This window comes from Rhodoferax sp. RT4P68 (genome assembly GCF_056521305.1).
On record NZ_JBWMBB010000002.1, the window covers coordinates 396,182 to 625,486 of the forward strand.

At 68.4% G+C, this 229,305-nt stretch carries 196 protein-coding genes, 1 tRNA gene and 1 pseudogene (2 of these 198 only partly in view); 107 read left to right on the forward strand and 91 right to left on the reverse strand.

What is annotated here, in order from left to right; all coding sequences use genetic code 11:
- On the reverse strand, positions 1-1,094 hold the 5' portion of the coding sequence (locus AC099J_RS05310; RefSeq protein WP_479614173.1) for an oligosaccharide flippase family protein. It extends 352 nt beyond the left edge of the window; only the first 1,094 of its 1,446 coding nucleotides appear in the window; it begins with the start codon at positions 1,092-1,094; its stop codon lies beyond the left edge, outside the window.
- A 409-nt stretch (positions 1,095-1,503) separates the two neighbouring features.
- Between AC099J_RS05310 and AC099J_RS05315 the strand changes: the two genes are divergently transcribed.
- The 5 genes from AC099J_RS05315 (at position 1,504) to AC099J_RS05335 (ending at position 7,432) form a co-directional block, all read left to right on the forward strand.
- A complete protein-coding gene (locus tag AC099J_RS05315) occupies positions 1,504-2,841 on the forward strand; it encodes a putative O-glycosylation ligase, exosortase A system-associated (RefSeq protein WP_479614174.1) in 1,338 nt (445 codons plus the stop codon).
- A 2-nt stretch (positions 2,842-2,843) separates the two neighbouring features.
- Entirely contained in the window at positions 2,844-3,806 is a 963-nt protein-coding gene (locus AC099J_RS05320; protein ID WP_479614175.1) for a polysaccharide deacetylase family protein, read from the forward strand.
- A gap of 3 nt (positions 3,807-3,809) precedes the next feature.
- A complete protein-coding gene (locus AC099J_RS05325) occupies positions 3,810-4,808 on the forward strand; it encodes a polysaccharide deacetylase family protein (RefSeq protein ID WP_479614176.1) in 999 nt (332 codons plus the stop codon).
- 46 nt (positions 4,809-4,854) lie between these two features.
- Entirely contained in the window at positions 4,855-5,913 is a 1,059-nt protein-coding gene (locus AC099J_RS05330) for a GNAT family N-acetyltransferase (protein ID WP_479614177.1), read from the forward strand.
- Between the two features lie 82 nt (positions 5,914-5,995).
- Positions 5,996-7,432, forward strand: a complete 1,437-nt coding sequence (locus AC099J_RS05335; protein WP_479614178.1) for a Coenzyme F420 hydrogenase/dehydrogenase, beta subunit C-terminal domain — start codon at positions 5,996-5,998, stop codon at positions 7,430-7,432.
- Positions 7,433-7,467: 35 nt separating this feature from the next.
- Here AC099J_RS05335 and AC099J_RS05340 read toward each other — a convergent pair whose 3' ends face one another.
- From AC099J_RS05340 to AC099J_RS05370, 7 genes are all read right to left on the reverse strand, one after another.
- Entirely contained in the window at positions 7,468-9,087 is a 1,620-nt protein-coding gene (locus tag AC099J_RS05340; protein WP_479614179.1) for an ArnT family glycosyltransferase, read from the reverse strand.
- A 73-nt stretch (positions 9,088-9,160) separates the two neighbouring features.
- Complete coding sequence (locus AC099J_RS05345; RefSeq protein ID WP_479614180.1) at positions 9,161-10,147, reverse strand: glycosyltransferase family 2 protein; 987 nt, start codon at positions 10,145-10,147, stop codon at positions 9,161-9,163.
- The gene (locus AC099J_RS05350) at positions 10,140-11,339 is read right to left on the reverse strand and encodes a polysaccharide pyruvyl transferase family protein (RefSeq protein WP_479614181.1); all 1,200 of its coding nucleotides are present in this window, start codon (positions 11,337-11,339) and stop codon (positions 10,140-10,142) included. The genes AC099J_RS05345 and AC099J_RS05350 overlap by 8 nt, the downstream gene beginning before the upstream one ends.
- A gap of 23 nt (positions 11,340-11,362) precedes the next feature.
- Complete coding sequence (locus AC099J_RS05355) at positions 11,363-12,799, reverse strand: oligosaccharide flippase family protein (RefSeq protein ID WP_479614182.1); 1,437 nt, start codon at positions 12,797-12,799, stop codon at positions 11,363-11,365.
- Between the two features lie 79 nt (positions 12,800-12,878).
- Positions 12,879-14,453 carry a hypothetical protein gene (locus AC099J_RS05360; RefSeq protein ID WP_479614183.1) on the reverse strand — a complete coding sequence of 525 codons (1,575 nt, stop codon included), beginning with the start codon at positions 14,451-14,453 and terminating at the stop codon, positions 12,879-12,881.
- On the reverse strand, positions 14,450-14,884 hold the full coding sequence (locus tag AC099J_RS05365; protein WP_479614184.1) for a GtrA family protein: 435 nt from the start codon (positions 14,882-14,884) through the stop codon (positions 14,450-14,452). The genes AC099J_RS05360 and AC099J_RS05365 overlap by 4 nt, the downstream gene beginning before the upstream one ends.
- A 29-nt stretch (positions 14,885-14,913) precedes the next feature.
- The gene (locus AC099J_RS05370) at positions 14,914-15,795 is read right to left on the reverse strand and encodes a glycosyltransferase family 2 protein (RefSeq protein ID WP_479614185.1); all 882 of its coding nucleotides are present in this window, start codon (positions 15,793-15,795) and stop codon (positions 14,914-14,916) included.
- A gap of 158 nt (positions 15,796-15,953) precedes the next feature.
- On the opposite strand from AC099J_RS05370, the gene AC099J_RS05375 reads away from it, so the two are divergent.
- Positions 15,954-17,108 (forward strand): GNAT family N-acetyltransferase, encoded by a 1,155-nt coding sequence (locus tag AC099J_RS05375; protein ID WP_479614186.1) that lies wholly within the window; start codon positions 15,954-15,956, stop codon positions 17,106-17,108.
- Positions 17,109-17,121: 13 nt separating this feature from the next.
- On the opposite strand, the gene AC099J_RS05380 is transcribed toward AC099J_RS05375, so the two are convergent.
- Positions 17,122-18,903 (reverse strand): hydrolase 1, exosortase A system-associated, encoded by a 1,782-nt coding sequence (locus tag AC099J_RS05380; protein ID WP_479614187.1) that lies wholly within the window; start codon positions 18,901-18,903, stop codon positions 17,122-17,124.
- Positions 18,900-19,169, reverse strand: coding sequence for an acyl carrier protein (locus tag AC099J_RS05385; RefSeq protein ID WP_479614188.1), 270 nt, complete (start codon positions 19,167-19,169; stop codon positions 18,900-18,902). The genes AC099J_RS05380 and AC099J_RS05385 overlap by 4 nt, the downstream gene beginning before the upstream one ends.
- Positions 19,170-19,291: 122 nt before the next feature.
- Between AC099J_RS05385 and AC099J_RS05390 the strand changes: the two genes are divergently transcribed.
- From AC099J_RS05390 to AC099J_RS05410, 5 genes are read left to right on the forward strand one after another with little or no spacing between them, the layout of a single operon-like run.
- Entirely contained in the window at positions 19,292-20,743 is a 1,452-nt protein-coding gene (locus AC099J_RS05390; RefSeq protein WP_479614189.1) for a UbiA family prenyltransferase, read from the forward strand.
- 14 nt (positions 20,744-20,757) lie between these two features.
- On the forward strand, positions 20,758-21,123 hold the full coding sequence (locus tag AC099J_RS05395; RefSeq protein WP_479614190.1) for a DMT family transporter: 366 nt from the start codon (positions 20,758-20,760) through the stop codon (positions 21,121-21,123).
- 57 nt (positions 21,124-21,180) lie between these two features.
- Positions 21,181-22,758 carry an acyl-CoA ligase (AMP-forming), exosortase A system-associated gene (locus tag AC099J_RS05400; protein ID WP_479614191.1) on the forward strand — a complete coding sequence of 526 codons (1,578 nt, stop codon included), beginning with the start codon at positions 21,181-21,183 and terminating at the stop codon, positions 22,756-22,758.
- Positions 22,751-24,004, forward strand: coding sequence for a pyridoxal-dependent decarboxylase, exosortase A system-associated (locus AC099J_RS05405; protein WP_479614192.1), 1,254 nt, complete (start codon positions 22,751-22,753; stop codon positions 24,002-24,004). The genes AC099J_RS05400 and AC099J_RS05405 overlap by 8 nt, the downstream gene beginning before the upstream one ends.
- An 18-nt stretch (positions 24,005-24,022) precedes the next feature.
- On the forward strand, positions 24,023-24,718 hold the full coding sequence (locus tag AC099J_RS05410; protein WP_479614193.1) for a class I SAM-dependent methyltransferase: 696 nt from the start codon (positions 24,023-24,025) through the stop codon (positions 24,716-24,718).
- Here the strand turns inward: AC099J_RS05410 and AC099J_RS05415 are convergent.
- Positions 24,715-25,101: a GtrA family protein gene (locus AC099J_RS05415; RefSeq protein WP_479614194.1), complete on the reverse strand. Its 387-nt coding sequence runs from the start codon at positions 25,099-25,101 to the stop codon at positions 24,715-24,717. The two genes, AC099J_RS05410 and AC099J_RS05415, sit on opposite strands and share 4 nt — an antisense overlap.
- A gap of 110 nt (positions 25,102-25,211) precedes the next feature.
- On the opposite strand from AC099J_RS05415, the gene AC099J_RS05420 reads away from it, so the two are divergent.
- Genes AC099J_RS05420 through AC099J_RS05430 form a run of 3 tightly spaced genes read left to right on the forward strand, consistent with a single transcriptional unit; the run spans position 25,212 to position 28,790 of the window.
- Positions 25,212-26,228, forward strand: a complete 1,017-nt coding sequence (locus AC099J_RS05420; protein ID WP_479614195.1) for a glycosyltransferase family 2 protein — start codon at positions 25,212-25,214, stop codon at positions 26,226-26,228.
- The gene (locus AC099J_RS05425; RefSeq protein WP_479614196.1) at positions 26,228-27,553 is read left to right on the forward strand and encodes a TIGR03088 family PEP-CTERM/XrtA system glycosyltransferase; all 1,326 of its coding nucleotides are present in this window, start codon (positions 26,228-26,230) and stop codon (positions 27,551-27,553) included. The genes AC099J_RS05420 and AC099J_RS05425 overlap by 1 nt, the downstream gene beginning before the upstream one ends.
- Positions 27,554-27,593: 40 nt before the next feature.
- The gene (locus tag AC099J_RS05430) at positions 27,594-28,790 is read left to right on the forward strand and encodes a glycosyltransferase family 4 protein (protein WP_479614197.1); all 1,197 of its coding nucleotides are present in this window, start codon (positions 27,594-27,596) and stop codon (positions 28,788-28,790) included.
- A gap of 41 nt (positions 28,791-28,831) precedes the next feature.
- Here AC099J_RS05430 and AC099J_RS05435 read toward each other — a convergent pair whose 3' ends face one another.
- Complete coding sequence (locus tag AC099J_RS05435) at positions 28,832-30,154, reverse strand: UDP-glucose dehydrogenase family protein (RefSeq protein ID WP_479614198.1); 1,323 nt, start codon at positions 30,152-30,154, stop codon at positions 28,832-28,834.
- A 252-nt stretch (positions 30,155-30,406) separates the two neighbouring features.
- Between AC099J_RS05435 and AC099J_RS05440 the strand changes: the two genes are divergently transcribed.
- Together AC099J_RS05440 and AC099J_RS05445 are read left to right on the forward strand one after the other, a co-directional pair.
- Entirely contained in the window at positions 30,407-32,386 is a 1,980-nt protein-coding gene (locus tag AC099J_RS05440; RefSeq protein WP_479614199.1) for a hypothetical protein, read from the forward strand.
- Positions 32,387-32,482: 96 nt separating this feature from the next.
- Positions 32,483-34,549, forward strand: coding sequence for a GumC family protein (locus AC099J_RS05445; protein ID WP_479614200.1), 2,067 nt, complete (start codon positions 32,483-32,485; stop codon positions 34,547-34,549).
- A gap of 121 nt (positions 34,550-34,670) precedes the next feature.
- On the opposite strand, the gene AC099J_RS05450 is transcribed toward AC099J_RS05445, so the two are convergent.
- The 10 genes from AC099J_RS05450 to AC099J_RS05495 form a co-directional block, all read right to left on the reverse strand.
- On the reverse strand, positions 34,671-38,447 hold the full coding sequence (locus AC099J_RS05450; RefSeq protein ID WP_479614201.1) for a molybdopterin cofactor-binding domain-containing protein: 3,777 nt from the start codon (positions 38,445-38,447) through the stop codon (positions 34,671-34,673).
- Complete coding sequence (locus AC099J_RS05455; protein WP_479614202.1) at positions 38,447-38,938, reverse strand: (2Fe-2S)-binding protein; 492 nt, start codon at positions 38,936-38,938, stop codon at positions 38,447-38,449. The genes AC099J_RS05450 and AC099J_RS05455 overlap by 1 nt, the downstream gene beginning before the upstream one ends.
- A 71-nt stretch (positions 38,939-39,009) precedes the next feature.
- The gene (pncA, locus tag AC099J_RS05460; protein ID WP_479614419.1) at positions 39,010-39,723 is read right to left on the reverse strand and encodes a bifunctional nicotinamidase/pyrazinamidase; all 714 of its coding nucleotides are present in this window, start codon (positions 39,721-39,723) and stop codon (positions 39,010-39,012) included.
- A gap of 44 nt (positions 39,724-39,767) precedes the next feature.
- On the reverse strand, positions 39,768-40,493 hold the full coding sequence (locus tag AC099J_RS05465) for an ABC transporter ATP-binding protein (protein ID WP_479614203.1): 726 nt from the start codon (positions 40,491-40,493) through the stop codon (positions 39,768-39,770).
- On the reverse strand, positions 40,490-41,263 hold the full coding sequence (locus AC099J_RS05470; protein ID WP_479614204.1) for an ABC transporter ATP-binding protein: 774 nt from the start codon (positions 41,261-41,263) through the stop codon (positions 40,490-40,492). Before AC099J_RS05470 ends, AC099J_RS05465 begins: the two co-directional genes overlap by 4 nt.
- A gap of 73 nt (positions 41,264-41,336) precedes the next feature.
- Positions 41,337-43,232, reverse strand: coding sequence for an ABC transporter permease (locus AC099J_RS05475; protein WP_479614205.1), 1,896 nt, complete (start codon positions 43,230-43,232; stop codon positions 41,337-41,339).
- Positions 43,233-43,358: 126 nt separating this feature from the next.
- Positions 43,359-44,567 (reverse strand): ABC transporter substrate-binding protein, encoded by a 1,209-nt coding sequence (locus AC099J_RS05480; RefSeq protein ID WP_479614206.1) that lies wholly within the window; start codon positions 44,565-44,567, stop codon positions 43,359-43,361.
- Between the two features lie 54 nt (positions 44,568-44,621).
- Complete coding sequence (locus tag AC099J_RS05485) at positions 44,622-45,206, reverse strand: amino acid synthesis family protein (RefSeq protein ID WP_479614207.1); 585 nt, start codon at positions 45,204-45,206, stop codon at positions 44,622-44,624.
- A gap of 81 nt (positions 45,207-45,287) precedes the next feature.
- Positions 45,288-46,160: a UPF0280 family protein gene (locus tag AC099J_RS05490; RefSeq protein WP_479614208.1), complete on the reverse strand. Its 873-nt coding sequence runs from the start codon at positions 46,158-46,160 to the stop codon at positions 45,288-45,290.
- Positions 46,161-46,185: 25 nt separating this feature from the next.
- The gene (locus AC099J_RS05495) at positions 46,186-47,763 is read right to left on the reverse strand and encodes a 6-hydroxynicotinate reductase (RefSeq protein WP_479614420.1); all 1,578 of its coding nucleotides are present in this window, start codon (positions 47,761-47,763) and stop codon (positions 46,186-46,188) included.
- Positions 47,764-48,008: 245 nt separating this feature from the next.
- Between AC099J_RS05495 and AC099J_RS05500 the strand changes: the two genes are divergently transcribed.
- The 4 genes from AC099J_RS05500 to AC099J_RS05515 all read left to right on the forward strand — a co-directional run bounded on the left by AC099J_RS05500 (position 48,009) and on the right by AC099J_RS05515 (position 50,843).
- Positions 48,009-48,785, forward strand: coding sequence for a ferredoxin--NADP reductase (locus tag AC099J_RS05500; RefSeq protein ID WP_479614209.1), 777 nt, complete (start codon positions 48,009-48,011; stop codon positions 48,783-48,785).
- A gap of 23 nt (positions 48,786-48,808) precedes the next feature.
- Complete coding sequence (locus AC099J_RS05505; protein WP_479614210.1) at positions 48,809-49,582, forward strand: TetR/AcrR family transcriptional regulator; 774 nt, start codon at positions 48,809-48,811, stop codon at positions 49,580-49,582.
- Entirely contained in the window at positions 49,522-50,721 is a 1,200-nt protein-coding gene (locus AC099J_RS05510) for an amidohydrolase family protein (protein ID WP_479614211.1), read from the forward strand. The genes AC099J_RS05505 and AC099J_RS05510 overlap by 61 nt, the downstream gene beginning before the upstream one ends.
- Positions 50,722-50,766: 45 nt before the next feature.
- Positions 50,767-50,843, forward strand: a tRNA-Arg gene (locus AC099J_RS05515).
- Positions 50,844-50,927: 84 nt separating this feature from the next.
- Here the strand turns inward: AC099J_RS05515 and AC099J_RS05520 are convergent.
- A complete protein-coding gene (locus AC099J_RS05520) occupies positions 50,928-53,291 on the reverse strand; it encodes a putative bifunctional diguanylate cyclase/phosphodiesterase (protein WP_479614212.1) in 2,364 nt (787 codons plus the stop codon).
- Positions 53,292-53,883: 592 nt separating this feature from the next.
- Between AC099J_RS05520 and AC099J_RS05525 the strand changes: the two genes are divergently transcribed.
- Genes AC099J_RS05525 through greB form a run of 3 tightly spaced genes read left to right on the forward strand, consistent with a single transcriptional unit; the run spans position 53,884 to position 55,018 of the window.
- Positions 53,884-54,084 carry a hypothetical protein gene (locus tag AC099J_RS05525; RefSeq protein ID WP_479614213.1) on the forward strand — a complete coding sequence of 67 codons (201 nt, stop codon included), beginning with the start codon at positions 53,884-53,886 and terminating at the stop codon, positions 54,082-54,084.
- A 1-nt stretch (position 54,085) separates the two neighbouring features.
- Entirely contained in the window at positions 54,086-54,409 is a 324-nt protein-coding gene (locus AC099J_RS05530) for a hypothetical protein (RefSeq protein ID WP_479614214.1), read from the forward strand.
- Between the two features lie 48 nt (positions 54,410-54,457).
- Positions 54,458-55,018 carry a transcription elongation factor GreB gene (greB, locus tag AC099J_RS05535; RefSeq protein ID WP_479614215.1) on the forward strand — a complete coding sequence of 187 codons (561 nt, stop codon included), beginning with the start codon at positions 54,458-54,460 and terminating at the stop codon, positions 55,016-55,018.
- Here the strand turns inward: greB and AC099J_RS05540 are convergent.
- From AC099J_RS05540 to AC099J_RS05560, 5 genes are all read right to left on the reverse strand, one after another.
- Positions 54,994-57,291: a RelA/SpoT family protein gene (locus AC099J_RS05540; protein ID WP_479614216.1), complete on the reverse strand. Its 2,298-nt coding sequence runs from the start codon at positions 57,289-57,291 to the stop codon at positions 54,994-54,996. The two genes, greB and AC099J_RS05540, sit on opposite strands and share 25 nt — an antisense overlap.
- Before the next feature lie 90 nt (positions 57,292-57,381).
- Positions 57,382-57,585 (reverse strand): DNA-directed RNA polymerase subunit omega, encoded by a 204-nt coding sequence (gene rpoZ, locus AC099J_RS05545; protein ID WP_479614217.1) that lies wholly within the window; start codon positions 57,583-57,585, stop codon positions 57,382-57,384.
- Between the two features lie 14 nt (positions 57,586-57,599).
- Positions 57,600-58,220 carry a guanylate kinase gene (gene gmk / locus AC099J_RS05550; protein WP_479614218.1) on the reverse strand — a complete coding sequence of 207 codons (621 nt, stop codon included), beginning with the start codon at positions 58,218-58,220 and terminating at the stop codon, positions 57,600-57,602.
- A 4-nt stretch (positions 58,221-58,224) separates the two neighbouring features.
- The gene (locus tag AC099J_RS05555) at positions 58,225-61,677 is read right to left on the reverse strand and encodes a bifunctional diguanylate cyclase/phosphodiesterase (protein WP_479614219.1); all 3,453 of its coding nucleotides are present in this window, start codon (positions 61,675-61,677) and stop codon (positions 58,225-58,227) included.
- Positions 61,678-61,793: 116 nt separating this feature from the next.
- Positions 61,794-62,081, reverse strand: a complete 288-nt coding sequence (locus AC099J_RS05560) for a 2Fe-2S iron-sulfur cluster-binding protein (protein ID WP_479614220.1) — start codon at positions 62,079-62,081, stop codon at positions 61,794-61,796.
- A 68-nt stretch (positions 62,082-62,149) separates the two neighbouring features.
- On the opposite strand from AC099J_RS05560, the gene AC099J_RS05565 reads away from it, so the two are divergent.
- The 3 genes from AC099J_RS05565 (at position 62,150) to AC099J_RS05575 (ending at position 65,649) form a co-directional block, all read left to right on the forward strand.
- Complete coding sequence (locus tag AC099J_RS05565) at positions 62,150-62,668, forward strand: N-acetyltransferase family protein (protein ID WP_479614221.1); 519 nt, start codon at positions 62,150-62,152, stop codon at positions 62,666-62,668.
- 100 nt (positions 62,669-62,768) lie between these two features.
- Positions 62,769-64,166, forward strand: a complete 1,398-nt coding sequence (locus AC099J_RS05570) for a DUF2868 domain-containing protein (protein WP_479614222.1) — start codon at positions 62,769-62,771, stop codon at positions 64,164-64,166.
- 61 nt (positions 64,167-64,227) lie between these two features.
- A complete protein-coding gene (locus tag AC099J_RS05575; RefSeq protein ID WP_479614223.1) occupies positions 64,228-65,649 on the forward strand; it encodes a GTPase/DUF3482 domain-containing protein in 1,422 nt (473 codons plus the stop codon).
- A 182-nt stretch (positions 65,650-65,831) separates the two neighbouring features.
- On the opposite strand, the gene AC099J_RS05580 is transcribed toward AC099J_RS05575, so the two are convergent.
- The 8 genes from AC099J_RS05580 to AC099J_RS05615 all read right to left on the reverse strand — a co-directional run bounded on the left by AC099J_RS05580 (position 65,832) and on the right by AC099J_RS05615 (position 78,508).
- The gene (locus AC099J_RS05580) at positions 65,832-67,556 is read right to left on the reverse strand and encodes a tannase/feruloyl esterase family alpha/beta hydrolase (RefSeq protein WP_479614224.1); all 1,725 of its coding nucleotides are present in this window, start codon (positions 67,554-67,556) and stop codon (positions 65,832-65,834) included.
- Between the two features lie 229 nt (positions 67,557-67,785).
- Complete coding sequence (locus AC099J_RS05585) at positions 67,786-69,009, reverse strand: response regulator (protein ID WP_479614225.1); 1,224 nt, start codon at positions 69,007-69,009, stop codon at positions 67,786-67,788.
- Between the two features lie 18 nt (positions 69,010-69,027).
- Positions 69,028-71,628 carry a PAS domain-containing hybrid sensor histidine kinase/response regulator gene (locus AC099J_RS05590; RefSeq protein ID WP_479614226.1) on the reverse strand — a complete coding sequence of 867 codons (2,601 nt, stop codon included), beginning with the start codon at positions 71,626-71,628 and terminating at the stop codon, positions 69,028-69,030.
- Positions 71,629-71,798: 170 nt separating this feature from the next.
- Positions 71,799-73,601 carry a hypothetical protein gene (locus AC099J_RS05595; protein ID WP_479614227.1) on the reverse strand — a complete coding sequence of 601 codons (1,803 nt, stop codon included), beginning with the start codon at positions 73,599-73,601 and terminating at the stop codon, positions 71,799-71,801.
- A 215-nt stretch (positions 73,602-73,816) separates the two neighbouring features.
- Positions 73,817-73,948: a hypothetical protein gene (locus tag AC099J_RS05600; RefSeq protein WP_479614228.1), complete on the reverse strand. Its 132-nt coding sequence runs from the start codon at positions 73,946-73,948 to the stop codon at positions 73,817-73,819.
- A 7-nt stretch (positions 73,949-73,955) separates the two neighbouring features.
- Positions 73,956-74,168 carry a hypothetical protein gene (locus tag AC099J_RS05605; RefSeq protein WP_479614229.1) on the reverse strand — a complete coding sequence of 71 codons (213 nt, stop codon included), beginning with the start codon at positions 74,166-74,168 and terminating at the stop codon, positions 73,956-73,958.
- A 176-nt stretch (positions 74,169-74,344) separates the two neighbouring features.
- Positions 74,345-74,710: a hypothetical protein gene (locus AC099J_RS05610; RefSeq protein WP_479614230.1), complete on the reverse strand. Its 366-nt coding sequence runs from the start codon at positions 74,708-74,710 to the stop codon at positions 74,345-74,347.
- 315 nt (positions 74,711-75,025) lie between these two features.
- Positions 75,026-78,508 (reverse strand): pyruvate carboxylase, encoded by a 3,483-nt coding sequence (locus tag AC099J_RS05615; RefSeq protein WP_479614231.1) that lies wholly within the window; start codon positions 78,506-78,508, stop codon positions 75,026-75,028.
- A gap of 167 nt (positions 78,509-78,675) precedes the next feature.
- On the opposite strand from AC099J_RS05615, the gene AC099J_RS05620 reads away from it, so the two are divergent.
- Together AC099J_RS05620 and AC099J_RS05625 are read left to right on the forward strand one after the other, a co-directional pair.
- Positions 78,676-79,209, forward strand: coding sequence for a GAF domain-containing protein (locus AC099J_RS05620; protein WP_479614232.1), 534 nt, complete (start codon positions 78,676-78,678; stop codon positions 79,207-79,209).
- Positions 79,210-79,416: 207 nt separating this feature from the next.
- Positions 79,417-80,331, forward strand: a complete 915-nt coding sequence (locus AC099J_RS05625; RefSeq protein WP_479614233.1) for a DUF808 domain-containing protein — start codon at positions 79,417-79,419, stop codon at positions 80,329-80,331.
- 21 nt (positions 80,332-80,352) lie between these two features.
- Here AC099J_RS05625 and gloA2 read toward each other — a convergent pair whose 3' ends face one another.
- Together gloA2 and AC099J_RS05635 are read right to left on the reverse strand one after the other, a co-directional pair.
- Positions 80,353-80,745: an SMU1112c/YaeR family gloxylase I-like metalloprotein gene (gloA2, locus tag AC099J_RS05630; RefSeq protein ID WP_479614234.1), complete on the reverse strand. Its 393-nt coding sequence runs from the start codon at positions 80,743-80,745 to the stop codon at positions 80,353-80,355.
- 24 nt (positions 80,746-80,769) lie between these two features.
- Positions 80,770-82,188 (reverse strand): aminotransferase-like domain-containing protein, encoded by a 1,419-nt coding sequence (locus AC099J_RS05635; protein ID WP_479614235.1) that lies wholly within the window; start codon positions 82,186-82,188, stop codon positions 80,770-80,772.
- A gap of 134 nt (positions 82,189-82,322) precedes the next feature.
- Here AC099J_RS05635 and AC099J_RS05640 point away from each other — a divergent pair, with 134 nt between their 5' ends.
- The 3 genes from AC099J_RS05640 (at position 82,323) to AC099J_RS05650 (ending at position 83,752) form a co-directional block, all read left to right on the forward strand.
- A complete protein-coding gene (locus tag AC099J_RS05640) occupies positions 82,323-82,775 on the forward strand; it encodes a CidA/LrgA family protein (RefSeq protein WP_479614236.1) in 453 nt (150 codons plus the stop codon).
- Positions 82,772-83,494: an LrgB family protein gene (locus AC099J_RS05645; RefSeq protein ID WP_479614237.1), complete on the forward strand. Its 723-nt coding sequence runs from the start codon at positions 82,772-82,774 to the stop codon at positions 83,492-83,494. The genes AC099J_RS05640 and AC099J_RS05645 overlap by 4 nt, the downstream gene beginning before the upstream one ends.
- A gap of 69 nt (positions 83,495-83,563) precedes the next feature.
- On the forward strand, positions 83,564-83,752 hold the full coding sequence (locus AC099J_RS05650) for a DUF2970 domain-containing protein (protein WP_479614238.1): 189 nt from the start codon (positions 83,564-83,566) through the stop codon (positions 83,750-83,752).
- Between the two features lie 955 nt (positions 83,753-84,707).
- On the opposite strand, the gene AC099J_RS05655 is transcribed toward AC099J_RS05650, so the two are convergent.
- Positions 84,708-85,619: a helix-turn-helix domain-containing protein gene (locus AC099J_RS05655; protein WP_479614239.1), complete on the reverse strand. Its 912-nt coding sequence runs from the start codon at positions 85,617-85,619 to the stop codon at positions 84,708-84,710.
- A 137-nt stretch (positions 85,620-85,756) separates the two neighbouring features.
- Between AC099J_RS05655 and AC099J_RS05660 the strand changes: the two genes are divergently transcribed.
- The 6 genes from AC099J_RS05660 (at position 85,757) to AC099J_RS05685 (ending at position 91,255) form a co-directional block, all read left to right on the forward strand.
- Positions 85,757-86,608 carry an SDR family NAD(P)-dependent oxidoreductase gene (locus AC099J_RS05660; RefSeq protein ID WP_479614421.1) on the forward strand — a complete coding sequence of 284 codons (852 nt, stop codon included), beginning with the start codon at positions 85,757-85,759 and terminating at the stop codon, positions 86,606-86,608.
- Complete coding sequence (locus tag AC099J_RS05665; protein ID WP_479614240.1) at positions 86,605-88,344, forward strand: FAD-dependent oxidoreductase; 1,740 nt, start codon at positions 86,605-86,607, stop codon at positions 88,342-88,344. The genes AC099J_RS05660 and AC099J_RS05665 overlap by 4 nt, the downstream gene beginning before the upstream one ends.
- Positions 88,334-88,666 (forward strand): NIPSNAP family protein, encoded by a 333-nt coding sequence (locus AC099J_RS05670; RefSeq protein WP_479614241.1) that lies wholly within the window; start codon positions 88,334-88,336, stop codon positions 88,664-88,666. The genes AC099J_RS05665 and AC099J_RS05670 overlap by 11 nt, the downstream gene beginning before the upstream one ends.
- Before the next feature lie 33 nt (positions 88,667-88,699).
- Entirely contained in the window at positions 88,700-89,677 is a 978-nt protein-coding gene (locus tag AC099J_RS05675; protein ID WP_479614242.1) for a Bug family tripartite tricarboxylate transporter substrate binding protein, read from the forward strand.
- Between the two features lie 165 nt (positions 89,678-89,842).
- Positions 89,843-90,598, forward strand: coding sequence for a molybdate ABC transporter substrate-binding protein (modA, locus tag AC099J_RS05680; RefSeq protein ID WP_479614243.1), 756 nt, complete (start codon positions 89,843-89,845; stop codon positions 90,596-90,598).
- Between the two features lie 117 nt (positions 90,599-90,715).
- Positions 90,716-91,255, forward strand: coding sequence for a transposase (locus tag AC099J_RS05685; protein ID WP_479614244.1), 540 nt, complete (start codon positions 90,716-90,718; stop codon positions 91,253-91,255).
- On the opposite strand, the gene AC099J_RS05690 is transcribed toward AC099J_RS05685, so the two are convergent.
- Positions 91,171-93,969, reverse strand: coding sequence for a bifunctional diguanylate cyclase/phosphodiesterase (locus AC099J_RS05690; RefSeq protein ID WP_479614245.1), 2,799 nt, complete (start codon positions 93,967-93,969; stop codon positions 91,171-91,173). The genes AC099J_RS05685 and AC099J_RS05690 overlap by 85 nt on opposite strands.
- Before the next feature lie 722 nt (positions 93,970-94,691).
- Between AC099J_RS05690 and AC099J_RS05695 the strand changes: the two genes are divergently transcribed.
- Positions 94,692-95,297, forward strand: coding sequence for a CDP-alcohol phosphatidyltransferase family protein (locus AC099J_RS05695; protein ID WP_479614246.1), 606 nt, complete (start codon positions 94,692-94,694; stop codon positions 95,295-95,297).
- 60 nt (positions 95,298-95,357) lie between these two features.
- On the opposite strand, the gene AC099J_RS05700 is transcribed toward AC099J_RS05695, so the two are convergent.
- Positions 95,358-96,158, reverse strand: a complete 801-nt coding sequence (locus tag AC099J_RS05700) for a DUF3047 domain-containing protein (RefSeq protein ID WP_479614247.1) — start codon at positions 96,156-96,158, stop codon at positions 95,358-95,360.
- A gap of 156 nt (positions 96,159-96,314) precedes the next feature.
- On the reverse strand, positions 96,315-96,494 hold the full coding sequence (locus tag AC099J_RS05705) for a hypothetical protein (protein ID WP_479614248.1): 180 nt from the start codon (positions 96,492-96,494) through the stop codon (positions 96,315-96,317).
- Between AC099J_RS05705 and badH the strand changes: the two genes are divergently transcribed.
- From badH to AC099J_RS05740, 7 genes are all read left to right on the forward strand, one after another.
- Positions 96,493-97,260 carry a 2-hydroxycyclohexanecarboxyl-CoA dehydrogenase gene (gene badH / locus AC099J_RS05710; RefSeq protein ID WP_479614249.1) on the forward strand — a complete coding sequence of 256 codons (768 nt, stop codon included), beginning with the start codon at positions 96,493-96,495 and terminating at the stop codon, positions 97,258-97,260. The genes AC099J_RS05705 and badH overlap by 2 nt on opposite strands.
- Before the next feature lie 44 nt (positions 97,261-97,304).
- Positions 97,305-98,087, forward strand: coding sequence for a 2-ketocyclohexanecarboxyl-CoA hydrolase (badI, locus tag AC099J_RS05715; protein WP_479614250.1), 783 nt, complete (start codon positions 97,305-97,307; stop codon positions 98,085-98,087).
- A 33-nt stretch (positions 98,088-98,120) separates the two neighbouring features.
- The gene (gene aliB, locus AC099J_RS05720; protein ID WP_479614251.1) at positions 98,121-99,272 is read left to right on the forward strand and encodes a cyclohexanecarboxyl-CoA dehydrogenase; all 1,152 of its coding nucleotides are present in this window, start codon (positions 98,121-98,123) and stop codon (positions 99,270-99,272) included.
- Between the two features lie 25 nt (positions 99,273-99,297).
- On the forward strand, positions 99,298-100,953 hold the full coding sequence (aliA, locus tag AC099J_RS05725) for a cyclohexanecarboxylate-CoA ligase (protein ID WP_479614252.1): 1,656 nt from the start codon (positions 99,298-99,300) through the stop codon (positions 100,951-100,953).
- A 47-nt stretch (positions 100,954-101,000) separates the two neighbouring features.
- Positions 101,001-101,978 (forward strand): Bug family tripartite tricarboxylate transporter substrate binding protein, encoded by a 978-nt coding sequence (locus AC099J_RS05730; RefSeq protein WP_479614253.1) that lies wholly within the window; start codon positions 101,001-101,003, stop codon positions 101,976-101,978.
- Positions 101,979-102,092: 114 nt separating this feature from the next.
- Entirely contained in the window at positions 102,093-102,347 is a 255-nt protein-coding gene (locus AC099J_RS05735) for a type II toxin-antitoxin system HicA family toxin (protein WP_479614254.1), read from the forward strand.
- Complete coding sequence (locus AC099J_RS05740) at positions 102,344-102,712, forward strand: type II toxin-antitoxin system HicB family antitoxin (RefSeq protein ID WP_479614255.1); 369 nt, start codon at positions 102,344-102,346, stop codon at positions 102,710-102,712. The genes AC099J_RS05735 and AC099J_RS05740 overlap by 4 nt, the downstream gene beginning before the upstream one ends.
- Before the next feature lie 73 nt (positions 102,713-102,785).
- On the opposite strand, the gene AC099J_RS05745 is transcribed toward AC099J_RS05740, so the two are convergent.
- From AC099J_RS05745 to AC099J_RS05775, 7 genes are read right to left on the reverse strand one after another with little or no spacing between them, the layout of a single operon-like run.
- On the reverse strand, positions 102,786-103,226 hold the full coding sequence (locus AC099J_RS05745; protein ID WP_479614256.1) for a BLUF domain-containing protein: 441 nt from the start codon (positions 103,224-103,226) through the stop codon (positions 102,786-102,788).
- Between the two features lie 52 nt (positions 103,227-103,278).
- Positions 103,279-104,385 (reverse strand): SMP-30/gluconolactonase/LRE family protein, encoded by a 1,107-nt coding sequence (locus tag AC099J_RS05750; protein WP_479614257.1) that lies wholly within the window; start codon positions 104,383-104,385, stop codon positions 103,279-103,281.
- A 26-nt stretch (positions 104,386-104,411) separates the two neighbouring features.
- Positions 104,412-105,200, reverse strand: coding sequence for an HpcH/HpaI aldolase family protein (locus tag AC099J_RS05755; RefSeq protein WP_479614258.1), 789 nt, complete (start codon positions 105,198-105,200; stop codon positions 104,412-104,414).
- A gap of 43 nt (positions 105,201-105,243) precedes the next feature.
- Complete coding sequence (locus tag AC099J_RS05760; RefSeq protein WP_479614259.1) at positions 105,244-106,128, reverse strand: 2-hydroxy-3-oxopropionate reductase; 885 nt, start codon at positions 106,126-106,128, stop codon at positions 105,244-105,246.
- A gap of 43 nt (positions 106,129-106,171) precedes the next feature.
- Positions 106,172-107,752, reverse strand: a complete 1,581-nt coding sequence (gene garD, locus AC099J_RS05765; RefSeq protein ID WP_479614260.1) for a galactarate dehydratase — start codon at positions 107,750-107,752, stop codon at positions 106,172-106,174.
- A 40-nt stretch (positions 107,753-107,792) separates the two neighbouring features.
- Positions 107,793-108,923 carry an L-talarate/galactarate dehydratase gene (locus AC099J_RS05770; RefSeq protein WP_479614261.1) on the reverse strand — a complete coding sequence of 377 codons (1,131 nt, stop codon included), beginning with the start codon at positions 108,921-108,923 and terminating at the stop codon, positions 107,793-107,795.
- 22 nt (positions 108,924-108,945) lie between these two features.
- Complete coding sequence (locus AC099J_RS05775; RefSeq protein ID WP_479614262.1) at positions 108,946-109,905, reverse strand: Bug family tripartite tricarboxylate transporter substrate binding protein; 960 nt, start codon at positions 109,903-109,905, stop codon at positions 108,946-108,948.
- A gap of 198 nt (positions 109,906-110,103) precedes the next feature.
- Here AC099J_RS05775 and AC099J_RS05780 point away from each other — a divergent pair, with 198 nt between their 5' ends.
- The 4 genes from AC099J_RS05780 (at position 110,104) to AC099J_RS05795 (ending at position 115,435) form a co-directional block, all read left to right on the forward strand.
- Positions 110,104-111,105: a LacI family DNA-binding transcriptional regulator gene (locus tag AC099J_RS05780; protein ID WP_479614263.1), complete on the forward strand. Its 1,002-nt coding sequence runs from the start codon at positions 110,104-110,106 to the stop codon at positions 111,103-111,105.
- A gap of 160 nt (positions 111,106-111,265) precedes the next feature.
- Entirely contained in the window at positions 111,266-112,882 is a 1,617-nt protein-coding gene (locus AC099J_RS05785; RefSeq protein ID WP_479614264.1) for an SLC13 family permease, read from the forward strand.
- Positions 112,883-112,986: 104 nt separating this feature from the next.
- On the forward strand, positions 112,987-114,639 hold the full coding sequence (gene pgm / locus AC099J_RS05790) for a phosphoglucomutase (alpha-D-glucose-1,6-bisphosphate-dependent) (RefSeq protein ID WP_479614265.1): 1,653 nt from the start codon (positions 112,987-112,989) through the stop codon (positions 114,637-114,639).
- A 265-nt stretch (positions 114,640-114,904) separates the two neighbouring features.
- Positions 114,905-115,435 carry a pyridoxamine 5'-phosphate oxidase family protein gene (locus AC099J_RS05795; RefSeq protein ID WP_479614266.1) on the forward strand — a complete coding sequence of 177 codons (531 nt, stop codon included), beginning with the start codon at positions 114,905-114,907 and terminating at the stop codon, positions 115,433-115,435.
- A gap of 132 nt (positions 115,436-115,567) precedes the next feature.
- On the opposite strand, the gene AC099J_RS05800 is transcribed toward AC099J_RS05795, so the two are convergent.
- The 5 genes from AC099J_RS05800 to AC099J_RS05820 form a co-directional block, all read right to left on the reverse strand.
- The gene (locus tag AC099J_RS05800; RefSeq protein WP_479614267.1) at positions 115,568-116,644 is read right to left on the reverse strand and encodes an Ldh family oxidoreductase; all 1,077 of its coding nucleotides are present in this window, start codon (positions 116,642-116,644) and stop codon (positions 115,568-115,570) included.
- A complete protein-coding gene (locus AC099J_RS05805) occupies positions 116,641-118,131 on the reverse strand; it encodes a tripartite tricarboxylate transporter permease (protein ID WP_479614268.1) in 1,491 nt (496 codons plus the stop codon). The genes AC099J_RS05800 and AC099J_RS05805 overlap by 4 nt, the downstream gene beginning before the upstream one ends.
- An 18-nt stretch (positions 118,132-118,149) precedes the next feature.
- The gene (locus tag AC099J_RS05810; protein WP_479614269.1) at positions 118,150-118,617 is read right to left on the reverse strand and encodes a tripartite tricarboxylate transporter TctB family protein; all 468 of its coding nucleotides are present in this window, start codon (positions 118,615-118,617) and stop codon (positions 118,150-118,152) included.
- A gap of 54 nt (positions 118,618-118,671) precedes the next feature.
- Positions 118,672-119,640 carry a tripartite tricarboxylate transporter substrate binding protein gene (locus AC099J_RS05815; protein WP_479614270.1) on the reverse strand — a complete coding sequence of 323 codons (969 nt, stop codon included), beginning with the start codon at positions 119,638-119,640 and terminating at the stop codon, positions 118,672-118,674.
- A gap of 131 nt (positions 119,641-119,771) precedes the next feature.
- On the reverse strand, positions 119,772-120,410 hold the full coding sequence (locus AC099J_RS05820; protein ID WP_479614271.1) for a CDP-alcohol phosphatidyltransferase family protein: 639 nt from the start codon (positions 120,408-120,410) through the stop codon (positions 119,772-119,774).
- A 209-nt stretch (positions 120,411-120,619) separates the two neighbouring features.
- Here AC099J_RS05820 and AC099J_RS05825 point away from each other — a divergent pair, with 209 nt between their 5' ends.
- Positions 120,620-121,570: an alpha/beta fold hydrolase gene (locus AC099J_RS05825; protein ID WP_479614272.1), complete on the forward strand. Its 951-nt coding sequence runs from the start codon at positions 120,620-120,622 to the stop codon at positions 121,568-121,570.
- A 91-nt stretch (positions 121,571-121,661) separates the two neighbouring features.
- Positions 121,662-121,886: an HP1242/YdcH family protein gene (locus AC099J_RS05830; protein ID WP_479614273.1), complete on the forward strand. Its 225-nt coding sequence runs from the start codon at positions 121,662-121,664 to the stop codon at positions 121,884-121,886.
- Positions 121,887-121,911: 25 nt separating this feature from the next.
- Here the strand turns inward: AC099J_RS05830 and AC099J_RS05835 are convergent, their stop codons facing one another.
- Entirely contained in the window at positions 121,912-122,238 is a 327-nt protein-coding gene (locus AC099J_RS05835) for a c-type cytochrome (RefSeq protein ID WP_479614274.1), read from the reverse strand.
- 128 nt (positions 122,239-122,366) lie between these two features.
- Between AC099J_RS05835 and AC099J_RS05840 the strand changes: the two genes are divergently transcribed.
- From AC099J_RS05840 to AC099J_RS05860, 5 genes and pseudogenes are all read left to right on the forward strand, one after another.
- Positions 122,367-123,851 carry a PAS domain-containing sensor histidine kinase gene (locus AC099J_RS05840; RefSeq protein WP_479614275.1) on the forward strand — a complete coding sequence of 495 codons (1,485 nt, stop codon included), beginning with the start codon at positions 122,367-122,369 and terminating at the stop codon, positions 123,849-123,851.
- Positions 123,852-123,853: 2 nt separating this feature from the next.
- On the forward strand, positions 123,854-124,273 hold the full coding sequence (locus AC099J_RS05845) for a response regulator (protein ID WP_479614276.1): 420 nt from the start codon (positions 123,854-123,856) through the stop codon (positions 124,271-124,273).
- Position 124,274: 1 nt separating this feature from the next.
- Positions 124,275-128,030, forward strand: a complete 3,756-nt coding sequence (locus AC099J_RS05850; protein WP_479614277.1) for an EAL domain-containing protein — start codon at positions 124,275-124,277, stop codon at positions 128,028-128,030.
- Positions 128,031-128,194: 164 nt separating this feature from the next.
- Positions 128,195-130,434 (forward strand): annotated as a pseudogene (ligD, locus tag AC099J_RS05855) (DNA ligase D).
- Positions 130,435-130,559: 125 nt separating this feature from the next.
- A complete protein-coding gene (locus AC099J_RS05860) occupies positions 130,560-131,486 on the forward strand; it encodes a hypothetical protein (RefSeq protein ID WP_479614278.1) in 927 nt (308 codons plus the stop codon).
- Between the two features lie 51 nt (positions 131,487-131,537).
- Here AC099J_RS05860 and AC099J_RS05865 read toward each other — a convergent pair whose 3' ends face one another.
- Positions 131,538-131,663 (reverse strand): hypothetical protein, encoded by a 126-nt coding sequence (locus tag AC099J_RS05865; RefSeq protein ID WP_479614279.1) that lies wholly within the window; start codon positions 131,661-131,663, stop codon positions 131,538-131,540.
- On the opposite strand from AC099J_RS05865, the gene glgX reads away from it, so the two are divergent.
- The 4 genes from glgX to AC099J_RS05885 all read left to right on the forward strand — a co-directional run bounded on the left by glgX (position 131,662) and on the right by AC099J_RS05885 (position 135,376).
- Positions 131,662-133,770 (forward strand): glycogen debranching protein GlgX, encoded by a 2,109-nt coding sequence (glgX, locus tag AC099J_RS05870; protein WP_479614280.1) that lies wholly within the window; start codon positions 131,662-131,664, stop codon positions 133,768-133,770. The genes AC099J_RS05865 and glgX overlap by 2 nt on opposite strands.
- Before the next feature lie 146 nt (positions 133,771-133,916).
- Entirely contained in the window at positions 133,917-134,168 is a 252-nt protein-coding gene (locus AC099J_RS05875; RefSeq protein WP_479614281.1) for a hypothetical protein, read from the forward strand.
- Positions 134,169-134,247: 79 nt separating this feature from the next.
- The gene (locus tag AC099J_RS05880) at positions 134,248-134,877 is read left to right on the forward strand and encodes a superoxide dismutase family protein (RefSeq protein WP_479614282.1); all 630 of its coding nucleotides are present in this window, start codon (positions 134,248-134,250) and stop codon (positions 134,875-134,877) included.
- A gap of 61 nt (positions 134,878-134,938) precedes the next feature.
- Positions 134,939-135,376, forward strand: coding sequence for an OsmC family protein (locus AC099J_RS05885; protein WP_479614283.1), 438 nt, complete (start codon positions 134,939-134,941; stop codon positions 135,374-135,376).
- Between the two features lie 3 nt (positions 135,377-135,379).
- Here AC099J_RS05885 and AC099J_RS05890 read toward each other — a convergent pair whose 3' ends face one another.
- The 8 genes from AC099J_RS05890 to trxB form a co-directional block, all read right to left on the reverse strand.
- Positions 135,380-136,729 carry a tryptophan--tRNA ligase gene (locus tag AC099J_RS05890; RefSeq protein ID WP_479614284.1) on the reverse strand — a complete coding sequence of 450 codons (1,350 nt, stop codon included), beginning with the start codon at positions 136,727-136,729 and terminating at the stop codon, positions 135,380-135,382.
- A gap of 11 nt (positions 136,730-136,740) precedes the next feature.
- The gene (locus tag AC099J_RS05895) at positions 136,741-137,409 is read right to left on the reverse strand and encodes a site-2 protease family protein (RefSeq protein WP_479614285.1); all 669 of its coding nucleotides are present in this window, start codon (positions 137,407-137,409) and stop codon (positions 136,741-136,743) included.
- 48 nt (positions 137,410-137,457) lie between these two features.
- On the reverse strand, positions 137,458-138,093 hold the full coding sequence (locus AC099J_RS05900) for an L-threonylcarbamoyladenylate synthase (protein WP_479614286.1): 636 nt from the start codon (positions 138,091-138,093) through the stop codon (positions 137,458-137,460).
- Between the two features lie 22 nt (positions 138,094-138,115).
- Positions 138,116-139,006 carry a DMT family transporter gene (locus tag AC099J_RS05905; protein ID WP_479614287.1) on the reverse strand — a complete coding sequence of 297 codons (891 nt, stop codon included), beginning with the start codon at positions 139,004-139,006 and terminating at the stop codon, positions 138,116-138,118.
- Positions 139,003-139,857 carry a 3',5'-nucleoside bisphosphate phosphatase gene (locus AC099J_RS05910; protein WP_479614288.1) on the reverse strand — a complete coding sequence of 285 codons (855 nt, stop codon included), beginning with the start codon at positions 139,855-139,857 and terminating at the stop codon, positions 139,003-139,005. Before AC099J_RS05910 ends, AC099J_RS05905 begins: the two co-directional genes overlap by 4 nt.
- 128 nt (positions 139,858-139,985) lie before the next feature.
- Positions 139,986-140,156 (reverse strand): 50S ribosomal protein L33, encoded by a 171-nt coding sequence (gene rpmG / locus AC099J_RS05915; RefSeq protein ID WP_479614289.1) that lies wholly within the window; start codon positions 140,154-140,156, stop codon positions 139,986-139,988.
- A gap of 12 nt (positions 140,157-140,168) precedes the next feature.
- Positions 140,169-140,402, reverse strand: coding sequence for a 50S ribosomal protein L28 (rpmB, locus tag AC099J_RS05920; RefSeq protein WP_479614422.1), 234 nt, complete (start codon positions 140,400-140,402; stop codon positions 140,169-140,171).
- Between the two features lie 233 nt (positions 140,403-140,635).
- A complete protein-coding gene (trxB, locus tag AC099J_RS05925; RefSeq protein WP_479614290.1) occupies positions 140,636-141,586 on the reverse strand; it encodes a thioredoxin-disulfide reductase in 951 nt (316 codons plus the stop codon).
- Between the two features lie 173 nt (positions 141,587-141,759).
- Here trxB and AC099J_RS05930 point away from each other — a divergent pair, with 173 nt between their 5' ends.
- From AC099J_RS05930 to AC099J_RS05950, 5 genes are all read left to right on the forward strand, one after another.
- A complete protein-coding gene (locus AC099J_RS05930; protein WP_479614291.1) occupies positions 141,760-142,434 on the forward strand; it encodes a Crp/Fnr family transcriptional regulator in 675 nt (224 codons plus the stop codon).
- Between the two features lie 64 nt (positions 142,435-142,498).
- Positions 142,499-144,859, forward strand: coding sequence for a DNA translocase FtsK (locus AC099J_RS05935; RefSeq protein WP_479614292.1), 2,361 nt, complete (start codon positions 142,499-142,501; stop codon positions 144,857-144,859).
- Positions 144,860-144,899: 40 nt separating this feature from the next.
- Positions 144,900-145,574 carry an outer membrane lipoprotein periplasmic chaperone LolA gene (gene lolA / locus AC099J_RS05940; protein ID WP_479614293.1) on the forward strand — a complete coding sequence of 225 codons (675 nt, stop codon included), beginning with the start codon at positions 144,900-144,902 and terminating at the stop codon, positions 145,572-145,574.
- 7 nt (positions 145,575-145,581) lie between these two features.
- Positions 145,582-146,070: a C40 family peptidase gene (locus AC099J_RS05945; protein ID WP_479614294.1), complete on the forward strand. Its 489-nt coding sequence runs from the start codon at positions 145,582-145,584 to the stop codon at positions 146,068-146,070.
- 70 nt (positions 146,071-146,140) lie between these two features.
- On the forward strand, positions 146,141-146,395 hold the full coding sequence (locus tag AC099J_RS05950) for a hypothetical protein (RefSeq protein ID WP_479614295.1): 255 nt from the start codon (positions 146,141-146,143) through the stop codon (positions 146,393-146,395).
- 13 nt (positions 146,396-146,408) lie between these two features.
- Here AC099J_RS05950 and AC099J_RS05955 read toward each other — a convergent pair whose 3' ends face one another.
- Positions 146,409-149,090 (reverse strand): winged helix-turn-helix domain-containing protein, encoded by a 2,682-nt coding sequence (locus AC099J_RS05955; RefSeq protein ID WP_479614296.1) that lies wholly within the window; start codon positions 149,088-149,090, stop codon positions 146,409-146,411.
- Between the two features lie 290 nt (positions 149,091-149,380).
- Here AC099J_RS05955 and AC099J_RS05960 point away from each other — a divergent pair, with 290 nt between their 5' ends.
- Entirely contained in the window at positions 149,381-150,361 is a 981-nt protein-coding gene (locus tag AC099J_RS05960; RefSeq protein WP_479614297.1) for an NAD(P)H-dependent flavin oxidoreductase, read from the forward strand.
- Positions 150,354-151,184 (forward strand): acyl-CoA thioesterase, encoded by an 831-nt coding sequence (locus AC099J_RS05965; RefSeq protein ID WP_479614298.1) that lies wholly within the window; start codon positions 150,354-150,356, stop codon positions 151,182-151,184. The genes AC099J_RS05960 and AC099J_RS05965 overlap by 8 nt, the downstream gene beginning before the upstream one ends.
- A gap of 26 nt (positions 151,185-151,210) precedes the next feature.
- On the opposite strand, the gene AC099J_RS05970 is transcribed toward AC099J_RS05965, so the two are convergent.
- Complete coding sequence (locus AC099J_RS05970; protein WP_479614299.1) at positions 151,211-152,041, reverse strand: aldo/keto reductase; 831 nt, start codon at positions 152,039-152,041, stop codon at positions 151,211-151,213.
- 113 nt (positions 152,042-152,154) lie between these two features.
- On the opposite strand from AC099J_RS05970, the gene AC099J_RS05975 reads away from it, so the two are divergent.
- From AC099J_RS05975 to AC099J_RS05985, 3 genes are all read left to right on the forward strand, one after another.
- Positions 152,155-152,877, forward strand: coding sequence for a TerC family protein (locus tag AC099J_RS05975; RefSeq protein WP_479614300.1), 723 nt, complete (start codon positions 152,155-152,157; stop codon positions 152,875-152,877).
- 231 nt (positions 152,878-153,108) lie between these two features.
- The gene (locus AC099J_RS05980; protein WP_479614301.1) at positions 153,109-154,086 is read left to right on the forward strand and encodes a Bug family tripartite tricarboxylate transporter substrate binding protein; all 978 of its coding nucleotides are present in this window, start codon (positions 153,109-153,111) and stop codon (positions 154,084-154,086) included.
- A gap of 263 nt (positions 154,087-154,349) precedes the next feature.
- Entirely contained in the window at positions 154,350-155,144 is a 795-nt protein-coding gene (locus AC099J_RS05985; protein ID WP_479614302.1) for an SDR family NAD(P)-dependent oxidoreductase, read from the forward strand.
- A 7-nt stretch (positions 155,145-155,151) separates the two neighbouring features.
- On the opposite strand, the gene AC099J_RS05990 is transcribed toward AC099J_RS05985, so the two are convergent.
- The gene (locus AC099J_RS05990) at positions 155,152-156,093 is read right to left on the reverse strand and encodes an alpha/beta hydrolase (protein ID WP_479614303.1); all 942 of its coding nucleotides are present in this window, start codon (positions 156,091-156,093) and stop codon (positions 155,152-155,154) included.
- 28 nt (positions 156,094-156,121) lie between these two features.
- Positions 156,122-157,618 carry a flavin-containing monooxygenase gene (locus tag AC099J_RS05995; RefSeq protein WP_479614304.1) on the reverse strand — a complete coding sequence of 499 codons (1,497 nt, stop codon included), beginning with the start codon at positions 157,616-157,618 and terminating at the stop codon, positions 156,122-156,124.
- Between the two features lie 377 nt (positions 157,619-157,995).
- Here AC099J_RS05995 and AC099J_RS06000 point away from each other — a divergent pair, with 377 nt between their 5' ends.
- Entirely contained in the window at positions 157,996-160,263 is a 2,268-nt protein-coding gene (locus tag AC099J_RS06000; protein ID WP_479614305.1) for a putative bifunctional diguanylate cyclase/phosphodiesterase, read from the forward strand.
- 125 nt (positions 160,264-160,388) lie between these two features.
- Here the strand turns inward: AC099J_RS06000 and AC099J_RS06005 are convergent, their stop codons facing one another.
- The 3 genes from AC099J_RS06005 to AC099J_RS06015 all read right to left on the reverse strand — a co-directional run bounded on the left by AC099J_RS06005 (position 160,389) and on the right by AC099J_RS06015 (position 162,624).
- A complete protein-coding gene (locus tag AC099J_RS06005; RefSeq protein WP_479614306.1) occupies positions 160,389-160,787 on the reverse strand; it encodes an Hsp20/alpha crystallin family protein in 399 nt (132 codons plus the stop codon).
- Positions 160,788-160,813: 26 nt separating this feature from the next.
- A complete protein-coding gene (locus AC099J_RS06010; RefSeq protein ID WP_479614307.1) occupies positions 160,814-161,251 on the reverse strand; it encodes an Hsp20/alpha crystallin family protein in 438 nt (145 codons plus the stop codon).
- 134 nt (positions 161,252-161,385) lie between these two features.
- On the reverse strand, positions 161,386-162,624 hold the full coding sequence (locus AC099J_RS06015; protein ID WP_479614308.1) for an acetyl-CoA C-acetyltransferase: 1,239 nt from the start codon (positions 162,622-162,624) through the stop codon (positions 161,386-161,388).
- Between the two features lie 295 nt (positions 162,625-162,919).
- Between AC099J_RS06015 and AC099J_RS06020 the strand changes: the two genes are divergently transcribed.
- The 23 genes from AC099J_RS06020 (at position 162,920) to AC099J_RS06130 (ending at position 196,065) form a co-directional block, all read left to right on the forward strand.
- Complete coding sequence (locus AC099J_RS06020) at positions 162,920-163,615, forward strand: sensor histidine kinase (protein WP_479614309.1); 696 nt, start codon at positions 162,920-162,922, stop codon at positions 163,613-163,615.
- A 25-nt stretch (positions 163,616-163,640) separates the two neighbouring features.
- Entirely contained in the window at positions 163,641-164,336 is a 696-nt protein-coding gene (locus AC099J_RS06025) for a response regulator (RefSeq protein WP_479614310.1), read from the forward strand.
- Positions 164,337-164,444: 108 nt separating this feature from the next.
- Positions 164,445-164,867 carry a response regulator gene (locus tag AC099J_RS06030; RefSeq protein WP_479614311.1) on the forward strand — a complete coding sequence of 141 codons (423 nt, stop codon included), beginning with the start codon at positions 164,445-164,447 and terminating at the stop codon, positions 164,865-164,867.
- 83 nt (positions 164,868-164,950) lie between these two features.
- Positions 164,951-165,523: a Pvc16 family protein gene (locus AC099J_RS06035; protein WP_479614312.1), complete on the forward strand. Its 573-nt coding sequence runs from the start codon at positions 164,951-164,953 to the stop codon at positions 165,521-165,523.
- A gap of 8 nt (positions 165,524-165,531) precedes the next feature.
- Positions 165,532-166,353, forward strand: a complete 822-nt coding sequence (locus AC099J_RS06040) for a hypothetical protein (protein ID WP_479614313.1) — start codon at positions 165,532-165,534, stop codon at positions 166,351-166,353.
- A 12-nt stretch (positions 166,354-166,365) separates the two neighbouring features.
- Complete coding sequence (locus AC099J_RS06045; protein WP_479614314.1) at positions 166,366-167,985, forward strand: phage tail sheath family protein; 1,620 nt, start codon at positions 166,366-166,368, stop codon at positions 167,983-167,985.
- A 41-nt stretch (positions 167,986-168,026) separates the two neighbouring features.
- Positions 168,027-168,485, forward strand: a complete 459-nt coding sequence (locus AC099J_RS06050) for a phage tail protein (RefSeq protein ID WP_479614315.1) — start codon at positions 168,027-168,029, stop codon at positions 168,483-168,485.
- Positions 168,485-168,997, forward strand: coding sequence for a phage tail protein (locus AC099J_RS06055; protein ID WP_479614316.1), 513 nt, complete (start codon positions 168,485-168,487; stop codon positions 168,995-168,997). Before AC099J_RS06050 ends, AC099J_RS06055 begins: the two co-directional genes overlap by 1 nt.
- Before the next feature lie 9 nt (positions 168,998-169,006).
- On the forward strand, positions 169,007-169,177 hold the full coding sequence (locus AC099J_RS06060) for a DUF5908 family protein (protein ID WP_479614317.1): 171 nt from the start codon (positions 169,007-169,009) through the stop codon (positions 169,175-169,177).
- Positions 169,178-169,192: 15 nt separating this feature from the next.
- Positions 169,193-169,879, forward strand: a complete 687-nt coding sequence (locus AC099J_RS06065; RefSeq protein ID WP_479614318.1) for a CIS tube protein — start codon at positions 169,193-169,195, stop codon at positions 169,877-169,879.
- A 10-nt stretch (positions 169,880-169,889) separates the two neighbouring features.
- On the forward strand, positions 169,890-171,683 hold the full coding sequence (vgrG, locus tag AC099J_RS06070) for a type VI secretion system tip protein VgrG (RefSeq protein ID WP_479614319.1): 1,794 nt from the start codon (positions 169,890-169,892) through the stop codon (positions 171,681-171,683).
- Between the two features lie 193 nt (positions 171,684-171,876).
- Positions 171,877-172,176, forward strand: coding sequence for a PAAR domain-containing protein (locus AC099J_RS06075; RefSeq protein WP_479614320.1), 300 nt, complete (start codon positions 171,877-171,879; stop codon positions 172,174-172,176).
- Positions 172,177-172,180: 4 nt separating this feature from the next.
- Positions 172,181-172,588, forward strand: coding sequence for a GPW/gp25 family protein (locus AC099J_RS06080; RefSeq protein WP_479614321.1), 408 nt, complete (start codon positions 172,181-172,183; stop codon positions 172,586-172,588).
- Positions 172,585-176,427 (forward strand): hypothetical protein, encoded by a 3,843-nt coding sequence (locus AC099J_RS06085; RefSeq protein ID WP_479614322.1) that lies wholly within the window; start codon positions 172,585-172,587, stop codon positions 176,425-176,427. The genes AC099J_RS06080 and AC099J_RS06085 overlap by 4 nt, the downstream gene beginning before the upstream one ends.
- Complete coding sequence (locus AC099J_RS06090; RefSeq protein WP_479614323.1) at positions 176,424-177,260, forward strand: hypothetical protein; 837 nt, start codon at positions 176,424-176,426, stop codon at positions 177,258-177,260. Before AC099J_RS06085 ends, AC099J_RS06090 begins: the two co-directional genes overlap by 4 nt.
- Positions 177,261-177,298: 38 nt before the next feature.
- Positions 177,299-179,890 (forward strand): hypothetical protein, encoded by a 2,592-nt coding sequence (locus tag AC099J_RS06095; protein ID WP_479614324.1) that lies wholly within the window; start codon positions 177,299-177,301, stop codon positions 179,888-179,890.
- Between the two features lie 180 nt (positions 179,891-180,070).
- Positions 180,071-184,576, forward strand: coding sequence for a contractile injection system tape measure protein (locus AC099J_RS06100; RefSeq protein ID WP_479614325.1), 4,506 nt, complete (start codon positions 180,071-180,073; stop codon positions 184,574-184,576).
- A complete protein-coding gene (locus AC099J_RS06105) occupies positions 184,560-185,906 on the forward strand; it encodes an ATP-binding protein (RefSeq protein ID WP_479614326.1) in 1,347 nt (448 codons plus the stop codon). The genes AC099J_RS06100 and AC099J_RS06105 overlap by 17 nt, the downstream gene beginning before the upstream one ends.
- A 470-nt stretch (positions 185,907-186,376) precedes the next feature.
- On the forward strand, positions 186,377-188,614 hold the full coding sequence (locus AC099J_RS06110) for a hypothetical protein (RefSeq protein ID WP_479614327.1): 2,238 nt from the start codon (positions 186,377-186,379) through the stop codon (positions 188,612-188,614).
- 68 nt (positions 188,615-188,682) lie between these two features.
- Positions 188,683-190,011 carry an eCIS core domain-containing protein gene (locus AC099J_RS06115; protein WP_479614328.1) on the forward strand — a complete coding sequence of 443 codons (1,329 nt, stop codon included), beginning with the start codon at positions 188,683-188,685 and terminating at the stop codon, positions 190,009-190,011.
- Between the two features lie 92 nt (positions 190,012-190,103).
- Positions 190,104-192,770 (forward strand): eCIS core domain-containing protein, encoded by a 2,667-nt coding sequence (locus AC099J_RS06120; RefSeq protein ID WP_479614329.1) that lies wholly within the window; start codon positions 190,104-190,106, stop codon positions 192,768-192,770.
- Positions 192,771-192,820: 50 nt separating this feature from the next.
- A complete protein-coding gene (locus AC099J_RS06125) occupies positions 192,821-194,041 on the forward strand; it encodes a hypothetical protein (RefSeq protein WP_479614330.1) in 1,221 nt (406 codons plus the stop codon).
- Complete coding sequence (locus tag AC099J_RS06130; protein ID WP_479614331.1) at positions 194,038-196,065, forward strand: eCIS core domain-containing protein; 2,028 nt, start codon at positions 194,038-194,040, stop codon at positions 196,063-196,065. The genes AC099J_RS06125 and AC099J_RS06130 overlap by 4 nt, the downstream gene beginning before the upstream one ends.
- Before the next feature lie 513 nt (positions 196,066-196,578).
- Here AC099J_RS06130 and AC099J_RS06135 read toward each other — a convergent pair.
- Together AC099J_RS06135 and AC099J_RS06140 are read right to left on the reverse strand one after the other, a co-directional pair.
- The gene (locus AC099J_RS06135; protein WP_479614332.1) at positions 196,579-197,289 is read right to left on the reverse strand and encodes an exonuclease/endonuclease/phosphatase family protein; all 711 of its coding nucleotides are present in this window, start codon (positions 197,287-197,289) and stop codon (positions 196,579-196,581) included.
- Positions 197,290-197,753: 464 nt separating this feature from the next.
- Positions 197,754-198,002, reverse strand: a complete 249-nt coding sequence (locus AC099J_RS06140) for a PIN domain-containing protein (protein ID WP_479614333.1) — start codon at positions 198,000-198,002, stop codon at positions 197,754-197,756.
- A gap of 25 nt (positions 198,003-198,027) precedes the next feature.
- On the opposite strand from AC099J_RS06140, the gene AC099J_RS06145 reads away from it, so the two are divergent.
- Both AC099J_RS06145 and AC099J_RS06150 read left to right on the forward strand, forming a co-directional pair.
- Positions 198,028-198,450: a putative toxin-antitoxin system toxin component, PIN family gene (locus AC099J_RS06145; RefSeq protein WP_479614334.1), complete on the forward strand. Its 423-nt coding sequence runs from the start codon at positions 198,028-198,030 to the stop codon at positions 198,448-198,450.
- On the forward strand, positions 198,447-198,692 hold the full coding sequence (locus AC099J_RS06150) for a toxin-antitoxin system HicB family antitoxin (RefSeq protein ID WP_479614335.1): 246 nt from the start codon (positions 198,447-198,449) through the stop codon (positions 198,690-198,692). The genes AC099J_RS06145 and AC099J_RS06150 overlap by 4 nt, the downstream gene beginning before the upstream one ends.
- 103 nt (positions 198,693-198,795) lie before the next feature.
- On the opposite strand, the gene AC099J_RS06155 is transcribed toward AC099J_RS06150, so the two are convergent.
- Positions 198,796-199,221, reverse strand: a complete 426-nt coding sequence (locus AC099J_RS06155) for an ester cyclase (protein WP_479614336.1) — start codon at positions 199,219-199,221, stop codon at positions 198,796-198,798.
- Between the two features lie 18 nt (positions 199,222-199,239).
- Positions 199,240-199,665 (reverse strand): zinc-binding dehydrogenase, encoded by a 426-nt coding sequence (locus AC099J_RS06160; protein ID WP_479614337.1) that lies wholly within the window; start codon positions 199,663-199,665, stop codon positions 199,240-199,242.
- A gap of 454 nt (positions 199,666-200,119) precedes the next feature.
- Between AC099J_RS06160 and AC099J_RS06165 the strand changes: the two genes are divergently transcribed.
- Both AC099J_RS06165 and AC099J_RS06170 read left to right on the forward strand, forming a co-directional pair.
- On the forward strand, positions 200,120-200,350 hold the full coding sequence (locus tag AC099J_RS06165; protein ID WP_479614338.1) for a hypothetical protein: 231 nt from the start codon (positions 200,120-200,122) through the stop codon (positions 200,348-200,350).
- Positions 200,351-200,368: 18 nt separating this feature from the next.
- Positions 200,369-200,788, forward strand: coding sequence for a putative toxin-antitoxin system toxin component, PIN family (locus AC099J_RS06170; protein ID WP_479614339.1), 420 nt, complete (start codon positions 200,369-200,371; stop codon positions 200,786-200,788).
- Between the two features lie 30 nt (positions 200,789-200,818).
- On the opposite strand, the gene AC099J_RS06175 is transcribed toward AC099J_RS06170, so the two are convergent.
- From AC099J_RS06175 to AC099J_RS06185, 3 genes are all read right to left on the reverse strand, one after another.
- Positions 200,819-201,880 carry an alcohol dehydrogenase gene (locus tag AC099J_RS06175; RefSeq protein WP_479614340.1) on the reverse strand — a complete coding sequence of 354 codons (1,062 nt, stop codon included), beginning with the start codon at positions 201,878-201,880 and terminating at the stop codon, positions 200,819-200,821.
- 67 nt (positions 201,881-201,947) lie between these two features.
- Entirely contained in the window at positions 201,948-203,162 is a 1,215-nt protein-coding gene (locus AC099J_RS06180) for an ABC transporter substrate-binding protein (RefSeq protein WP_479614341.1), read from the reverse strand.
- Between the two features lie 82 nt (positions 203,163-203,244).
- Complete coding sequence (locus AC099J_RS06185; protein ID WP_479614342.1) at positions 203,245-204,483, reverse strand: ABC transporter substrate-binding protein; 1,239 nt, start codon at positions 204,481-204,483, stop codon at positions 203,245-203,247.
- Positions 204,484-204,763: 280 nt separating this feature from the next.
- Between AC099J_RS06185 and AC099J_RS06190 the strand changes: the two genes are divergently transcribed.
- The 6 genes from AC099J_RS06190 to AC099J_RS06215 all read left to right on the forward strand — a co-directional run bounded on the left by AC099J_RS06190 (position 204,764) and on the right by AC099J_RS06215 (position 210,702).
- Positions 204,764-205,999 carry a CaiB/BaiF CoA transferase family protein gene (locus AC099J_RS06190; RefSeq protein WP_479614343.1) on the forward strand — a complete coding sequence of 412 codons (1,236 nt, stop codon included), beginning with the start codon at positions 204,764-204,766 and terminating at the stop codon, positions 205,997-205,999.
- A 51-nt stretch (positions 206,000-206,050) separates the two neighbouring features.
- Complete coding sequence (locus AC099J_RS06195) at positions 206,051-207,229, forward strand: acetyl-CoA C-acetyltransferase (RefSeq protein ID WP_479614344.1); 1,179 nt, start codon at positions 206,051-206,053, stop codon at positions 207,227-207,229.
- A gap of 123 nt (positions 207,230-207,352) precedes the next feature.
- Complete coding sequence (locus tag AC099J_RS06200; RefSeq protein WP_479614345.1) at positions 207,353-208,159, forward strand: enoyl-CoA hydratase-related protein; 807 nt, start codon at positions 207,353-207,355, stop codon at positions 208,157-208,159.
- Positions 208,160-208,310: 151 nt separating this feature from the next.
- On the forward strand, positions 208,311-209,552 hold the full coding sequence (locus AC099J_RS06205) for an HD-GYP domain-containing protein (protein ID WP_479614346.1): 1,242 nt from the start codon (positions 208,311-208,313) through the stop codon (positions 209,550-209,552).
- 70 nt (positions 209,553-209,622) lie between these two features.
- The gene (locus AC099J_RS06210) at positions 209,623-209,991 is read left to right on the forward strand and encodes a DOPA 4,5-dioxygenase family protein (RefSeq protein ID WP_479614347.1); all 369 of its coding nucleotides are present in this window, start codon (positions 209,623-209,625) and stop codon (positions 209,989-209,991) included.
- A 204-nt stretch (positions 209,992-210,195) separates the two neighbouring features.
- Positions 210,196-210,702 carry a hypothetical protein gene (locus AC099J_RS06215; RefSeq protein WP_479614348.1) on the forward strand — a complete coding sequence of 169 codons (507 nt, stop codon included), beginning with the start codon at positions 210,196-210,198 and terminating at the stop codon, positions 210,700-210,702.
- Between the two features lie 2 nt (positions 210,703-210,704).
- On the opposite strand, the gene AC099J_RS06220 is transcribed toward AC099J_RS06215, so the two are convergent.
- The 4 genes from AC099J_RS06220 to AC099J_RS06235 form a co-directional block, all read right to left on the reverse strand.
- Positions 210,705-211,454 carry a GntR family transcriptional regulator gene (locus AC099J_RS06220; RefSeq protein ID WP_479614349.1) on the reverse strand — a complete coding sequence of 250 codons (750 nt, stop codon included), beginning with the start codon at positions 211,452-211,454 and terminating at the stop codon, positions 210,705-210,707.
- Positions 211,455-211,458: 4 nt separating this feature from the next.
- On the reverse strand, positions 211,459-212,784 hold the full coding sequence (locus AC099J_RS06225) for a C4-dicarboxylate transporter DctA (RefSeq protein WP_479614350.1): 1,326 nt from the start codon (positions 212,782-212,784) through the stop codon (positions 211,459-211,461).
- A 343-nt stretch (positions 212,785-213,127) separates the two neighbouring features.
- Positions 213,128-213,799: a nitroreductase gene (locus tag AC099J_RS06230; RefSeq protein WP_479614351.1), complete on the reverse strand. Its 672-nt coding sequence runs from the start codon at positions 213,797-213,799 to the stop codon at positions 213,128-213,130.
- On the reverse strand, positions 213,796-214,986 hold the full coding sequence (locus AC099J_RS06235; protein ID WP_479614352.1) for a CaiB/BaiF CoA transferase family protein: 1,191 nt from the start codon (positions 214,984-214,986) through the stop codon (positions 213,796-213,798). Before AC099J_RS06235 ends, AC099J_RS06230 begins: the two co-directional genes overlap by 4 nt.
- Before the next feature lie 371 nt (positions 214,987-215,357).
- On the opposite strand from AC099J_RS06235, the gene AC099J_RS06240 reads away from it, so the two are divergent.
- The 3 genes from AC099J_RS06240 to AC099J_RS06250 all read left to right on the forward strand — a co-directional run bounded on the left by AC099J_RS06240 (position 215,358) and on the right by AC099J_RS06250 (position 218,203).
- On the forward strand, positions 215,358-217,004 hold the full coding sequence (locus AC099J_RS06240; RefSeq protein ID WP_479614423.1) for a long-chain-fatty-acid--CoA ligase: 1,647 nt from the start codon (positions 215,358-215,360) through the stop codon (positions 217,002-217,004).
- Between the two features lie 162 nt (positions 217,005-217,166).
- Entirely contained in the window at positions 217,167-217,634 is a 468-nt protein-coding gene (locus AC099J_RS06245; RefSeq protein WP_479614353.1) for a helix-turn-helix domain-containing protein, read from the forward strand.
- The gene (locus AC099J_RS06250; RefSeq protein WP_479614354.1) at positions 217,631-218,203 is read left to right on the forward strand and encodes a VapC50 family PIN domain-containing toxin; all 573 of its coding nucleotides are present in this window, start codon (positions 217,631-217,633) and stop codon (positions 218,201-218,203) included. Before AC099J_RS06245 ends, AC099J_RS06250 begins: the two co-directional genes overlap by 4 nt.
- A gap of 29 nt (positions 218,204-218,232) precedes the next feature.
- Here the strand turns inward: AC099J_RS06250 and AC099J_RS06255 are convergent, their stop codons facing one another.
- From AC099J_RS06255 to AC099J_RS06295, 9 genes are all read right to left on the reverse strand, one after another.
- Positions 218,233-218,991 (reverse strand): trypsin-like peptidase domain-containing protein, encoded by a 759-nt coding sequence (locus AC099J_RS06255; protein ID WP_479614355.1) that lies wholly within the window; start codon positions 218,989-218,991, stop codon positions 218,233-218,235.
- Positions 218,992-219,101: 110 nt separating this feature from the next.
- Positions 219,102-220,331 carry an aminotransferase class III-fold pyridoxal phosphate-dependent enzyme gene (locus AC099J_RS06260; protein WP_479614356.1) on the reverse strand — a complete coding sequence of 410 codons (1,230 nt, stop codon included), beginning with the start codon at positions 220,329-220,331 and terminating at the stop codon, positions 219,102-219,104.
- An 86-nt stretch (positions 220,332-220,417) separates the two neighbouring features.
- Positions 220,418-221,437, reverse strand: a complete 1,020-nt coding sequence (locus AC099J_RS06265; protein WP_479614357.1) for an ABC transporter ATP-binding protein — start codon at positions 221,435-221,437, stop codon at positions 220,418-220,420.
- Positions 221,434-222,444 (reverse strand): ABC transporter ATP-binding protein, encoded by a 1,011-nt coding sequence (locus tag AC099J_RS06270; RefSeq protein WP_479614358.1) that lies wholly within the window; start codon positions 222,442-222,444, stop codon positions 221,434-221,436. Before AC099J_RS06270 ends, AC099J_RS06265 begins: the two co-directional genes overlap by 4 nt.
- Positions 222,441-223,349 (reverse strand): ABC transporter permease, encoded by a 909-nt coding sequence (locus tag AC099J_RS06275; RefSeq protein ID WP_479614359.1) that lies wholly within the window; start codon positions 223,347-223,349, stop codon positions 222,441-222,443. Before AC099J_RS06275 ends, AC099J_RS06270 begins: the two co-directional genes overlap by 4 nt.
- Positions 223,342-224,286 carry an ABC transporter permease gene (locus AC099J_RS06280; RefSeq protein ID WP_479614360.1) on the reverse strand — a complete coding sequence of 315 codons (945 nt, stop codon included), beginning with the start codon at positions 224,284-224,286 and terminating at the stop codon, positions 223,342-223,344. The genes AC099J_RS06275 and AC099J_RS06280 overlap by 8 nt, the downstream gene beginning before the upstream one ends.
- A gap of 15 nt (positions 224,287-224,301) precedes the next feature.
- Positions 224,302-225,864: an ABC transporter substrate-binding protein gene (locus AC099J_RS06285; RefSeq protein WP_479614361.1), complete on the reverse strand. Its 1,563-nt coding sequence runs from the start codon at positions 225,862-225,864 to the stop codon at positions 224,302-224,304.
- 88 nt (positions 225,865-225,952) lie between these two features.
- Entirely contained in the window at positions 225,953-227,686 is a 1,734-nt protein-coding gene (locus AC099J_RS06290; protein WP_479614362.1) for a N,N-dimethylformamidase beta subunit family domain-containing protein, read from the reverse strand.
- Between the two features lie 94 nt (positions 227,687-227,780).
- A protein-coding gene (locus AC099J_RS06295) for a penicillin acylase family protein (protein WP_479614363.1) crosses the window boundary here: on the reverse strand, positions 227,781-229,305 show its 3' portion. It continues 800 nt past the right edge of the window; only the last 1,525 of its 2,325 coding nucleotides appear in the window; its start codon lies beyond the right edge, outside the window; the stop codon is at positions 227,781-227,783.

The window sequence follows — 229,305 nt, forward strand, 5'->3', positions numbered from 1 at the left end:
AGCATCAGCACGCGGGCCGCCAGGTTGGCGCCCACCGACAGCGCCATCAGGTAGGGCCTGCCGATCGCCAGCAGCGCCGGCTGGCTCAGCGAATAGCCGATGCGCACAGCCGCCGCCACGCACAGGATGGGCACCAGCGGCACGGCCTCCACCCAGGTGGGTCCGTACAACAAGCGCACGATCGGCTCGGCGAACACGCCAATCACCAGGTAGGCCGGCCAGGCCAGGCCGGTCAGGTAGCTGGTGGTGCGCGCCAGCAGCGGCGCCAGCGGTGTGCTGGCGTGGTGGTGCTGCGAGATGAAGGGCAGGGCGTTGTAGCTGACCGCCGGGCCGACCACCTGCTGGAACAGGCCCACCAGGCCGTTGGCCCGGCTGTACAGCCCCACCTCGTGCGTGCCCTGCACCTTGCCCAGCACCAGGTCGGGCAATGCGGCATGCGTCACGGTCAGCAGGTTGCCGGCGATGGCGCCCCGGCCGAAGCGCATCGGCTCGCGCCAGCCGTGGAAGGCCGGGCGCAGCGGCGTGCCTGCAGGCCGCACCAGGTAGAAGCCGACGATGTTGGTCACCAGGTTGGCGGTGTTGGCCCAGGCCAGCGCCAGCGGGCCGAAGTCCAGCCACGCCAGCAGCAGGCAGGTCGCCGCATAGACGGCAGTGCTGGCGGCCGTGACGATGGCCGTCTTGCCGGCCTGCATGTCGCGCATCAGCAGCGACGACAGCACCGACGCATAGGGCACCAGCAGGAAGCTCAGCGTGAGCACGTGCAGTACGTCGGCGATGGCTGGCTGCCGGTAGTAGGCCGCGATCGGCCCGCTGGCAAGCACCAGGGCCACGGCCAGGATCCACGAGGTGGCTAGCAGCAGGCCCAGCACGCTGCGGATCTTCTCAGGCGTCAGGTCCTTCTCACGCACCAGGTAGGGGCCGGCGCCGAAATCGCGAAACACCGCCACCACATTGATGAACACCACAGTGACCGAGAACACACCGATGTCGTCAGGCGTCAGCAAGCGCGCCAGCACGATGGTCAGCGCAAACATCACCAGGGCAGATGCGTTGCTCGACAGGAGCGTGATGTACAGGGAGCGGCGAACTTGCATGACCGGCGGCAAGTATGCGCGAATGCCGTGCATATTCGGCATTGGTGTTTGTGATTTGACGCAACAATCGGCCCTCGCCCCAGGCAGCCTCACGGGTTGTTGCGTCGCCTATCATTCGCGGCGCCGCCGGTAGCCCGGGCGCGCCGCCCCGCTCTGGCCGTAGGGGGTGCTGCCATGCCGGGCACGTCACGCAAAGCTGCGCGTGGTAGCCGGCCCACTTTGCCGACACACACGGAATCCTATGATCGAAGGAATACTTTTCATGCTCGACGTCTTGTTCATGACGCTGCTGTGTCTGGGCATTCACCGGGCAGAAAAAGCGCCAGTCGACGAGAAGCGCATGGGCGTGTTCCTGTTCGACGACGCGAAGTGAGCCGCCGTTCCATGGCGCACCTGAGGTACGTCCGTCATGCGTGATCTGATGGTCGCCAGCTTTCTGGTGGTGCTGATCCCGCTGGCGTTCTACCGGCCCTTCGTCGCCTACCTGTTGTGGGGTTGGACGACGGTGCTGATTCCGACCAACTACCTGTATGGCTTTCTGGCGGGCGGCCGCTTCAATTTTCTGTTCGCGATTTTGACGCTGGTGCTGGTGGTGCTGGGCCGCGTCAAGGGCGTGTCCTACGAGTTCAACCGCACCACCGCGTTGATGCTGTTGTTCGTGGTGCACGTGAGCCTGTCCGTGTTGTTCGGCTACGCGGGCAACCCGCACAACGCCTACTACTACGAGATCTTTCTGAAGGGGATGGTGTATTGCCTGCTGGCCCCGCTGTTCCTCACCAGCCGCATCCGCCTGCACGCCATGCTGGTCATGGTAGCGCTGGGGTTTGGCTTTCACGGCATGGTGATCGGGCTCAAGCTCATCGCCTCCGGCGGCGGGCACATCGTGACGGGCCCCACGGGCAGCATGCTGTATGACCGCAACCACCTGTCCACAGCGTTGGCCATGTCGTTGCCGATCCTGTACTACCTCTACATGCACTCGGCGCGCAAGTGGGTCAAGCTGGGACTGCTGGCAGCATTCGGCCTGACGGCGTTCACCATCGTGGGCAGCGGCTCGCGCGGCGGTTTCGTGGCCCTGGCGGTTACCGGCCTGTGGCTCGTGAAGACGAGCCGGCGCAAGTTCGCCACCTTGTTCGTGGTCGCCTGCCTGGGCATCGTGTTCTACGCATTCGCGCCGGAATCATGGCTGAACAGGCTGCAGACCATCGAGCACGCGGACGAAGACGCTTCCTTCATGGGGCGGGTGATCGCCTGGAAGATCAGCTCGGCGATTGCGCTGTCGAACCCGCTGTTCGGCGGCGGTCTGCATGCCGTGCAGATCCAGTATGTCTGGGACCAGTTCCTCACCTCGCAGGGACTGCTGGGCTTCATTTCGACGCCGATCCCGACCTTCCGCGCCAAAGCGGCGCACAGCATCTACTTCGAAACCATGGGCGACCTGGGGTTGGTCGGATTCCTGCTGTTCATGGTGCTGCTGTTCAATGGCCTGTACGCGCGCCGCCAGATCCGGCGCCTGCTGGCCCCCACCGGCAAGCGCCACCTGTGGGCATCGGACATGGCCGATATGCTGATGCTCTCTATCATGGCCTACATGGTCGGTGGCCTGTTCGTGAGCCTGGCCTATCTGGAGGCGTATTACATCGTGTTGGTCGTCATGGAAATGCTGAGGCAGCATGTCTTGAAACTCGTCGCTGCCGAGAAGAGCGCACCTGTGCCGCCTGCCATCGCCGTCATGCGACGAAGTTGAACATGCTGCCATTTTCTCGCTCCGTCCTGCAGCTGCTGTCGCGCGACAAGCTGTCGGTCTTCCTGTTTCACAAGATCCCGCTGCAGCTCGACCCACTGGTGCCGCAGGATGTCAGCCTGGCCGAATTCGAGTACCTGCTCGATGCCGTGCTCAGCCAGTTCCAGATCATTTCGCTGGAAGACGGCGTGCGCGGCTTGACGTCCGGCCGCCTGCCATCGCGTGCGGCCTGCATCACCTTCGACGACGGCTACTCGGATTGGCTTCTGGGCATGGCGCCGGCGCTGGAGCGGCGCAACCTGCACGCGACGCTGTTCATCACGGCCGGTCAGTTCCACGGTCGCCCGTTGTGGCACGAGCGCATCGCCAGGGCCGTGCGTGAGCTGAAGGGGCCGACGCTGGACCTGCAGTTCCCGGCCATCCCTCCCATCGATCTGTCCAGCCTGCACGCGCGTCAGTCGGCCGTGGCGCGCCTGGAGCGCCTGTTGAAGTACCAGACGCTGGACCTGCGCGAAGAGTTGCTGGTACGTCTGGAAGCCGCCGCCGACGTGCGCCCGGACGACGTGGCCCGCCTGTCGGTGGCGCAACTGCGCGAGCTGAGCGGGCGCGGGTTCGGCATCGGCGCCCACACCTACGACCACCCGATCCTCGACTACTGCGACCACGATCAGGCCGTGCGAGAAATCGGCGGCGTCCGCGAGATTCTGGAGGGCTTGGTCGACTCGCCCGTGCGCATGTTCGCCTACCCGAACGGCCGGCCGCATGTGGACTTTTCCAGCCACCACGTGGACATCGTCAAACGCGCGGGCTACACCAGCGCCGTGACAACGCAGTGGGGTGTGGCAGAGATCGGCACGTCGGTCTACCAGATTCCGCGCTTCACGCCCTGGGGCAAGGACCCACTGCGCTTCATGCTGCAGCTGGGTCGCAACCTGATGACCGCGCCCGAACGCGTGCCGGAAGGCTGACACATGCAAGCCAAAGCCTTGGTCCGGGAACTGCTGTACCGGTGTGGCCTGTTGAGCGCAGCCCATGCGCTGCGCAACCGGCGCGCGCTGACCACGTTGATGTTCCACCGCGTGCTGCCGGCAGATGGCGCCGACTATGCCGCGGCCGAGCGCGAGTTCACCTTCAGCACCGAGGGGTTTGGCCGCTGCCTGGACTTCGTTCGCAAGCACTACCACTGCGTGAACTTGCGACAGGTGCACGATGCCTTGCACGGTCGCGGCACCTTGCCGCCCAATCCGGTGCTGATCACTTTTGACGACGGCTGGCGTGACACGCTGGTGCACGCGCAGGCGGCACTGCAGCAACGCGGCCTGACCGGCGTGCTGTTTCTCGCGACGGAGCCGATAGCCTCCAAGCACTCCCTGTGGTGGCAGTACATCCTGGTCCACGTGCTGGCCGAGCGTGCGGCCACGGCACGGCTGTGCGAGGCCATGGGCGTGGACGCACCGCTTGCGGGCCAACGCGACGCCGGTCAGCAACTCACCGCGCGGCTGGCCGCACTCGACGATGACGAGCGCCACCGCGTGCTGCAGCTGGCCGCCCCCGCATCGCTGGGCGGCGAGCAGGGCCGGCAGATGCTGAGCCGGGCCGAACTCGACGCGTTCGCGCCGGGCTGCATCGAACTGGGAGCGCATGGCCATACCCACGCACCTCTGTTGCACAGCGCCGATGCGGCGGCCGAGCTCAGGCAATCCCACGACCTCATCGCCCCCTTGTGCGGCACGCCGGTGACCATGTCGTTCCCGCATGGCTCCTATGACGCGCACCTGTCGGAGATGAGCCGTGAGGCCGGCTTCCAAATGGCCTTCACCAGCGACCCCGAGTTGACGCTGCTGGGGCCGAACGCGCAGCCGTTTCGGCTCGGGCGCATCCATGTGCCCGAGAACCAGTGGACCTGCCGCGGCGGGCGCATCGACTTCCCGTTGCTGGCCACCTTTCTCTTCTTTCGCCGCCACGCCTGATGGCGCCTGTGCTGCGGCTTGACGCCTTTCCGACCCTTGCTTTGGCATGACCCCTGATCTCCACATCACGCGAACGGCATTCAGCGCGCTGTCGCCCCAAGACCTGGCCGCGTGGCGCGCGCTGATGGCCGATGACCCGCAGACGCAGCGCGCGTTCCTTTCGCCCGATTTCTGCGCGGCGGCCGACACGGCCTATGCGCGGCCCGTCACCGTCCTGCTGGTGCGCCAACGTGCCGATGGCCGGTTGGTCGGCGTGTTGCCTGTGCAGGCGCGCGCCTCGCTGGTCGGCACCCTGGGGGTATACGAGCCCGTGGCGGGGGTGATGAACGACTACTTCGGCCTGCTGGCCACGGCGGGGCTGCGTGTCAGCGCCGAACAACTGCTGTCGCGCAGCGGCATCGGCTGTATCGACTTTTCGCATCTGGACGAATCGCAAGCCGCGTACGGCCTGCAGGGCGAAGACCCACGTGTGGGCCTGCGCACGCGCATTCACGGCACCGGCGACGCGCATTGGGAGGCCCTGCGCCTGATCGACAAGAAGCTCGTGAGCGATACCGAACGGCGTGAACGCAAGCTGATCGCCGAACACGGCGCGCTGACGTTCGCGTTCCAATCGGGGCGCCCGCGCGAGGCGCTGGAGCAACTCATCACGCTCAAGCAGGACCAATACCAGCGTACCGGCCGTGCGCAGGCGCCGCTCTTCGATGCGCACCACACGCGGCTGCTGCACGCGCTACTGGAATTGCGCGAGCCGCTATGCACCGGCGTGTTGAGCACACTGCATGCGGGTGACCAGCTGGTCGCCGCGCACTTCGGCCTGCAGTCCGGTGCCATGCTGCACTTCTGGTTTCCGGTCTATGAAGACCGTTACTCCGCCTACTCGCCAGGCCGCATCCTGTACCGCCACATCATCCGGGATGCGCACCTGCATGGCGTGGCCGTCATTGACCGTGGCGAGGGCGATACCAAGGCCAAGCGCGACTTTGCGAACGAGGAGCACCTGTTCTACAAAGGCGTTTGGACGGGTGGCTTGCGCGGCGTGGTCGCCAAGGCTGCGCTGTCTGCACATTGGCGCTGGCAGCGCAGGGCGCAAGTGGCCGCTTAAGCTCGGTCGTTCTGCCAACCCCACGGCAGTGCCGTACCGCCGCACATCTTGCTGACGCGAGCCATCCACATTGCACGTGACCATGAACCCCACCATCTCGATCGATCAAGTTGTCACCAATGGCTTTTGCGTGGGCTGCGGCGCCTGTCGTGTGAAGTCAGGCGGGGCGTTGGAGATGCAGCTGGACCAGCACGGGCTGTTTCGCCCGGCCATCGAGAACGCGAGCCCGCAGCTGTTGCAGAGCGTCGATGCCGTCTGTCCCTTTTCGGATGCAAGCGCGGACGAGACCACGCTGGGCGAAGCATTGTTCCGGGACACGGCGAAGTCCCACGATCCGCGTGTCGGTTTTTACGCGTCGACGTTCGCTGGCCGCATCGCCGATGACGCGCTGGTTCAGCGGTCCAGTTCCGGTGGATTGACAACATGGGCTGCAGCCCAGCTGTTGCGCTCTGGCGAGATCGACGGCGTGATCCACGTCGGTGCGCTCGACAGTGAATCCCGACTGTTCGAGTACGCGGTCTCGGAGAGCCTCGAGCAGCTGTACGAGAAAACGAAGTCGCGCTACTACACCGTCTGCTTTTCGGATGTGGTCTTGAAGGTGCGCGGCAATGGGCGGCGCTACCTGTTCATTGGCGTTCCCTGTTTCGTCAAGGCGATGCGCTTGCTGTGCCGCGAGGACGAGGTCCTGCGTGCACAGATTCCCTTTTGCTTTGCGCTGATCTGCGGGCACCTCAAGTCACCCGCCTTTGCCGAGCTGTTTGCATGGCAAATGGGCGTGCCACCGCCAGCGCTGGGGAAGTTCGATTTCAGGGTGAAGGATCCCAGTCAGCCAGCCCCGAAGTATTCGGTGCAGGCCTGGCGACGCCCGGACGGCGATTCGTTCACCCGTTCTGCGCCCTCGCTCTACGGAAGCAACTGGGGCCATGCCTTCTTTCAGCTCAAGGCCTGTGATGCCTGCGACGATGTGATGGGCGAGCTGGCAGACGCCACATTCGGCGACGCCTGGCTGCCGGAGTACGACGCGAACTGGCGCGGGACGAGCATCGTGATCTGCCGCTCCGAGCGTCTGGACCAGCTGCTGCAGGCCGGCCTGCAGGCTGCCGAGATCGAACTCGACGTGCTGGACGTCGAGCGGGTCGTGAAGTCGCAGGCGGGCAACTACCGGCACCGCTGGGATGGCTTGTCGGTGCGCACCCTGGATGCCCGGCGAAAGAAGCTCTGGTTTCCCAAGAAGCGCGTCCAGCCGGGCTCACGGCCAACCGACCTCATCCGCAAGAGGATCGTGCGCGCGCGCGTTCAGATCGCGGAGCAAAGCCACGCTGCGTTTCTTCGCGCCAAGCGAAAGGGAGATCTGCAGGCCTTCATGGATGACATGCGCCCGCTGACCGACCGCATGAAGAAGCTGCACGTTCAAGCCATGAACCGGGAAGCCGCCATCTTTTACGCGCGCCATCCGGTCGCCCTGTTGCGCAAGCTGGCCGACAAGTCGGTGGGCCTGTTGCGCCGGTTCTCCAAGTAGCCAGCAGACACGAGCCGCCATCCGGCTCCGCTGCGTTACTTTGCCTCGATCTTGCGGCCGATGATCGGCAGGTCGATCTGGAACCCCTCGGGCCGTTTGGCAACCGGCCCCTTGTTGCGGTAGATCACCAGTTCCTTCTCGTGCGCCGGAAAGTTCGCGGGCGTGGCAAAGCGCTCCACGCGTTCGAACTCCGCAGACGCCAACACCGCCTCGAAGCGGCGCATCACTTCCAGGTCGTCCCAGAAGCCCGGTTGCACGACGAGGTAGTGCGCGCCGCTGCTGTGGATCAGTGCGCGGATGTCCGGCTCGGACAGCGCCTTCTGCTCGACCCCCAATTCGCGCCGCACGGCCACGCGCAGCAGCAGCTTGTCGGCCCGCACCACGCTCAGGTCGCGGCGGTCCTCGCGCGTGCGCATGTTGAACACGAAGGCACCGTCGCGGTAGCCGGAGAAGATCACGGCGCTGTCCTTCGGCGCGTGGCGTGCGATGTAGTCGACCGCCTGGGCGTAGCCGCCGACGGCAAACACGGGGCGGCTCCACATCGTCTGCGCGAGCGTGCCTGCCGCCAACGTGATGCCCAGGGCCAGGGCCAGCGTGCGCTGTGGCAGCAGGTTCAGGGCGAAGAACGCAGCAAACACGGCGGGGACCAACAGGAAGACGCTGTGCCGCGCTTCCTTGAGATCGATGGCCGAGAAGAACAGGTAGCCAACGCAGAACCAGAGCCCGAAGAACGCCAACTGTTCCCGCAGCGGTGCATGCACACGGCGCGGGGCGGCCACGACCAGACAGATGCTGGCGGCGGCCGCGCTGGCGCATGCCAGCCAGCCCATCTGGCCTGGCATCTGGCGCAGGTACCACAGCCAGCCGGACAGCGACGCGCGTGACACCTCGGCATCGGCGATGCCCGTCACCGACTGCACATTGGCCTGCCCGAACTTGATGGTCAACACCATCAGCGGCAGCAGGCTCACCACGCTTAGTGCCAGCGCGCCCCACACATGCGGATCGCGCAGCAGGCTCCAGCGCCGACTGCCCAGCAGCATGAGGGCGTACACCGGCGCCATGAAGGCCAGACTGATCTTGGTGTACATGCCCAGCACCAGCAGGGCGCAGGCGAGGTACAGGAACAGCGGGCGCTCGCCGCGCAGGTATCGCACGAAGGCGTACGCGCTCCACACCAGAAACGCGAAGGCGGGGATCTCCAGCATCACCTGGCGACCCCAGAACGCCACTTCGGGCAGGGCAATCACGGTCAGCGCGCACAACACAGAGGCAAAACGCGGCAGCCACAGCCCGGCCAGCCGGTAGCTGCCCCAGGCCAGAGCGGCGTAGTGCAGAAACACCGCGAACAGCGCCGTGGCTTGCGACACACCGAACAATGCGTACAGCGGCGCGCTCAGCGCATAGAACAGCGGCGGATAGAACAGGATGGTCAACGCCGGGTACTGGGCGTAGTAGCGCATCGCGTAATCCTGTGGTGCGGAGAAGGGGGCGGCTACCAGCAGGTCCTTCACGAAGACGCCGTTCAGGGCATGGCGCGGCGCATCCGACCAAAAGAACTCGCCCGCCCAGGGGGCTGCGCTGAACAGCACGCCAAGGACCAGCAGGATCAGCAACGCTGCCAGCGCGTCAGCGTGTCGTGTTGAAAACTTCATGGGCTCGGTGGATCAGTACAAAAAGTTGGGTGGCTGCGCGGTCCGCGCAGTACGAAGCGTGCCCCGCTGCCGGTCAGCGGCGCACCTGCGCGCGGCCCAGGCTGCGCATGAGCCGCTTCCACAATGTCAGCGCGAAATAGGCGCCGGCACGGGGTTTGCGGCGGCTTTGCAGCAGCGCGCGCCAGAAAGCGCGGCGAGCGACGTCCAGGTCGCCGTTCCAGAAATGCGAGTAGCCATGGTCGAAGTAGACATTGCCGATACGGCCACGGAATTCGCGCTCTCCAATGCTGGATCCGTCGGGGTTCGTCAGGCCCCAGCGCAGATGGGCGGTCTGCAACATGGTGGCCAGGGGGCTGACCTCCGAGAGCCGGTGCATGGCACTGGAGCCATGGATCCGGTAGAACGCCACCGTGCCGTCCAATGCATGCATCTGCGTGATGCGCGCAGCCTTCAGCCAGAAATCGTAGTCTTCACCGACCCGCATGGAAGGGTTGAAGCCGCCGATGGACTGATAGATGCGGCGCCGGATCACAGCGGTGTTCATGCCGACCAGCAGCCCCAGCAGCAAGCGCGTGTAGATCCAACCCGAGCGCCCAGCCTCGGCCTCGCTCATGTCACTGCAGTCATGCCAGAGCGTGTGCGCCGCCGGAAACACGCCCTGCGCGTCGGCAGACCAGCGGATGAACCCGCCGAACACCACGCCCACATCCGGATGACGGTCGAAATAGCGCACCTGCGCCAGCAGCTTGCCTGGGAACCAGACATCGTCCGCATCGAGGAAGGCGATGAACTCGCCGCGCGCTTCCCGCATGCCTGCATTGCGCGCATGGGACACGCCACGACCCGTCAGCCGCAGCGTGCGGATACGGGGGTCGACCTGGGCCAGCGTCGCGTAGTCAAAATCGTCCGAGCCATCGTCGACGACGATGATCTCCAGCGACGTGAACGACTGCGTCAGGATGCTGTCGATGGCCTCGTGGATGTAGTCCTTGCCGTTGCGCACGGGGATCACCACCGACACACGAGGATGCAGCGCCGCTGGCGGGGCGGCCTCAGGCATGGGCGACCCCTACGCGCGGCTCGATCAGTTCCACCGCCTGCCGCACGAACCGATCGAACTCCTGCTCGAGTGCTTCGCGGCGCGCGCCAATCCTGGCCTGGATGGCCGGCAGGTCGGCGCGCACGGCGTTGAAAACGGTCAGCGTGTTGGGCACGTCGAAATGGACGGCCGACACGCAGTGCGCCGGCATCTGCATGACGTCGAAAAATCCGTTGTGCTTTACGTCGTACGCCAGGCCGATGCAAGGAACACCGCACGACGTGGCCAGGATGCACGAATGCAGCATGCCGCCGATGTGCAGGTCCAACTGCTGGTAGGCGCGCAACAAGTCATCGGGCGGGCCATCTGCGACCGTCATGGGAATCCCCGCGTCCTGCATCAGGCGCGCGACCACCTTCTCGGGCTCGTAGTGCGTCATGTAATGAAACTCGCAGGCGCCTTGTGCCTGGATCGCCTTCAGCAGTTCGACATACTTGGGCAGGTCTTTGCGCACGCGCTCGTTGGCCTTCGGCCCGTGGAATGGCAGGTTGAAACCAATCTTCAGCGGTCGATCGGCGCCGGCAGGCCGACTGGTGCCCGGTGCTTTGGCAGGCGCGTAGTACAGCGCGGCATCCGCCACCATGTGCACAGGCTTGTCCGTGAGCGCCTGCAGGGCGCGGTGGGTCCTCCAGTCGCGCACGCTGATGAGGTCACAGCGCTGCAGCAGTTTGCGGATGGCGGGCAGGTCGGAGAGGCTGATTTCCCCGTCGGCGTGATCCTGCGGCCCGAGGATCTGGTTGATGCCGATGCCGACCAGCGCCAGAGGAATCTTGTTGGTCAACAGGAATTCGAGATCATTCGCGGTCGACTGACTCAGTTTGTTGTCCTTGTTCAGCGCCAGGTATCCGCTCCCGCACACCGCCACCATGGCGCTGGTGGTCGGGATCGAACTCAGGGTCCCCCAGTTCTTGTGGACGAAATCGACCTTGTCCATATGGGCAGCGATCTTGGACGTGATGCTGTCGACGATGGCCTGGTCGCCGCGGTTGACGGACGTGTCATTTTGGTAATTGCGGTAGTCGAGCGCGGACAGGTCGCCGTTTTTCCAACGTGCGCGGTCGCGCGACAGGTAGTGCGCATGCTTGAGCGCAGCTCGCGTGCGCTGCCACGGGCTGAGGGGGGGCACCGGCTCGGCGGCGGCACCGTAAGCCACGATGCTGGGCGTTCGGGTGGATGTCATACGTTTTTGAATCGTTGCAGGAATACAGAGATTTCGCTCCAGAGCGGAAGCCGCAGGAGTTTGGTGCCGAGCAGCCAGACCACAGCGGCGACAACTACAGCAACTCCCAACGATGCCCAGGCCGGTAGACGGTCATCCAGGAGGTGCCGCCAGGCCCAGACAGCCGCGCATACTGTCACGGTCAATGCGGCAGGTCGGGCCTGTACATGTAACCATTTGCGAACGCCGATGCCCAGTTGCGCCTTCAGCACGATGACATACAACGGGATGGCGAGCAGTTCGCCGATCAACACCGCCTCTGCGAAGCTTTGCAGCGACCCGTCGAACAGCGCCAGCGCCAGCGCGAACTTGAAGGCGAGCGCGATGCCGAGCGGCAGTGCAGTGGCGTAGGGCTTGCCCATGCCCATCAGCGCGTGGGGCATCAGAGAAAAGGCGGTCTGGATGGCCACGACGCCACACAGCCATGCGATGGCCGGCACCGAGCCCGCCCATGCACTGCCGTACAGCGTCAGGATCACCTCGCTCTTCATCACCAGCATGAAGCCCAGCGCTGGCCAGATGAGGCTGGTGAGGTAGGAGGTGCCCCGGCAGAACTCGATGTCCAGCCGGGCATTGGAGTGGTAGGTCTTGGCCAGATAGGGCAGCGCAAGCGCATTGATCGTGGGCGTCAGAACGCTGTTGATGATGCCGACGGTCGAGTTCGCACGGCTGAAGTAGCCGACGTGGGCCGGCGTGGCCATGCGGCCCAGCATGACGTCGGGCAGTGCGTTGTCCAGGGCCTTCAACGACGAGGTCAGCACCGTGCCGCTGCCGAAGCCGACGATCTTGCGCCAGCCCACGAGTGAGGGGCGGCGCGGCAGCCCCGCCGGACGCACGAAGTGAAAGCCGATGCCCACGGCCAGGATGTTCACCAGGTTGGCCCAGGCCATCGTGGTGTAGCTGAAGCCGAGCAGCGCAAAGGTGATGCTGGCGCACACATACACAACGGTCGCGAATACGGTGACCTTGGCGGCCTTCTCCACTTCCATGGACCGCGACAGCACGGCGGCGGGAATGGCACCGAAAGGAATGAACAGGAAGCCGAGCGACAGGATCTGCACCACTTCGCGGACGCCATCGACCCGAAAGAAGCGGCCCCACCACCAGGACGACGCGAACAGCAACGCAGCCATCACGACCGAGGTCACATACAGGATGCCCGTGGCGGTGCGGATGGTTTGCGCGTCCAGCGTGGGTTGCCGCTTGATGTACGAGAACACCCCGAAGTCGCGAAACACATGCGAGAACGCCACCAGCACCGCGCTCATCGAGAAGATGCCGATCTCCTGCGGCGACAGCAGCCGGGCGATGACGATCGACAACACGAAGTTCGCGGCCAGCGCGCCGTTGCTGGCCAGGAACTGGATGCCGACTTTCTTGCGTAAGGAGTTCATCTGAAGAGGTGCACAGGCGCGCTGGCCATGGAGGGTACGCGCGCTGACGCGGTACGAGCGGCCGAAGCCGCACGCATTGTCACCGCACGATCTTGTAGACCGACGTGTCGATCACATCGTCGCGCCAGACCAACTGCAGACGAGGTGACATCGTGCCTACAAAGTCCTTGGTGCCGACCAGGTAGACCCAGTCAAAGCGCTCCAGCGGCAGCGATTGCAGGACCCGTTGGCGTTCTTCGGCCGTGTCCTTCCTGTAAATGCCGGAAGGAAACTTGTAAAACGGCGTGTCCAGGTTGTAGCGAGGCATCACCACCTGCGCGCCGGGCTCTGCGAACAAGCCGTTCACGAATGCGTCCTTCTGCACCACCAGCAGGGTGCCGATGTGGTCGATCGGCGGATTCAGCAGCCAGGGGAAGGCGGGCGCCGACAGCAAGGTGGCCACACGCGCGCCATGGTCGATCTTGCTCATCGCCTCGCGGTGGTGCGCGTAGATGCTGTCGGCGCGCACCCAGTTGAAGCCGATCACGCCCATGCGCACGGTGAACAGCGCCGCCAGCGCCAGCACGCCGGCCTGCAGTTGCCGGCGCGACAGCGCCAGACCGCCCAGTGAGGCCGCAGCCACCACGCCGATGGCCGCCGTCAGCCGCCGGTCGGCGCCGCCGGACGAGAACAGCCCGTTGGGCAGCACCAGGTAGAACACCGTCAGCACGGCCAGCGGCAGCAGCATGGCCGGGTGCACGCGAAACGCCTTGCGCCACAGCCCCACGGCCAAGACGCCCAGCACCAGCAGCCAGGTCGCCACGTCCAGCGGCAGGCTGTAGTTGTTGAAGACGTCCAGCAGCCCCAGCGCCTTGTTGGCGATGCTGCCGGGCAGGATGTCGCCGACCCGGCCTGCCGTGGGGCTGGCCAGCACCAGCAGCCCCAGCGCGGGCAGGAACTGGATACCGGCCAGCACCACACCGGCCAGGCCGCGAGCGGTCGCGCCGGCCAGCTTGCGCCCACGCCACCAGCGCCCGCCTTCGTACGCCATGACGAACAGCCCGTAGACGCCCAGCGGGAACAGGTGGCAGATGAACAGCACCGTGGCCGGCAGGGCGAACATCAGGCGCAACGCCCAGTGGGCGCGCTCGCGCACCTCCACCCAGGCCGCCATCACCCACAGCATCAGCCCGATGGCGAACACGTAGTTCATGAAGCCCCACAGGAAATGCCGGTTGTAGAGCAAGAGGAACACGCCCAGCGACAGGTAGGACCAGGTTCCGAACAGTGCACGGTTCAGCACCACCGCGCCGCTGGCGATCAGCACCAGGCTGGTGGCGACGAACAGCAGCGACGCGCGCTCCACGCCGATGCCGAACCAGTGCATCGCGGCCGGCACCAGGATGTCCGACGCCAGGTTGGGAATCACGCCCCACTGGATCTCGTAGTAGCGCGCCAGCGGCTCGGATTCCTCCAGGTTGGCCAGGATGTGGAGCCGCGCCAGGTGGTTGGCGTAGTCGCCCAGCGGCAGCGGCGAGGCCAGCAGCAGCGGGCCCAGCGCCATCGCCAGAAAGCACACGAACACCGCGCCGAACATGCCCAGCGGGTGGGTGATGCCGTTGGGGGCCGGCAGCGGGGTGGCCCCGAAGCCGGCACGCATGTAGGTGGCGTTCATGGCCGGTCCGATGCCGGCTCGGCCGGCGGCGCGAGGGGGGCGCCACGGAACACCAGCAGCCGCTGCAGCCCATAGGACAGCACGGTCGTGGGTGGCAGCGCCAGGGCGCCGGCCACGTAGGCGTTGAAGCCCCGTGCCATCAGCCAGCCGATCAGCGCGATGTTGAAGAAGTACAGCACGGCCCAGACGGCGACGAAGTACAGGAACGACCAGCGGCCCGCCGTCTTGAACACCAGGCGTTTGTGCGCCTGGAAGCCGACGGCGATGCCGCAGACCAGCGCCACCAGGTTGGCCACGAAATAGGCCATGCCCAGCGCGATGCACAGGGCGTAGATGCCGTAGGAAAACGCGGTGTTGGCCAGCCCCACCGCCAGGTAGCGCAGAAATCGCTTGCGTTCCGCGCCCGGGCCGTTCTCGGTGGCAGCAGGCACGGTGGCGGCTGGGGCGGACGACGTCGCCATCAACCGACGCGGCGCACCGGCGCCAGCCACAGCCGGTAGAACACGGCGCGCAGGCAGCTGTACAGCGGCGCCCGCAAGCGGCCCAGGTGGCGGTCAATGGCGCTGGGTGCAAACCCTGGGGTGGTCGAGATGCGGCGGATGAATTGGTTGAAGTCGGTGCTTTGCGCGTTGCCGATGGCCACGCTCCACGAACCGCGCGACACCCGGAAGGCGCTGAGCGGCGCCTCCAGGTAGTAGGCATGCCCGGTCTTCAGCAGGCGGAACCAATAGTCCAGATCCACGACGTAAGGGTTGACGGCGTCGAAGTCGCCGATCTGTGTGGCCAGGGACCGCCGGTACAGGCCGCAGCCGGGCTCACCGATCAGGTTGGTGCCGGCACGGATGCAGCGGTTGATGACGGCCTGGCCGTCGAGCAGGCCGGTGCGTGCCGGATAGCGGCGCCGCATCAGCGGGCGCCCATCGGGCAGCACGATGCGCCGTGCACAGAACACCAGCGCGATGCGCTCGTCCGCGTCTGCCTCCAGCACGGCGACCTGCTGCGCCAGGCAATCTGTGGCCAGCAGATCGTCCTGCGGCAGCAGCTTGAAGTACTTGCCGCGGGCTTCAAACAGGCAACGGTTCCAGTTGCCCTGCGGCCCGAGGTTGCGCGGGTTGCGCAACAGTCGGATGCGCGCATCCTGGAAGCTGGCGGCGATCTCAGCCGTCTCGTCTGGCGAGCCGTCGTCGATGACGATCAGTTCGAAATCGGTCAAAGTTTGCGCCAGCACGGATTCGATGGTCGCCCGGATGAACGCCGCCCCCTTGTAGGCAGGGATGGCGACCGTCACCAGCGGTGGCGCGGGCACGGGCGGCGGCGGGGCGTCGGAGGCTTCTGGCGGCATGGCGGAGGAGGACGAAGGCGCACGTACGCGCGAGGGGTGGCCGAGTATCCCTTAGCAATTTGTCACATATGTGAGCGAGTGGCGGTTTGCAGCCAAAAAATCATCCCATGTGCGCATGACCGCCCGACGGCTGGGTCGATGTGCTTGAATGCGCCGCCATGCACGCTGCCACCTTCCACGTCCACACCTCGCTTGCGAACGCCGTTGCCGCGGACCCGGCGCTGCAGGGCGCCCCTCAAGAGGTGTTCGCCTCGGTGCCCTGGTTCGAGACGCTCCTCGATGCGGGCTTCGAGCAGACGGTGCAGCCGCTGTGGCTGGTGGCGCGTGAGCCGGACCGGGCCGCGGTTTTTGCGCTGGGCTTGCGGCGCGAGCCGGGCGGCCTGGCTGCGTTGTCCAACTACTACAGCGCGCTGTGGGCGCCGTTGGGGCTGCCCGATCAGGCCCTGCCTGCCACCTGGGGGGCGTTGGCGGGGGTGCTGCGGGGGGCCGGCGGACGCGTGCTGCGCCTGCAGCCGCTGGTCGCGCAGGCGCCGTGGCTGCAGAACCTGCGGGCCGGACTGCGCGGGGCCGGCTATTGGGTGGACCACTTCTTCTGCTTTGGCAACTGGTATTTGCCGGTGCAGGGGCGCAGCGCGGCCGCGCTGTTTGCCGCGCGCCCCTCGGCGCTGCGCAACAGCGTGGAGCGGGGCCGCCGGCGGCTGGGCCGGGCGGGCGCCTGGGAGCTGCGCATCCACACGGGGCAGGGGGCGGATCTGGCGGCCGGCATCGACGATTTCACCGCCGTCTACGCGCGCAGCTGGAAGCAGCCCGAACCCTGCCCGTCGTTCATGCCGGCGTTGATGCGCGCCGCGGCGGCGCAGGGCTGGCTGCGGCTGGCGGTGCTGCGCCTGCAGGGCGAGCCGATCGCCGCCCAGGTCTGGCTGGTGTGCGGCGGCAAGGCCAGCATCTACAAACTGGCCTACGTGGAGGGTTTCGAGCGGTTCTCGCCGGGCTCGGTGTTGACGACCGCGCTGATGGCCCATGTGATCGACGTCGACAGGGTGGACGAGGTCGACTACCTCAGTGGTGACGACGCTTACAAGCGCGACTGGATGGAGGCGCGGCGCGAACGCGTGGGCCTGATCGCATTCGACGCGCGGCACTGGCGCGGCTGGCTGGGGGCGCTGCGTCACTTCGCGCCACGCTGGCTGGGCCGGCGTGCGGCCCCGGCACCTGCGCCTGCGCTGGCGCCCGCTGCCACGCCGACACCGACACCCCCACCGGTACCGGTACCGGTACCGCCGGGAAACGCCACGCCCACGCCCACTCCCTGAGGCCGTTGGGCGCTCAGGCGCGCAGCGTCGCCAGCCACTGCAGCGTTAACTGCTCCATCTGTGCACGCGGCAGCGGTGTCGACAGTGTGTGGTCGGCCTCGGCCAGCATCTCACGCTGCACGTTGGCGCGCGCCAGCAGGCCCGACCAGGCCGGGTCGGTGCGCGCGTGTTCCGCGAACTCCTGCGCCGTCAGATCCTGCGCGCTCAGCAGTAGCAGGATGCGCCCTGGGAAAGCGCGCCAGGCCTCGGCCATGCGCTGCTGGAACGGCTTGGTCACCGTGGGTGCCGCCCGGGCCGAGGCCTGGCGCACGTTGCCCGCCAGATCGCGCAGCGCCTGCAGTCCGACGCCGCCGCCCAGCAACTTGCGCCAGAAGGCCGCCTGCAGCAGGCGTGCGCCGTAGTAGTGCCGGATCTGCGTGCGTGCCAGTCCCTGCGGCGAGCGGGCCCAGGGGTTCAGCAGGCATAGGCCGGCCACGCGCGGGTCGGCGCGCTCGTGCAGGTACAGCAGGCTGGCGGCCGCGCCGTCGCACAGGCCCCACAGCACGACCGAGCGCAGCGTCGGCACGGCGTGCAGCAGGCCGTCGATGCCGGCGGCGATGTCGTCGTGCAGATCTTCGAAGCTGCGCGGCTCGCCCGGGCTGTCGCCCATGCCGCGCACGTCAAAGCGCAGCACCGGGTAGCCCTGAGCTGCCAGCCGTCGCGCCAACTGCACGAACTGACGGTGGCTGCCGATGCGGTACTGCGGGCCGCCGACCACGACCAGCACGCCCTGCGCATGCACCGCCGCGCCCGGTGCGGGCAGCGCCAGCAGGGCGGGCAGCGCCACGCCTGCGCAGGGCAGGGTGAGGGCCGATTCGCTGCAGAGTGCGGCGTGCACCGGAGGACTTTCGGCTGCGCTTGCGGCATGCGCCGCATTGGCCGGCCGCGCGGGGCTTGGGGCGGCGTCGTGGGTGGCCAGTGCGGCGTGCGTGGCCGCCAGGAGGGCGGGCGCCTCCTCGGCCTCGACCGTCTGCCAGAACGCCGGCCCCTGCACGCTGCGCGCCTGCACCTGCCATCCGGCCTGTTGCCAGGTCTGCACGGTGCGGGCTGCGGCCGGGCCGACCGGGTCGTCTTCTCGCAGGCTGGATGCCACTTCCAGCCAGACCAGCCGTGCCGCCGGCCCCAGCGGAGCGGGGGGCGGCGTCAGTGCGCTGCGGGCGAGGCCGGCGGCGAGGGCCGGCGCCAGCGTGTAGCCGGCAATGTCCAGGCTTTGGCCGGCCGCGCTCTGGGCCTGCAGCGCCTGCATGGCGCCCTTGCTGCTGCCCTCTGACTGCGCCAGCATGTCGGCCGCCAGGCGCAGCCGCAAGAACTGCTGCAGTTGCTGGCCGCCCGTCACAAAGCTGGGCTGCCACAGCAGCAGGTGGCACGGCTCGGCCAGGGCGCGCGCCAGGTCGGCCGCCAGCAGGCAGCCCGCGCGCACGCCCCACAACCACAGCGGCACCGGCTCGCCGGGCGGCATCTGCGCCTGCAGCCAGGCGCGCGCCAGCACCAGGTCGCGCAGCCAAATGTCCCAGCTGGCATCGCCGAAATCGCCGCTGCTGTCGCCGCAGCCGTGCAGGTCGATCTGCAGCACGGCATAGCCTTCGCTAGCCAGCGCGCGGGCCTGCAAGGCGGTCATGCGCCGGGTCTTGTTCAACTCTTCGGCAAAGGCCTGGACCAGCAGCATCTGGCCGCGCGGCCGGCCCTGGGCGGGGTGGTAGAGGCCATAGCGTTGGCCGGGCTCGGCCGCGAGGAAGAAAGCCTGCGCCGTCGTCATGCGGGGGGAGGGCTCAGCCCCTCCACCTGGCGCTCGACGAAGCCGGCCAGCGCGCCCACCGTCGCAAACACGCTGCCGTCGATCTCGTCGTCGGGCAGCATGACGCCGAAATGCGACTCCAGCGCCGAGATCAGCGACACCACGGCCATCGAGTCCAGCTCGGGCAGCGCGCCCAGCAGCAGCGTCTCTGGCCCAAAGCCCGCAGCGCGGCCCTGCAGGCCGAGGGTGTCATCGAGGACGTGCAAAGTCTCTTGCAGGACGGTCATGGGTGCGGGGCGCGGTGGGCCTGAAAGGGCGGGGTTTGATTCTATGGACAGGCCGTGCGCAGTTGGTGTCGCCGGCACCCCGTACCATTGGCGGCCACAAAAATGCGGAGCGGGGAAAGACTTTGACAGATGCACATGTTCCCGGCGGCGCGGCGGCACCGCCCTTGGTGGTGGACCTGGACGGCACGCTGACGCCGACCGACACCCTGGCCGAAGCCACCATCCGGCTGCTCAAGCAGCGGCCCTGGCTACTGCTGCACATCCTGGTGTGGATGGTGCTTGGGCGCGCGCAGTTCAAGGAGCGGGTGGCGGCCCGCTTCCGTCTGGCGGCCGGCAGCATTCCCTGGCGCGAGGATTTCCTGGCCTGGCTGCGCGCCGAGCGCGAGGCCGGGCGCACGCTGATCCTGGCCACAGCCGCGCACCGGTCGATCGCCGATGCGGTGGCCGCGAAGCTGGGCATCTTCTCGTCGGTGCTGGCCACCGACGCGGGCCACAACCTGAAGGGCGCCAACAAGCTCGCGGCCATCCGTTCGCAGGTGGGCGAGCGCTTTTCCTATGCGGGCGACAGCAGCGCCGACCTGCCGGTCTGGCGCGGCGCCGAAACCGCCGTGCTGGTGGGCGTGTCGGCACCGGTGGCGCAGGCTGCGGCCGGCGTCACGCGCATCGAGGCGCAGTTCACCAACCCGCCACGGGGCCTGCGCGTGTGGCTGAAGGCGCTGCGTGTGCACCAGTGGGTGAAGAACGTGCTGATCTTCGTGCCGCTGCTGACCTCGTTCGCGTTCCTCGACCTGGTCGCCTCGGGCCGGGCGCTGCTGGCCTTCGTGGCGTTCTCGCTGGCGGCGTCCGCCACCTACATCTTCAATGACCTGTGGGATCTGGACAGCGACCGCCAACACGCGCGCAAGCGTGCGCGGCCGTTCGCCAGCGTCAGCCTGCCCATCAGCCACGGCGTGGCGGCGGCGGGCGTGCTGCTGCTGGCGGCGTTCGCGGTGGCGTTCGCGCTGTCGAACGCGATGGTTCTGGTGTTGCTCGTCTATGTGGTGCTGACCACGTTCTACAGCCTGGTGCTCAAGCACTATGTGATCGTCGACGTGCTGATGCTGGCGCTGCTGTACACGCTGCGCGTGATGACCGGCTCGGTCGCCACCGGTATCGTCGTCACGCCGTGGCTGCTGGCCTTCAGCGTGTTCACGTTCTTCGGGCTGGCGCTGGTCAAGCGCTGCGCCGAGCTGGTGTCGCTGGAGCGTGCCGGCAAGGAGGGCGCCAAGGGCCGCGACTACCAGGTCGGCGACCTGGCGGTGCTGTGGCCGCTGGGCGTGGGCGCCAGCCTGTGCGCGGTGGTGGTGTTCGGCCTGTACATCGGCTCGCCCGAGGCGCAGGTCCACTACCGCAATTCCGGCCCGCTGTGGCTGGCCGGCGTCGGCCTGATCTACTGGGTGGCGCGGCTGTGGATCAAGACGGCGCGCGGCGAGATGCACGACGACCCGATCGTCTTCGCCATCCGCGATTTCGGCAGCCGCGTCACCATCGCCGCGATGCTGGGGCTGGTGATCGCCGGCCACTTTCTAGGTTGAGGACAGGATTTTTCATGCATCCCTTCGTATTGGCCGTGGTCAGTGTCGCCATGTCGGTGGCGGCCCAGTTTCTGCTCAAGGCCGGCATGTCGCAGCCTTCCACCCAGGCCGCGCTGGCCGGCGGCATGTCGCCACAGGGCCTGTGGACTGTCATGACCCAGCCCTATGTGCTGGGCGGTTTTTGCATGTACGGGCTGGGCGCCGTCGTCTGGCTGGCGGTGCTGTCGGCCTGGGACGTGAGCAAGGCCTATCCGCTGGTCGGCATGGGCTTTGCGTTCACCGCGTTGATCGGCTTTCTGCTGGGCGAGCAGGTCACGCTGGCGCGCCTGGCCGGCGTGGCGCTGGTGTGTGCCGGCGTCGCACTGGTGGCGCGCACCTAGCCAGGGCGCCACGCCGTGACGCCATGACGAAGTAACCGCACCACGATACGCTCCGCCATGACGCCCGCCATCCTGCTCACCGATCTGCTGGACCACGCCGCTGCGCGCTGGCCCGACCGGCCGGCGTTGACGCACGGCACGGCCACCCTGACCTACGCCACGTTGCAGCAGCAGGTGCGGGCCGCGGCCGACGGCCTGGCGGCGCTGGGGTTGCAGCGCGGCGAGCGGGTCGCGCTGTACCTGGACACGTGCGTCGAGATGGTCGTCGGCTGCTTCGGCGCGGCGGCCGCCGGTGGCGTCTTCGTGCCCGTCAACCCGGTGCTCAAGCCCGAGCAGGTGGGCCACATCCTGCGTGATTCGGGTGCCTGCGTGCTGGTCACGTCCCCGGAGCGGCTGGAGCGGCTGGCCCCGCTGCTGGTCGACTGTGCCGGCCTGCGCCATGTGGTGTCCACCGGTGTCGCGGCGCTGCGGTTGCCCGGTCTCGGCGCCATGGACTGGGCGCATTGGATGGTGGCGCCGCCGGCCGTGCACGGGCGCGGCATCGACCACGACATGGCCGCGATCCTCTACACCTCCGGCAGCACCGGCCGGCCCAAGGGCGTCGTGTTGTCGCACCGCAACATGGTGGCGGGTGCCTGCAGCGTCGCCAGCTACCTGGGCAACCAGCCGGACGACAGCCTGCTGGCCGTGCTGCCGCTGTCGTTCGACGCCGGCTTCAGCCAGTTGACAACGGCATTCGCCAGCGGCGCGCGCGTGGTGCTGTTGAACTATCTGCTGCCGCGTGACGTCCTCAAAGCCATGGCGCAGCACCGCATCACCGGGCTGACCGCCGTGCCGCCGCTGTACATTCAGCTCGCCGCGCTGCCGTGGCCTCTGGAGATCGGCCAGCACCTGCGCTACTTTGCCAACACCGGCGGCCACCTGCCGCGCGAGACGCTGGCCCGGCTGCGCCATCAACTGCCCTCGGCCAAGCCGTTTCTGATGTATGGCCTGACGGAGGCGTTTCGCTCCACCTACCTGCCGCCCGAGGAGGTCGACCGCCGGCCGGATTCCATCGGCAAGGCGATTCCCAACGCCGAGATCCTGGTGCTGCGCGAAGACGGCACCCCCTGCGCACCGGGTGAGCCGGGCGAGCTGGTGCACCGTGGCGCGCTGGTGGGCCTGGGCTATTGGAACGACCCGGCCAAGACGGCCGAGCGCTACCGGCCGCTGCCGCCGCGCGAGCCCGGCCTGCCACTTGCCGAGATCGCCGTGTTCTCTGGCGACACCGTGCGCATGGACGACGACGGGTTTCTGTACTTCATCGGCCGGCGCGACGAAATGATCAAGTCATCGGGCTACCGCATCAGCCCGACCGAGGTGGAGGATGTGCTCTACGGCACCCGGCTGGTCGGCGAATGCGCGGCCTTCGGTGTGCCGCACGCGACGCTGGGGCAGGCCGTGCAGGTGGTGGCAACGCCGGCAGACGGTGGCACGCTCGACGTGCCCGCGCTGCTGGCAGCGTGCCGTGCGGCCATGCCGGCTTACATGGTGCCGGCCGGCGTGCACGCCGTGGCCGGGCCGTTGCCGCGCAACCCCAACGGCAAGATCGACCGCAAACGACTGGCCACCGAATGGGAGGCGAAGAATGTCTGACACGAACGCCCCGCGCCCCGCGCTGCAGCACGCCGAGATGACGCAGTTTGCGGTGCACGGCGGCGAGCTGGTAATGGGCGGCATGCCGCTGTCCCGCCTGGCCGCACGCGTGGGGCAGACACCCTTCTACGCCTACGACCGCGCGCTGCTGCGCACGCGCGTGGCCGAGTTGCGCGCCGCGTTGCCGTCGCCCGTCAGGTTGCACTATGCGATGAAGGCCAACCCCATGCCCGCGCTGGTCGGCTACATGGCCGGTCTGGTCGATGGCATCGACGTCGCCTCGGCCGGCGAGATGGCGGTCGCACTGGACGCCGGCGCCGACCCGGCCGAGGTCAGTCTGGCCGGCCCCGGCAAGCGCGACGCCGAGCTGCGCCAGGCCGTGGCGGCCGGCGTGCTGGTCAACGTTGAGTCCGCGCGCGAGATCGCGCCGCTGGCCGCAGCGTCGGCAGAGCTGGGCTTGGCGGCGCGCGTGGCCGTGCGCGTCAACCCCGACTTCGAGCTCAAAGGCTCGGGCATGCGCATGGGCGGTGGCGCCAAGCCGTTCGGCGTCGACGCCGAGCAGGTCCCGGCGCTGTTGCGCGACATCGCCGCGGCCGGGCTGGCGTTCGAGGGCTTTCACCTGTATGCCGGCTCGCAGAACCTGAAGGCCGAGGCGATCTGCGAGGCGCAGCGTCTGTCCTATGACTTGGCGCTGCGCCTGGCCGCCGATGCGCCGGCCGCGGTGCGCACGTTGAACCTGGGTGGCGGTTTCGGCATTCCATACTTTCCGGGCGAGCAGCGCCTGGCACTGGCGCCGATCGCCGACAACCTGGCCGCCTTGTGCGCGCGGGCCACCACCGAGATGCCGCAGGCCGCGCTCACGCTCGAGCTGGGCCGCTATCTGGTCGGCGAGGCGGGCGTCTACGTCTGCCGCGTGCTGGACCGCAAGGTGTCGCGCGGGCAGGTCTTCCTCGTAATGGACGGTGGCCTGCACCACCACCTGGCCGCGTCGGGCAACTTCGGGCAGGTGGTGCGGCGCAACTACCCGGTGGCCATCGGCAACCGGATGGGGGCTGCGACTTCGCGGGATTCGTCCACAATCGTGGGTCCACTCTGCACGCCTTTGGATCTGCTGGCCGAACGAATGGCACTGCCCGACGCGGCCGTCGGTGATTTGATCGTCGTGTTCCAATCCGGCGCTTATGGCGCTTCGGCCAGTCCCCAAGGGTTCCTCGGGCACCCGGCATGTGCCGAGGTGCTGGTGTAGCGTGGGAAGGAAACCCAGATGAGCAAAGCCGAGTTCGACCAGTTCGCTGCGCGCTACGAAGACCTGCATCGGCAGAACATTTCGATCACCGGCGAGGAGCCAACGTACTTCGCCGACTACAAGATGCGCGATTTCGCGCAGCTGGCCCGCGAGGCTGGCCGCCCGCTGGACGGGCAGTACCTGGACTTCGGAAGCGGCATCGGGGGCTCGGTGCCACCGTTTCGGCGTCACATGGGCCAGGCGCGTCTGGTCTGCGCCGATGTGTCGTCGGAAAGCCTGGCCCAGGCCGAGGCAGTGCACGGCGATGCTGCCTCCTACCTGCTGATGGACGACGGGCAGCTGCCGCTGGCCGATTCAAGCGTGGACGGGGCCTTCGCCTGCTGCGTGTTCCACCACATCGAGCCGGCCGAACACGTGCGCGCGCTGACAGAGGTGCGCCGCGTGCTCAAGCCGGGCGGCCTGCTGATGGTCTACGAGCACAACCCGTTCAATCCGCTGACACTGCACGCCGTCAACACCTGTCCGCTGGACGAGAACGCCATCCTGATCCGGGCGCGGCTGATGCGGGACCGCTGCGCTGCAGCGGGTTTCCAGGGCATCGACGCGCAGTACCGCGTCTTCTTTCCGGCCGCGCTGAGCGCCCTGCGCCCCATGGAGGACTGGCTGCGCTGGTTGCCGCTGGGTGGGCAGTACTTCGTGTCGGCCCGCGCTTAGCCGGTGGGGTCAGTGCGAAATACCACCGAGCGGCTCAGCACGAAGAACGCGACGGTGTAGGTACACAGCGCCAGCGCCTGGCTGGCGAACGATGGCCACTGCAGCCATTGCAATGCGCCCAGCAGCACCACGGCATTGAGCCCGTAGCACAGCGCCATGGCGAGCACGAAGCGCGGCAGTGCCTGCCGATGCTGGCGCTGGCTTTGGAACGTGAAGCTGCGGTTCAGCACATAGCTGACGCATGCGCCGATGGCGTAGCCGCCCGCGTTGGCGGCGAGATCACCCCACTGCAGTCCGTAGCGCAGCAGCAGGATGCAGCCATAGCCGATGCCGGTGTTGGCCAGGCCCACCAGCAGGTAGCGGATGACCTGGCCCCTCAGCACGACGCGCCCGCGCTGTCGTCAAGCCCCGGCGCGCGCCATGGAAGAATACGCCCTGTTACCAATTTTGCGAGCACGCTGGTATGCAGCAGCGCGCACCTCTGAAGGAACCCATGCGAAGCAGCCCGCCGATCCTCGGTCTGGTCATCCCTTGTTACAACGAGCAGGAGGTGCTGCCCGAGACCACGTCGCGGCTGGTCGAGTTGCTGGGCGGCATGCTGGAGCGCGGCGAGATTGCCGCGGGCAGCGCCGTGTACTACGTGGACGACGGTAGCCGCGACCGCACCTGGCCGATGATCGAGGCCTTCTCGCAGCAGCACACGCTGATTGGCGGCATCAGGCTCAGCCGCAATCGGGGTCACCAGAACGCGCTGCTGTGCGGCCTGCTGACGGCACCGGGCGACATCCTGATCAGCGTCGACGCCGACCTGCAGGACGACCTGAACGTGATCCCGCAGATGGTGCGCCACTACGCCGAGGGCAGTGACATCGTCTACGGCGTGCGCCGCCGGCGCGACACGGACACCCTGTTCAAGCGCCTGACCGCGGAGGGCTACTACAAGCTGCTGGGAGCGCTGAAGGTGGAAGTCGTCTTCAACCATGCGGACTACCGGTTGATGAGCCGCAAGGCCATCGAGACGCTGCGCGAATACCGCGAGCCGCACCTGTTCCTGCGCGCGCTGGTACCGCGGCTGGGCTTTCGCAGTTCGGCGGTGGAGTTCGACCGCGCCGAGCGCTTCGCCGGCGAATCCAAGTACCCGCTGCGCAAGATGCTGACGCTGGCGTGGCAGGGCATTTCGTCGTTCACGGCCTATCCGCTGCGGCTGATCACCGGCGCGGGCCTGCTGATCTCGCTGTTCAGCCTGGGCATCGCGCTGTGGGCGCTGGGCGTGCGCCTGTTCACCAGCGATGCGCTGCCCGGCTGGGCGTCCACCGTCATCCCGATGTACTTTCTCGGCGGCGTGCAGCTGCTCGCGCTGGGCGTGATCGGCGAATATCTGGCGAAGGTGTTCGACGCCACCAAGCAGCGGCCTCGCTACCACGTCGAGACGGTGTGCGGAGCGGCGCTGCAATCGCTGAGCCAGGCGGCCGCTGCGCCGCTGGAGACGCACCACCCGATCGGCCGGTAGTGGATCCCCAGGCCGTGCAGGCCTGGTGTCGGGACCGGAGTGCGGCCTTCTTGCCGCATGCGTCACGCATATCATGCGGCGGTCCAACACGCCAGCGAGCAAGCCCATCCACACCATGGTGTGTGCTCTCTCTTCAGGGAGCAACCGGTACGCGCGGCAGCCCATCACCAACCAGAACGCCTGCAATGCCTGCACCGATTTGCCATGTCGTCCATCTTATCTACCACCTCGGCACGGGCGGCTTGGAGAACGTGGTCGTGCAGCTCATCAACCACCTGCCCCGTGACACGTTCCGGCATACCGTGATCGCGATCACCGACGTCGACCCAGCATTCGCCCGGCGCGTCGATACCGAATCGGTGGAGCTCATCGCCCTCAACAAGCCGCCGGGCCAGCCGTTCCTGCTCTTTCCACGCGTCTATCGCCTGCTTCGGCAGCTGCGACCAGATGTCGTGCACAGCTGCAATCTGGCGGCGCTGGAGTTTTCGCCCGTGTCTGCGCTGGCCAGAGTGCCCCTGCGCGTGCACGCCGAACATGGTCTGGACATTGGGGAGATCCGGGGCAAGCGGGCGCGCTACCGCATGTTGCGCAAGATCTACAACCCCTTTGTGTCGCACTACGTCGCGGTCTCGACCGAACAGGCGGCCCTGTGCGAGCAAGCCGGTGTGGCCAAGGAAAGGGTCCATCTGATTCCGAACGGCGTGGACACCGCGCGGTTTCGCCCTCGCCGCGCAGACGATCCACTGCCCGAGGGCTTTCCATTCCAGCCTGGCCACCACTGGGTGATCGGAACGGTTGGGCGCCAGGCCGACATCAAGAACCCTCTCTTGCTGGTCGATGCCTTCGTGGCGCTCGTGCAGTCGGGCGCGCCTGCGGCAGACCGGGCTCGGCTCGTCCTGGTGGGCGATGGCCCGCTCAACGTGGAGATTGCCGCGCGCATGCGCCAGGCCGGCATGGCGCATCTGCTGTGGCTGCCCGGCGTGAGGTCGGACGTGCCGGAGATCCTGCGCGCGCTGGATTGCTTTGTGTTGCCCTCACTCTCAGAGGGCACTTCATGCGCGCTGCAGGAGGCCATGGCGTCGCGCCTGTCGATCGTGGCCACGGGCGTGGGCGGCAACGGCGACGTGCTGGAGCATGGACGCTGTGGCGACCTGGTCCCGTCCGGCGACGTGCAAGCCATGGCAATGCAGCTGATGAAGAACTGCCAAGCCGGCGTTGAGAACCCGCAGCGTGCCGCAGCGCTGGCGGCGGCGCAGGAGCGCTACAGCCTGGACCGCGTGATCCGGCGCTACCGCGATGTTTTCTTGATCCATCATGGAAAATAGTTCGCGTTTTGGGCCCATTCGCCACTAGATGCGAGATTCGATGAAGATACTGACTTTCACCACGTTGTTTCCCAATTCCGTGAAGCCGCACCACGGAATTTTCACGCAGACCTCGTTGAACGACATACTCAAGACGGGTGAAGTGCAGGCCGTTGTCGTCGCCCCGACACCGTGGTTTCCATTCAAGAGCCCGAGATTTGGGGCTTACAGTATTTTTGCCAGAATACCGCGCGAAGAAGTGCGCATCGGCGCCCGGGTGTTGCACCCGCGGTATTTTCTTCCGCCCAAGGTGGGGATGAATGTCGCACCATTTTTGATGGCGAATGCGGCCAAGCCGGTGATCAAAAAAATTCTGGACGAAGGTTTTGATTTCGATGTCATCGACGCGCATTATTTTTACCCCGACGGCGTGGCGGCGGCCCTGCTGGGTAAATACTTCAACAAGCCCGTTGTCATCAGTGCGCTCGGCACGGATGTCAATTTGATTTCCCAGTTTCCCCTTCCGCGCAAGATGATGCTCTGGGCCAGCCAGCGGGCGTCAGCGATCGTCACGGTGAGCGAGGCGTTGAAAACCGAATTGGTCAAGATGGGAGCCGACGGGCAAAAAATCGCCACGCTGCGCAATGGCGTCGATCTGGAATTGTTTCGACCCGTGGATCGGCATGCAACGCGCCAGCGGCTCGGCATCACCGGGTTCGCCTTGCTGTCCGTAGGCAATCTCGTGGGCCTCAAGGGCCACGACAAAATCATCGAGTCACTGATCTCGCTGCCCGGCGTCCATCTTTTCATCGCAGGCAGCGGTCCAGACGAAGAATCTCTCAAGAAACTCGTCAAGGCGCACCAACTGGAAAATCGCGTGCGGCTGCTTGGCCCCTTGCCGCAAGAGATCCTCAGGGACTACTACGGCGCATGCGATGCGCTGGTGTTGGCATCGAGCCGTGAGGGCTGGGCGAATGTCTTGCTGGAGTCCATGGCTTGCGGCACCCCGGTGGTGGCCAGCCGCGTCGGCGGCACGCCGGAAGTCGTGACCACGCCCGACGCCGGGGTGCTGATGTCCAGCATTTCAGCCGATGGTGTCGCACAGGGCGTCCATGCGCTGCGAGCCAACTACCCTGCGCCCGGGGCAACGCGGGCCTACGCTGAAAACTTCAGCTGGGCAGACACCACGCGCCGCAAGATTCAATTGTTTGCCGAAGCTAAGCGCAACGGCACACGGGCTTCCACAACGAGCCCGTAATCTACTGGCTCAGCGCCTCAGCGCCTCAGCGCCTCAGCCCCTCAGCGGCCCATCGCCAGGTAGTCGATCCCCATCGCCCGCACGAACTTTGGGTCGTACAGATTGCGGCCGTCGAAGATCACCGGCGTCTTCAGCTTGGCCTTGATGGCGTCGAAATCGGGGCTGCGAAATTCCTTCCACTCCGTCACGATCACCAGCGCGTCGGCCTCGTCCAGGCAGGCCGTGGGGCTGTCGCCGTAGCGCAGGCGCGGCTCCGTGCCGAAGATGCGCTGCGCTTCGTGGATCGCCACCGGGTCGTAGGCCGTGATGGTGGCGCCGGCGGCCAGCAGCTCGGCGATCAGGGTGCGGCTGGGGGCGTCGCGCATGTCGTCGGTGTTGGGCTTGAAGGCCAGGCCCCACAGCGCGAAATGCTTGCCGCGCAGGTCGTCCCCGAAGCGTGCGCGGATCTTGTTGCCCAGCACCTGCTTCTGCGCGTCGTTGGCCTGCTCGACGGCGGTCAACACCTTCAGCTCGATGCCGGCCTTGTCGGCGGCGGTCTTCACCAGCGCCTTGACGTCTTTGGGGAAGCACGAGCCGCCGTAGCCGCAGCCCGGGTACAGGAAGTGGTAGCCGATGCGCGGGTCCGAGCCGATGCCCTGGCGCACCATCTCGATGTCGGCGCCCAGCTTCTCGGCCAGGTTGGCCAGTTCGTTCATGAAGCTGATGCGCGTGGCCAGCATGGCGTTGGCGGCGTACTTGGTCAGCTCGGCGCTCTTCACGTCGGTGACGATCAGGCGCTCGTGGTTGCGCTGGAACGGCGCGTACAAGGCCTTCATCAACAGGATGGCCTGCTCGTCGTCGGCGCCGACGATGATGCGGTCGGGCCGCATGAAGTCTTCGACGGCCGCGCCTTCCTTCAGGAATTCGGGGTTGGACACGACGCTGTAAGGCACTTCGATACCGCGCTGCTTCAGCTCGGCGGCGATGGTGTCGCGCACCAGATCGGCCGTGCCGACCGGCACCGTGCTCTTGTCGACGATGACCTTGTAGTCGGTCATCAGGCGGCCGATGGTGCGCGCTGCGGCCAGCACGTACTTCATGTCGGCCGAGCCGTCTTCGTCCGGCGGCGTGCCCACCGCGATGAACTGGATGGTGCCGTGGTTGACGGCCTTCTCGATGCTGGTGGTGAAGTGCAGGCGGCCGGCGGCCACGTTGCGCCGCACCATGTCCTGCAGACCCGGCTCATAGATCGGGATGCCGCCTTCTTCCAGGATGCGGATCTTCTCGGGGTCCACGTCCAGGCACAGCACGTCGTTGCCCACTTCGGCCAGGCAGGTTCCACTCACGAGGCCGACATAGCCGGTTCCGACAACGGTGATTTTCATGGGTTCGATCCGAAAAATGAGGGAGGCGGCGAGGGCGGCAGACCGCCCGCCACCACCGGGGCGCGTATCTTAGCCAGCAATTGGCGCGCCGCAGCATGACGGGGCGCGACGCATATCATGCGCCGGTCGATTTCGCCAGCGAGCAAGCCCATCCCCTCCCAACCCGCCCCCCACGCCCTGGCGAGCGATCACGTCTGGGCCGCGGGCCCTGCGTGGCGCCTGCTGCACGCTGGCGTCGCACTGGGCTGTGGCGTGCTCGGCCTGGCCCTGGCGGCGCAGCACCCTCTGCTGCCCTGGGGCGCGCCGGTCCTGTGCCTGGCCTGGTGGCTGGTCTGCTTGCGCTGGCCCGATGCCTGGCTGCCCGCTGCGCTGGCGGCGGTGCCGGTGGGCAGCCTGGCGCTGTGGACGGGTTGGCGCGCGACCGACGAACTGGACCTGCTGCTGCTGGCCAGCCTGGGTGCCGGCTACCTGCGGCTGGCCGCCCAGGGCACGCGGCTGCGGCCAGACGCTGCCGACACGGCCACCTGGCGCCGCGTCGACGTGTTGGCACTGGCGCTGTGGGGTTGGCTGCTGGTCGGCCTGGCGCTCGGCTGGGTGGGCGCGCAAGCACCCACCGCCGTGCCGGAGGCCGCCACCGACTTCGCCAACAGCCTGCGCGCTGCCAAGAGCCTGGCCTATGCGCTGCTCGCGCTGCCGCTGGTGCGCCAGGCCGTGCTGCGCGCGCCGCAGGGTGCTGGCCGCAGCGTCTGCGTGGGCGGCGTGCTGGCGCTAGCGGGGCTGTGCGCGGGCGTGCTGTGGGAACGTGCGGCCTTTCCGGGGCTGCTGGAGTTCGGCACGTCCTACCGCACGGTCGGCCTGTTCTGGGAGATGCATGTCGGCGGCGCGGCAATCGATGCCTTCCTGGCGCTGGCCATGCCGTTCAGCGTCTGGGCGCTGGTGGCCGCCCGCCGTCCGTGGGCGTGGGCGGCGGCCGCCCTGTTGGCTCAACTGCTGGCGTATGTCTGTCTGACGACGTTCGCACGCGGTGTCTACGGCGCCGTGCTGGGCGGCCTGGTGGTCTGCGGCGTGCTGCTGTGGCGTCAGCGTGTCGCCGCCGACCGGGTGAGGGCGCCGCTGGCATCGACCACCTCGCCTGCCTCGCCCGCGCCGCCTGCCTCACCTGCCTCACTTGCCCCGCCCACGTCGCCCGGTTCGCCCACGCCGCCCGCAGCGCCCGCGCTGGCGTGGAAGCGGCGCGTCGGCGGCGCGCTGGCGGCGTTGCTGGTGCTGGAGGTGGCGGCGATGGTGGTGGCCAGCGGCTTCCTGGGCGAGCGCATGGACGAGGCCGAGCGCGACCTCTACCACCGCTGGAGCCACTGGACGCGCGGCGTCGCGCTGCTGCAGACGCCGGCCGAGTGGTCGGCCGGCCTGGGCCTGGGCCGGCTGCCGGCGCGCTATGCCAGCGCCGGGCCTGACGGCGAGTTTCCCGGCGCGGCGCGCGTGCTGACCGACCATGCACCTTCTGCCGCCGGCAACTTCGTGCGGCTCTGGGGCCCGCCGTCCCGCGCCGAGCTGGCGGGCCGCTACGCGCTCACCCAGCAGATCGAGGCCGTGCCGGGCGCGCGCTACCGGCTCAGCCTGCAGGTACGCGCCGCGCAGACGACGCGGCTTCTGGTCTACGTCTGCGAGCGGCACCTGCTCTACCAGGCCGACTGCCAGGTGCGCCGCATGCTGCGCCTGGGCCGTGGCGGGCCCGATTGGCAGCGCGTGCAGATCGACCTGCTGGGCCCGGCGCTGGCGGGCGGCCCGGCCTTGGCGCCTCGATTGGTGAGCGTGGGCGTGGCCGTCGCTCAGCCGGGCACCTCGGTCGATCTGGACGACCTGCGGCTGACGGCGGCCGGTGGCCCCGAGTTGCTGGCCAACGGCGGTTTCGACCAGGCGCTGGACCGCTGGTACCCGATCGTGCACCGGTACTTTCTGCCCTGGCACATCGACAACCTCTACCTGGAGCTGCTGATCGAGCGCGGCGTCGTCGGCCTGCTGCTGTGCGCGGTGCTGGTCGGCGCGGCGGCCTGGCGGCTGGTGTTCGGCGCGGCGCAGGCGCACCCGGCGGCGCCCTACCTGGCGGCCTCGCTGGCCAGCGGTTGCGCGCTCGGTCTGGTCAGCAGCGTGATGGACATGCCGCGCCTGGCTTTGCTGTTCCTTTTGTTGACGGTTCTAAGCCTCCATCTGACGCGACCGCCGGCCCAATAGCGCCCTATGCGCCATCTTCGAGGCTTATAGTTGCGCCCAGCCGGCTTCAGCTGCGCGTTGTTTGCGCGTATGCACGAGCCCTTTTTGAGGTGCGCCGTGACCACTTTCAATGCCTCGGGCCACAGGCCTCTGCCTTCCTCCGGATTCCACGCCATTCCCGGCACGGGTGTGCCGTTGGGCACACCCGCTGCTGCCGAAGCGCCGCGTCGCAGCGCCGCCATGCGTCGGCGCGTCCTGGTGTTCACCGGGGTGTTCCTGCTGTGCGCCATCGTCAGCCTGGCCTACACCTTCATGCGCCCCGCGATCTATCTGGCCGACGCGCGGGTGCAGGTCACGCCGTCGGGCACCGCCCCGTCCGTCGCGTCTTCGGCAGCGCGTGATGGTTCGCAGGACTTCATGGTCGAACTGCAGGTGCTCAGCAGCCGGCCGTTGCTGGAAAAGGTGGTGGCCCGGCTCTCGGGTGGCCAGCCGCCGGCCAACGTGGACGAGGCGGTCATGTCGCTGCAGGAGACGCTGAGCTTTCGGCCGGTGGAGGGCACGAACGTCGTCCACATCGAGGCCCGCGGGCCGGACCGCACGGCCGTGGCGCGGCAGGTCAACGCCGTCATCGACGTCTACCGCGAAGAGCAGGCCACCAGCGGCGACACGGCCGCCGAGAAGCAGCTGGCCGACGCCCGCGAGGCGCTGCGCGTGATGGACGAGCGCGTCGCGGCCCGAAAAAAGGTGGTGGAGGAGTTCCGCGTGCGGTCGGCCATCGTCTCGGCCGAGCGCGACGAGAACCAGACGCTGGCCCGGCTCAAGGGCCTGGGCACGGCGACGGCCACCAACGACGAGCGCCTGGCCACGGCCGAGGGCCGCGTGCGCGCACTGGAGCAGGCCGTGGCCTCGGGCCAGCGCTCCTCACTGGCCAAGGACAACCCCACGCTGGCCAACATGGAGGCGCGCCTGTCTCAGCTGCGCGAGGACTACAAGAGCCTGGAGCGCCAGTACACCCCGCAATACCTGGACATGGACCCCGTCGCCAAAGCCGCCCGCATCCGCATCACCAACCTGGAGCAGCAGCTCGAGGGCGAACGCGCCAAGGGCCAGCAGAACGCCTTGGCCGAGGCGCGCGAAGAGGTGGCCAGCGCCCGCGCCACGGCGCAGAAGCTGCAGCAGCAACAGGCGGGCGACCGGCAGAACGTGGAGGCCTTCACGCGGCGCTTTTCCGAGTTCAAGACCATGGAGGAAGACTTGAAGGGCCTGGAGCAGATGCGCCAGATGGCGCGCCAGCGCACCATGGCGCTGGAGGCCACCGCGACCGAGCGCAAGCCGCGCCTGCTGGTGCTGGAGCCGGCGGCCGTGCCCGAGGCGGCCTGGCGGCCGCTGTATGCACGCGATGCCGGCATCTCGCTGGCCGGTTCGATGGCGCTGGCGTTTCTGGCGGTGTGGTTCGTCGAGTTCTTCAACCGCACCGAGCCGCCGGTGGCGGCCGGCGGGTCCACGGTGATCTTCCCGCAGCCGTGGGTGCAGCCGTACCCCACCGGGCCCACGCTGGGCGCGCCGCTGGCCGCGCAGCCACTGGGCCACCAGCCGGGCGCGCCGATGGCGATGCTGGGGCAGGGGCTGCCGCGCGAGCTGGACCAGCAGGAGGTGCACCAGCTGCTGGCCGCCTCGGCGCCCGAACACCTGTTCGTGCTGGTCTGCCTGCTGTGCGGCCTGTCGGCCGACGAGGTGGCGGCCCTGAAGGTGGGCGACGTGGATGCCGCCAGCGGCAGCCTGAAGGTGCCGGGCGAGGGCGCGCGCGTGCTGCCCTTGCAGGGGCCGTTGCTGGCGCTGCAGGCCAGCGCCGACCCGGCCGCCAAGGACATGCCGCTGCTGCCCTCGGTCGCCGGCCAGGCGCTGAGCGCGGCCGACATCGCCAGCGCCGTCACCTCCAGCGCGTTCGATGCCGGGCTGGAGCAGCCGCAGTCGGTCACGCCCGAGAGCCTGCGCCACACCTACGTGGCCTTCCTGGTGCGCCAGGGGCTGCGCTTCGGGGACCTGGGCCGCGTGGTCGGGCGCCTGTCGTCGGAGACGCTGAACGCGCTGGCGCCGCTGGCCCCGGCGGGCGAGCGCCAGCCGCTCTCGGCCGTGCAGCGCGTGATGCCGGCCGTGGCGGGGCTGGACGCGCCAGGGGCCTGAGTCCTGCCTCTGGCGCGAGTGAGGGATTGGGGCGAGGTGACGGGCGCGTCGGGATTGCGCCAGGTTGCAGGCCGCCCCGCTCGCCAGTCCTCTCTCGCGATGGGAGTACTGCGACCTCGCGTCAGCGCGCCGCGTGGCTCGGCGCGGCGCGCAGTTGCGCCGTGCGGGCGGCCAGGTCGGCCCAGGCCGGCTTGCCGGGCGCGTAGCGGCTGCGCAGGTAGCCGGCCAGCTCGGCGATCTGCGCGTCCGAGAGGTTGTCGGCAAACGCTGGCATGAAGCCGACCTCGGGGCCCGCTGCCTCGCGCAGGCCTTCCAGCATCACGCGCAGCAGGTTGTCCGGCCGGTCGCTGTGCAGCTTGGTCGACAGCGCCAGCGGTAGGTTCAGGCCGAGCAGCGTGGGGCCGCTGCCATCGTGGTGGCAGGCGCCGCAGGCGTTCTCGAACAGGCGCTGCGCGGGGCCGGGCAGGGCGTCGGCGTGGGCCGTGGCCAGGGCATTGGCCACGGCCGTTGCGGCGGCCGTTTCTGCCGCCGGCGCTGCAGCGGTCTCTGCAACCGGCGCTGCGGCCGTTGCTGCAACCGGCGCTGCAGCCGTTGCTGCGGCCGTCTCTGCAGCTGTTGCAGCGGCAGCCGACGCGGCATTTGATGCGGGAGGGGACGTGGCAGAGGGCGTGGCAGAGGACGCGGCGGAGACCGGCGTCGGGTTGAACGACGCCAGGTAGGTCGCCATCGCGCGGATGTCGGCATCGGGCAGCGCGGCCAGTTCTTGCACCACGGGGGCCATCGGCCCGTTGGCGCTGCCATGTTCGCGGCTGTGGCCGTGGCGCAGATAGTCGTAGAAAGCCTGCTGCGTCCAGGGCACCGGCGCCTTGGACAGAGCCGTCAAGGCGGGCGCCTCCCAGCCGTCGATCAGCGCACCGGACAAGGTGGCCGGCCCGCCATGCTCGGCGCCGAGCGCATTGCGCGGCGTGTGGCAGGCGCCGCAATGGCCGACGCCGTTGACCAGGTAGGCGCCACGGTTCCAGTCGGCGCTCTGCGTGGGTTCGGTGGGGGCAGGGCCTGGGTCGAGGTGCAGCGCGTTCCACCCGGCCAGCAACGGGCGCAGGCTGAATGGAAAGGGCAGCTGCGTGGCCGGCGGCTGGTGCGCCACGGCCGGCTGTGCCATCAGGTAGGCGTAGACGGCGGTGATGTCCTCGTCCGTCATCTTGGTGAACGCGGTGTACGGAAAGGCCGGGTACAGGTGGCTGCCGTCGCGCGAGATGCCTTCGCGCATGGCGCGCTGGAAGGCAGCGAGCGACCAGCGGCCGATGCCGGTGGCGGCGTCGGGCGTCAGGTTGGTCGTGTAGACGGTGCCGAAGGGCGTGTCCATGGCGCGGCCACCGGCGTTGGCCTGGCCACCGGGCGCGGTGTGGCAGACGACGCAGTCGCCCGCGGCAGCCAGCAGGCGGCCGCGTTCGATGGTGGCGGCGCTGAAAGTGCCGGGGTCGGGCCGGGCGACCGGCGCGATCTCGCTGCGCCAGCCGGCCAGGCCGGCCACGGTGGCCACGCCGCCCAGCACGAAGGCCAGGGCCGTCGCCCACAGCGGCCTGCGGCGCGGCAGCATGGCTGTCGCCGGCAGGGCTACGGCATGCGGGACCGGTGCCACCTGCCCGGCCACGTGCTCGGCCACGCGGTCAGCCATCGGCGGGGAGGGTTCGGCGGCGGCGGGCGGGGGTGGCAGCATGCCCTGTTGCAGCGCCGCCCGCACCACCTCGGGCGTGAACGGCGGGTTGCGCAGGCGCACGCCGGTCGCATCGAAGATGGCGTTGGCAATGGCCGCCGTGCCGGGCACCGAAGCCGACTCGCCCGCGCCCAGCGGCGCCTCGCCGGGGCGGGGCATCAGCAGCACCTCGACGACCGGCACCTCGCGGAAGTTCAGGATCGGGTAGCTGCCCCATTCGCGGTTCAGCGTGACGCCGGTGGCGGGCTCGACCTGCACACGCTCTTTCAGCGCGCGGCTGGTGGTCTGCAGCACGTTGCCATGCACCTGGTGCTGCACGCCGGCCGGGTTGACCATCAGCCCGGCGTCGTGGCCCACGACGACGCGGCTGACGTGGACTTCGCCAGTGCGGCGGTTGACCTCCACGTCGGCCACCCAGGCCGCCCAGGCGGCGCCGAAGCCGGGGAACTTGCTGTGGATGTAGCGCGCGTAGGCGAAGCCCTGGCCCTTGAGGATGTCGCCCTGGATGGCCTGCTGCTGCGGCGCGGTGTGAGGGCGCCAGCCCGCCTTGTCGGCCGTGGCGCGCACCAGCTCGGCGGCGCGCGTGTCGGGCAGGTGGCGCAGCCGGTAGTCCACCGGGTCCACGCCCGCTGCCGTGGCCAGCTCGTCGATGTAGGACTCGTGGGCGAACGCGTTGGGCAGGGCGGACACGCCGCGCAGCCACGAGGCGCGCAGGATCGGCGGCATGTCGTGCGCCGCCACGCGCAGGTGCTCGTAGGCGTAGGGCGGCACTGCCGTGCGGTCGCCCATCTCGAAGGCCTGGGCCACGGGCTCCACCGTGCGCGTGAGCAGCAGCGCCAGCGTGGGCGCGCCGTTGCTGGGGTAGGAGGTCTGGAAGTCGTAGGCGGCCGGCGAGCCATCCGCATTGAGCCCGCCGTCCACCTGCATCAACTGGGCCGCGCCCTTGGGCTCCCACGCATGTTCCTGCGCGCGCGTGAGCTGCACACGCACCGGCCGGCCGACGGCGCGCGCCAGCAGCAGCGCATCGGCGGCCACGTCGTCGGCGCCGTTGCGGCCATAGCAGCCGGCCGCCTCCATGCGCACGACGTCGATCCGCGCGTCCGCCACACCGGCCAGCAGCGCCAGGTCGGCGCGCAGCACGTGCGGGCTCTGCGTGCCGGCCCACACGGTGGCGACCGGGCCGCCCGCCTGCCCGCCATGCCAGTCGGCCAGCGCGCAGGACGGGCCGATAGACGCATGCATTTGGTAGGGCCAGACATAGGTGCGCGGCAGGTGTTGCGCAGCGCTGGCAATGGCCTGGTCGACCTGGCCCTCTTCGCGCAGCAGCCGGCGCGTGGCGGGGTTGGCGCGCAGGGCCTGCTCGGTCTGGTCGGCGCCGGCCACGCCGGGCCAGGGCTTCCAGTGCACCACCAGCGCGGCCATCGCGGCCTCGGCCTGTTCCTCGCGCTCGGCCACCACGCCGACGAAATCGCGCTGCACCACCACGGCCACCACGCCCGGGATGTGGGCGACGGACGCTTCGTCCACCCGCTCCAGCGTGTTGCCGACGAAGTCGCCCGCGTCCAGCCCTGCATAGGGCGGGCGCACCACGCGGCCATGCAGCATGCCGGGCAGGCGCATGTCGTGCACGAAGACCAGCTCACCGTGCACCTTGGCGGGGATGTCCACGCGCGGCAGCGATTGGCCGACCAGGCGATGGTCGGCGGCGGGCTTGAGCGTCGTGCCTGCCGCCAGCATCAGCTCCACATGCTCGCCGGCCAGTGCCGCCACGCCGCCGTGCTGTGCCAGCCAGGCGCGTGCCTGCGCCGCAGCGCACCGCAGCGGCTGGGCGTGGATCTGGATCGAGGCGCTGGCAATCGTCGCGCCCTGGTTCGGCGCGCTGGCGGTGCTGCCCATGACCATGCAGACCTGTGCGGGCGCGCAGTCCAGCTCTTCGGCGACGAGCTGGGTCAGCGCTGTGCGCAGGCCGGTGCCCAGGTCGACGTGGCCGGCAAAGCCGGTGGCGCTGCCGTCGTCCCACAGCGCGAGCAGGATTTCAGCGCCCTCGGCCGGGTTGCCGGGCACGGCGGGCGGCTGGCCGGGCGTGGGTGCAGGCGGCGCCGGCACCTCGCGCAGCACCAGCAGCACGCCGCTGGCAGCGCGCAGTGCGGCGCGCGACATGTCCACGCCCGCCGCACGCATCAGCCGGCCACCTCCGCGCACAGGGCGGCGGCGCGCTGCACCGCGTCCAGGATTTCCAGGTGCGTGCCGCAGCGGCACAGGTTGTGCGAGAGCTCGGCGCGCACCTGCGCATCGGTGGGGTAGGGCACGCGCTGCAGCAGCGCCACGGTGGCCATGACCATGCCGTTCAGGCAGTAGCCGCACTGCGCGGCCTGCGCGTCGATGAAGGCCTGCTGCACCGGGTGCGGCTGCTCGCGCGTGCCCAGCCCTTCCAGCGTGGTGATGCTGCGGCCGGCGACGCCGTGCGCTGGCACCACGCAACTGCGTGCCGCCACGCCGTCCACCAGCACCGTGCAGCTGCCGCACTGGCCCAGGCCGCAGCCGTACTTGGGGCCGTTCAGCCCGCAGTCATTGCGCAGCAGGTGCAGCAGCGAGGTTGCGCGCGGCACGTCGAACGCGCGCGCGCTGCCGTTCACTTGCAGGGTGAACGACGAGGGGCATGAAGCCCCCACGCTGCCCGCTGCGCGAGGTTCGCTGCCCCCCGAGGGCAGGCGAGCTTGCTTGGGGCGGCCCGGCGCTGCGCTCACGCGCCTTCCACGTCGCCGGACTGGATGCGTTTGACGCCCTTGGCACTCATCTGCTTCCACGCCGCCGCCAGCGAGCCATTGAGGTCGATGGCGCGGGTCGCGTCCTCGATCACATAGGCCTCGAAGCCGGCAGTGCGCGCGTCCATGGCCGTCCAGGCGACGCAGAAGTCAGTCGCCAGGCCCGTGATGTAGACCGTCTTGATGCCGCGCGCCTTCAGGTAGCCGGCCAGGCCGGTCACGGTCTTGCGATCGGCCTCCTGGAACGCGGAGTAACTGTCCACGCCGGGGTTGTAGCCCTTGCGGATGATGAGCTGCGTGGTGGGCAGCTTCAGGTCCTTGTGCAGCGCCGCGTCGTCCGTGCCTTGCACGCAGTGGTCGGGCCACAGCACCTGGTTGCCGTAGTTCAGCTTGATGCTGTCGAACGGCTTGCGGCCACCATGCGCGCTGGCGAACGAGGCATGTCCCTGGGTGTGCCAGTCCTGCGTGACGACGATGTTCTGGAAGGCCGTCGACAGCTTGTTGATCACCGGCACCACCTCGGCCCCGCCCTTGACCGGCAGCGTGCCCCCGTCGATGAAGCAGTTCTGCACGTCCACCACGATCAGCGCGGCGTTGGCGCCGGGCTTGAGCTTGCCGGCCGCGAATAGCTGGGGTGAAAGTGCGAAGAGACCCAGCGCGGCGCCGGCGTGGAGGAAGGTTCTGCGGTGCATGGACATGGAAAGCTCCTGTCGTGGTTGGAATCAGACGCTCAGAGTCAGACGCTCAGGTAGGCGCGGCGCACGTCTTCGTTCGCCGCCAGTTCGGCCATCGTGCCCTCGAAGCGGATCTGTCCCTTCTCCAGCACGTAGGCGCGGTCGCTCACGAGTTCGGCGAAATGCATGTTCTGCTCAGACAGCAGGATGCTGACCCCCTGGCCCTTGAGCTGCAGGATCATGTGCGCCATCTGCTCGACGATGACCGGGGCCACGCCCTCGGACGGCTCGTCCAGCAGCACCAGGTAGGGGTTGCCCATCAGCGTGCGCGCCACCGTCAGCATCTGCTGCTCGCCACCGCTCATGCGCCCGCCGGGGCGGTTGGGCATCTCGCCCAGGTTGGGGAACAGCTTGAAGAGCTTTTCGGGCGTCCACAGCGGCGCGTCCGTGCCGTCGGGCCAGCGGCGCGCGGGTTGCTTGCCGACTTCCAGGTTCTCCATGACGGTGAGGTCGGTGAACACGCGGCGGTCTTCCGGCACGAAGCCCAGGCCCAGTCGCCCGGCGTGGTGCGGCTCGGTACGCGAAATGTCGTGCTCCAGAAACCGGATGCTGCCGGCGCGCTTGGCCAGCATGCCCATCAGCGCCTTCAGCGTGGTGGATTTGCCGGCGCCGTTGCGGCCCATCAGGGCCACGACCTCGCCCCGGCGCACGTTCAGGTTCACGTCGTAGAGGATCTGCGCGGCGCCGTACCAGGCGGCCAGTCCCTTGGCTTCGAGGAGGGTGCTCATGCTGCGAGGGCCTTTTCTTTCTCGAAGGTCTTGCCGCTGCCGAAGTAGACCTCCTGCACCTTGGGGTGGTCGCGAATCTCCAGCGGCTTGCCCTGGGCGATCAGCCGGCCACGCGCCAGCACGATCATGCGGTCGGCATAGGCGAACACCACGTCCATGCTGTGCTCGGTGAACAGCACGGCCATGCCACGGTCGATCACGAGTTGCTTGGTCAGCGCCATCAGGTCGTTGCGCTCCTTCGGTGCCATGCCGGCCGTGGGCTCGTCCATCAGCAACAGCTTGGGGTCGTTGGCCATGGCGATGGCCAGTTCCACGCGCTTGACGTCGCCGTAGGCCAGCTCGCTGCAGGGGCGGTCGGCCTGGGCCTTCATGCCGACCTGCTCCAGCAGGGCCAGGGCCTGGTCGCGCCGGTAGTCCGCCGCGCGGCGCCACATCGAGAACATTTGGCCAGCGTGCGAGAGCAGGGCCATCTGCACGTTCTCCACCACGGTCAGCGAGGCGAAGGTCTCGGCGATCTGGAAGGTGCGGCCCACGCCCTGGCGCCAGATCTCGCGCGGCTTCTTGCCCACGAGTTCGGTGCCGTTCAGCTGAATCGAGCCCTGGTCGGCCTTCAACTGCCCGTTGACCATGTTGAAGGTGGTGGTCTTGCCGGCGCCGTTGGGGCCGATCAGCGCCAGCAGCTCGCCGGCGTTCAGCTCGAAGTCGATGCCGTCGACCGCCTTCACGCCACCGAACGATTTGCCGAGATGGGTAACTTTGAGGAGGCTCATTTGTGCACCCTTCGGCCTGCGGCCTGTCCCGCCAAGCGGGAGCGAGCTTGCTTGGGGCGGCCCGGCGCGGCGCTCATGCTGCGGCCTCGGTGTCGCGCTTGCGTTCGAACAGCTGCTGGGCAAAGCCCGCGATGCCCTGCGGGAACAGCAGCACCAGCAGCAAGATGATGCCGCCCAGCATGGCGCGCCAGTAGTCGGTGTTGCGCGCCACGGTGTCGTGCAGCCAGGTGAAGGTGACGGCGCCGACGACCGGGCCGGCCAGCGTCTGGATGCCGCCCAGCAGCACCATGACCAGCCCGTCGATGGACTTGCCCACCGCCATCGACTCGGGCGAGATGCTGCCCTTGGAGAACGCGAACAGTGCCCCCGCCAGGCCGCACACGGTGCCGGCCACGATGAAGGCCAGCCACTGCATGCGCTTGACGTCGATGCCGATCGCGTCGGCGCGCAGCACCGAATCGCGGCCCGCGCGCAGCGCATAGCCGAACGGCGAGAACAGCACGCGGCGCAGCCACCAGATGCCGGCGCCGACCAGCACCAGCGTCAACCAGTAGTACATGCGCTTGTCGGCGAAGGCTTCCGACGGCCAGACGCCGGTCAACCCGTTGCTGCCGCCGGTGAAGGTGTCCCACTGGTAGGTGATGGCCCAGGTGATCTGCGCGAAGGCCAGCGTCAGCATGGCCAGATAGACACCTGACAGCCGCACGGCGAACCAGCCGTAGACGAATGCGCCCACCGCCGCCACCAGCGGCGCCACGACCAGGGCCGCTTCCATCGGCATGCCGACGGACTTCACCAGCAGCGCCGCGCCATAGGCCCCCAGGCCGAAGTAGGCGGCGTGGCCGAATGAATGCATGCCAGCCGGCCCCATGATGAAGTGCAGGCTGGCCGCGAACAGTGCGGCGATCAGGAGGTCGATCAGCAGCACCGTGGTGTACGAAGAGGCTTCGATCAGCAGTGGCACGGCGGCCAGGCCCACCGCCAGTGCTGCCACGGCGATCAGGTAGGTGCGGCTGGGCAGGCGCAGCGGGGCCTCGGGCATGCCGACGTAGCGGCTGGGCGCCTGCGGCCGGCCCAGCAGGCCCCAGGGCCGCCAGACCAGCACCGCGGCCATGACCAGGAAATCGACCATCAGCGTGAGCTTGGAGAACGACACGCTGACGCCGAACACATCGACCACGCCCAGCCAGATGCAGATGGCCTTCAACTCGGCCACCAGCAGCGCGGCGAGATAGGCACCGGGCAGCGAGCCCATGCCGCCCACCACCACGATGACGAAGGCCGCGCCGATGGTGTGCAGGTCCATCTCCAGCGTGGCCGGTTCGCGCGGCAGCTGCAGCGCACCGCCCAGGCCGGCCAGCATGGCACCCAGCGCGAACACGGCCGTGAACAGCCAGGCCTGGTTGACGCCCAGCGCGCTGACCATCTCGCGGTCTTGCGTGGCGGCGCGCACCAGCGTGCCGAAGCGCGTGCGCGTCAGCAGCAGCCAGACGAGACCCAGCACGAGCGGGCCGACGGCGATCAGGAACAGGTCGTAGGAGGGAAACTGGCGGCCCAGGATCTCGACCGAGCCGCGCAGGCCCGGCGCGCGCGGGCCCAGCAGTTCATCGGGGCCCCACAGCCACAGCACGGCATCCTTGAACACCAGCACCAGCGCAAACGTGGCCAGCAGCTGGAACAGCTCGGGCGCCTTGTAGATGCGGCGCAGCAGCAGCACCTCGACCAGCGCGCCCAGCACGCCGACTGCGATGGCGGCGACCACCAGCGACGGCCAGAAACCCAGTGTGTCGCCGAACCGCTCGACCAGCGTGTAGGCGATGTAGATGCCCACCATGAAGAACGAGCCGTGCGCGAAATTCACGATCCGCGTGACGCCGAAGATCAGCGACAAGCCGGCCGCCACCAGGAACAGCGAGGACGCCGAGGCGAGCCCGTTGAGGAGTTGGACGATCAGTCCCGAAAAGCTCATGGGGAAGGAATTCTGGTCAGCAGCGTCCGCGCAGGGGCCGCTGGCTGGGGTGAAGGGACAGGATGCGCTGCGTGCAGAGTGCGATGCGGGTGGTGCGGCGCCTGGCAGCGCCACACCAGCGCAACGTCACTCCGCCGAGCGCGACTTCTTGATGTCGGCAGCGCTGGGCTGGAAGCGCGGGTCGGCGCCGTCGAAGTAGACGTAGTCGACCATGATCCCCTTGCCACCCTCGTTCTTGGTGCGGCCCACGTAGGCGCCCATGGTGGACTGGTGGTCTTCGGGGCGGTAGGTGATCTTGCCGAACGGCGAGTCCAACTGCAGGCCCTTGAACGCGGCGACCAGCTTGTCCGACTCGGTGCTCTTGGCCTTCTGGATGCCGGCCGCAACCGACATGATCATGCTGTAGCCCACCACCGAACCCAGGCGCGGGTAGTCCTTGAACTTGGCCTGGTAGGCCTTCTCGAACGCGGTGTGCTCGGGCGTCTTGATCGAGTACCAGGGGTAGCCGGTGACCAGCCAGCCATCGGGCGCTTCGTCCTTCAGCGGGTCCAGGTATTCGGGCTCGCCAGTCAGCACGCTGACGACTGCACGGTCCTTGAACAGCCCACGCGTGTTGCCCTCGCGCACGAACTTGGAGAGATCGGCGCCGAACAGCACGTTGAAGATGGCGTCGGGCTTGGCATCGGCCAGGGCCTGCACCACGCTGCCGGCGTCGACCTTGCCCAGCGGCGTGGCCTGCTCGGCGACGAACTCCACATCGGGCTGCGCGGCCTTCATGAGGTTCTTGAACGCCGCGGTGGCCGACTGGCCGTACTCGTAGTTGGGGTAGACGATGGCCCAGCGTTTTTTCTTGAGCTTGACAGCCTCGGGCACCAGCATCGCGGCCTGCATGTAGGTGCCGGGGCGCAGGCGGAAGGTGTACTGGTTGCCACCCTGCCAGGTCATCTTGTCGGACAGCGGCTCGCCAGCCAGATAGAAGAACTTCTTCTGCTTGGCGAAGTCGGCCAGCGCCAGGCCGGTGTTGGACAGGAAGGCGCCCGCCAGCAGATCGACCTTCTCGCGCGAGACCAGTTCCTCGGCCATGCGCACGGTGTCGCCGGGGTTGCCGTTGTCGTCACGCGTGACGAGCTCGATCTTGCGACCGTTCACGCCGCCCTTGGCGTTGACCTCGTCCACGGCCAGCTCCATACCTTTCTTGTAGGGCTCCAGGAAGGCGGGCTGCGCCTTGTAGCTGTTGATCTCGCCGATCTTGATCACGCCCTGGGCGTGGGCCGGCACCAGCGCGGCGAGTGCCAGCACCGAGGCCGCGCTGAAGAGATGACGCAGAGGTTTCATCGAGAGACTCCTTGGGAACAAGTGGGAAACGAAAACGTGGCGGGCCGGTGCCGGTCAGCGCAGGCCATCCTGGCCCTGGATCTCTGCCGCCTGCAGGCCACCCACGCGTGGCAGCGGCCGGCCGCCGATGGTGACGGCGACGGCGACCACGATCTCACCGGCGCGGGGCGCATCGGGCACGCGTGCCTCGATCGCGTCAAAGTGGCTGCGCACGAAAGCCGCATCCTTGTGACCCAGCGGCACATCGATGGCGCAGCCCATGCCGCCGATCTTCTTGCTCGACGGCACCAGGGCCGCACCCTTTTCGACCGCACGGCGCAGCGGCGCGCCCAGTTTGGGGTGCAGGATGGCGGCGGCGTGCTCCAGTTCGCCGGCTTCGCCGACGATGGCAGCCTTGCCGTAGCCCTCGGCCTGGCCGGGCGTGATGCCCAGCGCGGCGACGCATTTGTCACCCAACAGGCCGCCCAATTCTTCGCCGATGGCGATCAGCTCGTCCAGGTTTTCGACATAGCGGCCGGCGCAGGGGTTGACGATGACCGCCATCGCCAGCGCGCGGCGCACCGGCGGTGTGACGGCCTGCCCCATTTCGAGGCGTGTTTCATCGACTTGAACGATGAGTTTGCGGATCTGGGCTGGCATGGGTGGGCTGAAGCGTTGGGAAATCGTGGGAGATTGTGTGCGTGTTCGCGGGGTGCCGGCTTAGGTAGTTTCATTAAGCAATTACTGCACCAATTCCAAAAAACCGGTGGCGCCGGTGCTGCGCCACTGGCCCTGACACGCCAGCGCAGCATGCCAGATCAGGCCCCGCGCGCGCAGCGCCTCGGCACAGGCCAGGCCGGCGTCCAGCGCTTGGGCCACGAGCGGCGCGGGCAGCGCCGGCACGTCGCTGGTGACCAGGCGTTCGCCCAGGTCGCTGTCGTCCTTCAGCGTGTTGGCGGGGCGGCGGACGATGCGGGCATCGTCCGCGTCGACGGCATTGGCGATCACGGTGGCGGCGGCGTCGGCGGCGGCGGCATCGTGCGCCAGCACGGTCACGCTGTCGGCGATGCCCATGGAAAAACTGCGGCCGCGCCAGCCGCTGGTGGCGATGCCGCGCACCGGCAGGTCGGCCGTGACGCTGAACTGCGCGTCGGTCGGCAGCAGAGGGCGCGATGCGACGCTTGCGAAGCGCGCCAGGTCGGCGAACAGCCCCACGCGCGCCTGCTGGCCGGGCGCCAGGTGCAGCGCGATGTCGCCGCCGTTGTTGACCCAGGCGCGCGTGATGCCGGCGTGCTCGTAGCAGGCCACGATTTCCTGCGCCACCGCACCGGCCACGGCCGCCATCGGCGTGATGAAGCCGGCGCTGAACGGCGCGCAGGCGGCCCACATGCGGCGTGCCACCGGGCCGCGCACAGGGCAGTCGCCGGCCACCGGTCGGCGCAGCGCTGGCAGCTCGGCCACCAGTTCAGGCAGCACATCGGCAAAGCGCGCCCAGGCGTCCTCGTGGGCTGCGGCCAGCGCCGCGACGTCGCCCTCGGCGCCGATCACGAGGTCAATGGGCCCGTGCTGGTAGTGCGGCCGGCCGTCCGGCAGCAGTGCGCGCGTGGGGCCCATGGCGGGGGGCGCCTGGTCGACGGCGTCAGCCGAGCAGCGGGGCTTGCCCGATCGGCCAGCCGTTGCCGGGCGCGGCGGCCAGCATGCGGCGCTGGCGTGGCGCGCCGTCGTTGTGCCAGGCGCCGTGGGCCAGCGTGTCCGCCAGCGAGCGCACCTGCTCCATATGACCGCCCAGTTGCTGGTACACATCCAGCGGCATCGTGAACTCCAGCGGCGCCACGATGGCCGGCGTCGGCACCGTGCCGAAGCTGTTGTCAGGCATGCGCATGACGTCGACCATCACGGTAATGCCGCCGCCGGGCCACACATAGCCCGGCGCACCGCCAAGCGTGACGTTGACGACGGACTTCTTGATCGCCTGCGTCAGCAGCACCGGGTTCTCGCTGACCCCGGCGCGCAGGCTGCCACCGGCGCCGCCGAGGAACAGCACGGTGGTCATCGAGGGCTCGCAGTTCTCGCCGATGCGGGCCACGACCTGGGCCACGGCCTCGGGCATGGGCGCGGGTTGCGGTACCAGCGCATCGTCGAGCACGAACCATGCGGCGTGTTCGCCCGTGGTCGAGACCATCAGCAGCCGCAGGCCGGGCCAGGCGGTGCCTTCTTCCACGGTGTCGATGATGGACAACGGGTCGGCGATGTCGGTGCCGCCCCAGCCGGTGCCGGGGTTGGCCACCTGGAAGTAGCGGCCCGGCGTGGACTTGCGGCCGCGCACCTTGACGCCGGCCGGCGGCATGTCCAGACAGCGACCGGCCTGGTGCTCGGTCAGAACGCCGGTGATGTGGTCGTCCACCACGATCACCTCGTCGGCGCAGCCGGCAAATTGGCGCGCGAAGATGCCCACCGTGGCCGAGCCGCAGCCCACGCGCATGCGCTGCTCGCGCACGCCGTTGACGATGGGGGCCTGGCCGGCCTGGATCTGCAACTGCGCGCCGCCGTCGATGCTGAGTTCTAGCAGCTGCTTGTTGCCCAGCAGCTGCATGACCTCCAGCGTGACGCGGCCTTCCTTCTTGCTGCCGCCGGTGAGGTGGTGCACGCCGCCGAGCGACAGCATCTGCGAGCCGTACTCGGCCGTGGTCACATGGCCGACCACCTCGCCCTTGCAGCGCACGTTGGCCTGCTCGGGGCCGAGCCAGCGGTCGGTGTCGATCTTCACCTTGAGGCTGCAATAGCTGAAGATGCCCTCGGTCACCACGGTGACCATGTCCACACCATCGGCTTCGCAGGCGACGATGAACGGCGCGGGCTTGTAGTCGGGGTAGGTGGTCGATGCGCCGACGCCGGTGACGAACACGCCGGTGGCCGGCACCAGCGCCTCTGCGTCGCCGTCGCCGCGCGCCGTGAACGGCACCAGGGGCGCATCGGCATCGATCGTGCGTTGCAAGAGCAGCACCGGGTCGACGCGCACCAGCACACCCTCTTCGTTCGCATAGCGGTCGCAGGCGCCGGTGCGGCCGCGGCCGATCTGGCACAACACGGGGCAGGCGTTGCACTCGATCTTGTCGCTGGCCATGCGCTCGTTGCGTGGGCGCGAGCGGTCCAGCGCCTGCGGCATGACCACGTCGGGGACATCGGGAAGACCGTCGGTCTTGGTGTGCTCGTTCAGCATCGCGCGCTCCGGTTCTGCCACCGCGCAGCCATCGTGGGATCGATTGCCGCTCTGCAGTGTTTCATGTAGTATTCACTTAACGTGAGTGCGGCGCATGCTACATAAAAATAGGGCGCGTCGCAAGCCGAGCGGCCCACGCCCCGCGGTTCGCGCGATGGATTGCCATGGGCACCAGCCTGGTGCCGGTGCCTATGGAAAAATCGGACTGTTTTTTTCACTCTTGCGGCACCGCTTCGAACGACATGAGCGCTTTCAACGAAGAAAAGGTCCTGAGCGTCCACCACTGGACCGACCGCCTGTTCACCTTCACCACCACGCGCGACCCGTCGCTGCGGTTCTCCAACGGCCACTTCACGATGATCGGCCTGCGCGGCGAGAACGGAAAGCCGCTGCTGCGCGCCTACAGCATCGCCAGTGCGAACTACGAAGACCATCTCGAGTTCCTGTCGATCAAGGTGCCCGACGGCCCTTTGACCTCTCGCCTGCAGCACATCCAGGTCGGTGACACGATCATCGTGGGCCGCAAGCCGACCGGTACGCTCGTGACCGACTATCTTCGCCCCGGCAAGCACCTCTATCTGCTGGGCACCGGCACCGGCCTCGCACCGTTTTTGAGCATCGTGCGCGATCCCGACACCTACGAGCGCTTCGAGCAGGTCATCGTGGTGCATGGCGTGCGCCAGGTCGAAGAGCTGGCCTACTACGACCTGTTGTCCAAACACCTGCCGGAGCATGAAGTGCTGGGCGAACTGGTCACCAGCAAGCTGCGCTACTACCCCACGGTGACGCGCGAGAGCTACCGCAACATGGGCCGCATCACGGATTTGATGGGCAAGGGCAAGCTGTTCAGCGACCTGGGCTTGCCCGACCTGAACGCGCAGGATGACCGCGTGATGCTGTGCGGCAGCCCGGCCATGCTGCGCGATTTGAAGAAGATGCTCGAGGAGCGCGGCTTCCAGGAGGGCAACACCTCCACGCCGGGCGACTTCGTCGTCGAGCGCGCGTTCGCCGAGCAGTAGACGCAGCACACGCAGCCGCCCGCATGCCCCCGGTTGCCAAGCCTGCCGCCAGCGGCCGCCCGCGCAAGCCGGGCGTGCGCGAGCAGGCGGTCATCGTCTCGCGTGCCAATCTGCTGCGCGCCGCGACCCGCATCTTCGCCAAACACGGGTTCGCGGGCGGCCGGGTCGGCCAGATCTCCAAGGCCGCAAAGTCTTACGACCGCATGATCTATTACTACTTCGGTAGCAAGGAAGGTCTGTACATCGCCGTCATCGAGGACATTTACCGGCGGATGAACGAGGCCGAGGCCGAGCTGGCGCTGAACGAGATGCAGCCCGTGGAATCGCTCAGGACCGTGGTGCGCTTCGTCTGCGGCTACTACCGCCGCCACCCCGAGTTCGTCACGCTGCTGAACAACGAGAACCTGCTGCAGGGCCGGCACATCGTGAAGATGCAGTCGGCGCAGCAGTATTCGTCGCCCGCCATCTCGGTGCTCCAGCGCTTGCTGGTGGCAGGCGTGGAGCAAGGCATCTTCCGCGCCGACATGTCGGTGCGCGACGTCTACATGATGATTGCCGCGCTGGGTTACTTTCCGCAGTCCAACCGCTTCACGTTGTCCGAGTTCCTGGGCGAGCGCATCGACGACCCGGCCTCGGTCGCGCACTGGGAGTCGTTCGTGGTCGACGCCGTGCTGCGGACCGTGATGCGCCAGCCCATCTCGCACGAATCCCACAGCCCCCACGGAGAAACCGAACCATGGCAGAAGCCGCCGCCACCGCCGCATCCGGAAAAGTCGTCATCCGCAACATCGGCCTGATGCTGTCGGGCGACATCGACCAGCCCATCCTCCAAGCCGACACCATCGTCATCCACGACGGCCTGATCACCGCCGTCGGCAAGCTGAAGGATTGCGACGTCGAGGGCGCCACCACCGTCATCGATGTGAAGCAGACTTGCGTCGCCCCGGGCTTGATCGACAGCCACGTGCACCCCGTCTTCGGCGACTGGACGCCGCGTCAGAACCAGCTCGGCTGGATCGAGTCGACGATGAACGGCGGTGTCACGACGATGATTTCGGCCGGCGAGGTGCACCTGCCCGGCCGGCCCAAGGACATCGTCGGCCTGAAGGCGCTGGCCATCACGGCGCAGCGTGCGTTCGACAACTTTCGCCCTGGCGGCGTGAAGGTGCTGGCCGGCGCGCCGGTCATCGAGAAGGGCATGGTCGAGAGCGATTTCCAGGAACTGGCGGCGGCCGGTGTGGGCCTTCTGGGCGAGATCGGCCTGGGCTCGGTCAAGGGCGGCACCGAGGCGGCGGTCATGGTCAAGTGGGCGCGCGCGGCGGGTATCCAAAGCACCATCCACACGGGCGGCCCGTCCATCCCCGGCTCGGGCCTGATCGACAAGGACGTGGTGCTGGAGGCCGACGCCGACATCATCGGCCACATCAACGGTGGGCACACCTCGCTGTCCGAGGCGCATGTGTGCGAGCTGTGCGAGAAGTCCAGCCGCGCCATCGAGATCGTGCACAACGGCAACGAGCGCGTGGCCATTGCGGCGGCGCAGGCGGCGCTGCAGCTCAAGTGCCCGCATCGCGTGATTTTGGGCACCGACGGGCCGGCCGGCTCCGGTGTGCAGCCGCTGGGCATCCTGCGCATGGTGGCGATGCTGTCCAGCCTGGCCAACATCCCGGCCGAGCTGGTGTTTTGCTTTGCCACCGGCAACACGGCGAAGATCCGCAAGCTCAACTGCGGCCTGATCGAGGTCGGCCGCGCCGCCGATTTCGTGTTCATGGACCGTGCGCAGCACACGGCCGGACGCACGCTGCTCGAGAGCGTGCAACTGGGCGACATTCCGGGCGTGGGTATGGTGATGATCGACGGCATCGTGCGGTGTGGCCGCAGCCGCAACACGCCCCCGGCGACCGAGATTCCTGTGGTCGTTTCCGCTGCGCACTGAGATTTTTGAAAGCGCTGGAAAACCCGTGCTAGAATCCGTGGCTTCGCGGCTGTAGCTCAGTTGGATAGAGTACTTGGCTACGAACCAAGGGGTCGTGGGTTCAATTCCTGCCAGCCGCACCAAATTGACGGGTCAGTTCTCACAAGGAACTGACCCGTTTTCTTTTGCGCGCCGGCTTGTGCCTACCGGGCCGCGGCCGGGCTGGTTCAGACGGGCTGTTCGCGGGCCGTCGGCCAGCTGTCGATGAACGCCAGCGCGTCCGTCGGCGGCATGGGTCGGCCGATCAGGTAGCCCTGCAGCACGTTGCAGCCGCGCTGCTCCAGCAGTTGGGCTTCCTCGCTCGTTTCCACGCCCTCGGCCACCGTGCCCATCTTCAGCGCGCCGGCCATGGCCAAGATGGTGTCCACGATGACCTGCGCCTCGGCATTCGCTGCCAGGTCGCGCACGAAGTCCTTGTCGATCTTCAGCGTGTCGAAGCGAAACAGCCGCAGATAGCCCAATGCCGAATACCCGGTGCCGAAGTCATCGAGCGCAATGCGAAAGCCCATGCCGCGCAGCGCGGTCAGCACCGACACGGCCGCGTCCGCGTCGTCCATCAGCGCCGATTCCGTGATCTCCAATTCGACGCGGCAGACCGGCAGCGGGCCGCAGGCGCCGCGCACCGATTCCACGAAGCCCGGGGCCGTCAGCTGTGTGGCCGAGACGTTCACCGAGATCGTCAGATCGTGCGGCCAGCCATGGGCTTCGTGGCAGGCCTGCGACAGCACCCACGCCCCGATGGCCGGCATCAAGCCCGAACGCTCGGCTATGCCGATGAACTCGGTCGGCGAAATTTCACCGAGTTCGGGGTGGTTCCAGCGCAGCAGCGCCTCGAAACCGCACAAGCGTCTGGCGTGCGCCGTGATCTGCGGTTGGTAGACCAGGCGCAGTTCCTGTCGGTGCAGAGCGTCTCGCAACGCGTGCTCCAGTGCCGACCGGCGCCGGTTGGCGTCGGCCATCGCGGCCTGGAAGAAGTGGTAGCGCGAGCCACCGGCACGTTTGGCGGCGTACAGCGCAATGTCGGCGTGGTTCATCAGCGCGTCGACGTCGTGGCCGTCCTGCGGCGCGAACGCCACGCCCATGCTCGCGCGCAGCGAAATCCGCGCCCCGTTGGTCATCAAGGGGTCGCGCAGGCTTGCGCAGATGCGTTCCAGCAGAGGGCGGATGTCGGCCTGGTTGGACACGCCGCGCACCACCATCGCGAATTCGTCGCCGCCCAGCCGCGCCACGAGGTCGCTGCGGCGTGCCACGCCGCGCAAGCGGGCGCTGAACGCCTGCAGCAGGCAGTCGCCGGCGTGGTGGCCATGCGAATCGTTGGTCTGCTTGAAGCCGTCGAGGTCGAAGGCCACCAACGCGATCGGGCTGATCACTGCGGGGGGCGCCGGCAGCGCGGCGCGCAGGTGTTCGTGGAACTGCGCGCGGTTGGCCAGGCCGGTCAAGGCGTCGTTGTGGGCCAGCCATTTGAGCCGTCGGTGCGCGACGTGCTTGTCGGTGATGTCCGTCGCCACGCCGCGCCAGCCTGCGGGGCGGCCGCGGGCATCGAGCAGCGGCCGCGCACTGACCGACCACCAGCGCTGGCGCCCATTCGCCGCCAGGTGCAGCACGGCGTCGCGGAACGGCGTCCGGCCGGCCAGGCGCTCGCCCAGATTCGACCAGAGGGCGGCGGCCTCTTCGTCACGCGGCAGCATGCGCTGTAGCAGCGTGCTGGCCCGCAAGCCCTGCAATCGCGCCGCATCGCTGCCCAGCGTGAGGGCGACGCGGTGCGACACGTGGGCAAAGCGTCCGGCGCCGTCCAGTTCCCATAGCAGGTCGCTGCTCTGGTCTTCGACGTCGCGCAGCAGCAGGCCGATCACTTCGCTCTGACGCTCTGCCTGCGCTTCGGCCTGCAAGCGCGCACCCAGTGTGTTGGCCAGCGTCCAGGCGGCGTAGACGACGATGAGCACATAGAACAACAGCAGCATGGTGACGCCCGCAGCTTCTGGTGCTGGCCAGGTGGCCAGCGCATAGGCGGCGCCGCCACCGAGCAGCAACGTGAAGGCGGTCGAGGCCCAGGGGATCGGGGCCAGCATGCAGCCGCCGGCGCAGATCATGCCGGTGGTGACCATGCCAATGAAAAAGCGGCCGTCGCTGGAGGCGCTGGGGAAGGCGACCACCGGCAGCGCGGCCCACACCAGGCCCAGCACCGCCGCCTGGGCGGTGGCACGCCGCGTGGCGCGGTGCGACGCGGTGGCCCGCGGCGGCCTGTGGTGGGCGCGGTACCAGCCGCGAAAGCCCAGGGCCGCCATCGCCGCAACAGCTGCCGCCCAGCCCATCAGGAAGCCGCGCGGGGCCTGGTGCCACAGCGCGACGCACAGCCACGCCGCGTTGGCGATATTCACGAACATGGCGATCGGCGTGAGGCGCAGCACGGCCTGCAGCTGGCGTGCCCGGAACTGCGCCTCGTCCGCCTCGTCGGCCACGTAGGGTGTGAAGAACGCGCGAAGCTTGGCCCGGATCCCGGCGCCTGCGTCCATCGTTTGCATCGGCGGCATGTCGAGCACGGAGGTGCGGTCCAGTGGGGTCAGGCCGAGACGGGTTCAGTGCAGCAGCACCGTCGGCGCAGGGGCCGGCCGATCTGCGCCCAGCGGCGTGAACGCGCCGGCGGGCGTCGCGCTCACCACGACGTCTGCCGTTGCCACGCGCGGAAAAACGTCGTCGCCCTGAGACAGGCTGAACCTGGGGAGCCTGGAGTCCCGCGCAGGCGGGGGCGCATTCGGGTGCATGAGTTCCCTGTGAGTGCCGGACCAAGTTCAGCACCCGACCGCTGTTGGTTATTGTTGTGGAGGGGGAAATTTGAGCGTATCACCCGCCACACATGTGAGTGAGTATGGCAAGCCCTACATGTATCTTGGTTTGCAATTTATATCAAACTTGTCCAAGTCATATTGTCCATTGGCACCAAATGTGGGCGGATGGGGTCGACTTTGTGGGCCTGTGCTGACGCCAGCACGCGCTGGGTTCCGATAGGTCCAACGACCGCTGGCAGGAACCATGAAGCACCTTTGGTGTGCGTCTTTTGGAGTGCAATCCCCCATGCTCGACTTGCTTGCCCAACCGCACACTGCGCGCGTGCGGAGATCCACCGTGCCGTCTCCCCAACCTGTGCCGCCGACACCTGGGTTCCCCGAAGTGACCGACCCGGATCCGGTCAACCCCGAGCCCGCCTGCCCGGTGCAGGAACCCCCGGACGAGGCCGATGTGCCCACTCGACTGCCAGGCCACCCCGGCCAGCCTGTCCGCGTGCGCGGTCGTCGCGACTTGCGTCATGCGCATGTGGGGGCCTGACGTGCCTGGACATGTCGTCACCGGGGTACAGCTGGACGACCGTGGCCGGATTGCGCGCGTGCGCTGGTACATGGCGGATGCCGTGGAGGACGCGCGCGCCCGGGGCGCCATGCCGTCGCCGCTGACGGGCGAGACGGTGGTCGACACGCTCGAGGTGGTTGACAAGCTGCTGGATGCCGAGCCGGTGTTGCCACTGTTTCGCAGCCCACTGGGCGACCGCCTGGGTGCCGCGATCAAGGTGCACGTGCAGCCCGACGGCACCGAAGTGATCGAGGTCGACCCGCCCCTGCCGGGCCAGCGTCTGTTCGATCTGCCGCGCCTGTAAGCCACACGCTGCCATGGCCGGTCAGGCCGGTTGCTGCACACTGCTGCGATGAGCAAGGCATTCACCAAAGAATCCGACGCGGATGACGACGACGGCCCCGTCGTGCCCGACCTGCCGTCCGGGGTCAAGAACTACATCACGCCCCAGGGCTACGCGCGCCTGCGCGCCGAGTTGCTGGACCTGATCGACAACGAACGTCCAAAGATCGTGGAGGTCGTCCATTGGGCGGCCAGCAACGGCGATCGGTCCGAGAATGGCGACTACCACTATGGCAAGAAGCGCCTGCGCGAGATCGACCGGTGTATCCGCTTCCTGACCAAGCGGCTGGAAATTGCCGAGATCACCGACCCCAGCGTGCACCATGGTGGTGACCAGGTCTTCTTCGGCGCCACCGTGACCTATGCCGATGAGAGCGGGCAGGAGCAAACGCTCAGCATCCGCGGCGTCGACGAGGCCGACAGCGCTTGCGGCGAGGTGAGCTGGGTCGCCCCGATTGCGCGTTCCTTGCTCAAAGCCCGCACCGGTGACGTGGTGCGGCTCGCCACGCCTGCGGGCGTGCGCGACATCGAGGTGCTGGCGGTACGCTACCCGCCTCCGTCCGACGCCTGATAGGCGGCGGGCATCGCCCGCACCGCGCGCAGCACGGCTGGTGTGCGCCGCAGGTTGCGCAGCGCGTGGTCCAGGTGGGCGCGATCACGTACGGCGATCACGAAGCGCAGGTCCGAGGCGTCCTGCGCCTCTTCCTGGCCCATGTCCATGTGGGTGATGTCGACCTCGGTCGAGGCCAGTGACGCGGCCACGCGCGCCAGCACGCCCTTGCCGTTGGTGACCGTGATGACGACGCCGGTCTCGAAGGAGCGGACCGGCTCGTCCGACCAGGCGACCGCGATGAAGCGCTCGCTGTCCTTGTATTGCAGGCGCTTGGCCAGCGCGCAGTCGGCGGTGTGGATGAACAGGCCTTCGCCGCGGCCCAGGTAGCCCACGATCTCGTCGCCTGGCACCGGCCGGCAACAGCGGGCGAACTGCACCGAGGCGTTCTCGCTGCCGTCGATCAGCACGCCACCTTGCGACACGCTTTCATGGGCGATGTAGCGCTCACGCGTCATCAGCAGCGGGTCGGTCCTGGTGCCGCTTTCCGTCACGAGCACCTTCAGCCGCTTGGCAACGATGCTCGCGATGCGCTTGCCCAGGCCGATGTCGGTCAGCAACTCGGCACGCGTGCGGTTGCCGGAGAACCGCAACAGCTTGTCCCATATCGGCTGGCTGTCGGCGTCGTGGCCAGGCAGTGATTCGATGCCCTCTGCGCGCACAGCCTGCGTCAGCAGCTTCTCGCCCAGGTCCTGCGATTCGGTCTGCGCCAGGCCCTTCAGATGGTGCCGGATCTTGGAGCGTGCACGACCCGTGCGCACGAAGCCCAGCCAGGCCGGGTTCGGTGCGGAGACCGACGCGGTGATGACCTCGATCACGTCGCCGTTGTGCAACTCGCTGCGCAGCGGCACCTGCTCGCCATTGATGCGCGCCGCGACGGTGCGGTCGCCGATGTTGCTGTGGATGGCGTAGGCAAAGTCGACCACCGTCGCGCCACGAGGCAGCGCCATGATCTGGCTCTTGGGCGTGAACACGTAGACCGCATCGGGGAACAGGTCCACCTTCACATGGTCCCAGAACTCGGACGCATCGCGCGTCTCGTGCTGAATGTCCAGCAGCGACTGCAGCCACTGCGTGCCCATGCGCTCGGCCGCGCCGCCTTCGGGATGGTTGGCCTTGTAGAGCCAGTGCGCCGCCACGCCGGATTCGGCCACCACGTGCATGGCGTCGGTGCGCATCTGGAACTCCACGTTCACGCCCGACGGGCCGACCAGCGTGGTGTGCAGCGACTGGTAGCCGTTGACCTTGGCGATGGCAATGTGGTCCTTGAAGCGGCCGGGCACCGGCTTGTAGAGCTGGTGCAGCACGCCCAGCGCGGTGTAGCAATCGATCACGTTCGGCACGATCACGCGAAAGCCGTAGATGTCGGTCACCTGCGCGAACGACAGGTGCTTGTCGTCCATCTTGCGGTAGATGGAGTAGAGCGTCTTCTCGCGCCCGGCGATGCGCACCTTCATGCCGGCGGCCTCGAAGGTGTTCTCCAGCTCCGTCTGCACCTTCTGCACCAGGTCGCGTCGCCGGCTGCGCGCCTTGGCCACGGCCTTGGCCAGCACCGCGTAGCGCCAGGGCATCAGGTGCTGGAAGGCCAGTTCCTGCAGCTCGCGGTAGGTGACATTCAGTCCCAGCCGGTGGGCGATGGGTGCGTAGATGTCCAGCGTCTCCGACGAAATGCGCGCCCACTTGCTGCGCGGCATGTCGCCCATCGTGCGCATGTTGTGGCTGCGGTCGGCCAGCTTGATGAGGATCACGCGCACATCGCGCGCCATTGCCAGCAGCATCTTGCGAAACGACTCCGCCTGGCTCTCCTCGCGGGTGTTGAACTGCAGCTTGTCCAGCTTGGTCAGCCCGTCCACCAGTTCGGCCACCGGTGCGCCGAAGCGCTCGATCAACTGCGGTTTGGTGACGCCGCAGTCTTCCATCGCGTCGTGCAGCAGGGCCGCCATCAGCGCCTGGGCATCGAGCTTCCAAGTCGCGCACTGCGCGGCCACTGCAATGGGGTGGGTGATGTAGGGCTCGCCGCTGCTGCGCAGCTGGCCGAGGTGGGCTTCGTCGGCGAAGCGGTACGCCTGGCGCACCTGCTCGATGCTCTGCGCGTCGAGATAGTCCAGGCTGGCGGTGAGGGCTGCGAAACTGGCGGCGGCGGCGTTGGCGGCGGCCGGACTGGCCTCCACGGCCTTGGGCGCTTTGCGGTGCGATGTCCGGACTGCGGTATTTGTGGGCAGTGCGACGTTCATGCCTCAAATGTAGCGTGCGCGTTACGTACGCACGGCGCCCAGAAAAAAGGCACCGCCAAGCGGTGCCCTATTGCGATGAGCGGGAGCCGGTCAGCTCGGCACTTTCTTCAGCATCTCCAGGCCCACCTTGCCGGCGGCGATCTCGCGCAGGGCGGTCACGCCGGGCTTGTTCTTGCTTTCGATGCGGGGCGTGTGGCCCTGGCTCAGCATGCGCGCGCGGTACGTCGCTGCCAGCACCAGCTGGAAACGATTGGGGATTTGCGCGAGGCAGTCTTCGACGGTGATGCGGGCCATGGTGACTCCAGTCTTCAGAGAATATGCAGGGATTTGAAGGTGTCGAACCTGGCACGGACCTGCGCCAGGTACTTGAGTCGCTGGGCATGCACGATGGTCTTCATGTCGAAAACCGCCCGGTCGAACAACTCGTTGATTATAACGAAGTCGAATTTTTCGGCCTGGGCCATCTCAACGGCGGCGTTCTTCAGGCGCAGCTCGATGACTTCCGGTGCGTCCTCGCCGCGGCGTTCCAGGCGTGAGCGCAGCTCCTCCCAACTCGGCGGCAGGATGAAGATCAGCACCGCATTGGCAAAGGTCTTCTTGATCTGCATCGCCCCCTGAAAGTCGATCTCCAGGATCACGTCTGCGCCCTGGGCGATGCGCTCTTCGATCGCCTTCTTGGAGGTGCCGTAACGCCGCCCGTGCACCAGCGCCCATTCGACGAAGGTGTCGCCGGCGACCATGGTGTCGAAGTCGGTGTCGGAGACGAAGAAGTACTCGCGCCCGTGCTTTTCCTGGCCGCGTGGCGGGCGCGTGGTGTGCGAGACCGAAGGCTGGATCCCGGAGTCGATTTCGAGCAGGGCCTTGACGAGGCTGGACTTGCCGGCTCCGCTGGGTGCGGCGACGACGATCAGGTTGCCGGGATAGTCCATGGTGTCATGGGGGCTGAAAGGGCGCCGAGTTTAGCAGTGGCTCTGCGGCCCGGCCTGCACCGAACGGCAGCAGCCGGGCGATCGGCACCGGCCGGCCGAACAGGTAGCCCTGGAACTCGTCGCAGCCGGCGTCCACCAGAAAAGCGTGCTGCCCCGGCGTTTCAACGCCCTCGGCCACCACCGTCAGGTCCATGCTGCGCGCCAGCGTCAGGATGGTGCGCGCAATCGCGGCGTCGTTTGGGTCCGTCAGCACATCGCGCACGAAGGACTTGTCGATCTTCAGCTGATCCAACGGCAGGCGCTTCAGGTAGAACAGCGACGAATAGCCAGTGCCGAAGTCGTCCAGCGCAAAGCCTACGCCCATGGCCTTCAGTTCGGCCATCTTGCGGATCACGTCCTCGACATCATTGAGCAGCATGCTCTCGGTCAGCTCGATCTTCAGCCGGTCCGCCCGCGCGCCGGCCAGGGCCAGCACCTCGGTGATCTGCGCGACGAAATCGGCCTGGCGGAACTGCCGGGCGCTGACGTTGACCGAAATCTTCAGTGCCGCCGTCTCATCGGCAGCGGCCCACTGCGCCAGTTGGTGGCAGGCCGTCTCCAGCACCCAGCGGCCCAGCGGCAAGATCAGGCCGGTGCGTTCTGCCAGCGGGATGAAGTCGACCGGCGAGACCATGCCGCGCACCGGATGCCGCCAGCGCAGCAGCGCCTCGACGCCGACCAATTCGCCATGGATGTCGACGATGGGCTGGTAGTACAGATCGAGTTCGTCGCGGTCCAGCGCGTGGCGCAGGTCGGCCTCCAGCGCCGATCGCTCGGCCAGCGCTGTCTGCATGCGCGGGTCGAAAAAGCGCACCACGTTGCGCCCGGCCGCCTTGGCCTGGTACATGGCCAGGTCGGCGCGCGTGAGCAGCTCGTCCACCTTGTGCTCATGGCCGCAGAACAGCGTCAGGCCGATGCTGGGCGTGCTGTGGTGGCGCGTGGCGCCCAGGTCGTAAGGCCGGTTCAGCGCCTCCTGGATCTTGCGCGCCGTCGCATCGGCTGCGGCGGTGGAGGCGGCCTCCTGCGGGCTCAGCTGTTCCAGCATGACCACGAACTCGTCGCCACCCAGACGGGCCACGGTGTCGGCCTCCCGCACGCATTCCACCAGCCGCCTGCCCACCATCTGCAGCAGGGTGTCGCCCATGGTGTGGCCCAGCGTGTCGTTCAGATCCTTGAAGTTGTCCAGATCGATGAACAGCAGCGCGCCGTGGCAGCCGCTGCGGTGGCTGGCCGACAGTGCCTGCGACAAACGCTTGACCAGCAGCCGGCGGTTGGGCAAGTTGCACAGCGCGTCGTAGAAGGCCAGGCGCTGGATCTTTTCTTCCGCCTGCCGGCGGTCGGTGATGTCGCGCCCCGTGCCGCGGTAGCCGCAGAACGCGCCGTCGGCATCGAACATTGGCAGACCCGACACCGCAAAGTGCCGCAACTGCTTCGAATGCTTCACCTCGGCGCGGAACACGAAGTCGCGGAACTCGGTGTGCCGGTCCATCTGCGCCTGCCAGCCGGCCCACTGGGCTTCGTCGGCGTGGAAACGGATGAAGCCCTGGCACTGCTGCACCGTGCGGCCGATCATCTGCGAGAAGTCGTACAGCTCGCCCAACTGGCGCGAGCCCTCGACCTTGGTGAACCGGCCCTGCGCGTCTTGCTCCCAGTACCAGTCGGTGATCAGTTCCGTCAGGCTGCGAAAGCGCAGCTCGCTTTCGCGCAGCGCCGATTGCGACTGCACGTACGAGGTGACGTCGGCATAGGTGCGCACGCGGCTGCCGTCGGCCAGCTTGCGCGTGCGTACTTCGAACACCCGGCCATCGCACGAGTTGCGCAAATACAGGTCCGGCACGCGGTCGATGGCGGTGCCTGTCGTGTCGTGCGCCGCGGCCACGCGCCCGGTCACGGGATCGAACAGCGAGAGATGGCCACCGAAGTCGCCACGCGCGGCCTGGAACCGGACCACCTCGTCCAGCATGGGCTGCCCCGACAGCAGCGCGGGCGGCAGGTCCAGCAATTCCAGAAAACGGGGGTTGTGCGCCACGATCCGAAGGTCCGGCGAAAACAGCGCGATGCCTTGCGCCACGCTGCCCAGCATGTCGCTCATATCGCGCGTGCGATCGGCCAGCAACGCGGCGTCGCGCCGGCTGTCTTGCCGCGCGGTGCGGGTGTGGGCCTCAGCGCGGCGCTGCAACCGCCACTGGCCCACGGCGCCAAGCAGCGGTGCCAGCAGGCCCGCGTCGGCCGGCGAAAACGGCGCTTCGGTGCGGGCCAGGCCGAGCAGGGCCACCGGCTCGGTGACGGTGCGCACCGGCAACAGCAGGCCATGCCAACCATCGACCGGCCCGCAGCAGGCCCACGGCGGCGCCGAGCAGCCCCCGGCACCGGCCAGCATGGCCGCCGTCTCGGCAAAGAGCGCGGGCAGGGCCGCGCCGGCGCCTGCCAGGCCGTGGCTGGCCTGCAGCCGCAGCGGCCCGGGCCACGGCAAAGGCGATGCCTCGGCGTCGGCTTCGACAGTGGCCAGCTCGGCCACGAAGCCCTGGCCAGACCGCGTGAGGGCCAGCAGGTCGGTCAGCAGCGCCTGCCAGCCTGCGGAGTCGGCCTCATCGCCCTGCAGCGAGGTGGCCTGCACCCGGTTCACCGCCTGGCTCAGCTCGTGTTGGCGCTGCAGCAACTGCAGCGCCTCCTTGCGGATCGTGATGTCGAACTGCGTGCCGGCCACGCGCAAAGGTGCGCCGTCGGCGTCACGTTCCAGCACCTTGGCGCGGCTCAGCAGCCAGCGCCATTGGCCATTCTTGTGGCGCATGCGGAACTCGATCTCGTAGGCCGACTTCTGGTGGCGAAAGCTGTCCTCCTCGGCACGCTGCACCACCGGCACGTCGTCCGGATGCACCAGCCGCAGCCAGCCGTTGTTCTCCAGATCGAGCTCTTCGGGCAGGTAGCCCAGCGTCCAGGCCCATTGCTTGTTGATGGTGCTGCGCCGTGCTTGCGCGTCCCACACCCACAGACCGACCTTGGCGCCGGCGATCGCCGCCTCGAATCGCTGCGTGCCCAGCTCCGGCTCGGCATGGCGTCGCACCTTGTGCAGCAACTGTCGCAGGCGCTGGCGTAAGGTGTCGGGGTCGGCCAGGTCACGCACGAGGTAGTCGTCCCAGCCCAAGCGCAGGGCGCGCGCGGCCGCCCATTCCTCATCGGCATCCACCCACAGCAGCACGCCGGGGCTGGGCAGGTCGCGGTGCAGGTCGAAGCTGTCGCCGTCGGGCAGGCGATGGCGCAGGACCACCATCGCATAGTGCTGCAGCGCCAGCCGTTGGCGCGCCGCCGCCACCGAAGGCGCGCTGTCCGTGTGCCAGCCCTGCTCGGTGTCCAGGGCCAGCGTCAGCGCGTGGACGTGGGCCGGATCGTGGTCGACGAGCAGAACGTGGACGGTCATTGGGGGCTAGTAGATCGGCCGGGCAGGCACCGTGGCAGGGGACAGGCATTATCCGGGCCTGCCGTCGCGGGCATGCACAGGCAGCAGCGGCAGTAGGGGCAGCAGGTCTGCAGGGGCTACGGCGGCGCCAGCACCAGGTCACTGGCGGCATAGGCGACGCACGGCAGCAGGTAGCCCTCGCGCTTTTCGTCCACGCTCAGGCCCGGCCAGGCGATGCGGTAGTGCACCTGGCCCTCGCAGAGCTGGCGAAGACAGGTGCGGCAGGTGCCGTTGCGGCACGAGCTTTCCATGTGCAGCCCGGCCCGCTCGGCGGCCAGCAGCACCGGCATATCGGCGGGAGCCTGGAACGCCTGCGACTGACCGCCAGCGCAGAGCAGCCGTACAGTGAAAGCAGGTGAGTCCATGGGTCCGCCAGTGTAGGGGGCCGCTTGCGGCCACAATTGCGGCCCGCTTTCCATTTCTCCCCCAGCCGATGTCCTCCTACGAAGTCCGTCCCGCCGTCATGCGCGACGCCCAATCCATCGTCGATCTGCATGCTGCTGCCACGCTGGCAGCCTACGACGGCATCGTGCCGCAGGAGCAGCTCAATGCCGTGCCCGCCGCCAAACGCCTGACGCAGTGGCGCGAGGCCATTGAGTTCGGCGACCCGCAGGTGCAGATCGCCACGCTGGAGGGCAAGCCCGCAGGCTTCGTCGCCTACGACCGCTCGCGCGACAAGGGCAGCAAGCCGACCGTCGGCGAGATCTGGGCCATCCACGTGGTGCCTGCCCATTGGGACCAGGGCGCCGGCCTGGCGCTGTGGGACGCTGCGCGCGAGGCGCTGGAAGAAGAGGGCTGCACCAGCGTGACCGTCTGGGTGCCGCTGCGCAACGAACGCGCGCTGCGCTTCTTCGACCTGGCCGGCTTCAAGCGCGAGCTGAACACCGCCCGCACGACGCCCATGGGCACCATCCGCATCGAAGAGATGCGCCTGAAGCGCGCCCTTCCCTGAACGCAGGGCGGCCAGGCTGCCGCTCGGTTGTTGCAGGCGGCTGTGGCATGCTGCGGCGCTCGGTTCTCCGATGCCCCATTCCCGATCCTCCAACCGCGCCTTGACCCCCACGACGACCCCGCCCCCGGCCACCAGCCCCCTGTGCCAGGCCGCCATCACGCGTGCCGTGCAGCTGATCGAAGACGATGGCCCGCTCGAAGACGGCCAGGCCATGCGCCAGGCCTTCGCCGCGCAGGCCGATGGCGAGCGCCGCGTGCACGCGCGCGCCTGGTTGCTCGGGCAGCGACTGGGCCTGCCGCGCGAGTGGCAGCGCTGGCGCCAGCTCGGCGGCGTGGTGCTGGCGCTGCTGGCCGCGCTGGTGCTGGCCAGCAGCTGGGCGCTGGCGCAGGTGGTGCTGGGGCCGGCGCGCGAGATCAATGTCGTCGCCGCCTTTGTCTCGCTGCTGGGCCTGCACGCGCTGACCTGGCTGCTATGGCTGGCCAGCCTGGTGCTGCCGGGCGGCTGGGGCGGTGGCGGTGCACTGGGCCGGCTGGCGCTGCAGCTTACGGCGCGGCTGCCGCTGGACCGTGGGCCGCACGCGGTGCAACTGGCGCGCGCCACGGGCGACGTGCTGCGCCGTGCGCGGCTGGCGCCCTGGGCCTTCGGCGGCATCAGCCACGCGGTGTGGACACTCGCCTTCGTGCTGATGCTGGCGGCGCTGGCACTGGGCTTTTCCCTGCGCGCCTACCGGCTGACCTGGGAGACCACCATCCTGACGCCGGAATTCTTCGTGCAGTTCGTGCAGTGGACCGGCTGGCTGCCGCAAATGCTGGGCTTTGCCGTGCCCGACGCCGCCACGCTGCTGCAGCCCCAGGCCGCCGGTGCCGCCGACCAGCGCGCCTGGGCCTGGTGGCTGATCGGCTGCGTGGCCGTCTATGGCCTGGGTCTGCGTGCGCTGAGTGCGCTGTGGTGCGCGGCGATGTGGCGGCGCGGTCAGGCCCGGTTGCGGCTGGATCTGGCCGAGCCCGGTGTGCGCCGGCTGCTGGCACGTTTCGAAGCCATGGAGCCGGCCCGCGTGGTCGATGTGGAGCACGCCGCCGCCGCGCCTGCCCGCGCCCTGGTGCGCAGCGCGCCAGAGACCGCTGAGCGCCTGCTCGTCGGCTTCGAGCTGCCGCCCGAGGCCGACTGGCCCGCCTGGCCGCCGGCCACCGACGTGCAGGCGCGCCGCATCGAGGGCACGCAGGCCGAACGTGCGGGCCTGCTGCAGTCCCTGGCAGCGGCGCCACCGCGCAAGCTGCTGATTGCCTGCCACGCCCCCTCCAGCCCCGACCGCGGCACCGAGCGATTCGTGCGCGAGGCCAGCGGCCTGGCCGGCGCCACAGGCCTGCTGCTGCTGGGCGCGCGGCACGACGCCGACACCGCGCGCTGGCTCGATTGGCTGCAACGCACGGCGCTGGCCGAGCAGGTCGCGCTGCAACCCGACACTGCCACCGCACAGGCGTGGCTGGAGGCCCCATGAACACCGTGCCCGACGGCCACGCACAAGCCTGCACCGCAGGGCGAACCAAGCAGGCGCGCCCATGACCCACGAAGCCCTCGCCGTCGCCGTCGTCGGCCACACGAACGCCGGCAAGACATCGCTGCTGCGCACGTTGACGCGGCGCCAAAGCTTCGGCGAGGTGTCCGACCGGCCCGGCACCACGCGCCACGTGGAAACCATCGAACTGCGCGTGGACGGCGCGCCGGCCCTGCGCTTCTTCGACACGCCGGGCCTGGAAGATTCGGTCGCGTTGTGGGATTACCTGCAGACCGCCGTGCAGGGCCACGACCGGCCCGACCGTGTGCGCGCCTTCCTGCATGGCCCCGAGGCGCGCAGCAGCTTCGAGCAAGAAGCCAAGGTGCTGCGCACCATGCTCGAGGTCGACGCCGCCTTCTACGTGATCGACAGCCGCGAGCCGGTGCTGCCCAAGCACCGTGCCGAGATCGAGATCCTCAACTCCTGCGCGCGCCCGGTCATGCCGGTGCTCAATTTCGTACGCGACCCGGCCAGCCGGCTCGAGGCCTGGCAGACCGTGCTGGCCGCCGCCGGTCTGCACGCGCAGGTGCACTTCGACGCCGTGGCTCCGTTCGTCGGCGCCGAGCAGCACCTCTACCAGGACCTGGCGACGCTGCTGCCGGCCCAGCGCGCGCGGCTGCAGGCGGTGGGCCGGCACCTGGTCGCCGAGGCCGCGCAACGCCGCCAGGCCAGCAGCCGGGCGATCGCCGACTTGCTGGTGCGCCTGGCCGCGCTGCGCCGCGAGATTGCCGAAGAAGTGCACGCCGACCCCGAGCAGCGCCGCCAGGCCGAGCACGACTTTCAGCAGCTGGCGCTGGGTTTCGTGCGCGCAGGTGCCGATGCGCTGCTGCAGATCCACGGCTTTCGCAGCGACGATGCGGCGCTCGCCCAACTGCCTTGGCAGGACGGCCGGTGGGCCAACGATCTGTTCCACCCCGAGGCGCTGCGCGAGGCAGGCAAGCGGCTGGGCATGGGCGCGGCCGTCGGCGCCGGCATTGGGCTGGTGGCCGATGCGGCGGTGGGCGGTCTCTCGCTGGGGGCCGGCGCTGCCCTGGGCGGGGCCATCGGCAGCGTCGTCTCGCAGGGCTGGCGCCAGGTCGGCGGCAAGCTGATGAACCAGATCCTGGGTGTGCGTGAGTTGACGCTGGACAACGCGCTGCTGTTCCTCGTCGCGCTGCAGATGCTGGGCCTGGCCCGCGCGCTGGACCAGCGCGGCCACGCGGCGATCTCCAGCTTCGTGCAGGGCCTGGAGCAGGACCCGGCGCTGGACGCGCCGCTCAAGCGCGTGGTGCAGGCCGTGCAGCCCGCGCGCAGCCATGCGGAGTGGGAGCGCGCCGGATCGAGTTCGACCCGCCGCCAGCGCGTGGTGGAGGCCGTGGCCGAGCTGCTGGAGCCGCTGGTGCAACCCGCCGCGACGGGGCCAGCCGCCACGGCGCCCGCGCCCTGACGTCCGCGTCTCGCCCACGGATTTTGGGTCTACCTGATGGCTTGGCATCTGCCTTGACGACTGGGCTTCCCGACGCCCGGAGGCCCGTGCCGTTCAAGGTCGTTGCAATCGTTCCGGCGCCAAGACCTTGAAAGGCGTGACCCTGGGTCCCCTGACGCCCGGGCATCATCGGGCGTTCGCGCCTACTCCGTCGAGCAGCTGTAGCTCTGCGCCAGGTTGATGTCGCCCGTGCCCTTGTACTTCGGCCAGCCGGGGTAGTCGCACAGCGGCCGCGTGCGGCCTGCCACGCCGGCCGTGTCGGCGACCGTCTGCGCCGGGGGCACCGTGCCGCTTTCGACCCAGTTCTCCAGCGTGGTCAACGAATCCCATGCGGCATTGAACGTGCTGCTCACCGCATGCCCGTAACCCGGGATCTCGTAGTAGCGCATGAAGCCATCCACCGTGGCCGCGCCCATGGTGTTGCGTACGCGGTCCCAGTACTGCTGCGTGGCGCGCGTGCTGACCAGCGCATCGTGCGAGCCGTGCGCCATCAGGATCTTGCCGCCCCGGGCGCGAAAGGCCGACAGGTCGGTCTTGTTCGCGTCCTGCACGCCCGTCAGCGCCACGATGCGGCCCTGGTAGGCGCCCGGCGCCTGCGGGTCCAGCGTCAGCGAGTTGAAGCTCGCGTCGCGCGTCACGAAGTACCTCACCCACTGGTCCCAGAACGTGCTGCCATACGGCGGCATGGTCGCCGCCGTCACCGCCGGCATCGGGTTGGCCGGCTGCTCGGTGCCCAGCGACAGCGTCACCACCGTGGGTTGCAGCGGGCTGCTGCCGGGGTTGCCGAAATCCGTGCCCCAGGTGTTGAAACCGGGGTAGGTGGTCTCGCCACTGGCCAGCGCGTAAGGCAGCACCAGTGGCGTGTTGAAGGTGTTGAACGAGGCGATCTGCGCGTCCGACAGGCAGCTGTCGCCCAGGTCGACGCCGCCCGTGCAGCGCACCGGCGTGCCGTTCAGCGTGGCACTGGCCAGCGTGAAGCTGGCGTTGCAGGCGCGCACGTTGCTCACCACCGCGTCGGTAGCGCCGTCCAGCGCGTCGCAGGCCTCCAGCGAGGCGTCGTACACCAGCTTGCGCTTGGCCCGGTTCGGGTAGGCGTTGGGCTGCGCCAGCTGGCGCGTGATGCGGCCGAACTGCAGGTCCAGCGCGGCGGCGTTCCACGCCGGGTAGAGGACGATCGCGCCGTCGAAATCCTGCGGCCAGTTGCCCACTGCCAGCAGCGCCTCTCGCCCGCCGGTCGAGCCGCCCGCGAAGTACGTGCGCGTCACCGGTGCGGCATAACGCGCCGCGATGATCGCCTTGGCCACGTCGTGCGTCTTCTTCAGCGCGTCGCCCGCAAAGTTGGCCAGCGCCTCGTCGTTGGCGCCGAAGCGGCCGTCGCGGCTGCCGTCCGCATTGGCCTGGTGGCCCGAGTCGCTGCCGAAGGTGGCGTAGCCGCGGCCCAGTGGCCCTGGCTGCGTGGTGGGCCCGGCCGGCACGTTGCCCGTGCCGGTGGCGATGGTGCCGTTGTAGCCGCCGCCGCCGAACATCATGGCCTTGGTGTTCCAGGTGGTCGGCAGGTTCAGCTGGAACAGGATCGGCGGCGCCGTGGTGTCCACCGGCGCGATGCTGCCCAGCACCCTGCAGTATTCGCCAACCGCCGCAGCACCGGTGCCGGCAGCCGGCACCACTTGCGTGCTGGTGACTGTGGCGCCTGTCGTTGGCAGTCCGATGGCCGTGGCCGCCACGGCCATGCCGTTCAGATCGGCGCAGGCCTTGGGCTGGGCCACTGGCGGGGTGTTGTCGTCATCCGAACCGCATCCTGCAAGGCCGGCGGCTGCCAGCAAACATGCCAATGCCTGGGCCTGTCGGGGCCATGGTGTGCGCTTCATCGTTTGTCTCCAAGAGGGATGTTGTGACCACATCTCCTGCGCGCCGCGGGCCGCTGCGCCGTCCGGATCGCACAAGCCGTCCGCGGCGCCGCGCGGGGTAGGCCGGCGGTGGCCGGATCGCCTGCGCGGGCTCGGATCGAGGGGCATGCTAGCAAGGCTGGTGGATTCGCGCACGCGTGGCGCGCGGCGCGGCGCGCCGCCTGGTCGCTGGACGGGCTCGCCAATGCGGTTACCGCCCCGGTTGGTCACCGCCCTCGAGCAGCCCCAGCGCCGCATCGAAATCGAAGGCGTCGACAGCATCGCGCAACGCCCCGTAGCGCTGCGCCAGCAGCGTGCGCAACGCGGCCTCGTGGGTCCGCAGATACTCGGCCGCCCGGGCATCGCCGTCGCGCAGCAGTCGCAACAGCTCCCGTGTGGTGGCCGTCTGCTGGTCGGCCCCGTCCACGGGGGCTTGCGGACGCGGGTCCCCGATGCGGCAGCCCGTCCCGTCCAGCGCATCGGCCAGCTGCCGCGTCAGGCGCTGCAGCGGCCCTGCCAATGCGTCGGCCTGCGCCTTCTGCGCATCGGCCGGTGCCTCGGCGCGCGCGGCGTGTTCCAACGCGCCGGCCAGGTGGGCGATGCGCACCGCACCGATGTTGGCCGCCACGCCGCGCAGCGTGTGTGCCAGGCGTTGCACCAGCGCGTGATCGCCTGCGGCCAGCGCGTCGTGCAGCACGCGCTGACTTTGCGGTTGCTGGTCGACAAAGCGCTGCAGCAGGTCGCGGTACAACGTCTCGCGCCCCAGCGCGCGGCGCAGCCCGCTGGTGGCGTCAAGGCCCTCGATCACCCGCAGGTCCAGCGGCGACGGCTTGGCGCGGGCGGCTGGCCGCGCTGCGGCCCGGGTGGCGGCCGGCTCCGCGACGCGCGCCGTTGCCGCTGGCGCGTGGCGCGCTGCCGAGGGCACGCTGCGGCGCTGCGCCGGCAGCCAGCGCAGCAGGGTGCGCAACAGCAGTTCCGGGTCGATCGGTTTGCTGACGAAATCCACCATGCCGGCCGCGCTACAGCGGTCGCGGTCGGACTGCATGGCGTTGGCGGTCATCGCGACGATGGGCAGGTCGTGCAACGCCGGCAGGCTGCGCAACAGGCGCGTCGCCTGCACGCCGTCCATGTGCGGCATCTGCATGTCCATCAGCACCAGGTCGTAGCGGCGTTGGCGCGCCATGTTCACCGCCACCTCACCGTCGCCTGCGATGTCCACGCAGAGGCCCGCCTCGTGCAGCATCCCGATGGCCACGAGCTGGTTGATCTCGTTGTCTTCGGCCAGCAAGATGTGGCGCTCGCCCAGGGCGCGCACGCTGTCGATCAGATCGGCGTTCTCGTCGGCCAGCGGCGCCGGGCCACTGTCTGCAGCGTCACCGGCCAGGCGCGCCATGGTCTTGTGGATCCGCGATGCGCTGACCGGTTTGGTCAACACGGTCCGGATGCCGACCCGCTACGCGGCCGCGTGCACGTCATCCTGCCCGAAGGCCGCCACCATGATCATCTGCGGCGGCGCTTGCAGCGCCAATGCATGGATGGCGTGCGCGGTCTCGGCGCCGTTCAGGCCGGGCATCTGCCAGTCCAGCAGCACCACATCGAAGGCGCGGCCCGTGCCGGCGGCGTCGCGCACCTGTGCAATGGCGTCCTTGCCGCTGGAGGCCGACGCCACTGCACAGCCCATGCCGCTCAGCATCTCGGCCATCACGCTGCGGGCGGTGGCGTTGTCGTCCACCACCAGCACGCGCTGGCCCGCCTGCAGTGGCATCGCCCGCCGGCGGGCGCGTGGCTGTGGATCGACCTGCAGCCGCGCGGTGAACCAGAAGGTCGACCCTTTGCCGATGTCGCTCTGTACGCCGGTCGCGCCTCCCATCAGCTCGGCCAGATGCCGCGAAATGGCCAGCCCCAGGCCGGTGCCGCCGTACTTGCGCGACGTGGAGGTGTCGGCCTGCTGAAAGCTCTGGAACAGCCGCTCGATCTGCTCGGGCGTGAGGCCGATGCCGGTGTCGCGCACCGCAAAGCGCAGCAGTACCTGGTTGTCCGTCTGCTCCTGCAGGCGCACGCTGACGGCGATCTCGCCGGCCTCGGTGAACTTGATCGCATTGTTCGTGAAGTTGATCAACACCTGCGCGATGCGCAGGCCGTCGCCCACCAGCCGCGTGGGCACGTCGCGTGCGAGGTCGATCACCAGTTCCAGGCCGCGTGCGCTGGCTTTCTCGACCACCAGGTTGACCAGATGGGTCAGCAACTCCTCCAGGTCGAAGGGCTCGTGCTCCACGGTCAGCTTGCCGGCCTCGATCTTGGACAGGTCGAGCACGGCGTCGATGATGCCCAGCAGGTGCGTGCCCGACTGGTGGATCTTCTGGACGTAGTTGTGCTGCTGCGGTGTCAGTGCCGTCTTCAGCACCAGGTGCGACAGGCCGATGACGGCGTTCATCGGCGTGCGGATCTCGTGGCTCATGTTGGCGAGGAACTCCGACTTCACCTGCGTGGCGCGCTCGGCCACTTCCTTGGCATGCACCAGTTGCGCCTGGGCGCGCTTTTCGTCCGTGATGTCCGTGACGGAGACACAGACGCGCTCGCCGTCGTCGCTTTCGGCCAGGAAGCTGATGACCTCGACATCGATCAGCCGGCCATCGGCATGGCGGTACTGCATGTCGCGCGCCAGGTGCCCGCCTTCGCTGCGCAGCCGCTGCACCGTGTTGGCGTACGAGGCCATGTCGGCACTGGGGTCGAGATCACGGATCGACAGCGCGCAGCAGGCGGCCTCGTCGTGCCCCAGCAGCGCCTGCGCTGCGCGGTTGGCGTAGGTCACCTGGCCATGCACGCTGTCCAGGCACAGCATGGGGCCTGCGTTCTCCACCACGCGGCGGCTGAATTCCAGCTGCTTTTCGGCGCGCTTGCGCTCGGTGATGTCTTCCACGGTGAACTGCAGCACGCCGCTGCCGCCATGCTCGAAGCGCATCAGGTGCACCAGGCCGTCCCATTGCTCCCCGCTGGGTCGCTGTTCGCGCCATTCGAAGACCACGTAGCCCTCGTCCATCGCTTTCTGGATGACGGCCACGGCGGCGATGTCGGACGGCACTCCCCCAGACTGCAGCGGCGCGGAGATATCCCTCGGCGTCTTGCCCAGCAGCTCCTCACGGCTGGCAAAGCCATAGATCTGCACCGCCGCTTCGTTGCAGTCGATGAACTGGCCGCTGGCCGTCTCCATGACGACCATGGCGCGCCGGGACTGCTGGAACAGCATGGCGTTGTAGGCCTCGCTTTCCACCAGGCGGCGTTGGGCGCTCTTCTGTGTGGTGATGTCCTTCACCGAGGCGCAGACCAGCGGACCCTCGTCACTTTCGGACACGAAGGCGAGGACCTCGACGTCCACCAGTCGGCCGTCGGCCCGCAGGTGGCGTGTCTCGAATCCGATGTGGCTCTCCTGCGCGCGCAGCTGGCGCACCAGCGGCTGGTAGGTGGCCATGTCGAAGTCCGGGTCAAAATCAGGGATCCGCATGGCCAGGCATTGCGCCTGCGTGCAGCCCAGGTGCGCCATGGCCGCGCGGTTGACATAGACCACGCGGCCATGCTCGGGTTCGAGCCAGAAAATGGGCCCGGCGTTGTCCAGTACGCGCCGGCTGAACTGCAACTGCTGCTCTTGGCGCCGGTGCTCGCTCACATCGTCCATCATGAAGCGCAGCACGGTGCGCTCGCCCTGCTGCAGCGCCACCAGGTGGATCACTGCGTCCCATTCGCTGCCGTCGGGGCGCCGGTGCCGCCACTCGAACACCGCCAGACCGTCACGCAAGGCGGCGGTGATGTGCTGCTGCGCCCGGGTGGGCGAATCCACCCCGTCGGGCTGCACCGGGGCCGACATATCCAGCGGGGTCTTGCCCAGCACCTCGTCGCGGCTGCGGTAGCCAAAGGCGCGTATGGCGGCATCGTTGCAGTGGGTGAACCCGAGGTCCAGGTCGAGCACGCCGACGGGGTGGGGCGAATCGGCAAACGCAAAATCTTGCGGCGCTGTGCGCGATGGAAGGGGGCTGTTGCCCGAACCCTGAGCCGGCATACGCTTCTCTCCCCGAAGGCGCGGCGCGTCTGCGAACGCCTTGCGCTGTACCCCCCGGGTGCGATCAAGCCGGAGGGGCCTGCAGACATGGAGCCTGCTGATGGGGATCGTACCCAATCAAGCTGGTTTGTAGCAATCCGCAGGGTGCGCCGCCGTCCTGCGGTTGCCCCTCAGGTTCCGTCGGCGGTCACGCGGCACTGCAGTACCAAGGCCAGCGCCCCACCGGCGCCCAGCGTCGGGATGCTCACACCGGCGGCGCCTGTCAGTGCAGCGGCCGTGAACGCAGGCGGGCAGGTCGCCGGCCCGGTGGCGCTGCAGGTCGGCGCGACCAGGCCTGCGGCCGTGCAGTCCAGCCCCGGGCCCGGGTTGTCCCGGACCACTGCGCCATTGGCCGCACTGGGCCCGGCATTGCCGATGTTCAGCGTGTAGGTCACCAATCCGCCCGCACGTACCGATGCCGGCGCCGCCGTCTTCACGATGGACAGATCGGCCTGGGGACGCAATGTGTTCGTGACGCTGCAGTCCAGCGCGTCGCCGATCGCCGTGGTCACCACGAAGCTGCTGCCGCTCCCTGCAGGCGCCTGCCCACCGGGTGCGGTGTTGCTGCAGGTGTAGGTGCTGGTGTAGTCGGACAGGTTGGTCGCGCCCGCACCGAGCTCGCTCAGCGTGTAGCTGGCCACGGCCGCTGTTGCGTTAACGATGGCGGTCTGCGTCGGCGCGTTGGTCGCGCCGGTGGTGGTGGCACTGGCGCTCACCGGCCCGTTGATGCTCAGCACGAACTGGTCCGCCGGCTGCAGCCGCCCGGCCGGCAATGCCTTGCGCAGGATCAGCGTGGGCAGGCGGGTGTTGGTCAGCGTGCAGACGATGTCGTCCAGTGGGTTCGACGGCGTCAGGCTGAAGCTCTGTCCCACGCCGGCGGGCAGCACCGTGGCGGAGCCCACGTTGGCATTGGTGCAGGCCATCGCGCCGGTGTAACGGCCAAGGTCGGTCGACCCGGCGGCTGCCTCGGTCAGCGTGTACGGCGCATTGAGAGCGACCGACGTCGCCCCGGTGGTGCCGGAACCCGTCGCCACGACTGCGCCAGTGCCGGCCGTCGTGCTGTTGGTGGTCGCATTGGCGATGGCGCCGCCACCGTTGCGGATCTGCACGGAGAACTGGTCGGCAGCCGCGGCGCGCCCGGCGCTTTGCAACGCCTTGACCAGCGTGATCCTGGGAGCGGGAATCGAAAAATAGGTCTGCATCGACGTGGTGGTCGCTGTGCTGACGGTCAGATCGACCCGGCACACATCCGCACTGCGGACCACAACGCCCATCGTCGGCTCCGGCACGTCGGTGGCGACGCCCGCCAGGTTCACGGCCGTGGCCGAGAAGCTGCGCGACGGCAGGTTGCCCGTCAGCAACAGAGCATCGAAGGCAGAAGGATTGACCAGCGCACCGCCGCAGTTGGCAAACTGCACGGTGGCCGTCTCCAGAAAGTCCACATCCTGCAGCCAGACGATCGTGCCCGTTGGCAGTGCGGACGCGAACTGGTAGCGCATCTGCACGGTGGCTCCCGCCACGCTGGAGCCCACCTCGTGCTGGTGCGTCGGACTTGCCGGAAAGCCCGTGTCAGGCACCGGCCCCGAGCCTGGTGGATAGGTGTTGATGCTGTTCACGATGCCGGTGGCCGGGCCGCCGATCTTGGTGACCGTGAATGCGGGCGCCAACGCCAAGGGCAGCACAGAGCCATTGGAGGCCTGCGCAAACACCCCGGATGCGATCAGCGCTCCGTTCGTGTTGTTCAGCGCCGCCGTCGGCGCTGGGAGATAGCGGCTCCAGATGTGATGGGTCAGGGAGCCTGCGGTGGCCGTGATATCGGCCGCCTCGCTCACCGCAGGCGCGCCGAGCATCCAGGCACCGAAAACGGCAGTAGCCATGGCTTGTGCGGCACGGCGGCCGGTCACGATGGAGTAGTAGTTGTTGGCACCATGCATGCGTGGGTCTCCGTTGGGGGGGGCGGTTTCGTGAGGGTGATGGTCCTCAGGCAGTGGGTGCCACGTGCGGCGTCAGTAGCGCAGCCATGGCTTGGGTGATGGGTTGGCCCCGGTCGGCCGATGTCATGTCTGTTTGCCGAGTCGGTCGAAGGCGACGGACACGGTGTTGAGCGGAGCCAGCACAGCCCCGAGCGTGTTGAACCGCCATAGAGGGTTCAGACGCGAGAAACCGGCAACGCCGACGCTGCCGTCGCGGGCCCGCTGCGCCGGGCCAGCGGCACGACGACGCGCAACGCAATCGCCTGCATCACTACACCATGGCTGCGGTGCACATCGAACTGGGGCATGGCCAGATCACGGAACCGCATGCGCTGGGGCAAACGAGCCGATGCGTGCGTGGATGTCCTTCCATCCCTCTCGGCGGGCCACCTTCTGCTCAGGGCAGCCGGCCAGAGAAGACTCGAAAGTGGCGGACAGGCCGCTGCTGTTCGGATGTACCTGGTCGATCAGTTCTTCGCTGAGACGCAGGTTGAGTGCCCGCTCGCGGCGGGTGGCGGTGTCGTTCATGGGACGGCTCCATCGTGCGCATTGGAGGATAGCGGTGGATGCGGTCCAAGTCACGCCCGTTACGTTCGCGTTGGCCTGCGCGAGCGAGGCCAGTTACAAGTCGAGCCCCGGCCCTGGCACGGCAACCGGGACGCACTGCGGCAGCGGCCTGTCGCAGTGCGTGTGCGGTTTGCAGCTCAACGCGCAGCCAGCGTTGGCTCCGCCGGCTGCGGCTCCGGCTGCGGCGTGGCCACGGCCACGGCCACGCCCGTGACGCCGATGTCGGCGTGTTCTGCGGTCGGTGGCACGGTGCCATCGCGCAGCGCCGCCATCAATTCGGCCACGACCTGGGCGCGCGTGATCTTGCTCGGCTCCGCCGGCTTCGCAGGCTCGGTGATTGACTTCATCAGCTCGGCGACCACCTCAGCGCGCGTGTACATGCTCGTCCCGCTGGGCACCGATGCAAAGTAGCCCACCTCGCCCGACGCATGCACATCGTTGGCAAGGGTCGGCATGGCGATGACGCCTGCCATCAGGGACGCAGCGATCAGTTTGGCATTCATGATTCATTCCTCTCGGTTGGTTTGCAGCTTCTCATCCCACGCCCCGGACCCCATGCCCGCGGCGCGCTCGATGAGTCCCCGGGAAATGCGCACCTCATCGATGGCCGTATGGTGGGATGGCCGACGGCGGGCGGCATCATCTGATCGGACGAGGGCGACGCGATGGCGTACATCAAATGGGGGATGAGGTGGGGCGAGAACCTGAGGCCGTCCAGCCCGGGCTTGAGCGCACTGCAACACGGTGGCGCCGGCAGGGGCGAAGAGCGGCCCCCTGATGGATATCGAAAGACCGTTGAGAAACCGTCGACGGCGCGCTCAGCTTCTCCACACGATCAACAAATCCTTCGCCTGCACCCGGTCCCCCGGCTTCACCAGCACACGCTCCACCACGCCTTCGCGCTCGGCCGTGATGTGCGTCTCCATCTTCATCGCCTCCAGCGACAGCAGCGTCGCGCCGGCCTGCACATGCTGGCCCACAGCGACCGCCACCGTCACGATCGCGCCTGGCATCGGCGCGCCGACGTGCAGCGGGTTGCCGGCCTCGGCGACTTCGCGCTGCGCGGCGTTGGCGGCGCCGGCACGCGGCACGATCGCCATGCGTGACTGGCCGTTCAACTCGAACTGCACCTTGGCCGCGCCGGCGGCTTCGTCTTCGTGGATGCTCTGCAGGCTGACCAGCAGCGTCTTGCCTGGGTCGATCTCCAGCGCCACCTCATCGCCGGGCTTCAGGCCGTAGAAGAAGGTGGGCGTGGGCAGCACCGACACATCGCCGTGCTGCACCAGATGCTGGTGGAACTCGCGAGCGACCTTGGGGTACATCAGCGCGCTGGCCAACTGCTGGTCATCGAGCTCCATGCCGGCGTCAGCAGCGGCCTTCGTGCGGAAGGCTTCCAGGTCGACCGGTGGCAGCTGGTCGCCGGGGCGGTAGGCCACGGGTGGCTCTGCCTTCAACACCTTGCGCGACAGCGCAGGCGGGAAGCCGTCCGGGGGAAAGCCCAGCTCGCCCTTGAACAGCGCCACCACCGATTCCGGGAAGGCCGTGTCGTGCGCCGGGTCGCCCACCTGGGCCGGCGTCAGATCGTTGGCCACCATCATGATGGCCATGTCGCCCACCACCTTGGAGGTGGGCGTCACCTTCACGATGTCGCCAAACAGCTGGTTGACGTCGGCGTACGCCTTGGACACTTCGGTCCACCGGTGCTCCAGCCCCATGCCGCGCGCCTGTTCGCGCAGGTTGGTGTATTGGCCGCCGGGCATCTCGTGGCGGTACACGTCGGCCGTGCCGGAGCGGATGTCGCTCTCGAACGGCGCATAGAAGCGGCGCACACCTTCGAAATACGTGGAGGCCGCATGCAGCGCGTCCTGCGAGAGGCCGGGGTCGCGTTCGCTGTGGGCCAGCGCAGCGGCCATGGACGACAGGTTGGGCTGCGAGGTGAGGCCGCTCATCGCGTCCAGCGCGCCGTCGACAGCGTCGCAACCGGCCTCCACCGCCGCCAGCACCGAGGCGGCGGCGATGCCACTGGTGTCGTGGGTGTGGAAGTGCACGGGCAGGCCCGTCTCTTCCTTCAACGCGCGCACCAGCGTGGCCACGGCGCGCGGGCGGCAGATGCCGGCCATGTCCTTGATCGCCAGGATATGCACGCCGGCCTGCTGCAGCTCGCGCGCGATGGTCAGGTAGTACTTCAGGTCGTATTTGCTGCGCGCCGGGTCGTACAGGTCTCCGCTGTAGCAGATGGTGCCTTCGCACAGCGCGCCGGTCTCCAGCACCGCGTCGATGGACACGCGCATGTTCTTCACCCAGTTCAGCGCGTCGAACACGCGGAACAGGTCCACACCGCCCTTGGCCGCCTGCTGCACGAAGAAGCGCACCACGTTGTCTGAATAGCTGGTGTAGCCCACGCCGTTGGCGCCGCGCAGCAACATCTGAAACAGGATGTTGGGCACCAGCGCGCGCAGTTGCGCCAGACGCTGCCACGGGTCTTCTTTCAGGAAGCGCAAGGCCACGTCGAAGGTGGCGCCCCCCCAGCATTCTATCGAGAACAGCTGCGGCAGTTGCCGCGCGTAGAAGGGTGCGATCGGCAGCATGTCCGAGGTACGCATGCGCGTGGCCAGCAGCGACTGGTGCGCGTCGCGCAGCGTGGTGTCGGTCATCAGAACCGGCTTGCTGTCGAGCATCCACTGGGCGAACTGCTTCGGGCCGATCTTCTTCAGCCGGTCGCGCGTGCCTTCGGGGATCGGCGTGGCCAGGTCCACCTTGGGCAACACGGGCTTGGGGAAGGGCAGGGCGGGCATGGTGCGGCCGGCCATCTCGGGGTTGCCGTTGATGGTCACCTCGGCCATGAAGCCCAGCAGCTTGGTCGCGCGGTCCTGCCGCTTGGTGAACTCCAACAGCTCGGGGGTGGTGTCGATGAAGCGCGTGGTCACCGTGCCGGCGGCGAAGTCCGGGTGGTTGATCACGTTCTCCAGGAACTGCAGGTTGCTGGCGACGCCGCGGATGCGGAACTCGCGCAGCGCGCGGTCCATGCGTTTGACGCCTTCCTGCGCGGTGGGTGCCCAGGCTGTCACCTTGACAAGTAGCGAGTCGTAGTAGGGCGTGATGACGGCGCCGCCATAGGCCGTGCCGGCGTCGAGCCGGATGCCGAAGCCCGCCGCGCTGCGGTAGGCCGAGAGGCGCCCGTAGTCGGGCAGAAAGCCGTTCTCCGGGTCTTCGGTGGTGATGCGGCACTGCAGCGCCGTGCCGTTGAAGCGGATCTGGTTCTGCGCCGGCACACCGCTGGCGTGGCCCTCGGCCGTGTCCTCGGTCAGGCCGATGCGGCCGCCTTCGCTGATGCGCAGTTGCGCCTTCACGATGTCCACGCCGGTGATCAGCTCGGTGACGGTGTGTTCCACCTGGATGCGCGGGTTCACCTCGATGAAATAGAACTTCTCGGTGTCCGCATCCATCAGGAACTCGACCGTGCCGGCGTGCGTGTAGTGGACGGCCTGCATCAGCTTGATGGCGCTGTCACACAGGCTCTGGCGCTGCGCCTCGTTCAGATACGGCGCGGGCGCACGCTCCACCACCTTCTGGTTGCGCCGCTGCACGGTGCAGTCGCGCTCGAACAGGTGCACCACGTTGCCATGCCGGTCACCCAGGATCTGCACCTCGACATGGCGCGCACGCTGCACCAGCTTCTCGAAATAGACCTCGTCGTTGCCGAAGGCGGCCAGCGCCTCGCGCCGTGCGGCCGCCAGGGCCTCTGGCAATTCGGACTCGGCATACAGCGCACGCATGCCGCGCCCGCCGCCGCCCCAGCTGGCCTTGAGCATGACCGGGAAGCCGATGCCGGTCGCCAGCTTCTTGCACTCCTCCACGTCCAGCGGCAGCGGCGCCGTGGCCGGCATCACTGGCACGCCGGCCGCCACGGCCGCATTGCGCGCGGCCACCTTGTTGCCCAGCGTGCGCATCACGTCGGGGCGCGGGCCCACCCATTCGATGCCGGCGGCGATCACGGCCTCCGCGAAATCCGGGTTCTCGGACAGGAAGCCGTAGCCGGGGTGGATCGCGTCGACCTGCGCCGCCTTGGCGATGCGCAGCACGTCCTTGATGTCCAGGTAGGCCTGCAGCGGCTTCTTGCCCTCGCCGACCAGGTAGCTTTCGTCTGCCTTGAAACGGTGCAGCGCGAGCCGGTCTTCGCGCGAATAGATCGCCACGGTGCGCATGGCCATCTCCGAGGCGGCGCGCATCACGCGGATGGCGATTTCGGAGCGGTTGGCGATGAGCAGGGAGCGGATGGGTTTGGAGGGGCTGTTGGTCATGTTGTCGTCTCGTGGTCGCGCGTGGCTGCACCCAGGGCGGGCGTGGCGTCTGGCAAGACCCTAGCAGGATTGGGGCCAAGGCGGTGCGAGATCAATGGGGCTTGGCATGCGCGCCCTCACTGCAATAATTCCCCGCGCTGTTCCCACCTTCCACCTGGGAGCCCGCCATGCAAGCCCCCGCACTGCCTGACTCCGAAGCCGCGCGCATCGCCACACTGCGCGAGCTGCTGATTCTGGACACGGAGCCCGAGGCACGTTTCGACCTGATCACGGCCTACGCGGCGTCGCAGTTCGGCGTGTCGATCGCGCTGGTCAGCCTGGTGGACGCGGAGCGCCAGTGGTTCAAATCCTGTGTGGGCCTGGAGGCCAAGGAGACGCCGCGCGACATCAGCTTCTGTGGCCATGCCATCCTGCAGCCTGGCGTCTTCCAGATTCCCGATGCGCGCGATGACCCACGCTTCGCCGACAACCCTCTCGTCACGGGCGCCCCGTGGATCCGCTTTTACGCCGGCTGCCCGCTGGTGATGGCCAACGGTGAAGCGGTCGGCACGCTGTGCCTGATCGACCGCATGCCCAAGCGGCTGGACGCGTGGGAGCGCGAGCATCTGCTGGTGCTGGCCAGGATGGTGGCGGCAGAGCTGCAGGGCATCGCGGGCAGCACGGTCGAGGGGCGGCCGCACATTCCGGCCTTCTACGCCTGAGGCGCTGACGCTGCGGCGCGTGACGAACGCCCGCACCCTGCCGGCACGAGGCGCCGCACATCCTGGCCGCTGACAGCATCTGACCCCGGCGTCCGACACCCGTGCCGGCCTGCGCTGGGTCTGCCGGCGCTGTCACGGGGCGACACTGCGCGGTGGGCACAATCTGCCCCGCACCCGACCCCTTTTTCGCACCCAGGACTCTCGCCCATGGCCACCAGCCTTCTCGCCCTGCTCGACGACATCGCCACCATCCTGGACGATGTGTCGATCCTCACCAAGGTCGCCGTCAAGAAGACGGCCGGCGTGCTGGGCGACGACCTGGCGCTCAACGCGCAGCAGGTCTCCGGCGTCAAGGCCGACCGCGAATTGCCGGTCGTCTGGGCCGTGGCCAAGGGCTCGATGTTGAACAAGGCCATCCTCGTGCCGGCTGCGCTGGCCATCAGCGCATTCGCGCCCTGGGCCATCACGCCGCTGTTGATGCTGGGCGGCGCCTTTCTCTGCTATGAGGGCTTCGAGAAGCTGGCGCACAAGTTCCTGCACAGCAAGGACGAAGACGCCGCGCACCGCCAGGCGCTGCAGCAGGCCGTGGCCAACCCCGCCGTCGACCTGGTGGCGGTGGAAAAGGACAAGATCAAGGGCGCGGTGCGCACCGACTTCATCCTCTCCGCCGAAATCATCGCCATCACGCTGGGCACCGTGCAGCAGAGCCCGTTCGGTACCCAGGTCGCGGTGCTGGTGGGCATCGCCGTGCTGATGACGGTCGGCGTCTATGGCCTGGTGGCCGGCATCGTCAAGCTGGACGATGCGGGCCTGTACCTCAGCCAGCGCGGGGGTGCGCAGGCGGCATTGGGACGCGGCATCCTGACGGCCGCGCCGTGGCTGATGAAGGGCCTGTCCATCGCCGGCACGGCCGCCATGTTCCTGGTCGGCGGCGGCATCCTCACGCATGGCGTCGCAGCGCTGCACCACGGCATCGAGGAGATGGCAGCGTACACGGCGGTGTGGCCGGGCGGCGGCTTCTGGTCGGCGCTGACGCCCATGCTGGTCAATGCGGTGGTGGGCATCGTCGCCGGCGCCATCGTGCTGGGCGCCGTCATGCTGGTGAAGAAGCTGCGGCGCTGAGCGCGTTGCCCGGTTGCCCGTTTACACCGGTCCGTCCTCGTACAGCTCCAGCGGCAGGCCGTCCGGGTCGGCGAAGAAGGTGAAGCGCCGGCCCGTGTACTCGTCGACGCGGATGTCTTCCACCGCCACGCCGGCCGCTTCCAGATCGGCCTTGCACTGCGCCACATCGGCCACGGCAAACGCCAGGTGGCGCAGACCCTGGGCCTCGGGCCGCGAGGGGCGCGGCGGCGCGCCGGGGAACGAAAACAGTTCGACCTGCGCGCCATCGGGCAGGGCCAGATCCAGCTTGTAAGACTGGCGCGCGGCGCGGTAGTGTTCTGCGACCACGCGCAGGCCCAGCACCTCGGTATAGAAGCGTTTGGAGCGGGCGTAGTCCGAGCAGATGATGGCCGTGTGGTGGATGCGCAGCAGCATGGTGAGTCCTCGTGGCTCAGGTCTTCAATCGCAGGCCAGGCGTGCCAGCCGTCCCAGCGTGGCCAGGGCCTGTTCGCTACGGCCGTCCCAGGCGTGGCCGTAGTTCAGCCGCAGGCAGTTGCGAAACCCATGGCTGGGCGAGAAGATCGGCCCCGGCGCCACGCTGATGCCCTCGGCCAGCGCGCGGCGGTGCAGCTGCAGCGCATCCGTGCCGGCCGGCAGCTCGACCCACAGAAAGTAGCCGCCCTCCGGCCGCGTGGCCCGCGTGCCGGGTGGGAACTGCGCCGCCAGCACTTCGGCAAAGCGCGATTGCTGCGTGGCGAGCAGCTGGCGCAGCCGGCGCAGATGCTTGTCGTAGCCGCCGCGCTCCAGGTAGCTGGCCAGTGCGTGCTGCGTGGGGGCGGACGCCGCCAGCGAGGTCGTCAGTTTGGCCCGCGCCACCGCCTTGGCGAAGCGGCCCGGCGCCGCCCAGCCGATGCGCCAACCCGGCGCCAGGCATTTGCTGAACGACGAACAGTGCAGCACCAGCCCTTCCTGGTCGTACGCCTTGGCCGGGGGTGGCCGCTTGTCGCCGAAGTACAACTCGCCGTAGACGTCGTCCTCGATCAGCGGCAACTGATGGCGCGCCAGCAGCGCGACCAGCGCCTGTTTGCGCTCCTGCGGCACCAGGCTGCCCAGCGGGTTTTGAAAGTTGGTCATCAGCCAGCAGGCCTTGGGGCGGTGGCGCACGATGGCCTGCTCCAGCGCCGCCAGGTCGATGCCCTCGCGCGGGTGCGTGGGCACCTCGATCGCGTGCAGCCCCATGCGCTCCAGCGCCTGCAGCGCGGCGTAGAAGGTGGGCGATTCGACGATCACCGCGTCGCCCGGCCGTGTGACCACCGACAGGCACAGGTTCAGCGCCTCCAGCGCGCCGTTGGTGATGACGACTTCGTCGTGGTGCAGCGGCATGCCGGCGGCCAGGTAGCGCTGCGCGATCTGGCGGCGCAGCGGCGCGTGGCCGGGCGACAGGTCGTCCACCGTGCTCCACGGGTCCAGAGACTGCGCGGCCGCTGCCATGCACTGGCCCAGGCGCGCCAGCGGGAACAGCAGCGGGCTGGGAAAGGCCGAGCCGAAGGGCACCACCTCGCGCGTGCGGCTCGATTCGAGGATTTCGAACACGCGCTCGCTGACGTCGACGGCGACCGAGCCTTCGCCGGGTTGGGAGGCCAGCTCCGGCTCCGGTGGCCGCTGCCCGATGCCCGGCGCCACGAAATAGCCCGAGCGTTCGCGCGCCTGCACCAGGCCGCGCGCCTCCAGCAGGTAGTAGGCCTGGAACACGGTGGACGGGCTGACGCCGCGACTGGCGCTGGTGTGGCGCACCGAGGCCAGGCGGTCACCGGCGCGCAGCAGGCCGCTGCGGATCGACTCCTCGATGTCGGTGGCCAGGGCTTCGTAACGCTTCATCGGGATGGGGGGTGGGCGGGGGCATTCTCCAACAGCTGATCCGGTGTTCGGCGCCGCCACTGGTGGTGCACCCGTCGACGCTGTGCGCTTAGCATCGGCAGGGCGCAACCGCACCGTCCAATCACCACCCACCCATGCCCACGCTCTGCGCCATCGCCGCCCTGTTCCTGCTGCAAGCCGTGGGCGACGCCATCGTGCGGCTGGCGGGCTGGCCGCTGCCGGGCTCGGTGATCGGCATGCTGGCGCTGTTCGGTGGCCTGCTTGTGTACGGCCGCGTGCCCGACCCGTTCGAGCGCAGCGCCAAGGCCTTGCTGCCGCACATGATGCTGCTGTTCATCCCCTCCGTGGCGGGCGTGATGCTGCATGTGGAGCGCGTGGCGCGCGAGTGGCAGCCGTTCCTGATCGCCTGCGTGGTGGGCACGGTCGTCACGCTGGTGGTGACCGCGCTCACGCTCAAGCTGTTGATGCGCGGCGCGCCTGCTGCCGTGTCGGAGGCAGCGGGACCGGGCACGGCGGCGGGCGTGGCTGCGACCGCGACTGCGAGTGCGAGTGCGGCTGCAGCTGCAGCTGCGGAGCGGGCACCATGACGCCCGCCGATGTCTGGGCGGCGCTGACCGCATCAGCGGTCTGGTGGCTGGGGCTGACGGTGCTGGTCTACGTGGCCACGCTGGCGCTGTACCGGCGCAGCAAGGCCCATCCGGCGCTGCTGCCGGTGCTGACCGGCACGGCCTTGCTGGTGGCGCTGCTGCTGGCCAGCGGTACGCCGTATGCCGACTACGCGCGTGGCACCGCGCCGCTGAGCCTGCTGGTCGGCCCCGCCACCATCTTGCTGGCTGTGCCGCTGTACCACCAGTGGCCACGGCTGCGCACGATCTGGCGGCCGGTGGCGCTGGCGCTGTTGGTGGGCTGCGCCACGGCCGTGGTCTCGGCCGTCGGCGTGGCCTGGGCGCTGGGCGCGTCATGGGAGACGCTGGCCTCGCTGGCGCCCAAGTCAGCCACCATGCCGATCGCCATGCCGGTGGCCGAGCGCGCCGGCGGCCTGGCCGCGCTGGCCGCCGTGGCGGTGGCCATCACCGGCATCGTCGGCGCCATGGTCGCGCAGCCGCTGCTGCGCCTGCTGCGGGTGGATGGCGACCCGGTGGTGCGCGGCTTTGCTGTGGGCCTGACGGCGCACGCCATCGGCCTGGCGCGCGAGCTGCAGATCAGCCCGGTGGCCGGCGCGTTCGCGGCGCTGGGCATGGGGTTGAACGGCCTGCTGACCAGCGCCATGGTGCCGCTGGTGTTGTGGGGGCTGCGGTGGTGGTGAAGCCTGCGACGCCCGAACGCCGCGCATCTGCACCTGTTGCACTGCAGCTGTCTGGGGCACAGTAGCGGCATGTCCACATTCCTTCGTGCCTTGCGTGCCGTGCTCTGGAGTTTCATCGGCCTGGGAGGGCGCCGCGCCGATGCAGAAGAGCGCACCCGGCATGTTGGCCTGCTGCCGCTGCTGGCCGTGGCGCTGGTGCTGGCGCTGCTGCTGATTGTCGGGTTGGTGTTGCTGGCGCGGTTCGCGGCGCAGGGGTGAGTGTCGAGGGCCCGGCGCGATTGGGCTTTTGAGGGGCAGGCCTTACGAGGGCTTGGTGCTGGTAGGTTGCTGAGTGCCGGGAGTGCCGGGAGTGCCGGGAGTGCCGGGAGTGCCGGGAGTGCCGGGTTGCGGGGCGTGCCGGGTTGCTGGGTCTGCCAGGGTGCGCCAGGGGGCCGCCCAGCATGGGGCACCCCCAGGGCCGGCCCGGCTCAGCGCCCCTCGCCCAGGGGCTCGGGGTCCCCTGCGGTGCTCGCGGCATGGGCGCATTGCACAACTCGCACCACTCACTTCGTTCGTTCACCTCGAACAGGTGCAATGAGTCAGTTTACGGAGCGTGCTGCGCCGCCGCCCATGCCGCTGCGCTCCTCGGCGCATCTGCAGGGCCGGCCCTGGGGGTGCCCCATGCCGGGCTCGGTGAGGCTGACTCCGATGCGCGGTGCGCGCTGGTAGGCCGTCGAGAGGTTTCGCGTCACTTGGGCCGGCGGGGCCGATCCGGCGCGTCGCGCGGCCCAGGTTGAGAGCCCGCGTCATGCGAGCCTGTCCCCCAGGAGCGCTTCGGCCAACCGACCACGTAGCCCGGCCTGGGGTGCCCGCCTTGGCCAACCTGTGGCCGCGCCGAGGAGCGCAGGACTGCGGGCGGCGGCGCAGCACGCCTCGTGAACTGATCCATTGCACCTGTTCGAGGTGAACGAACGCAGTGAGTGGTGCGAGTTGTGCAATGCGCCCGCAGGCCGAGCACCGCAGGCTGCCCGAGCCCCTGGGCGAGGGACGCGTCCACCGGGCGGCCGCGGCGGGCACCCCAGGCCGGGCGGCCCTGCCGCGCACCCCCGGCCCGGCAACCCTCTCCAAGCGCGAGACCCCAGCGACCCCCATGCGCCCCCAAGCAACCAGCGACCCCAGCGACCTCCAGCAACCCCAAAGACCACAAAAGTGAGGGACTGACCGCCCCAGCCCGTCAACCCGCCAGCCGGCCGCGCGCCATGGCCCGGAACGCCGTCGGCGTGTTGCCAGCCTGCTTGCGGAACAGCCGCCCGAAATACGCCTCGTCCTCGAAGCCCAAATCCGCGGCGATCTGCTTCACGCTGAGTGACGAATACACCAGCTCGCGCTGCGCCTCGTGCAGCACGCGCGCGTGGATCACTTCCAACGTCGACATGCCCAGCACCTCGCGGCACAGGCGCGTCAACTGCCCCGGGGTCACGCCGATCTCGCCCGCATACCAGGCGACCGAGCGCTGCGTGCGAAAGCCGGCGTCCAGCAGGCCGCGCAGCCGTTCGATCTGCGCCGATTTGCGCGAACGCGAAGCCTCTTCGCCGCGCTGGTCTTCGCCGATGCGCGCGATCTGCACGAACAGCGCGACCAGCAGCGACAGGCCCGCCGCCGCCTGGCCCATGGCGTAGGTGCGGGCTTCGCGCTCGATGGCCTCGAACAGCGGCATCAGCGCGTCCTCGTGCCGACTGCCGGGCGCGACGTGCAGCACGGCCGGCCGACGGATGGTGGCCAGCAGCTCGGGCGCCGCTGCGGCCGCCACCGATTCCAGCGGGCGCTGCGCTGCGGTGACCACCGGCCCGTCGATGTCGACATGGAACGAAAAGCCGTGCACCGAACGCGCTGGCGCCACGATCAGACAGGGTGGGCGCAGCGTCCATTTCACGCCGTCGATGAAGGCCTCGCCACCGCCAGCCCGCACGTAGAGCACCTGGATCAGCGCGTCGTGCACATGCGGTTCGATCTCCCAGTCGAACAGGCTGGAGCGCTCGGGAATGCGCTCGAAATGCACCAGGTCCAGCCAGCTGGGCTGCACCGCATCGCCATACAGCGCGATGTGGGGAACGCTTTTGGGCAGCGGGCGGGGTGGGGTGGTCATGCACGAATTGTCCGGGTCTTCGCCCGTTTTGTGAATTGGCGCCAACCCCGCGTCTGCCGATGATTGCGGTCATCCCAACACCGGAGACAAGCGTGAAATCAAGCTCTTCCACAACCCCTGCCGCGCAGGTGCATGCCATCGGCAGCGCCAGCGCCCGGCGCGATTCGTCCGATGCCGATTGGCTGGCCCTGGCAGGCCGCGTGTGCGCCGTCAGCGGCGCCGGCAGCGGCATCGGCGCCGCCACCGCCGAAAGCCTGGCACGGGCCGGCGCCCGCGTCGCGTTGCTGGACCGCGACCTCGCCGCGGCCGAAGCCGTGGCCGCACGCATCACGGCGGCCGGTGGCCAGGCGCTGGCGGTGGGTTGCGACATCGGTGTGGAGGCGCAAGTGGCGGCAGCCGCGGCCCGCGTCGCGGAAGTCTTCGGCCCTTGCACCGGCCTGGTCAACAACGCCGGCCTGCTGCGCCCCGCCAGCCTGGACAGCGTGGACATCGCCGAGTGGAACGCCGTGCTCGCCGTGAACCTCACTGGCTACCTGCTGTGCGCCCGCGCCTTCGCGCCGCAAATGCGCAGCGCCGGTGGCGGCAGCGTCGTGCACGTGGCCTCCATCGCCGCGCTGCACCCGCAGACGGGCAGCGGCGCCTACAGCCCCAGCAAGGCGGCGGTGCTGCTGCTGTCGCGCCAGATGGCGGCAGAGTGGGGCCCCGAGGGCATTCGCAGCAACGCGATCTGCCCCGGCATGATCCGCACCCCGCTGTCGGCCGCGTTCTACCGCGAGCCCGGTTTCGAGCAGCGGCGCGCCGCCGTCACAGCCAGCCGCCGCATCGGCGAGCCGGGCGACATCGCCGACGTCGCGCTGTTCCTGCTGAGCGCGCGCGCCGGCTACGTGAACGGGGCCGAGATCGTGGTCGACGGCGGCATGGACAGCATGCTGATGGACCTGGTGCCGCGCCCTGGCTACAACAACGTCGCCCAGAAGGAGGCAGCATGACCGTGCAACACCTCCCCGCGCGCATCGACTGCGACCTGGTCGTCGTCGGCTCCGGTGCCGGTGGCCTCTCGACGGCGATCACGGCGCGCAAGGCCGGGCTCGACGTCGTCGTGCTGGAGAAGGCCGACGTGTTCGGCGGCACCACCGCGTTCTCGGGCGGCGTGCTGTGGATCCCTGGCAATGCCACGACCGGCGCGCCGGACAGCCGCGCCGCCGCCGAGCGCTACCTGCGGCACGAGACCGGTGCATTTCATGACGACGCGGCGGTGCAGGCTTTCCTGGACCACGCGCCGGCCATGGTCGAGTTTTTCGAGCGCGAGACCAGCGTGGCCTTCGTGCCCACGCTGTACCCCGACTACCACCCCGACGCGCCGGGCGGCGTGGACGTGGGCCGCTCCATCCTGGCCAAGCCCTTTGACATCCGTGGCCTCGGCAAGGACATGGCCCGGCTGCGCCCGCCGCTGCAGACCATCACCTTCATCGGCATGATGTTCAACTCGTCGAACGCCGACCTGAAGCACTTCTTCCAGGCCACGAAGTCGCTGCAGTCCTTCGTGTACGTGGCCAAGCGCCTGGCCGTGCACCTGAAGGAACTGGCGCTCTACCGGCGCGGCATCCAGGTCACCAGCGGCAACGCGCTGGCGGCGCGGCTGGCCAAGTCGGCGCTCGACCTCTCCATCCCCATCCACACCGGCACGCCCGCGCGTGAGCTGCTGACCGAAGGCAACCGCGTCGTGGGCGTGCGCGCCGAGGGCGCCGGTGGCGAGCTGCGCGTGCACGCCCGGCGTGGCGTGGTGCTGGCCAGCGGCGGCTTCTCGCACGATGTGGAGCGCCTGCGCCGCGCCTACCCGCACGTGGCACGCGGCGGCGAACACCTGTCGCCCGTGCCCGAGAGCAACACCGGCGACGGCGCCCGTCTGGCCGAAGCGGCAGGCGCCACGCCCGTCGAAGCACGCTACCCGCAGCCGGCGGCCTGGATGCCCGTCTCCAAGGTGCCGCTGGGCGGCGGGCGCTTCGGCGTGTTCCCGCACCTGCTGGACCGCTACAAGCCCGGCGTGATCGGCGTCACACGCAAGGGCCGGCGCTTCACCAACGAATCGAACTCCTACCACGACGTGGGCGCCGCGATGATCGAAGCCTGCCGCGGCGAGCGCGAGACCGCCATGTGGCTCGTCTGCGACCAGGCCACCATGGCCAAGTACGGCCTGGGCTATGCCAAGCCCGCGCCGATTCCGCTGGGCGGGCTGATCAAGAGCGGCTACTTGATCAAGGGCCGGACGCTGGCCGAGCTGGCAGGCCAGACCGGCATCGACGCCGCCGCGCTGCAGGCCACGGTGGCCGACTACAACCAGGGCGCGGTGCACGGCGAAGACCGCCAGTTCGGCCGCGGCACGACCAGCTTCAACCGCTACCTGGCCGACGCGGCGCACCAGCCCAACCCCTGCGTGGCGCCGGTGGGCGAGGGGCCGTACTACGCGGTCAAGGTGCTGATGGGCGACCTGGGCACCTTCGACGGCATCCGCACCAGCGTGGTGGGCGAGGTGCTGGACACGCAGGGTGGGGCGATCGACGGGCTGTACGCCGTGGGCAACGACCGCGCCAGCATCATGGGCGGCAACTACCCCGGCGCCGGCATCACGCTGGGGCCGATCATGACCTTCGGCTACCTCACCGGCCGGCACATCGCCGGTCTGCAGACGGTGCCCGCTGCGGTGGAGGTGCGCCATGCCGCATGACACCGCAAGGCCGCTGGTCGACCACCGCATCTACACCATCCGCCTGCGCAAGATGGGCGAGTTCATCAAGGTCTTCGAGCAGCTGGCCATGCCCATCCTGCGCGAGACGCTGGGCCACCCGCTGGGCTTCTGGCAAAGCCAGGTTGGCCCACTGAACCAGTTCGTGCACCTGTGGGCGTACGAAAGCCTGGCCGACTATGAACTGCGCTGCCAGCGGCGCGACGCGCACCCCGGTTTCCCGGCCTACCTGCAGGCCTCCGAGCACCTGATCGTCGCGCAGGAAAGCCGGCTGATCCGCCAAGTGGCCTTCACGCCGCACTGACATTTTTTTGACAACCCCCACGGAGACTTCACCATGACCAAGACATTCGCACGCCGCGCCCTGCTGGCAGCCCTGCCCGCCCTGCTGACCTGTGCCGCCACGCTGGCCCACGCCGACGACGCCTGGCCCACCAAGCCGGTGCGGCTGGTGGTCGGCTTCTCGGCCGGCGGCACCACCGACGTGATGGCCCGCGCCGTCGCCCAGCCGCTGGCCGAGGCGCTGCGCCAGCCCGTCATCATCGACAACAAGCCCGGCGCCAGCGGCAACCTGGCGGCTGCCGACGCCATCGCCGCGCGGCCCGACGGCAGCACCTGGATGGTGGCGCCCACCACGGTGCAAAGCGCCAACCCCACGCTGTTCAAGTCGAACATCGACCCGGCCAAAGGCCTGATTCCGGTGGCCGCAATCGGCCGCAGCCAGCTTTACCTGGTGGCCCGCAACGGCCTGGCGCAAGACGGCAAGGAACTGGTCGCCAAGGCCAAGGCCCAGCCCGGCAAGCTGGCGTTTGCCTCGGGCGGCCCCGGCACGTCCATGCACCTGGTGGCCGAGATGTTCAAACGGCAGGCCAAGATCGACACCATCCACGTGCCCTACCGCGGCGTGGCCCCGGCGCTGCAGGACGTGATGGCCAGCCAGGTCGACTATGTGTTCGACACCGGCACCTCGTTCCAGCATGTGCGCGCCGGCAAGGCCCGCATGCTGGCCGTGGCCAGCGCCAAGCGCTCGTCCTTCGTGCCCGACGTGCCGACGCTGGGCGAGCTGGGCATCCCGGGCGTGGAGCTGGACATCTGGTTCGGCGTCTGGGCACCGGCCGGCACGCCGCAGGCCGTGATCGACCGCATGGCCGCCGAGCTGGCCAAGGCGGTGGCGCTGCCCGTGGTCAAGCAGCGCTTCCATGACCTGGGCGCCGATGCCACGTCGGTCGGGCCGGCCGAGTTCCGCACCATCATCGCCAACGAGACGCAGCTGCTGACGGGCCTGATCCGGGACGCGAAGATCGCCGTCGACTGAAGCCGCGGCCGCAACCCGGTTTCACGATGTCTGGCGGAACATCGTGAGCTGCCGAGCTTCTCAAGAGTGAACGGTCGGACTGTTATATTTTTCAGGACATAGCGCCGGAGGGTGGCCGGGCGTAGTGTCGTTCTGCCGCCCCTTGTGTGTCCTGGAGTGTTTCGCATGCAGCTGTCGCCCCTTGCATCACTTGTGCTGGCCCTGGCGCTGGCACTGCCGCTGTCCGCCTGGTCGCAGCAACTGACCATTTCCGCCGCCGCCAGTCTGACCGAAGCGTTCAAGGAGCTGGGCCCCAAGTTCGAGGCCGCCAAGCCCGGCGCGACCGTGCGCATGAACTTCGCCGCCTCGGGCGTGCTGCTGCAGCAGATCCGCCAGGGCGCGCCGGTCGATGTGTTCGCCAGCGCGGACCAGGAGACCATGAACCGCGCCGACGCGCAGAAGCTCATCGACGCCGGTTCGCGCAGGAATTTCGTGCGCAACAGCCTGGTGCTGGTCGAGCCGGCGCAGGGCGGCGTCGGCGTGAAGAGCCTGCAGGATCTGGCGGGCGCTGCGATCCGGAAAATCGCCGTCGGCAAGCCGGCCACCGTGCCAGTGGGCCGCTACATCAAGGAAGTGCTGGAGGCAGCCCGGCTGTGGACCGTGCTGGAGCCCAAGTTCGTGCAGGCCGACAGCGTGCGCCAGGTGCTGGATTACGTGGCGCGCGGCGAGGTGGAGGCCGGCTTCGTCTACCGCACCGATGCGGCGCTGATGGGCGAGAAGGTGCGTGTCGTGGCCACGCCGCTGGGCGCGACGCCGGTGTCCTATCCGATTGCGGTGGTGGCCGAAAGCCGCCAGAAAGCGCTGGCGGCGGAGTTCATCGCGTTTGTGCAGTCCGAGGCGGGGCAGCGGGTGCTGGCGCGGTATGGGTTTGGTGGGCCTTGAGGGTTGAGATGCGTGGGTGGGTGGCCGGTATGCGCCCCGAGCCGACATCTGGTGTCCTGATCTCACCGCCCCGAAGCCGCCGGTCGGATCGCCTTCGGCTCACGCGCCAGCCAAAAGGTGCTGACGCTGCAAGGTGCAATGCCTCGGGAGACGGACTTCAAGCAGACCCTGTGCGCTGACATCGACGGCCGCAGCCTTCACGCTGCCATGCGCTGCGGGGCCGACGACCGGCAGGCGCTGGAACAACTGTGCCGCTACATCAAGCGCCAGGAGTTGACCAAAGAGCCGTGTACCGACCAACGCTGCGGGCCGAGTCCTGCTCAAGCCCAAGCCCCCCGGCACGACGGCACCACGAACCTGGTCATGTCGTCGCCGGAGTTCATGCAGCGGCTGACGGCGCTGGTGCTAAGGCCGAGACTGCACCTGATCCGCTTTCACGGCGTGTTCTGCCGTGTCCGGGATGCAGTCGGCAAGGAAAAGCTTATCCCCAAAAGCCTTTCGCCCGACCATAGGCGCGATCTACGCCGCCACCAGCCTGCTGGCGGGCACGCCGGCCGCTCAAAGAAGCTCGCTCAAGGTGCAGGCAGGCTGACCAGGCTGCCCGAACGAACGTCGACCAGCCACTCGCCGAGGGGCACGGGCCGCCTGAAGAAGTAGCCCTGCATCGTCTCACAGCCGCGGCTCTCCAGGAAGTTCGCCTGCTCGAGCGTCTCGACGCCTTCAGCCACCACGCGCAGCTTCAGCAGTTTGGCCAGTGAGATGACCATCTGCACGATCTCGGTGTCGTTGCGATCGTCCGGTATGCCGTCGACAAAGCTCTTGTCGACCTTCAGCTCATACAGCGGCAGGCGCTTGAGGTAAGACAGGCTGGAATAGCCGGTGCCGAAATCGTCGATCGAGAACCGGATGCCCACCGCGCGCAGCTCGTTCATGTGGATGATGGTGGCGTCCACCGGGCCTACCAACAGGCCTTCGGTGACCTCGAAGATCAGGCTGCTGCCCGGCACGTCGTGGGCCTGCAGCACTTCCTGCACGCGCGCGGTGAAGCCGGGGAAGCGGAACTGCCGCGGACTGATGTTCACCGACAGGGGGATGTCGTGTCCGGTCGTGCGCAGCTCCTTCACCAGCAGGCAGGCCTGGTTCAAGACCCAGTCGCCGATGCGCACGATCAAGCCGGTCTCTTCGGCCACCTCGATGAAGTGCAGCGGCGGGACCATGCCCTGCTCGGGGTGCCGCCAACGCAGCAACAACTCGGCACCAACCAGCCTGCCCTCTGCGTCCATCTGCGACTGCGCGTGCAGGCTCATCTGCTGGCGCTCGATGGCCTGCGCCAGATCATTTTCGACGGTGAGGCGCTGTTCGACTTCGGCTTGCATGCCGGCCTGGAAGAACCCAATCTGGTTGCGCCCGGCGCTCTTGGCGCGGTACATGGCGATGTCGGCCTCGCGCAGAAGGTCGTCGACGGTCTGGTTGTCCATCACGAGCAGGGCCACGCCGATGCTTGCGCTGGAGGTGAAGAACTGCTGGCCGATCTCGTAGGGCAGTTCCAGCGCCGCACGCATCTTCTCGGCAAGAAGGTGGGCCGAGCGCGCGGCGTCGTCGGCGTTGTCGGCCAGGCCAGTGGCTAGCAGGACGAACTCGTCGCCGCCCATGCGGGCGACCGTGTCGCCCGCGCGCGTCAGCGACTGCAGCCGCGCGGCCACGGTCTTGAGCAAGGCGTCGCCGGTGGCGTGGCCACGGGCGTCGTTGATGCTCTTGAAGCGGTCGAGGTCGATGAACATCAACGCGCCGAACTGGCGCGCCCGGCGCGCCCGGGCCAGCGCTTTCGTCACCTCCTGGGTCAACATGCGCCGGTTGGGCAGCGACGTCAGGGTGTCGAAGTGGGCCAGGCGGTGGATCTCGTCATCGCGATGGTGGCGTTCCGAGATATCGACGATGACCCCTAGCATCCGCGTGGCACGGCCTTCCGCGTCGCGCTCGCTGACACGGCCCTGGGTGGCCACCCAGAGCGTTTGGGCGGTGCGGGTCTTGAAGCGGTGTTCCGCCAGGAAGTCGTCCTCGCCCTGCCGCAGCACCTTTCTGAAGGCGGCGGTGACCAGTGTCCGGTCGGCGGTCGGGATCAGGCGCAGCAACCCGCGCAGCGACAACTGGGTGGCCACGTGAGGCCCGCCCAGCAACTCGGACCAGGTCTCTGACAGGTACACCGAACCGCTGCCGATCTCCAGGTCCCAGATCGCCATGTGCGAGCCTTCCAGCGCCAGCTCGAGCCGGGCCTGGCTGTGTTGCAGGCGTGCCTGCGTGTCGCCGATGGCGTCGAGCATGAGGTTGAACTCGCGCGCCACTTCGGCCAGTTCGCGCGGGCCGTCGGTGGGCACGCGCACGTCCAAGCCGCCGCCACCGGCACGCCGGGCGGCCGCGCTGACGGCGCGGATGGGCCGGGCAATCCGGCGGCTGAGCGCCACCGCGAGCAGCAGCACCAAGACGACGATGCCCGCCGCCGCCAGCGCGCTGGCCTGCGCGCTGTGCTCGACACCAGCCAGTGCGTAATCGGCATCGATGCCGACGAGCGCAATCCAGTCGGTGCCGGCGACGGGGGTGAAACCGTAGAAGCGCGGAATGCGCTCCACGCCCATCGACTGCGCCGTGCCGTGGCGCTGCTTCACCGCCACGCGCAGGATCTCCGACTTGTCCAGCAGGTTGGTGCCCACGAAGCGCTGCGCCTCGCGTGAACGAGCGACCACGTTGCCCTGGCTGTCGACGATGACGATGAAGATCTGTGGCGGCAGCCGCTCGGCGCCGGGCACCAGCCTGAACTTCAGCAGGTCGATCGGGGTCTGCAGGGCGCCGACCATCTTGCCGCTGCCGTCACGCACCGGTTCGGCCAGTACTGAGATCCAGTTCTTGTTAATGGGGCCGTAGACGATGGGGCCGACCACGAAGTCCTGCCGCTGGTAGACCTGCTGAAACCAGGCCATGTGGGCAACCGGCAAGGGCTGGTTGCCGGGCTGGGACAGCGACGAGCAGACCAGGAAGCCCTCGGGTGTCGACAAGCTCATGTTCGACAGCTGTGGATAGAAGTCCTTGAAGGTGGGGAAGATCTCGTCGCAGGGCTGCCCCGGGCTGGTGACCTTGGCCAGCATCTGCGGCCGCCGCGCCAGCGTGGTGAGCACGGCGCGGGCATCTTTGATGAAGGTCTCCGCCGTATCGGCCGTCAGTTGCGCCAGGCGCAGCGCCTCGGCCTGGGCCAGCGCACGCCCGTTCTCGTATTGCTGCCAAACGTTGTAGCTGAGCAGCATCGCCATCGGCGCAATCACGCCACCGGCCATCAGGTACAGCAGGCCGCGAACGGTCCAGGCGAGAGGAAGACGCAATGGGGGCTCCGAGTTCGGGACAGACACTCATGGACCTGCCAGTCTGGCACACCGGGTGGCCACCTTGTCGCCGAATCGGCCTGCTACGCCATGACATCAGTGATCGAGAAAAACAAGCGCAACCAGGATAGCAGGCGCCGGCACCGCCTCCGGTGCCGGCTCGCGACCAGGCGCTGTGAGCGGCCTGACGATTCCGATTCATCACCGTTTAGGTGATTTGAAAAGCCTATGCCCCTAAGGTTGGCAGCCGGTGGAGCTGGATCTGCCCGCGCCGCAGACTGCACACAGGCCCGGGCTGGCCGGGCCCGCGGGCACCGCAAATTACCGGTGGCCTTGAAGCAACCGATGGCCAGCTCGAGATTCTCGCGCTCTTCCCAGCCGCGCGAGACGCTGCCCTCAAGCTATCGCCGATGAGCGGCCCCTTGTGGCCGCCAGCGGCAGTCCATCCGTGTCACGGCCCCCACTCCCACACGCGCATTTCCATCCGTGCAACGCCCCGGTGGCCCAAGCCCTGCGCTTGACAGCTCTCCGCACAAGTACCCCACCGAGCAATCTCAGACTTTGATGCGCAAGGGCTTGCACATCCCTCCAGCGGCGGCCCCCGTCGCCACTCCCAGCAGCAGCCGACGCACGCCCAAAGTCTCTTCGCTCTGTGGCGGTCTCGCCAACATCCCAGCCGCTCGACCCACTACAGTGCGGCTCGCCATCCCGCCCACCCCACCATGTTCGACCGCCAAGCCACTGCCCTGATCCGCCCCGCCATCACGCGGCTGGCGCGCGCACTGGCGGCGGCTGGCGTCAGCGCCAATGCGCTCAGCTTCACCGGCTTTGCGATCGGCCTCGTGGGCGCGTTGCTGATCGCCAGCCAGCTCTACGCGTGGGCCATCGTCGCCATCGTGCTGTCGCGGCTCTGCGATGGGCTCGACGGCGCGGTCGCGCGGCTGTCGGCGCCAACCGACCGTGGCGGTTTTCTGGACATCACGCTGGACTTCCTGTTCTACGCCGCCATCCCCATGGCCTTTGCCGTGGCCGACCCGGCGCGCAACGCGCTGGCGGCGGCTGCCTTGCTGACGGCCTTCATCGGCACCGGGTCGAGCTTTCTCGCGTTCGCCGCCATCGCCGCCAAGCGCGGCATGGCTAGCACCGCCTACCCCGACAAATCGTTCTTCTTCCTCGGTGGCCTGGCCGAGGCCGGCGAGACGCTGGCGTTCTTCATCGCCATGTGTCTGTGGCCGCAGCATTTCGCGCTGCTGGCCTGGGTGTTCTGCGGCATCTGCGCGCTGACGGTGGCCACGCGCATCTACTGGGGCTGGCGCGCGTTCGGTTGATCTGCAGCCAGCCCGGTGCGCCGGCACCCCTGGCCATCACCGCCGCGCGGGCCAGGCGCTTCAGGGGCCGGCGGCCAGGCGCAGGTCGCCGAACCAGGTCTCCACCTGCTCGCCTGTGTTGTCGGTATCGGCGCCGATGCCCAAGCCGCTGACCTGCGGGATCGGCCCGCCGAAGGCTGCGTCCCAATCGCGGCGCAGGTCGCGCGCGTGGGGGCGCCAGGTGTTGGCCTCGGCATTGCCGCTGTCGACGACCAGCATGCGCACCCGGTCGGTGTACGGGTTCCAGGCCGTGCTGCCCACCGGCTGGGCCTGGCCCCAGACGTAGCACAGCGCGGCGGCGGGGATGTCGGCGCCCGACAGCGCGCGTGCCGTCCGCAGGGCCAACCGGTCGCCCAGCGACAGGCGGTCCAGCGGCAGATCGAAGAACACGTAGAGCCGCGCGGCGTAGTCGTCGCCCCCCTTGGTGCGCACGTCCGATCCGCCCAGCGCACGCGAGACCTTCCACTGCCACTGCAGCCAGGGCGTGCGCGCCGGGTCGGCTTCGGTTCGGCACACCAGCGACGAGGCCGATGCGGCCGAGCGCACGCGCAGCACGCGGCGGCCGGCTTCTTCCACGATGGCGTAGGCATTGGCGCGCTCTACCTTGGGCAGGCGCTGGTGCGTCCAGCCTGGGGGCAGGGCATCGCCGGGCGGGGCGGTGGACAGCAGGGGCGGCTGCGGCGCGGCCAGGGTGGGGGCCGGTGCTGGCGCTGGAGTTGGGGACGCGGACTGCGCGCCGGCGGTGCCCGTGGCGGCGCCCGTCGCTGCCAGGCCCAGCCGGGCCAGTGTCTGGCGGCGGTTCAGCGTGCTGTCGGTGTGCATCAGCGCATCTTCGCCGCTCGAGCGCGAACTGCGACCGCGTAAACGTCCCGCTGCCGCCCACTGCTGGGTCGTCGGGTCCTCGCTCGCCACGGCGCACTTTTCGGTTTTAGGAAACATATTTGCGCATCGATCCAACCAGAAGAGGAGCCGTATTGATCAGAACACCCGCAGTTCTTCTGGGATTTCGTTGGTGTTTTCCATGATCATTTCAGTCGAATTGGAGTTGCGCTGCAGATGGGCTTCCTTATAATAAGGCAACATGTTGTCGTAAACGGCACGGCCACAGAGTCGCAAACGACAGACCATGGCAAGCAAACCAACCAGGAGAGAGACCATGCAGAGATTCAAAGACAAGACCGTCATCGTCACCGGCGGCGGCGGCGGCATCGGCGGGGCCACGTGCCGCCGCTTCGCAGGAGAGGGCGCCAAGGTGGCGGTGTTCGACATGAACCTGGAAGCCGCCGACAAGGTGGCCGCGCAGATCCGTGCCGACGGCGGCCAGGCCCAGGCGTTCCGCTGCGACATCACCGACCGCGCCACCGTCGACCAGGCCGTGGCCGCCACGCTGGAGGCACTCGGCCCCATCGACGTGCTGGTCAACAACGCCGGCTGGGACGTGTTCAAGCCCTTCACCAAGACCGTGCCGGCGCAGTGGGACAAGCTCATCGCCATCAACCTCACCGGCGCGCTGCACATGCACCACGCCGTGCTGCCCGGCATGGCCGCGCGCAAGGCCGGCCGCATTGTGAACATCGCCTCCGACGCGGCGCGCGTGGGCTCCTCCGGCGAGGCGGTGTACGCGGCCTGCAAGGGCGGGCTGGTGGCGTTCTCCAAGACCATTGCACGCGAGCACGCCCGCCACGGCATCACCGTCAACGTGGTCTGCCCCGGCCCGACGGATACCGCCCTGTTCGCCGACTACAAGGAAGGCGCCGGCAACCCCGAGAAGCTGATGGAAGCCTTCACGCGCTCCATCCCGCTGGGCCGCATCGGCCAGCCGGACGACCTGCCGGGCGCCATCCTGTTCTTCGCCAGCGACGACGCGGGCTTCATCACCGGCCAGGTGCTGAGCGTCTCGGGCGGCCTGACGATGAACGGCTGATCCGACCCGTCGACACAACCCCTCACACCCCCCAAGGAGACACCATGGAATACGAAGACATCCTGTACGAAGTGCGCAACGGCGTGGCCTGGATCACCATCAACCGGCCCGAGAAGATGAACGCGTTTCGCGGCCAGACCTGCGACGAGATCATCCGCGCGCTGAACAAGGCCGGCTACGACCGCGCCGTGGGCTGCATCGTGCTGGCTGGCGCTGGTGAAAAGGCGTTCTGCACCGGCGGCGACCAGTCGGCCCACAACGGCAACTACGACGGGCGCGGCACCATCGGCCTGCCGATGGAAGAGCTGCACACCGCCATCCGCGACGTGCCCAAGCCCGTCATCGCCCGCGTGCAGGGCTTCGCCATCGGCGGCGGCAACGTGCTGTGCACCATCTGTGACCTGACCATCTGCTCCGAGAAGGCCATCTTCGGCCAGGTCGGCCCCAAGATGGGCTCGGTCGATCCGGGCTACGGCACGGCGTTCCTGGCGCGCGTCGTCGGCGAGAAGAAGGCACGCGAGATCTGGTACCTGAACAAGCGCTACAGCGGCGCCGAGGCCGTGGCCATGGGCCTGGCCAACATCTGCGTGCCGCACGACCAGCTGGACGCCACCGTGCAGGAGTGGGCCGAGACCATCTGCGAGCGCAGCCCCACGGCGATCGCCATTGCCAAGCGCAGCTTCAACGCCGACACGGCGCACCAGGCCGGCATCGCGGGCCTGGGCATGTACGCGCTGAAGCTGTACTACGACACCGAAGAGTCGCGCGAAGGCGTCAACGCGCTGGGCGAGCGGCGCAAGCCCGACTTCCGCAAGTACGCCAAATAAACCAACCCACCACGCGCAGCTGGAGACATCCCCATGAACCCCTACCTCGACGACGACCTGCTGGCCCTGGGCGAACACGCCCGCCGCTTTGCCCAGGGCCGCGTGGCCCCCGGCTTTCTGGAGCGCGACAAGACCCGCGTGCTGGACCGCACGCTGATGCGCGAGATGGGCGAGATGGGGTTCATCGCGCCCGAGCTGCCCGAGTCGGCCGGCGGCCTGGGCATGGGCTCGCTGGCGGCCGGCGTGATCCATGAGGAGATTGCGCGGGCCGACCTCAGCATTTCCTACATCAACCTGCTGGCCTCGCTGAACGGGCAGATCCTGGTGCAGCACGGTCAACCCGCCGTGGCCCAGCCGTGGCTGCAGAAACTCACGCGTGGCGAGGCGCTGCTGGCCATCGCGTTGACCGAGCCACGTGGCGGGTCGGATGCCGGCAACCTGCGGCTGCGTGTGGAGCGCATCGGCGACCACTACGTGCTGAACGGCGAGAAGACCTCGATCTCGGCCGCCGACCAGGCCGACGCGGCCGTGGTGTTCGGTCGCACGGGCAGCGTCGAATCGCAGGCGCACGGCGTCACCGCGCTGCTGGTGCCGATGGACACCCCGGGCGTGACGACGAACCGCTTCGACTGCCATGGCCAGCGCGCCATCGGCCGCGGCTCGATCTTCTTCGAGAACGTGCGCGTGCCTGTGGACCACCGGCTGGGCGACGAGAACAAGGGCTTCGTGCAGGTGATGCAGGGCTTTGACTTCTCGCGCGCGCTGATCGGCCTGCAGGTATTGGCCGTGGCCCGCGTGTCGCTGGAAGAGACCTGGGAGTACGTGGCCCAGCGTGAAGCCTTCGGCAAGCCGCTGTCGGCGTTCCAGGGCGTGTCGCATCCGCTGGCCGACTACGACACGCAGGTCGAAGCCGCGCGGCTGCTCTGCCTGCAGGCCCTGTGGCTCAAGGACAAGGGCGCGCCGCACAGCGCGGAGGCGGCCATGTGCAAGTGGTGGGCGCCCAAGCTGGCCTATGACGCCATCCACCAGTGCCTGCTGAGCTTTGGCCACGGCGGCTACGACCGCGGGCTGATGGAGCAGCGGCTGCGTGACGTGCTGGGCTTTCAGATCGGCGACGGCACGGCGCAGATCATGAAAACCATCATCGCGCGCACCCGTGCTGGCCGCAAAGCCGTGCCGGCCTGAACGCACCACGACAAGGAGACACCCCATGGAATTCGATGCCGTCCTCATCCCCCCACGCCGCGCCGCCATGGTGGCCCAGGGCCACTGGCGCGAGCGCACCATCAACGACGCGCTGGACGCCGCCGCCCTGGCCGTGCCCGACAAGACCGCGTTGACGGCCGTACAGGTCGAAGGTGGCGCCGTCACGCGCTTCACCTACCGCGAACTGGCGCGCATGGCCGACCGCATCGCCGTGGGCCTGGCGCGTCTGGGCGTGCAGAAGGGCGACATCGTCGCCGTGCAGTTACCCAACTGGTGGCAGTTCACGCTGGTCTACCTGGCCTGCTCGCGCATCGGTGCGGTGATGAACCCTCTCATGCACATTTTTCGCGAGCGCGAGTTGTCCTTCATGCTGCAGCACGGCGAGGCCAAGGTGGCCATCGTGCCGCAGAGCTTTCGCGGCTTCGACTTCGCGCAGATGCTCGAAGGCCTGCGCCCCAGCTTGCCGCACCTCGAGCACGTGGTGGTGGTCGGCGCCCTGCAGGGCAATGAACCTGCACCGCACAGTTTCGAAGCGCTGCTGAGCGGCCCGGCCTGGGAAGCCGCGCCGGATGCCGCCGAGATCCTGCGCGCGCACCGGCCGGGGCCGGACGATGTCACGCAGCTGATCTACACCTCGGGCACGACGGGCGAGCCCAAGGGCGTCATGCACTCGGCCAACACGGTGCTCGCCAACATCGTGCCCTATGCCGAGCGGCTGCATCTGGGTGCGGACGACGTGGTGCTGATGGCCTCACCGATGGCGCATCAGACGGGCTTCATGTATGGCCTGATCATGCCGATCTGGCTGCAGGCCAGCGCCGTGTTGCAGGACGTGTGGGAGCCGAAGAAAGCTGTCGAACTGATCCGCCAGGAGCGCGCCACGTTCACGATGGCGTCCACCCCGTTCCTGACCGACCTGGCCCGCACCGTCACCGAGATGGGTGGCGAGGGCGTGCCCAGCCTGCGCAGCTTTCTGTGTGCCGGTGCGCCGATTCCCGGCGCGCTGGTCGAGCAGGCGCGCGCGGCGCTGGGCGCCAAGATCGTCTCGGCCTGGGGCATGACCGAGAACGGCGCCGTCACGCTGACGCGGCTGGACGATGCGGACGAGCGCTCGTTCAACACCGACGGCCTGCCGCTGCCGGGCGTCGAGCTGAAGGTGGTCGACATCGATGGCAACGCGTTGCCGGCCGGCGAGCCCGGCAAGCTGCTGCTGCGCGCGTGTTCCAACTTCGGCGGCTACCTGCGCCGCCCGCACCTGAACGGCACCGACGCCGAGGGCTGGTTCGACACCGGCGATCTGGCGCGCATCGACGCACAAGGCTACGTGCGCATCACCGGCCGCAGCAAGGACGTGATCATCCGCGGCGGCGAGAACATCCCGGTGGTCGAGATCGAATCGCTGCTGTACCGCCACCCGGCGATTGCGCATGCGGCCATCGTGTCCTACCCCGACGAGCGCCTGGGCGAGCGCGCCTGCGCGGTGGTCGTGCCACGGCCGGGCCAGACCATCGACCTGCAGAGCATGGTCGAGTTCCTGAAGTCGCAGAAGGTGGCCGTCCAGTACATCCCCGAACGCCTGATCGTGCGCGACACGATGCCGTCCACACCGTCCGGAAAGATCCAGAAGTTCAAGCTGCGCGAGCTGCTGGCGGCTGGCTGAACGGCCCCGCCCTGACCCCGCCCGATCCCCACGAAAGAGACCCCACCATGCCAACCAGCTTCAAACCCCTGCGCCGCGCCATCGTGCTGGCCGCTGCCACCCTGTGCCTGGGCACGGTCCACGCCCAGACCACCTGGCCGACCAAGCCGATCCGCATCGTCGTCGGTTTCGCGCCCGGCGGCAGCACCGACGTGATGGCGCGCATCGTGGCGCAGCAACTCACCGAGACGCTGGGCCAGACCGTCATCATCGACAACAAGCCCGGCGCCAGCGGCAACATCGCTGCGTCCGAAGTCATCCGCGCCACGCCTGATGGCACCACCTTTCTGATCGCGCCGACCTCGGTCGAGACGGCCAACCCCTGGCTGTTCAAGTCCACCATCCTGCCCTCGCGCGACCTGATGCCCGTGGCCGCCATCGGCCGCACGCAGATGTACCTGGTCGCCAAGCCGCAGATGGAGGCCAAGAACGCCAAGGAACTCGTGGCGCTGGCCAAGGCCAAGCCCAACACGCTGTCGTATGCCTCGGCCGGCACCGGCACGCCGCCGCATCTGGCCTGCGAGCTGTTCAAGCTGGCCACCGGCACGGCCATTACGCATGTGCCCTATCGCGGCGCGGCCCCGGCGCTGCAGGACGTGCTGTCGGGCCAGGCCGACTTCGTGTGCGACCCGGGCATCGCGTTCCCGCACATCCGCACCGGCAAGGCCAAGCTGCTGGGCGTCGTCAGCGCCAAGCGCTCGCCGTTCTTCCCGGATGTGCCGACGGTCGGCGAGCAGGGCTTCGAAGGCGCGAACCTGGACATCTGGTTTGGCGCCTGGGCGCCCAAGGGCACCCCGCCGGAGATCGTCACGCGGCTGAGCGAGGCGGTGGCCAAGGCGGTGGCACAGGCCAGCGTGAAGAGCCGCTACGCCGAGTTGGGCGCAGAGCCGGTGCAGGTGGGTACGGCGGAATTCCGCAAGTTGCTGGCCGACGAAAGCGCGCTGCTGGAGAAGGTGATCCGCGAGCAGAAGATCGTGGTGGAGTGAGGGGGCTGGTCCTGGGTTCCCAGGCCATCGCCTGCCGATCCAGCCGCGGTTCCAGGTGGGCCCAGGCGCTCTCGCCATGATTGCAGTCGACCGTGAAAATGCTATCATTTCCCGATGAACGGGACGCACCGTAAGACGCTCGAAAAAGTTTTCGCCAGCCCCATCAATGGAAACATCGAATGGGCGCGGGTCGAGTCTTTGCTGAAGGCGCTGGGTTGCTGGGTCGTTGAGGGCGCGGGCTCTTCCGTCACGTTCGAGTTCAACGGTCGCAAGATGACGCTGCACCGGCCGCACCCCGGTAAGGAAGCGCTGCGTTACCGCGTTGCGGCGGTGCGGGAGTTCATCGAGAGAATGGGGAAGCAGCCATGACCAATTCCATGTCCTACAAGGGGTACGTGACCAGCATGGTCTTCGACACGGAAGACAAGGTCATCGTGGGCCGCGTTCAAGATATCGACGACATCATCTCGTTCCACGGCGAGTCCGTTGCCCAATTCGAGACCCATTTCCACGCCGCCATCGACGACTATCTGGCGGCGTCCCAGGAACTCGGTTCGGCTCCGGAGAAGCCTGCCAGCGGCAAGGTCATGCTGCGCATCGCGCCCGAGATCCATGCGGCCGCACTCAAGGCTGCTGCGAGAAGTGGCACCAGCCTGAACAAGTGGGCCGAGCAGGCGCTGGGCAAGGCGGCGCGCAAGCCAGCCGCACGGGTGACGGCGCGCAGCGTGGCCTGACGCTTATTGATCGCGGCTCTGGTCCGCGTTCCCACGCCGCCCCATGCGCCTGCACACGTAGCACGTGCCGCGCTCAGTGCATGCTGCCCCAGGGCGCCGTCGTTTTCCAGTAGTCGGTCAGCAGCTCCAGACCTTCCGAAGGCTGCTCAGTGCCATCGATGGCCGCTGCGGTCGCCTTCCACTCGGCCTGCGAGAGCTTGAGGATCGCCGACCGCGGAGTCTGGGCGAAACCCATCTGCCAGTTGGCGAAGACGCACTGCGCGATCGGCCCGCGGTACAGCTCGAAGATTGTGTGGTGGCATCTGGATCGGCGGATGCGGGCATAGACCTGCGCCACGGGGTCGTCCGGCCCTTCGAAGTACTGGAAGAAGCTGCCGTCGTGGTGCAGCAGCACGCCCGTGACGCCGACGCTGCGATTGAACGCGCGGGCCTGCAGCAGCAAGGCCTCCAGTTCGGGTTCAGAGAGCAGCGTGGCGGAAGTGCTGAGGTAAGCGACGGCTTTCAGGGCGGACATGGACGACCTCGTGGTGGGGACCGGCACACGATTGTGCAGCGGCCCCAAGGCCTCATACCGCCCCGTGCGCCTCCACGTACAGCGCGTACAGCGAATGGCAGCTCGCCATGTACAGCCGGTTGCGCTTGGGGCCGCCGAACTCCAGGTTGGCGCAGCGCTCGGGCAGGCGGATGAAGCCGATGGGCTTGCCGTCCTTGTTGAAGACCTTCACGCCATCCATCTCGTCCGATCTGGCGATCGGCAGGTGCGCCTTCATGCCGCCGCCGATGTCGGTGGCCTGCGGGGCGAAGGCGCCGGAAAAGCCCCAGCCGCACCACAGGTTGCCGTCGCGGTCCACGCGAAAGCCGTCGAACGCGCCCGGGCCGTCGGCGTCGATCAGCTTGGTCTTGTTCGAGAGCGTGGTGCCGTCGCTGGAGACGTCGAAGCTCCACATGCTGCGGTTCGGCGTGCCCTTCCACTCGACGACGTAGAGCTTCTTCTCGTCCGGCGAAAACGCCAGGCCGTTCGGGTTGAAGATGTCGGTGACCACCGCCGTGACCTTGCCGTCCTTGCCGATGCGGTAGACGTTCGTGGTGGCCTGCTCGGGCTTGGCGCGCGCGCCTTCCCATTCGCCGTTGATGCCGAACAGCGGGTCGGTGAACCAGATGCTGTCGTCCGACTTGACGACGATGTCGTTCGGCGCATTCAACCGCTTGCCCTCGAAGCTGTCGGCCAGCACGGTCATGCTGCCATCCTTCTCGGTGCGCACCACGCGGCGGGTGACGGAATGCTCGCAGGTGAGCAGTCTGCCCTGGCGGTCGCGCGTGTTGCCGTTGGCCCAGTTCACGCCTTCTTTGTGCACCGAGAACTTGCCGGTCTTCTCCTCGAACTTCATGAGCCGGTTGTTCGGGATGTCCGAGACGATCAGCGTGCCGGTCTCGGGGAAGTACGCCGGCCCCTCGGCCCAGCGCATGCCGGTGCCCACCTGCTCGATGGTGCTGCTGTAGATGCGGTACCTGGCAAAGCTCGGGTCCAGGATGTAGACCGACGGGTCGGGGTAGCGCTGGGCCGGCTTGAAATCGAAGGACTGCGCGCCGGCCAGGGTGGCGGCGGTGGTCAGGGCCGTGCCGGCGGCGGCTTTCAGGAAGTGGCGGCGGTCGCGCTGCGTTGCATGCTGCATGGGCTTGTCTCCTCTTTGTTGTTCGGTCAGTAGCCGCTGGCCGGCGCAGCCGATGGTTTGGCCCGCATGGCGGCCACGATCTGCTGCGCGCCAGCGGCCATCAGCCGCGCGTCGGAGCTGACCGTCATGAACTGGAAGCCCTGGGCGATGCGTGCCAGTGCGCCCTGCGCGTTGCCGTTGTGGATGCCGGCCACCACGCCGTGCGCCTTGGCGCGCGCGAGGATGTGGTCGATGGCCTGCTGCGCCTTCGGGTCCACATCGTCGAACACCGGGCGGCAGCCCAGCGACAGCGACAGGTCCGACGGGCCGATGTAGATCGCGTCCAGCCCTTCGACGGAGAGGATGTCGTCCAGGTTGTCCAGCGCCTGCGCGGTCTCGATCATGGCGAAGCGCACGATGTGGTCGTTGGCTTGCTCCGGGTAGGTGGCGCCGTGGATGAGCAGCGCGCGCACCGGGCCGAAGCTGCGCGTGCCGCGCGGTGCATAGCTGGTCCAGGCGATGAGCTTTTGCGCGTCCTCGCGCGTGTTGACCATCGGGCAGATGACGGCCGAGGCGCCGGCATCCAGCGTCTTCATCAGGATGCCGGGCTCCAGCCAGGGCACGCGCACCACGGGCACCGTCTCCGTGGTGGAGATGGCCTGCAGCATCGTCACCATGGCCTGGTAGTCGACCACGCCGTGCTGCAGGTCGATGGTCAGCGAATCCCAGCCCTGCTGGGCCATGGTCTCGGCCGAGAAGCTGTTCGGAATGGCCAGCCAGCCGTTGACGGCGGCGCCGCCAGACTTCCACAAAGTGCGCAGTCGGTTGTCTCTCATGGTGTGCTCCTGTTGTTGTACGGGGTGGGCGTGGGCCGCGCGCTCAGTCCGGCGCAACTTGGTGGTTGGCCATCAGCTCCAGCGATTTGACGAGTGCCGAATGGTCGAGCTGGTCCCAACCCTGTGCGGCGCAGGCCTGCATCAATTGCGCAGCACTCGCCGTCTGCGGCAGGGCCACGCCCATGGACTTGGCGCCGGCCAGCGCCAGGTTCAGATCCTTCTGGTGCAGAGCGATGCGAAAGCCGGGGTTGAAGGTGCGCTTGATCATGCGCTCGCCATGCACTTCGAGGATGCGGCTGGCCGCGAAGCCACCCATCAACGCCTGACGCACCTTGGCCGGGTCGGCACCGGCCTTGCTGGCGAACAGCAGGGCTTCGCCGACGGCGGCAATGTTCAGCGCCACGATGATCTGGTTGGCCACCTTGGTGGTCTGGCCGTCGCCCACACCGCCCACGTGCGTGATGTTCTTGCCCATCTTCTCGAACAGCGGCTTGGCCTTGGCGAAGGCTTCCTCGGTGCCGCCGACCATGATGGTCAGGCTGGCAGCCTTGGCGCCCACCTCGCCACCGCTGACGGGCGCATCCAGGTAGTCACAACCCAGCGCCGCGATCTTCTCGGCGAAGGCCTTGGTCTCGATGGGCGAGATGCTGCTCATGTCGATGACGGTCTTGCCTTTTGACAAGCCCTCGGCCACGCCGGCTTCGCCGAACAGCACGGCCTGCACGTCGGGCGTGTCGGGCAGCATGAGGATGATGACGTCTGCCGCTTGCGCGACTTCCTTGGCCGTAGCGACGCCCGTGGCGCTGCTGGCAGCGATCTCTGCGTTGGTCTTGCCGCGCTTGACATAGGTGACCTCGTGGCCGGCGTTGACGAGGTGCAGGGCCATGGGCGCGCCCATGATGCCCAGGCCGATGAATCCGATCTTCATGTGTTGCTCCTTGTGTGTGGGATGAGGGTTGGCTTGAACCGTGTCAGGTCACGGGTGCCGGGTTGAACAGCACCAGGGCGTTGTGCAGCTTCCACTGCTCGGCCCAGGTTTTCTTGCGGCCGCTGGCCACGTCCAGCATCAGCTGGAACATCTCCCAGCCGACGTCGGCAATGGTCTTCTCGCCGGTGGCAATGGTGCCGGCGTTGATGTCCATCAGGTCGTGCCAGCGGCGCGCCAGGTCGTCGCGCGTGGCCACCTTGATGACGGGCACTTCGGCCAGGCCGTAGGGCGTGCCGCGGCCGGTGGTGAAGACGTGCAGGTTCATGCCGGCGGCCAGTTGCAGCGTGCCGCAGATGAAATCGCTGGCCGGGGTGGCCGCGTAAATCAGGCCCTTTTGCTTCAACTTCTCGCCCGGCGCGATCACGCCCGAGATAGGGGAGCTGCCGCTCTTGACGATGGAGCCCATGGCCTTCTCGACGATGTTCGAGAGGCCACCCTTCTTGTTGCCCGGCGTGGTGTTGGCACTGCGGTCGACGCGGCCTTTGTCCAGGTAGGCGTCGTACCAGGCCATCTCGCGGATCATGGCATCGGCCACCTCGGGCGTGCTGGCGCGGGAGGTGAGCTGGTCGATGCCGTCGCGCACCTCGGTCACCTCGCTGAACATCACGCTGGCCCCGGCGCGCACCAGGAGGTCGGTGCAGAAACCGACGGCGGGATTGGCGGTGACGCCGCTGAACGCGTCGCTGCCGCCGCACTGCACGCCCACCACCAGCTCGGCAGCCGGCACCGTCACGCGGCGGCGTGTGTTCAGGCGCTCCAGATGTTCCTCGGCCTGGCGCATGACGGAGTCGATCATGGACATGAAGCCCACGTGCGCCTCGTCCTGCAGGCAGACCACGTCGAGCTTGGCCTCGGCGCTGACGCCCACGTCGGCGACGTTGCGTTCGTCCACGATGGGGATGGAACCAGGTGGCAGCAGGCGCTCGGGCTGCAGCTTCTCGCAGCCCAGGCTGACGACCATCACCTCGCCGCCGAAGTTCGGGTTCAGGCTGATGTTGCGCAGCGTGCGGATCGGAATCTCGGCGCCTGGCGCGTCGATGGCGACGCCGCAGCCGTAGGTGTGCGACAGGGCGACCACGTCGTCCACGTGGGGGTACTTGGGCAGCAGCTCAGCCTTGATGCGCTGCACCGCGAAATCGGTGACGCCGGCCACGCACTGCACGGTCTGCGTGATGGCCAGGATATTGCGCGTGCCGACCGAGCCGTCCAGATTGCGGTAGCCCTCGAAGGTGTAGCCCTCCAGCGGCGGCTGCGGCTCGGGCTTGATGGTGGCGATCGGCAGCCCGACCAGCTCGCGCGCGGCCGGCATCTTCAGCAGGCGTTCATGCACCCAGCTGCCGCGCGCCAGCGGCTGGTTGGCGTAGCCGATGGTCACGTTGTAGCGGCGCACGGCCCCGCCTTCGGGGATGTCCACCAGCGCGACCTTGTGCGCTTGCGGCACCTTGTCGACCAGCGTCAGGCCATCGGGGAACACGGTGCCTGCCGGCAGGCCGCCGTCGTTTGCCACGATGGCCACGTTGTCGGCCTCGTGCATGGTGATGTAGAGCGGGGCTTGGGTAGGCATCGGGGTCTCGGCTCGTGGTTCTGTGGGGCGGTGGCGGCGATCAGGTGCGCTGGCCGATCTCCACGGTCTCGCGCGTCCAGCTGCGGGCCTGCTCGGAGAGCGACAGCCCCAGGCCGGGCCGCGTGGGCACCAGCATGCGGCCGTTCTTCGTTTCCAGGCGCTCGTTGAACAGCGGCTCCAGCCAGTCGAAATGCTCGACCCAGGGCTCGGTGGCGTAGCAGGCGCCCAGGTGCACATGCAACTCCATTGCGAAGTGCGGGCCCAGGGCGATGCCGGCGTGCTCGGCCAGCGCGGCAATCTTGAGGAAGGGCGTGATGCCGCCCACGCGCGGCGCGTCGGGCATCAGGTAGTCGGCCGCGCGGTGGCGGATCAGGTCGTAGTGCTCGGACAGGCTGGTCAGCATCTCGCCGGTGGCAATCGGCGTGTCGAAGGTGGCGGCCAGCGCGGCGTGGCCTTCGTGGTCGTAGGCGTCCAGCGGCTCCTCGATCCACACCAGGTTGTACTGCTCGAAGATGCGGCACATGCGTTGGGCGGTGGGGCGGTCCCATTGCTGATTGGCGTCGACCATCAGGGGCACGTGATCGCCCAGGTGCTTGCGCACGGCCTCCACACGCTGGATATCGATCTTGCCGTCGGGCTGGCCGACCTTGAGCTTGATGCCGCCGATGCCGCGTTCGATGGACGCAGCGGCGTTGACACTGAGCTGGTCGATCGGCGTGTGCAGAAAGCCGCCCGAGGTGTTGTAGCAGCGCACCGAATCGCGGTGCGAGCCCAGAAGCTTGGAGAGTGACAGCCCGGCGCGCCGCGCCTTCAGGTCGTACAGCGCCACGTCGAACGCGCCATAGGCCTGCACCGCCAGCCCGCTGCGGCCCACCGACGCGCCGGCCCAGCACAGCTTGGTCCAGAGCTTGGCGATGTCGCTGGGGTCTTCGCCGATCAGGGCCGGTGCGACCTCCTTCGCATGCGCGAACTGGCCAGGGCCGCCCGCGCGCTTGCTGTAGCTGAACCCCAGCCCCTGGTGGCCGTCCTTCGTCTGAACTTCAGCGAACAGCATCGCGATCTCGGTCATCGGCTTTTGCCGGCCGGTCAGCACCTTGGCATCGCTGATCGGTGTGGCCAGCGGCAAGTAGCAGGACGAGAGGCGGATGTGGGCGATGCTGTCGCTGGGCATGGCGGCGTGGTCTCGGTGGGGCTTACTCAATCGAGATTTTTCCGGTCTCGATGACCTTCTTCCAACGCGCGTGTTCCTTCTGCTGGAATGCGGCGAACTCGGCCGGCGTGTTGGCCACCATCTCGAAGCCGATGCCGGTGAACTGGTCCTTGACCTTGGGGTTGTTCAGCGCCTCGACGAAGGCGGCATGGGCCTTCTCACGCACGGCCGGCGGCATGCCCTTGGGCGCGACGATGGCCTGCCAGGAGGTGACTTCCACGTTCGGCACGCCGGCCTCGGCCATGGTGGGTACATCGGGCAGCACGGCCGAGCGCTTCGTGCTGGTCACCGCCAGCGGGCGCATCTTGCCGCCCTTGATGTACTGCAGCACCGAGTTGACGTTCTGGAACGAGGCGTCGACCTGGCCGCCCATTAGGTCGGTGTGGGCCGGCGCGCCGCCCTTGTAGGGCACGTGGATGCCCTTGGCGCCGATCTGCTGCCAGAACAGCTCGGCCGTCAGGTGGTCACTGGAGCCGTTGCCGGCCGAGGCCAGCGTCATCTTGCCGGGGTTGGCCTTGTGGAAGGCGACCACGTCGGCCAGGGTCTTGTGCGGGGAGTTGGCAGGCACCACCAGCACGTTGGGCGACTGCACGGCCACGGTGATGTGGTCGAAATCCTTCAACGCGTCATACGGCATCGTCTTCAGCAGGTGCGGCACGATGACCAGCGGCCCCAGCGACGTGACGAGGAAGGTGTAGCCATCGGCCTGGGCGCGCGTGACGAAGGTGGCGCCGATGGTGCCGGTGGCGCCGGACTTGTTGTCGACCAGGAAGGATTGCTTGAGCTTCTCGGTCAGCAGCGGGGCGACGGCGCGGGCCACCTGGTCGGTGGAGCCGCCGGGCGGGAAGGGCACGACCAGCGTGACGTTCTTTTCGGGCCAGGCCTGGGCGGCGGCGGCAAAGGTGGCCAGGGCAAGGCCGGCAGCGGTCAGCAACTTCTTCATGGGCGTCTCCAGAACGTAAATGGTGCGAAATGACGACGGCGTCATCTCCGAGGATGTCAGACGTCTATTCGTCTTTTTGGGTAGATTTATGCTTGTTGTACGACGACTTCGACGAACCGAATGATATCGTTGTCATTTTCTGCGTCAAGCGGGTTGTTCAGACCCTGCGCAGATTGACCCAGCCTCCCATCGTTGCCCATGGACACGTCCTACACGTCGACCAAGCCCGCCACGCTGCACGACGTCGCGCGTGCCGCGGGGGTCTCGCTGATCACAGCGTCACGCGCGCTCAGCCGGCCCGGCGTGGTCTCGGCCAAAACGATTGCGCGCGTGCAGCAGGCGGTGCAGGCCACCGGCTACATCCCCAACCTGCTGGCCGGCAGCCTCAAGTCCAAGCGCAGCCGCATGGTGGCGGGCATCGTGCCGGCGCTGGCCGTGGCGCAGTTCCTGCCCTCGGTCCAGGCGTTGACCGAGACGCTGGCGGCCGCGGGCTACCAGCTGCTGCTGGGCCAGACCGGCTACGACCTGGCGCGCGAGGAGCTGGTGCTCCACACCATGGTCAGCCGCCAGCCCGACGGCATCGTGATGGTCGGTCTGGTGCAGGACGCCGCGGTGCGCGCACGGCTGCGGCGCACCGGCATTCCGGTGGTGGAGACCTGGGACATGACGGCCGACCCGGTGGACATGCTGGTCGGCTTCTCGCAAGGCCAGGTGGGCCGTGCGGTGGGCGCCTGGTTTCGCGCACGGGGCTGGCGGCATGTGGGCATCGCCTCGGCAGGCGACCAGCGCGCGCTGCAGCGCAAGGCCGGGTTCGAGGCCGCGTTTGGCAGTGTTGTGCCGACGGTTCTGGTGGAGGCGCCCAGCAGCCTGGCGCTTGGGCGCCATGCGTTGGCCGAATTGCTGGCGCAAACGCCGCGCCTGCGGGCTGTGGCCTGCAGTTCGGACCAGCTGGCGCAGGGTGTGCTGGTCGAGGCCCAGGCGCGTGGCCTGCGCGTGCCGCAGGATCTGGCGGTCTGCGGCTTCGGCAATGCGGACTTCGCGGCGCATGTGCTGCCATCGCTCAGTACGGTGCTGATCGACGGGCCGGCGATCGGGCGACTGGCCGCACAGATGGTGCTGGCACGGTGCCGGGGGGAGGAGGTGGCGCAGCCGGTTGTCGACGTGGGGTTCAGGATCGTGGAGCGGGGGTCGACGGCCTGAGCGCCGACAGCCTATAGCCACGTTCGTGCTGCGCGCAATCGCGCTAGCACCGATTGTTCAGATATGGTGCGGGTTGCATGCTTGCGCACAGTTTGCAGAAAAACCCTGGGCTGAAAGCGCGCTATCTGCGCAACTGACCCGCACAACGAGGAGCCAATCCATGACCACAACATCCTCTGGCATCGTCCGCGAGCAAGGTGAGTTCGACCAGGGGCCCGAAGACCGGCCGCCCGTACGGTCGACCGGTCGTGTCTGGATGCTGCGGGCGGTGGGGCTGGCCGTGGCGGGCGCGGTGTTCCTGCTGCTGGGTCAATCGGATCTGTCCGTCGATGGGCGCGTCGTCGCGGCCGTGGCCACGCTCATGGCCCTGTGGTGGATGACCGAGGCGATCCCGCTGTCGGTCACGGCGCTGCTGCCGATCATCCTGTTCCCGCTGATGACGGACCGCACGGTGGCGCAGGCCACGGCGCCGTATGCGAACCCCATCGTCTTCCTGTTCCTTGGTGGCTTCCTGATCGCCATCGCCATGCAGAAGGTCAACCTGCATCGGCGCATCGCCCTGGCGACCCTGCGCGCTGTGGGCACGCATCCGCGCCAGATCATTCTGGGCATGATGATTTCCACCGCCTTCCTGTCGATGTGGGTGTCCAACACCGCCACCACCTTGATGATGCTGCCGATCGCCCTGAGCATCCTGGCGCTGGTGGCCGAGAACAGCAACCGGGCCGCCCATGGCGCGCCCGATGTGCGGGCCGGCCTGGCAGCGGGGCGCAAGGTCAGCGACCTGATCAAGGACAAGGACGTGCGCACCTTCGGCGTGGGCCTGGTGCTGGCCATCGCCTGGTCGGCGTCGATCGGTGGCCTCGGCACGCTGCTAGGCAGCCCGCCCAACGCCATCGTCGCCGGGTACATCAGCAAGGAGCTCGGCAAGGACGTGGGATTTGCGCAGTGGATGATGCTCGGAGTGCCGATCGTGGTGTGCTTCATCGCGCTGGCCTGGCTGCTGATCACCCGCGTGATGTTTCGCTTCGACCTCGACGAGGTGCCCGGCGGCAAACAGATGATCGAGGCCGAAATCGCCGAGCTGGGCAGCCTGAGCCGCGGTGAGAAAAGCGTGCGCCTGGTGTTCATGCTGGCGGCGTTCTGCTGGATCGTGCCCAGCCTGCTCATCAGCCTTGGCGATCTGGGCACGCAATGGCCATGGCTGCGCCTGTTCAACGACACGGTGGTCGCGCTGGCCGCCGGCCTGCTGCTGTTCCTGCTGCCCGGCTCGCAGCCCGGCGGCGCCGTGCTGAACTGGAAGGACGCCGAGGAAGGCCTGCCCTGGGGCGTGCTGCTGCTGTTCGGTGGCGGCTTGTCGCTGGCGGCCTCGGTGGCGGCCAGCGGCCTGGACAAGTGGTTCGGCCAGCAGGTCATCGGCCTGGGCGTGTTGCCGATCGTGGCGTTGATCGCAGCCGTGACGCTGATCGTGCTGTTCCTCACCGAGATCACCAGCAACACGGCCACGGCCGCCACCTTCATTCCGATCCTGGGCGGTGTGGCCGTCGGCATCGGCACGGACCCGATGACGCTGCTGATCCCGGCCGCCCTGGCCGCGACCTGTGCCTTCATGTTGCCGGTCGGCACACCGCCGAACGCCATCGTGTTCGGCACCGGCGCCGTCAGCATCGGCGAGATGGCGCGCGGCGGGCTGGTGCTCAATCTCGTGGGCGTCGTGCTGATCACAATGTTCACCGTGATGCTCGGTCCCTGGGCGCTGGGCTTGGTGATCCGCTGAACGTTGGGCTGCGGCATCGCAGATTCGGTGTGGCTGGTGGGCCCTGCGGGGTCGCCCGGCGGGGCCGCCTCCGCTATGCTTTCGGGCGACAACAAAGGACTCACATGAGCGCTCATCTTCACCCCCTGGCCGGCCAGACGGCCCCCAGCGACATCCTCATCGATCTGGCCGCCGTGCGCGGCGCCTATGCCGACCTGCGGCCCGACCCGGGCGTGGCTGCGCAGCGCGTGGCCTTCGGCACCTCGGGCCACCGTGGCTCGGCGCTGGACCGCTCGTTCAACGACTGGCATGTGCTGGCGATCACGCAGGCCATCTGCGACTACCGCCAGGCGCAGGGCATCAGCGGGCCATTGTTCCTGGGGGCGGACACGCATGCGCTGTCCGAGCCGGCTGTGGCCAGCGCCATGCAGGTGCTGGCCGCCAATGGTGTCGAAGTGCAACTGTCTGCAGGTGATGAGTTCACGCCCACGCCGGCCGTCTCGCACGCCATCCTGGGCTACAACAAGGGCCGCACATCCGGCCTGGCCGATGGCATTTTGGTGACCCCCTCGCACAACCCGCCGAAGGATGGCGGCTTCAAGTACAACCCGACCAACGGCGGCCCAGCCGGCGGCGAGATCACCGGCCCGATCGAGGCGGCAGCCAACCAGTATCTGCAGGCCGGCCTGTCCGGCGTGCGCACCGTGCCGCTGGCGCAGGCACTGGCGGCCTCGACCACGCACCGCCATGATTTTCTGAACACCTACGTGGCCGACCTCGCCAGCGCGATCGATCTGGACTTGATCCGCGGCTCGGGTCTGCGCCTGGGTGTGGACCCGCTCGGCGGCGCCGGCGTGCATTACTGGGCCGCGATTGCAGAACGTTACAAGATCAACCTGACGGTGGTCAGCGAGACGGTGGACCCGCGCTTTGCGTTCATGACGCTGGACTGGGATGGCCAGATCCGCATGGACCCTTCCTCGCCGCACGCCATGCAGGGGTTGCTGAAGATGAAGGACCGTTTCGACGTGGCCTTCGCCTGCGACACCGACCACGACCGCCACGGCATCGTGACGCCGGGCACCGGCCTGCTGCCGCCCAACCACTACCTGGCGGTGTGCATCGACTACCTGTTCCGCAACCGCCCGCAGTGGAGCCCGAGCGCCGCCGTCGGCAAGACGGTGGTCAGCACCAGCGTGATCGACGGTGTGGCTGCACGGCTGGGCCGGCGTCTGCACGAGGTGCCGGTGGGGTTCAAGTGGTTTGCCGATGGCCTGTTCGACGGCTCGCTCGGGTTCGGCGGCGAAGAGAGCGCGGGCGCCAGCTTTCTGCGGCGCGACGGCACGGTGTGGACGACCGACAAGGACGGCATCACCGCCGCGCTACTGTCGGCCGAGATCACGGCGCGCGAGGGCCGCGACCCGGGCGCGCTCTACGCCGCACTGGCCGCCGATTTCGGCAACCCGGTGTTCAGCCGCAAGGACGCGCCCGCCACGCCCGCGCAGAAGAAGCTGCTGGGCAAGCTGACGCCGGCGCAGATCAGCTCGACCGAGCTGGCCGGCGACCCCATCACCCAGGTGCTGAGCAACGCACCGGGCAACGGCGCGGCCATCGGCGGCATCAAGGTCAGCACCGCTGGCGGCTGGTTCGCGGCGCGGCCTTCGGGCACCGAGAACGTCTACAAGATCTACGCCGAGAGCACGCGCGGCGATGCGCACCTGCAGCGCATCTTTGCCGAGGCCCAGGCCGTGGTGGACGGCGCCATCGCAGGCGCCTGATCCACGCCTGGGGGCCGGGCAAGACGCGCACCGCAGGCGCGGCCGAAGCGCTTCGCAGCGAACCTCAACGGCCCGCTGAGACGCACGCTCAGCGCAGAAAAAGTGGAGCCACACCTCGGCTACCCGTGCGTGCGCCAATGGGGCAGGCCGCGCCCTACAGGGGTGCGGCGCCCGGACCGATGGAAGCTGGCGCGCCAGGGGTCTTCAATCGTGGCACGCGCCTGCACCAGTCCGTGCAGCGCCATCCACTCGAAAGGAAGACACCATGAGCGAAGCCAACACACCCACGCAATCGCGCGAGCAACTGTGGGACTTGATCAAAGACATCCGCTTTGCAATGTTCACGACGCGTCACCCTTCCAACGGCCACCTGCACGCCCGCCCGATGACGACGCAGAACAAGCGCATGGACGAGGACGACAAGCTGTGGTTCTTCATGTCGCGCAAGGGCGATTCCGTGGAAGACCTGAGCGCCGAGCCGACCGTCAACGTGAGCTACGCCGACCCGGGCGCGGACAGCTATGTCTCGGTCTCCGGCACGGCCGTCGTCAGCCAGGACAAAGCCAAGGCGCGTGAGCTGTGGAACAAGATGACGGAAGCGTGGTTTCCCGGCGGCGTGGACGACCCCGATGTGGCCTTGATCGAGGTGACGATCACCCACGCCCACTACTGGGATGTCAAGGAAAACAAGCTGTTGCAGTTGTTCAAGATCGCCAAGGCGGCGGTGACGGGCAAGCCCCCCACCGGCATGGGTGAAAGCGGCGAGGTGCGCATGCACTCCGACACGCCGCACTGACCGCCCGCTGTCGGGGCAGGTTAGCGCGGTGGGTCATGGTGCTCTGGCCATCCCAGGCGACCTGCGGCCTCTGACCGCTGCGGTCCACCCGTCAAGTCAGATGATCACCTTGGGGTGCTGATCGGTGGTGCTTCAGCCGCCGTGCCGCAATGCGTCCGCAAGGCGCACGCCATAGCGCGCCTCGGCCGCCACCAACGTCGGTGCAATCGCCGGGTGCAACCGTAGCCCATCGCGCAGCGCGGCGTCACGTCGCGCCAGGCCGCTTTGGCCCGGCAGGCGCACAGGCCGCCGCGCGTCGATCGGCACGTTGTCACGGCATTGCGCGGCCACGTGGTCCATCTGGCGCACGAACGCGTCCTTGCCGCCGAAGGCCGCCAGGTCGTGCAGTGTGATGTAGACGGTGGCACCCCAGCCCTCGGGTGCATCGGCGCGGCCGTGGCCGGCCAGCCCAGCCGTCAGCGACTCGACCAGCAGCGCCATGCCGTAGCCCTTGTGCCCGTGGCCCATGCCGCCCACCGGCAGCAGCGTGCCCGGCGGCTTGGCAAACAGCACGGCCGGGTCGTTGGTGGGCTGGCCCTTCGCGTCGATCAGCACCTCGTCGGCAAAGCGCTCGCCGGCCGCATGCCTGCGGTTGCTCATGCCGTTGGTGGTGATGGAGGCGGAGATGTCCACCAGCACACCGCCTTGCGACAGCGGAAAGCCGAGTGCCAGCGGGTTGGGCGTGAACACGGCTTGCGTGCCGCCGTAAGGCGCAACGCTGGCCGCATTCGGGTCGGAACACGCCAAGAGCATCAGCATGCCTTCGTCCAGCGCGCGCAGCATGTACACGGCCAGGCAGGCGATGTGGTGGCTGCGGCGGATGGCCAGCGTGGCCGTGCCGAGCGTGCGGGCCCGCGGCAACAGCAGATCCAGCCCCTGGTGCACCAGCCAGGGGCCGGGCAGGCGCCGGCCATCCCACAGCACGGCGGCCGGGCGGTCGGAGAGCAGCTCGGGCGCGCCGCTGCGCGCCATGGCGCCGGTCTCGATTTCCTTCAGGTAGCCCGCCAGCAGGTTCAGGCCGTGCGTGTCGTGGCCCAGCAGATCGCCGTCGACCAGCGTCTGTGCCACGCTCTGCGCCATGGCGTCCTGCAGGCCGGCGCGCTGCAGCAGCGTGGCGGCGACGGTGGTCAGGGCGGCAGGGTCGTAGAGGGGGGCGGTGGTGTCGTTCATATGGCCATTTTCCTGCTGCGCCGCCGCCAGGCCAGCCAGCCGGAGCCGACCCACAGCAGCACCGTGAACAGCGCCAGCCCCCCGGCAATGGGCCGCTCGACGAAGGCGCCCCACTGGCCGTCGGACTTGATCATCGAGGTGATGAAGTTCTCCTCCAGCATCTTGCCCAGCAGCATCCCGAGGATGGCCGGTGCGATCGGAAAGCCGTTGTCCTCCAGCAGCCAGGCCGCCACGCCGAAGCCCAGCAGCACCCACAGATCGAACGCCGAGTTGTTGATCGCGAACGCGCCCACCAGGCAGAACAGCAAGATGATGGGCATCAGGATGTTGCGCGGCATGCGCAGCAGGCGTGATGAAGCCTTGATGCAGGCCCAGCCCAGCGGCAGCATCAGCAGATTGGCGGCGATGAAGACCAGAAACACGGCATACACGCTGGCCGCGTTGTTCATGAAAATCATCGGACCGGGGTTCATGTTCTTCATGTAGAGCACGCCGATCACGATGGCCGTGATCGAGTCACCCGGAATGCCGAAGACGAGTGCCGGCACCCAGGCACCGGCGATCGCACTGTTGTTGGCCGCGCCTGCCTCGACCAGGCCCTCGGGGTGGCCGGTGCCGAACTTCTCGGGCTCTTTCGAGAGCTTCTTGCTCATCGCAAACGACATCCACGCCGCGATGTCGGCGCCGGCACCGGGCAGGATGCCCACCGCCGTGCCCAGCACGCTGCCACGCAGCGTCTGCAGCGGGTACTTGCGGATCAGCCCACCCATGCCCTTGAACACCGAGCCCAGTTGCTGGTTGAAGCTGCCGATCTGCTCGGTCGTCAGCGTGAAGCGCAGGATCTCGGAAATCGCGAACATGCCGATCATGGCCGGGATCAGGCTCACGCCGCCCAGCAACTCCGTGCTGCCGAAGGTGAAGCGCGGGTGCGCGGCCGGGTTCTCCAGCCCCACGCAGCCGATCAGGAGGCCCAGGAACAGCGTGATCACGCCCTTCAGCGGTGCGCTGCTGGTGATGAAGACGGCGCACGTCAAACCGAGCGAGACCAGCCAGAAGTACTCGAACGAGCTGAACTTGATCGCGAATTCGGCCAGCGCCGGTGCGGCCACGATCAGCACCGCCGTGCCGAACAGGCCGCCGATGCACGAGAACACCAGGCCAATGCCCAGCGCCCTCTCGCCTTCGCCCTTGCGCGTCATCGCATAGGACTCGTCGGTGTACGCGGCCGAGGCCGGCGTGCCGGGGATGCGCAACAGCGCGCCGGGAATGTCGCCCGCGAAGATCGCCATCGCCGTGGCCGTGACGATGGCGGCAATCGCCGGCACCGGTGGCAGAAAGAACGTGATCGGCACCAGCAGCGCCGTGGCCATGGTGGCTGTCAGCCCCGGCACCGAGCCCACGAACATGCCGAACATGCCGGACAGCAGCATCACCACCGCCACCTGCGGTGTCGCGACGAGCTGAAAGGCTTGCAGAACCGCTTCCATCGACTTCCTTCGGAATGCCTACCAGGCGATGGGCTGCAGCCAGCCCCAGGGCAGCGGCACGCGCAACAGTTTGTAGAAGCAGGTGTGGATGACCAGGGTGGCCAGCAGCGCCACGCCCAGCGCAACGGGAATGCGCACGCCCAGCGCCACCTGCAGCGTGACCAGCACGAGCATGCTGCACAGGATGAAGCCCACCGCATCCACCGCGAGGATGTAGAGCGCCGAGCCGACCAGCGCCGTGATGAACGCCGCGAAGTGCCGCCCCGAGCGCAGGCCCTTGCCGGCCACCAGCAACGGGCCACCGGCACGCCAGCCTTGCCAGACCAGTGCGGCCGATGCCAGCGCCATGCCGGCCGCGATCAGGCCGGGGAACAGCGCCGGGCCATACGGCTGCCCGGGCGCAGGCGGGAAGCTCTGCACGTGCCAGAGCACCGCCAGCGAGAGCAGCAGCAGCACCGCCCCGATCAGGCTGTCGTGGATTCGCATGCGGCGTGGCTCAGCGCGTTGCCCGCATGCCGGTGCAGCATGCCCCGGGCTGCATCACTTGGCGATGCCCACGGCCTTCATCACCACGCCGAAGTCGTTGTCCTTCTCGGCCATGAACTTGGCGAACGCCGCCGGTTCGGCGTACAGCGCGCCAAAGCCGCGCGCTTTCAGAAAGTCCTGGTAACCCGGCCCTTCGAAGATCTTCTTGAGCGAGGCGGCGAGCCGGTCGCTGACTTCCTTGGGCAAGCCCTTGGGGCCGGCAATGCCGCGCCAGGCGCCGGCGTTCCAGGTCTTGCCGCTGGCATCGGTGTACAGAGGCACCTGCGGGAAGATGCTGTCGGGCTTGGAGGCCAGCAGCACCAGCGGGCGCACCTTGCCGCCTTCGATCAGCGCGCGCGCTTCGGGCAGTGAGCACGAGACCACGTCCACTCCGCCGGCCAGCAAGTCCTGCAGACCAGGCGCTGCGCCGTTGCTGGGCACCCAGCCGATGGCGTTGCCGCTGAGCTTGTTGTCCACCAGCCACTGCGCCATGCCCACATGCCAGATGCCGCCCTGGCCCGTGCCACTGGCCTTGTGCTTGCCGGGGTTGGCGCGCGCGCTGTCCAACAGGTCTTTGGCGGTCTTGATGGGCGAGTCGCTGCGCACCAGGATGGTGTTGGCGTCGAAGTTCATCAAAGCCAGCGGCGTGTAGTCGGTGCCCGAGAGCTGGGTCAGCCCGGCGTGGCGCATCATGCCGATTTCCACCGTGAGGATGCCGAGCGTGTAGCCGTCCGGCGCGGCCGAGGCGATGGCCTGGTGGCCCACCACGCCGCTGCCGCCGGTGCGGTTCACCACGTTGATGGGTTGCTTGAGGTCTTTCTCCAGCTCGGCGCCAATGATGCGGGCCACCGCATCGGTGCCGCCGCCCGCGCCCCAGGGCACGATCAACGTGATGGGGCGCTCCGGCCAGGCGGCCAGCGCGACAGAGGAGAAAGTGGTGGCGAGTGCTGCGCCCAGGGCAGCGAGGCAGTGGCGGCGTTGCATCAATCGAATCTCCTTTGGGGGATGGACGGGGCCGGTCCAGCGGCCACGCGATTGAAGCACCCGATGCGCACTGCGCGCATCAAGGATCACCCTAGTAGTAACCGGTTACAGAAACCGGTTACAGGGCTTGGTTAAAACTTCGGGATCCGCAAGGTCTTGCTGATCATCAGCGTGCCCGACAGTGCGAACAGCAACGACAGCGGATGCAGTTCCCACGGCCCCAACAGGAGGCTGCCGCCCCAGACCGCATCCCCGGTGCGGCCCAGCCAGCCCGCCGCCGCCAGCACTGCAGTGAGCACCACGCTGGTGGGAATGGGAGTGCCTTCGAAGTAGGCCACCTTGTCGCCGCCTTCGGACAGGTTCTCGGCCGTCACGTTGAAGCGCGCCAGCCGGCTCACGCCGCAGCACAGGAAATAGATCATGGCCGCCACATCCCAGCCGCCCTGCAGCCCGGCTGCAAAACCCAGCGCTGCCGGACCGACGCCGAAGGAGACGATGTCGGCCAGTGAATCCAGCTCGCGCCCGAGCGACGAGTGCTGCTGGCGCCATCGGGCGATGCGGCCGTCGAACACGTCGAACACCAGCGCGATCGGCGTCATCAGCGCCGACAGCAGGAAGTGCCGCAACTCGCCCGTTGCCATGTACTGCATGGCGAAGAAGACCGAGGCCATGCCGCAGGCGGCGTTGCCCAACGTGAAGAAGTCTGCCAGGTGAAACCCCCGCAGCATGGAGAAATGGCGGGGTGGTCGGCGTTCGGGCAAGGCGCTCATCGGTGGTCTCCCAGGGGTCATCGGATCTTGCGCAGATTGTGCAGGCCTGCGGGCGCAGGCCGTGTCCGCAGAGGCAGCCGCTGGCTGTAGGCGCGGTGCCCTTGCAGACTGGCCGCCACGCTACAGAATGTCGCTCGTTCGCACCGCGCTCGATCGCCCCGCATGCCGCGCGCCGGCCGACGATGCCTGCCGACACCCCAAGGAGCAACATGACCACCCTCGCGCTCGACACCTTCTCCGTCAACGGCATCCGCATGCGCGCCGCCATCCAGGGCACTGGCCCGCTGGTGCTGCTGTGCCATGGCTTTCCGGAATCCTGGGTCTCATGGCGCGCGCAGCTGGCCGCGCTGGCACAGGCCGGCTTCCGCGCCGTGGCGCCCGACATGCGCGGCTACGGCGGCACCGACGCGCCGGCCGACCCCGACCAATACACCCTGCTGCACCACGTGGGCGACCTGACCGAGCTGGTGCGCGCGCTGGGCGAGCGCGAGGCCGTGGTCGTCGGCCACGACTGGGGCGCACCGGCCGCCTGGCATGCCGCCCTGCTGAGGCCCGACGTGTTCCGTGCTGTGGTCGGCATGAGCGTGCCCTACCAACCGCCTGCGGCCATGGACATGCTGAGCGCGCTGGAGCGCAAGGGCGTGCGCGATTTCTACATCCAGTACTTCCAGGCGCCCGGCGTGGCCGAGGCGGAACTGCAGGCCGACGTGGCTGCGACGATGCGCCGCGTCACCTTCAGCATGTCGGGGGAGGGTGGGGCCGACACGGCCGGCATGCTGACACCGGGCACGGGCTTCCTGCACCACATGCAGGACCCGCCGCAGATGCCCGCCTGGGTCAACGCAGACGATCTGGCCTACGCCATCGCCGAGTACCAGCGCACCGGCTTTCGTGGCGGGCTGAACTGGTACCGCGCGGTGCGCCGCTCGTGGGAGCTGCTGATGCCGTGGCGCGACGCGCCGATCCGCCAGCCCTCGCTGTTCATCGGCGGCGAGCGCGACGATGTGCTGCGCTTTGCGGGCAAGGCCATCGAGCGATTCCCGCAGACCCTGCCGGGCCTGCGCGGCTGCCATGTGCTGGAGGGTGCAGGCCACTGGGTGCAGCGCGAGCGGGCGGACCAGGTCAACGCACTGCTGGTGGACTTTCTGCGCGGGCTGTGACCGCTTGACGCACATCTACCTCCCAAGCGTCGGCCGGCGGTACAGTGGCTGCGCCGCCGGGGCGCTCTCGGCGCCTGACCCAGGAGCCGCCATGTTCCCTGAATACCGTGATCTGATCACCCAGCTCAAGTCCAGCGACCACCATTTCATGCGCCTGTTCGAGCGGCACAACACGCTGGACCAAAAGATCAAGAACATGGAATCCCACATCGAGCCCGGCACCGGGCTGGAGATCGAGGTGCTCAAGAAAGAAAAACTGGGGCTGAAGGACCAGATCTACCTGATCTTGCGCAAGGCGGCCAGCGACCCTGCGTGACCGGGATGACGGGCGCGCGCGGCCATCAAGGCCCGCGCTGTGCCAGCACCCACGCCGCCAGCAGGCGCGCTTCGGCCTCTGTCACCTTCGGCTGTCGCGGCATGATGACGCGGCCCCATGCGCCCACGGCGCCATGGCGAATCTTGCCCGCCAGCCGCAGCGCGGCCCCCTCCTCAGCCCGGTAGCGTTCTGCGATCTGTGCGAAGCCCGGACCGACGGCCTTGCGCACCAGGCCGTGGCACGTCATGCAGCCACGCTCGCGTGCCACCTGTGCGGCTTCGAGGCCGTCTTGCGCGCGCGCCGCGCCCATGGTCAGCACAAGGACGACGGACAGAAAGTTCTTTGGGTGCATGGCGATCGATTCTGAGCGGAGTTGGGTGGGCACTACCATGTCGAAAATGGTTTCGCTACTGTTCTGAAACAATAAGCGACGTTATAGGTGCAAAATCTAGTTTGAATACTTGTCTGAGGGCATGCGAAATGCGCCCCTTCCATGTCGTAGACCCGCTGCAAAGCCATTTTCCCGACGCTGTCATCCTGACCAGCGCGACGGGCACGGTGAGCTACTGGAGCGCCAGCGCCCAGAATGTTTTCGGCTATGGCGAATCCGAGGTTGCGACGCGCAATCTTGCCGAGCTGATCGTCCCCCCCACCTGTGTGCGCGAGCATGCCGTCCACATGCAGAACGCACTGCGCGAGGGCCAGGTCACCTTCGAATCGGTGCGGCGCCGCAAGGATGGCTCGCTGCTGTATGCCGATGTGACAGCCAAGCGCGTGACCTTGCCGGACATGGCGGAGCCATCGATCCTGCTGGTCGAGAAGGACGTCACGCCCATCAAGGTGACGCGCGACGCCAGACTGATGGAGGCACGATTCCGCGACCTGCTGGAATCGACGCCCGACGGGATCGTCATCGCCAACCCGACAGGACACATCGTCATCGCCAACAGCGAGGCGGAGCGGCTGTTCGGCTACGCGTCCGGTGACCTGGTGGGCCGCTCGGTCGACCAACTGCTGCCCGAGCGCCACCGCATGGCGCACGTGGGGCACCGCGCCAACTACCTGTTCCAGCCGCGCAAGCGGGCCATGGGTTCCGGCCTGGACCTGGCCGGCCGCCGCAGCGACGGCAGCGAGTTTCCGATCGAGATCAGCCTGTCCCCGCTGCACACCGACGAGAGCGCGTTCGTCATGAGCGCCATCCGCGACATCAGCGAGCGCAAGAATTTCGAGCTGGCGCTGCAGGCCAAAAACCTGGAGCTGGCCAACGCCAACCAGGCCAAGGACCGTTTCCTCGCCAGCATGAGCCACGAGCTGCGCACGCCGCTGAACGCCATCATCGGCTTCACCGGCACCTTGCTGATGAAGCTGCCAGGCCCACTGACCGGCGACCAGGACAAGCAACTGCGCACGGTGCAGGGCAGCGCCCGGCATTTGCTGGCATTGATCAACGACCTGCTGGACGTGGCGAAGGTCGAAGCCGGCAAGGTGGAGTTGCGTCTGGAGCCTCTGGACGGCCGCGCGGTGCTGGAGGAAATCACCACCACGCTGCGCCCGCAGGCCGAGCGCAAGGGCTTGTGCCTGGAACTGACGCTCCCTGCGGCTGCTTGCCCGTTGCTGACCGACCGACGCGCGCTGAGCCAGATCGTCATCAACCTGGCCGCCAACGCCATCAAATTCACAAACGCAGGCTTCGTGCGGGTCTCTCTGTCGCAAACAGCCGCCGCCTCGGGCGGGCGTACGGACATCGTGATCGAAGACACCGGTCCCGGCATGACGACGGCCGACCAGACCAAGCTGTTCGGTGCGTTCAGCCGCATCGAGCAGAGCGACGGCACCGATCCTGAAGGCACCGGCCTCGGCTTGCACCTCAGCCTCAAGCTGGCCAGGCTGCTGGGCGGCGACATCCTCGTGCACAGCGAGGCAGGCCGCGGCAGCCGCTTCACGCTCACGCTGCCGGGGGCATGACGATGCAGCCCCGCATCCTGATCGTCGAAGACAACGCCGCCAATCTTGAATTGGTGCGCTACCTGCTGGTCAGCGCAGGCTACGCGGTGCTGCTGGCCCGCAATGGCGTGGAGGGGCTGGACATCGCGCTGCGCGAGCGGCCCGATCTCATCATCAGCGATCTGCAGATGCCGTTGATGGACGGCTACGCGTTGCTTGCAGCATTGCGGCGCGCACCGGCGTGCGAGCGCATTCCCGTGCTGGCGCTGACGGCGTTCTCCATGCCCGGCGACCGCGAGAACGTCATGCGTGCCGGGTTCGTCGGCTACTTGTCCAAGCCCATCGAGCCGGAGCTCTTCGTCGGTCAGATCGCCGCGTTCCTGACCGGCGGTGGTGCCGCTGGCGTTCTGCGCGACGACAACGCTGCAGGGGGCGGCGGCTGACATGGCACGCGTATTGGTGGTCGACGATGTTGCGCTGAACCGCGAACTCGTCACCATGCTGCTGACCTATGCCGGCCACGACTTGACCGAGGCCGAGGACGGCGAAGACGCTCTGACCCAGACGCGTGCGCTGCGGCCCGACCTCGTGGTCTGCGACATCCTGATGCCGAAGATGGACGGCTTCGAGTTCGTACGGCGCCTGCGCGCCGAGCCCGCCATCGCCGGCACCGCTGTCGTGTTTTACACCGCCAGCTTTTTGGAACACGAGGCCCGCGTCCTGGCGCGTGCCTGCGGGGTGCTGCATGTGCTCACCAAGCCCTGCGAGCCGGAGGAAATCCTGTCCGCCGTCGCGGCCGCACTGACGCGCGACAGCGCGAACGCTCTGGCCCCGCAGGCCGTTCCGGAGTTCGACCGCGACCATTTGCGCCTGGTCACCGACAAGCTGGCGCAGAAGGCGCAGGAACTCGAACAGGCCAACGACCGGCTGGCGGCCCTGATCGATCTGGGCGTTCGCCTGGCGTCCGAACGCGAGGCGAGCGCGCTGCTGGACCACTTCTGCGAGGGCGTGCGCAGGTTGTTTCGTGCGCGCCTGGTGATGCTGTCCGCACGGGACCCCGGCGGACTGGACGACAGGCGCCTGGTCGTGTGCGGCGATGCAGACGGCCTGGCCGATGCGATCTCGCGGCTGCAGGCCGACCCGGATCTGGAGAGCGAAGCGACGCGCGCCTGCCGTTTCGACGCGGGCGGCGGCAGCGACGCCCTGCGCGGCATGGTGCTGCGGCACTGTCCGGCTGCGCGCTGCGCCCTGCTGGTGCCGATGGTGTCGCTGCGCAGCCACTACGGCTGGGTCCTGCTCGTGGACCAGCTGGAGTCCGGCCGCTTCAACGACCACGATCTGCGCACGCTGACGGTGCAAGCGGCGCAGGTCGGGCGCTTCTATGAGAACGGCAACCTGTACGCCCAGGTGCAGCAACAGGTCGGTCTTCTGCAGAACCAGGCCGAGGCGCGCGAACGTGAGGGCACGTTGCTGCGGCTGGAGCACAACGTGGCGCGCGCACTCGTCGCGGCCGACACCATGGACAGCGCGCTGAGCGTCGTCCTGCAAGCCATCTGCGAGTCGCAGCTCTGGGATGTGGGCCGCTTCTGGCAGGTCGACGAAGCCGCCGACGTGCTGCGGCTGGCCGTGCAGTGGCATGCGCCAGGGGTGGACTTGCCGGCGATCGGCGTTGCCGGCGGCCCGGTGCTGAAGGCCGGCGAAGGCCTGGCCGGCCGCGTATGGCGCACCGGTGAACCCTTGTGGGTGGCCGACCTGAATGACGAACCCAGGCTGGTCGACCGGGCCGTTCTGAAGCTCGATGGTCTGGCCTGCGCGACCCTGTTCCCCCTGGGCAGCGGCGGACGCGTCTTTGGCGTGCTGAGTTTCCTGGGACGGCACACGCACGCGCCCGACCAGCGGCTGCAGGCGTCGGCGCGCGTGATCGGCGACCAGATTGGCCAGTTTCTGCAGCGCCGGGATGCCCAGGACGCGGCGGATGCCTCCAAGAAGTTCATCCGCTCGACCCTGGATTCGCTGCTGGAACACGTGTGCGTGATCGACAGCGAGGGCGTCATCCTGACCGTCAACAGCGCCTGGCGCGCGTTCGCGCAGACGCAGGAAGAACAGGCTGCCCGCACGCTGGAAGGCTCGAACTACCTGGACGCTTGCGCCAGTGCGCATGGCGAGGCGGCGCACGAGGCCCGTGCGATGGCGGCAGGCATCCGGCGCGTCATCCTCGGTCAGCAGCCGACCTTCACGATGGAGTATGCGTGCGACATGCCTGGGCAGACAGCCTGGTTCGTGGGGCGCGCGTCGCGCTTCGCCGGCGATGGCCCGGTGCGCGTCGTGGTGGCGCACGAGAACATTACCAAACGCAAGCAGGCCGAGCAGCGCGTCGAACGCCTGCGCCGGGTCTCCACCGTGATGAGTGACATCAACGCACTCATCCTGCGCGTCAAAGAGCGCGATGAACTCTTCAAGGGTGCCTGCCGCATCGCCATCGACACGGGCAGCTTCAAGATGGCGTGGGTGGGCGTGCTGTGCGAACACCCCATGCGTGTCGAGGTGGTGGCGGGTGAGCACGACGGCACCACCAGCGACTATTTCGACCAGCTGCGCGCCGAGTTGCTGACGCGTGTGGGCCGGAGCAGCCCGCAGTTCCATCAACTGGTCGTGCTGCAGCAGCCCATCGTGGTCAATGACATTGCCACCTCGGCGTGGATGGCGCTGCGTGAGGCGGCGCTGCTGGCCGGAGCGCGGTCCGCCGTCGCCTTGCCCCTGGTGGTCGGCACAGTGACGCGCGGCCTGATCATGCTGTATGCCGACGATGTGGACTTCTTCGACGACGACGAGATCAAGCTCTTGCGTGAGCTGGCCGCCGACCTGTCGTTCGCGATGGACCATTTGCGCCAGGCCGAGCAACTGAACCACCTGGCCTACTACGACGCGGTGACCGGCCATGCCAACAGCATGCTGTTCAACGAGCGCGTGACCCAGTTCCTGGACGCGGCCAGCGACGCTGGCACCCGGCTGGCCATCGGCGTGGTGGACATCGAGCGCTTCAAGTCCATCAACGATGTCTGGGGCCGCCATGCGGGGGACGACCTGCTGCGCCAAGTGGCCGGCCGTCTGCTGGCCACCGTGGGCGAGCGCATCCGGCTGGCCCGTGTGGGGCCCGATCAGTACGGGGTGGTGATCCAGAACGCGCCCTATGGCATCGAGCTGTTGAGGACGCTGGACGACCTGTACAAGGCCTGCTTTGCAGAGGCGTTCGCCTGTGGCGGCACCACCATCCACATCGCTGCGCACGTGGGCGTGGCCCTGTACCCCGAAGACGGTGCCGACGCCGAGACGCTGTTTCGCAGCGCCGAGGCGGCCGTCAAGCGTGCCAAGCGCTCATCCGAGCGGGTGTTGCTCTATGACGCCCAGGTCGGCAAAGCCATCGCTGAGAAGCTCGCGCTGGAGACGCGCCTGCGCGACGCGCTGGAACGCCAGCAGTTCGTTCTGCACTACCAACCCAAGGTGGACGCCCGCACCCGCCGCATCGTCGGCGCCGAGGCCTTGATCCGCTGGCAGGACCCGGATGTCGGACTGGTGCCGCCGTTGAAGTTCATCCCCTTGATGGAGGAGACCGGTCTGATCGTGGAGGTCGGCTCGTGGGCGCTGCGCCAGGCCGTCGCGGACCGTCGGCGCTGGATCGAACGCGGCCTGGCGGCGCCCAACGTGGCGGTCAACGTCTCGGCCGTCCAGCTGCGCAAAAGCGACTTCGTCGACAGCGTGCTTGCGGTGCTGGGCGATGCGGCCGGCGAGGCCGGGATCGACCTGGAGATCACCGAAAGCGCGGCGATGGAAGATGTGGACGACACGATCGCCAAGCTCAAGCGACTGCGGGCGCATGGGATCGTGCTGGCCATCGATGACTTCGGCACCGGCTACTCGTCGCTCGCCTACCTGAGCAAGCTGCCGGCGCAGGTGCTGAAGATCGACCGCGCGTTCATCATCACGATGAACACCGACCACAACGCGATGACGCTGGTCTCCACGATGGTCTCGCTGGCGCACGCGATGCACATGGAGGTGGTGGCCGAGGGGGTGGAAACCCAGGAGCAGGCCGACACCTTGGGCGTGTTGCGGTGCGACCAGCTGCAGGGCTACCTGGTCAGCCGGCCCCTGGCGGAGCCGGCCTTCGCTCTGCTGCTGGGCGCAGCGCCCAGCCCGTAGCACCGGCGCGCGCACGCGCTCGGCCAGCAGCGTGCCTGCTGACGGTCATGTTGGATCAGCGCTTGGAACTTCGTGCCCTCCCTGTGCGGATGCGGGCGACGCCGACAGTGCGCGCAGGTGCCCGCTGACGCGCCCGTGCGCAGGGCGCCGCCACGATCCGGCACATGGACGCCCATGCCGCCCTGACAACCTACCGCGCCAAGCGCAACTTTGCGATCACCGCCGAGCCTGCAGACGGCGGTGACGCGGCCAACGCCGGCGCGCTGCGCTTCGTCGTGCAGAAGCACTGGGCCAGCAGCCTGCACTATGACTTCCGCCTGGAGGTGGCCGGCACGATGAAAAGTTGGGCCGTACCCAAGGGCCCCAGCTTCGACCCTGCGGACAAGCGCCTGGCCGTGCAGGTGGAGGACCACCTGATCTCGTACGCCAGCTTCGAAGGCACGCCGTGAAGGGCCGCGAGCCGCCGGCTGCAGCCCCCACCGGCACGACGCCGCCCAAGGCCGCGCTGCCGGCGACGCTGTCGCCGCAGCTGGCCACGCTGGTCGCCAAGCCACCGGCCGACCCGCACGCGTGGGTCTACGAGATCAAGTTCGACGGCTACCGGATGCTCGCGCGCGTGCAGGGCACATCGGTGCAGCTGTTCACCCGCAACGGCAACGACTGGACGCCCAAGCTCAAGGCCTTGCACACCGAGCTGCTGCGCCTGCAACTGCCCGACGGCTGGTACGACGGCGAGATCGTGGTGCTCGACGCGCAGGGCGTGCCGGATTTCGGCGCACTGCAGCAGTCGTTCGACGCGGCCAGGACCAGCGCCATCGTCTACTACGTGTTCGACGTGCCCTACTGCGCCGGGCACGATCTGCGCGCGCAACCACTGGTGGAACGCCGTGCGCTGCTGCAACGGGTGCTGCAAGAACATGGCTCCGAGCAGGTGCGCTTCTCCGAGGTGTTCGATGCCCCGCCCGGCGACGTCGTGCTCTCGGCCTGCAAGCTGGGGCTGGAGGGCGTGATCGCCAAGCGCAAGGATTCCGCCTACGTGTCGCGCCGCGCCGACAGCTGGATCAAGCTCAAGTGCAGCCAGCGGCAGGAGTTCGTGATCGCAGGCTTCACCGAGCCGCAGGGCACACGCACCGGGCTGGGCTCGCTGCTGCTGGCCGTGCACGACAGGAAGGGGCAGCTGGTCTACGCCGGCAACGTTGGCACCGGGTTCAGCCAGGCCGTGTTGAAGCAGCTGACGCGCCAGCTGACGGCATTGAAGGCTGAGCAGAGCCCGCTGGCCGACACGGCCACAGTCGAGGGCCGGCCGCATTGGGTGCAGCCCACGCTGATCGCCGAGGTCAGCTTCGGTGAATGGACGCGCAGTGGCCGCATTCGCCATGCGGTGTTCCATGGACTGCGCACCGACAAACCGCCGGCCAGCATCGTGCGTGAGCGGCCTGCCGCCACGCCCAGGGCACCGAGTACGTCGACCACATCGGCGGCGCCGGCCAAGCGCCCGGTGGCCGCGCCGTCACATGCCTTGTCGACGCGGCTCAAGGTCACCAACCCCGAGCGCGTCATCGACGCGTCCACCGGCGCCACCAAGATCGAGCTGGTGCGCTACTACGCGCTGGTCGGCGAGCTGATGATGGCGCATCTGCAGCATCGCCCCGTGTCGCTGGTGCGCGCGCCGGGCGGGATCGGCAAGCAGCTGTTCTTCCAGAAGCATGCGGAGGTGGAAAAGCTGCCCGGCGTGCGCCAGCTCGACCCCGCGCTCGACCCGGAGTACCCGCCCATGCTGGAAATTGCGGCTGCCCAGGGCCTGCTCTCGGCCGCGCAATGGAACGTGGTGGAGGTGCACACCATGAACGCGCGGGCCAGCCACTTCGATCAGCCCGACCGCATGGTGTTCGACCTGGACCCAGGCGAGGGCGCGACCTGGCGCGAGATGCAGGAGGGCACGGAGCTGCTCCACGCCTTCCTGCAGCAGCTCAAGCTGCCGGCGTTTCTCAAGACCAGTGGCGGCAAAGGACTGCATGTGGTCGTGCCGCTGCGCCGGCAACACGACTGGGCGGTGGTCAAGGGCTTCGCCCAGGCCATCGTGCAGCACCTGTCGCGCGCCATCCCCGAGCGCTTTGTCGCCAAGAGCGGGCCGCGCAACCGGGTCGGCAAGATCTTCATCGACTACCTGCGCAATGGCGAGGGCGCCACCACCGTCTGTGCCTGGTCGGCGCGCGCACGGCCGGGGCTGGGCATCTCGGTGCCGCTGGGCTGGGACGAGCTGGCGGGCCTGGCCGGCAGCGACCAGTGGAACATTCGCAACGTGCACGAGCGGCTGGACGCAGGCAACACGCCGTGGGACGGCTATGCCCGCGCCGCGAAAACGTTGACTGCTGCGATCAAGGCCCTGGGATCTGTGGGCTGAGCGGCTGGTTGAAATGCCATCGGAGTGATTGCTCGTTCCTCCTACAGCGGCCGGCATTGCCGTCCGACGGGGGGCACGCGGGGCACTGTAAACAATGGGCGCGTCACCCCAACACAGGAGAACACGTGGCAGCTTCCCCCTTGGCCATCGAGCCCTACGACACCGCAATCGCCGACCAACCTGCCAGTGCAGTCTCCTGGGCCGCCATCCTGGCCGGCGCTGCGGCGGCAGCGGCGCTGTCACTGATTCTGCTGGTGCTGGGCACTGGGCTGGGCCTGACATCGCTGTCGCCCTACGCGGGCAGTGGCGCCGGCGCGATGGCGCTGGGCTTGTCCGCCATCGTCTGGGTCATGGTGACGCAGGCGCTGGCCTCCGGCATGGGCGGCTATCTGGCGGGCCGGCTGCGCACGCGCTGGACGGCCACGCACTCTGACGAGGTGTACTTTCGCGACACGGCCCACGGCTTTCTGTCCTGGGCGATCGCATCGCTGGTGACGGCCGCGCTGCTGACCTCGGCCATCGGCGCCATCGTCGGCGGTGCTGTGAAGGCCGGCGCCACTGTGGCTGGCGGCGCCGCCACGTCGGCGGTTGCGACGGCGACCAAGACCGGCGATGCCGACAGCGGCGGCCCCATGGCTTACTTCATCGACACGATGTTCCGCCGCCAGCCGGTGGTGGCTGACGCTGCATCGGCCACACCGGGCGCAGCGCCCGTGGCGAGCGACGAGGCCACGCCCGTGGCTGAAGTCACACGCATCCTGATGCAGGCAGGTGTCGACCAGCCGCTGGCTGCTGAGGACCAACGCTACCTGGGGCAGCTGGTGGCAGAGCGCACCGGTCTGGCGCAAGCCGACGCCGAAAAGCGGGTCGGCGACACCGTCACCGCGATGCAGACCAAGGCGCGCGAGGCCGAGGCTGCTGCGCGCGCGGCGGCCGACAAGGCCCGCAAGGCCGGCATCACCGCCACGCTGTGGTTATTCGTCTCGTTGCTGCTGGGGGCGTTCTGCGCCAGCCTGGCTGCGACCTGGGGCGGCCGCCAGCGTGACGCCTGAGCTTGGCCCTGCTTTTTCAACCCCACCAACCCACGGAGATCCACCATGCCTTCATTGCTTTTGTTCTTCCTCGGCGTGCCCATTCCTCTCATCATCCTCATCGCGTTGATGTTCTGAGCGCTTCCAGCCTTGTCGTTTTTTCGCGCCGCGGCCCGGCGTTTGCTTTGGTGAATTCATGACTGACTCTTGCGAACCGGGCCACCCTTGGCCCATGGGCATGCACTTGCGCGACGGCGGGGCGAACTTTGCCCTGTACTCCAGCGTGGCGCATGCCGTTGATCTTTGCTTGTTCGATGCCGAAGGCGTGCACGAAGTCCAGCGCATCCGCTTGCCGCGGCGCACCGAAGACATTTGGCACGGCTTCATCCCCGGCGTCAGCGCCGGCACGCGCTATGGCGTGCGCGTGCATGGCCCCTACGATCCTGCCAATGGCCAGCGCTGCAACCCCAACATGTTGCTGCTGGACCCGTACACCCGCGCCATCGATCGGCCGCTGCGGGGCGACGCCGTCACCTTCGCCTACACGCTGGGCAGCGAAGACGAAGACCTGACCATGGACGAGACGGACAGCGGCGGCGTGGCCGCCAAGTCCGTCGTGATCGAACCCGAGTTCGACTGGGAGGGCGACACGCCGCCCAACACGCCCATGGTGGACACGGTGTTCTACGAGATGAACGTGCGCGGCTTCACCAAGGACATGGAGGCCGTGCCCGAGGAGCTGCGCGGCACGTTTGCCGGTCTGGCCAACCCGCCGGCCATCGAACACCTGAAGCAGCTCGGCGTCACGGCCGTGCAGCTGCTGCCGGTGCAGGCCTTCAACGACGAAGGGCGCCTGGTGGAATCCGGGCTGGCGAACTTCTGGGGCTACAACACCATCGGCTTCTTCGCGCCCGAGCCGCGTTACTGCTTTCGCGGCACGGACGGCGGGGTCGCCGAGTTCCGTGGCATGGTCAAGGCGCTGCACCGCGCCGGCATCGAAGTCATCCTGGACGTGGTCTACAACCACACCTGCGAGGGCAACCACATGGGGCCCACGATGTCGTTCAAGGGCATCGACAACGACGCCTACTACCGGTTGATGGAAGACCGGCGCTTCTACAACGATTTCAGCGGCACCGGCAACACGCTGGACGTGAGTGCGCCGCCCGTGTTGCGCATGGTCATGGACAGCCTGCGCTACTGGGTCGAGGAAATGCACGTCGATGGCTTTCGCTTCGACCTGGCGCCCGCCATTGCGCGCGATGAGGCCGGTGCTTTCGAGAACCGCACGCCGTTTCTCTCGGCCGTTGCGCAAGACCCGGTGCTGCGCCGCGTCAAGATGATCGCCGAGCCGTGGGACCTGGGCGACTACGGCTACCAGGTGGGCGGCTTTCCGGTGGGCTGGTCGGAATGGAACGGCAGCTACCGCGACGTGGTGCGTGACTTTTGGCGCAGCGATGACGGCAGCCTGCCGGTGTTCGCGGCGCGGCTGTCGGGCTCGCAGGAGATCTTCGCCCCTTCGCGCCGGCCACCCTCCGCCAGCATCAACATCATCACCGTGCACGACGGCTTCACGCTGCGCGACCTCGTCAGCTACAACGAGAAGCACAACGAGGCCAACGGCGAAGACAGCCGCGATGGCGAGAGCCACAACCGCAGCTGGAACTGCGGCGCCGAGGGCGACACCGACGACGAGGCCGTGCTGGCCTTGCGCGCGCGCCAGCAGCGCAACTTTCTGACGACGCTGTTCATGTCGCGCGGCGTGCCGCTGCTGCTGGGCGGCGACGAGATCGGCCGCACGCAGCAGGGCAACAACAACGCCTATTGCCAGGACAACGCGGTCAGCTGGTTCGACTGGCGCGACGGAGCGCGCGACGACGCGCTGGCTGCGTTCACGGCGGGCCTGATCCGCTTGCGCATGGAGCTACCGGTGTTGCGCAGCGACCACTGGCCGGTGGGCGAGGGCGAGCGGCCCGACGCCGTGTGGTTCAGCGTCTGGGGCTTGCCCATGACGCAGGACGAGTGGGACCATCCGGCCGCGCGCTGTCTTTCTGTGGTGTTTGACGGCGGCGCCGATGGTGCCGCTGAGCATGGCCCCTCCGTGCTGCTGATGTTCAACGCCGCGCCCGAGGCCCACACGTTCACGTTGCCGCAGGATGAATCGTTCGGCACGGCCTGGCGCTTGCGCGTGGCCACGGAACGCCTGGATCTGCCCGGTGACGAGGCCGAAGTGTTCGAGCCTGGCGCCGAGATCATCATCGAGGCCCACGGCATGCTGGTGCTGACGCAGGACGCCCAACGCTGACCCAACGCGCGGTGTGCATGCGGCGTGGCCGATGGATGCTTTCCTACGCCGCGTCGGCACACCAGCCGATCAGGGCCGGGCGGGCGACGTTCTACGCTGCGTGGAGCCTGTCCACCGACGGGCCCCGACCCTGATGGAGATTGGCCATGACGCAGACCCGGCGCAGCACGGCGGACAGATTGGACGAGCGCGCCGACGCGGGCCTGTATCTGGCGACCCTGGGCGCGTGCGTGGCCTCTGCCGTGATGTTGTTTGCGCCGCCTGAGCGGGCCGACGGTTTCATGGCACTGGCGTGGAGTTGCATGGCCGCCTCGGCCGTGTGCCTTGCGGTCAAGCTGTGCATCCGCCTGGCCGGTGCACGTGCTGACGTTCGACGCGCGGGCCGGCAGGACGCCTAAGCGGGGTGGGTGCCATGGAGTGCCGGCTCCTGACATCGCCGATCGTGCTGCCGCCCTGTTCGTCGCCTCTGGAGAAACCATGAACCATCTGAAATTCGCTCTGTTGCCCATCGCTGCCATGGCAATCTGCGCAAGCGCGCAAACCACCACGGCCCCCAGTGGCGCACCGCCTCGCGCCGCCGCCGGCGCCATCGTCAAGCTGATGACGGCCAAGGGCGAGCCTGCGGGCCAGGCCGTGCTGACGGCCGTGCCGGACGGCGTGCAGATCGTGCTGAATGTCGAGAAGCTGACGCCTGGGCCGCATGGCTTTCATGTCCACGCCAACGGCAAGTGCGAACCTGGCCCGGATGCCGCTGGCAAGACGGTCGATTTCGGCGCAGCCGGTGGGCACTTCGATCCGGAGGCCACGGGCCGCCATGGCCATCCGGAGCACGACGTCATGCGCCACGCAGGCGACGCGCCGAACCTGTCGGCCAGCGCGCAGGGCACCGCCACGCTGCGCTTCACCAATACCAAGATCACGCTGGTGCCCGGCAAGAACTCGGTGATGGGCAAGGCACTGGTCGTGCACGCCGATGCCGACGACTACAAGACCAACCCGGCTGGCAACAGTGGTGCCCGCGTGTTGTGCGGCGTCATCGAGCCTGCGCGCATGGACGCGGTGGTGGGCAGCGCGACTCCCCATTCCGCCCCGGGCACGCTGCGCTGACGCATCGGGCGCGCGCGCGCCCCGGCCGCCCACCCATCCCATCTACCCCAAGGAGATCACCATGAACGAGAAGAAGGCCACTGTGCATTGGCAGGGCGCCGGCAAGACCGGCAAGGGCAGCATCAGCACCGAGACCGGTGCGCTGAAGGACTACCCGTATGGGTTCGGCAGCCGCTTCGAAGACGACCGGCGCGGCACCAACCCCGAGGAGATCGTGGGCGCTGCGCACGCGGCCTGCTTCACGATGGCGTTCGCGTTCGCCTGCGAAAAGGCCGGCGTGGCGCTGGAGCAGGCCGACACGCAGGCCAGCGTGCGCCTGGTCAAGGACGGCGACGGGTTCAAGATCGACCGTATCGCACTGACGCTGACGGCGAAGGCCGACGGGCTGGCCGAGGAGAAGTTCCAGGAACTGGCGCAGGGCGCCAAGGCCGGTTGCCCGCTCTCGAAGGCGCTGGCCGCCGTGCCCGAGATCACGCTCTCGGCGACGCTGCAGCCCTGAGCGTCAGGGCAGGCGCGGCTCGACTGCGGCGCCTGGGTCCTCTTCGCCAGCGACCGAACTGGGATCGGCCTTGGGCGCGGCCATCTGGGCCAATGCTGCGGCAGCGCCCGGCAGCGGCTCCTGCAGTTGCGCCGCCAGCGCGGTCATGCCGGCAGCGCCGTCCTGCATCAGGCGCGCGATGGCCTGACCGGCATCCTTGGGCGCGGCGAACCCGTGGCTTTGCAGCAGCAGGGTGCCGTCCGCATCCACCAGCTTGAAATAGAACTGCCCGTCCGACTCGCGGTACTGCTTGAAGGCCGGCGCGTTGGCGCGGGCCTTCTTCGTGGCCTTGGTGGCTGCGGTGGCACTCTCCAGCCGGCGCAGGCCGACGGCAGTGCGCAACCGGGCCGTGAACGGGGCCGACAGCGCGCGCGCCTTCTCGGCGCCCGCCAGCAACACGCGCTCGACCTGGGCCGGGTCGTCGATGTAGCGCTGGTAGACCTCGCGCATGGGCGCGATCTCGCGGTCCACGCGCTCGAACAACGCCTGCTTGGCATCGGCCCAGGCGATGCCGTCGGCAAACGCCTGGCGCAGCTTGGCGGTCTCGTCGGCGTCGGCGAAGGCCTGGTAGATCTGGAACAGTGCCGAGCCGTCGGTGCTCTTGGGCTCGCCCGGGCCACGCGAGTCCGTCACGATGCCGGCGATCAGCTTGCGCAACTGCTCGCGCGGCGTGAACAGCGGGATCGTGTTGTCGTAACTCTTGCTCATCTTGCGGCCGTCCAGACCGGGCAAGAGGGCGACTGATTCTTCGATGGCCGCCTCGGGCAGCGTGAAGTGCTCGCCGTACAGATGGTTGAAGCGCTGCGCAATGTCGCGCGCCATCTCGATGTGCTGCACCTGGTCGCGGCCCACCGGCACCTGGTGGGCATTGAACATCAGGATGTCGGCCGCCATCAGCACCGGGTACATGAACAGCCCGGCCGTCACGTCGGCGTCCACGTCCACACCGGCGGCGTGGTTGCGGTCGACGGCGGCCTTGTAGGCATGGGCGCGGTTCAGCATGCCCTTGCCCGTCACGCAGGTCAGCAACCAGGTGAGTTCGGGGATCTCGGGAATGTCGGACTGGCGGTAGAAGGTCACGCGCTCCGGGTCCAGCCCCGCGGCCAGCCAGGTGGCGGCGATCTCCAGCGTGGAGCGCTGGATGCGCTGCGGGTCGTCGATCTTGATCAGCGCGTGGTAGTCGGCCAGGAAGTAGAAGCTCTCGGCCCCGTCTGCCAGGCTGGCGCGCACCGAGGGCCGCACCGCGCCCACGTAGTTGCCCAGGTGGGGCGTGCCCGAGGTGGTGATGCCGGTCAATACGCGCAGCGTGGTCATGGGAAGGGTCTCTAGCGGATCAGAAAGGTCAGCGGGGTCAGCAGCACGTCCAGCAGCCCGAAGGTCAGGGCCATGATGGGGCGCAGCCACAGCGTGCCGACCACGCCGGCCAGCACCAGACCCATGACGATGAAAAAGCCCCAGGGCTCCACGCGCGACACCATCACGGCCTGCTTGTGGGGCAACAGGCCCACCAGCACGCGCCCGCCATCGAGCGGGGGCAGCGGGAACAGGTTGAATGCGAACATCACCACGTTGACCAGCATGCCGGCCTGGCACATCTTGACGAAGAAGGGCTCGGACACGCCCATCGCCACCAGCACGTAGAACACGATGCCCCACAGCAGCGCCTGCACCAGGTTGGCGCCGGGGCCGGCCAGGGCCACCCAGACCATGTCGCGTTTTGGATTGTTCAGCCGGCCGAACTGCACCGGCACCGGCTTGGCATAGCCGAAGACGAAGGCACCCGAGGTGGCCAGGTACAGCATGATGGGCATCGCGATGGTGCCCAGCGGGTCGATGTGCTTGATGGGGTTGAGGCTGACGCGGCCCAGCATGTAGGCCGTGTTGTCACCGAAGTGCCGCGCCGCGTAACCGTGGGCCGCCTCGTGCACGGTGATGGCAAAGATCACCGGGATCGCGTAGGTCAGCAGGGTTTGGATCAGTTGGTCGAAATTCACCGGCGCGATTGTGTCAGAGGGGCCGGCGCGACGATGCCGCCGCTGGCGCTAGAGCCCGAGCGCCGCCAGGTCGCCGCGGCCCTGCCGCAACACCACCGGGTCACCGCCCTGGCCCATGGCGGTGACATCGATCACCGTGGTCGGCTCGGACGGGCAGGCGCCGGCGTCCAGCACGGCGGCGATCTGGTGCTCGAAGCGGTCGCGGATCTCGTGCGCATCGTTCATCGGCTCGGTCTCGCCGGGGACGATCAGCGTGGTGGCCAAGAGCGGCGCACCGTGCAGGGCCAGCAGTTCCTGCAGCGCCTTGTGGTCGGGTACGCGCAGACCGATGGTCTTGCGCGAAGGGTGGCTCACGCGGCGCGGCACTTCCTTGCTGGCCTCCAGGATGAAGGTGTAGGCCCCGGGCGTGGCGGATTTGAGCAGGCGGTACTGCTTGTTGTCCACGCGTGCGTAGTTGGCCAGCTCAGAGAGGTCGCGGCACAGCAGCGTCAGGTGGTGCCGGTCGTCCACACCGCGCAGCCGGCGCATGCGGTCGACCGCCGCCTTGTCGTCCAGATGGCATACCAGCGCATAGCTCGAATCGGTGGGCACGGCGATGATTTCGCCTTTGGCCAGCAGCGCAACCGCCTGCTTCAGCAGCCGCGGCTGTGGGTTGTCGGGGTGGAGTTCGAAGTACTGGGCCATGGCAGATCCTAGGGGGTGGGCGTCAACCGCCGGTCATGGGCGTCAGCCGGCTCTCGCGCACGCTGAGCCAGGCCCCGGCTGCGCCACAGAAAGCGATCAGCACCATGCCCACCATGGACCAGCCGTCCGGCACATGCGAGAACACCAACCAGCCGCCGAGCATGGCAAAGCCGATCTGGCCGTAGAGGTAGGGCGTGAGCGTGGCGGCCGGCGCACGCGTGTAGCCGACGATCAGCATGAAGTGGCCGACGGTGGCCATCAGTCCCATCAGCAGCAGGCCGGCCCACAGATGCCAGTGCTCCAGGTGCACCCAGACAAAGGGCAGCGGCAGCGAGGCCAGCAGCGTGCCCACCCAGCCGGTGTACAGGTGCGTCGTCAGCGGCGCTTCGGTCCTGGCCAGCTTGCTGGTCAGCACCTGAAAACTGGCGTTCGTGGCCACCAGGCACAGCGGCAGCAACAGCCGCCAGTCGAACGCCTCGCTGCCGGGGCGGATGATGACCAGCGTGCCGATGAAGCCGCCCAGCACCAGCGCCCAGCGCTGCGGCGATACACGCTCGCCCAGGGTGCGTGCAGCCAGCAGCGTGATGACCAGCGGCGTGATCATGACGATGGCCGTGAACTCGCCGACCGGCATGAAGCGCAGGCTGTAGAACGCCAGCAGGCTGCTGGCCAGCAGCAGCAGCCCGCGCAGCACCTGGAAGCCCGGTTGCGCGGTGCGCAGCATCGCCAGGCCCTGGCGCGGCAGCACGACGAGCGTGGTGGCAATCGCCTGGAAGGCATAGCGGAACCACAGACCCATCAGCAAGGGCACGCTGACGCTGACGGCCTTGGTGGTGGTGTCCAGCACAGAGAAGCACGCCACAGCGCCCAGTACCAGCCCGATGCCGGCCAGTGGCGAGGCGTGCGGATTCACTGAATGCGATCCGCCAGCAGCTCCCAGACCGGCGTCAGGTCGCCCGGCAGGTAGGGCAGAGCGCCCAGGTCGGTGTGGCTCTCGTCCGGGCTGTGAAAATCACTGCCGCGCGAGGCGGCCAGGCCGAAGTCGCGTGCCACGGCCGCGTATTCCACGTACTCGGCCGCCGAGTGGCTGCCGGTTACCACCTCGACCGCGCGCCCACCGTGGGCCTTGAACTCGCTGAACAGCGCGAACTCTTCGTTGGCGGTGAACTTGTAGCGGCCCGGGTGTGCAATGACGGCGACGCCGCCGCTCTGCGTGATCCAGGCCACCGCATCCTTGAGCGAGGCCCAGCGGTGCGGCACATAGCCGGGCTTGCCTTCGGTGAGGTATTTGCGAAACACCTCGGACGTGTCCTTGCAGTGGCCGGCTTCGACCAGGAAGCGCGCGAAGTGCGTGCGTGAGACCAGCGCCGGGTTGCCGACGAATTGCAAGGCGCCCTCGTAGGCACCGTGGATGCCGACCTTGGCCAGGCCCTCGGCCATGTCGCGCGCACGCGGCCCACGGCCATCGCGCGTGTCGGCCAGGCCCTGCTGCATGCGCGGGTCTTGTGCATCGAAGCCCAGGCCCACGATGTGCACGGTTTCGCCAGCGAAGGTGACGGAGATTTCCACGCCGGTCAAATAGCGCAACCCGTGGGCCTGCGCCGCTGCCGCTGCGCGCAGCTGACCACCGATCTCGTCGTGGTCGGTCAGCGACCACAGCTCGACTCCGTTGGCTTTGGCCCGCTCTGCCAGTTGCTCCGGCATCAGCGTGCCGTCGGAGACAACCGAGTGGCAGTGCAGGTCGGCGTTGAGGATGGAGGGCACGGCGTTCATTCTAGGCATCGATGGCATCTCGCGTGCGCGCCGGGGCGACAGCGCCAAGGCGCTCGGGAAAAAAGAAAACCCGCTGCAAAGAGCGGGTTTCGCGGTGCCGGGCTTGCGCCCATCTGGCATCACTTCAGCTTGATTTCCTTGTACGCGACATGCTTGCGCGCCTTGGGATCGAACTTGGTGATGAGCATCTTCTCGGGCATCGTCTTCTTGTTCTTGGTCGTGGTGTAGAAGTGACCGGTGCCGGCAGTGGATTCCAGCTTGATCTTCTCGCGTCCGCCTTTGGTAGCCATGGTGGTGTCCTCTTAAGCTTGGCCGCGTGCACGCAGGTCTGCGAGCACGGCATCGATGCCGTTTTTGTCGATCAGGCGCAGGCCGGCGTTGGAGATGCGCAGGCGCACCCAACGGTTTTCGGTCTCGACCCAGAAGCGGCGGTACTGCAGGTTCGGCAAGAACCGGCGCTTCGTTTTGTTGTTGGCGTGGGAAACATTGTTCCCGGTGATCGGGCCTTTGCCCGTGACTTCGCAAACGCGTGACATGGTCACTCTTTCTCAAACAGCTGGCACTGCCTGTGGTGCTGCGCGGGGCGCGCACCGGGGCGGTGTTCTACAGCTTGACCTCGCCAAGGTGCAGGTGGCGGTTTCCTGTCTTTGCCCTGCCCAGCCCGATTGCACCTTGAAGGTGCGCCGAACTTACTGGGCAAAGCCGGCGATTATAGCCAGATTGTGGGCTGCCTCGGCAGCGGCGCACCCGAGGGCGACGCCGCCGACGCTCACTCCTGTTCCAGGAAGCGCTGCGCGTCCAGGGCCGCCATGCAGCCGGTGCCGGCGCTGGTGATGGCCTGGCGGTAGATGTGGTCCTGCACGTCACCGGCGGCGAACACACCGGGCACGCTGGTCATGGTGGCCATGCCCGCCAGGCCTGACTGCGTGACGATGTAGCCGTCCTTCATGTCCAGCTGGCCTTCGAAGATGTCGGTGTTGGGCTTGTGGCCGATGGCGATGAAGCAGCCCTTCAGGTCAATGTCACGGGTGCTGCCGTCGCGGGTGTCGCGCAGACGCACGCCGGTCACACCCGTCGCGTCGCCCTTGACTTCGTCAAGCGTGTGAAACAGTTGCAACTCAATCTTGCCGGCCGCCACCTTTTCCATGACCCTGTCGACCAGGATCGGCTCGGCCCGGAACTTGTCGCGCCGGTGTACCAGCGTCACCTTGCTGGCGATGTTGGACAGGTACAGCGCCTCTTCGACCGCCGTATTGCCGCCGCCGATGACGCAGACCTCCTGCTCGCGGTAGAAGAAGCCATCGCAGGTTGCGCAGCCGGACACGCCCCGGCCCATGAACGCGGTCTCTGATGGCAAACCCAGGTATTGGGCCGATGCGCCGGTGCAGATGATCAGCGTGTCGCAGGTGTAAGTGTTGCTGTCGCCGATCAGCGTGAACGGGCGCTTGGCCAGGTCGACGGTGTTGATGTGGTCGAACACGATTTCGGTCTTGAAGCGCTCGGCGTGCTCCAAAAAGCGCTGCATCAACTCGGGGCCTTGCACGCCGTGTACATCGGCAGGCCAGTTGTCGACCTCGGTCGTGGTCATCAGCTGTCCACCCTGGGCGATGCCGGTGATCAGCACCGGATTCAGGTTGGCACGCGCTGCGTACACCGCAGCCGTGTACCCGGCCGGGCCGGAGCCAAGAATCAGAACCTTTGTGTGTTTGACAGTCGACATGGGAGTACTTTCGAAGCAGTAGGGCGCGGTCTCTCTGTGTACAGCTTGAGACTTTTCACACAGAATCAATGGCAGGCCCGAAGGCGCGCAACGCGGGGGCCGGATTTTGCCTCGGATCAGAAAAGCAAAAGCCCCAGGTGAAAGAAGCCGGGACCACCAAGGAGTATTGGTCGATGTCGATGTTGTCGAATCTCGAACTGTTGATGCGCGTGCCGTTGTTCTTCATGCTGACAGGTGAGCAGGCCAATGCCGTGGCGCAGGCTGTCAGCAAAAAACGGTTCAAGCGGGGGGAAATGGTCGTCGAGCAGGGCCGCAAGTCAAACGCTCTGTTCATCATTCTGAGTGGACGCTGTCGCGTGCTGACCACCGACAACCGGGGGCGCGAAGTCATCATTGCCACGCTGCGGCCGGCCGACTGCGTCGGCGAAATGAGCCTGATCGACAACGAGCCGCATTCGGCCACCGTGCTGGCCGAGGTGCAGACCGACGTGTTGGTGCTGGGCCGCGCCGAGTTCGACCGCTGCGTCGCCGACAACATCCAGATGGCGCGCGCCGTCATGACCGGGCTGGTCAAACGGCTGCGCCGCGCCGACCAGAAGATCGAATCCCTGGCACTGATGGACGTCTACGGCCGCGTGGCCCATGCGCTGCTGGAGCAGGCCAGCCCCGACGTGCAGGGCCAGCTGGTGATCCGCGACAAGATCTCGCGCCAAGACATCGCCAAGATGGTGGGCGCCTCGCGCGAGATGGTCAGCCGCGTCATGAAGGACCTGGAAGAGCGTGGCTACATCGAGAGCCAGGAAGGCGGCGCCATCCTCATCAAGGACCGCCTGACGACACTGGCCTGAGGCCGGTCGCAGCCCCTGGGCTGCAGGGGCCTTGGGGTAAGCTTGGGCGCAGATTTCTGCACCCATGACCTATTCGCTCAATACCCTCAATACCGCTAATGGCGCGGCGCTGCCGCCACGTTCGGGCATCGTGCGCTTCGCCCGCGAATTCGGCCTGCTGCTGGGCCTCCTGGCGCTGTCGTTCTGGTTCATCGCGCTGATCAGTTACTCGCTGCAGGATGCGGCGTGGTCGACGTCCGGCGGGGCCGGCGCCACGCGCAACTGGGCGGGGCGGCTGGGCGCCTGGGTGGCCGACATCAGCTACTTCAGCCTGGGCTTTTCCGTCTGGTGGTGTGTGGCCGCCGGGGTGCGCGCCTGGCTGTCCAGCCTGGCGCTGTGGATGCGCGGGCCGCAGGCGCCGCGCCTGCCGGAATCGCGCGTGGCCGGCGGGCCTGTGGTGTTCGTGTGCGGCCTGGTGTTGCTGCTGCTGGCCAGCTGTGCGCTGGAGTGGTCGCGCCTGTACCGGCTGGAGCCGCAGCTGCCCGGCCAGGCCGGCGGGGTCGTCGGCTATGTGGTCGGCCCGTTCGCGCTGAAATGGCTGGGGTTTGCCGGCTCGGGCCTGGTGGCCATCGTCGCCGGGATCATCGGCGTGGCCGCGGTCTTTCGCTTCTCATGGACCCAGGTGGCCGAGCGGGTCGGCGCCCGCATGGTGTCGCTGATCGAGTCGCGCCGCGAAAAGCGCGAGGTCGCCGAAGACCTCGCATTGGGCAAACAGGCCGTGCGTGAGCGCCAGGAGGGCACGTTCGACGACCGCTTCGAGCCGGTCGAAGAGGCCTCGGGCAAACCGGCCCGCGCGGCCAAGGCGCCCAAGCCGCTGGTGGTGATCGAAGCCGCGCCGGCCGAGCCGCCGCAGAGCACCCGCGTCGCCAAGGAACGGCAAAAGCCGCTGTTCAAGGAACTGCCCGATTCCAAACTGCCGCTGGTCGACCTGCTGGACGCCGCGCTGGTGCGCCAGGAGACCGTCTCGAACGACACGCTGGAGATGACCAGCCGCATGATCGAGAAGAAGCTCAAGGACTTCGGCGTCGAGGTGCGGGTTGTGCTGGCGTCGCCCGGCCCGGTCATCACGCGCTACGAGATCGAGCCGGCCACGGGCGTCAAGGGCTCGCAGATCGTGGGCCTGGCCAAGGACCTGGCGCGCAGCCTGAGCCTGGTGTCGATCCGCGTGGTCGAGACCATTCCCGGCAAGAACTACATGGCGCTGGAGTTGCCCAACGCGAAGCGCCAATCGATCAAGCTGTCGGAAATTCTGGGCTCGCAGGTCTACCACGAGGCCAAGTCCATGCTGACCATGGGCCTGGGCAAGGACATCGTGGGCAACCCCATCGTGGCCGATCTGGCCAAGATGCCGCATGTGCTCGTGGCCGGCACCACAGGCTCGGGCAAGTCGGTCGGCATCAACGCGATGATCCTCTCGCTGCTCTACAAGGCCGAGGCACGCGACGTGCGGCTGTTGATGATCGACCCCAAGATGCTGGAAATGTCGGTCTACGAAGGCATTCCGCACCTGCTGGCACCGGTCGTCACCGACATGCGGCAGGCCGCCCACGGGCTGAACTGGTGCGTGGCCGAGATGGAGCGCCGCTACAAGCTCATGAGCAAGCTGGGCGTGCGCAATCTGGCCGGCTACAACGTCAAGATCGACGAGGCCAAGGCGCGCGAGGAGTTCATCTACAACCCCTTCAGCCTGACGCCGGACGACCCCGAGCCGCTGCGGCGAGAACCGCACATCGTGGTCATCATCGACGAGCTGGCAGACCTGATGATGGTGGTCGGCAAGAAGATCGAAGAGCTGATCGCCCGCCTGGCGCAGAAGGCCCGCGCGGCCGGCATCCACCTGATTCTGGCGACGCAGCGGCCCAGCGTGGACGTGATCACCGGCCTCATCAAGGCCAACATCCCCACGCGGATTGCGTTCTCGGTCGGCTCCAAGATCGACAGCCGCACCATCCTCGACCAGATGGGCGCCGAAGCGCTGTTGGGCATGGGCGACATGCTCTACATGGCCAGCGGCAGCGGGCTGCCGATCCGCGTGCACGGCGCCTTCGTCAGCGACGAGGAGGTGCATCGCGTCGTGGCCTACCTTAAGAGCCAGGGCGAGCCCGACTACATCGAAGGTGTGCTCGAAGGCGGCACGGTCGACGGCGAGAGCACGGACTTCCCGGGCGAGGGCGGCTCCGACGCCGAGAAGGACCCGATGTACGACCAGGCGGTCGAAGTCGTGCTCAAGCACAGGAAGCCCAGCATCTCGCTCGTGCAGCGCCATCTGAAGATCGGCTACAACCGCGCCGCGCGGCTGGTCGAAGACATGGAGAAGGCCGGCCTCGTCAGCTCCATGAGCGGCAGCGGCCAGCGCGAGATTCTGGTGCCAGAGCGCGCCGAGTGAACCCGAATGAACGATCCGGCCCAGGCCGGCTCTCAAGCACATGAACCTTCGATCTTTGCCGCGCCGAGCCTTGGCGCCCCTGTTGCTCGGCACGCTGTTGGCGGCTGGCCTGGGCAGTGCCCGCGCCGATGCGCTGGACAGCCTGGAAACCTTCGTCAAGAACGTCAAGAGCGGGCGCGCCGAGTTCGCGCAGACCGTGACCTCGCCCCCGCGTGAAGGCCAGACCGCGCGCAGCCGCAACTCGACCGGCACCTTCGAGTTCCAGCGGCCCAGCCGCTTCCGTTTCGTCTACAGCAAGCCGTTCGAGCAGACCATCGTCGCCGATGGCCAGACGCTGTGGATGCACGATGTCGATTTGAACCAGGTCACGTCGCGCCCGCAGGCGCAGGTGTTGGGCTCGACACCGGCTGCGCTGGTCGCAGCGGCGCCTGACCTGAGCGCGCTGCGTGCCGACTTCGACCTCAAGGCCGCGCCCGACCAGGACGGCCTGCAGTGGGTGGACGCCACGCCCAAGTCCAAGGACGGCCAGCTGGCCAGCGTGCGGGTGGGCCTGAAGGCCGGCGAGAAGGCGCCTGAGCTTGCGGTGCTGGAGATTCTGGACAGCTTCGGCCAGCGCTCCACGCTGCGCTTCAGCCAGTTCCAGGTCAACCCTGCGCTGCCGGCGTCGACCTTCCAGTTCAAGCCGCCGGCCGGGGCGGACGTGCTGCGGCAGTAGGCCGGTGGTGCGCGCTGCCGCCCTGTGCCTGGCGCTGGCAGCGGCCTTGCTGCTGGTGGCCTGTGGCAGCGTGCCGCCAGGCGCGGCCGGTGGCTACGGGCCGGCTGGCCGCCTTGCCGCCCAGGACGCACGCGATGTGGCGGTGCACGCGCTGGGCCTGGTGGGCACGCCGTACCGCTACGGCGGCAACACGCCCGAGGGCGGTTTCGATTGCAGCGGCCTGATCGGTTATGTGTACCGCCACGGCAGCACGCCGGTGCTGGCGCCGCGCACCGTCGCGCAGCTGAGCGGCTGGGGCCAGCCGGTGCCCGCTGCTGCACTGCGCACCGGTGACCTGGTCATCGTCGGGCGCCGCGCTTCGACGCCCACGCACGCCGGCATCTACGTGGGTGAAGGCCGTTTCGTGCATGCGCCGTCCACGGGGGGCGAGGTGCGGCTGGACCGGCTCGATGGCCATTACTGGTCGCGCCAGAACGTCTCGTTCCGCCGGCCTTGACGCGCGCCGGGCCGGCCTCGGCTGCGTCCGGCCGACAATGCAGTTCTTCCATCGCCGCCGATCCGCACCCATGGCCGAAGCCACCATCACCACGCCGACCTACAAGCTGTACCCCTCGCCCCGCAACCGCGACCGCGAGGTGTTTCTGCACGAAGTCTTCGTGCCGCACATGTACACGCTGATCGATCCGCCGAGCTACAACCCGCAAGGCCGCTGGAGCCTGTTTGCCGCGTACCGTCTGGCCGATCGCAAGAATGGCCAGCTGGTGACCTACGAACTGCAGGCGGACGCCGAGCGTTTCAGGGCGCGGTTCGTGGCGGACTGAGGCCCCAGGCCGCTCACCGGATCACCCCCAACTTCCGCGCAATCGCTACCGCCTGCGTGCGGCTCTTCGCGTCCAGCTTCATGTTGATGTTGCGCAGGTGCGTGCGCACCGTGCTGTCCGAGACGAACAGCTTCTCGGCCATGGCGCTGTTGGAATAGCCCTCGGCCAGCAGCTGCAGCACGCGGATCTCCTTGCGTGTCAGCGGCTCTTCGTCGCCGCCTGCCGCAGGCGCATCGATCTCCGGCGGGGCCTGCGGGCCGGCGGCGTGCAGCAGGCGCTGCAGGTACTCGGCCAGGATGGGGTCGCCGCGCGCGGCGCTTGCCTCCTGCGCTGCGGCAAAGCGTTGCAGCAGGCGGCCAACTGCGGGGCCTTCGTCCAGGATCAGCCGGATGAAGCCTTCCTGGCTGGCTGCGTGCACCACCTCGCCGATGCCGGTCAGCGCGTTGGCTTGGTCGCCGGCGCGCTGCCATGCCAGCGCGCGCAGCAGCTTGAGCTTGAGCACGCGGCGCTCGCGCGCGGCGGCCGTCGCCGCGTGGATTTCGGCGTCGAGCGTGGTCAGCGCGGCGCGGGCGTCGCCGAACGTCAGCTCCCAGCGCGCGCGGGCCAGGGCCAGGTAGTCCAGATCGTGCGCGGGCAAGCGCTGTCGGCGTTCGCGCTCCCACAGGGCCGGATCGTCGGCACGCAGCAGCTCATCGCGCGACGCCGGCCCATTGCCCTGCAGCAGCAGCATGCGCGAGCGTTCCAGCTTGGCACCGGCCACCACGCGCGGCAGCTGGCGCGCGTGGCCCAGGTATTCGAGTTCGGTCAGCGCCAGTAGCGCCGCGTCGATGTCGCCGCTGTGGAAAGCGATGCGCGAGCGCATCACGTGCGAGAGGATCATGTGGTCCGGCAGGCCCACGTCGCGCGCCAGCGGCAGGTACACATTCAGCAGATGCTCGGCCTGCAGCAGCTGGTTGGCCTCATACACCACGCCGGCGTACAGCACGCCGGCCCAGGCGTTGCCGTGGCTGTGGTGGTAGCTCGCCGCGTGGGTGGAATCGACCGCGATCCGAAAGCGCGCCGTGGCCTGGCGCAGCCGGCCGGCCTGCAGGTCCAGGATGCCCTCGCACGATTCCGTGTACATGCGGTTGAACGTGGCGTTGCCCCTGCCCTGGCCCTGTTGGCTGCGGGCGGCGTCCAGCAGGCGCTGCGAGGCGTGCCGGTCGCCCATCACCGACAGGATGTTGGCCATGGCGTTGAGCAGCGTGCTGTCGGCAAAGGCCAGGCCGGTGGGCAGGCGGCCCAGGGCCGCGCGGCCGGCTTCGTAGGCCTCGTCGTAGCGGTCCTGCATGGCCCACAGCAGCGGCACCAGCGTGTGGGCGCAGGCGCGCACCTGGGGCACCGTGCTGTGCAGGCAGCCTGAAGCCCCCAGCCGCGCCATCGCCTCCCAGGGGCCGTGCGTGAAGCACTCCGCCCACAGCGCGATCAGCTGCAGCAGCGGGCGCTGGCGCAGCTGCGGCTCGGGGATGGCGCCGAACCAGCGCGAGAGCAGGCGCATGCGCCCCTGCTCCAGAAACGATTCGGCCTGCAGCTCCAGCAGCGTCAGCGCGTAGGGGTGGTCGCCGCCCTCGATCGCGTGGTCGATCGCCGGCACAGGTCGGCCCTGCGATTCGTACCAGCCCGACGCGGCCAGGTGCAGCCGCGCCAACTCGTCGGGGTGTTCGCGCGCCAGTTGCGCGCGCAGGAAGTCGGCAAACAGGCTGTGGTAGCGCCACGCCGTCGCCGGGCCGCTGCTGTCGCCGGTGACCGGGGTCAGGAACAGGTTGGACGCGGCCAGCTGATCCAGGATGGCGGCGCTGTCGCCGCGCGGGTTCAATGCCTGGCAGACCGAGGCGTCCAGCTGGCGCAGGATGCTGGTGCGCAGCAGGAAGTCGCGGATGGCGCTGGGCTGGTGCGCCAGCACATCTTCGGCCAGATAGTCGGCGACGGCACGGTCCGATCCCGAGAAGCGCTCGACGAAATCGGCGGCCACGCCAGGCCGCTCCAGTGCCATCGCCGCCAGCCAGATCGCCGCTACCCATCCCTCGGTCTTGCGGTGCAACTGGTCCAGCCGCGGGGCCGACAGCGCAGCGCGGGCGCGCGGGCCGAGAAAGGCGCTGGTCTCCTCCAGACTGAAGCGCAGGCGGTCGGTGTCGATCTCCAGCAGCTGGCCGCGCGCGCGCAACCGGCCCAGGCCCAGGTCGGGCAGGCTGCGCGAGCCGATCACCAGCCGGCTGCCGCGCGGCAGGTGTTCCACGATCTCGCGCACCAGGCCCAGCACGGCGGGTTCGTGCACCACCTCGAACTCGTCCAGGAACAAGGTGAACGGCGCATCGTGCGCCGCCAGCGCAGCCACTGCGTCGAACGCGGCGTTGCCATGCGTCTCGTCCAGCCCCAGGCGCAGCACCACCTCACCCAGCCCGCCGACGAAGCGCGACATGTCGTTGTCGGCGCGGTCCAGCGTCAGCCAGGCTGTGGCCATGCCCTGCGCGGCCATGCGCTGCAGCGCCTGCGCCATGGCGGTCGTCTTGCCGAAGCCGGCCGGCGCGCGCACCAGCACCAGCCGTGCAGCGGTGCCGGCGATCTCGTCGCTGATCGCCGCGCGCAGCACTTCGGTGTGGGCGACCGAGGGCGGGTGGAGCTTGGCTTGCAGGATGCGGGGGGCGGTGGAAGGCATCGCGTCGGGCGTTCGGGGCTGTGCGCCAGGCGGGCACGGTGTGGGTGGGCGGCGCGCGAGGCGGCGGTGCCAGTGTCGCCGTATCGAGAGGTGGTCCATGTCTCCTGCGGCGCAGCGCCGCAGGCCTGACACCAGCGAGACAGGCCCGGCGGCCCCCGTCGGTTCCGACGATGGAGGCGACGAATTCTGCTGCGTACACTGCCCAGCCACAAGCCCGGCCGGCGCCAGCGCCGGTACGGTCCGCGTCCCGCTTTGGCGGCCACGCCCGTTTCAACCGAGGAGCACCCGACATGACCCGCATGAAGACCCGCGTCACCGAACAGCTGGGCATCCAGTTCCCCATCATCCAGGGTGGCATGCAGTGGGTGGGCCTGGCCGAGCTGGCCTCGGCCGTCTCGAACGCCGGCGGCCTGGGCGTGCTGACGGCACTGACGCAGCCGACGCCCGACGCCCTGCGCGCCGAGATCGAGCGCACGCGCGCGATGACCGACCAGCCCTTCGGCGTGAACCTCACCATCCTGCCGACCATCAAGCCGCCGCCCTACGCCGAGTACGTGGACGTCATCATCGACAGCGGCATCAAGATCGTGGAGACAGCGGGCAACAGCCCCAAGGACTTCATCGCGCGCTTCAAGGCCGCAGGCGTGACCATCGTGCACAAGTGCACCACGGTGCGGCACGCGCTGTCGGCCGAGCGCAATGGCGTGGACATCGTCTCCATCGATGGCCTCGAATGCGCCGGCCACCCGGGCGAGGACGATGTCGGCGGCCTGGTGCTGATCCCGGCCGCGGCGCGCGCGCTGAAGATTCCCATCGTGGCCTCGGGCGGCATCGCCGACGGCCGCGGCATGGCAGCCGCGCTGGTACTGGGCGCCGAGGGCGTGAACATGGGCACGCGCTTCTATGTGACGCAAGAGGCGCCGGTGCACCAGAACATCAAAGAGGCCATGGTGCAGGCCAGCGAGCGCGACACGGCGCTGCTGTTCCGCACGCTGAAGAACACTGCGCGCGTCTACCGCAACGCCATTGCCGAGGAAGTCGTGGGCATGGAGCGGCGCCCCGGCGGCTGCACCTTCGAAGAGATCCGCCCGCTGGTCGCCGGCGTGCGGGGCCGCGCGACGCTGCAGTCCGGCGAGGTCGACAACGGCGTGGTATCGGCCGGCCAGTGCATCGGCCTGATCGACGACATCCCCACCTGCGCCGCGCTCATCACGCGCATGGTGGCCGAGTGCCGCGAGCGGCTGGACGCAGGCAGGAGCTACTTTGTTTGACGCGGCCGGGCGCAGGCGCGAAGCCCTGCACGCGCTGGTCGAGCAGCTGCGCCTGGAGCAGCTGGAGAAGAACCTGTTTCGCGGCACCAGCAGCGACATCGGCGCACCGGCCGTGTTCGGCGGCCAGGTGCTGGGCCAGGCGCTGATGGCCGCCGCCCGCACGGTGGACGCGCACGCCGCGCATTCGCTGCACGGCTACTTCCTGCGGCCGGGCGACAAGGCCGCGCCGATCGTCTATGACGTCGACCGCATCCGCGACGGTGGCAGCTTCACGACGCGGCGTGTGGTCGCCATCCAGCATGGCGAGGCGATCTTTCACATGTCCGCCTCGTTCCACCGGCGCGAGGAGGGCATGGAACACCAGCGCGCCATGCCCGCGGTGCCGGCGCCCGACACGCTGCACGAGCAGACGCACCAGCCGCTCTCGCTGCCGATCGACTTTCGGTGTGCCGATGGCCGCCCGCCGCTGGGCTGCGGCACCTGGGCGCCGCAGGGCCAGACCTGGATGCGCACCGTCGACCGGTTGCCGGACGACCCGCTGCTGCACCAGGCCCTGCTGGCCTATGCATCGGACTACAGCCTGCTGGGCGTGGCCTTGCAACCCCACGGGCTGGACTTTCGCAAGCCCGGCGTGCAAAGCGTGAGCCTGGACCATGCGATGTGGTTCCACCGCGACTTCCGCGTCGACGAATGGCTGCTGTACGACACCGATTCGCCCACTGCGGCGGGTGCGCGCGGCTTCTGCCGAGGCAGCCTGTACAGCGAGGACGGGCGGCTGGTCGCCTCGGTCGCACAGGAAGGGTTGGTGCGGGTCAGAGCTTGAGCGGCAAGCGATTGCCACTCAAGCGCTCACAGCATTGCCAGCGGCACGCGCCCGTTCGGCGGCGCGAACACTGCGTCCAACGCGGCCAGCTCGTCCGCCGTCAGGCGTCTTGCCAGCGCGGCCGCGTTCTGCTCCAGGCGTTGCGGGCTGCCGGTCTTGGGGATGGCGATCACACCGTCTTGCGCGAGCAGCCAGGCGATGGCCAGAGCGCCGGGCGCCATGTCGAACTGCCGGGCCAATGCGGCCAGCCCCTTGTGCCGCAGCAGCCGGCCCTGGTCCAGCGGCGAATAGGCCATCACCGGCACGCCATGGCGGCGCTGCCAGGGCAGCACATCCCATTCGATGCCGCGCTCGCCCAGGTGGTAGAGCACCTGGTTGGTCTGCGCGGCGCTGCCGCCTGGCACATCCCACAATTCCTGCAGGCCATCGGCGTCGAAGTTGCTCACACCCCAATGGCGGATCTTGCCGGCCCGCTGCAGCGCCTCGAAGGCCTGCACCGTCTCGGCCAGCGGCACGGCGCCCGGCCAATGCAGCAGATACAGGTCGATGGTCTCGACCCCCAGGCGCCGCAGGCTGGCCTCGCATGAGCGCGGCATCGCCGTGCGCGAGGCGTTGTGCGGGTAGACCTTGCTGACGACGAACACCTCGTCGCGCCGCCCGGCAATGGCCTCGCCGACCAGGGCTTCCGATCGCCCATCGCCATACATCTCGGCGGTGTCGATCAGCGTGTGGCCCAGGTCAATGCCGCGGCGCAGGGCGGCGATCTCGTCGGCGCGCCGACGCGGGTCATCGCCGATGTTCCAGGTGCCTTGGCCAAGTGCGGCGATGTGTTCGCCGCAGGGGAGCATGCGTTGCATGCGGCCAGTATGCACGCGCAGACGGTTGCAAGCTTGTCGCCGCCATCTGGGCTGTGTTCCAATTCGGCCCGCGAATGGGAGTCGCGTCGACCCTGTCTTTCACTGAGGAGCATATGGATTTTCTAACATCACCGGCATTCTGGGTCGCGCTCGGCCAGATCATCATCATTGACATCCTGCTCGGCGGTGACAACGCGGTCGTGATCGCGCTGGCCTGCCGCAAGCTGCCGCCCGCGCAGCGCACCAAAGGCATCATCTGGGGCACCGCTGGCGCCATCATCTTGCGCGTGATCCTGATCGCGTTCGCGATGACGCTGCTGAACGTGCCGTTCCTCAAGCTGATCGGCGCCATCTTGCTGGTCTGGATCGGTGTGAAGCTGCTGGCCCCCGATGGTGAAGGGCACGGCGACATGCAAGCCAGCGACAAGCTGTTCGCCGCCATCAAGACCATCATCGTGGCCGATCTGGTCATGAGCGTGGACAACGTCATCGCCATCGCCGGCGCCGCGCAGAACGCCGGCGAGCACTCGATGCTGCTGGTGGTGCTGGGCCTGTTGATCTCCATCCCGATCATCGTCTGGGGCAGCCAGCTGGTCATCAAGCTGATGGAACGCTACCCCATGATCATCACCGCCGGCGGCATGCTGCTCGGCTGGATCGCAGGCGGCATGCTGGTCTCCGACCCGGCGCTGGCCAACCCCGACAAATGGCAGTGGATGCTGAAGGTGCCTCAGAACAGCACGATCCACTACGCAGCCGCTGTGGCAGGCGCTTTGCTGGTGCTGGCGCTCGGCAAGGCATTGGCGGCCCGCAAGGGCCCGGCCGCGGCCCACTGACCCCGGGCGCACGCAGCGCCTGCCGTCTCTTCGAAACCGCCAGCGGCGCCCACAGCGCCGCTGGCGGTTTTTTTGTGCCCGCCTGGCGCACGGCGGGGCGCCTGTGCCTGCGTCGGCGCGCTCCCGTGCACGGTGACGGTTTCGCTCCGCGAACTCGTCCCTTCGGACGATGGCCTGCATGCCGATGCGGCGCCAGCATGTGGCTCCTGATCACACCGAGGAGAACTGTTCATGCCGATTGCAAGGCGCAGCATTGCGGCGCTCGTCCTGGCGGCCTGCCTGCCCATGGCCCCGCTGACCACGTTTGCCAACACCTATCCCGACAAGCCCGTGCGGCTCGTCATGCCTTTTCCGGCTGGCGGCATGGGCGACATCGTGGCGCGCATGCTGGCCACGGATCTGGCCCGGCTGTGGGGCCAGCCCGTCGTCGTGGAAAACCGCGCGGGCGCCTCCGGCATGATCGGCAACGAGCATGTGGCGCGTTCGGCGCCCGACGGCTACACCTTGCTACTGGCCATCAGCCAGGTGGCCCTGGCGCCCAGCCTTTATCCCAAGCTGGCCTACGACGTGGAGAAGGACTTCGTGCCGCTGGCGCGCGTCGCCGACGCCGTCTCGGTGTTCATCACCAACGACCCCGGCATCCGCTCGATGAAGGACTACGTCGCGCTGGCCACCCAATCGCCAGGCAAGTACAGCTACGGCACCTACGGCGCGGGCACCACCGCCCACATCTACGCCGAGATGTTCAACCGTGAGAACCGCATCCGCACCGTGCACGTGCCTTACAAAGGCGCCGCACCCATGATGACCGACCTGCTGGCCGGCCACGTTTCGCTGTCGTTCAGCGACCTGGCTACGCCGCTGCCCTATGTGCAGGCCGGCAAGGTACGGGCTTACGCCGTCACGGGCAGCCGACGCGCGCCGCTGTTGCCGGACGTGCCCACGTTTGCCGAACTGGGCTACAAGGGCTTCGATGTGCCGGGCTGGTACGCACTGTTCGCGCCGGCCCGGACACCCCCCGAGGTCGTGCGCCGCATCCGCGACGGCGTGGACCAGGTGCTCAAGACGCCCGAGATGCAGGCGCGCTTGACCCAGCTGGGCCTGCTGCCGTCCACCGACGCACCAGCCGCGTTCGAACAGAGGTTGCGCGACGACCTGGCGTACTGGAAGAAGGCCATTGCCGAGACCGGCATCCGGATCGAGCCGTGAGGCCGTGTGCTGCAGGCGCCATCGGCAAGGGCGAGCGCGGCGGCTCCGGCCCCCTCTGACGGGCGCTGATTCGTCTGTTCGGACGATGCCGCCCAAGCCCTTGCGTCCGTAGACTTTTCACCGCATTCCGACGGGCTGCGGCCCTGCGCGCCGACGCTGGATTTCGCCGCCGCGCCGTGCACGCGAGGGTGGCCCCAACCGGCGCCTTGCTGTGCCGCTGTCTGATTCTTCACCTCTTGGTTGTTCGCAAAGAAGGATTTCCCATGCAACTCGATTCCAGCATTGCCGCCGTCGTCACCGGCGGCGCCTCCGGCCTCGGCGCGGCCACCGCCCGCCGGCTGGCCAAGTCCGGCGTCAAGGTCGCCCTGTTCGACTTCAACGAAGAAAAGGGCGAAGCCCTGGCCAAGGAGATCGGCGGCGTGTTCTGCAAGGTCGATGTGACCAGCGAAGAGCAGGTCGACGCCGGCTTCGCCAAGGCACGCGCGGCCCACGGGCAGGAGCGCATCCTCGTCAACTGCGCCGGCACCGGCGGCGCGGTCAAGACCGCCAGCCGCGACAAGACCACGGGCGAGATCCGCCACTTCCCGCTGGCCAACTTCGACCGCGTCATCCAGATCAACCTGGTCGGCACCTTTCGCTGCATCGCCAAGAGCGCGGCCGGCATGCTGACGCTGGCGCCGCTGCAGGATGCCGACAACTCCGGCGAGCGCGGCGCCATCGTCAACACCGCCTCGGTGGCGGCCGTGGACGGGCAGATGGGCCAGGCCAGCTACTCGGCCAGCAAGGGCGGCATCGTCGGCATGACGCTGCCGATCGCGCGCGACCTGATGGGCGAGGGCATCCGCGTGAACACCATCCTGCCGGGCATCTTCAACACGCCGCTGCTGCAGGGCGCGCCCGAGAACGTGAAGGCCGGGCTGGCCGCGTCCGTGCCGTTCCCCAAGCGCCTGGGCAACCCCGACGAATACGCGCAGCTGGCCGAGACCATGATCACCAACGGTTACTTCAACGGTGAGTGCGTGCGGCTGGATGGGGCCATCCGCATGGCGCCGCGCTGAAGCCTGCTCAGGCGCCGCGCAGCACTTCCCCAAACCGGCGGATGCTGTGCTGCACCAGGGCCTGCGCCGCTGGCGACCAGCGGCCCATGTCGAAGAAGCCGTGGATCATGCCGGGGCCGGCAATGTGCTCGGCCTGGTTGCCTGCGTCGCTGAGCGCCTTGGCATAGGCCGCGCCGCTGTCGCGCAGCGGATCGAACTCGGCCGTCACCACGATGGCTGGCGGCAGCTCGCCCAGCCAGGGGTTCTGCAGCGGCGCCAGGCGTGGGTCCATCGGGTCGCTGCAGTTGCCCGCGTAGTGCTGGTGGAACCAGCGCATGTTCGGCGCTTCGAGGAAGTAGCCCGTGGCGTTCTCATCCATGCTGAGGTCGCGCGCGTCCGCGTGGTCCACGGCCGGGTAGATGAGGAACTGCGCCGCCAGCGCGATGCCCGCGTCGCGCAACTGCTGCGCCACCACGGCCGAAAAATTACCGCCCGCGCTGTCGCCGGCCACGCCCACGGTGGCGTTACCGCCCAGTTCTGCGGCATGCGCCACGACCCAGCGGGTGGCAGCCACCGCGTCTTCGATGCCGGCGGGAAAGGGGTGCTCCGGCGCCAGGCGGTAGTCCACCGCCACCACCACCGCCTGCGCGCCGCGGCAGATGTCGCGGCACATGTTGTCGTGCGTCTCCAGGTCGCCGATGACCCAGCCGCCGCCGTGGAAGAACGCGACGGTGGGAACCGGCCCCGGGCCCTCGGGCCGGTAGATGCGTGCCTTCAACGGGCCGGCGGCGCCGGGGACGGTGGTGTCCTGCACGCTGGCCACGGGCACGACTTCGGCGGGCTGCCGTGTGCCCACGGTCAGCGCCAGATAGCCGGCGCGGCCCTCGTCCGGCGTTCCCTCGTAGAGAGGTTTCTTGTCTGAATCGGCCATGTTCTGCAGGACGACGGCGAGGTGGGGATCAAGAGGCATGGATGCAATCTCCGGGGGTTGTTTGCGCTCAACGGTACTGGAGCGCGCTTTCGTCGGGCCGCACGGCCGGCAGCGTGATGCGCTCCTCGTGGAATTCCATGGCATGCCGCCAGGGATGGCGGTCGCCCTGGCGGAACATGCGGTGTTGCGCGCGCTGGATGTAGCCGGCGTTGAAGTTGTCCGGCTCCATCCACGGCAGGCGCGGCATGCCGGCGTCCTCGGCGCGCAGCGCGGGCATCACCACCGCGCGGCCGTGCGCGCGCATGTGCTCGATCACGCGCCCCACCAGGTCGCAAACCAGGTCCAGCCGCAGCGTCCAGCTCGACCTGAAGTAGCCCATGGCGTAGGCCATGTTCGGCACGCCCTCGATCATCACGCCGCGCCAGGTGACGCGCTGGGTGAAGTCCACCGGCGCACCATCGACCTCGAACGGCACGCCGCCCAGCACCTGCAGGTCGAACCCGGTCGCGGTGACGACGATGTCGGCCGGCAGATGCGTGCCGCTGACCAATTGGATGCCGGTCGCGTCGAAGCACTCGATGGTGTCGGTGACCACCGACGCCTGGCCGCTGCGGATGGCGGCAAACAGGTCGCCATCGGGCACCAGAGCCACGCGCTGCTGCCAGGGGCGGTAGCGCGGGTTGAAGTGCCGGTCGATGTCGAAGCCCTCGGGTAGCTGAGCGCGGGCCTGCTCGATCAGCAGGGCGCGCAGCGCATCGGGTTGCTCGAAGGACATGCGCACCACCTCGGCGCTGCGGGCCAGGTGCGCGCGGCGCAGGATTTCGTGCGTCCACGCCTCGGGAATGTTCAACGCACGCAGCGGGGCCTCCAGCGCGTGGGCCCGGGGCTGGGTCGAAAAGAAGGTGGGCGAGCGCTGCAGCATGGTCACATGCGCCACCGATTCGGCCAGCGCCGGGATCAGCGTGGCCGCCGTCGCGCCTGAGCCAATCACCACCACGCGCTGGCCCGCGCAGTCCAGGTCCTGCGGCCAATGCTGCGGATGCACCACCCGGCCCTGGAATTCGTCCAGCCCCGGCCAGGACGGCGTGTAGCCCTGGCCGTGGTCGTAGTAGCCGGCGCACATCCACAAGAAGCGGGCGGTGAGCGTCAGCGGCTCCGCTTTGGCCGTGCGCGCGACCTCCAGCATCCAGCGCTGCTCCTGCGACGACCAGCGGGCGGCCGTGACCCGGTGGCCGTAGTGGATGTGCGGCCCCAGATCGTTCTCGTCGATCGCTTCGGCGAGGTAGTTGCGGATCTCGTCGGCCGTGGCGATGGCCTGGCCCGTCCAGGGCTTGAAGCCGTAGCCGTAGGTGTACAGGTCACTGTCCGAGCGCGCGCCGGGGTAGCGGTGCGTCCACCAGGTGCCGCCAAAGCCATCCATCGCATCGAGCACGGCAACGCGGCTCTCGGGGAAACGCTGGCGCATGTGGACCGCAGCGCCGATGCCGGAGATGCCGGCGCCGAGGATCAGGAAGTCCAAGTGCGCGCCTGCCAGGGGCGACGCCATGTACTGGCAACTGGTCATGGTGCTCGTCTCCGTGTGACTGGCCACATTGTTCGTTGCATCTTAGGTTTGGACCCTGGACGGAGCAGTCTCTGGGGGGACCGGCCAGCAACGTGGCGCACCGCAATGAGACGGCCTGCGCGCGAGCGACTGCCCTGAGAGGAAACGTTACGTGACAGGTGTATTGTTTTGTATACCTCATGCAATCAAATAACAAAGGCATGCATGGGGGCGATCAGGTACCCTCAGGCTGGTACCCCGGGGCAGACGAGCCCAACAATGCCACAGAGTCGGGCCCGTTGAGATCACGCATGACATGCGACGGTCATGCAGCGCTCTGATGCTGGTCGACTGGTCAGTGGCACATCGCGGTTTTTGGCCACCTACAACATCTATATATGGTCGCTTGGAAAAAGTATTTGACGATCGGTGCGCTGGCCGCTTTTTGCATTCCGCTGGCCGATCGCTTCGGTGCACGCGACATTCTGTATTTCGGACTTGTTTTATACAGCATTGTCGGAATGTGCTGGGGAGTGGTTTCCAACAAGCCCGAGGTCATGGCACCATGGATCTACTTGGTGTTGGCGATCGTCGCGCAGTTCACAGGGGCGCTGATTCAGGCCAATACAGATGCCGATGGCATATTTGGCGCGGGTCTGTCCCCAGCGGATGGGTTTCTTCTCGTGGGCCACATCTGCATGTTCATTGCACTGTGGAAATTCGCCTGCTCACTGCACCCGGAGTTTCCAAGGCAAGGTTTTTTTCAGGGCTGGATTCTGGCAACCAGCTGTTTGCTCATCGGCTGGCAGTTTCTCTTTCTGCCGACAATTCTTGAACATGGCTTTTCCATCGACCGTCCCCAAGTCTTCAGGATGGTGTATCCCACGCTGTCTTATGTAGAAATCGGCATGCTGCTGTGGATATGGTCGAGCAACGAAGTTTACAAGTCGAAGGCATTCCTCTTGCTTTGCACGGCGACGGCGCTGTTTGCCGCCGGCGAGTCGATTTTCCACGGCACCAGCAACAGTTTGGAGGTACCGCATAACGCCAACCTCGTCTTCTGGCTGCTGGGTTATGTCACCTATGGTGCAGTGGCGATGCATCCAGACATGCGCAAGCTGTGCACGCCCCGGTTCAGCCCCGAAAGTCGGCACGTCAAGAACGTGTTGGACCTTCTGCTGCCGCTCGTGTTGGTGCTGCCTGTCACGCTGCTGATCATTTACTTCAAGGAGCTGCATCCGGCCACCATCGGTATTTTGGTCGGCTTCTTCACGGTGATGCTGCTCGGGTGGTATGAGCTGCGCATGTCCATCAAAAATATCGTGCGCGGCAACCAGTTGCTGGAGCGGCAAAGTCGGACGGACTATCTCACGGGCATTCCGAATCGAAGCCATATCGAATACATCGTGGGGACCAGCACCTACCAGATGGACCGGCGCAACGCGCTGCTGTTGATCGACATCGACGGCTTCAAGTCGCTCAACAACCAGCTGGGCTTTCATATGGGTGATCTGATCATCAAGGCGATCGCGGGCCGCTTTTACGCCGAGAGTCTGAAAAACGGCCACCACTTTGCGCGGGTGGATGGCGATGAATTCGCGCTGTTGATCCTCAACAGTGAAAGCCGGCGGGCCATCGAGGCGCAGGCGTGGCAGATTCACCGGCTGCTGGATCACCCGATCGTTGCCAATGGCGTGGCGATCAAGGTCACGTGCAGCATCGGTGTGTCGATCTGCTATGCCTTCGAGAAGGTCGAGTTCTCTTCGATGTTGAAAGAGAGCGAGCGCGCACTCATCTGGGCCAAGGAAAAGCAATCCCAGGTGGAGGTGTACGGCAAAACCAGAGACGTCGTCGACGACAAGAGCTGGGTCTTGACCGAGTTTCGCGACGCCATCGCCGCGCATCAGTTTCAGGTGTACTACCAGCCCAAGGTACATACGGCCACCAAAAGGGTGCTGGGCGTGGAGGCGCTGGTCCGGTGGCACCACCCCGAGCGGGGCGTCGTGATGCCGCACGAGTTCATCTCGAAGATCGAGGCGACGGACCTCGTGCACCAGCTCTTCACGATGGTGATCGACGATGCTGCCCGGCAGTGGAACATCTGGCGCGAGCAGGGTCTGGTCATCGGCATCGCGGTCAACGCGGCGGCCAGAGACATCACCAACTTTGACCTGGTCGACGAAATCAAGACGGTGCTGCACAAGCACCGGATGCCGGCGCGCTACCTGGAGGTGGAGATCACGGAATCCAGCGCGCTGTCCGACCCTTCACACGTCAAGAGCGTCCTGAGAACCCTGATGGATCTGGGCGTCAAGATCAGCATCGACGACTACGGAACGGGCTACAGCTCGCTGCTCTATCTGCAGCAACTGCCGCTGCATTTCCTGAAGATCGACCAGCAGTTCATCCGGCACATGCGCAGCCACCCATCGAGTGCCTTGATCGTGAGATCCACCATGGACCTGGCCAGGAGCTTGAACGTCGAGGTCATCGCCGAGGGTGTGGAGGACGACTGGATTTTTCAGAAGCTCAAGTCGCTGGGGTGCTACGGCGTCCAGGGCTTTCTGTTTTCCGAAGCCGTGGTCGCCGAGACCATCGTCGCGCTGGTCCGCAGCATCGAATCGACGCCGGTCGCCGTGCTGGACGTCAGCGTCCCGAAAACCTGAGCGTACGGCCCTGCGCACCCGGGGCGCACACCGCCATTCGGCGCATTCAGCGCAGCGGACGCAGCCGGCGTCCCAGCGCTGCTCCCGCCGCCACAAGCCTTGCGAGCGGGTGCAGCGCCAGTCGCTCAACGCACCTGCACGTCGATGCGCCGGGGCTGCGCGTGTGCGGCCTTGGGAATGCGCAGCTTCAGCACGCCCTGCGTGAGTTCGGCCGACACCTTCTCGGTGTCCAGCTCCTTGCTCAGGGTGAACACCCGGCGAAAGCGCGCCAGGCCCACTTCGGTGTGGCTGGAGACCAGGCCTTCGGGCACCGGCAGATCGGCCTCGGCCTCGATCGTCAGCGTGTCGGCCTCCACCTGCAGGTGCAGCTTGTCGCGCGTCACGCCCGGCAGGTCAGCGAACAACAGGATGCCGCTGTTGTCCTCGATCACGTCCACCGGGGGTGTCAACGCCGCGTCGCTGTGGCGAGTGTCCTGCTGGCGCCCGGCAGCGGGGTTGGCGGTCTGGATGTCACGGGTTGGCATGGCAGTGCTCCTTTCTGCAGTGGCGGTCATTGGACTTGGATGCGGCGCGGCTGCGCCGAGGCGCGGCGCTGCACGGTGATGTGCAGCACACCGTCGCGCAGTTTCGCCTCGACGCTTTCCGGGTCGGCGTCGTCGGGCATGCTCAGCGCGCGGCGGAACCGGCCGTCGAACCGCTCATGGATGTGGACGGCGGCCTTGGCGTCGGCGCTGGGCAGGCTGCTCTTGCGTTCGCCTGCGATGCTGAGCAGGCCGCGCTCCAGGTGCACCTCCAGTGAGGCCGGGTCCACGCCCGGCGCGAAGGCGTAGATCTCGATGGTGGCGGGCGTGCCGCCCACGTTCAGGGCCGGAAAGCCGTTGCGGGCAAAGCCGCGGATGCTGGGCGACAGATCGAAGGCCTGCTGCATGTCACGCTGCAGGCGATCCATCTCGGCGAACATGTCGCGCGGAAACAGGGATCGAGCCATGGTGAAGACCTCCATTCAGGGTTGAACGGAGCGCCGGATGCGTTGCCGGCGCTTCCGGTGCCACACCTAGGGACGGGGCCAAAAGATTTCAAGAGGCCGCTGCGTGCGGCCACTGGCGCGGGGCCGGCGTGCGTTCAGACCCGCTCGATGATGATCGCCGGCGCCATGCCGCCGGCCGCGCACATCGTCACCAGCCCGCGCTTCAGATCGCGCCGCTCCAGCTCGTCCAGCAGCGTGCCGATCAACAGCGAGCCTGTTGCGCCGATGGGGTGCCCCAGCGCCATCGCGCCGCCGTTCACGTTCACCTTGCTGCGGTCCAGCCGCAGGTCGCGGATGAACTTCTCGGCCACCACGGCGAAGGCTTCGTTGATCTCCCACAGGTCGATGTCGTCCACCGTCAGCCCGGCCTTGGCCAGCACCTTGCGCGCGGCCGGCACCGGGGCGTTCAGCATCAGCGTGGCGCTGTCGCCCACGTTGGCCATGGCGACGATGCGTGCACGGGGCTTGAGTCCGCGCTTGTGGATGTAGGCGCCGGAGGCCAGCAGCAGCGCGCCGGCACCATCGACCACGCCGCTGCTGTTGCCGGCGTGGTGCACGTAGTTGATCTTCAGGTCAGGGTGCACCTGCCGGATCAGGCCGGCGTAGGTGTTGCCCAGCGCGTCGATCGGGCGCTCGGCCATCACCTCGAACGCAGGCTTCAACGAAGCCAACCCCTCGCGTGTGGTCTGCGGCCGCGGGAACTCCTCGCAGTCCAGCGCGATGCTGCCGTCTTCGCGCAGCACTGGCACCAGGCTGCGCTTGAAGTGGCCGCCCTCGATGGCGGCCGCCGCGCGCTGCTGGCTCAGCAGCGCCAGGTCGTCCAGCGCCTCGCGGCCGATGCCCTCCAGCGTGGCGATGGCGTCGGCGCACACGCCCTGGTGCGATTGCGGCACATTGCGGCGCAGGCGCAGGTTGCCGGCGTCCATCATGTTGGGCGATGCCGGGTCGGCCAGCGTGGCGGTGTAGCTCATCATCTCGCAGCCACCGGCGATCACCAGGTCTTCGAAGCCGGCGGCAATCGTGGCGGCCGCCAAGTTCACGGAGGTGATGCCCGAGCCGCAGAAGCGGTCCAGCGTCACGCCACTGGCCAGCGGGCTGAAGCCTGCATCCAGCAGCGCCATGCGGGCCATGTCCATGCTCTGCTTGCCGCGTTGGGTCGAGGTGCCCCAGATCACATCGTCCACCTCGCGCGTGTCGAGCTGGTTGCGCTCGGCCAGCGCCTTCAGCACGGTGGCCGCCAGGTGCTGCGGGTGCAGGTCGGCCAGGGCACCTTTGCCCACCTTGCCGATGCCGCGCGGCGTGCGGCAGGTGTCGATGATGAATGCGTCGGACATGCTGTTTGTCTCCAGTGGAACGTGGTGCAAGCTTAGGCGTGGTGCCGCGCGGCGTCATCGTCCGATGCGACGAGTCATGGATTGCGGCGGTACAGCGCCTTGCGATGCGGGCGTGCAGGGCGGCCGATGTGCCTTGATTTGAAAGAGAAGTCAACGAATCCAGACGTTAAGTCCCGCTGAAATGTTCTGAAATTTGCAACCAGCGGTGTTCACGAGACGGTACTCCGTGACCATAATCGGCCCCCGCCCGATCCCGGGGCGCACAAACCGGAAGACAAACACCGAGGAGTGGCCGATGCGAACACATGCCGTGCCCAGGCCCGGGCCGCAGCGCGCACGCAGCCCGCTGCGCACGCTGGCCTACCAGATCACCGTGGCCGAGGTGCGCGAGCGCGAGCGCATCGCGATCGGCCTGCACGACGAGATCGGCCAGTTCCTCACCGTGGCACGGCTCAAGCTCGGTGAGCTGCGCCAGTTCGCCAGCGCCGAGCCGGCCAGCGCCTTGCTCGACGATGTCGGCGCGCTGCTGGCCCAGGCCTCGCATGCCACCCGTTCGGCCACCTTCGATCTCAGCAGCCCGGTGCTGCGGCTGGGGCTGGAGCAGGCCCTGCGCAGCCTGGCCGAACGCCTGGCGCGCGACAGCCCGCTCGATGTCTCCTTCGAATGCGCCGCTGTGCCGTCGGCGCTGCCTGAAGCCGTGCTGGCCGTCGTCTTTCGCAGCGTGCGTGAGCTGTGCCTGAATGTGCAGAAGCATGCGGGGGCAGGCGAGGTCGACATCCGCGCGCAGTGGGACGGGCGCAACCTGAGCGTCAGCGTGGCGGACGATGGCGTCGGCTTCGACGCGGCGGCCTGCGGCAGCTTCAGCCGCACCGGCGGCTTCGGCCTGGCCAGCACCCAGTGGCAGATGCGGGCCATCGGCGGGCGGCTCGACCTGCTCTCCGAGCCCGGCCAGGGCACCCGCGCCACGCTCGTGCTGCCAGTGCCCGTCTAGATCCTTCCACCTTCAGGGGCGCGCCATGTCCATCCGCATCGTGTTGGCCGACGACCACCGCATCGTGCGCCAGGGCCTGTGCGCGCTGCTGGCACGCGAGGCCGACATCGAACTCGTCGGCCAGGCCGACGACGGGCTGGGTGCCGTGCGGCTGGCGCGCGAGCTGCAGCCCGATGTCGTCGTCACCGATGTCTCCATGCCCGGCCTGAACGGCGTGGAGGCGACGCGCCGCATCCGCGCCGATGCGCCCGCCGTGCGCGTGCTGTGCCTGTCGGTGCATGCCGAAAGCCGCATGGTGCTGGCCGTGCTGGACGCGGGCGCCAGCGGCTATGTGCTCAAGGACGATTCCTACGACGACCTGGCGCTGGCCATCCGCAAGACCATGGCCGACCAGGTGCACCTGAGCGCCGATCTGGTGGGCCTGGTCGTCAAGGCGGCGCGCAGCCGGGGGCAGCCGCAACCGGCCGGCAATGCGGCCGGCAGTGCGGCGGTGCTGACGCCGCGCGAGCGCGAGATGGTGCAGCTGCTGTCCGAAGGTTTGTCGACGCAGCAGATCGCCGAGCGCCTGCACGTCAGCATTAAGACCGTGGCCACGCACCGCGAACACGTGATGCACAAGCTGGAAATCACCAGCCTGGCCGAGCTCACGCGCTATGCGCTGCAGGAGGGCCTGAGCTCGCTGGACCAGCCGTGGCGCAATTCGGGGCGGGCGTTGATGTGAGCTGAAGGGGCGCCAGCCGCCGCCCACCCGGGTCAGCAATTTGCCCGCGCCGTATCAGGCCCTGTCCGATGGCGCCGCCCGTGTGACTGCCTCACGCTGCGCAGCACCATGGGCGTACCTGCGGCCCCGCTCACCCTCGTGCTGGTCGACGACCATGCGGCGTACCGCGCCTGCCTGGGCGGCCTGCTGTGCCAGCGCGGCATGGCCGTGGTCGGCGAGGCCGGCGACACGGCGGCGCTGCTGCACTGGCTGGCGGCGGCGCCCGCGCGGCCCGATCTCGTGCTGATGGACGTGCAGATGCCCGGCGGCGGCCCGGCCGGGGTGCAGGCCCTCTTGCACGCCCACCCCGGCCTGCGGGTGCTGGTGCTGTCCATGCACGACGACCCGGCCATTGCCAGCGCCATGCTGGCCGCCGGTGCCGGTGGCTACCTGCTCAAGGACGACCCGCTGGACGAACTGGCCGAGGCCATCGCCGCGGTGGCTGCCGGCGCGCAGCGCATCAGCCGCGCGCTGCCGCCATCTCAGCATTGACGACGCGCTGATTCAGACATTGACCGATGGCCGCGCGCCACCGGCCTGCCTATCGTGGAACCCTTGCCCACCACAGCGCGACCATGATCCACCAGGCCATCGCCCACACCGCCAGCGCGCTGAACCATGCGCTGGGGCGTGCGTTCGCGCTGTCCGAAGAGCTGGTCGTCGTCTCCAGCCTGTACGAGCCCGATGGCAGCGTTGCCGCCAACGTGCACAACAAGCTGGCCGTGTTCCTGGTCAACATCGAGCGTGACACCATGCCCGGCCAGCGGCCGCGGCAAGATGTGCCCAGCGGCCGCCAGCCGCGGCTGCCGGCGCCCGTCACGCTGAACCTGATGCTGATGTTCGCGGCCAACTTCGGCGCCACCAACTACGCGGAGGCGCTGAAGTTCGTGGCCGGCACCATCGCGTTCTTCCAGTCCCGCCCGGTGCTGGACCACGACAACACGCCCGGGCTCGACCCGCGCATCGACCGGCTGGCGCTGGACATCGAGAACCTGGGCTTGTCCGACCTCAGCAACCTGTGGGGCACCTTCGGCGGGCGCTATCTGCCCTCGGTGCTGTACCGCATGCGGCTGGTCACGCTGGATGGCGGGCAGCTGGACGCCCAACTGCCCGTGGTGCGCGAGCCTATCGCCAGCGTCGGCGTCTGAAGACGGCCATGGCACGCTACCAGCCCCTGCTGCGCATCGACGTCGGGCACGGCTTCTATGCCGACGGGCGCTGCCGTGGTTTGCGTTGGGTGCCGACGCCAGAGACCGCCGCGTGGCTGCGCGCCAGCGACGCGGTGGCGCGCGAGGGCGAGAGCGCGCTGGCGCTCTACGGCACGGCGCAGACCTTGGCCACCGACCCGGCCGCCGTGCTGGTCTGGCAGATCCATGTGGTGGATGACGACTTCGCCACCGCCACCGACGACCCCGCGCAGCGCCCGGGCGAGCTGTTGGTCTTCGACGCCGCCGATGCCGTCTCCGAATCCAGTGCCGGTTGGCGCCTGCACGCCGGCACCCATGTGGCGGCGGCCGATGTGCGCCCGCTGACCTGGCCGCTGGTCGCGCAGGCACTGCAGGCCAGCCAACGCCGCATGCCACCGCTGGCGCTGCTGCGCGTGCCGCTGGCCACACTGCCAGCGCCGCCCGTGGCCTTTCGGCTGCAGCTGGCTGCTCGCGCCACCGTGTGGAAGTACTGCCTGCACGGCGACTGGCCCGAGCCGCAGCTGCAGGTGGTCGACCTGGCGCAAGAGGCCCAGTTCGACGCGCCCGAGCCCGACCGGCTGGACAACGGCCGCGCGCTCGTGGCGATCCGCTCGCGCGCGCCCATCGCGCTGGCGCAGCGCAGTGCGCAGCGGTTCCAGTTGCGCAGCCGCCAGCGCAGCGGCGACAAGGTGCTGGTGCAGTGCCTGCCGGTGGCGGCGGCGCAATTCCTGGCCCGAGAGCAGATCGGTGGCGCGAGCCGGCTGGTCTCCGAGATCCATGTACATCGTTAACAGGAGGCCGCAATGGCTATGAAGACTCCCGGCGTCTACATCGTCGAGAAGAACGCATTCCCGAACTCGGTGGTCGAAGTCGCCACGGCGGTACCGGCCTTCATCGGCTACACCGCGCGTGCCGACAACAGCGGCAAGTCGCTGCTGGCCAGGCCCTGGCGCATCAGCTCCATGGCCGAGTTCCACCAGTACTTCGGCTTCGGGCCGGAGCCGCGCTTCAGCATCAGCCTGAAGACCGATCCCAACGTCGAGGCCGCCTTCAACGACGGCGAGAAGGACTACCTGCTCGGCCAGGCCGATGGTGCGGCGGGCGGGCGCTTCCTGCTGTACTTCAGCATGCTGCACTTCTTCCAGAACGGCGGCGGGCCCTGCTACATCGTCTCGGTCGGCGACTACAGGGGCAGCGTCGAGGCCGACAAGCTCATGGAAGGCATCGAGCCCCTGGTCAAGGAGCAGGAGCCGACCATGGTGGTCATCCCCGATGCCGTGCTGCTCAGCGCTGCCAACTGCATCTCTGTGCAGCAGGCCATGCTGCAGCACTGCGGCGGCAAGATGAGGAGCCGCATCGCGGTGCTCGACGTGTGGGGCGGCGACCGCGACCGCAAAGACCCGGCGGGCGACCCGATCGAGGGCTTTCGCGGTGCGCTGGGCATCAACTTCCTGGACTTCGCGGCGGCCTACTACCCCTGGGTCAACACCACCATCGTGCAGGACAAGGACCTGAACTACACCCACATCGCCAATGGCGACCTGCTGGTGCAGCTGCTGATGGCCGACCTGGCCCTGCCCGATGCCGTGACCGACAAGACCCCGGTGCGCACCGCCCAGCAATGGCAGGCCGTGCAGGACATCCTGAAGACCGATGCGCAGTGGACCGACAAGCTCACCGCCGAGATCAACGCCTCGGACAAGACCGAAGACCAGAAGAAAAAGCTGCTCGAGCCGGCGGCGCTGAAGATGGCGGTGGAGACCCACAAGGCGCTCTTGAACAAGAGCCTGGCCGCGTCCAGCAGCCTGTTCACCACCATCCTCGGCGAGGTCAAGAACCGGCTCAACCTGCTGCCGCCGGCCGCCGCCATGGCCGGCATCTACACCATGGTGGACAACACGCGCGGCGTGTGGAAGGCGCCGGCCAACGTCAGCATGAACGGCGTGGTGTCGCCGGCCGTGAACATCTCGCACGACGACCAGGAAGACCTGAACGTCACCACCCAGGGCAAGTCGATCAACGCCATCCGCTCGTTCATTGGCGAGGGCGTGCTGGTCTGGGGCGCGCGCACGCTGGACGGCAACAGCCTGGACTGGCGCTACATCAACGTGCGCCGCACCATGATCATGCTGGAGGAGTCGTGCCGCCTGGCCTCCAAGGCCATGGTGTTCGAGCCCAACGTGGCCAACACCTGGGTCACCATCAAAAGCATGATTTCCAACTTCCTGACCGGCATCTGGAAGCGCGGTGGGCTGGCCGGCGCGGTGCCGGACGACGCCTTCAGCGTGCATGTCGGGCTGGGCGAGACCATGACGCCGGAGGACATCCTCGAAGGCATCCTGCGCGTCACGGTGCTGGTGGCCATCAGCCGCCCGGCCGAGTTCATCGAGATCACCTTCCAGCAGCAGATGCAGAAGTCCTGATTCGATTCCCCTGAAACCCTTCAACACCCCGGAGGCCGCTCATGGCAGACGATGGTTCCGCGCAATCGACCACGGTATGGCCGATGCCCAAGTTTCGGTTCGAAGTCAAGTGGGACTCGGCCGTCATGTCCTTCCAGGAGGTCTCAGGCCTTGACGTGGAGGCCCAGCCCATCGAGTACCGCCACGGCGACAGCCCGGCGTTCTCGGTCCTCAAGATGCCGGGCATGAAAAAGTACAGCGACGTGACCATGAAAAAGGGCGTCTTCAAATCCGACAACAAGCTATGGGACTGGTTCAACGAGATCAAGATGAACACCCTCAAGCGAAAGCCGGTGACCATCAGCCTGCTCGACGAGGCCGGCAAGCCCACCATGGTCTGGACGCTGGCCAACGCCTGGCCGACCAAGATCACCGGCACGGACCTGAAGGCGCAAGGCAACGAGGTGGCGGTGGAGACCATCGTGATCGCGCACGAGGGGCTGACCATCGCCAACGCCTGATGCCGGGCATCACCGCGCAGGCGCTGCAGGCCGGCAAGGCCGGGCTGCGGGCCACCAAGCCGCCGGAGTTCTACCCGCCGACCGCGTTCCATTTCGCGGTGACGTTCGGATCGAGCCCCAAGGATGCCGATGGCGCGTTCCGCGAGGTCAGCGGCATCGGCCCGGAGGTGGAGACCGAGACGGTGAACGAGGGCGGGTTGAACGGCTTCGCCCATGTGCTGCCCAAGGCCATCAAGCACCCGCGGCTGGCGCTCAAGCGCGGCATCGCGGTCAGCGATTCACGGCTGGTGCAGTGGTGCCAGGCGGTGCTGGACGGCGGCTTCGTCAAGCCCATCTACCCCAAGCTGGTCCATGTGTTCCTGCTCGACGGCAACGGCGATCCGCTGCGCGGCTGGTCGGTCGAGAACGCCTGGCCCGTCAAGTGGGAGATCGATGGCTTCCAGTCCGTCCGCAACGAGGTGGCGATGGAAAAGATCGAGCTGGCTTACGCACGCTCCAACCGCATTTTCTGAAAGTCGGCCATGGGCATCGAAGTGCGCCAGCTGCTGATCCGCTCGCAGGTCAACGTCGCGCCGGTGGCGCCGGCGCGCCCGGTGCTGTCCTCGGCCGACCTGTTGCGGCTGCGCGAGCAACTGATGGCGGAATGCCGGCACCTGATCACGGCCCAGTTGCGCGACCAGCGCGAGCGTTGAAAGAGCGGCACCGACATGGACGCCGGCCAGCTCACCCATCTGCAGATGATGCGCTACAGCGTGCTGCGCGGCGGCACGATCAAGCTGGACACGGCGGCCACCTTCGACGTGCAGATCAACCCGGCCGACTTCAAGCACCACTGCGGCGTGCGCTACGACGAGAAGAAGTCGCAGGGTCAGACCGCCAACACGCCGCGCTACGCCAGCGTGGGCGACGAGCGGGTCTCGTTCTCGCTGGTGCTGGACGGCACCGGCATCGTGCCGCCGCCGGCCAACGGCCAGCGCGAGGACGTCAAGTCGCTGATCCAGAAGCTCAACGCCGTCGTCTACCAGTACCTGCCGATGACCAAGGAGCCACCCTATGTGCGGCTGCTGTGGGGCACGCTGATCTTCTTCAGCCGGCTCGAATCGATGGCCACGCAGTACACGCTGTTCAAGCCCAGCGGCGAGCCGCTGCGCGCCAAGGTCGATCTGTCCTTCGTGGGCGCGGCGAGCAAGAAGGAGGCCGAGCTGGTCTCCAACCGCGAGCCCGACACGGCCCCCAGCGTGGCCTTCCTGCGCGATGGGCAGACGCTGGGCGAGCTGTGTCAGGAGCAGTACGGCGACCCGAACTACATGCTGACGGTGGCGCGCTACAACAAGCTGCCCAACATGCTCAAGCTGCGGCCCGGCCAGCGCATCCTGCTGCCGCCCAAGGGCTAGGACACTGGCCATGCCCGCACCGTCCCCCATCGACAACACCGAAGGCGTGGTCCGCCTGACGATCAGCGCCGACGGCGTGGCGTTGCCGGCGTCGGCGCAGGTGGTGTCGGTCAGCGTGCGCCGTGCCGTCAACACCGTGCCCTCGGCCCGCATCGAACTGGTGGATGGCGACATGCCGGAGGACAGCTTTCCGCTCAGCGACTCGGCCACCTTCAAGCCCGGCGTGGCGCTCTCCATCCAGGCCGGCTACGGCGACGACGAGACCCTGGTGTTCGAAGGCATCGTGGTGCGCCACGGCGTGCAGATCCGGGGCGAGAACGATGCGCGGCTGATCGTCGAGTGCCGCGACAAATCGGTGCTGATGACGGTGGGCCGGCGCAACGCCAACCACATCGACAAGACCGACAGCGACGTGATCTCCGCGCTGGCCCAGGCCCACGGCCTGGCCATGGACGCCGACAGCACCGACCTCAGCTACGGCGAGCTCGTGCAGCACTACTGCAGCGACTGGGATTTCATGCTGTCGCGGGCCGAGGCCAACGGCTTCCTGGTGGTGGCCACCGACGGCAAGCTGGCGGTGAAGGCGCCCAAGGCCGACGGCGCGCCCGACCTCACGGTTCGTTACGGCCAGGACCTGATCGAGTTCCAGGCCGACCTGGACGCGCGCGGCCAGTACGCCAGCGCCCAGGCCTACTCCTGGGACATGAAGAACCAGGCCGCGCTGGAGGGCAGCGCCAGCCAGCCGGCCAGCCTGCCGAAGCAGGGCGACCTGGACTCGGCCACGTTGGCCAAGGTGGTGGGGCTGGCCACCTACCGGCTGCAGAGTGGCGCCCCGCAGCCGGCCCAGGCGCTGACGCAGTGGGCCAAGGCGCTGCAGCTCAAGGCGGCGCTGGCGCGGCTGCGCGGGCGCATGCGCTTTCAGGGTTCGGCGCTGGCCAAGGTGGGCGGGCTGATCACGCTGGAGGGCGTGGGCACGCGCTTTTCGGGCACGGTGTTCGTGACCGGCCTGGTGCATGAGATCGCCGACGGCAACTGGACCACCGAGGCCGAGTTCGGCCTGGCGCCGGACTGGTTCGTCGAGCGCAGCGACGTGGTCGCGCCGCCCGGCGCCGGCCTGCTACCGGGCGTGCACGGCCTGCAGGTGGGCATCGTCATGAAGCTGGACGCAGACCCGGCCGGCGAGGCCCGCGTGCAGGTCAAGGTGCCGGTGCTGCAGGCCAGCGACGAGGGCGTGTGGGCGCGGCTGCTGCAGCTGCACGCCAGCAACGGGTTTGGCAGCTTCTTTCTGCCCGAGGTGGGCGACGAAGTGGTGCTGGGCTATTTTGCCGACGACCCATCGCACCCGGTCGTGCTGGGGAGCCTGTACAGCAGCAAGCAGGCCACGCCGTATGCGCTGGAGGCCACCAACGACATCAAGGCCATCGTCACGCGCTGCAAGCACAAGATCGAGTTCAACGAGGCCGACAAGATCATCACCATCCTCACGCCGGCCGGCAACAAGATCGTGCTGAGCGACAAGGACAAGTCCATCTTGCTGCAGGACCAGAACGGCAACAAGGTCGAGCTGGCCCCCGGCGGCATCACCCTGGACAGCCCGAAGGACATCGTGCTCAAGGCCCAGGGCAAGGTCACGGTGACGGCCGGCATGTCGATCGCGCTGAAGGCGCAGGCCGACGTGACGGTGGACGGGCTGAACATTGCCTGCAGTGCGCAGATGGGGTTCACCGGCAAGGGCAACGCCAGCGCCGAGCTGTCCGCCGCTGGGACGACCACCGTCAAGGGCGCCATGGTGCTTATTAACTGAAATGAAACTCCCCCCAGTCTCCGCGCTGCGCGCTCCGCCAACCCCCCTCCGCTGCGCGAGGGGGGCGCACCCAGCGGCCTGGCAGAGCCAGTTCCGCGGGTGCCCTGGCATGGCCTGCTCCGCGGCCTTCGGATCGATCCATGCTGTGTGGCCCGAAGGTCGTTGTCCTCACCGGTCTTGAATCGAGTCTGTCATGCCACCCGCCGCCCGCATCACCGACCTGCACGCCTGCCCGATGGTCACGCCCGGCCTTCCGCCGGTGCCGCACGTGGGCGGGCCGGTCATCGGCCCCGGCGTGCCCACGGTGCTGATCGGCAAGCTGGTGGCCTCCGTGGTGGGTGACAACTGCACCTGCGTCGGCCCGCCGGACGTGATCGTCAAGGGCTCGGCCACGGTGATGATCGGCAGCCGGCCTGCGGCCCGCGTGGGCGACACCACGGCCCACGGCGGCAGCATCGCGCTGGGCTGCTTCACCGTCATCGTGGGGGGGTGACGTGATGCCGGCCGAACGCAACTTCCTCGGCACCGGCTGGGCCTTTCCGCCGGCCTTCGACGGGCGCACGCTGCAGGCGGTGATGGTGTCGGACGAGCAGGACGTGCGCGAGAGCCTGCGCATCCTGCTGTCCACCGTGCCGGGCGAGCGCGTGATGCACCCCACCTACGGCTGCGGGCTGCGCCGCATGGTGTTCGAGCAGGTCACCGAAAGCCTGCTGACCGAAATCCGCAGCCTGGTCGAAAAGGCCGTGCTGTTCTTCGAACAGCGCATCCTGCTGGAGCGCATCGATTTCGACACCAGCGCGCTGTTCGACGGCGAGCTCAAGCTGTGCCTGTTCTACACGCTGCGCAGCACCAACGCGCAGGGCAACATGGTGTTCCCGCTCTACCTGAACGGGGGGCCGCCATGACCACGGGCACGGCGCAGCACGAGCGCTTTCCGCCGCGCCTGGCGCCGGGCTGGTTCGCGCCGGACGAGTTGCGCTTCGAGCAGCGCGTGGCGATGACGGCCGCGCTGGCCCGCCATCTGCGCTTCGTTGCGCTGGACCACCCGGACGGTGGCGACTGGCGCCGCCTGTTCGCCAGCGACGTGGCGCTGGTGCTGGCCCGCATCGCCGCCATCGACCTGCGCGCGCTGCAGCATGACTTCCTGCGCGATGCCGACGCCGGCCCGGTCGAGCACCTGGCACGCCAGGTGGTGCAGCTGGCGCAGTGGATCGACCTGTGGTTCAAGTCGCTGGACCGCCAGGGCGACCCGGTGGCGCTGGCGTTTCGCGCACGCATCCGCCAACTGGTCGAGCAGCAGCTGGGCGAAGACCTGCGCTGGGTCTATGCGCAGTTCGGCCCCAGCCAGTGCGACGACCGGCGCATCGACCACCGCGCCGGCAGGCTGGCCGAGATCTGGGACCAGGGCCGGCCCCTGCTGGGCGCCGACCTGGTGGGGCGCAGCAAGCGCGAGCTGCTGCGCGAGCGCTACTTCGCCTTTCTGAGCGCCATCGAGGCGCTACAGGATCTGGCGCGCGAGCTGCTGCCCAGCACGCTCAAGGCCGGCACGCACGCGCCGGCCGAGGCGCTGCTGATCGCCTTCCTCAAGCTGTGGGAGACGGTGCAGCAGGAGCTGAACCAGTTCACCGCGCGCCATGTGGACTTCTACTACCGCGACTGCCTGGGCCTGGCCGTGGCCGGCGCCCAGCCCGACGACGTGCACCTGGCCTGCGCGCGCGACGCCCGGGCCGGCGGCCTCTTGAGCGTGCCGCAGGGCACGGTGTTCGAGGCGGGCAAAGGGCCTGACGGCCTGCCGATGGTGTTCCACAGCGCCGCGCCGCTGGTGGTGACCGATGCGGCCGTGGCCGCGCTGTGCACGCTGCGGCTGGAGCGCGACGCGATGATCTCGCCGGAGCGCTCGTTCGGCTACGCCACGCGCGCCAAGGCCACGCGGCTGCCGCCCCTGGGCGAGCTGCCGGTGCCGCTGTTCGGCGGCGGGCGCGGCTTCGGCGCCGAGGACGCGCGGCTGGGCCTGGCCATCGCCTCGCCGCTGCTGCTGCTGCGCGAGGGTGAGCGCAGCATCCACATCGATCTGCCGGCCCGCGCCCCGTTGGCGGCCAGTGCCGATGCGGCCGAGCTGGCCGCCCTGGTCGACGCAGTGGCCGCCACCAACGAAGCCGGCCCGCTGCAGGAGGCGCTGAGCCGCTTGTTCGGCCACTGGCTGCTGGTCGGCCACAGCGAGTTGAGCGATGCGCAGCTGCAGCGCCTGCGCAGCACGGCAGCCCGGGTGCTGGGCGGCCGGCTGCCGCACGCCACCAGCGGCGGCGACCCGCTGAGCCTGTTGGCCGGCAACCGGCCGCCGGTGCGCGCGCTGGTGTTCGACCGGCTGTTCCAGGGCCTGCTGCGGCTGCGGCTCAGCGCGGCCAACGGCTGGCTGGAGGTCATTGATGCGCAGGTGGGCCGCGCGGCCGAGGGCGGCCTGTCCATCAGCCTGCGGCTGCGGCCCGAGGCGCCGCCCATCGTCGGCTGCGACCCGCTGCTGCATGGCGAGGGCTGGGGCACGCGGTTGCCGCTGCTGCGCATCGAGCTGGCCACGCAGGGGCGGGTGTACGGCTACTCGCTGCTGGCCGATCTGCCGCTGGCCGAGGCGCGCGTGCGCGTCACGGCGCGCGGCGTGCGCGACATCGTGCTGCACAACAACCTGGGCCGGCTCGACCCGACCAAGGCCTTCAACCCGTTCGGCCCGCTGCCCACGCTGTCGTCCTACCTGGTGGTGGGCGCGCAGGAGATCTCGGGCAAGCAGCTGCAGCGCTTGTCGCTACAGGTCGAGTGGGGCGCGCTGCCGGCCGATGCGGGCGGCTTCGACCGTTATTGCCGGGGCTACCCGGACGCGCAGCGCAGCGGCGACTACACGGTGGCCCTGGCCATCCTGCGCGACGGGGCCTGGCAGCCCTGCGCCGGTGACTCGGCGCGTCAGCCACTGTTCGCACCGCCGGACCGGGGCGGCTGCCTGCTGCCGCGCATGGAGATCGCGTTCGACCCCGACTCGGTGCGCAAGCACAGCCGTGCCAGCGATCCGGCCGAGTGGGGCGTGCCCTGGCCGCGCAACGGCCTGTACCGGCTGCAGTTGAACAGCCCGCGCGGCGCGTTCGGCCATGCCGCCTACCCGATGGTGCTGGCCGAGACCGTGGGCGCGAACGCGCGCACGCGCAGCGCCCGGCGCCAGCAGCCGTTGCCCTGTCCGCCCTACACGCCGCTGATCGAGACGCTGGCGCTGAGCTACGAGGCCGCAGGCGTGATCCGGCTCGACGCCGAACACCACCCCAGCCGGCGCGACGAGGCGCCCGGTGCGCAGGACGACGAGCGGCTGCTGCACCTGCACCCGTTCGGCATCGAACGGCTGCACTCGGACGCTGCCGGCAAGTCCCATGGGCTGATGCCGCAGGTGGAGGACGACGGCAACCTGTACATCGGCCTGTCGGCCAGCGAGCCCGGCGGCACGCTGACGCTGCTGTTCCAGCTCAGCGAATCGGCCGCCGATGCGCGCTCATCGCAGGCCAGGCGCGGCCGCGTGCGCTGGGCCACCCTGGCCGACGACCACTGGCACCCGCTGTCGCCCACGCGGGTGCTGAGCGACAGCACCGAGGGCTTTCTCAGCTCGGGCATCGTCACGCTGGATCTGCCGGGCGAGGACATGGGCTGCGACAACGACGTGATGCCGGCCGGCCTGTACTGGCTGCGCGCCTCGGCCGACGAGGGCTTCGAGGGGTTTGCCGCGCTGCTGGGCGTGCAGGCCCATGCGCTGCGCGCGCGCCGCGTGCTGGTCCCCGGTGCGGCGGCGCTGGCCGTCGTGCCGCACGCCAGCATCACCAAGCCCAGCGCGTCGGTGCCGGGGCTGGCCGGGGTGCGGCAGGTCGGCCCCTCGTTCGGCCTGCGCGCGCCGGAAGACCCGCAGGGCCTGTACACGCGCGCTGGCGAAAGGCTGCGCCACAAGCAGCGCGCCAGCACCGCCTGGGATGCCGAGCGGCTGCTGCTGGCTGCCTTCCCCGAGGTGTTCAAGGCGCGCTGCCTGTCGGGCGACGAGATCGTGGCCGCCGGCCAGCCGCGTCCGCCGGCCGGCCAGGTGCTGGTGGTGGTGGTGCCGCAGGTGCCGCGCAACGACCCGGCCCACGCGCTGGAGGCGCCGCGCTTCAACGCCAACGAACTGCAGAGCATGCAGAAGTACCTGCAGGCGCGCGCCTCGCCGTTCGCGCAGGTGGTGGTCCGCAACCCGGTGTACGACCGCATCCAGCTGCGCTGCAGCGTGGGCCTGGCGCCCGGCGCGCACGAGGGCGAGGTGCTGCAGCGGCTGAACGCCACCACCGTGCGGTTGCTGTCGCCCTGGTTCGACGAAGGCTATCCGCCTGACTTCGACTGGGTGGTGCGCAGCGAAGACCTGGAGGCTCGCCTGCGCGAGCTGGAGGGCGTGGCGTATGTGACCCGGCTGTCGCTGCTGCACGTGGGCTGCACGGACGACGGCATCTACACGCTGGGCGACACCGCACGCGATGGCGCCGGTGCCGAAAGCCGCCCCGGCGGCGCCGCGCCGCGCGGCCATGCCATGGCGCACGTGCCCTGGAGCCTGGCGCTGCCGCTGGCCACCCACATCGTCGAGGCCGAGCCCGTGCCCGACACCCCGCACACCACGCCCCTGCCCACCGGCATCGCGCGGCTGGCCATTGGCAGCACGTTCGTCATCGCGGGTGCGGACGGAGTGGACGCATGACCATCCGCAGCCGCCAAACGCTGCGCCAGTTCTTCGACGAAGGCCGGCTGCCCACGCGCGACCACTTCGGCGACATGATCGACTCGATGCTCAACATGAGCGACGAGGGCTTCCACAAGTCGGCCGAGAACGGGCTGGAAGTCACCACGCCGGCCGGCTACGACGCCTTGGTCAGCTTCTACCGGGCGCAGAACGCACGCGAGCCCCTGTGGTCGGTGGGCTATGGCGGCGAGCGCGACCAGCTGCAGTTCCACCATGCGGGCATCACCGCTTCGCGCGACCAGCCGCCGGTGCTGGCGCTGGACGCGCGCGAGCGCGTGGGCATCGGCACGGCCACGCCGCGCGAGACGCTGGACGTGGCCGGCAACGTGGCCTCGCAGGGCCGCGTGGGCAGTTGCAGCTGGCCCGGCCTGGCGCCGGCGCTCGCCGATGGCGAATGGCACGACCTCACCGGCGAGCTGACCGGTTGCCAGGCCTTCGAGGTGATGGCCGGTACCGGCGTGCCGGGCGGTGGACGTTACGCGTTGCTGCACGCGGTGGCGCTGAACGCGTTCAACCCGGCGTCCAGCTGGCTGGATTTTTTCTCGCGTAAGAAGCGCATCCGCGCCAGCGAGGCCTGGTACGGCAAGCGCTGCGACCGGCTGGAACTGCGCTGGGAGGGCAGCAGCGGCCTGCACGCCAGCTACCGGCTGCAGGCGCGCACCAAGTGCGACTACGGCGCCGGCGTGCGCATCCAGGCCACGCTCACGCGGCTGTGGTTCGACCCGGCGATGGACGGCCGCAGCAGCGCCAGCGCGCCGGTGCCGCCGCTGCGCCGAAAGGGGAGTAGATGAGCCAAAATCCGCCCTACCTTGCGTCGCCGATTCCGCGCGTGACGCGAGATGCTGGCCCGACCAGCTTCGAGGCCCTGCGCGCGCAGGGCTTGCACCTGCTGCAGGACCTCGCCGGCCATACCTGGACCGACCACAACCTGCACGACCCCGGCATCACGCTGCTCGAGCAGTTGTGCTTTGCGCTGACCGACGTGGGCTACCGGGCCGGCTTCCCGGTGGCCGACCACCTGACCGATGCCGACGGCCTGCTTGACTTCGACGCCCTGTCGCTGCATCCGCCAGCGCTCGTGCTGCCCTGCCGCGCCACCACGGCGGCCGACTACCGCCGCGTGCTGCTCGACGCCGTGCCGGGGCTGGACGACGCCACCGTGCTGCCCGGCCCCGGCGGCGTGGTGCAACTGGTGCTCAAGCTGTCGCAAGGCGCGCTCGAGAGCGAGGGCGCGCGCATCGTGGCCGCGCGGGCTGCCTTCCTGGCGCAGCGCAACCTGGGCGAAGACCTGGACCCGCTGGTGGTGCACACCGCCGACCGGCTGTGCGCGCTGCACGGCCAGATCGACATCGGCGGCCCGCGTGATGCGGCCGACGTGCTGGCAGAGGTCTACCAGTGCTGCGACCAGTTCGTCGCACGCCGCGCCAGCTGCCGCAGCCTGGACGAACGGCTGCGCGGTGGCGAGACGATGGAGCAGATCTACACCGGCCCGGTGCAGCAGTACGGCTTTGTCGACCCGTTGCCGCAGACGCAGGACGGCCCGCAGCGGCTGTACCTGTCGGACCTGTCCAAGCTGGTGCAGCAGGTGCCGGGCGTCGAGCAGGCGCGGCTGACCGCGCTGTGCCCGGTCGACGACGCCGGCCAGCCCCTGGCCGACGCGCCGGCCAGCAGCGGATCGGTGGCCTGGCGCGGCCCCGGCTGGGCGCTGCGGTTGGTGCTGCCGGGTGAGGAGCAGCCCGGCACGCTCACCGTCACCCGCCGCGGCAACGTAGTGCCAGTGGTGCCCAACGACCTGTGCCGCCGCCTGGACGACCTGCGCGCGGCCGAGCGCGCCAGCCGCGCACGCCAGCAGACCGACCAGGCCCTGCGCGCTGCCGCAGCCCTGCCGCGTGGCGAGCACACCGCGCTGGACGACTACCACTCGGTGCAGCACCTGCTGCCGGCCATCTACGGCGTGGGCCGCCACGGCGTGCCGGCCTCCGCGCCGCCGCAGGACCGGGCGCACGCGCAGCAGCTACAGACCTACCTGCTGATGATGGAGCAGGTCATCGCGCAGGGCCTGGCCCAACTGCATCAGCTGCGCGCGCTGTTCTCGGTGGACGGTGGTGCGCGGCGCACGCTCTGGTCGCAGATGATCGGCCCGGATGCGCTGCCCGGTGCCGAACGCATGTGGCTGGGCAACCCGGCCCAGATCGAGCCGTCTTTGGACGCTGGCGCACCGCGCAAGAGCCATGCGCTCGACCACCTGCTGGCCCACATCGAGCAGGCCGTCTACCCCGCCTTCGACGCCGGTGCGCCGCGCAAGAGCCGCGCGCTCGACCACCTGTTGGCGCTGCACGGCGAGACCTACACGCAGAACTCGATGCGCCAGTTCGGCGGCCACCACGACCCGCAGGAGCTGGAGCTGCTGCTGCTGGAGAACAAGGCCAACTACCTGCACTTGATCATCGAGCTGGGCCGCGATCGCGCCAGCGGCTTCGACCCCGGCCAGCCGCTGCGCGACCGGCCGGCGCCCATCGGCCCGGCAGCCGGCATCGTCGGCCCGCACCAGCCGGCCAACTGCAGCGGCCTGCAGCGCCGCGTGGCGCTGCTGCTGGGCTTTCGCATCCGCACGCCGCGCGCGCTGACGCAGGCGCTGCTGCAGCACAAGCTCACCCTGGTGGCCGAGCCCGACGAGCGCCACGAGCCGCTGCGCGTGCTGGCCCGGCAAGTGCAGGGCAGCCAGGCCGCGGGCCGGCCGGAACCGGTGGAGGACCACGCGGGCCCGCCCCCCATGCGGCTGCTGCAGTTGCCGTTGCCGCAGGCCGTCTTCTGCGCCGGCCTGTGGCGCGAGCGCTACCGCCTGATCCCGCAGGCAGACCGGGCCGATGCGCCGCAGCGCCTGGTGCTCGGCCCCGACGACGCAGGCCGCTTCTGGCACCTGGGGATGTACCTCCACGCCGACCTGGCGCGCCGCGCCGCCGCGCAGATGCGGCAGTACCTGCTGTGGCTGACCGCCGAGAGCGAGGGCCTGCACGTGGTCGAGCATGTGCTGCTGCGCGCGCTGGGCGACGGCCGGGCCCATGCGCCGCTGGGGCTGGCCAGCCGCTTCTTCACGCTGCGCGTGACCGTGCTGCTGCCGGCCTGGACGCTGCGGACCGCGCAGCCCGCCTTCCAGACCCTGGCGCAGGAGACGCTGCGCATCAACTGCCCGTCGCACCTGTCGCTGCGCTGCCTGTGGCTGGACTTCGCGGCCATGCGCGCGTTCGAGCAGGACTGGGAGCCCTGGCTGGCCGCGCGCCGCGCGCTGGCCACGGCGCCGCTGGACAAGCATCTGGCGGCCGAGGCCGACGCTGCAGCCGTCCGCGTGATCGCGCACCTGCGCCAGCCCGGCGATGACGACGGCGAGGGCGACGAACCCTGGCTGCAAGGCCATGCGTAGACCAACCACCCCGTTGGGCCCACGCACTGCGTGCAGCCGTCCCGTCTCCCTCGAGGGACGCCGCGAGCGGCCGGGCAGCGCCCGTTGCGCCGCGTGTGCTGGCATGGCCTGCTCCGCGGCTTTCGGCCCAGTGGTGTGCGATCCGACTGTGTGGACTGCGGATGCCCCGCAGTGCAAGCCATGACGCAAGAACATTTCATCGAGCACCTGACGCTGGAGGTCGGCTTCGCCGGCGAGCAGCCGCTGGCCGACGCCGAGACACGGCTGGCCGCGTTCATGCAGGGGCCGGCGCTGGTGATCGTCGATGCCGTGTTCGACGAGGCCTGTGCCGATGACGAGGTCTGGCGCATCGACGATCTCTGCCTGGACCTGGGCGAGGTGCCGGCCGAGCGCATGGAAGAGATCTGGGCCCAGCGCCTGCGCGAGCAACTGGCCGCGCAGTTGGCCGGCCTGCGCGGGCCTGCCGGCGCGCGTGGCGCAGGGGCTGCGGCGGGCGGCGTGCAGCGCAGCCGCGCACAGGCCCGGCTGGAGGCACTGCTGTACTTCCTGGTACACGGCCACCTGCCCTGGCACGCGCAGGGCGAGGACCCGGCCCGCGTGGCCGACGAGACGCTGCGGCAGGCGCCTGACGCCCTGGCCGCCGCCTTGCGCGCGTTGGGCGACCGGCCGCGTCTGCTGCGCCGGCTGGTGGCGCAGTTCGAGCCAGGCTGGCTGGCCGCGCTGGTGCAGGCGCTGCTGCCCCGGCAGCCGGCCGCCGCGCAGCGCCTGGTGCTGGCCGCGCGCGGCGTGCCGAGCCCGGGCTTGCCCTGGGAGGCCGTGCTCGCGCAGGCGCTGGATGCCACCGCCGCGCCGGATGGCCGGCTGCCCGCAGCGGATGCCGCTGCGCACGACAGCCTGCCGGACCAGGGCGCCCAAGCTGCGCCGGCCGACCCGTTGCACCTGGACGGCCTTCAGGCGCTGCTGCACTACCTGCGGCACGGCCACCTGCCCTGGCAGGCCCGGGGCGAAGACCCGCAGCGGCTGGCCACGGTCGTGCTGCAGCAGAACAGCACCGCGCTGGCCGCCGCGCTGCGCGCCATGGACGACCGGCCCCAACTGCTGCGCCGGCTGGCCGCCCACTTCGACGCCGACGGCCTGGGCGCGCTGGTGCAGGCGCTGCTGCCGGGCGAGCCGGGCGCCGCCGCGCGTCTGCTGCGGGCGGCGGCTGCCGCCGGCGCTGGCCGGCGCAGCCGCAGTGGCGCGCTGCTGTGGGAGGCCGTGCTGGCGCAGGCGCTGGCCCACCCCGCCACGCCGCACGCGCTGGCCATCGCGCTGTTGCGCGCGCAACTGCGCGTGGCGTTGGAGACCGGCGAGGGCGCGCCCGAGGGCGGCGACCCGCTGCTGGCGCTGGCCCCCGTCTGGGCGCCACTGCTGCAGGACGACAGTGCCTGGCTGCAGGCCACGCTGCAGCGCCTGGGCAACGGCGAGGCCGTGCGGCAACGCCTGGCGCGGGCCGTGCCGCACGGGCTGCTGCAGCCCCTGCTGGCCCTGTGGCTGGGCGCCGACCCCGCCGCAGCCCTGGGCGCCAGCAGCGGCGCCGCAGCGGCCACGGCAACCGACGCCTTGGCCGGGCCGAGCACCGCCTCCACTGCCCATGCCACCAGCGGGCTGGCAGCGTTGCTGCACTACCTGCGGCACGGCCAGCTACCCGCGCAGGCCGGTGGCACCGACCCCCAGCGCCTGGCCACCGCCGTGCTGGGGCGCGATGGCGCGGCGCTGGCGGCGGCGCTGCGCGCCATGGACGCGCAGCCGCAACTGCTGCGCCGGCTGGTCGCGCAGTTCGACGCCGACTGGCTGGCCGCGCTGGTGCAGGCCTTGCTGCCGGGTGAGCCGGCGCTGGCCACGCGGCTGCTGCAGGCCGCAGCCCCAGCCCGGGGCAGCCCGCGCAGCGCCAGTGCCGCGCTGCTGTGGGAGGCCGTGCTGGCCCAGGCCCTGGCACCGGCCGCAGCGGGGCAGGGTGCGCCGCTGGCGCTCTTGCGCGCGCAACTGCGCTTGGCGATGGAGGCCGGCGACGTGCGCCCTTCCAGTCGCGACCCGCTGCTGGCCCTGGCGCCGGCCTGGGCGCCGGTGCTGCAGGACGACCGCGCCTGGCTACAGGCCACGCTGCAGCGCCTGGGGGATGGCGAGGCCGTGCGGCAACGGTTGGTGCAGGCGCTGCCGCCAGCGCTGCGCCAGGCCGTCATGGCGTTGTGGCGCGGCGCCGACCCACTCGACGCCGATGCGACCGAAGCCGATGCGGTCGATAGCGCTGCAGCCACCGCCCATGCAGCCAATGGTGCAGCCGACACCGATGCGGGCGACACCACTGCAGCCCGCACCGATGCTATCGACGCTGACGCGGCCGCCTCTAGTGCGGCCGATACCGATGCAGCCGAGGTCGAAGCCGATGCCGATGCCAAAGTCGATGCCGGTGCCAATGCCGATGCCGATGCCGATGCGGATGCGGATGCCGATGCCGATGCCGATGCAGCCGACGCCGAATCCGCGCATGACCGACAGCGAGACACGAGGGCTGGCTCGCAGCCAAACACGCGTGGGGGCCTGGCGCAAGACCGGCAGCAAGACCCGCGACGAGAGGCGCAGGCAAACGCGCAAGACGACCTACAGGCCGACCGACAGGCCGACCTGCAGGCCGACCCACTGGCCCACCGCTCCCCGTCACCCGCCGTCGCCGCCCCGGCCCCCGCGCCAGCCCCTGCCGCCGCCACGCCGCCCGCCGACGCGCTGGTCCAGTTGCTGCGCTACCTGCGCCACGGCCATCTGCCGTCGAACCACCGCGCCGACCCGCAACAGTGGGCCGACCAGGCGCTGCAGCACGACGGCGCGGCCTTGGCCGCAGGGCTGCGCGCGCACGCCGACCGGCCGCAGTTGCTGCTCCGGCTGGTCGCGCAGTTCGACCCGCGCTGGCTGGCCGCGCTGGTGCCGGTGCTGTTGCCGCAGCAGCCGGCCACCGTGGCCCGTTTGCTGCAGGCGACGGCCTTGCCGGCCCATGGCAGCACGCAGGCCGCGCGGGCGTGGGAGGCCGTACTCGACCAGTCCTTGGCCGATGGCGGTGCGCCGATCCAGCAGCATCAGCAGCCCGAGCCGTCCGAGCAGCCAGAGCAGCCAGTGCAGCCCGAGCAGTCGACGCAGTCCAAGCAGCCCCAACAGTCCGAACAGTCCGAGCAGTCCCAACAGTCCGAGCAGCCACCCGACCAGGACCCACTGCGCGCCCTGCTGCACTACCTGCAGCACGGCCAGCTGCCGCCGCACCATGGCCACCGCGACCCACAACGCCTGGCGTTGCAGGTGCTGCAACAGCGCGGCGCAGCCCTGGCCAGCGGCCTGCGCGCCATCGACGACCGGCCGCCATTGCTGCAGCGCCTGGCCACGCAGTTCGACGCCGACTGGATGGCAGCCCTGGTGCACGCCCTGCTGCCGGGAGAGCCGGCAGCGGCGGCGCGACTCGTGCAGTCCGCCACCGTCGCCGCAGGCCATCAGGCGCGGCTGTGGCAGGCCGTGCTGGGCCAGGCGCTGGGCCACGGCAGCGGCGCCACCGGTGCCGGCCTGCCGGTGCAGCGCGCGCAGTTGCTGGCCGTGCTGGAGGGCGACCCGCCCGCCCCATCCGCCCCATCGGCCCCACCGGCGCTGGCGCGCGCCTGGCCGCCGCTGTGGCAGGGCGACCGCGCCTGGCTGCAGGCCACGCTGCAGCAGCGCGCCGTCAGCCCGGCCGTGCAGCGGCGCATCGTGCAGGCCCTGCCGCCCGAGCACCTGCCGCAGTTGCTGGCGCTGTGGCGCGGCCACGGGCTGGCGGGCGCGCTGCAGACCTGGATCACCCATGTGGCCACGGCCGCGCCGGCCCCGGCCACCGAGCTCTGCGCGCGCAGCCAGCAACTGTGGCAGGCCACGCTGCAGCATGCGGTGCAGGGCGGGGCGCAGCCGTTCGACGCCGAGGACTACGCGCAGCAGGTGCGCAAACAGGTTGTCGGCGCGCCCGCAGCGGCAGCGACGAGCGCAGGCTGGTTCGACCGCGCCGTGCGGGCCGCCACGGCGCTGCTGGCCAGTGCCGCAGCGGCCCTGGGCTGGCCCGGCCGCAAGCCTGCCGCCATCGCCGCCGCGCCGGCCGAGCCCGCCTTCACCTTCACGCTGCCACCACCCGAACTGCCGGCCGAGTTGCCGGTGGGCAACGCCGGCCTGGTGCTGCTGGCGCCCTACCACCCGCGCCTGTTCATGATGCTGGGCCTGGCCGACGAGCGCGCCTTCACCGGCCCCGAGGCGGCCGAGCGCGCGGTGCAGTTGCTGCAACTGCTGGTGACCGGCGAGGCCGACGCGCCCGAGCCGGCGCTGGTGCTGAACAAGCTGCTGTGCGGGCTGGACCAGGCCACGCCGGTGGCGCGCCGCTTCGAGCCGACCGATGCCGAACGCAGCGCCATCGATGGCCTGCTGGGCGCCGTCGTCCAGCATTGGAAGGTGCTGGGCAGCACCACGCCGGCCGGCCTGCGCGAGACCTTTCTGCGCCGCGCCGGGCGGCTGCAGCACAAGGACGAAGCCTGGCGGCTGCAGGTAGCGCAAGGGCCGTTCGACATGCTGATCGACCAGCTGCCCTGGGGCTACGCGACGATCCGCCACCCATGGATGGAAGAAGTCCTGCATGTCGACTGGCGCTGACACCACTGCCGCCGCCCTGGAGCGCGAACTGGCCTGGCTGGAGCAGGTGCTGCAGGCCCGCATCAGCCTGCACTTCGGCCAGGCCGAGGATGCCGGCGCGCTGCAGCGCATCGAAGCGCCCGCGCTGGACGATGGCGGCGAGTACGAACGACTGGTGGCCGAGGCCGGCCTCTCGCCCGACGAGCGCCTGGTGCTGGCCCTCGCGCTGGCGCCGCACCTGCGCCCGCAATTGCTCGACCTGCTGTGCGTGCGCAACCGCAACCTGGACCGCGGCTTTGCCGAGTTTGGCGGCACGAAGGGCCGCGCCCACGCCGGCTTTTTGCCGACCGGCGAGACAGCGGCCTTTGTGCTGGCCGGCGAACAGCTCGCGCGCCGCTTCGCCGTGCTGCAACTGCTGCACGAAGACGCCCCGCTGCGCCGCCATGGCCTGCTGCAGCTGCACCACGACGCGCCTGGCGAGCCCTGGCTCACCGCCGCGCTGCAGATCGGCGGTGACCTGCTGGAACGGCTGGCCACCGGCCAGGCACGCCAGCCGGACTACGGCAGCGGCTTCCCGGCGCGGCGCATCACCACCCGGCTGGGCTGGGACGACCTGGTGCTGGACGCCGATGTGATGGAGGAGGTGCAGGCCATCGTCGCCTGGCACCGCCACGGCCAGCGGCTGCTGGGCGACTGGCAGCTGGACAAGGCGCTCAAGCCCGGCTATCGCAGCCTGTTCTACGGCCCGCCCGGCACCGGCAAGACGCTGACCGCCACGCTGGTCGGCCAGGCGGTGCAGGCCGACGTCTACCGCATCGACCTGTCGATGGTCGTCAGCAAATACATCGGCGAGACCGAGAAGAACCTGGCCAACGTGTTCGACCAGGCCCAGTCGCGCCGCTGGATTCTGTTCTTCGACGAGGCCGACGCGCTGTTCGGCAAGCGCACCGCCACCAGCAGCGCCAACGACCGTTATGCCAACCAGGAAGTGGCCTACCTGCTGCAACGCGTGGAGGACTTTCCGGGCACCGTGATCCTGGCCACCAACCTCAAGGCCAACATCGACGAGGCGTTTGCGCGGCGCTTCCAGTCGCTGGTGCCGTTCGGCATGCCCGACGCCGGCCAGCGCCTGCGGCTGTGGGAGGGCATGCTGCGGCATACCGGCCGGCTCGGCGCCGAGGTCGACCTGCCGGCGCTGGCCGAGCAGCACGCACTGTCGGGCGGCGCCATCGCCAACGTGGTGCGCTACGGTGCGCTGGCGGCCTTGCAAGACGGGCGCGACCAGATTGCCGCGCCCGACCTGCGGCGCGGTGTGGTCAAGGAACTGCGCAAGGAAGGGAGGACGGCATGAGCATGGCCCAGCCGCCCGCAGGGGGTCGCACCGCTGCCGATCGCGAAGGTTCCAGGGCACAGCACCGCTGCCCCACCTGCGCCCGGCTGCGCCAGCTGCTGGCCGGCACGCTGCTGGTGGCAGCCGCCTGCCTGGGGCTGCGCGCGGCGTCCCTGCCGGGGGCCACGGCGTTTGCGGCGCCGGCACCTGCGGCGCCACCGGCTGCAACGACGGTATTGGCGCAGACGCCGGCAGCGGTGGCACCCGCACCTGCACCCGCACCAACACCAACACCAACGCCAACGCCAACGCCAACGCCAACGCCAACGCCAACGCCAGCACCGGCACCGACACCTGCACCTGCACCTGCACCGGCACCGGCACCGGCACCGGCACCGGCATTGAGCGCCATCACCGCCCCCGCATCCGCGCCCGCCTCGGCGCCTGTCCCCGCCCGAGTCCCTGCGCCCGTCCCTGCGTCGCCCGCGCCCATGCCGGCGGCTTCGCTGCCGGCCGCCCCGGTGGCAGGGCCGCCACCGCCGCAGCCGGCCGCCTCCGAGCCCGACATGCAGCTGGTCTTTCGCACCGTCACGCTCCCTTCAGGCCGGCGCGGCCAGGCCTACGGGCCGCACCAGGTGGTGCGCGGCGGCGTCCCGCCGTACCGTGTGCTGTTCAACGGCAGGCTGCCGCCGGGGCTGGAGCTGGGCAGCGACGGCATGCTGCGCGGCACGCCCACCGCGACCGGCGGCTACCGCTTCACGCTGCTGGTGCTCGACACCGCGCACCCCACGCAGGGCATCGAGCAGCGCTATGTGCTGTATGTGAACCCGCCGGCGGGCCAGGCCGCGCGGGCCGCCTCGGCGCCGGCCTCGGCCGTGCCGCCGCCACGCCCTGTGATGACCGGCCTGACGGCGCAGGATGTCGACACCACGGCCAGCCAGCACGTGGGCCAGCCGGCCAGCTACAAGCTCACGCCGGCCGACCTGGCCAAGCTGGTGCCGATCGAAACGGCCGGCGGTGCCGCGCTGGAACTGGCGCCCGTTGCCGCCACCGAGCTGGCCCGGGCCGCCCCCACACTGGAGCAGCTGCAGGCCATCGTCAAGCCGTTGACCGACGTGGAATACCCCACGCTGGCCGCGTTCCGCGACGCGCTGGACCAGGGCCGCTGCGCCTACTACCAGGCGCATGTGCAGCAGATCGCGCTGCAGCGCGGCATGGTGGCCGACAGCCACTGCCCGCCCGCGCCGCCGACTGTCACGCGCCGGGGCGCCGCAGCTGGCGAACTGCCGTTCCTGCAGTTCTACAACGGCTTGCTGGCGCCCGACACGGTCGACGAGATCGTGCGCCTGGCCGAAAAGCGGCACCCCTTCGGCCAGGCCAGGCCGATGAACCTGGACGGCCAGGGCTGCGGCTGCTCGCCGTACCGGCACGAGGACGAGGTGATCGGCTTGCTGCCCTACTGGCTGCCCACCGACGCGCCGCTGCCGGTCGATTTCAGCCTGTTCACGCGCTTGAGCTACATGGGCGTGGTGTTGGGCGACAACGGCGCCTGGGCGCGCCCACCGGGCTGGGACGGCACGGGCGGCAACTTCGCCCGCGAGACGCGGCGCCACGGCACGCGGGCCGACCTGGTGCTGTACCGGCGCGACTGGACGTCCCTGCTGACCCGGCCGCAGGTGCAGCTCGACGAGCTGGCCAGGACCGCCGCGCTGAACGCCGTGGTGGCGGCCGACGTGCGCCACGACGACCTGGGCGCGCGGCTGAACCGCTTCCTGCTGCCGGGCTGGCGCGAGTCGGAACACGTGTACGACGGCGTCACCGTGTTCTTCGAGGACGCGCCCACCGAACCGACGCTCAAGCCCCAGTTCGCGCGCTTCCTCACACAGTTCCTGGAGCACCTGGTTAAGGCCATGCAGAAGACCGGCCGCAGCTACCAGATCAACATCGCGGTGCCGGGCGCGCAGCTCGGCGACACCGGCGCCTACAGCTTCACCAACCTGATGCATGTGCTGGAAAGCGCCGAGCCCAAGGACCGCGCCACCAAGGGCATGGACAGCAACGCCAAGGACTACTACACCGGCACGACCGACCTGAGCGTGGCCTTCTTCCTGCTGCTCGACGGCCCGCTGGACAAGGCCACCGCCACGCTGCGCGCCCGCATCGACCAGTCCAGCCTGGACGGCTACCGCCGCATCGCCTTTTTGCAAAGCGTGATGCCCATGCTCTACCACGAGCGCGCTGCCGCGTCGGCGCCGCTGCCGCCCGACCAGGCCGACGCGTTGGGCCGCAGCCTGGCCTACATCAAGTGGACCTATGGCGGCGTGGCGCTGTGGCCGGCGCCGAACCAGGGCATCGGCGTGGGCAGCTCGGTGCACGACCAGCTGCGCGAACACTACAGCCTGCCGTCAGAGGCCATGGGACCGCTGTGCGACTGGGCCTGCCCGAACCGGCTGCCCCTGCGGCTGGTCTACCAGGCCATGATGCTGGCGCTCTTGATCGGCGTGGCGCTGTACGTGTGGAACTGCCGCGTGCGCCGGCTCGGCCGCCTGTTCCTGCTGGCGCTGTGGGCCGGTGCGCTGCTCACGCTGGCCACGGCCTTCGTCGTCTTCAACTGCGACCCGGTGCTGGCCCAGGCGCGCGACCAGGGCTACGGGCTGTATGCGCTGATCCTGCTGCTGATCGCGGCGGCGGGGTATGTGGTCTTTAAACCGCGGGTGGGGGTGCCATGAAAGAAGCTGTTCGTGCAGAGCGCTACGGCGCGCGGGTGGTGCAGGAGCGTGCGGGCGCGTCGCATGGCGTGGCCGACCCATGGCACGACACCCCGCGCATGGTGGCGCAGCGTGCGCACATCGCTGCGGCGTTTGGGCCGGTGGCGCAGCGCGAGGGCGGTTTGGAGGACGAGGATCCGCTGCAGGCGCGCGCCGCAGGCCCGGCACGGAATGCGTCTGTCACAGCGGAGCTGAACGAAACCGGCATGCCGAACCAACTCAAAGCCGGCATCGAGGCGCTGTCCGGCATGGACATGTCGGCTGTGCGCGTGCACCGCAACTCCGACAAGCCGGCCCAGCTGAACGCGTTGGCGTATGCGCAGGGCAGCGACATCCACCTGGGGCCGGGGCAAGAGCAGCATTTGCCACACGAGGCCTGGCATGTGGTGCAGCAAAGGCAGGGGCGGGTACAGGCGACGGTGCAGATGGCGGGCATGGGCGTGAATGACGATGTGGCGTTGGAGGGGGAGGCCGATGTGATGGGGGAAAGGGCTGCGAGCGAGCCGGTGCAGTTGCGGGGGGGTGGTAAGAGGCAAGACCTGACCCCTGCATCGGGAGCCGCGACGATCCAGTTGCGACGTGGAAGACTCGACGCGGCAAAGGTCCCGAGAGACGGTCAGGTTCCCTTGGACGATGGCCATTTCGGCGGCTTGGTTGCGCCGTACCGAGGCCTGCACATCACCCTGCTGCCTGGGCGGCCCGGTGGCAACACCGTGCACATCACGGCTTACGAACTGCCGAATCCGGGAGCCGGCGGCGCCAGGTCGTACAACTGGTTCAACCCCGTCACGGGGGTGTGGGAAGGGTGGACCAGCGGGAACCCGTTGGCGACGCCCGGCAATGGGGCTGCGATGCTGACATTCGTCGAAAGCGTCGTCGACCACTACCTGGAAGACGCGGTCGTCGTCCAGGCTCCGTTGCAGCCCAGCGCTGCGATGCCCTCGCTGGGCGCCAAGACACCGGAGGAGATCGCGAAAGAGACAAGGGCTGCCGAACGGGAGTTGAAGCGGCTAGCCGACGCCGCCGAGAAGCGGGCGGCGCGTGAGAAGGAGCGGCTGCTGAAGCAGCAGGCCCAGATCGAGTTGAAGGAGAAGTTGGCCGCGCAAGCCAGGGCCGCCGAAGCAAAGGCGGCCGCTGAACGCGAGGCGCAGCGAGCACGCGAGGAGCAGGAACGGCTGGCGCAGCTACGCGCGCAGCAGCTGGTCGAATATGCCGAAGACATTGCCCTGGGCATGAATCTGGCGGACATGTATGGATGGAACGAGGCCACGGTGTTCGAAATGGCCATCCATGGCGATTTTCGCGAGCAGGTGAAGGCCCGGAACAGCGTCGGCGAGACGCCGTCGTATATCTCGTGAGGTGGCTCCGTGTGCATCGATTGCTGTGCTTCGAGACGATCTACCAGCACTTCATGCGTTCCGATTGAGACGCGCACAGCGAGGGCGTTGCGATGAGAACAGGTGTGCAAGCTGCAGCGGCGGCGGACCGGACCGATGTGGCGCCCACGCCGGGCGCCGCCGATCCCCTGCACGCCAGCCCGCGCCAGGTGGCGCAGCGCGCGCGCATTGCGGCCAGCTTTGGTGCGGTCGCGCAGGCCCAGAGCGCAGCGCCCGGTGACGCTCTGCCCGGGGCTTTGCGCGCCGGCATCGAATCGCTGTCGGGCCTGGACATGTCGGGCGTGCGCGTGCACCGCAACTCCGACCAGCCCGCGCAGCTCAACGCGCTGGCCTATGCCCAGGGCAACGACATCCACCTGGCACCGGGGCAGGAGCAGCACCTGCCGCACGAGGCCTGGCATGTGGTGCAGCAGGCGCAGGGGCGGGTGGCATCGACGATGCAGCTGCGCGAGACGGTGCCGGTCAACGACGACGCGGGCCTGGAGCATGAGGCGGACGTGATGGGCGAGCGGGCGCAGGCGCAGACGCCGCAGGGCGCGCCACCGCTGCAGGCGCGCAGCCCGGCGGTGGCGTCCGCGTTGCAGATGAAGGGCGGTCTGACGACGGAACTGGTGGGCAGCCTTGGAGGCCTCTACCTGAAAATGGGCGACCACATCACCTACGACGAGTCCGGCTCCGGCTGGAAGCTGAAGCTCACCATCACGGCACTCAACGGCGTCCGGCTGCAGCCACCGCTGGTGTTGGACAGCGCTGACGCCGGCAAGCTTAAGGAGAAACTGCAGGACGCTGCAGACGAGCCCGTGCGCGAGGAGGCCCTGTCGACCGACAAAGTGGCCAAGGTCAGCGATGAGGATCGCGTGCTGGCCAGCCGTCTGAAGAGCGCCGAGAAGAACTCCGTCAACCTCGACAGGGACGGGGGCATCGACAACTCCCTGTTCTCCAAGCCCAAAGCTTTGTCCATCGACGCGGACACCGGCGACATCCATGTCGAGATGACGCTCTACACACAAAACCGCTGGGACCGCGTGGCCTGGAAGTGCCATGTCGGCGCGCGTGGCGCGGGCGTCCTGCTGCCCGAGGACACGAGATGGTGGAGCAACCCGGGCTGGGACGCCTCGCAGATGTACAGCGGCTACCAGTTCCGCCCTGGCTGCAATGTGTCGGCCCTGACTGCACAGGGCAGTGGTGAGGGCGGGGTGCGGCGCGTGATCCAGACGACGGTGCCCGGCGCGTACGTGAAGCAGGTCTATGGCCAGAAGCTGGAGCGGCTGAAGAAGTCCAGCATCATCTGCTTCGGCATGGAGGTGGTGTACGGCGGTGCCGGGCCGACCACCGCGACCAAGGCGGAGTTTGCGCAGGTCTACACCTCCAATGTGCAGACCGCCCACCAGTACGGCCTGAACGCCACCAGCACGCCGGAGTCCTATGGCTACGTCGATCTGTCGGGGATCAAGATCCCCGAGGGCGACTGGCTCAGTGACGCGGAGGTATGGGACCTGGACATCGGGCCCAACCCGAGCCCGAACATCAAGCTGCCGCTGCCGCTGGAGTATGCGAACGCGCACCTGATCGAAGGGCTGGTGCCCAAGGGCGGCATGCAGATGGCCACACGGATCGAGAACGAGGCGACGCTGCGGGTGTCGTCGCTGCCCCGCCTGAACAACATCATTGCGCAGCTGAAGGTGCTGGCGCTAAACCCGGATCTGGTGGGCAAGATCATGCAGGGCGACCCCACGCTGTCGCAGTTCGAGTGGGCCATCCATACCGACGACAACTCGGACATCTTCACCGACGTCTACCTGGACGATCTCAAGCACACGGCCCTGCGCGCCGGCATCGGCATCCGCAAGCGCTGGACCGACAAGGCTACCAAGCTGAACGTGAAGACCGGCCCCGGCTACCAGGTCGGCACGCTGGGCAAGGACGGCCAGGAGTCGACCACGGTCAAGTCGGATATCTACCGCCGCCATGAGATCGGCTACGACCTCGATCCCAAGGCCCGACTCGAGGACATTGCGACCTTTCTGGCGGGTGGCCTCGAACAGGACGACCCCTGGAATCTGGGGGGGCACCAGGTGAACCAGGCTCTGCCGAAGGGCGAGGCGCTCGACTTCAAGGCGCTGCGCGGGACCATGGTGCTCAAGGGCAACCGCAAGAAGTTCAACCTGAAGGCGGTGCACAAGCAGACGCACGGGGCGATCAACATCGAGATCTCGTGCGACCACACGGTGGGACGCACCTTCGAGGACTACGAGAAGGTGCAGGACGTGGCGGACCTGTTCGACGGCGCTGCCACGTACGCGCAGGTATTCAACGTCGAGATGGAGCTGGAACACCTGGGGGCCGGTGCCAAGCCCGCCGCGCAGGAATCGTCCGGCCCGCCGAGCACGGCGAGCCCGCAGGACCAGGCCACGCAAGGCAGCGGGCCGGTGCCCGAGCAGGGGCTGCAGGACCAGCCCAGGCGCCCGCGTGAGGACCACCCCGGCCGCATCTACCTGCGCAACGACACCGCGCGTCCGAACTTCAACACGCCCAGCTTCCAGGTCTTTGCCATCGCGCACCAGTACATGATCCAGCACCTGCAGCAGCATTTGCACGACAGCACGGAACTGGGCGAAGACCGGCAGAAGCTGGAGTCGCTGTTCGCGCAGCTGTTCCACGATGAACCGCAAGCCTACGGCCCGGCGGTGGAGCGCGGCGCCACGACCAGGCCGTGGTGAAGGACCGAGGTTTTGAGAGGCTGAAGCCGGCAGAACAGAGGAGCTACACCATGCCGATCCGTCAACCCCGGTCCACCACGCCGCAGCGCACACCCGCCGATGGCCGCGGCCCCCGCCAGGCCGTGGCCGACCCTTTGCAGCGCAGCCCGCGCCAGGTGGCCCAGCGCGCGCGCATCGCTGCGGCCTTTGGACCGGCGGCGCCCGTGGTCCAGCGCACCAAGTGGCTGTACACCGACGGTGAGCTGGAAGACACCGCGAACCGCACGAACCGGCGCAAGCCCGACGAGACGACGCCGCACCTGAGCGAGGGCGACACCTGGGACGACCAGACCCATGTGGTCACGCACGCCAGGTCGCGGCTCGACGCGATCTTCTCCGGCCAGGAGGTCTATCCCGAAATTCGGCCCAAGGAGCTGCCTTCGGTCAAGGACTTCTCCAGAACCGTGGGCGGTGGTGCGGTGCCGCAGAGCATCGACTACGAAGACGTGCGCGACAAGGTGCGCGAGGTGTTCAGCGTGCCCGAGAACCGCATCAAGCTGTCGGGCACGATCAAGAAGTCGGCCACCATCGAAGGCGTGCGCGCCTTGCTGATGGAGATGCTGCCGCCGCAGCTGCGCAAGGCCGCGCTGAACGATGGCAGGTTTGCCTGGCACCTGATGCGCGTGGTCAACGAGCTGGCCTTCGGCGTGCAGGTGCCGCTGATCAACACGGACATCGGCGGCGTGCGCCACGGCGGCGAAGACGACATTGCGCAGACGCCGGCCTACCAGCAGATCGAGTCGTTCCGCTGGTCGGTGCGCCACTACACCGACAACCCGCGCTACACCGACCTCAAGGCCTCTGTCGAGCTGGAGGTGATGGACAACATCAAGGGCAAGAACACGCGCGACAAGGACTGGAACAAGCTGGGCAACACCGCCTTCGGCTTCTTCCTGCTGGCCATCGAGGGGGCCGTGGGGCAGCGCGGGTTCCTGAACAACATGACGCACTACGCCGAGTTCGCGATGGATGCGCTGCCGGGCCGCATCTTCGTGTCCGGCGACCTGCTGCAGATCGACGACCAGACCATCCACCACGTGCAGGCCTATGCCGGTGCGGGCGCCAGTGTGCGGCGCGAGCTGGTGCGCGTGCTGGCGCATCAATTCAAGTTGGGCGGCGAGACGGGACTGCCCACACCGCAGTGGTGCATCGCCACGCTGGAAAGCCAGATGCACATGCTCGAAGTCAAGGTGCCGCAGGCGCTGCAGGTGGCGCAGTGGAACCCCAGGTGAGCACATGGGCCGCCCCGCAGGTGGCGCGTGATGCCGGCCACGCAGCGCACGCGGACCGGGCGGCGCAGCCGGTCGCGGCCGACCCGCTGCATGCCAGCCCGCGCCAGGCGGCGCAACGCGCACGCATCGCTGCGGCCTTCGGCCCCGCCGCGCAGCTGCAGGGCGGGCCGCAGGATGACGACACCGCCCCCGTGCACGCGCGCCGCGCACCGCGCAGCGACGGCCTGCCGGCGCAGCTGCGCGCAGGGGCCGAAGCGTTGTCCGGCCTGGATCTGTCCGACGTGCGCGTACACCGCAACTCCGACAAGCCCGCGCAACTGCAGGCGTTGGCTTATGCGCAGGGCAGCGACATCCACCTGGGCCCGGGCCAGGATCAACACCTGCCGCACGAGACCTGGCACGTGGTGCAGCAGCGCCAGGGCCGCGTGGCGCCAACGCGGCAGCTCAAGCAGGGGGTGCCGGTCAACGACGACGCCGGGCTGGAGAGCGAGGCCGATGCGATGGGCGCGCAGGCGCTGCACGCGGGCGCGGCGCCGCCGGTGCGGGTGCGCCCGGTGGCGCGGGCGGCGGCCATGGCGGGCCAGGCGCCGATCCAGGGCCGCTTCGGCTTCGAGGTCGAGCTGCCCATGCTGTTCGTGGACCTGCACAACCGCTACGTGCCGTCGCTCAACGGGGGCCCGCCGCTGCCGATGTATGACGTGCCGCGCGACGCCACCGGTGCGGTCGGCGCCACCGACGTGCACAACGGGCCCGAATGCCACGTGAACGTGGACCACAGCTCCCCGCTGGACGCTCTGTTCACCGCCGAGCTGCAGCAGTACGCCATCGACAACGGCTTGAACGCCAACGAGACGGCCAGCCTGCTGGCGCTGCAGAACACGCTGATGCCGCACAAGGCCAGCATCGTCGAAGTGGTGACCGATGCCTGGGACGAAAGCACGCTGACGCGCCAGGCCGCGCTGACCAAGATCCGCGCCGTCATCGCCTGGGTCAGGGGGTTGTTCGACGCCATTCAAGGCAACCAGCAGGCTGCGCTGGGCCCGGCCTGGATCGGCTCGGCAGCGCAGCAGGCCGACATGTTCCAGCCGCGCCTGGGCTACTTCCATGCGACCTATGGCGTCAAGCTGAGCCAGGTGCCGCGCCTGTTCGAGGAAACCTCGCGCGAGCGCAAGCGGCTGGCCAGCTACGTCAAGCGCAACGCGCCGCAAAAGGAGCATGCCGACAACGTGGCGCGCACGCACGACGCGGCGGGCGTGGCGCGCACCGCGCTCAAGGGCATCAAGCAGGCCTGGCCGCGCGTGCACGGCAGCAAGGGCTGGACCACACCGGACGCCGAGGCCAGGTTCCTCGGCTTCCTCACGCTGCTGTGCAACTATGTGCTGGCCGTTGCGGCCAACAACGTGGGCAACCTGGCCAAGCAGCAGGTGGGCATGCACTACTACAAGAGCGACCTGTACGACGTGGCACAGGCGCTGCCCCCCGAGATCATCACCGCGCTGCAGGCCAACGGGCCACTGCGCAGCGCCACCATCAACGCCATCGGCGCGGCCACCGGCACGGCTGTCAATGTCGACCTGGGCGGCCCGCTGGCCGGCATCACGCTGGACGAATACCTGCTGCAGATCCTGACCGGCAACCAGGGGGTGCTGCGCCAGCAGCTGGGCGACGATCTGCGCGACCCGCTGCTGGAGGGCAGCATCAACCCCTACTCACACAAGCTGGGGCCAGATGCGCTCGGGCCGGCCGCCCACCAGGAGCAGGGCGTGGTGGTGGAGAACCGCCACCTCGAATACATGGACCCGCGCTATGGCGCGCTGCTGGACGCGTCGGAACAGCAGTTTCACCAGGAAGCGGCCCAGTACCCCCCGCCCTCGGGTGGTAACCCCGACCCGCGCACGGCCCATGAGAAAGCCATCTACGACTCGATGGGCGCCCGCGACGAAGGCCCGGCGCGCCGGCCCATCGGCGAGTGGGAGGCGATCATGATCGGCATCTACGACATGATCGAGGGCATCAACCGGTAGTGATCGCGCGGTGCCTGCGCTACGGCGCACGACCGCGCGCGATGCCGATCAGCCGCAGGGCCTTGGACAAGGCGTTCATGGCGTGGGCGGTGGAGCGTCAGGCAGACGCGGCCGGAGGGCGGGGGTGGAGAGCTGCAGCAGATCGTCGGCTGTGGTCATGCGGGCAGTGTGGGGGAGACGGCTGCGGCTGGCGTCGTCGCTTGCGACGAATGGAGCGGATGCGCGAAGCGATTCAGCGCGGCTGGGCTGACCCGGGATAGATCGCCATCGATGCGTCCGGCTCGGCGGCCATCAGCCGCAACATCCAAATCGGCATGAGGGAGCGACCCCGGCAGGAACCGCTCGATCGCGTCCCCTGCCTCTGTCCAGCCGGGCGAGCCGTCGTCAATCTGGAAGACCCGATCACCCGCACCGAGGACCGCCAGACAAAGGCAATCGCCCGGTCGACATTGTGACCGTGTGCAAGGCGCTACGCTGCACCGGGCCACAAGGATGAGAGGGCGGCGTCGAGCGCTATGCCCTTACTTGTTTGAGCTCGTGCGGCAATGCGAGGTCCACGACGAGCGGGCAGTGATCACTGAACTTGATCCAAGCATCGTAGGTGCCGACTTCGACAGCTCTGATGTGCGGAGCCCAGGACTCCGGGACAAAGCAGTAGTCGATGTGATAAGGCCGCATTCGCTTCTTCAGCATGTGAAGAGTTGGCCGCGTCTCGACCCCTTGTCCCTCGTTGTGGAAATGGTGGTAGGCGCTCACGAGACCGAGCTGTGCGAGATTCCGAACCAAAGCTGAGTGATTCAGGTGATCGGGACGCTTGTTGTCCCAAATCTTGTTGGAGTTGAAGTCTCCCGCCACGACGGTCGGCTGGCTGGTCATCAGATCGGCGTAGCACTCGACGGCGCGAATGACGGCTTTGACGTATCGGAAGTTGAGGTCTGCCTTGGCCCAAACTGCCAACAGCAGGAATGACGTCGGGCCGGTGACTTGGATCGGGATCGTGTACCGCGGCACCTCCCTCGCGGTGAGCGTGGAAAGTTGGTAACCAGCGGACGCCTGCACTGCGATGCCTTGCCGCGGGTTGTCCCCGAACCACAGCGTCGCCGGATCATCCTCGCTCGGCCGAGCGACTTCTTGGAAGATGCTGATCGTCGGCTCAAGCGAGGAGACAAGCGGGATCTTGGTGGCTGCACGCCCCCTATTGCAGTTCCAAGTCAGTATGCGCATGCGACATGATGATCAGTGGTTCGCGGCCCGATGGAAAGCGATGGCCTGATGCCGAGGCCAAGTCCAGGCGATCAGGGTCGGCATCTGCGACAGGGCCGCGTGGATAGACCGAAGGTAAGCGCGTGGCCCGGCGTGTTCGCGCGCGTGGCATGGTCACAGCGGTTTGTCGTGCAATTGGTTGACGAGTTCAAGCGTGACCGGTGCCGAGCCGCCACAGCTTGGCAGCAAGGGCGCGCCGTTGCGCTTACCCCGCGTGGACCGGGTGCGCGCGACCAGCCCTGGCGTGCCAGCGCCGACACGATCTCTCCGAGGCTTTTACGTCGCGCTCGGCAAGATGCTTGGCTGCGGCGAGAACGTCGTCAATCGCAAGGGTGGTTCGCATCACGGAGCTCCTGCTGCGTTTCAGCATGCATCACGCATCCATTGGGTGTGCGATGGCACGCGGTCTGCTTGGTTGCTCGCGCTCAGAGCAGCCGGGTGGCGAGGCCCTGTTCCGCCAGCAGCCGCACGGCCTTCTTGTCGAATGACACGAAGGTCTCGCCACCCAACCATGTGCCTTCGTAGGCGATCACGCCATCGGCGAAATCACCGCCCGCTTCCAGCGTCAACAGGCCGGCTTCCGCAGCGGGGCGATCTACCTGGACGTTGGCGGTCGCAATCAATGCACGGACTGCGGCGGCGGTGTCGGCGGCGGCGAATCCGTAGACCCGCACGATTGATGGTTACACTGGCGCAACCATGAGAGTCGTTCTGGATACGTCGGTGCTGGTTGCGGCTGTGCGCTCTCGCAATGGCGCCAGCCATCTGTTGTTGATGCAGCTGCCGTCGCCCAGATTCCAGTTCGCCCTGTCGGTCGCGTTGTACATGGAATGGCTGGCTGTGTTGTCGCGGCCGGAGCACCTGCCTGCTGGGGCTACGCCGGAGGACGCCCTGGCCTTTGCGCGGTATTTGGCCTCCCTGGCCCATCTGCAAGATATCCACTTTCTGTGGCGACCTTTCCTGCGCGATCCTGACGACGACATGGTGCTGGAATGTGCCGTGGCATCCGGTAGCCCGTTCATCGTGACCCACAACGTCAAAGACTTCGCGCGCGCGGCCGAGCTCGGTGTGCAGGCGCTTCGACCTGGCGAGTTTCTTCACCATCTGGAGACCATTCCATGACTGCATTGACCATCCGGCTGCCGAACTCCGTGCATCAGAAAATCAAGGAACTGGCCGCGCGCGACCAGATTTCCGTCAACCAGTTCATCGCCAGTGCCGCGGCGGAAAAGATGTCGGCCGTGCTGACGTTGGACTACTTGCGCAACGAGGCCGCGCAGGGGCATCGCGATGCGTTTTTGCGCTACCTGGACATGGCCCCTGACACGCCAGCGGTGGACGGGGATGCGTTGCCGCAGACCTGAGCGGTGGTCGTCGCTGGCGACAAAATAGCCAGCGGCGCGCGAGAAAATTCAGTGCGCAGGGCCTGCCCGGCGACAACAATTGGGCCTACACGCCGCCCTCGCGCTATCTCGCCGCTTTAAGGCGCGATGTGTCCATGACGACAGACTCGGGGAACTCGGCGTGGAGAAACAGCCGATACCGGCCGATGCGGCCGTCCACCAGATCGAAAAGGCTGAAGACGGTACCCCGCAGCGGCTTGCCGGTAGGCGGCCTCCCAAGCCAGGGCCCGGTGTGAACGCCAGCAAAACTCCACCATGCCATCACTGCGTCGTCGCTGGCAACGATGCGATCGACCGTGACCTGCAGGTTGTCAATATTGCGACGGAAACCCCGCACGTGGGCGACCAGCCCGGCCCGACCCGGCGGACCGCCGAACGCCTGATTGGCCTCGTCCACCATGTCGACGTTGGAAAGTTGCTCGACCAGTTCCATCCGGCCCTGGGCGACAACCTCCTCAAGGTACGTTCGCATCAATTGTGTCGGTGTCATCTCAGCTCACCCCGCCCCTCAGGGCCGCAGCATCACCCGCCCCACCACCTTCCCATGCTCCAGATCATTCAGCGCCGCCTCCGCCTGGTCCAGCGGCCGCACCTCGATCGGCAGCGGCGTCAGCTTGCCGGCCTTCGCCAGGTCGATCAGCGCCTGCAGCTCCCCCAAATTCCCCACGTACGAGCCCTGGTAGCTCATCGCGCGCATCGGCATCGAGGGCGTGGAGATCTCGATCTTGCCGCCGAACAAACCCACCTGCACCAGCTGCCCGCCCTTGGTCAGCATGGCCATGGCGGTGCCCACGGTCTGTTCGGTGTCCACGCAGTCCAGCGCGGCCCACTCGGCGCCGCCGGCTGCGGCCTTGGCCTGCTTGCCCACGTCGGGCGCGGCTGTCGATGGCGTGCGCGGCGCCGACGCCATGTCGCCCGGCGTCGTGCCCACCACCTGTACAGGTCCCAGTCGCCCTTCGATTCTGCCGGCGTCTTGACCTGGTAGAGGTGCATGTCGCGGTAGCCATGAGGCGACGGTTCTTTGAAGGGCCATTGCATCGACTTTCTTGGCGTAGACGGGAAAGACGCCACTACCTGCCAACGACAACGCCCAGATACCCCCGGAAACTTCGACACTTCGGAGCAGGCGACAGAGGACGCAAGAACGATGGCGGGGAATCTTCATATCTTCTCCGAGGCCCAGGCAGAAAGCGCATATCTGACGTCGAGACCAAAGCCAGCGACGACGAGCATGATTGATGGCGTCAGATAGACCTCGTTGGGCGTTTGCGACGGTCCATTTTCCGCTCAACCAGGCGCCGGATTTGTGGTCGTGCCAGCGCGCTTGTCAGCGAGCTGATGTACAACTGTCTCGCAGGCTCCACAAGCCGAGCCTACGGAGTTGCACCATGACCACCCTGCACATCAATCTGCCTGACGCGTTGGCGCAGCGCGCGCGCAGCGAGGGATTTTTGACCGATGCCGCCATCCAGCAGTTGCTGGAAGACGCGATGCGGCGCAAGGCTGGGCGCCGGCTGATGCAGGTTGCCGAACATCTGCACGCGGCCCATGTGCCGCCCATGAGTGACGACGAGATCCAGCGAGAGGTCGAAGCAGTGCGTGTCCAGCGCCGTGGATAGTTGCTGAATGATCGTGTGATGAAGCTGGTCCTGGACACCAATGTCGTCGTGTCCGCATTGATCTGGGGCGGCGAGTCATACCGATTGGTTCGGTTGGCTGCGGAAGGCGACATCCTGTTGCACACGTCGGCCGCGTTGCTGGAAGAGTTGCGTGAAGTGCTTGCGCGGCCTCATCTGGCTTCACGATTGACGAACCGGCGCTCTTCGGTCGAACAGGCCATGAGCCTCTATGCTGAGCTAGCCCTCGTTGTGGTGCCGGCCAGCAGGCCTCGCGTGGTGCCGGGCGATGCTGACGACGACCACGTCGTGGCGGCAGCGGTGGCAGCAGGTGCGGATTTGATCGTCAGCGGCGACCGCCATTTGCTCAGCATGGGCCTTCATCAGCGCATCGCGATGATGACTGTGCGCGATGCGCTGGAACGCATCGCAGCCGCGTAGACGCATGCGTCGGGCCAGGTACTTCCGCCCTCAACCCCCCGGCCGCAGCATCACCCGCCCCACCACCTTCCCATCCTCCAGATCCTTGAGCGCCGCCTCCGCCTGGTCCAGCGGCCTGACCTCGATCGGCAGCGGCGTCAGCTTGCCGGCCTTCGCCAGATCAATCAGCGCCTGCAGCTCCCCCAGATTCCCCACATACGAGCCCTGGTAGCTCATCGCGCGCATCGGCATCGAGGGCGTGGAGATCTCGATCTTGCCGCCGAACAATCCCACCTGCACCAGCTGGCCGCCCTTGGTCAGCATGGCCATGGCGGTGCCCACGGTCTGTTCGGTGCCCACGCAGTCCAGCGCGGCCCACACTGCGCCGCCGGCTGCGGCCTTGGCCTGCTTGCCCACGTCGGGCGCGGCGCTGTCGATGGCGTGCGCGGCGCCGGCCTTCAGCGCAGCTGCGCGCTTGGCGGCATCGGGCTCGATGACGATGGCGCCCGGGTTGCCCAGCGCCTTCAGTAGGCCCACGGCCATCAGGCCCAATCCACCCGCGCCGAACACGACGACGTGCTCGTCCTTCAACACCGCCGGGTTGATCTTGCCGATGGCGCTGTACATCGTCAGGCCCGAGCAGGCGCAGGGCGCGGCTTGTTCCGGCGCCATGTCGCCGATGTCGATCAAATAGCGCCCGTGCGGAACGACGATGTGGTCGGCGTACCCGCCCGGTGCGAACACGCCCAGGGCCTTGCCGGCCATGCACAGATTCTCTTGCCCGCGCGCGCAGACCTTGCAGTGGCCGCAGCCCAGCCAGGGGAAGACCACGACGCGTTGGCCGATCTTCACGTCTTGGGCATCAGGCCCGGCGGCCACGATCTCGCCGGCCGTCTCGTGGCCCATGGTCAGCGGCAGCACGGCGCCGCGCTCGCCCATGTTCAGGCGTTTGCCGTTGCCCATGTCGTAGTAGCCGTGGCGGATGTGGATGTCGCTGTGGCACACACCGGCCGCCAGCACGCGCACCAGCACCTCGCTGCCTTTGGGCTCTGGTGTGGGCTGCTCGTTGCGTGCCAGGGGGGCGCCGAATTGCGTGAGGTCGTAGCTGATCATGTCGCGGTCTCCATGGCGCGGTGCGCCGGATGTGTCGAAAAAATGCGGGTCTGCCTGCCGTGCGGCATCAGGGCTTGGCGAGGCGGCATTCGCTTTGCGCGAGCGGGCGGAACGCCATGTCGCCCGGCGTCGTGCCCACCACCTTGTACAGGTCCCAGTCGCCCTTCGATTCTGCCGGCGTCTTGACCTGGTAGAGGTGCATGTCGCGCACCACGCGGCCGTCCACGCGCAGCTTGCCGTTGACGGTCATGAAGTCGTTGATCGGCGTGGCGCGCATCTGCGCCATCACCTTGTCGCTGTCGCGCGTGTCGGCTGCCTTCACGGCATTCAGATAGTGCGTGACGGCGCCGTACGTGCCGGCCTGCGTCATCGTCGGCATCACGCCGTTGCGCTTGAAGAAGCGCTGCGACCAGGCGCGGGTCTTGTCGTCCTGGTCCCAGTAGAAGGCTTCGGTCAGCATCAGACCCTGCGCCTGCTTCAGGCCGATAGCCTTCACGTCCGTCAGAAAGGCCAGCAGCGCGGCGAGCTTCTGCCCGTCCTTGCCGATGCCGAATTGACTCGCCGCCTTGATGCTGTTGATGGTGTCGCCACCGCCGTTGGCCAGGCCGATGATCTTGGCCTTGGAGCCCTGCGCCTGGATCAGGAACGATGCGAAATCGGACGCGCCCAGCGGGTGTTTCGAACTGCCCACGACCTTGCCGCCCAGCTCGGCAATGACGTCGCTGGTGTCCTTCTGCAGCGCTTGGCCGAAGGCGTAGTCGGCCGTCAAAAAGTACCAGCTGTCACCGCCCGCCTTGACCACCGCCGCGCCGGTGCTGCGGGCCAGCGCATACGTGTCATACGTCCAGTGCACGGTGTAGGGTGTGCAGCTCTTGCCCGTCAGCTCCGAGGTGGCGGCGCTGGTCACCATGATGATCTTCTTCTTCTCCTCGCCCAGCTTGGCAACCGCCAGCGCCAGGCCGGAGGAGGGCAGGTCCGTCACCATGTCCACGCCCTGCGTGTCGAACCACTCGCGCGCCTTCGAGGCGGCCACGTCGGGCTTGTTCTGCGTGTCGGCGAAGACCAGCTCGATGGGGCTGCCCAGCAGCGGCCCGCCGAAGTCTTCCACCGCCATACGCGCGGCATCGACCAGGCCCTTGCCGCCGATGGCCGAGTACAGCGAGGTCATGTCGGCCAGCACGCCGATCTTGACCGGCGCGGGTTTGGTCTGTGCCTGGGCGTGGCCGCCGGCCGTGAGGGCCAGGCAGGCCAGCGCCAGGGCTGTCAGTGGTGTTCTTTTCATGCGTGTCTCCTTGAATTTCGGGGTGAGCGCCTGCGTCGGCAGGCCGCACAGAACGGGTGCGTCGGCGCCGATGGACGTCAGGCTACTTGCCCGTCACCAGCGGGCACTTGCTCTTGGACAGCGGCTGGAAGGCCTGCTCGCCGGGGATCGTGGACAGCACGTTGTAGTAGTCCCACGGCGCTTTGGATTCCGATGGCTTCTTGATCTGCACCAGATACATGTCGTGCACCATGCGGCCGTCGGCGCGGATCTTGCCGCCCTGCGCGAAGAAGTCGTTGATGGGCAGCTCCTTCATCTTCGCGGCCACCTTGGCGCCGTCGTCGGTGCCGGCGGCCTGCACGGCCTTCAGGTAGTGCATGACGGCCGAGTAGCCGCCGGCCTGGATCATCGAGGGCATCTTCTTCATCTTCTCGAAGTAGCGGCGCGACCAGGCGCGCGTCTCGGGTGTTCGGTCCCAGTAGAACGCCGTGGCCAGCACCATGCCCTGGCCCAGGTTCAGGCCCAGCGCGTGCACGTCGTTGATGAACATCAGCTGCGGCACGATGGTCTGCTTGGGCGAGATGCCGAACTGCTGCGCCGTCTTGATCGCGTTCACCGTGTCGCTGGTGGCATTGGCCAGCGCGATCACCGAGGCCTTGGACGCCTGGGCCTGCAGCAGGAACGACGAAAAATCGCTGGCGTTGAGGGGGTGGAACACCGTGCCCACAATCTTGCCGCCGCCCTCGGTGACGAACTCGTTCAGCGAATTGGACATCGCCTTGCCGAAAGCGTAGTCGACCGCCACCACGTACCAGTCTTTTTTTCCCTGGGCCATTACGCCTTTGACGGCGCCGTTGGCCAGCGCATAGGTGTCGTAGACGTAGTGCACGCCGGTGGGGCTGCACTGCTCGTTGGTGATGCCGACCGAGGCCGTGCCTGTCATCAGCAGCACCTTGTTGCGCTCGCGGGCCAGGTTGATGACGGCGCCGGCGACCGACGAGTTGTTCAGGTCCACGATGGCGTCCACGCCGTCGCGGTCGAACCAGCCGCGCGCTGCGGTCGCGCCGATGTCCGCCTTGTTCTGGTGGTCGGCCGTGACGAGTTCGATGGGCTTGCCCAGCACCTGGCCGCCAAAGTCCGCAATCGCCATGCGCGCCGCCTCGACCGAGCCCGCGCCGGCCGTGTCGGCATACAGGCCCGACATGTCGCTCAACACGCCGATCTTGATCTTGCCGTCCAGGGCTTGTGCCCAGGCGCCAGAGAAGGCCGAGGTGGCCAGGGCCAGACCCAGCAAGGTGTGTCGGCTGCGGTGTGTCGAGGGCGCGCGGTGCGAAAGGGTCATGCGTATTCCATGTCGTGATGAGGGGCCGCCGATGGTGCGCCAACCACCGGGATTGCGAATCGTCGGTTCCGACGACCAGCGCTGCGCGTCCTACGCGGGTATTCCCGGTCGGGCGTGCGGTGGCGCTTTGTGTTCCAGCCAATGGGGTTGGACAGTCGGCGCCCCGGTCGACCGCGTCTGCTACAACGGCTCCAGCGCCGCGCAGCTGATGTGCATGTGCTCAAGCCGTGCGGCGATGTGATCGGCTTTTGATGCGGCGAACCACTGAAAGGATTTGGCAATGGCAGGACCCCTGGAAGGCATCCGCGTTCTCGACCTCTCGGCCGTGCTGTCCGGCCCGATTGCCGGCGGCATGCTGGCCGACCAGGGCGCGGACGTGGTCAAGATCGAATCGCCGGGCGGCGACACCTCGCGCCACATCGGCCCGCGCAAGGCCGACATCTCGGCCATGTTCCTGGCGGCCAATCGCGGCAAGCGGTCCATCGTGCTGGACTTGAAGCAGCCCGGTGCGCAGCAGATCGTGCGCGAGCTGGCACAGCGGGCCGACGTGCTGATCGAGAACTTTCGCCCCGGCGCCATGGACCGGCTGGGCCTGGGGCACGCGGCCTTGCTGGCGCTGAACCCGCAGCTGGTGTACCTGTCGATCAGTGGCTTCGGCCAGACCGGGCCGCAGGCCGGCGAGCGGGCCTATGACGCGGTGATCCAGGCTGTCTCTGGCATCAGCGCCTCGCACCGCAACCAGATCAGCGGCGACCCGCAGGTGCTGGCCGCCGCACTGTGCGACAAGCTCACCGCGTTGACGGCGGCGCAGGCCATCTGCGCGGCGTTGCTGGCGCGCACGCGCACCGGCTTGGGCCAGTGGGTGGAGCTGGCCATGCTGGACGCGGCGCTGTCGTTCCAGTGGCCCGACGCCATGTACAACCATGCCTTCCTGGACGATGCGCCGGCGCCATCGCCCGAGTTCGGCGTGAGCCAAAAGCCGTGGAAGACAGCCGACGGTTATGTGGTGGCGTCCGGCCCGCAGCCGGTGGAGTTCGCCGCCGTGTGCGCCGGCTTCGGCAAGCCCGAGCTGGCGCTGGACCCGCGCTTTGCCAGCGTGGACGGGCGCTTTCGCCACGCCGCTGCGCTGCGTGAGGCATTGGACCCGCAGGCTGCCGGCATGGACACCGCCACCATGCTGGCGCGCATGCGCGAACGCAACGCGCCCGTGGGCCGCGTCAACGAACGCCACGAGGTGCTGGTCGACCCGCAGGTGCTGCACAACGGCACGCTGGTCGAGGTGGACCATGGCGACCTGGGCCGTGTGCGGCTGCCACGCACGCCGGCGCGCTTCAACGGCACGCCGGCAGCCAAGCCCGGCCCGGCGCCGCACCTGGGCCAGCACGCGGCCGACGTGCTGGGCGAGTTGGGCCACGGCGCCGCGCAGCAGCAGGCCTGGCGTGAGGCGGGCGTGCTGGGCCCTGTGGCCCCTGCACAGGCGTTTGCAAAATCGTCCGTTCCGACGACGCCCGGCTGAAGCGCCGCCGCGACCATTCCACCGACCCCGATTCCTTGAGGAGACACGCGCATGGCAGAAGCATTCATCGTCGCCGCCGCCCGCACGGCAGGTGGTCGCCGCGGCGGCCGGTTGGCCGGCTGGCACCCGGCCGATCTGGCCGCCCAGGTGCTGGACGCACTCGTGGCGCGCACCGGCGCCGACCCGGCCTCGGTGGAAGACGTGATCCTGGGATGCGTCGGCCAGGCCGGCGAGCAATCCACCAACATCGCGCGCAACGCGGTGCTGGCCTCGCGCCTGCCCGAGTCCGTGCCCGGCACTTCGGTCGACCGGCAGTGCGGCTCGTCGCAGCAGGCGCTGCATTTCGCGGCGCAGGCCGTGATGGCCGGCAGCATGGACATCGTGATCGCCGCCGGTGTCGAGAGCATGACCCGCGTGCCCATGGGCACGCCGGGCAGCCTCGCGGCCAAGGCCGGCCTGGGCACCTACATGAGCCCGGGCATGCAGCAGCGCTACCCCGGCGTGCAGTTCAGCCAGTTCACCGGCGCCGAGATGATCGCTGAGAGCTACGGCTTGTCGCGCGAGCAGCTCGACGCCTTCGCGCTGCTCAGCCACCAGCGCGCCATCGCCGCCACGCAGGCCGGCCACTTCCGGGACGAGATCATTCCCGTGGCCGTGCGCATGGCCGACGGCACCGAGCCCGGCGAGCAGCACCTGGCCGACGAAGGCATCCGCTACGAGGCCACGTTGGAGAGCATCGCCGCCGTCAAGCTGATCGCCGAGGGTGGCCGCTGCACGGCGGCCAGCGCCAGCCAGATCTGTGATGGCGCCAGCGGCGTCATGGTGGTCAATGAGCGCGGGCTGAAGGCGCTGGGCGTGAAGCCCCTCGCGCGCATCCACCACATGAGCGTGCTGGGACACGACCCCATCGTCATGCTGGAGGCGCCGATCCCCGCCACGCTGCGCGCCTTGAAGAAGGCCGGCATGTCGATCGGCGACATCGATTTGTTCGAAGTCAACGAAGCCTTCGCGCCGATCCCGCTGGCCTGGCTGCAGGCCACGGGGGCCGACCCGGCGCGGCTCAACGTGCATGGCGGCGCCATCGCGCTGGGCCACCCGCTGGGGGCACCGGGCACCAAGCTGATGACCACGCTGGTGCATGCGCTGGGCCTGCACGGCAAGCGCTATGGGCTGCAGACCATGTGCGAAGGCGGCGGCATGGCCAACGTCACGATCATCGAGCGGCTGTAACGCATGGCCACCGACAAACCCCTGCTGCACACCGAAGGCGTGTCGGTGCGCTTCGCAGGGGCGTGCTGACCGCTGGCGAGAAGGCGCCCTCGCGCAGGCCACCGAAATGAACAAGGAATCCACATGACCAATGAAAACGTGCTGCTGGAGGCGCGCCATGGCGACGTGCTGGTGCTGTCGCTGAACATCCCCGAGCGGCTGAACCCGATCGCGCGCGAGCTGCAGCATGCCTTGCGTGCGCGGCTGGCCGCGCTGCGCGAAGACCGCAGCATCGCCGCGCTGGTGCTGACCGGGGCCGGCCGCGCCTTCTGCGTCGGGGCCGACCTGTCCAGCATGGGCGGTGCGACGGACGCCGAGGGTTCGCTGGGCGAGCGCAGCTACGCGTCGATGGAGTCCCTGTCCAACCGCATCATCGAAGACCTGCGCACGCTGCCCATGCCGGTGGTCAGTGCCGTCAACGGTCCGGCAGCCGGCGCCGGCGTGGGCATCGCGCTGGCGGCCGACATCGTGCTGGCCGCGCGCACGGCCTACTTCTACCTGCCCTTCATGCCGAAGCTGGGCATCGTGCCCGACCTGGGCACCACCTGGTTCCTGGAGCGCTTTGTCGGCCGCGCGCGCGCCGTCGGCATGTCACTGTTGGGCGAGAAGCTGTCGGCCGAGCAGGCCGCCCAGTGGGGCCTGGTCTGGGCCTGCGTGGACGATGCGGAGCTGCAGACGCAGGCCCTGGCCCTGGCGCAGCGGCTGGCCCGGCTGCCGGCCCACGCAGCGCGCGAGGTGCGGGCGGCTTATGAATCGGCGGGGCGCAGCACGCTGGTCGAGCAGATGCGCTATGAGGCCGAGCGCCAGCGCGAGCTGCTGGACGGCGCTGCGTTCGCAGAAGGCGTGAAAGCGTTCCGCGAGAAGCGCGAGCCGGTGTTTCCGCGCGGCTGACGCGGCCAACAGCCCACTGCGCGTGCGTTGTCGCCGTGCTGCGGCTGAACCTTGGCGGTTGTGGTCTTGACGCTGCGCAAACTCTGGCGGCGGCGCGTGCGGTGATTTGATCCGTCCTCCAGGTCAATGTTGCGTCAGAATCGATCGGGCAATGATCAGACGTATCGAGGTCCGTGAGTTGACCGTCGGCATGTACATCCACCGTTTCGAAGGCGCGTGGATGGATCACCCGTTTTGGCGCGACGGCTTCATGCTGAAGACGGTAGAGGACCTGGCCAAGGTGCGCGATTCCAAGGTGCAGGGCGTGTGGATCGACACCGACCGTGGCCTGGCCCCAGCCGAGGCCGCCACCCCCACAGTGCCCGCGCCCGCGCCTGCCGCCGACGATCCAGCCCCTGCGCAGAGCGAGTCGCCGGCATTGCCTGCGCGACGGCGCGCCGCGACCGGCATGCAGGACGAGCTGCGCAGCGCGGCCTTGTTGTGCCGCGTCGCCCAGGAATCCATCACCTCGGTGTTCGAGGAAGCCCGCATGGGCCGGCTGGGCGACTCCAGCGCTGCGCGCGGGCTGGTCGAGGAGATCAGCGATTCCGTCATCCGCAATCCCGGCGCGCTGGTCAGCCTGGTGCGGTTGAGAACCGCGGACACCTACACCTACATGCACTCGGTGGCGGTCTGCGCGCTGATGGTCGCGCTGGCGCGCCAGCTGGGGCTGATCGAGGAGCAGGCGCGCGCCGCCGGCATGGCCGGGCTGATGCACGACATCGGCAAGGCCGCCGTGCCGCTGGACGTGCTGAACAAGCCCGGCCGGTTGACGGCGGCGGAATTCGCCCTCGTGCAGCGCCACCCCGAGCAAGGCCACGCCATGCTGCTGGCCAGCGGTGACGTTGAGGACGAGGCGCTGGACAGCTGCCTGCACCACCACGAGAAGATCGACGGCAGCGGCTACCCGCACCGGTTGGCGGGCGAGCAGATCGGCCTGATGGCGCGCATGGCGGCGATCTGTGACGTGTACGACGCCGTCAGCTCGGACCGACCCTACAAGAAGGCGTGGGACCCGTCCGAGGCGATCCGGCGCATGGCGGAATGGAGCGGCACGCATTTCGACACGGCGCTCTTCCAGGCCTTCGTCAAGAGCATCGGCATCTACCCGGTGGGCTCGCTGGTGCGCCTGTCGTCGGGCCGGCTGGGCGTGGTGATGGAGCAATCCGATTCGCTGGTGGCGCCGTGTGTGAAGGTCTTTTTCTCGACCAGATCGCAGCTGCGCATCGTCCCCGAGGTGCTGGACCTGGCCCGCATGGCCAACGAGAAGATCGTGGCCCGCGAAGACCCGCAGAAGTGGGGCTTCGGCGATCTGAACGAACTGTGGAGCGGCTTCGCAACGCAGCCCTGGTAGGGTCGGGATCTGACACGCCCGTTCTCACCTCTTTTTCCCTTACCCACACGCTCACCGCACCTTGCCGACCATGACCCCGCTGCCCCCCTCATTGATCCGCGACTGGCATGCCCATGTCTACTTTGACGCGCTGACGCGGGCCATTGCATGGACGCTGCGCGAGACCATCCTCGTCGAACTGGCCGGCCACATGGAGATGGGCCGCTTCCACGAGCGCCCGGTCGGCCCGCACCCGATGTGGAGCTACCAGCTGGCCATCACCGCGGCCGATTTTCCGCACGTGCTGGGCTGGCTCACGCTGAACCACGGCACGCTGGACGTGTTCATCCACCCCAATACCGGCGAAGAGCTGCGCGACCACCGCGACCGCGCGCTGTGGCTGGGGTCCTCGCACGGGTTGAAGCTGGCGGGGTTCACGCCGACCGCCATTCTTCCTTGACCATGGACTGGTCAGCCTGCGACGCTGTTGAGCAGCTGGTTGCACATCAAGCCTCGACTGCGCACGAACGCGGTTGGTCCACGCTCACGAACGGCGAGCTTCTTCAAGCTGCCGTCGGTCTGGCTGTGACGGGCAGCTATGCAGAGCTTCTGATCGCTTGGCGCGCAGGCCCGAGAAGTCCAAGCGCGTTTAGCCTGCTGTCGCATGCTTCCTGAGCGCGTCTTCCATTTCGCCAAAGGCAGACCCTGGCAGCTGGTGGTCGTTGGCGTTTCGATCCTCGGCTTTGTGGGTATCGCAGTTCAGCGCACCATCGAACAGGGGAGTGCCAGTTCGGCCAGCCTTTTGCCTCTTGTCGTGCTTGTACCCATGGCTGCCGTCGCGTTTCGCGGCCACTACATCCGCCGGCCGAAGCTGCGAATTTCTGCAGATGGCGTTTGGTATGCAGGATGGGACGAGACGGTCCCCCTGCGTTGGGATTCAGTAACAAGCATCAGAGAGGTTGTCGCTGGCCCTGGCGAGCCGTTCATCGTGTTGGAGACTGGGGCGGATAGGTCGCTACCCAAAGACCGCTTGCCCAAGCATTCGCTTCGCGTTTCGGACTTGGATATTCGACACAGGGACGCGGTGAGACTTATCGAGGAGTACTGGCGGGCCGCCCAGCAGGGGCCACACGGACGTGCCTTGGAAGGGGCCGACAAGGGCGAGACTTGACCTCACACCCCCTGCGGCAACGCCAGCGGCGCCAGCGTGACGCGCAGCTTGTCCAGCGCCTGCGGCTCGGGCAGCTCGGTCTGCAGGGCTTCTTCCACGTTGCCGATGTGATCCAGCATGCGGGCGCGCGCGGTGGCCATGTCGCCGGCTTCCAGTGCTTCGACGATGGCCTCGTGGTCGGCGCAGGACTGGCTGGCGTCGTGCCGCGACTGGTAGAGCGTGGCGGCCAGCGTGGTGCGGGCCGTCAGGTCGCGCAGCACATCGCTCAGCAGCCGGTGGCCCATGTGCTGGGCCAGGCAGACGTGGAAATCAGCCAGCAGGAATGAACGGGTGGCGGCGTCGGCGTCGTCGATGGCGCGGCGCTCCTGTGCGATGTGCTGGCGCAGCGCGACGATGGTTTGGGCCAGCGGGCGGCCCTGGTCGGTGAGGATGCCAGCCTCGACGACGCGGCGAGCGGCGAAGGCGTCGCGCGCCTCCTCGGTGGAGGGCTGCACCACGTACCAGCCGCGCTTGGTCTGCACCGCCACGAAGCCACGCGCCTGCAGCTGCATCAGCGCCTCGCGCACCATGGTGCGGCTGACGCCGAAGTGATCGGCCAGCGCCTGCTCACCCAAGCGCTCGCCCGGTGCCAGCTTTTGCGCCAGGATGGACTCGACCACGCGCTCGGCGATGGCGGTGGGGCTGATGTCGGCCAACGCCCCCGCGCGGGCGGGAGGGGCGGGAACGGGGGCAGGATCGGGGGCGATGAGCATCCTCTCAGTGTGCACCAGCGCCGCTGGGCTGGCCCACCAGTGCGGGGGAGGCGTCCAGTGCATCGTCGGCCACGGCGTCGCCATTGAGCACGGCGTGGGCGCGCTCACGGTCGATGTCGCCCTCCCAGGCGGCCACGGCCACGGTGGCCACGCAGTTGCCGATCAGGTTGCCCAGCGCGCGGGCGATGCCCATGAACCAGTCGACCGACAGCACCAGCACCAGGCCGATGGCCGGGATCGCGGGGATGGCCTGCAGCGTGGCGGCCAGCACCACGATGGCCGAGCCCGGCACACCGTGCGCGCCCTTGGAGGTGACCAGCGCGATCGCCAGGATGGCCAGCAGGTCGGACATGCTGACCGGTGTGTTCGTGGCCTGCGCGATGAACACGGCGGCCAGCGTGATGTAGATCGAGAACGCGTCCAGGTTGAACGAGTAGCCGGTGGGGATCACCAGGCCGACCGTGCTGTCGCGGATGCCCATGCGGCGCAGCTTGGCCATGATCTGCGGCAGCACGCTGTCCGACGACGTGGTGGCGAACACGATGGCCAGCTCTTCGCGCAGGTAGCGCAGCAGCTTCCACAGGCTGAAGCCGGACATGCGCATCACCAGGCCGAGCACCACGAACACGAAGATCAGCACGGCGACGTAGAACAGCCCGACCAGCATGCCCAGCTGCTTGAGCGAGCCGATGCCGTACTGGCCGACCGTGAAGGCGATGGCGCCCAGCACGCCCAGCGGCGCAAGCTTGATGATGATGCCCATGATCTTGAACAGCACCAGCGACAGTGTGTCGACCAGTTGCGCGACCGGCTTGCCGATGTCGCCCAGCAGCGCCAGTGCGCAGCCGAACAGCAGCGCGAACAGCAGCACCTGCAGCACGTCGCCGGTGGCGAACGCGGCGACCACAGTGGTGGGGATCAGCTTCATCAGGAACTCGACCGTGCCACCGCTGGTGAGCTTGTCGGCATTGCTGGCGTAGGCGGCCATGGCGGCCGGGTCCAGCGCCTTGGGGTCGACGTTCATGCCCACGCCAGGCTCGAACACGTAGGCCAGCACCAGGCCCAGTGCCAGGGCCAGTGTGGTCAGCACCTCGAAGTAGATCAGCGCCTTGATGCCGACGCGGCCCACGCGCTTCAGGTCGCCCGCGCCGGCGATGCCGTGCACCACCACGCAGAACACCAGCACCGGAATGATCATCTTGATCAGCTTGATGAAGGCGTCGCCCAGCGGTTTGAGCTTGACAGCGAAATCGGGGACCAACAGGCCCAATGTCGCGCCGAGCAGCAGCGCGATCACGACCTGACCGAAGAGGGAACGGAAAAAGCGCATGGCGGCTCCTGGTTGCATGCAAGCGTGAAAAATCTTGCATGCAAGAAATATAGACAAGATTTTCGGCTAGATGGACAGGGTATTCCCGGTAAGGCGTGGCGTGGTGCGGGAGGCGTGCCCGTGCGCCGGCGGGCTTTGGCCAGGCCTATGCAACTGCTGTGCCCGAAGCAGCGGGCCGTCGCAGCTGCCGCCGTCGGGGACGACGCTGCTGCACACGCCCACGGCGGTGGGATACGCGCTGGCGGGCGAGCGCGAAGCGCCGCAGCGCTCAGCGGCGGTGGTCAGCAGCCGTGAACGGGCCGCGAGCGGTTTGTTCGAAAGTCTGGGGCTGGTGCGGTGTCGCTCAGATGCCGTGGAATTCGGCCACCGCGTCCAGCGGCGCGCGCTCGGTCACCAGTGTGTCGATCGGCCCGTCGCGCTTCGCATAGCCGATCGCCATGCCGGTGAACAGCATGCGTTCGGGCGGGATGTTCACGAAGCTGCCGATGGTCTGCGGGTACAGGGCCCAGCATTCCTGCGCGCAGCTGTCCAACCCCTCGGCGCGCAGCAGCAGCATGATGGTTTGCAGCAGCATGCCCAGGTCGGACCACTGAGGCGGGCCCATGCGCCGGTCCACGCTGCAGAACAGCGCCAGCGGTGCGCCGAAGAACTGGTAGTTGCGCGCGAACCAGGCGCGGCGCGCGGCTTTGTCTTCGCGCGGGATGCCCAGGCGTGCGTACATGGCCTCGCCCACGGCGAAGCGGCGGTCGCGGTAGGGGGCGACCAGCTCCTGGGGGTAGACGTCGTACTCGCTGCCCTCGCCTGTGGGCGCCTCGACCACGCGCGTGCGCATGATGGCCTTGAGCGCCTCCATGCGCTCACCGCCCACGATGTGCAGGTGCCAGGGCTGCAGGTTGCCGCCCGAGGGCGCGCGCAGCGCCTGCGCCAGCACGCGGCGGATCACATCGCCGGGCACCGGTGTCGGCAAGAAGTCGCGCACCGAACGGCGGCTGTCGACAGCCTCCACCACGTTCATGCCGCGCTCGCTTTGCGTGGCGCGACCGTGACACCCAGTTCGCGGGCCACCTCGTCGTTGTGCTGGCCCGGCGTGGCGGCGTGCGCCAGTTCGGGGCTTTCGTAGGCCGAGAAGCGCACCGGCGGGCGCAGCTCCAGATACTCGCCCTCGGTCGGGTGGCTGCGCTGGCGGAACAGGCCGCTGGCCTGCAGCTGCGGGTCGTGCAGCAGGTCTTCCACCTCGTTCACGCGCATCGCCGGCACGTTGGCCTTCTGCAGCAGCGCAAGCCACTCGTCCGTGCTGCGCTCGGGCATGATGCGCGCAGCCGCCTCGTACATCAGGTTCATGTTCTTGCGCCGCAGCAGCTTGTCGGCCAGCTCGGGCCGGTTCAGCTCTTCGGGGTGGCCACTGGCATCGAAGAAGCGCAGCCAGCGGTCGTCCATGTACGGCGCGATGGCGATGTAACCGTCCTTTGTGCGCATCGGCTGGCGGCTGGGGTCGATCTGGCGCGGGTACAGCGCTGGCCCCGTGGGCGGCACGAAGGTGGCGTCGCACAGGTGCTCCAGCAGGTTGAAGCTGACCAGCGACTCGAACATCGGCACCTCCACCATCTGCCCTTCACCGGTGCGCAGCCGGTGGATCACGGCGGCCAGCACGGCATAGGCCGCGTGCAGGCCCGAGACTTTGTCGGCCATCGTCATCGGCACATAGCGCGGCGCCGGGTTGCCATCGACCTTGGGCGGCAGCGAGGCCACGCCAGATGCGGCCTGGATGATGTCGTCATAGGCCTGCAACCCGGCATACGGCCCGCGCTGGTCGAAGCCGGTGCAGTGCACGTAGAGGATGTCCGGGCGGATCGCCTTCACCTGGTCATACGACAGGCCGGCCCGCGCGATGGCCTCGCCGCGCACGTTGTGGATGAAGATGTCGGCCGTGGCGATCAGCGCGTGCATGGCGGCCAGGCCATCGGGCGTCTTCAGGTCCCAGTCCACCGAGCGCTTGCCGCGGTTCAGCCGCAGGTGCACCGGGCTCATGCCGGGCGTCTTCACGGGGTTGCCAATGATGCGGATGTGGTCGCCGTCGGCCGGCTCCAGCTTGATGACCTCGGCGCCCAGGTCGGCCAGGATCTGGGTGCAATAGGGGCCGAAGATCACGGTCGTCAGGTCGACGACGCGCAGGCCTTCGAGCATGCGGGGGGAAGCGGTCATGGGTCTCCTCGGAATGTGGGGGGCAGGGCGGCATCATCGCAGCCGGCCGGCGCGGGCTGTGTCGCAGTGGCTGAATCCTAGGGACGACCCGCGCCACCTCTCAATCGTCCGAACCGACGATGTTCCCGCCACGGGGCGTGCCTACGATGCCCCGGTTGGCCGGCATCGTGCCCGCGCGCCAGTTGCCCCAGCTGCAGGAGACAAGACACCATGCCGCTTGGCGTTCGCGGGCTTCGTACCGCACGACGTTGGCGCTCACGCTGGGCCTTGCGGCCGCTGACGGTGCGCTGGGCCAGAAGAATTGCGCCATGGGCGCCACCGGCACCGACACCGACCCCAAGATCGGCTCAAGTACATCTTTAGGAATCGCCATGGCCCAACCTCTGTTCGGATTGATGCAGGACCGCCCCCTGCTGATCTCGTCGCTGATCGAGCACGCGGCGCGCTTTCACCCCAGGGCCGAGATCGTCTCGCGCCTGCCCGAAGGCGGCATCCACCGCACCGATTGGGCCGGCATCCGCAGCGAGGCTTGCCGCGTGGCGAATGCCTTGAAGCAGCTGGGCGTCCAGCCCGGTGAGCGCGTAGGCACGCTGGCGTGGAACAGCTACCGCCACCTGGCGCTGTACTTCGGCGTGTCGGGCAGCGGCGCGGTGCTGCACACGGTCAACCCGCGCCTGTTCCCCGAGCAGATCGACTACATCGTCAACCACGCCGAAGACCAGGTCATGTTCTTCGACACCAGCTTTGCGCCGTTGGTCGAGAAGCTGGCGCCGCTGTTCAAGACCGTCCGGGCCTTCGTCTGCATGTGCACGCAGGGCGCGATGCCCAAGATCGACGTGCCCAACCTGCACTGCTGGGACGACCTGATCGGCGACGCCAGCGACCAATACACCTGGCCTGACTTCGACGAGCGCACGGCCTCGTCGCTGTGCTACACGTCGGGCACCACCGGCAACCCCAAGGGCGTGCTGTATTCGCACCGCTCCACCATGCTGCACACGCTGATGGAGCTGGCGCCCGACACCTTCGGCGTCAGCTCACGCGAGACAGTGATGCTGATCGTGCCGATGTTCCACGCCAACGCCTGGGGCACGCCGTATGCCGCGGCAATGGTCGGCTGCCGTCTCGTGCTGCCAGGCCCGCACCTGGACGGGCAGAGCGTCTACACGCTGATGCGCGATGAGAAAGTCACCTTCTCGCAAGGTGTGCCGACGGTGTGGCTGATGCTGTTCCAGTACCTGGACGCGCACCCCGAGATCGACCCGCGCCCGCTGGGCATCAAGCGCATCGGCATTGGCGGCGCCGCCGTGCCGCGCGCGATGCTGGAGCGCTTCGAGAACCAGTTCGGCGCCGAGGTCACGCAGGGCTGGGGCATGACCGAGACCAGCCCCATCGGCGTCATCAGCAAGCTCTTGCCCAAGCACGACGGCATGGACCCGGAAGAGCTGGTCAAGGTCAAGCTCAAGCAGGGCCGTGGTGTGTGGGGCGTGGATTTGAAGATCGTCAACGACGAGGGCCAGGTGCAGCCCTGGGACGGCGAAGCCTTCGGCCATCTGCGCGTGCGCGGCCCGTGGATTGCGAGCGGCTATTTCAAGGGCGAGGGCGGCTCACCGATCGACGAGGAAGGCTTCTTCACGACGGGTGACGTGGCGACCATCGACCCGGATGGGTTCCTGCAACTGGTGGACCGCGCCAAGGACGTCATCAAGTCCGGCGGCGAATGGATCTCGTCCATCGACGTGGAGAACGCCGCCATGAGCCACCCTGGCGTGGCCGAGGCGGCGGTCATCGGCCTGCCGCACCCGAAGTGGCAGGAGCGGCCGCTGCTGGTGGTGGTCAAGCGGCCGGGGGCCGAGGTCGACAAGCAGAGCGTGCTGGACCACCTGGCTGCGCGCATCGTCAAGTGGTGGCTGCCGGACGACGTGGTGTTCGTGGAGAGCCTGCCGCATACGGCGACGGGGAAGTTGCTGAAGACGCAGTTGAGGAAGCAGTTTCAGGATTACGTGTTGGGGGGGTGAGCCGGGCGCGTGGCTTTGTGGTGACCACCGGTGTGTAGCGACTGTGTAGCGGCTGCCTAGCGAAGTTGGGTCTCCCACCCACGTGGGGTGGCAAGCGCCGTTTCGATTATTGCGATTTTCGTTTGTTTCGAATAAAATGGCGGCATTGACGTAGAGGCCCACATGACTCAGTTCCACACATTTGAAGCTTCGCTTCCGGTCGCGGGTGAAGTTGCGGCTGCCATACAAGGGCAAAGAGCGCTGGCTGCGTTCTTGTCAACTCAGTTTGAGACGCAGCAGATTCAGATTTTCGATGAGAAGAACGAAGCCCACGCGGTGGAGTTGCCAACGTCGGCGTTACGGCTGCTGGTCGACATCCTCTCCGAATTGGCAGACGGCAATGCGGTAAAGGTGGTTCCGATCCATGCCGAGCTCACCACTCAGGAGGCGGCAGACCTGCTCAATGTGTCGAGGCCGCATCTGGTCAAACTGCTGGAGACGGGTGATCTGCCGTTTCACAAGACCGGAAAGCATCGGCGCGTCCGATTCTCTGACCTGATGGCGTACAAGACTGCGCAAGAACGGGCCAGCGCTGCAGCAATGGAGGAACTTGCCGCTCAGTCTCAGGCTCTGCAGATGGGCTATGAATGAAGAGTTCCCCGTTCACGGCTGTCTTTGACGCCTGCGTCCTTTATCCGGCGCCGCTTCGCGACTTGTTGATGTGGCTGGCACTCTCCGGGCTTTTTCGCGCGCGTTGGACGGCCCTGATTCATGACGAGTGGGTGCGCAACCTATTGAAGAATCGCCCTGACCTGGACCCCGGCCAAGTACAGCGAACGGTGGATCTCATGAACAAGGCCGTCCCGAACGCGCTGGTCACCGGCCACGAAGACTTGATCGGCGGTTTGAAGTTGCCAGATCCCGACGATCGCCATGTCCTCGCGGCTGCTATCCGGTGCACCGCAAGCGTGATCGTCACATTCAATGAGCGCGACTTTCCTGCCGAGGCCATCTCAACTTTCGGCGTCGAAGTTCAGCACCCCGATGAGTTCATCGACAACCTCTTCGATCTGGATCAAGCCGCGGTTGTGGCCGCAGCTCGGAGGCAGCGCAGCGCCCTGAGAAGCCCGCCGATCGACGTGGATCGCTACCTGGTGTTGCTGAAGCAAGGCCTGTCACGAACGGTTCGAGACCTGTCTGGCTTCAGGTCGGTCTTGTGAAGTCTGCTGCGCGGGGCGGCGCTCTGGGTTTAGCCCTTGGCCCCTGCCACCGCCATCCCTACCACCCGCGGCGCCGTCAGCGTCATCAAAATATCCGCATACCAGGCCGAATTCAGCCCCAGCGATTCATCCAGCACCAGATCGCGCCCGCCCATGTCCATGCGGGCCGAGTGCACGCCCAGCAGCCGCCAGGGGAGAGCAGCGCCCATGCTGTCGTCGCGCCGCACCACACACGCGCCACTCGTGCCACGGTGGGTGCGGGCGTCGGTCAAAAACAGGCCCTGGCCCTGAAAACGGATGCCGAACGATGAGGCGATGACGGCGTGGCGCACCACGGGCAGGTGGTGCGTGATGTCGTGAAACCCCAGCGGGAAGCCGACGATGAGCAGCTTGCTGCCGACCTCCACCACGTCGGAGGACGCCTGCAGATGCGCCGGTGTGAAACAGCGGATGACCGCACCCGGCGGCATCAGCTCGCGCGGGATTTCGATCGCCGCCACGTCGATCTCGCCGCTCGAATCGCTGCCCTGGCGCCATACGCTCTTGCCGTCCAGGTAGAGCGGCACGGTGACGTGGGTGGATTTCGTCAGGTTCACGGCGTCGGTGTGCACCTCGATGGCGATGTGGCTGGGGTAGTGGCCGCTGGGCGCGTCGATGACCACATGCCGGCTCGTCACGTAGAACAGCTGCGCGTCCCGCTCGAAGAAGAAGCCGCTGGCCCCGGTCAGCAACATGCCACCGTCGAAGGTGGTCACCGGCGCGCTTGTCAGAAGAATGGATTCGGCCATGGGGCGGATTGGGGAAGTGATGGTGGCCCAATGTAGGCGCAAACGGGCCGGAAACGGGCGCCGACGCCGCAAGGCGGTCCGACTGTGACCCGCCTCATCCGCGCGCATCGTCAGCGCTTCGTCAGCGCTTCGAAACCGGCCTCGGCCGAAGACAGCGCATGGTCGATGTCCTCGGCCTGGTGCGCGGCCGACAGGAACATGTTGTGGCGCGGGTGGAAATACGTGCCGGCGCGCAGCGCGGCGGCGCAGAAGGTGCGGCCCTTGGCGCCGTCGGCATCGTCGTCGAACATCACGGTGGGCATCTGCACCGGCCCGGTCTGGCGCAGGCCCATGCCGGCCTGGCGCGCCAGCTTGTCCAGCCCGTCGCGCAGGCGCTGGCCCATGGCCACTAGGTGCGCCACCACATCGCCTTCGCGCATGGCGCGTTGCGTGGCCAAGGCCGCCGCCATCGGCGGGGCCTCGCACCAGAACGAGCCCGTCACATACAGCTTGGAGGCCGCTTCGCGAAAACGGTCGTTGCCGGTCACCGCCGCCAGCGGGTAGCCGTTGGCGATCGCCTTGCTGAAGGCGCTGAGGTCGGGCCGCACGCCCAGCAGTTCCCAGCTGCCGCCGGCATGCAGCCGAAAGCCCGCGCGCACGTCGTCCACGATCAGCGCGGCGTCAGCGGCCGTGGCGGCCGCGCGCAGGGCCTGGGCGAAGGCCAGCGTCGGCAACTCCTGGTCGCGCCCCATGTCGTGCCGAAAGGCCGTGACCACGATGGCTGCCAGGTCGTTGCCGGCCTGCTGCACGGCGGCCTGCACGCTGGCCACATCGTTGTAGTCGTAGGTGATGATGTGGGTGCGGTCTTCCGCCGTCACGCCGACGAGCGAGGGCGAGCACCAGGGCACGGCCCCGTGGTAGGAGCCGCGCGCCACCAGCACCTTGCGCCGGCCGGTGCCGGCGCGCGCGGTGGTCACGCAGGTGGTGGTGGCGTCGCTGCCGTTCTTCTGGAACAGCGCCCAGTCGGCATGCGGGATCTGCTCGACCAGGGTTTCGGCCAACTCCACCAGCACCGGCGCCGGGCCGTTCATGCAGGCACCCTCAGCCGCCTGACGCTGGTAGGCCGCGTCGACGCCCGCATGGTGGTGGCCCAGCAGGATCGGGCCCCAGCTGCACATCAAATCCACATACTCACGGCCGTCCACGTCCCACAGCCGGCAGCCCTCGGAGCGGGCGAAGAACTGCGGATAGCCCGGCGGCAGCGGGGCGGCGTTCAGGTGCCCCCACATGCCACCAGGGATGACCTGGCGCGCGCGCGCGCGCAGCGCCGTGTCGATGGGTCCGTCAGCCTGTGCCGTCATGGCGGGCTCTTTGGCAGTGTGTGTTGACATATATGATATATCTCAAAAATGCACGAATGTGGGCGTGAAATCGCGTTGCGCTGCGGTCAGCCCGGTGGGGCGGTCGCGACTGCGGGATAGAGGTGGCAGGCCACCTGGTGGACGGGCGAGAGCGGCTGCAGCGCCGGCGATTCGCTGCGGCAGCGGTCGAACGCGTGGGGGCAGCGTGTGTGGAACATGCAGCCCGAGGGCGGGCTCAGCAGGCTGGGCAGCTCGCCACGCACGCTGGCGGCCACGCGGTGACGCGGGTCGGGGCGCGGCACGGCGTCCAGCAGCGTCTGCGTGTACGGGTGCTTGGGCGCCGCGTACAGCGCGTCGCGCGGTGCGATCTCGACGATGGCGCCCGCATACATCACGGCTACGCGGTGCGAGATGTTGCGCACCACGGCCAGGTCGTGCGCGATGAACAAATAGCTCAGGCCGAAGGCCTCCTGCAGGTCCTGCAGCAGGTTCACCACCTGCGCCTGCAGCGACACGTCCAGTGCCGACACCGGCTCGTCGCAGACGATGAACTCGGGCTTGAGCGCCAACGCGCGTGCGATGCCGATGCGTTGGCGCTGCCCGCCCGAGAACTCGTGCGGAAAGCGCTCGCCGCAGGTGCGGGGCAGGCCCACGGTGTCCAGCAACTCCGCGATGCGCTTGCGCCGGTCGTGCCGGCTGGTGCCGCCGGCCACGTCGATCGGCTCGGCGATGGCGTCGCCCACCCGCATGCGCGGGTTCAGCGAGCCGTGCGGGTCCTGGAAGACGAACTGCACGCGCTGGCGCAGGCGCTGCACCGTGCGCGCCGGGCGTCGGCCGGTCAGCTCCTCGCCGAACAGGTGCACGCTGCCCGACGTCTCGGGGATCAGCCCCACCAGCAGACGGCCGGTGGTCGATTTGCCCGAGCCCGATTCGCCCACCAGGCCCAGCGTTTCACCGCGGCCGATGTCGAAGCTGACATCGCGCACGGCACGCAGTGGCCGCGCCGGCACGCCGGCCCGGCGCTTGAGCGTGAAGGTCTTGGCCAGGTCGCGCACCGAGACGATGGCGTCCGGCGCGGTGACCAGGGGCGTAGCGTCTTGCGTCATGGTGCGGTGGCAGTGAGTGCGGTGGCGGCGGCGACGCGGGGCGGGCAGCGGCTCCAGCGCGCAGGGCCGGCGGCCAGCAGTTCGGGTGGGTTCTGGCGGCAGGCCGGCAGGGCTTCGGGGCAACGCGGGCTGAAGCGGCAGCCGGCGATCTGCACCGACGGGTCGGGGATGCTGCCGGGGATTGAACTCAGCCGGCCGGGCGCGCCTTCCAGCCGCGGAATGGCGGCCAGCAGGCCGTCGGTGTAGGGGTGCATGGGCCGGTCGAACAGCGGCACGACGGGCGACGATTCGATCACCTGGCCGGCATACATCACGACCACCCGGTCGGCGAATTGCGCAATGACGCCCAGGTCATGCGTGATCAGCGCCACCGACATGTCGAGCTCGGCCTGCAGCTCCTTGAGCAGCTGCAGGATCTGCGACTGGATCGTCACGTCCAGCGCCGTGGTGGGCTCGTCGGCGATCAGCAGCTTGGGCTGGCAGGCAATCGCAATCGCGATCACCACGCGCTGGCGCATGCCGCCCGACAGTCGGTGCGGGTATTCGTCGACCCGGCGCGCAGCATCGGGAATGCGCACCAGATCCAGCAGCTCGATGGCGCGCTTGCGGGCGGCGGCGGCGTTCAGGCCCTGGTGCAAGCGCAGCGGCTCCATGATCTGGTCGGCGATCGTCAGCACCGGGTTCAGTGACGACATCGGGTCCTGGAAGATCATGGCGATCTCGGCCCCGCGGATGCGCCGCAGCTCGCCCTCGGGCAGCGTCAGCAGGTCGCGCCCGCCGAACAGGATGCGCCCGGTCGGCATGCGGCTGGTGGCGCGTGCATGCAACCGCAGGATCGACAGCGCCGTGACGCTCTTGCCGCTGCCCGATTCGCCGACGATGCCCAGGCACTCGCGCCGGCCGATGTCGAAGCTCACGTTGCGCACGGCGGTCAGCCAGCCGCTGTCGCCGCGGAACTCGACCGTCAGGTCCTGCACCGACAGCACGGGTGTTTCTGATGTCGTCATGTCTCCACCTTCAAACGTGGATCCAGCACATCGCGCAACCCGTCGCCCAGCAGGTTCATGCCGAGCGCCGCCAGGCTGATCGCCAGGCCCGGGAACAGCATGATCCACCAGGCTTCGACCGAGTAGTCGCGCCCCTCGGCAATGATGTTGCCCCAGCTGGGCGCGGGCGGCGGCGGGCCGATGCCCAGGAAGCTCAGCGCCGCTTCGGCCAGGATGGCGTAGGCGAACACGAAGGTCAGCTGCACCACCAGCGGCCCCATGCAGTTGGGCAGGATGTGCTTGAACAGCATGCGAAAGTGGCCGGCGCCGGACAGGCGGGCCGCCTCCACATATTCCATCTCGCGGATCACCAGGGTGGAGGCACGGGTGATGCGTGCGGTGCGCGGCACATAGGCCACGCTCAGCGCCACGATCACGCTGGTGGTCTGCGGCCCCAGCGCGGCGCTGATGCCGATGGCCAGCAGGATGGCGGGGAAGGCCAGCAGCGCATCCATGCAGCGCATCAACAGCGAATCGAGCTTGCGAAAGTAGCCCGCGCAGATGCCGATCAGCGTGCCCACGAAGCCGGAGAGCAGCGCCACCGACAGCCCGATGAACAGCGACAGACGCGCGCCGTGCAGCACGCGCGTCAGCACGTCGCGGCCGAACTGGTCGGCGCCGAACCACAGCCCCGCCATGGGCGCCTTGAAGCGGTTGCGCATGCGCATGGCGGTCGGGTCCATCCCCGTGAGCCAGGGGCCGACGATGGCGGCCAGCACCAGCAGGCTGACGATGACCAGGCCGATCACGAAGGAGCGGTGCTTGAACAGCTTGCGCGCCAGCGGGAAGCGGCGCTGCGGTGCCAGCTGCTGCTCGGCCTCGGCGCGCAGCGGCAGGGCGCTTGCGAGTGCGGCGGCGTCAGTCATAGCGCACCCTCGGGTCGACCAGCGTGTAGGCCAGGTCGACCAGCACGTTGACGATCACGAACGCAAAGCCCAGCAACAGCATCGTGCCCTGGATCAGCGGGTAGTCGCGGGCCATGATGCCCTGCACCACCAGCCGCCCGATGCCCGGCAGCGCGAACACCTGCTCGATGACGACGGAGCCGCCGATCAACAACGACAGGATGATGCCGCTGACCGTGACCACCGACATCAGCGAATTGCGAAACGCGTGCTTGCTGACGGTGGTCCATTCGTTCATGCCCTTGGCGCGCGCCGTGCGGATGTAGTCCTGATCCAGTACATCGAGCATGCTGGAGCGCGTCATGCGCGCCAGATAGCCGATCTGAAACAGGGCCAGGATGACGGCCGGCTGCAGGATCGAGCGCAGCCAGGGCACGAACCCTTCGGACAGCGGCGTGTAGCCAGACGACGGCAGCCAGCGCAGCTCGACCGAAAAGACGATGACCGCGATGATCGCGATCCAGAAACTGGGGATGGACACGCCGATCAGCGCCACGCCCATCACCACGGAATCGACCCAGGTGTTGCGGTAGTACGCGGCAGTGACGCCCAGCGCCACGCCGACCGGGATGGTGATGATGAACGCCAGCAGTGCCAGCGAGAGCGTGACGGGCAGGCGGTCGAGCACGGCCGAGAACACGCCCTGGTTCAGCATCAGCGACTGCCCGAAATCGCCACGCACCAGGTTGCCCAGCCAGCTCACCAGCTGTTCCCAGACCGGGCGGTTCAGGCCCAGCTGCTGGCGCAGGCGGTCGATGGCCTCGGGCGTGGCGTCCGGCCCGGCGATGACCACCGCCGGATCGCCTGGCAGCATGTGCATCAGCACGAAGGCCAGCACCGCCACCAGCAAGAGGACAGGGACCGCCTGCAGCAGACGGATGGCAACGCTGCGCAGCACGTTCGGGCTTCCCTCTTACTTCAGGCTCACGTTCCAGAAGCGCGGCAGATAGAAGGTGCCGAAGTTCTCCACGCGCTTCTTGTTGATCGCGTTGATGGTGCCCACGTCGACGATCTTGATCATGTAGGCCTGCTCGAGCACCTGCTTCTCGATGGTGTCCCAGGCCGCCCGGCGGCTGGCGTCGTCCAGCGAGGTGTAGAACTTGTCGTACGCGGTGTCCATCACCGTGTCGTTCTTGACCTGCGGGAAGGTGTAGAACATGGTGCGCCACTGCTGCGGGCCCAGCAGCGGGTTGGAGCAGAAGCTGGTGGTCGACACATTCCAGGTGCCGGTGCCGCGCTGCATGTTGCTGGCGTTGGTCGTCCAGTCCACCACGTCCACCTTCACGTTCATGCCGGCGCTCTTCATGAGCTCGGACAACACCAGGATCGAGGTGCGGAAGTTCGGGTAGTTCGAGGTGGTCTGCAGCGTGATGGTCTCGCCCTTGTAGCCAGCCTCGGCCAGCAGCTTCTTGGCCTTCTCGGGGCTCTTCTGGTCGTAGTAGGCCTTCATCTTGTCGCCCTGGTAGTACGGGCTCTTGGGGTAGACCAGCGAATGGTTCACCTTGCTGACCGCGCCGGTCGCGGTGGCGATCTCTTCGACATCGACCACGGCGTTGATGGCCTGGCGGATCTTGGGGTTGGCCGTCAGCCCCTGCGAACTGTTGACGATGAAGACCTGCATGCAGTACGGGAACACCGTCTGCGTTTCGATGTCCGGGTCGCTGGCGAAGCGCTTGGCCAACTCGGGCGGGATGCTGGCCACCACGTCCACATCTCCCGACTGCAGCGCGGCGATGCGGGCATTGGCCTCGGGGATGAAGCGGTAGCGCACCGAATCGAGGTAGGCGATGCGGCGGCCGGCGTAGCCGTCCAGGCCCTTGAAGCTTTCGTTGACCGTGTAGTCGTTGAAGCGCTCCAGGATCAGGTGGCTGTCCTTGGCCCATTCGCCCAGCTTGAACGGGCCGGTGCCGATGACATCGGCGCCGCGCGCAGGCTTGTCTTTCTGCGAGGCGGGCAGGATGACGAAGGGGTAGACCGGGCTCTTCAGAATGTCGACGAACACCGAATTCGTCTTGTTCAGCTTGACGATGAAGGTCTCCGCATCCGGCGCCTCGACGCTGGCCACGTCGTTGAAGATCACCGCGTTGGGGCTGATCTTGCGGTAGCGCTCGAACGAGGCCAGCACGTCGGCCGAGGTCAGCACGCTGCCGTCGTGGAACTTCACACCCTTGCGGATCTTGAAGGTGAAGGTCTTGGCTTCGTCCGCGATGGTGTAGGAGGACGCGATCATCGGCCGCGTCTCGTAGTTCTCGCCGACGGTGATCAGCGAGTCGTACAGGTGGTGGATGACTTCGAGCTCCACCGCGCTGCTGGACACATACGGGTCCAGCGTGCCGGGGCCCGAGACATAGGCGTAGCGCAGCTGGCCGCCCTTTTTCTGCTGGGCCTGGGCCGGTGCGACTGCCACCGCGCTGAAGACTGCGGCGATGGCCGCTGCGCTGACCAACTTTTTGAAAGTACTACCGGTCTCGAACATGGCTGCTCCTTTGCTGATGGCATGGGATCGCCGCACGGCGGCGAGGTGGCATATATATGATATATCGCAGATGCAGGCTGGAAATGGCCTACGTTTCGCGGGTGAATCGCTGCAGCACGTTGCGCGTGATCTGCTGGGTGAAGAAGTCGTCGCGCTTGAGGCCCATGATCCATTCGCAGGTGCCGGCGGTCAGCACCTCGCCCTTGCCGCGCGGCATGTGGACCATCATCCCGGAGCCGTAGCGCGCCTTGGCCAGCGACTCGGGCGACTGGTCGCCATACAGCGAGACGCAGGCGCCGCGCATGTCGCTCTCGCCCAGGTAGTAGCGGTAGCCTTCCTCGGCGAACATGGTCTCGACCTTGAGCGCCGGCGACATCGCGAGGATCGACACGCTGGCCGGCGCACCGTCTTCGCCGGTGGGGTAGGGCAGGCCGTAGCGGAAGGTGTAGTCCAGCCCGTCGACCTCGTACGAGAAGATGTTGGCCGCGTTGCCGAACACATCGCCATAGCCCAGCTGCGTGCCGTCGAACACCCAGTGCTCTTCGCGGTACACCGTGAAGCCCTTGGAGCCGCGCGGCGCAAAGCCACCCCACGACGCGTAGATGCCTTGCAGGCCGTTCACGCCCACCGTGGTGGCGCCGGGCCAGTTGACGGCTTTGCTCTCCCACGCGCCGGTGAGCAGGTGGGCCTGGTCGGTGCCGCGCACCGGGTCTTCGGCGCCGGCGCGCGACTTGTAGCAGACCTGGCGGCGGCCGTCGTCTTCCAGCCGCACCTGCCACATGAAGTTGCCGCCGAAGCGCGCCAGCTTGCCGCCCTCGTCGACGAAGCGGTCGATGCGCGTGCGCATGTCGTGCGACCAGTACTCGTCGTGGCCGACGATGACGACCGCCTTGTAGCGGTCCAGGATCTCCGGGTGGTAGTGCAGATCGGTCTGCGTGATCATGTCGAAGGCGATGCCCTCGCGCTCGGCCCAGCACACGAAATGGCGGTCGTACTGCGCCCAGCCGGAGGCCGCGAAGAAGTAGCCGAAGCCGTGGCTCCAGGCCCAGTCCTTGGGGTGGTAGCGCGGCATGGTCAGCGGGTCGGGCACGGGCTCGGCGCAGATGCGCGGCGCGCCTTCGGGCAGCCAGACCATGCCGCGCGTCCAGGGGCGCAGCAGGCTCAGCACCGGCGTGGCGGAGTTGCCGTCTGCACCCGCAATGCCGATGTAGCTGCTGGCGCCGCCCCAGTCGTTGTAGGCCATCCAGGTGGAGGTCGGCAGGATCATCAGCAGCTTGGCGGTCTGCGTCGTGGCGGTCGGCCGCACGACGAAGAAATGGTGCTGCACATAGCGCCCGCCGTCGGGGCGGATGCAGGTGGACAACACCTTGTAGAAGCCCGAGCGCGCATCGGCCGGGATCGTCCAGCGCAGGGCTTCGGGCCAGTTGCAGCCAGCCGCGTAGGCGTCTGTTGGCACGGCGTGGTGCGCGCCGGGCAGCTCGCCGCTCTGGAACACGGTCTCGGGCTTGAGGCCGTCCAGCACGATCTCCAGCGTCCACTGCGCGGCTTGTGTGCTGCTGTGGAAGGCCACCGTGTCGCCCGGGTCGTAGGAGATCGCGTCGGTGTAGGTGTGCACCTCGGGCCAGGCCGGGTCGTTGCGCGGTGCGTCGTACCAGCGGCGGTCGGGCCAGCCGCTGTCGGCGTGCATGGGGCCGATGCTTGGCGGGCCGACGTTGATGGCGCGCACACTGCGCAGGTCGCCTGCGGTGCGCTGGCCGAAGGAGTTGACCTTGGCCGGCTGGGCGCCGGATGGCACGGGCGGGGTGGGCTGGGTGTCGCTCAAGCTGGGACTCCTGGCAGGGTGAATGTCAGTTATATGATATATCGCGTTTCGTGCGAGCGTCCAGCGTTTTCATACGCCGCTTTCATGCGCGGTTTCAGGCGCCGCTGCCATGCGCCGACTGGGGTTGCAGCAGGGTCGTGCTGCCCTGCGCCGCAATCGCATTCCAGTCGTACAGCATGGGCACCAGCTGGCCTTGCGCCCACGTGGCGTGCTGGTCGGCGTAGTGCGGGCTGGCGGGGTCGCCCGAGACGCCTGCGAACACGACCCAGCGCGAGTTCTCCCAAGCGCCCACATCGAACACATAGCGCGCGACGGCGCCGTACACGGCCTGCAGGCCAGCGCTGGACAGGCAGCCGTTGGCCAGCACCGTGTCGTTGTCGCCGCCCAGGCCCGCGCCCACCGGGTTCAGCTGCGCGGCAGCCTGCGGAAACTGCGCCGCCAGTGGGTGCACGAGCGCTGCGCGGTGGTGCGCTGCCCACGGGCGGCCGTCGATGCGCGGCGCTGCGCGTTCGAGTGCGAGCGCGAAGGCCTGGTCCCAGTCGAGCCCGCCGAGCAGTGCAGTGTCGTTGGCGCGCACAAGCTGCGGCAACGCCCACCAGAGCTGGTTGAGCGGCACGACGCCGGGTGGCAGCTGCGTCAGCGGGTCCGTGCGCGTGGCGGCCAGGCCCGAGCGCTCCAGCAGCACGGCGGCCAGTTCCCAACGCCACACGGCATAGGCCGCGGCGGCGGGCGAGGCCGCGTCCATGCGGGCGTCCCAGCCGGCGATCAGGGCCTGCAGCCGGCCGGCCTCGCCGCTCTGCGGCGCCAGCGTGCGCAGGCGCTGCTGGAACACCGGGGCCGTGAGGCTTTCGACATCGCTGTGGATGTGCGCCATGTCCTCCACGGTGGCGGCCGGCAGCGCGGCCAGGCGTGATTCGACGCGGCGCGCGCGGTAGGGCGGGTGGCAATCGGTGCAGAAGTACAGCGGGTCGCCGGGCTGTTCCGCCACGAACCGGTTGTTGGCGGTGGCGAGGTAGCCGCGCGGCGGGTCGAAGCTGCGCGGCATGTCCTCCCAGGCGATCTCGCCGGCCCAGTCGTAGTCACCCGTCCAGCCCGGCACCGGCAGCCAGCCATTCAGGCGCGGGCGGTGCGGCACGACGGCGCGCACCAGGTGGCCGATGCGGCCCTGTGTGTCGGCGGCAACGAGGTTGTGGTCGATCAGGCCCCAGCCGCGCGTCGCGGCGAACAGTGCATCCACGGTCCGGGCCATCAGCATGCGCGGCAGGCAGTCGAAGGAGAGGTCGGTCTCAGCAAATTGCACCGAGCGCAGCACGATCGCGCTGCCTGCGGCCGGCGCGCCGACGACCACCGGGCCGTGCCGCGTCTCCACGATGTCGATGGTCACGGGGGCTGCGCCGCGCACCTGCAGGGTCTCGTGGCGCACGTGGGCGTCCTGCCAGCCATCGGGTGTGCGGTAGCGCGTGCCACCGTCGTCGAACTGCTCGACGAACAGGTCGTGGATGTCCGCGAATGCATGGGTCACGCACCAGGCCACGTGCCCGTTGTGCGCGAAATGCGGGAAGCCCGGCACGCCGGGGACGGACAGGCCGATGACATCGAACTGGTCGCTGGCCAGGTGG

Excerpts from the sequence above, each read along its gene's own strand:
- AC099J_RS05885 (WP_479614283.1), top strand. The coding sequence starts at position 134,939 with ATGAACGAGAAGAAGGCCACTGTGCATTGGCAGGGCGCCGGCAAGACC.
- AC099J_RS05510 (WP_479614211.1), top strand. The coding sequence starts at position 49,522 with ATGGCAGAAGCCGCCGCCACCGCCGCATCCGGAAAAGTCGTCATCCGC.
- AC099J_RS05805 (WP_479614268.1), bottom strand. The coding sequence starts at position 118,131 with ATGGAAGCGGTTCTGCAAGCCTTTCAGCTCGTCGCGACACCGCAGGTG.
- AC099J_RS05420 (WP_479614195.1), top strand. The coding sequence starts at position 25,212 with ATGCGAAGCAGCCCGCCGATCCTCGGTCTGGTCATCCCTTGTTACAAC.
- AC099J_RS06175 (WP_479614340.1), bottom strand. The coding sequence starts at position 201,880 with ATGATCAGCTACGACCTCACGCAATTCGGCGCCCCCCTGGCACGCAAC.
- AC099J_RS05745 (WP_479614256.1), bottom strand. The coding sequence starts at position 103,226 with ATGTCCGCCCTGAAAGCCGTCGCTTACCTCAGCACTTCCGCCACGCTG.
- AC099J_RS06105 (WP_479614326.1), top strand. The coding sequence starts at position 184,560 with ATGTCGACTGGCGCTGACACCACTGCCGCCGCCCTGGAGCGCGAACTG.
- AC099J_RS06155 (WP_479614336.1), bottom strand. The coding sequence starts at position 199,221 with ATGACACCGACACAATTGATGCGAACGTACCTTGAGGAGGTTGTCGCC.
- badI (WP_479614250.1), top strand. The coding sequence starts at position 97,305 with ATGGAATACGAAGACATCCTGTACGAAGTGCGCAACGGCGTGGCCTGG.
- AC099J_RS05595 (WP_479614227.1), bottom strand. The coding sequence starts at position 73,601 with ATGCATGGTGCCAACAACTACTACTCCATCGTGACCGGCCGCCGTGCC.
- AC099J_RS05500 (WP_479614209.1), top strand. The coding sequence starts at position 48,009 with ATGAGCGCTTTCAACGAAGAAAAGGTCCTGAGCGTCCACCACTGGACC.
- glgX (WP_479614280.1), top strand. The coding sequence starts at position 131,662 with ATGACTGACTCTTGCGAACCGGGCCACCCTTGGCCCATGGGCATGCAC.
- AC099J_RS05370 (WP_479614185.1), bottom strand. The coding sequence starts at position 15,795 with ATGCCGCCAGAAGCCTCCGACGCCCCGCCGCCGCCCGTGCCCGCGCCA.
- AC099J_RS06150 (WP_479614335.1), top strand. The coding sequence starts at position 198,447 with ATGACTGCATTGACCATCCGGCTGCCGAACTCCGTGCATCAGAAAATC.
- AC099J_RS05675 (WP_479614242.1), top strand. The coding sequence starts at position 88,700 with ATGACCAAGACATTCGCACGCCGCGCCCTGCTGGCAGCCCTGCCCGCC.
- AC099J_RS05865 (WP_479614279.1), bottom strand. The coding sequence starts at position 131,663 with ATGAATTCACCAAAGCAAACGCCGGGCCGCGGCGCGAAAAAACGACAA.
- AC099J_RS05315 (WP_479614174.1), top strand. The coding sequence starts at position 1,504 with ATGCGTGATCTGATGGTCGCCAGCTTTCTGGTGGTGCTGATCCCGCTG.
- AC099J_RS06135 (WP_479614332.1), bottom strand. The coding sequence starts at position 197,289 with ATGCGCATACTGACTTGGAACTGCAATAGGGGGCGTGCAGCCACCAAG.
- AC099J_RS05665 (WP_479614240.1), top strand. The coding sequence starts at position 86,605 with ATGACCGTGCAACACCTCCCCGCGCGCATCGACTGCGACCTGGTCGTC.
- AC099J_RS05410 (WP_479614193.1), top strand. The coding sequence starts at position 24,023 with ATGAGCAAAGCCGAGTTCGACCAGTTCGCTGCGCGCTACGAAGACCTG.
- AC099J_RS06230 (WP_479614351.1), bottom strand. The coding sequence starts at position 213,799 with ATGAACGTGGTGGAGGCTGTCGACAGCCGCCGTTCGGTGCGCGACTTC.
- AC099J_RS05775 (WP_479614262.1), bottom strand. The coding sequence starts at position 109,905 with ATGAAGAAGTTGCTGACCGCTGCCGGCCTTGCCCTGGCCACCTTTGCC.
- AC099J_RS05475 (WP_479614205.1), bottom strand. The coding sequence starts at position 43,232 with ATGAGCTTTTCGGGACTGATCGTCCAACTCCTCAACGGGCTCGCCTCG.
- AC099J_RS05825 (WP_479614272.1), top strand. The coding sequence starts at position 120,620 with ATGACCACCCTCGCGCTCGACACCTTCTCCGTCAACGGCATCCGCATG.
- AC099J_RS05320 (WP_479614175.1), top strand. The coding sequence starts at position 2,844 with ATGCTGCCATTTTCTCGCTCCGTCCTGCAGCTGCTGTCGCGCGACAAG.
- AC099J_RS06170 (WP_479614339.1), top strand. The coding sequence starts at position 200,369 with ATGAAGCTGGTCCTGGACACCAATGTCGTCGTGTCCGCATTGATCTGG.
- AC099J_RS06005 (WP_479614306.1), bottom strand. The coding sequence starts at position 160,787 with ATGCCAACCCGTGACATCCAGACCGCCAACCCCGCTGCCGGGCGCCAG.
- AC099J_RS06180 (WP_479614341.1), bottom strand. The coding sequence starts at position 203,162 with ATGAAAAGAACACCACTGACAGCCCTGGCGCTGGCCTGCCTGGCCCTC.
- AC099J_RS05845 (WP_479614276.1), top strand. The coding sequence starts at position 123,854 with ATGCAGCCCCGCATCCTGATCGTCGAAGACAACGCCGCCAATCTTGAA.
- AC099J_RS05705 (WP_479614248.1), bottom strand. The coding sequence starts at position 96,494 with ATGGTCTCTCTCCTGGTTGGTTTGCTTGCCATGGTCTGTCGTTTGCGA.
- AC099J_RS06220 (WP_479614349.1), bottom strand. The coding sequence starts at position 211,454 with ATGCTCATCGCCCCCGATCCTGCCCCCGTTCCCGCCCCTCCCGCCCGC.
- AC099J_RS06025 (WP_479614310.1), top strand. The coding sequence starts at position 163,641 with ATGTCCATCCGCATCGTGTTGGCCGACGACCACCGCATCGTGCGCCAG.
- AC099J_RS06190 (WP_479614343.1), top strand. The coding sequence starts at position 204,764 with ATGGCAGGACCCCTGGAAGGCATCCGCGTTCTCGACCTCTCGGCCGTG.
- AC099J_RS06000 (WP_479614305.1), top strand. The coding sequence starts at position 157,996 with ATGGTCGCTTGGAAAAAGTATTTGACGATCGGTGCGCTGGCCGCTTTT.
- AC099J_RS05430 (WP_479614197.1), top strand. The coding sequence starts at position 27,594 with ATGAAGATACTGACTTTCACCACGTTGTTTCCCAATTCCGTGAAGCCG.
- badH (WP_479614249.1), top strand. The coding sequence starts at position 96,493 with ATGCAGAGATTCAAAGACAAGACCGTCATCGTCACCGGCGGCGGCGGC.
- AC099J_RS06055 (WP_479614316.1), top strand. The coding sequence starts at position 168,485 with ATGCCGGGCATCACCGCGCAGGCGCTGCAGGCCGGCAAGGCCGGGCTG.
- AC099J_RS06165 (WP_479614338.1), top strand. The coding sequence starts at position 200,120 with ATGACCACCCTGCACATCAATCTGCCTGACGCGTTGGCGCAGCGCGCG.
- AC099J_RS05995 (WP_479614304.1), bottom strand. The coding sequence starts at position 157,618 with ATGACCAGTTGCCAGTACATGGCGTCGCCCCTGGCAGGCGCGCACTTG.
- modA (WP_479614243.1), top strand. The coding sequence starts at position 89,843 with ATGCAGCTGTCGCCCCTTGCATCACTTGTGCTGGCCCTGGCGCTGGCA.
- AC099J_RS05755 (WP_479614258.1), bottom strand. The coding sequence starts at position 105,200 with ATGAGAGACAACCGACTGCGCACTTTGTGGAAGTCTGGCGGCGCCGCC.
- gmk (WP_479614218.1), bottom strand. The coding sequence starts at position 58,220 with ATGGACTATCCCGGCAACCTGATCGTCGTCGCCGCACCCAGCGGAGCC.
- AC099J_RS05465 (WP_479614203.1), bottom strand. The coding sequence starts at position 40,493 with ATGAGCACCCTCCTCGAAGCCAAGGGACTGGCCGCCTGGTACGGCGCC.
- AC099J_RS05980 (WP_479614301.1), top strand. The coding sequence starts at position 153,109 with ATGCCGATTGCAAGGCGCAGCATTGCGGCGCTCGTCCTGGCGGCCTGC.
- rpmG (WP_479614289.1), bottom strand. The coding sequence starts at position 140,156 with ATGGCTACCAAAGGCGGACGCGAGAAGATCAAGCTGGAATCCACTGCC.
- AC099J_RS05875 (WP_479614281.1), top strand. The coding sequence starts at position 133,917 with ATGACGCAGACCCGGCGCAGCACGGCGGACAGATTGGACGAGCGCGCC.
- AC099J_RS05490 (WP_479614208.1), bottom strand. The coding sequence starts at position 46,160 with ATGGGCCCCACGCGCGCACTGCTGCCGGACGGCCGGCCGCACTACCAG.
- AC099J_RS05650 (WP_479614238.1), top strand. The coding sequence starts at position 83,564 with ATGTCCACATTCCTTCGTGCCTTGCGTGCCGTGCTCTGGAGTTTCATC.
- AC099J_RS05480 (WP_479614206.1), bottom strand. The coding sequence starts at position 44,567 with ATGAAACCTCTGCGTCATCTCTTCAGCGCGGCCTCGGTGCTGGCACTC.
- AC099J_RS05830 (WP_479614273.1), top strand. The coding sequence starts at position 121,662 with ATGTTCCCTGAATACCGTGATCTGATCACCCAGCTCAAGTCCAGCGAC.
- AC099J_RS05810 (WP_479614269.1), bottom strand. The coding sequence starts at position 118,617 with ATGCGAATCCACGACAGCCTGATCGGGGCGGTGCTGCTGCTGCTCTCG.
- pgm (WP_479614265.1), top strand. The coding sequence starts at position 112,987 with ATGAGCGCTCATCTTCACCCCCTGGCCGGCCAGACGGCCCCCAGCGAC.
- AC099J_RS05590 (WP_479614226.1), bottom strand. The coding sequence starts at position 71,628 with ATGCCGGCTCAGGGTTCGGGCAACAGCCCCCTTCCATCGCGCACAGCG.
- AC099J_RS06200 (WP_479614345.1), top strand. The coding sequence starts at position 207,353 with ATGACCAATGAAAACGTGCTGCTGGAGGCGCGCCATGGCGACGTGCTG.
- AC099J_RS05580 (WP_479614224.1), bottom strand. The coding sequence starts at position 67,556 with ATGAAGCGCACACCATGGCCCCGACAGGCCCAGGCATTGGCATGTTTG.
- AC099J_RS06080 (WP_479614321.1), top strand. The coding sequence starts at position 172,181 with ATGCCGGCCGAACGCAACTTCCTCGGCACCGGCTGGGCCTTTCCGCCG.
- AC099J_RS05670 (WP_479614241.1), top strand. The coding sequence starts at position 88,334 with ATGCCGCATGACACCGCAAGGCCGCTGGTCGACCACCGCATCTACACC.
- AC099J_RS05795 (WP_479614266.1), top strand. The coding sequence starts at position 114,905 with ATGAGCGAAGCCAACACACCCACGCAATCGCGCGAGCAACTGTGGGAC.
- AC099J_RS05735 (WP_479614254.1), top strand. The coding sequence starts at position 102,093 with ATGAACGGGACGCACCGTAAGACGCTCGAAAAAGTTTTCGCCAGCCCC.
- AC099J_RS05565 (WP_479614221.1), top strand. The coding sequence starts at position 62,150 with ATGTCCTCCTACGAAGTCCGTCCCGCCGTCATGCGCGACGCCCAATCC.
- AC099J_RS06050 (WP_479614315.1), top strand. The coding sequence starts at position 168,027 with ATGGCAGACGATGGTTCCGCGCAATCGACCACGGTATGGCCGATGCCC.
- AC099J_RS06285 (WP_479614361.1), bottom strand. The coding sequence starts at position 225,864 with ATGTTCGAGACCGGTAGTACTTTCAAAAAGTTGGTCAGCGCAGCGGCC.
- AC099J_RS05850 (WP_479614277.1), top strand. The coding sequence starts at position 124,275 with ATGGCACGCGTATTGGTGGTCGACGATGTTGCGCTGAACCGCGAACTC.
- lolA (WP_479614293.1), top strand. The coding sequence starts at position 144,900 with ATGAACCTTCGATCTTTGCCGCGCCGAGCCTTGGCGCCCCTGTTGCTC.
- AC099J_RS05635 (WP_479614235.1), bottom strand. The coding sequence starts at position 82,188 with ATGAAGCGTTACGAAGCCCTGGCCACCGACATCGAGGAGTCGATCCGC.
- AC099J_RS05345 (WP_479614180.1), bottom strand. The coding sequence starts at position 10,147 with ATGCCTGAGGCCGCCCCGCCAGCGGCGCTGCATCCTCGTGTGTCGGTG.
- AC099J_RS06275 (WP_479614359.1), bottom strand. The coding sequence starts at position 223,349 with ATGACTGACGCCGCCGCACTCGCAAGCGCCCTGCCGCTGCGCGCCGAG.
- AC099J_RS05435 (WP_479614198.1), bottom strand. The coding sequence starts at position 30,154 with ATGAAAATCACCGTTGTCGGAACCGGCTATGTCGGCCTCGTGAGTGGA.
- AC099J_RS05540 (WP_479614216.1), bottom strand. The coding sequence starts at position 57,291 with ATGAACGTCGCACTGCCCACAAATACCGCAGTCCGGACATCGCACCGC.
- AC099J_RS06235 (WP_479614352.1), bottom strand. The coding sequence starts at position 214,986 with ATGACCGCTTCCCCCCGCATGCTCGAAGGCCTGCGCGTCGTCGACCTG.
- AC099J_RS05600 (WP_479614228.1), bottom strand. The coding sequence starts at position 73,948 with ATGCCCCAGTTCGATGTGCACCGCAGCCATGGTGTAGTGATGCAGGCG.
- AC099J_RS05470 (WP_479614204.1), bottom strand. The coding sequence starts at position 41,263 with ATGAGCCTCCTCAAAGTTACCCATCTCGGCAAATCGTTCGGTGGCGTG.
- AC099J_RS06040 (WP_479614313.1), top strand. The coding sequence starts at position 165,532 with ATGGCACGCTACCAGCCCCTGCTGCGCATCGACGTCGGGCACGGCTTC.
- AC099J_RS05785 (WP_479614264.1), top strand. The coding sequence starts at position 111,266 with ATGACCACAACATCCTCTGGCATCGTCCGCGAGCAAGGTGAGTTCGAC.
- AC099J_RS05555 (WP_479614219.1), bottom strand. The coding sequence starts at position 61,677 with ATGACCGTCCACGTTCTGCTCGTCGACCACGATCCGGCCCACGTCCAC.
- AC099J_RS05575 (WP_479614223.1), top strand. The coding sequence starts at position 64,228 with ATGACCCACGAAGCCCTCGCCGTCGCCGTCGTCGGCCACACGAACGCC.
- AC099J_RS06210 (WP_479614347.1), top strand. The coding sequence starts at position 209,623 with ATGACCCCGCTGCCCCCCTCATTGATCCGCGACTGGCATGCCCATGTC.
- AC099J_RS06270 (WP_479614358.1), bottom strand. The coding sequence starts at position 222,444 with ATGACGACATCAGAAACACCCGTGCTGTCGGTGCAGGACCTGACGGTC.
- AC099J_RS06015 (WP_479614308.1), bottom strand. The coding sequence starts at position 162,624 with ATGTCCGACGCATTCATCATCGACACCTGCCGCACGCCGCGCGGCATC.
- AC099J_RS05930 (WP_479614291.1), top strand. The coding sequence starts at position 141,760 with ATGTCGATGTTGTCGAATCTCGAACTGTTGATGCGCGTGCCGTTGTTC.
- AC099J_RS05485 (WP_479614207.1), bottom strand. The coding sequence starts at position 45,206 with ATGCCAGCCCAGATCCGCAAACTCATCGTTCAAGTCGATGAAACACGC.
- AC099J_RS05740 (WP_479614255.1), top strand. The coding sequence starts at position 102,344 with ATGACCAATTCCATGTCCTACAAGGGGTACGTGACCAGCATGGTCTTC.
- AC099J_RS05615 (WP_479614231.1), bottom strand. The coding sequence starts at position 78,508 with ATGACCAACAGCCCCTCCAAACCCATCCGCTCCCTGCTCATCGCCAAC.
- AC099J_RS06120 (WP_479614329.1), top strand. The coding sequence starts at position 190,104 with ATGAGAACAGGTGTGCAAGCTGCAGCGGCGGCGGACCGGACCGATGTG.
- AC099J_RS05395 (WP_479614190.1), top strand. The coding sequence starts at position 20,758 with ATGCATCCCTTCGTATTGGCCGTGGTCAGTGTCGCCATGTCGGTGGCG.
- AC099J_RS05970 (WP_479614299.1), bottom strand. The coding sequence starts at position 152,041 with ATGCAACGCATGCTCCCCTGCGGCGAACACATCGCCGCACTTGGCCAA.
- AC099J_RS05950 (WP_479614295.1), top strand. The coding sequence starts at position 146,141 with ATGGCCGAAGCCACCATCACCACGCCGACCTACAAGCTGTACCCCTCG.
- AC099J_RS05655 (WP_479614239.1), bottom strand. The coding sequence starts at position 85,619 with ATGACCACCCCACCCCGCCCGCTGCCCAAAAGCGTTCCCCACATCGCG.
- AC099J_RS05780 (WP_479614263.1), top strand. The coding sequence starts at position 110,104 with ATGGACACGTCCTACACGTCGACCAAGCCCGCCACGCTGCACGACGTC.
- AC099J_RS05385 (WP_479614188.1), bottom strand. The coding sequence starts at position 19,169 with ATGACCGTCCTGCAAGAGACTTTGCACGTCCTCGATGACACCCTCGGC.
- AC099J_RS05640 (WP_479614236.1), top strand. The coding sequence starts at position 82,323 with ATGCCCACGCTCTGCGCCATCGCCGCCCTGTTCCTGCTGCAAGCCGTG.
- AC099J_RS05880 (WP_479614282.1), top strand. The coding sequence starts at position 134,248 with ATGAACCATCTGAAATTCGCTCTGTTGCCCATCGCTGCCATGGCAATC.
- AC099J_RS05730 (WP_479614253.1), top strand. The coding sequence starts at position 101,001 with ATGCCAACCAGCTTCAAACCCCTGCGCCGCGCCATCGTGCTGGCCGCT.
- AC099J_RS05935 (WP_479614292.1), top strand. The coding sequence starts at position 142,499 with ATGACCTATTCGCTCAATACCCTCAATACCGCTAATGGCGCGGCGCTG.
- AC099J_RS06110 (WP_479614327.1), top strand. The coding sequence starts at position 186,377 with ATGCCGGCGGCTTCGCTGCCGGCCGCCCCGGTGGCAGGGCCGCCACCG.
- AC099J_RS05400 (WP_479614191.1), top strand. The coding sequence starts at position 21,181 with ATGACGCCCGCCATCCTGCTCACCGATCTGCTGGACCACGCCGCTGCG.
- AC099J_RS05890 (WP_479614284.1), bottom strand. The coding sequence starts at position 136,729 with ATGACCACGCTGCGCGTATTGACCGGCATCACCACCTCGGGCACGCCC.
- AC099J_RS05840 (WP_479614275.1), top strand. The coding sequence starts at position 122,367 with ATGCGCCCCTTCCATGTCGTAGACCCGCTGCAAAGCCATTTTCCCGAC.
- AC099J_RS05695 (WP_479614246.1), top strand. The coding sequence starts at position 94,692 with ATGTTCGACCGCCAAGCCACTGCCCTGATCCGCCCCGCCATCACGCGG.
- AC099J_RS05405 (WP_479614192.1), top strand. The coding sequence starts at position 22,751 with ATGTCTGACACGAACGCCCCGCGCCCCGCGCTGCAGCACGCCGAGATG.
- AC099J_RS06215 (WP_479614348.1), top strand. The coding sequence starts at position 210,196 with ATGCTTCCTGAGCGCGTCTTCCATTTCGCCAAAGGCAGACCCTGGCAG.
- AC099J_RS05900 (WP_479614286.1), bottom strand. The coding sequence starts at position 138,093 with ATGGCCCAGTACTTCGAACTCCACCCCGACAACCCACAGCCGCGGCTG.
- AC099J_RS05815 (WP_479614270.1), bottom strand. The coding sequence starts at position 119,640 with ATGCAACGCCGCCACTGCCTCGCTGCCCTGGGCGCAGCACTCGCCACC.
- AC099J_RS05330 (WP_479614177.1), top strand. The coding sequence starts at position 4,855 with ATGACCCCTGATCTCCACATCACGCGAACGGCATTCAGCGCGCTGTCG.
- AC099J_RS06085 (WP_479614322.1), top strand. The coding sequence starts at position 172,585 with ATGACCACGGGCACGGCGCAGCACGAGCGCTTTCCGCCGCGCCTGGCG.
- AC099J_RS05625 (WP_479614233.1), top strand. The coding sequence starts at position 79,417 with ATGGCCACCAGCCTTCTCGCCCTGCTCGACGACATCGCCACCATCCTG.
- AC099J_RS05960 (WP_479614297.1), top strand. The coding sequence starts at position 149,381 with ATGACCCGCATGAAGACCCGCGTCACCGAACAGCTGGGCATCCAGTTC.
- AC099J_RS06030 (WP_479614311.1), top strand. The coding sequence starts at position 164,445 with ATGGGCGTACCTGCGGCCCCGCTCACCCTCGTGCTGGTCGACGACCAT.
- AC099J_RS06255 (WP_479614355.1), bottom strand. The coding sequence starts at position 218,991 with ATGGCCGAATCCATTCTTCTGACAAGCGCGCCGGTGACCACCTTCGAC.
- AC099J_RS05520 (WP_479614212.1), bottom strand. The coding sequence starts at position 53,291 with ATGCCGCCGATGCAAACGATGGACGCAGGCGCCGGGATCCGGGCCAAG.
- AC099J_RS05610 (WP_479614230.1), bottom strand. The coding sequence starts at position 74,710 with ATGAATGCCAAACTGATCGCTGCGTCCCTGATGGCAGGCGTCATCGCC.
- garD (WP_479614260.1), bottom strand. The coding sequence starts at position 107,752 with ATGCCTACCCAAGCCCCGCTCTACATCACCATGCACGAGGCCGACAAC.
- AC099J_RS06260 (WP_479614356.1), bottom strand. The coding sequence starts at position 220,331 with ATGACGGCACAGGCTGACGGACCCATCGACACGGCGCTGCGCGCGCGC.
- AC099J_RS06240 (WP_479614423.1), top strand. The coding sequence starts at position 215,358 with ATGGCCCAACCTCTGTTCGGATTGATGCAGGACCGCCCCCTGCTGATC.
- AC099J_RS06010 (WP_479614307.1), bottom strand. The coding sequence starts at position 161,251 with ATGGCTCGATCCCTGTTTCCGCGCGACATGTTCGCCGAGATGGATCGC.
- AC099J_RS05750 (WP_479614257.1), bottom strand. The coding sequence starts at position 104,385 with ATGCAGCATGCAACGCAGCGCGACCGCCGCCACTTCCTGAAAGCCGCC.
- aliB (WP_479614251.1), top strand. The coding sequence starts at position 98,121 with ATGAACCCCTACCTCGACGACGACCTGCTGGCCCTGGGCGAACACGCC.
- AC099J_RS06205 (WP_479614346.1), top strand. The coding sequence starts at position 208,311 with ATGATCAGACGTATCGAGGTCCGTGAGTTGACCGTCGGCATGTACATC.
- AC099J_RS06195 (WP_479614344.1), top strand. The coding sequence starts at position 206,051 with ATGGCAGAAGCATTCATCGTCGCCGCCGCCCGCACGGCAGGTGGTCGC.
- AC099J_RS05955 (WP_479614296.1), bottom strand. The coding sequence starts at position 149,090 with ATGCCTTCCACCGCCCCCCGCATCCTGCAAGCCAAGCTCCACCCGCCC.
- AC099J_RS05760 (WP_479614259.1), bottom strand. The coding sequence starts at position 106,128 with ATGAAGATCGGATTCATCGGCCTGGGCATCATGGGCGCGCCCATGGCC.
- AC099J_RS05505 (WP_479614210.1), top strand. The coding sequence starts at position 48,809 with ATGCCCCCGGTTGCCAAGCCTGCCGCCAGCGGCCGCCCGCGCAAGCCG.
- AC099J_RS06075 (WP_479614320.1), top strand. The coding sequence starts at position 171,877 with ATGCCACCCGCCGCCCGCATCACCGACCTGCACGCCTGCCCGATGGTC.
- AC099J_RS05645 (WP_479614237.1), top strand. The coding sequence starts at position 82,772 with ATGACGCCCGCCGATGTCTGGGCGGCGCTGACCGCATCAGCGGTCTGG.
- AC099J_RS05820 (WP_479614271.1), bottom strand. The coding sequence starts at position 120,410 with ATGAGCGCCTTGCCCGAACGCCGACCACCCCGCCATTTCTCCATGCTG.
- AC099J_RS05975 (WP_479614300.1), top strand. The coding sequence starts at position 152,155 with ATGGATTTTCTAACATCACCGGCATTCTGGGTCGCGCTCGGCCAGATC.
- AC099J_RS06035 (WP_479614312.1), top strand. The coding sequence starts at position 164,951 with ATGATCCACCAGGCCATCGCCCACACCGCCAGCGCGCTGAACCATGCG.
- AC099J_RS05985 (WP_479614302.1), top strand. The coding sequence starts at position 154,350 with ATGCAACTCGATTCCAGCATTGCCGCCGTCGTCACCGGCGGCGCCTCC.
- AC099J_RS05770 (WP_479614261.1), bottom strand. The coding sequence starts at position 108,923 with ATGCCCAGCGACAGCATCGCCCACATCCGCCTCTCGTCCTGCTACTTG.
- gloA2 (WP_479614234.1), bottom strand. The coding sequence starts at position 80,745 with ATGCTGCTGCGCATCCACCACACGGCCATCATCTGCTCGGACTACGCC.
- greB (WP_479614215.1), top strand. The coding sequence starts at position 54,458 with ATGAGCAAGGCATTCACCAAAGAATCCGACGCGGATGACGACGACGGC.
- AC099J_RS05355 (WP_479614182.1), bottom strand. The coding sequence starts at position 12,799 with ATGAACTCCTTACGCAAGAAAGTCGGCATCCAGTTCCTGGCCAGCAAC.
- AC099J_RS05620 (WP_479614232.1), top strand. The coding sequence starts at position 78,676 with ATGCAAGCCCCCGCACTGCCTGACTCCGAAGCCGCGCGCATCGCCACA.
- AC099J_RS05560 (WP_479614220.1), bottom strand. The coding sequence starts at position 62,081 with ATGGACTCACCTGCTTTCACTGTACGGCTGCTCTGCGCTGGCGGTCAG.
- AC099J_RS05325 (WP_479614176.1), top strand. The coding sequence starts at position 3,810 with ATGCAAGCCAAAGCCTTGGTCCGGGAACTGCTGTACCGGTGTGGCCTG.
- AC099J_RS06100 (WP_479614325.1), top strand. The coding sequence starts at position 180,071 with ATGACGCAAGAACATTTCATCGAGCACCTGACGCTGGAGGTCGGCTTC.
- trxB (WP_479614290.1), bottom strand. The coding sequence starts at position 141,586 with ATGTCGACTGTCAAACACACAAAGGTTCTGATTCTTGGCTCCGGCCCG.
- AC099J_RS05990 (WP_479614303.1), bottom strand. The coding sequence starts at position 156,093 with ATGCCTCTTGATCCCCACCTCGCCGTCGTCCTGCAGAACATGGCCGAT.
- AC099J_RS05835 (WP_479614274.1), bottom strand. The coding sequence starts at position 122,238 with ATGCACCCAAAGAACTTTCTGTCCGTCGTCCTTGTGCTGACCATGGGC.
- AC099J_RS06060 (WP_479614317.1), top strand. The coding sequence starts at position 169,007 with ATGGGCATCGAAGTGCGCCAGCTGCTGATCCGCTCGCAGGTCAACGTC.
- AC099J_RS06225 (WP_479614350.1), bottom strand. The coding sequence starts at position 212,784 with ATGCGCTTTTTCCGTTCCCTCTTCGGTCAGGTCGTGATCGCGCTGCTG.
- AC099J_RS05335 (WP_479614178.1), top strand. The coding sequence starts at position 5,996 with ATGAACCCCACCATCTCGATCGATCAAGTTGTCACCAATGGCTTTTGC.
- AC099J_RS06020 (WP_479614309.1), top strand. The coding sequence starts at position 162,920 with ATGCGAACACATGCCGTGCCCAGGCCCGGGCCGCAGCGCGCACGCAGC.
- AC099J_RS05375 (WP_479614186.1), top strand. The coding sequence starts at position 15,954 with ATGCACGCTGCCACCTTCCACGTCCACACCTCGCTTGCGAACGCCGTT.
- AC099J_RS06065 (WP_479614318.1), top strand. The coding sequence starts at position 169,193 with ATGGACGCCGGCCAGCTCACCCATCTGCAGATGATGCGCTACAGCGTG.
- AC099J_RS05800 (WP_479614267.1), bottom strand. The coding sequence starts at position 116,644 with ATGAACGACACCACCGCCCCCCTCTACGACCCTGCCGCCCTGACCACC.
- AC099J_RS06265 (WP_479614357.1), bottom strand. The coding sequence starts at position 221,437 with ATGACGCAAGACGCTACGCCCCTGGTCACCGCGCCGGACGCCATCGTC.
- AC099J_RS06145 (WP_479614334.1), top strand. The coding sequence starts at position 198,028 with ATGAGAGTCGTTCTGGATACGTCGGTGCTGGTTGCGGCTGTGCGCTCT.
- AC099J_RS05340 (WP_479614179.1), bottom strand. The coding sequence starts at position 9,087 with ATGAAGTTTTCAACACGACACGCTGACGCGCTGGCAGCGTTGCTGATC.
- AC099J_RS05605 (WP_479614229.1), bottom strand. The coding sequence starts at position 74,168 with ATGAACGACACCGCCACCCGCCGCGAGCGGGCACTCAACCTGCGTCTC.
- AC099J_RS06090 (WP_479614323.1), top strand. The coding sequence starts at position 176,424 with ATGACCATCCGCAGCCGCCAAACGCTGCGCCAGTTCTTCGACGAAGGC.
- AC099J_RS05700 (WP_479614247.1), bottom strand. The coding sequence starts at position 96,158 with ATGCACACCGACAGCACGCTGAACCGCCGCCAGACACTGGCCCGGCTG.
- AC099J_RS06245 (WP_479614353.1), top strand. The coding sequence starts at position 217,167 with ATGACTCAGTTCCACACATTTGAAGCTTCGCTTCCGGTCGCGGGTGAA.
- pncA (WP_479614419.1), bottom strand. The coding sequence starts at position 39,723 with ATGCACCGCAGAACCTTCCTCCACGCCGGCGCCGCGCTGGGTCTCTTC.
- AC099J_RS06185 (WP_479614342.1), bottom strand. The coding sequence starts at position 204,483 with ATGACCCTTTCGCACCGCGCGCCCTCGACACACCGCAGCCGACACACC.
- AC099J_RS05450 (WP_479614201.1), bottom strand. The coding sequence starts at position 38,447 with ATGCGTGCGGCGGGCGTGGACATGTCGCGCGCCGCACTGCGCGCTGCC.
- AC099J_RS06045 (WP_479614314.1), top strand. The coding sequence starts at position 166,366 with ATGGCTATGAAGACTCCCGGCGTCTACATCGTCGAGAAGAACGCATTC.
- rpoZ (WP_479614217.1), bottom strand. The coding sequence starts at position 57,585 with ATGGCCCGCATCACCGTCGAAGACTGCCTCGCGCAAATCCCCAATCGT.
- AC099J_RS05360 (WP_479614183.1), bottom strand. The coding sequence starts at position 14,453 with ATGAACGCCACCTACATGCGTGCCGGCTTCGGGGCCACCCCGCTGCCG.
- vgrG (WP_479614319.1), top strand. The coding sequence starts at position 169,890 with ATGCCCGCACCGTCCCCCATCGACAACACCGAAGGCGTGGTCCGCCTG.
- AC099J_RS06125 (WP_479614330.1), top strand. The coding sequence starts at position 192,821 with ATGCCGATCCGTCAACCCCGGTCCACCACGCCGCAGCGCACACCCGCC.
- AC099J_RS05380 (WP_479614187.1), bottom strand. The coding sequence starts at position 18,903 with ATGACGACGGCGCAGGCTTTCTTCCTCGCGGCCGAGCCCGGCCAACGC.
- AC099J_RS06250 (WP_479614354.1), top strand. The coding sequence starts at position 217,631 with ATGAAGAGTTCCCCGTTCACGGCTGTCTTTGACGCCTGCGTCCTTTAT.
- rpmB (WP_479614422.1), bottom strand. The coding sequence starts at position 140,402 with ATGTCACGCGTTTGCGAAGTCACGGGCAAAGGCCCGATCACCGGGAAC.
- aliA (WP_479614252.1), top strand. The coding sequence starts at position 99,298 with ATGGAATTCGATGCCGTCCTCATCCCCCCACGCCGCGCCGCCATGGTG.